Source organism: Bradyrhizobium sp. CCBAU 45321, assembly GCF_028128975.1.
Taxonomy (GTDB): domain Bacteria; phylum Pseudomonadota; class Alphaproteobacteria; order Rhizobiales; family Xanthobacteraceae; genus Bradyrhizobium; species Bradyrhizobium yuanmingense.
Genome location: NZ_LFKZ01000017.1, coordinates 111,132 through 333,930, shown reverse-complemented (window position 1 = coordinate 333,930; position 222,799 = coordinate 111,132). Strand labels below are relative to the sequence as shown.

Annotated in this window: 224 protein-coding genes, 2 tRNA genes and 1 riboswitch (2 of these 227 only partly in view); of the genes, 128 read left to right on the top strand and 98 right to left on the bottom strand. The window is 64.2% G+C overall.

The features are described 5' to 3' along the window. Both ACM43_RS07570 and ACM43_RS07565 read right to left on the bottom strand, forming a co-directional pair. Positions 1–277 carry the 5' portion of a cobalt ABC transporter substrate-binding protein gene (locus tag ACM43_RS07570; RefSeq protein WP_271539380.1) on the bottom strand. 461 nt of this gene lie to the left of the window's left edge, so 277 of the gene's 738 nt are visible here — the first part of the coding sequence; its start codon is at positions 275–277; its stop codon lies beyond the left edge, outside the window. A gap of 144 nt (positions 278–421) precedes the next feature. Beyond that, positions 422–2,731 carry a TonB-dependent receptor gene (locus tag ACM43_RS07565; RefSeq protein WP_271539378.1) on the bottom strand — a complete coding sequence of 770 codons (2,310 nt, stop codon included), beginning with the start codon at positions 2,729–2,731 and terminating at the stop codon, positions 422–424. Positions 2,732–3,011: 280 nt separating this feature from the next. On the opposite strand from ACM43_RS07565, the gene ACM43_RS07560 reads away from it, so the two are divergent. Then, complete coding sequence (locus ACM43_RS07560) at positions 3,012–3,293, top strand: hypothetical protein (protein ID WP_271539376.1); 282 nt, start codon at positions 3,012–3,014, stop codon at positions 3,291–3,293. A gap of 101 nt (positions 3,294–3,394) precedes the next feature. Here ACM43_RS07560 and ACM43_RS07555 read toward each other — a convergent pair whose 3' ends face one another. The 3 genes from ACM43_RS07555 to ACM43_RS07545 form a co-directional block, all read right to left on the bottom strand. After that, a complete protein-coding gene (locus ACM43_RS07555) occupies positions 3,395–5,416 on the bottom strand; it encodes a YgiQ family radical SAM protein (RefSeq protein ID WP_271539374.1) in 2,022 nt (673 codons plus the stop codon). 84 nt (positions 5,417–5,500) lie between these two features. After that, complete coding sequence (locus ACM43_RS07550; protein ID WP_271539372.1) at positions 5,501–6,913, bottom strand: amidase; 1,413 nt, start codon at positions 6,911–6,913, stop codon at positions 5,501–5,503. 2 nt (positions 6,914–6,915) lie between these two features. Next, positions 6,916–7,950, bottom strand: a complete 1,035-nt coding sequence (locus tag ACM43_RS07545) for a LacI family DNA-binding transcriptional regulator (RefSeq protein ID WP_271539371.1) — start codon at positions 7,948–7,950, stop codon at positions 6,916–6,918. Between the two features lie 203 nt (positions 7,951–8,153). Between ACM43_RS07545 and ACM43_RS07540 the strand changes: the two genes are divergently transcribed. The 6 genes from ACM43_RS07540 to ACM43_RS07515 all read left to right on the top strand — a co-directional run bounded on the left by ACM43_RS07540 (position 8,154) and on the right by ACM43_RS07515 (position 13,903). Next, on the top strand, positions 8,154–9,095 hold the full coding sequence (locus ACM43_RS07540) for an ABC transporter permease (RefSeq protein WP_271539369.1): 942 nt from the start codon (positions 8,154–8,156) through the stop codon (positions 9,093–9,095). Beyond that, positions 9,095–10,003 carry an ABC transporter permease gene (locus ACM43_RS07535; protein WP_271539367.1) on the top strand — a complete coding sequence of 303 codons (909 nt, stop codon included), beginning with the start codon at positions 9,095–9,097 and terminating at the stop codon, positions 10,001–10,003. The genes ACM43_RS07540 and ACM43_RS07535 overlap by 1 nt, the downstream gene beginning before the upstream one ends. Beyond that, the gene (locus ACM43_RS07530; protein WP_271539365.1) at positions 10,000–10,863 is read left to right on the top strand and encodes an ABC transporter ATP-binding protein; all 864 of its coding nucleotides are present in this window, start codon (positions 10,000–10,002) and stop codon (positions 10,861–10,863) included. Before ACM43_RS07535 ends, ACM43_RS07530 begins: the two co-directional genes overlap by 4 nt. Before the next feature lie 122 nt (positions 10,864–10,985). Continuing rightward, positions 10,986–12,014 carry an ABC transporter ATP-binding protein gene (locus ACM43_RS07525; RefSeq protein ID WP_271539363.1) on the top strand — a complete coding sequence of 343 codons (1,029 nt, stop codon included), beginning with the start codon at positions 10,986–10,988 and terminating at the stop codon, positions 12,012–12,014. A gap of 25 nt (positions 12,015–12,039) precedes the next feature. Beyond that, positions 12,040–13,605, top strand: a complete 1,566-nt coding sequence (locus tag ACM43_RS07520; protein WP_271539361.1) for an ABC transporter substrate-binding protein — start codon at positions 12,040–12,042, stop codon at positions 13,603–13,605. 160 nt (positions 13,606–13,765) lie between these two features. Next, the gene (locus tag ACM43_RS07515) at positions 13,766–13,903 is read left to right on the top strand and encodes a hypothetical protein (RefSeq protein WP_162130853.1); all 138 of its coding nucleotides are present in this window, start codon (positions 13,766–13,768) and stop codon (positions 13,901–13,903) included. 63 nt (positions 13,904–13,966) lie between these two features. Here the strand turns inward: ACM43_RS07515 and ACM43_RS07510 are convergent, their stop codons facing one another. After that, positions 13,967–14,632 (bottom strand): GntR family transcriptional regulator, encoded by a 666-nt coding sequence (locus ACM43_RS07510; protein ID WP_271539358.1) that lies wholly within the window; start codon positions 14,630–14,632, stop codon positions 13,967–13,969. Between the two features lie 7 nt (positions 14,633–14,639). After that, entirely contained in the window at positions 14,640–16,052 is a 1,413-nt protein-coding gene (locus ACM43_RS07505) for an FAD-binding oxidoreductase (RefSeq protein ID WP_271539356.1), read from the bottom strand. 164 nt (positions 16,053–16,216) lie between these two features. Between ACM43_RS07505 and ACM43_RS07500 the strand changes: the two genes are divergently transcribed. The 8 genes from ACM43_RS07500 (at position 16,217) to ACM43_RS07465 (ending at position 27,941) form a co-directional block, all read left to right on the top strand. After that, a complete protein-coding gene (locus ACM43_RS07500; protein WP_271539354.1) occupies positions 16,217–17,101 on the top strand; it encodes a dihydrodipicolinate synthase family protein in 885 nt (294 codons plus the stop codon). 192 nt (positions 17,102–17,293) lie between these two features. After that, on the top strand, positions 17,294–19,627 hold the full coding sequence (locus ACM43_RS07495; RefSeq protein WP_271539352.1) for a TonB-dependent siderophore receptor: 2,334 nt from the start codon (positions 17,294–17,296) through the stop codon (positions 19,625–19,627). A gap of 2 nt (positions 19,628–19,629) precedes the next feature. Further along, positions 19,630–20,826 (top strand): PepSY-associated TM helix domain-containing protein, encoded by a 1,197-nt coding sequence (locus ACM43_RS07490; RefSeq protein WP_271539350.1) that lies wholly within the window; start codon positions 19,630–19,632, stop codon positions 20,824–20,826. A gap of 75 nt (positions 20,827–20,901) precedes the next feature. Then, positions 20,902–22,134 (top strand): rhodanese-like domain-containing protein, encoded by a 1,233-nt coding sequence (locus ACM43_RS07485; RefSeq protein ID WP_271539348.1) that lies wholly within the window; start codon positions 20,902–20,904, stop codon positions 22,132–22,134. A gap of 125 nt (positions 22,135–22,259) precedes the next feature. Then, positions 22,260–23,504 (top strand): phosphoglycerate dehydrogenase, encoded by a 1,245-nt coding sequence (gene serA / locus ACM43_RS07480; protein WP_271539345.1) that lies wholly within the window; start codon positions 22,260–22,262, stop codon positions 23,502–23,504. 205 nt (positions 23,505–23,709) lie between these two features. After that, positions 23,710–24,729, top strand: a complete 1,020-nt coding sequence (locus ACM43_RS07475; RefSeq protein WP_271539343.1) for a patatin-like phospholipase family protein — start codon at positions 23,710–23,712, stop codon at positions 24,727–24,729. A 3-nt stretch (positions 24,730–24,732) separates the two neighbouring features. Then, positions 24,733–26,187, top strand: a complete 1,455-nt coding sequence (locus ACM43_RS07470; protein ID WP_271539341.1) for a GntP family permease — start codon at positions 24,733–24,735, stop codon at positions 26,185–26,187. 92 nt (positions 26,188–26,279) lie between these two features. Further along, positions 26,280–27,941, top strand: a complete 1,662-nt coding sequence (locus ACM43_RS07465) for a tannase/feruloyl esterase family alpha/beta hydrolase (RefSeq protein WP_271539339.1) — start codon at positions 26,280–26,282, stop codon at positions 27,939–27,941. A 30-nt stretch (positions 27,942–27,971) separates the two neighbouring features. On the opposite strand, the gene ACM43_RS07460 is transcribed toward ACM43_RS07465, so the two are convergent. After that, on the bottom strand, positions 27,972–29,351 hold the full coding sequence (locus ACM43_RS07460) for an ATP-binding protein (RefSeq protein WP_271539337.1): 1,380 nt from the start codon (positions 29,349–29,351) through the stop codon (positions 27,972–27,974). 111 nt (positions 29,352–29,462) lie between these two features. Here ACM43_RS07460 and ACM43_RS07455 point away from each other — a divergent pair, with 111 nt between their 5' ends. From ACM43_RS07455 to ACM43_RS07430, 6 genes are all read left to right on the top strand, one after another. Further along, the gene (locus tag ACM43_RS07455; RefSeq protein ID WP_057027572.1) at positions 29,463–29,912 is read left to right on the top strand and encodes a MarR family winged helix-turn-helix transcriptional regulator; all 450 of its coding nucleotides are present in this window, start codon (positions 29,463–29,465) and stop codon (positions 29,910–29,912) included. A 14-nt stretch (positions 29,913–29,926) separates the two neighbouring features. After that, positions 29,927–30,697, top strand: coding sequence for an enoyl-CoA hydratase (locus ACM43_RS07450; RefSeq protein ID WP_271539335.1), 771 nt, complete (start codon positions 29,927–29,929; stop codon positions 30,695–30,697). A gap of 111 nt (positions 30,698–30,808) precedes the next feature. Beyond that, positions 30,809–32,884 (top strand): methyl-accepting chemotaxis protein, encoded by a 2,076-nt coding sequence (locus ACM43_RS07445; RefSeq protein ID WP_271539333.1) that lies wholly within the window; start codon positions 30,809–30,811, stop codon positions 32,882–32,884. A gap of 127 nt (positions 32,885–33,011) precedes the next feature. Then, complete coding sequence (locus tag ACM43_RS07440) at positions 33,012–33,950, top strand: dihydrodipicolinate synthase family protein (protein WP_271539331.1); 939 nt, start codon at positions 33,012–33,014, stop codon at positions 33,948–33,950. A 355-nt stretch (positions 33,951–34,305) separates the two neighbouring features. Further along, on the top strand, positions 34,306–35,706 hold the full coding sequence (locus tag ACM43_RS07435; protein ID WP_157283302.1) for a selenium-binding protein SBP56-related protein: 1,401 nt from the start codon (positions 34,306–34,308) through the stop codon (positions 35,704–35,706). Between the two features lie 83 nt (positions 35,707–35,789). Further along, a complete protein-coding gene (locus ACM43_RS07430) occupies positions 35,790–36,383 on the top strand; it encodes a hypothetical protein (protein WP_271539327.1) in 594 nt (197 codons plus the stop codon). A 3-nt stretch (positions 36,384–36,386) separates the two neighbouring features. On the opposite strand, the gene ACM43_RS07425 is transcribed toward ACM43_RS07430, so the two are convergent. From ACM43_RS07425 to ACM43_RS07415, 3 genes are read right to left on the bottom strand one after another with little or no spacing between them, the layout of a single operon-like run. Then, entirely contained in the window at positions 36,387–37,085 is a 699-nt protein-coding gene (locus ACM43_RS07425) for a DUF1045 domain-containing protein (RefSeq protein ID WP_271539325.1), read from the bottom strand. 18 nt (positions 37,086–37,103) lie between these two features. Then, positions 37,104–38,297: an alpha-D-ribose 1-methylphosphonate 5-triphosphate diphosphatase gene (locus ACM43_RS07420; protein WP_271539323.1), complete on the bottom strand. Its 1,194-nt coding sequence runs from the start codon at positions 38,295–38,297 to the stop codon at positions 37,104–37,106. Further along, on the bottom strand, positions 38,294–38,965 hold the full coding sequence (locus ACM43_RS07415; protein ID WP_157283300.1) for a chloramphenicol acetyltransferase: 672 nt from the start codon (positions 38,963–38,965) through the stop codon (positions 38,294–38,296). Before ACM43_RS07415 ends, ACM43_RS07420 begins: the two co-directional genes overlap by 4 nt. Positions 38,966–39,139: 174 nt before the next feature. Between ACM43_RS07415 and phnC the strand changes: the two genes are divergently transcribed. The 4 genes from phnC (at position 39,140) to phnE (ACM43_RS07395) (ending at position 42,741) form a co-directional block, all read left to right on the top strand. Continuing rightward, positions 39,140–39,955: a phosphonate ABC transporter ATP-binding protein gene (phnC, locus tag ACM43_RS07410; RefSeq protein ID WP_271539321.1), complete on the top strand. Its 816-nt coding sequence runs from the start codon at positions 39,140–39,142 to the stop codon at positions 39,953–39,955. A 71-nt stretch (positions 39,956–40,026) separates the two neighbouring features. Then, entirely contained in the window at positions 40,027–40,935 is a 909-nt protein-coding gene (gene phnD, locus ACM43_RS07405; protein WP_157283298.1) for a phosphonate ABC transporter substrate-binding protein, read from the top strand. Positions 40,936–41,002: 67 nt separating this feature from the next. Next, positions 41,003–41,890, top strand: coding sequence for a phosphonate ABC transporter, permease protein PhnE (gene phnE, locus ACM43_RS07400; RefSeq protein WP_271539820.1), 888 nt, complete (start codon positions 41,003–41,005; stop codon positions 41,888–41,890). Continuing rightward, on the top strand, positions 41,887–42,741 hold the full coding sequence (phnE, locus tag ACM43_RS07395) for a phosphonate ABC transporter, permease protein PhnE (RefSeq protein WP_271539318.1): 855 nt from the start codon (positions 41,887–41,889) through the stop codon (positions 42,739–42,741). The genes phnE (ACM43_RS07400) and phnE (ACM43_RS07395) overlap by 4 nt, the downstream gene beginning before the upstream one ends. A 137-nt stretch (positions 42,742–42,878) precedes the next feature. Here phnE (ACM43_RS07395) and phnF read toward each other — a convergent pair whose 3' ends face one another. After that, entirely contained in the window at positions 42,879–43,610 is a 732-nt protein-coding gene (gene phnF / locus ACM43_RS07390; protein ID WP_157283296.1) for a phosphonate metabolism transcriptional regulator PhnF, read from the bottom strand. 118 nt (positions 43,611–43,728) lie between these two features. On the opposite strand from phnF, the gene phnG reads away from it, so the two are divergent. Genes phnG through ACM43_RS07345 form a run of 9 tightly spaced genes read left to right on the top strand, consistent with a single transcriptional unit; the run spans position 43,729 to position 50,712 of the window. After that, positions 43,729–44,193 (top strand): phosphonate C-P lyase system protein PhnG, encoded by a 465-nt coding sequence (gene phnG / locus ACM43_RS07385; protein WP_271539315.1) that lies wholly within the window; start codon positions 43,729–43,731, stop codon positions 44,191–44,193. 4 nt (positions 44,194–44,197) lie between these two features. Continuing rightward, positions 44,198–44,806 (top strand): phosphonate C-P lyase system protein PhnH, encoded by a 609-nt coding sequence (gene phnH, locus ACM43_RS07380; protein ID WP_271539313.1) that lies wholly within the window; start codon positions 44,198–44,200, stop codon positions 44,804–44,806. A 4-nt stretch (positions 44,807–44,810) separates the two neighbouring features. Then, entirely contained in the window at positions 44,811–45,914 is a 1,104-nt protein-coding gene (locus ACM43_RS07375) for a carbon-phosphorus lyase complex subunit PhnI (protein ID WP_271539311.1), read from the top strand. Then, positions 45,911–46,807, top strand: coding sequence for an alpha-D-ribose 1-methylphosphonate 5-phosphate C-P-lyase PhnJ (locus ACM43_RS07370; RefSeq protein WP_271539309.1), 897 nt, complete (start codon positions 45,911–45,913; stop codon positions 46,805–46,807). The genes ACM43_RS07375 and ACM43_RS07370 overlap by 4 nt, the downstream gene beginning before the upstream one ends. Then, positions 46,800–47,597: a phosphonate C-P lyase system protein PhnK gene (gene phnK, locus ACM43_RS07365; protein WP_271539307.1), complete on the top strand. Its 798-nt coding sequence runs from the start codon at positions 46,800–46,802 to the stop codon at positions 47,595–47,597. Before ACM43_RS07370 ends, phnK begins: the two co-directional genes overlap by 8 nt. Positions 47,598–47,619: 22 nt before the next feature. Further along, on the top strand, positions 47,620–48,318 hold the full coding sequence (gene phnL, locus ACM43_RS07360; RefSeq protein ID WP_271539305.1) for a phosphonate C-P lyase system protein PhnL: 699 nt from the start codon (positions 47,620–47,622) through the stop codon (positions 48,316–48,318). A 12-nt stretch (positions 48,319–48,330) separates the two neighbouring features. Beyond that, positions 48,331–49,479 (top strand): alpha-D-ribose 1-methylphosphonate 5-triphosphate diphosphatase, encoded by a 1,149-nt coding sequence (locus ACM43_RS07355; protein WP_271539302.1) that lies wholly within the window; start codon positions 48,331–48,333, stop codon positions 49,477–49,479. Next, positions 49,476–50,072, top strand: coding sequence for a phosphonate metabolism protein/1,5-bisphosphokinase (PRPP-forming) PhnN (phnN, locus tag ACM43_RS07350; protein ID WP_271539300.1), 597 nt, complete (start codon positions 49,476–49,478; stop codon positions 50,070–50,072). The genes ACM43_RS07355 and phnN overlap by 4 nt, the downstream gene beginning before the upstream one ends. A gap of 28 nt (positions 50,073–50,100) precedes the next feature. Continuing rightward, positions 50,101–50,712 carry a pyridoxamine 5'-phosphate oxidase family protein gene (locus ACM43_RS07345; protein ID WP_271539298.1) on the top strand — a complete coding sequence of 204 codons (612 nt, stop codon included), beginning with the start codon at positions 50,101–50,103 and terminating at the stop codon, positions 50,710–50,712. 58 nt (positions 50,713–50,770) lie between these two features. Here the strand turns inward: ACM43_RS07345 and ACM43_RS07340 are convergent, their stop codons facing one another. Together ACM43_RS07340 and ACM43_RS07335 are read right to left on the bottom strand one after the other, a co-directional pair. Then, complete coding sequence (locus ACM43_RS07340; protein ID WP_271539296.1) at positions 50,771–51,502, bottom strand: SDR family NAD(P)-dependent oxidoreductase; 732 nt, start codon at positions 51,500–51,502, stop codon at positions 50,771–50,773. 65 nt (positions 51,503–51,567) lie between these two features. Next, the gene (locus ACM43_RS07335) at positions 51,568–51,759 is read right to left on the bottom strand and encodes a hypothetical protein (protein ID WP_271539294.1); all 192 of its coding nucleotides are present in this window, start codon (positions 51,757–51,759) and stop codon (positions 51,568–51,570) included. 128 nt (positions 51,760–51,887) lie between these two features. Between ACM43_RS07335 and ACM43_RS07330 the strand changes: the two genes are divergently transcribed. Then, positions 51,888–52,109 (top strand): hypothetical protein, encoded by a 222-nt coding sequence (locus tag ACM43_RS07330; protein WP_271539292.1) that lies wholly within the window; start codon positions 51,888–51,890, stop codon positions 52,107–52,109. A 22-nt stretch (positions 52,110–52,131) separates the two neighbouring features. Then, positions 52,132–53,085: an aliphatic sulfonate ABC transporter substrate-binding protein gene (locus tag ACM43_RS07325; RefSeq protein WP_271539290.1), complete on the top strand. Its 954-nt coding sequence runs from the start codon at positions 52,132–52,134 to the stop codon at positions 53,083–53,085. 14 nt (positions 53,086–53,099) lie between these two features. Here the strand turns inward: ACM43_RS07325 and ACM43_RS07320 are convergent, their stop codons facing one another. The 4 genes from ACM43_RS07320 to ACM43_RS07305 all read right to left on the bottom strand — a co-directional run bounded on the left by ACM43_RS07320 (position 53,100) and on the right by ACM43_RS07305 (position 56,756). Next, a complete protein-coding gene (locus tag ACM43_RS07320) occupies positions 53,100–53,603 on the bottom strand; it encodes a DUF6496 domain-containing protein (RefSeq protein WP_271539288.1) in 504 nt (167 codons plus the stop codon). Positions 53,604–53,672: 69 nt separating this feature from the next. Further along, a complete protein-coding gene (locus tag ACM43_RS07315; protein ID WP_271539286.1) occupies positions 53,673–54,455 on the bottom strand; it encodes an alpha/beta fold hydrolase in 783 nt (260 codons plus the stop codon). Between the two features lie 4 nt (positions 54,456–54,459). Beyond that, on the bottom strand, positions 54,460–55,755 hold the full coding sequence (locus ACM43_RS07310) for an O-acetylhomoserine aminocarboxypropyltransferase (RefSeq protein ID WP_271539284.1): 1,296 nt from the start codon (positions 55,753–55,755) through the stop codon (positions 54,460–54,462). Between the two features lie 191 nt (positions 55,756–55,946). Beyond that, positions 55,947–56,756: an IclR family transcriptional regulator gene (locus ACM43_RS07305; protein WP_271539282.1), complete on the bottom strand. Its 810-nt coding sequence runs from the start codon at positions 56,754–56,756 to the stop codon at positions 55,947–55,949. A gap of 131 nt (positions 56,757–56,887) precedes the next feature. Here ACM43_RS07305 and ACM43_RS07300 point away from each other — a divergent pair, with 131 nt between their 5' ends. Genes ACM43_RS07300 through ACM43_RS07275 form a run of 6 tightly spaced genes read left to right on the top strand, consistent with a single transcriptional unit; the run spans position 56,888 to position 61,502 of the window. Next, positions 56,888–57,853: a Bug family tripartite tricarboxylate transporter substrate binding protein gene (locus tag ACM43_RS07300; RefSeq protein ID WP_225189545.1), complete on the top strand. Its 966-nt coding sequence runs from the start codon at positions 56,888–56,890 to the stop codon at positions 57,851–57,853. Positions 57,854–57,856: 3 nt separating this feature from the next. Next, positions 57,857–58,474, top strand: coding sequence for a flavin reductase family protein (locus tag ACM43_RS07295; protein WP_036026965.1), 618 nt, complete (start codon positions 57,857–57,859; stop codon positions 58,472–58,474). Positions 58,475–58,526: 52 nt separating this feature from the next. Beyond that, positions 58,527–59,387, top strand: a complete 861-nt coding sequence (locus ACM43_RS07290; RefSeq protein WP_271539277.1) for a fumarylacetoacetate hydrolase family protein — start codon at positions 58,527–58,529, stop codon at positions 59,385–59,387. A gap of 3 nt (positions 59,388–59,390) precedes the next feature. Continuing rightward, positions 59,391–60,194, top strand: coding sequence for a 2-oxo-hept-4-ene-1,7-dioate hydratase (gene hpaH, locus ACM43_RS07285; RefSeq protein ID WP_271539275.1), 804 nt, complete (start codon positions 59,391–59,393; stop codon positions 60,192–60,194). A 24-nt stretch (positions 60,195–60,218) separates the two neighbouring features. Then, positions 60,219–60,614: a RidA family protein gene (locus tag ACM43_RS07280; RefSeq protein WP_057027594.1), complete on the top strand. Its 396-nt coding sequence runs from the start codon at positions 60,219–60,221 to the stop codon at positions 60,612–60,614. Between the two features lie 12 nt (positions 60,615–60,626). Further along, positions 60,627–61,502: an amidohydrolase family protein gene (locus tag ACM43_RS07275; protein WP_271539272.1), complete on the top strand. Its 876-nt coding sequence runs from the start codon at positions 60,627–60,629 to the stop codon at positions 61,500–61,502. Between the two features lie 71 nt (positions 61,503–61,573). Here the strand turns inward: ACM43_RS07275 and ACM43_RS07270 are convergent, their stop codons facing one another. Together ACM43_RS07270 and ACM43_RS07265 are read right to left on the bottom strand one after the other, a co-directional pair. Continuing rightward, positions 61,574–62,296 carry a helix-turn-helix transcriptional regulator gene (locus ACM43_RS07270; RefSeq protein ID WP_271539270.1) on the bottom strand — a complete coding sequence of 241 codons (723 nt, stop codon included), beginning with the start codon at positions 62,294–62,296 and terminating at the stop codon, positions 61,574–61,576. 119 nt (positions 62,297–62,415) lie between these two features. Then, positions 62,416–63,423 carry an LLM class flavin-dependent oxidoreductase gene (locus ACM43_RS07265; protein WP_271539268.1) on the bottom strand — a complete coding sequence of 336 codons (1,008 nt, stop codon included), beginning with the start codon at positions 63,421–63,423 and terminating at the stop codon, positions 62,416–62,418. 252 nt (positions 63,424–63,675) lie between these two features. Here ACM43_RS07265 and ACM43_RS07260 point away from each other — a divergent pair, with 252 nt between their 5' ends. The 4 genes from ACM43_RS07260 to ACM43_RS07245 all read left to right on the top strand — a co-directional run bounded on the left by ACM43_RS07260 (position 63,676) and on the right by ACM43_RS07245 (position 66,469). Further along, positions 63,676–64,179 carry a Twin-arginine translocation pathway signal gene (locus tag ACM43_RS07260; protein WP_271539266.1) on the top strand — a complete coding sequence of 168 codons (504 nt, stop codon included), beginning with the start codon at positions 63,676–63,678 and terminating at the stop codon, positions 64,177–64,179. Between the two features lie 13 nt (positions 64,180–64,192). After that, positions 64,193–64,831: a ferric reductase-like transmembrane domain-containing protein gene (locus ACM43_RS07255; protein WP_271539264.1), complete on the top strand. Its 639-nt coding sequence runs from the start codon at positions 64,193–64,195 to the stop codon at positions 64,829–64,831. Positions 64,832–64,930: 99 nt separating this feature from the next. Next, positions 64,931–65,719: a class I SAM-dependent methyltransferase gene (locus ACM43_RS07250; RefSeq protein ID WP_271539262.1), complete on the top strand. Its 789-nt coding sequence runs from the start codon at positions 64,931–64,933 to the stop codon at positions 65,717–65,719. Positions 65,720–65,992: 273 nt separating this feature from the next. Continuing rightward, positions 65,993–66,469 (top strand): Crp/Fnr family transcriptional regulator, encoded by a 477-nt coding sequence (locus tag ACM43_RS07245; protein ID WP_157283270.1) that lies wholly within the window; start codon positions 65,993–65,995, stop codon positions 66,467–66,469. A 1,127-nt stretch (positions 66,470–67,596) separates the two neighbouring features. On the opposite strand, the gene ACM43_RS07240 is transcribed toward ACM43_RS07245, so the two are convergent. Continuing rightward, positions 67,597–67,947, bottom strand: coding sequence for a RidA family protein (locus ACM43_RS07240; RefSeq protein WP_271539260.1), 351 nt, complete (start codon positions 67,945–67,947; stop codon positions 67,597–67,599). 79 nt (positions 67,948–68,026) lie between these two features. Next, a tRNA-Thr gene (locus ACM43_RS07235) sits at positions 68,027–68,101 on the bottom strand. Positions 68,102–68,419: 318 nt separating this feature from the next. On the opposite strand from ACM43_RS07235, the gene ACM43_RS07230 reads away from it, so the two are divergent. The 13 genes from ACM43_RS07230 to ACM43_RS07170 all read left to right on the top strand — a co-directional run bounded on the left by ACM43_RS07230 (position 68,420) and on the right by ACM43_RS07170 (position 78,897). Continuing rightward, positions 68,420–68,608, top strand: coding sequence for a hypothetical protein (locus tag ACM43_RS07230; protein ID WP_271539258.1), 189 nt, complete (start codon positions 68,420–68,422; stop codon positions 68,606–68,608). Positions 68,609–68,647: 39 nt separating this feature from the next. Next, complete coding sequence (locus ACM43_RS07225) at positions 68,648–70,354, top strand: FAD-dependent oxidoreductase (protein WP_271539819.1); 1,707 nt, start codon at positions 68,648–68,650, stop codon at positions 70,352–70,354. 126 nt (positions 70,355–70,480) lie between these two features. Beyond that, positions 70,481–70,789 carry an EthD family reductase gene (locus tag ACM43_RS07220; protein ID WP_057027600.1) on the top strand — a complete coding sequence of 103 codons (309 nt, stop codon included), beginning with the start codon at positions 70,481–70,483 and terminating at the stop codon, positions 70,787–70,789. A 192-nt stretch (positions 70,790–70,981) separates the two neighbouring features. Then, entirely contained in the window at positions 70,982–71,491 is a 510-nt protein-coding gene (locus tag ACM43_RS07215) for a hypothetical protein (RefSeq protein ID WP_271539252.1), read from the top strand. A 151-nt stretch (positions 71,492–71,642) separates the two neighbouring features. Continuing rightward, on the top strand, positions 71,643–72,467 hold the full coding sequence (locus tag ACM43_RS07210) for an alpha/beta fold hydrolase (RefSeq protein WP_128264893.1): 825 nt from the start codon (positions 71,643–71,645) through the stop codon (positions 72,465–72,467). Positions 72,468–72,607: 140 nt separating this feature from the next. After that, the gene (locus ACM43_RS07205; RefSeq protein WP_271539249.1) at positions 72,608–73,051 is read left to right on the top strand and encodes a DUF2948 family protein; all 444 of its coding nucleotides are present in this window, start codon (positions 72,608–72,610) and stop codon (positions 73,049–73,051) included. Positions 73,052–73,190: 139 nt separating this feature from the next. Further along, positions 73,191–74,486, top strand: a complete 1,296-nt coding sequence (hisD, locus tag ACM43_RS07200) for a histidinol dehydrogenase (RefSeq protein WP_271539247.1) — start codon at positions 73,191–73,193, stop codon at positions 74,484–74,486. Further along, positions 74,483–74,980 (top strand): UPF0262 family protein, encoded by a 498-nt coding sequence (locus ACM43_RS07195; RefSeq protein WP_157283264.1) that lies wholly within the window; start codon positions 74,483–74,485, stop codon positions 74,978–74,980. Before hisD ends, ACM43_RS07195 begins: the two co-directional genes overlap by 4 nt. A gap of 71 nt (positions 74,981–75,051) precedes the next feature. Continuing rightward, on the top strand, positions 75,052–75,519 hold the full coding sequence (locus ACM43_RS07190; protein WP_109145380.1) for an arsenate-mycothiol transferase ArsC: 468 nt from the start codon (positions 75,052–75,054) through the stop codon (positions 75,517–75,519). A gap of 278 nt (positions 75,520–75,797) precedes the next feature. Further along, a complete protein-coding gene (locus ACM43_RS07185) occupies positions 75,798–76,427 on the top strand; it encodes a Maf-like protein (RefSeq protein WP_271539242.1) in 630 nt (209 codons plus the stop codon). A gap of 167 nt (positions 76,428–76,594) precedes the next feature. After that, the gene (gene yacG / locus ACM43_RS07180) at positions 76,595–76,777 is read left to right on the top strand and encodes a DNA gyrase inhibitor YacG (RefSeq protein ID WP_036027000.1); all 183 of its coding nucleotides are present in this window, start codon (positions 76,595–76,597) and stop codon (positions 76,775–76,777) included. Between the two features lie 186 nt (positions 76,778–76,963). After that, positions 76,964–77,039, top strand: a tRNA-Phe gene (locus ACM43_RS07175). An 85-nt stretch (positions 77,040–77,124) separates the two neighbouring features. Then, a complete protein-coding gene (locus ACM43_RS07170; RefSeq protein WP_271539238.1) occupies positions 77,125–78,897 on the top strand; it encodes a recombinase XerD in 1,773 nt (590 codons plus the stop codon). A gap of 149 nt (positions 78,898–79,046) precedes the next feature. Here ACM43_RS07170 and ACM43_RS38745 read toward each other — a convergent pair whose 3' ends face one another. The 4 genes from ACM43_RS38745 to ACM43_RS07160 form a co-directional block, all read right to left on the bottom strand. Further along, complete coding sequence (locus ACM43_RS38745; protein WP_442869272.1) at positions 79,047–79,316, bottom strand: PilZ domain-containing protein; 270 nt, start codon at positions 79,314–79,316, stop codon at positions 79,047–79,049. Positions 79,317–79,452: 136 nt separating this feature from the next. Next, positions 79,453–79,656, bottom strand: a complete 204-nt coding sequence (locus ACM43_RS38740; protein WP_442869271.1) for a DUF6894 family protein — start codon at positions 79,654–79,656, stop codon at positions 79,453–79,455. 12 nt (positions 79,657–79,668) lie between these two features. Continuing rightward, a complete protein-coding gene (locus tag ACM43_RS07165; protein ID WP_271539818.1) occupies positions 79,669–80,067 on the bottom strand; it encodes a response regulator in 399 nt (132 codons plus the stop codon). Positions 80,068–80,193: 126 nt separating this feature from the next. Next, a complete protein-coding gene (locus tag ACM43_RS07160) occupies positions 80,194–80,493 on the bottom strand; it encodes a hypothetical protein (protein ID WP_091966178.1) in 300 nt (99 codons plus the stop codon). 607 nt (positions 80,494–81,100) lie between these two features. Here ACM43_RS07160 and ACM43_RS07155 point away from each other — a divergent pair. Further along, on the top strand, positions 81,101–81,328 hold the full coding sequence (locus ACM43_RS07155; protein WP_271539234.1) for a helix-turn-helix domain-containing protein: 228 nt from the start codon (positions 81,101–81,103) through the stop codon (positions 81,326–81,328). 636 nt (positions 81,329–81,964) lie between these two features. Here ACM43_RS07155 and ACM43_RS07150 read toward each other — a convergent pair. The 8 genes from ACM43_RS07150 to hsdR all read right to left on the bottom strand — a co-directional run bounded on the left by ACM43_RS07150 (position 81,965) and on the right by hsdR (position 93,421). Continuing rightward, entirely contained in the window at positions 81,965–83,227 is a 1,263-nt protein-coding gene (locus tag ACM43_RS07150; RefSeq protein ID WP_271539232.1) for a hypothetical protein, read from the bottom strand. Between the two features lie 123 nt (positions 83,228–83,350). Further along, entirely contained in the window at positions 83,351–83,758 is a 408-nt protein-coding gene (locus ACM43_RS07145) for a hypothetical protein (protein ID WP_271539231.1), read from the bottom strand. A 396-nt stretch (positions 83,759–84,154) separates the two neighbouring features. Then, positions 84,155–84,928 (bottom strand): hypothetical protein, encoded by a 774-nt coding sequence (locus tag ACM43_RS07140; RefSeq protein ID WP_271539229.1) that lies wholly within the window; start codon positions 84,926–84,928, stop codon positions 84,155–84,157. A gap of 576 nt (positions 84,929–85,504) precedes the next feature. Then, positions 85,505–86,197, bottom strand: coding sequence for a recombinase family protein (locus ACM43_RS07135; protein WP_442869270.1), 693 nt, complete (start codon positions 86,195–86,197; stop codon positions 85,505–85,507). A gap of 328 nt (positions 86,198–86,525) precedes the next feature. After that, positions 86,526–87,845 carry a restriction endonuclease subunit S gene (locus ACM43_RS07130; RefSeq protein ID WP_271539225.1) on the bottom strand — a complete coding sequence of 440 codons (1,320 nt, stop codon included), beginning with the start codon at positions 87,843–87,845 and terminating at the stop codon, positions 86,526–86,528. Then, complete coding sequence (locus tag ACM43_RS07125) at positions 87,842–89,332, bottom strand: class I SAM-dependent DNA methyltransferase (protein WP_271539223.1); 1,491 nt, start codon at positions 89,330–89,332, stop codon at positions 87,842–87,844. The genes ACM43_RS07130 and ACM43_RS07125 overlap by 4 nt, the downstream gene beginning before the upstream one ends. A gap of 1 nt (position 89,333) precedes the next feature. Then, the gene (locus ACM43_RS07120) at positions 89,334–89,930 is read right to left on the bottom strand and encodes a hypothetical protein (protein ID WP_271539221.1); all 597 of its coding nucleotides are present in this window, start codon (positions 89,928–89,930) and stop codon (positions 89,334–89,336) included. After that, positions 89,927–93,421 carry a type I restriction-modification system endonuclease gene (gene hsdR, locus ACM43_RS07115; RefSeq protein WP_271539219.1) on the bottom strand — a complete coding sequence of 1,165 codons (3,495 nt, stop codon included), beginning with the start codon at positions 93,419–93,421 and terminating at the stop codon, positions 89,927–89,929. The genes ACM43_RS07120 and hsdR overlap by 4 nt, the downstream gene beginning before the upstream one ends. A 359-nt stretch (positions 93,422–93,780) precedes the next feature. On the opposite strand from hsdR, the gene ACM43_RS07110 reads away from it, so the two are divergent. After that, entirely contained in the window at positions 93,781–95,061 is a 1,281-nt protein-coding gene (locus ACM43_RS07110; RefSeq protein WP_271539217.1) for an AAA family ATPase, read from the top strand. Positions 95,062–95,065: 4 nt separating this feature from the next. Then, entirely contained in the window at positions 95,066–95,875 is an 810-nt protein-coding gene (locus ACM43_RS07105; protein WP_271539215.1) for a nucleotide-binding protein, read from the top strand. Between the two features lie 235 nt (positions 95,876–96,110). Here the strand turns inward: ACM43_RS07105 and ACM43_RS07100 are convergent, their stop codons facing one another. Beyond that, a complete protein-coding gene (locus ACM43_RS07100; RefSeq protein ID WP_271539213.1) occupies positions 96,111–97,058 on the bottom strand; it encodes a hypothetical protein in 948 nt (315 codons plus the stop codon). 549 nt (positions 97,059–97,607) lie between these two features. Between ACM43_RS07100 and ACM43_RS07095 the strand changes: the two genes are divergently transcribed. Next, entirely contained in the window at positions 97,608–98,678 is a 1,071-nt protein-coding gene (locus ACM43_RS07095) for a hypothetical protein (RefSeq protein ID WP_271539211.1), read from the top strand. Between the two features lie 16 nt (positions 98,679–98,694). Next, on the top strand, positions 98,695–99,117 hold the full coding sequence (locus ACM43_RS07090; RefSeq protein ID WP_271539209.1) for a hypothetical protein: 423 nt from the start codon (positions 98,695–98,697) through the stop codon (positions 99,115–99,117). 337 nt (positions 99,118–99,454) lie between these two features. Here the strand turns inward: ACM43_RS07090 and ACM43_RS07085 are convergent, their stop codons facing one another. Both ACM43_RS07085 and ACM43_RS07080 read right to left on the bottom strand, forming a co-directional pair. After that, positions 99,455–99,616 (bottom strand): hypothetical protein, encoded by a 162-nt coding sequence (locus tag ACM43_RS07085; protein WP_271539207.1) that lies wholly within the window; start codon positions 99,614–99,616, stop codon positions 99,455–99,457. Between the two features lie 338 nt (positions 99,617–99,954). Then, entirely contained in the window at positions 99,955–100,506 is a 552-nt protein-coding gene (locus ACM43_RS07080; RefSeq protein WP_271539205.1) for a hypothetical protein, read from the bottom strand. Positions 100,507–101,263: 757 nt separating this feature from the next. Between ACM43_RS07080 and ACM43_RS07075 the strand changes: the two genes are divergently transcribed. The 9 genes from ACM43_RS07075 (at position 101,264) to ACM43_RS07035 (ending at position 111,267) form a co-directional block, all read left to right on the top strand. Continuing rightward, complete coding sequence (locus ACM43_RS07075) at positions 101,264–102,799, top strand: OpgC domain-containing protein (protein WP_271539204.1); 1,536 nt, start codon at positions 101,264–101,266, stop codon at positions 102,797–102,799. Positions 102,800–103,144: 345 nt separating this feature from the next. Next, positions 103,145–103,318 (top strand): sigma factor-like helix-turn-helix DNA-binding protein, encoded by a 174-nt coding sequence (locus ACM43_RS07070; protein WP_333919203.1) that lies wholly within the window; start codon positions 103,145–103,147, stop codon positions 103,316–103,318. Between the two features lie 268 nt (positions 103,319–103,586). Next, positions 103,587–104,219, top strand: coding sequence for a DUF1326 domain-containing protein (locus ACM43_RS07065; RefSeq protein ID WP_271539203.1), 633 nt, complete (start codon positions 103,587–103,589; stop codon positions 104,217–104,219). A 186-nt stretch (positions 104,220–104,405) separates the two neighbouring features. Beyond that, on the top strand, positions 104,406–105,059 hold the full coding sequence (locus tag ACM43_RS07060; protein ID WP_333919202.1) for a DUF2182 domain-containing protein: 654 nt from the start codon (positions 104,406–104,408) through the stop codon (positions 105,057–105,059). Positions 105,060–105,348: 289 nt separating this feature from the next. Continuing rightward, complete coding sequence (locus ACM43_RS07055) at positions 105,349–107,982, top strand: bifunctional diguanylate cyclase/phosphodiesterase (protein ID WP_271539199.1); 2,634 nt, start codon at positions 105,349–105,351, stop codon at positions 107,980–107,982. A 173-nt stretch (positions 107,983–108,155) separates the two neighbouring features. Beyond that, positions 108,156–108,404 (top strand): hypothetical protein, encoded by a 249-nt coding sequence (locus ACM43_RS07050; RefSeq protein WP_271539197.1) that lies wholly within the window; start codon positions 108,156–108,158, stop codon positions 108,402–108,404. A 189-nt stretch (positions 108,405–108,593) separates the two neighbouring features. Then, a complete protein-coding gene (locus ACM43_RS07045) occupies positions 108,594–109,256 on the top strand; it encodes an FABP family protein (protein WP_271539195.1) in 663 nt (220 codons plus the stop codon). Between the two features lie 19 nt (positions 109,257–109,275). Next, entirely contained in the window at positions 109,276–109,983 is a 708-nt protein-coding gene (locus ACM43_RS07040; RefSeq protein WP_271539193.1) for a RibD family protein, read from the top strand. A gap of 9 nt (positions 109,984–109,992) precedes the next feature. Continuing rightward, the gene (locus ACM43_RS07035; RefSeq protein WP_271539191.1) at positions 109,993–111,267 is read left to right on the top strand and encodes a flavin monoamine oxidase family protein; all 1,275 of its coding nucleotides are present in this window, start codon (positions 109,993–109,995) and stop codon (positions 111,265–111,267) included. 51 nt (positions 111,268–111,318) lie between these two features. On the opposite strand, the gene ACM43_RS07030 is transcribed toward ACM43_RS07035, so the two are convergent. Both ACM43_RS07030 and ACM43_RS07025 read right to left on the bottom strand, forming a co-directional pair. Beyond that, complete coding sequence (locus ACM43_RS07030; RefSeq protein ID WP_193760572.1) at positions 111,319–111,621, bottom strand: hypothetical protein; 303 nt, start codon at positions 111,619–111,621, stop codon at positions 111,319–111,321. A gap of 415 nt (positions 111,622–112,036) precedes the next feature. Further along, complete coding sequence (locus ACM43_RS07025) at positions 112,037–112,615, bottom strand: hypothetical protein (RefSeq protein WP_271539188.1); 579 nt, start codon at positions 112,613–112,615, stop codon at positions 112,037–112,039. Positions 112,616–113,022: 407 nt separating this feature from the next. Here ACM43_RS07025 and ACM43_RS07020 point away from each other — a divergent pair, with 407 nt between their 5' ends. Beyond that, positions 113,023–114,366: a hypothetical protein gene (locus ACM43_RS07020; protein ID WP_271539186.1), complete on the top strand. Its 1,344-nt coding sequence runs from the start codon at positions 113,023–113,025 to the stop codon at positions 114,364–114,366. A gap of 86 nt (positions 114,367–114,452) precedes the next feature. Here ACM43_RS07020 and ACM43_RS07015 read toward each other — a convergent pair whose 3' ends face one another. The 3 genes from ACM43_RS07015 to ACM43_RS07005 form a co-directional block, all read right to left on the bottom strand. Beyond that, positions 114,453–115,769 (bottom strand): tetratricopeptide repeat protein, encoded by a 1,317-nt coding sequence (locus ACM43_RS07015; RefSeq protein WP_271539185.1) that lies wholly within the window; start codon positions 115,767–115,769, stop codon positions 114,453–114,455. Positions 115,770–115,784: 15 nt separating this feature from the next. Beyond that, a complete protein-coding gene (locus ACM43_RS07010; RefSeq protein ID WP_271539183.1) occupies positions 115,785–116,795 on the bottom strand; it encodes an aldo/keto reductase in 1,011 nt (336 codons plus the stop codon). Between the two features lie 307 nt (positions 116,796–117,102). After that, positions 117,103–117,528, bottom strand: coding sequence for a PaaI family thioesterase (locus tag ACM43_RS07005; RefSeq protein WP_036014328.1), 426 nt, complete (start codon positions 117,526–117,528; stop codon positions 117,103–117,105). Between the two features lie 70 nt (positions 117,529–117,598). Here ACM43_RS07005 and ACM43_RS07000 point away from each other — a divergent pair, with 70 nt between their 5' ends. Both ACM43_RS07000 and ACM43_RS06995 read left to right on the top strand, forming a co-directional pair. Next, on the top strand, positions 117,599–118,225 hold the full coding sequence (locus ACM43_RS07000) for an NUDIX hydrolase (protein ID WP_271539180.1): 627 nt from the start codon (positions 117,599–117,601) through the stop codon (positions 118,223–118,225). A 56-nt stretch (positions 118,226–118,281) separates the two neighbouring features. Then, a complete protein-coding gene (locus tag ACM43_RS06995; RefSeq protein ID WP_271539178.1) occupies positions 118,282–119,499 on the top strand; it encodes a hypothetical protein in 1,218 nt (405 codons plus the stop codon). 202 nt (positions 119,500–119,701) lie between these two features. On the opposite strand, the gene ACM43_RS06990 is transcribed toward ACM43_RS06995, so the two are convergent. Beyond that, the gene (locus ACM43_RS06990; RefSeq protein ID WP_157283233.1) at positions 119,702–120,007 is read right to left on the bottom strand and encodes a hypothetical protein; all 306 of its coding nucleotides are present in this window, start codon (positions 120,005–120,007) and stop codon (positions 119,702–119,704) included. 192 nt (positions 120,008–120,199) lie between these two features. Here ACM43_RS06990 and ACM43_RS06985 point away from each other — a divergent pair, with 192 nt between their 5' ends. From ACM43_RS06985 to ACM43_RS06965, 5 genes are all read left to right on the top strand, one after another. Next, positions 120,200–120,679: a hypothetical protein gene (locus ACM43_RS06985; RefSeq protein WP_271539175.1), complete on the top strand. Its 480-nt coding sequence runs from the start codon at positions 120,200–120,202 to the stop codon at positions 120,677–120,679. Positions 120,680–120,990: 311 nt separating this feature from the next. Next, the gene (locus ACM43_RS06980; protein ID WP_157283231.1) at positions 120,991–121,938 is read left to right on the top strand and encodes a TAXI family TRAP transporter solute-binding subunit; all 948 of its coding nucleotides are present in this window, start codon (positions 120,991–120,993) and stop codon (positions 121,936–121,938) included. Between the two features lie 162 nt (positions 121,939–122,100). Beyond that, positions 122,101–124,221 (top strand): TRAP transporter permease, encoded by a 2,121-nt coding sequence (locus tag ACM43_RS06975; protein ID WP_271539173.1) that lies wholly within the window; start codon positions 122,101–122,103, stop codon positions 124,219–124,221. After that, entirely contained in the window at positions 124,182–124,595 is a 414-nt protein-coding gene (locus tag ACM43_RS06970; protein WP_271539170.1) for a DUF1850 domain-containing protein, read from the top strand. Before ACM43_RS06975 ends, ACM43_RS06970 begins: the two co-directional genes overlap by 40 nt. Before the next feature lie 60 nt (positions 124,596–124,655). Continuing rightward, positions 124,656–125,462, top strand: a complete 807-nt coding sequence (locus ACM43_RS06965; protein ID WP_271539168.1) for an SDR family NAD(P)-dependent oxidoreductase — start codon at positions 124,656–124,658, stop codon at positions 125,460–125,462. A 78-nt stretch (positions 125,463–125,540) separates the two neighbouring features. On the opposite strand, the gene ACM43_RS06960 is transcribed toward ACM43_RS06965, so the two are convergent. After that, complete coding sequence (locus ACM43_RS06960) at positions 125,541–126,041, bottom strand: putative quinol monooxygenase (RefSeq protein ID WP_271539166.1); 501 nt, start codon at positions 126,039–126,041, stop codon at positions 125,541–125,543. Here ACM43_RS06960 and ACM43_RS06955 point away from each other — a divergent pair. The 4 genes from ACM43_RS06955 to ACM43_RS06940 all read left to right on the top strand — a co-directional run bounded on the left by ACM43_RS06955 (position 126,028) and on the right by ACM43_RS06940 (position 130,469). Beyond that, positions 126,028–127,275 carry an FAD-binding protein gene (locus ACM43_RS06955; protein ID WP_271539164.1) on the top strand — a complete coding sequence of 416 codons (1,248 nt, stop codon included), beginning with the start codon at positions 126,028–126,030 and terminating at the stop codon, positions 127,273–127,275. The genes ACM43_RS06960 and ACM43_RS06955 overlap by 14 nt on opposite strands. Continuing rightward, positions 127,275–128,597, top strand: coding sequence for a glycolate oxidase subunit GlcF (gene glcF, locus ACM43_RS06950; RefSeq protein WP_271539162.1), 1,323 nt, complete (start codon positions 127,275–127,277; stop codon positions 128,595–128,597). The genes ACM43_RS06955 and glcF overlap by 1 nt, the downstream gene beginning before the upstream one ends. A gap of 85 nt (positions 128,598–128,682) precedes the next feature. Then, positions 128,683–129,030 carry a histone gene (locus ACM43_RS06945; RefSeq protein WP_128264865.1) on the top strand — a complete coding sequence of 116 codons (348 nt, stop codon included), beginning with the start codon at positions 128,683–128,685 and terminating at the stop codon, positions 129,028–129,030. Between the two features lie 425 nt (positions 129,031–129,455). After that, positions 129,456–130,469 carry a TorF family putative porin gene (locus tag ACM43_RS06940; RefSeq protein WP_128264864.1) on the top strand — a complete coding sequence of 338 codons (1,014 nt, stop codon included), beginning with the start codon at positions 129,456–129,458 and terminating at the stop codon, positions 130,467–130,469. 127 nt (positions 130,470–130,596) lie between these two features. Here ACM43_RS06940 and ACM43_RS06935 read toward each other — a convergent pair whose 3' ends face one another. Further along, positions 130,597–132,348 (bottom strand): ABC transporter ATP-binding protein/permease, encoded by a 1,752-nt coding sequence (locus ACM43_RS06935; RefSeq protein WP_271539159.1) that lies wholly within the window; start codon positions 132,346–132,348, stop codon positions 130,597–130,599. Between the two features lie 380 nt (positions 132,349–132,728). Between ACM43_RS06935 and ACM43_RS06930 the strand changes: the two genes are divergently transcribed. After that, positions 132,729–133,127 carry an META domain-containing protein gene (locus ACM43_RS06930; protein ID WP_157283225.1) on the top strand — a complete coding sequence of 133 codons (399 nt, stop codon included), beginning with the start codon at positions 132,729–132,731 and terminating at the stop codon, positions 133,125–133,127. Between the two features lie 124 nt (positions 133,128–133,251). Here the strand turns inward: ACM43_RS06930 and ACM43_RS06925 are convergent, their stop codons facing one another. From ACM43_RS06925 to ACM43_RS06915, 3 genes are all read right to left on the bottom strand, one after another. Beyond that, positions 133,252–134,457, bottom strand: a complete 1,206-nt coding sequence (locus tag ACM43_RS06925) for a hypothetical protein (protein WP_271539156.1) — start codon at positions 134,455–134,457, stop codon at positions 133,252–133,254. A gap of 196 nt (positions 134,458–134,653) precedes the next feature. After that, positions 134,654–136,285: a chaperonin GroEL gene (groL, locus tag ACM43_RS06920; protein WP_036014289.1), complete on the bottom strand. Its 1,632-nt coding sequence runs from the start codon at positions 136,283–136,285 to the stop codon at positions 134,654–134,656. A 118-nt stretch (positions 136,286–136,403) separates the two neighbouring features. Next, positions 136,404–136,700 (bottom strand): co-chaperone GroES, encoded by a 297-nt coding sequence (locus tag ACM43_RS06915; protein ID WP_025033779.1) that lies wholly within the window; start codon positions 136,698–136,700, stop codon positions 136,404–136,406. Positions 136,701–137,014: 314 nt separating this feature from the next. Here ACM43_RS06915 and ACM43_RS06910 point away from each other — a divergent pair, with 314 nt between their 5' ends. Beyond that, the gene (locus tag ACM43_RS06910) at positions 137,015–137,536 is read left to right on the top strand and encodes a hypothetical protein (RefSeq protein WP_036014287.1); all 522 of its coding nucleotides are present in this window, start codon (positions 137,015–137,017) and stop codon (positions 137,534–137,536) included. Between the two features lie 183 nt (positions 137,537–137,719). On the opposite strand, the gene ACM43_RS06905 is transcribed toward ACM43_RS06910, so the two are convergent. Then, positions 137,720–138,505, bottom strand: a complete 786-nt coding sequence (locus tag ACM43_RS06905; RefSeq protein ID WP_109145353.1) for a protein phosphatase CheZ — start codon at positions 138,503–138,505, stop codon at positions 137,720–137,722. Positions 138,506–138,821: 316 nt separating this feature from the next. Here ACM43_RS06905 and ACM43_RS06900 point away from each other — a divergent pair, with 316 nt between their 5' ends. After that, positions 138,822–139,652: a L,D-transpeptidase gene (locus tag ACM43_RS06900; protein ID WP_271539149.1), complete on the top strand. Its 831-nt coding sequence runs from the start codon at positions 138,822–138,824 to the stop codon at positions 139,650–139,652. Between the two features lie 649 nt (positions 139,653–140,301). Here the strand turns inward: ACM43_RS06900 and ACM43_RS06895 are convergent. The 6 genes from ACM43_RS06895 to ACM43_RS06870 form a co-directional block, all read right to left on the bottom strand. Then, positions 140,302–141,114, bottom strand: a complete 813-nt coding sequence (locus ACM43_RS06895; RefSeq protein ID WP_271539147.1) for a DUF2076 domain-containing protein — start codon at positions 141,112–141,114, stop codon at positions 140,302–140,304. A 305-nt stretch (positions 141,115–141,419) separates the two neighbouring features. Continuing rightward, positions 141,420–142,265 (bottom strand): ChbG/HpnK family deacetylase, encoded by an 846-nt coding sequence (locus tag ACM43_RS06890; RefSeq protein ID WP_271539145.1) that lies wholly within the window; start codon positions 142,263–142,265, stop codon positions 141,420–141,422. Further along, on the bottom strand, positions 142,262–143,308 hold the full coding sequence (locus tag ACM43_RS06885) for a glycosyltransferase family 2 protein (RefSeq protein WP_271539143.1): 1,047 nt from the start codon (positions 143,306–143,308) through the stop codon (positions 142,262–142,264). Before ACM43_RS06885 ends, ACM43_RS06890 begins: the two co-directional genes overlap by 4 nt. A gap of 86 nt (positions 143,309–143,394) precedes the next feature. Continuing rightward, the gene (hisG, locus tag ACM43_RS06880) at positions 143,395–144,372 is read right to left on the bottom strand and encodes an ATP phosphoribosyltransferase (RefSeq protein WP_157283217.1); all 978 of its coding nucleotides are present in this window, start codon (positions 144,370–144,372) and stop codon (positions 143,395–143,397) included. A 4-nt stretch (positions 144,373–144,376) separates the two neighbouring features. Continuing rightward, positions 144,377–145,528, bottom strand: coding sequence for an ATP phosphoribosyltransferase regulatory subunit (locus ACM43_RS06875; RefSeq protein WP_271539141.1), 1,152 nt, complete (start codon positions 145,526–145,528; stop codon positions 144,377–144,379). Positions 145,529–145,764: 236 nt separating this feature from the next. Beyond that, positions 145,765–146,520, bottom strand: coding sequence for a 16S rRNA (uracil(1498)-N(3))-methyltransferase (locus ACM43_RS06870; RefSeq protein WP_271539139.1), 756 nt, complete (start codon positions 146,518–146,520; stop codon positions 145,765–145,767). Between the two features lie 209 nt (positions 146,521–146,729). Here ACM43_RS06870 and ACM43_RS06865 point away from each other — a divergent pair, with 209 nt between their 5' ends. After that, entirely contained in the window at positions 146,730–147,407 is a 678-nt protein-coding gene (locus ACM43_RS06865; protein WP_271539137.1) for a hypothetical protein, read from the top strand. After that, positions 147,404–148,336 carry a 4-hydroxybenzoate octaprenyltransferase gene (gene ubiA / locus ACM43_RS06860; RefSeq protein WP_271539136.1) on the top strand — a complete coding sequence of 311 codons (933 nt, stop codon included), beginning with the start codon at positions 147,404–147,406 and terminating at the stop codon, positions 148,334–148,336. The genes ACM43_RS06865 and ubiA overlap by 4 nt, the downstream gene beginning before the upstream one ends. Positions 148,337–148,444: 108 nt before the next feature. Here ubiA and ACM43_RS06855 read toward each other — a convergent pair whose 3' ends face one another. After that, a complete protein-coding gene (locus ACM43_RS06855) occupies positions 148,445–148,963 on the bottom strand; it encodes a DUF6101 family protein (protein WP_271539135.1) in 519 nt (172 codons plus the stop codon). 264 nt (positions 148,964–149,227) lie between these two features. Between ACM43_RS06855 and ACM43_RS06850 the strand changes: the two genes are divergently transcribed. The 6 genes from ACM43_RS06850 to lpxK all read left to right on the top strand — a co-directional run bounded on the left by ACM43_RS06850 (position 149,228) and on the right by lpxK (position 154,971). After that, positions 149,228–150,619, top strand: coding sequence for a TldD/PmbA family protein (locus ACM43_RS06850; RefSeq protein ID WP_271539133.1), 1,392 nt, complete (start codon positions 149,228–149,230; stop codon positions 150,617–150,619). A gap of 207 nt (positions 150,620–150,826) precedes the next feature. Next, positions 150,827–151,633 carry a 3'(2'),5'-bisphosphate nucleotidase CysQ gene (locus tag ACM43_RS06845; RefSeq protein WP_271539131.1) on the top strand — a complete coding sequence of 269 codons (807 nt, stop codon included), beginning with the start codon at positions 150,827–150,829 and terminating at the stop codon, positions 151,631–151,633. A 61-nt stretch (positions 151,634–151,694) separates the two neighbouring features. Continuing rightward, complete coding sequence (locus ACM43_RS06840; protein WP_036009212.1) at positions 151,695–151,937, top strand: DUF4170 domain-containing protein; 243 nt, start codon at positions 151,695–151,697, stop codon at positions 151,935–151,937. Beyond that, positions 151,934–152,653, top strand: a complete 720-nt coding sequence (locus ACM43_RS06835) for a lysophospholipid acyltransferase family protein (protein WP_036039958.1) — start codon at positions 151,934–151,936, stop codon at positions 152,651–152,653. Before ACM43_RS06840 ends, ACM43_RS06835 begins: the two co-directional genes overlap by 4 nt. Beyond that, entirely contained in the window at positions 152,616–153,962 is a 1,347-nt protein-coding gene (locus ACM43_RS06830; protein WP_271539127.1) for a 3-deoxy-D-manno-octulosonic acid transferase, read from the top strand. The genes ACM43_RS06835 and ACM43_RS06830 overlap by 38 nt, the downstream gene beginning before the upstream one ends. Beyond that, entirely contained in the window at positions 153,955–154,971 is a 1,017-nt protein-coding gene (gene lpxK / locus ACM43_RS06825; RefSeq protein WP_271539125.1) for a tetraacyldisaccharide 4'-kinase, read from the top strand. The genes ACM43_RS06830 and lpxK overlap by 8 nt, the downstream gene beginning before the upstream one ends. Before the next feature lie 474 nt (positions 154,972–155,445). On the opposite strand, the gene ACM43_RS06820 is transcribed toward lpxK, so the two are convergent. The 5 genes from ACM43_RS06820 to ACM43_RS06800 form a co-directional block, all read right to left on the bottom strand. After that, positions 155,446–155,631: a hypothetical protein gene (locus ACM43_RS06820; protein ID WP_271539123.1), complete on the bottom strand. Its 186-nt coding sequence runs from the start codon at positions 155,629–155,631 to the stop codon at positions 155,446–155,448. 407 nt (positions 155,632–156,038) lie between these two features. Beyond that, positions 156,039–156,416: a TadE/TadG family type IV pilus assembly protein gene (locus tag ACM43_RS06815; protein WP_271539121.1), complete on the bottom strand. Its 378-nt coding sequence runs from the start codon at positions 156,414–156,416 to the stop codon at positions 156,039–156,041. Then, positions 156,413–156,853: a TadE/TadG family type IV pilus assembly protein gene (locus ACM43_RS06810; protein WP_271539119.1), complete on the bottom strand. Its 441-nt coding sequence runs from the start codon at positions 156,851–156,853 to the stop codon at positions 156,413–156,415. Before ACM43_RS06810 ends, ACM43_RS06815 begins: the two co-directional genes overlap by 4 nt. 74 nt (positions 156,854–156,927) lie before the next feature. Continuing rightward, complete coding sequence (locus ACM43_RS06805) at positions 156,928–158,223, bottom strand: TadE/TadG family type IV pilus assembly protein (RefSeq protein ID WP_271539117.1); 1,296 nt, start codon at positions 158,221–158,223, stop codon at positions 156,928–156,930. Between the two features lie 244 nt (positions 158,224–158,467). Further along, on the bottom strand, positions 158,468–158,692 hold the full coding sequence (locus tag ACM43_RS06800; protein WP_271539116.1) for a DUF2093 domain-containing protein: 225 nt from the start codon (positions 158,690–158,692) through the stop codon (positions 158,468–158,470). Between the two features lie 194 nt (positions 158,693–158,886). Here ACM43_RS06800 and ACM43_RS06795 point away from each other — a divergent pair, with 194 nt between their 5' ends. Together ACM43_RS06795 and ACM43_RS06790 are read left to right on the top strand one after the other, a co-directional pair. After that, positions 158,887–159,669, top strand: a complete 783-nt coding sequence (locus ACM43_RS06795) for a dienelactone hydrolase family protein (protein ID WP_271539114.1) — start codon at positions 158,887–158,889, stop codon at positions 159,667–159,669. Between the two features lie 64 nt (positions 159,670–159,733). Further along, a complete protein-coding gene (locus tag ACM43_RS06790) occupies positions 159,734–159,880 on the top strand; it encodes a hypothetical protein (protein WP_271539112.1) in 147 nt (48 codons plus the stop codon). Positions 159,881–160,055: 175 nt separating this feature from the next. On the opposite strand, the gene xseA is transcribed toward ACM43_RS06790, so the two are convergent. Then, positions 160,056–161,675, bottom strand: coding sequence for an exodeoxyribonuclease VII large subunit (gene xseA, locus ACM43_RS06785; protein WP_271539111.1), 1,620 nt, complete (start codon positions 161,673–161,675; stop codon positions 160,056–160,058). Between the two features lie 171 nt (positions 161,676–161,846). Here xseA and ACM43_RS06780 point away from each other — a divergent pair, with 171 nt between their 5' ends. The 8 genes from ACM43_RS06780 to ACM43_RS06740 all read left to right on the top strand — a co-directional run bounded on the left by ACM43_RS06780 (position 161,847) and on the right by ACM43_RS06740 (position 167,563). Beyond that, positions 161,847–162,650 (top strand): acetoacetate decarboxylase family protein, encoded by an 804-nt coding sequence (locus ACM43_RS06780; protein ID WP_271539110.1) that lies wholly within the window; start codon positions 161,847–161,849, stop codon positions 162,648–162,650. Positions 162,651–162,796: 146 nt separating this feature from the next. Continuing rightward, positions 162,797–163,972, top strand: coding sequence for an ABC transporter substrate-binding protein (locus ACM43_RS06775; protein ID WP_271539817.1), 1,176 nt, complete (start codon positions 162,797–162,799; stop codon positions 163,970–163,972). Next, positions 163,969–164,727, top strand: a complete 759-nt coding sequence (locus ACM43_RS06770; RefSeq protein ID WP_271539109.1) for an SDR family NAD(P)-dependent oxidoreductase — start codon at positions 163,969–163,971, stop codon at positions 164,725–164,727. Before ACM43_RS06775 ends, ACM43_RS06770 begins: the two co-directional genes overlap by 4 nt. Before the next feature lie 188 nt (positions 164,728–164,915). Further along, positions 164,916–165,185, top strand: a complete 270-nt coding sequence (locus tag ACM43_RS06765) for a DUF1488 family protein (RefSeq protein WP_271539108.1) — start codon at positions 164,916–164,918, stop codon at positions 165,183–165,185. 134 nt (positions 165,186–165,319) lie between these two features. Continuing rightward, positions 165,320–165,541 carry a hypothetical protein gene (locus ACM43_RS06760; protein WP_271539107.1) on the top strand — a complete coding sequence of 74 codons (222 nt, stop codon included), beginning with the start codon at positions 165,320–165,322 and terminating at the stop codon, positions 165,539–165,541. Continuing rightward, positions 165,525–165,695, top strand: coding sequence for a hypothetical protein (locus tag ACM43_RS06755; RefSeq protein ID WP_271539106.1), 171 nt, complete (start codon positions 165,525–165,527; stop codon positions 165,693–165,695). Before ACM43_RS06760 ends, ACM43_RS06755 begins: the two co-directional genes overlap by 17 nt. Before the next feature lie 1,238 nt (positions 165,696–166,933). After that, on the top strand, positions 166,934–167,080 hold the full coding sequence (locus ACM43_RS06745; protein WP_271539103.1) for a hypothetical protein: 147 nt from the start codon (positions 166,934–166,936) through the stop codon (positions 167,078–167,080). 294 nt (positions 167,081–167,374) lie between these two features. Beyond that, positions 167,375–167,563, top strand: a complete 189-nt coding sequence (locus ACM43_RS06740; RefSeq protein WP_128264838.1) for a hypothetical protein — start codon at positions 167,375–167,377, stop codon at positions 167,561–167,563. A 231-nt stretch (positions 167,564–167,794) separates the two neighbouring features. Here the strand turns inward: ACM43_RS06740 and ACM43_RS06735 are convergent, their stop codons facing one another. The 3 genes from ACM43_RS06735 to ACM43_RS06725 all read right to left on the bottom strand — a co-directional run bounded on the left by ACM43_RS06735 (position 167,795) and on the right by ACM43_RS06725 (position 169,598). Continuing rightward, positions 167,795–168,559, bottom strand: coding sequence for an IclR family transcriptional regulator (locus tag ACM43_RS06735; RefSeq protein ID WP_271539100.1), 765 nt, complete (start codon positions 168,557–168,559; stop codon positions 167,795–167,797). A gap of 168 nt (positions 168,560–168,727) precedes the next feature. Further along, positions 168,728–169,033, bottom strand: a complete 306-nt coding sequence (locus ACM43_RS06730) for an REP-associated tyrosine transposase (protein ID WP_271539098.1) — start codon at positions 169,031–169,033, stop codon at positions 168,728–168,730. Positions 169,034–169,379: 346 nt separating this feature from the next. Beyond that, a complete protein-coding gene (locus ACM43_RS06725; protein ID WP_271539096.1) occupies positions 169,380–169,598 on the bottom strand; it encodes a hypothetical protein in 219 nt (72 codons plus the stop codon). 518 nt (positions 169,599–170,116) lie between these two features. Between ACM43_RS06725 and ACM43_RS06720 the strand changes: the two genes are divergently transcribed. From ACM43_RS06720 to ACM43_RS06710, 3 genes are all read left to right on the top strand, one after another. Next, the gene (locus ACM43_RS06720; RefSeq protein WP_271539094.1) at positions 170,117–170,662 is read left to right on the top strand and encodes a hypothetical protein; all 546 of its coding nucleotides are present in this window, start codon (positions 170,117–170,119) and stop codon (positions 170,660–170,662) included. 282 nt (positions 170,663–170,944) lie between these two features. Beyond that, entirely contained in the window at positions 170,945–172,228 is a 1,284-nt protein-coding gene (purD, locus tag ACM43_RS06715) for a phosphoribosylamine--glycine ligase (protein ID WP_271539092.1), read from the top strand. Positions 172,229–172,432: 204 nt separating this feature from the next. Further along, positions 172,433–173,335: an alpha/beta fold hydrolase gene (locus ACM43_RS06710; RefSeq protein ID WP_271539090.1), complete on the top strand. Its 903-nt coding sequence runs from the start codon at positions 172,433–172,435 to the stop codon at positions 173,333–173,335. A 102-nt stretch (positions 173,336–173,437) separates the two neighbouring features. On the opposite strand, the gene ACM43_RS06705 is transcribed toward ACM43_RS06710, so the two are convergent. Further along, positions 173,438–173,896 (bottom strand): nucleoside deaminase, encoded by a 459-nt coding sequence (locus ACM43_RS06705; RefSeq protein WP_271539088.1) that lies wholly within the window; start codon positions 173,894–173,896, stop codon positions 173,438–173,440. Between the two features lie 117 nt (positions 173,897–174,013). Between ACM43_RS06705 and ACM43_RS06700 the strand changes: the two genes are divergently transcribed. Both ACM43_RS06700 and rsmD read left to right on the top strand, forming a co-directional pair. Then, a complete protein-coding gene (locus tag ACM43_RS06700; protein ID WP_271539086.1) occupies positions 174,014–176,032 on the top strand; it encodes a pseudouridine synthase in 2,019 nt (672 codons plus the stop codon). Between the two features lie 140 nt (positions 176,033–176,172). Continuing rightward, positions 176,173–176,727: a 16S rRNA (guanine(966)-N(2))-methyltransferase RsmD gene (gene rsmD / locus ACM43_RS06695; protein ID WP_271539084.1), complete on the top strand. Its 555-nt coding sequence runs from the start codon at positions 176,173–176,175 to the stop codon at positions 176,725–176,727. A 116-nt stretch (positions 176,728–176,843) separates the two neighbouring features. On the opposite strand, the gene mutL is transcribed toward rsmD, so the two are convergent. Beyond that, positions 176,844–178,658 (bottom strand): DNA mismatch repair endonuclease MutL, encoded by a 1,815-nt coding sequence (mutL, locus tag ACM43_RS06690; RefSeq protein WP_271539082.1) that lies wholly within the window; start codon positions 178,656–178,658, stop codon positions 176,844–176,846. 317 nt (positions 178,659–178,975) lie between these two features. On the opposite strand from mutL, the gene ACM43_RS06685 reads away from it, so the two are divergent. Then, on the top strand, positions 178,976–179,284 hold the full coding sequence (locus ACM43_RS06685; RefSeq protein ID WP_157286510.1) for a hypothetical protein: 309 nt from the start codon (positions 178,976–178,978) through the stop codon (positions 179,282–179,284). 56 nt (positions 179,285–179,340) lie between these two features. Here ACM43_RS06685 and arfB read toward each other — a convergent pair whose 3' ends face one another. The 7 genes from arfB to ACM43_RS06650 all read right to left on the bottom strand — a co-directional run bounded on the left by arfB (position 179,341) and on the right by ACM43_RS06650 (position 188,348). Further along, positions 179,341–179,757, bottom strand: coding sequence for an alternative ribosome rescue aminoacyl-tRNA hydrolase ArfB (gene arfB / locus ACM43_RS06680; protein ID WP_036009333.1), 417 nt, complete (start codon positions 179,755–179,757; stop codon positions 179,341–179,343). Between the two features lie 119 nt (positions 179,758–179,876). Beyond that, complete coding sequence (locus ACM43_RS06675) at positions 179,877–181,241, bottom strand: M16 family metallopeptidase (RefSeq protein WP_271539078.1); 1,365 nt, start codon at positions 181,239–181,241, stop codon at positions 179,877–179,879. Continuing rightward, positions 181,238–182,632, bottom strand: coding sequence for a M16 family metallopeptidase (locus ACM43_RS06670; protein ID WP_439098845.1), 1,395 nt, complete (start codon positions 182,630–182,632; stop codon positions 181,238–181,240). Before ACM43_RS06670 ends, ACM43_RS06675 begins: the two co-directional genes overlap by 4 nt. 204 nt (positions 182,633–182,836) lie before the next feature. Continuing rightward, entirely contained in the window at positions 182,837–183,562 is a 726-nt protein-coding gene (locus ACM43_RS06665; protein ID WP_271539816.1) for a hypothetical protein, read from the bottom strand. 97 nt (positions 183,563–183,659) lie between these two features. Beyond that, a complete protein-coding gene (gene lspA / locus ACM43_RS06660) occupies positions 183,660–184,154 on the bottom strand; it encodes a signal peptidase II (protein ID WP_036027098.1) in 495 nt (164 codons plus the stop codon). A gap of 10 nt (positions 184,155–184,164) precedes the next feature. Beyond that, positions 184,165–187,173: an isoleucine--tRNA ligase gene (gene ileS, locus ACM43_RS06655; RefSeq protein WP_271539075.1), complete on the bottom strand. Its 3,009-nt coding sequence runs from the start codon at positions 187,171–187,173 to the stop codon at positions 184,165–184,167. 203 nt (positions 187,174–187,376) lie between these two features. Further along, positions 187,377–188,348 (bottom strand): bifunctional riboflavin kinase/FAD synthetase, encoded by a 972-nt coding sequence (locus ACM43_RS06650; protein WP_271539073.1) that lies wholly within the window; start codon positions 188,346–188,348, stop codon positions 187,377–187,379. A gap of 230 nt (positions 188,349–188,578) precedes the next feature. Between ACM43_RS06650 and ACM43_RS06645 the strand changes: the two genes are divergently transcribed. Further along, entirely contained in the window at positions 188,579–188,974 is a 396-nt protein-coding gene (locus tag ACM43_RS06645; protein WP_008567674.1) for a response regulator, read from the top strand. Between the two features lie 211 nt (positions 188,975–189,185). On the opposite strand, the gene ACM43_RS06640 is transcribed toward ACM43_RS06645, so the two are convergent. Together ACM43_RS06640 and ACM43_RS06635 are read right to left on the bottom strand one after the other, a co-directional pair. Continuing rightward, positions 189,186–190,040: a TIGR01459 family HAD-type hydrolase gene (locus ACM43_RS06640; protein ID WP_271539071.1), complete on the bottom strand. Its 855-nt coding sequence runs from the start codon at positions 190,038–190,040 to the stop codon at positions 189,186–189,188. Between the two features lie 15 nt (positions 190,041–190,055). Continuing rightward, on the bottom strand, positions 190,056–191,534 hold the full coding sequence (locus ACM43_RS06635) for an EAL domain-containing protein (RefSeq protein WP_271539069.1): 1,479 nt from the start codon (positions 191,532–191,534) through the stop codon (positions 190,056–190,058). Positions 191,535–191,832: 298 nt separating this feature from the next. Here ACM43_RS06635 and ACM43_RS06630 point away from each other — a divergent pair, with 298 nt between their 5' ends. After that, positions 191,833–192,672: a class I SAM-dependent methyltransferase gene (locus tag ACM43_RS06630; RefSeq protein ID WP_271539066.1), complete on the top strand. Its 840-nt coding sequence runs from the start codon at positions 191,833–191,835 to the stop codon at positions 192,670–192,672. A gap of 47 nt (positions 192,673–192,719) precedes the next feature. Here ACM43_RS06630 and ACM43_RS06625 read toward each other — a convergent pair whose 3' ends face one another. The 7 genes from ACM43_RS06625 to uvrC all read right to left on the bottom strand — a co-directional run bounded on the left by ACM43_RS06625 (position 192,720) and on the right by uvrC (position 198,980). After that, on the bottom strand, positions 192,720–193,850 hold the full coding sequence (locus ACM43_RS06625) for a YihY/virulence factor BrkB family protein (RefSeq protein WP_157286517.1): 1,131 nt from the start codon (positions 193,848–193,850) through the stop codon (positions 192,720–192,722). Then, the gene (locus ACM43_RS06620; RefSeq protein WP_057027666.1) at positions 193,850–194,434 is read right to left on the bottom strand and encodes a phage holin family protein; all 585 of its coding nucleotides are present in this window, start codon (positions 194,432–194,434) and stop codon (positions 193,850–193,852) included. The genes ACM43_RS06625 and ACM43_RS06620 overlap by 1 nt, the downstream gene beginning before the upstream one ends. Positions 194,435–194,525: 91 nt before the next feature. After that, entirely contained in the window at positions 194,526–195,485 is a 960-nt protein-coding gene (gene prmB, locus ACM43_RS06615) for a 50S ribosomal protein L3 N(5)-glutamine methyltransferase (protein WP_271539063.1), read from the bottom strand. Next, positions 195,485–195,952: a molybdenum cofactor biosynthesis protein MoaE gene (locus ACM43_RS06610; RefSeq protein ID WP_271539061.1), complete on the bottom strand. Its 468-nt coding sequence runs from the start codon at positions 195,950–195,952 to the stop codon at positions 195,485–195,487. The genes prmB and ACM43_RS06610 overlap by 1 nt, the downstream gene beginning before the upstream one ends. A gap of 4 nt (positions 195,953–195,956) precedes the next feature. Next, entirely contained in the window at positions 195,957–196,208 is a 252-nt protein-coding gene (moaD, locus tag ACM43_RS06605; RefSeq protein WP_271539059.1) for a molybdopterin converting factor subunit 1, read from the bottom strand. After that, the gene (gene pgsA / locus ACM43_RS06600; protein ID WP_128264816.1) at positions 196,205–196,822 is read right to left on the bottom strand and encodes a CDP-diacylglycerol--glycerol-3-phosphate 3-phosphatidyltransferase; all 618 of its coding nucleotides are present in this window, start codon (positions 196,820–196,822) and stop codon (positions 196,205–196,207) included. Before pgsA ends, moaD begins: the two co-directional genes overlap by 4 nt. A 97-nt stretch (positions 196,823–196,919) precedes the next feature. Continuing rightward, entirely contained in the window at positions 196,920–198,980 is a 2,061-nt protein-coding gene (uvrC, locus tag ACM43_RS06595; protein ID WP_271539056.1) for an excinuclease ABC subunit UvrC, read from the bottom strand. 250 nt (positions 198,981–199,230) lie between these two features. Here uvrC and ACM43_RS06590 point away from each other — a divergent pair, with 250 nt between their 5' ends. After that, positions 199,231–199,854: an outer membrane protein gene (locus ACM43_RS06590; RefSeq protein ID WP_225186194.1), complete on the top strand. Its 624-nt coding sequence runs from the start codon at positions 199,231–199,233 to the stop codon at positions 199,852–199,854. Between the two features lie 69 nt (positions 199,855–199,923). On the opposite strand, the gene ACM43_RS06585 is transcribed toward ACM43_RS06590, so the two are convergent. The 4 genes from ACM43_RS06585 to ACM43_RS06570 form a co-directional block, all read right to left on the bottom strand. Beyond that, positions 199,924–200,139 carry a cold-shock protein gene (locus ACM43_RS06585; RefSeq protein WP_008544396.1) on the bottom strand — a complete coding sequence of 72 codons (216 nt, stop codon included), beginning with the start codon at positions 200,137–200,139 and terminating at the stop codon, positions 199,924–199,926. Positions 200,140–200,430: 291 nt separating this feature from the next. Further along, positions 200,431–201,291 carry a 23S rRNA (adenine(2030)-N(6))-methyltransferase RlmJ gene (locus tag ACM43_RS06580; RefSeq protein WP_036040013.1) on the bottom strand — a complete coding sequence of 287 codons (861 nt, stop codon included), beginning with the start codon at positions 201,289–201,291 and terminating at the stop codon, positions 200,431–200,433. A gap of 186 nt (positions 201,292–201,477) precedes the next feature. Continuing rightward, positions 201,478–202,170 (bottom strand): ribonuclease T2, encoded by a 693-nt coding sequence (locus tag ACM43_RS06575; RefSeq protein WP_271539052.1) that lies wholly within the window; start codon positions 202,168–202,170, stop codon positions 201,478–201,480. Positions 202,171–202,292: 122 nt separating this feature from the next. After that, positions 202,293–202,703, bottom strand: a complete 411-nt coding sequence (locus ACM43_RS06570; protein ID WP_246732434.1) for a hypothetical protein — start codon at positions 202,701–202,703, stop codon at positions 202,293–202,295. Between the two features lie 234 nt (positions 202,704–202,937). On the opposite strand from ACM43_RS06570, the gene ACM43_RS06565 reads away from it, so the two are divergent. After that, positions 202,938–203,234: a hypothetical protein gene (locus ACM43_RS06565; protein WP_271539050.1), complete on the top strand. Its 297-nt coding sequence runs from the start codon at positions 202,938–202,940 to the stop codon at positions 203,232–203,234. Positions 203,235–203,278: 44 nt separating this feature from the next. Continuing rightward, the gene (locus tag ACM43_RS06560; RefSeq protein ID WP_271539048.1) at positions 203,279–203,809 is read left to right on the top strand and encodes a DUF3617 domain-containing protein; all 531 of its coding nucleotides are present in this window, start codon (positions 203,279–203,281) and stop codon (positions 203,807–203,809) included. A 67-nt stretch (positions 203,810–203,876) separates the two neighbouring features. On the opposite strand, the gene ACM43_RS06555 is transcribed toward ACM43_RS06560, so the two are convergent. The 3 genes from ACM43_RS06555 to ACM43_RS06545 are packed head-to-tail and all read right to left on the bottom strand — an operon-like array spanning position 203,877 to position 206,556. Then, positions 203,877–205,265, bottom strand: a complete 1,389-nt coding sequence (locus ACM43_RS06555; protein ID WP_025033840.1) for an ATP-binding protein — start codon at positions 205,263–205,265, stop codon at positions 203,877–203,879. 20 nt (positions 205,266–205,285) lie between these two features. Beyond that, positions 205,286–206,017, bottom strand: a complete 732-nt coding sequence (locus ACM43_RS06550) for a response regulator (RefSeq protein ID WP_271539045.1) — start codon at positions 206,015–206,017, stop codon at positions 205,286–205,288. Further along, positions 206,014–206,556, bottom strand: coding sequence for a MarR family winged helix-turn-helix transcriptional regulator (locus tag ACM43_RS06545; RefSeq protein ID WP_057027673.1), 543 nt, complete (start codon positions 206,554–206,556; stop codon positions 206,014–206,016). Before ACM43_RS06545 ends, ACM43_RS06550 begins: the two co-directional genes overlap by 4 nt. A 337-nt stretch (positions 206,557–206,893) precedes the next feature. Here ACM43_RS06545 and ACM43_RS06540 point away from each other — a divergent pair, with 337 nt between their 5' ends. From ACM43_RS06540 to ACM43_RS06520, 5 genes are all read left to right on the top strand, one after another. Then, positions 206,894–207,976 carry a branched-chain amino acid aminotransferase gene (locus ACM43_RS06540; protein ID WP_271539042.1) on the top strand — a complete coding sequence of 361 codons (1,083 nt, stop codon included), beginning with the start codon at positions 206,894–206,896 and terminating at the stop codon, positions 207,974–207,976. Positions 207,977–208,091: 115 nt separating this feature from the next. Continuing rightward, the gene (locus tag ACM43_RS06535; protein ID WP_271539040.1) at positions 208,092–208,616 is read left to right on the top strand and encodes a YegJ family protein; all 525 of its coding nucleotides are present in this window, start codon (positions 208,092–208,094) and stop codon (positions 208,614–208,616) included. A 40-nt stretch (positions 208,617–208,656) separates the two neighbouring features. Next, positions 208,657–210,177: a histidine--tRNA ligase gene (hisS, locus tag ACM43_RS06530; RefSeq protein ID WP_271539038.1), complete on the top strand. Its 1,521-nt coding sequence runs from the start codon at positions 208,657–208,659 to the stop codon at positions 210,175–210,177. Between the two features lie 118 nt (positions 210,178–210,295). Beyond that, positions 210,296–210,499, top strand: coding sequence for a tautomerase family protein (locus ACM43_RS06525; protein ID WP_025033847.1), 204 nt, complete (start codon positions 210,296–210,298; stop codon positions 210,497–210,499). 59 nt (positions 210,500–210,558) lie between these two features. After that, a complete protein-coding gene (locus ACM43_RS06520) occupies positions 210,559–210,963 on the top strand; it encodes a thioesterase family protein (RefSeq protein ID WP_271539035.1) in 405 nt (134 codons plus the stop codon). Positions 210,964–211,060: 97 nt separating this feature from the next. Here ACM43_RS06520 and proC read toward each other — a convergent pair whose 3' ends face one another. Next, complete coding sequence (gene proC, locus ACM43_RS06515; RefSeq protein ID WP_271539033.1) at positions 211,061–211,885, bottom strand: pyrroline-5-carboxylate reductase; 825 nt, start codon at positions 211,883–211,885, stop codon at positions 211,061–211,063. A 201-nt stretch (positions 211,886–212,086) separates the two neighbouring features. Further along, the gene (locus ACM43_RS06510) at positions 212,087–212,587 is read right to left on the bottom strand and encodes a YbjN domain-containing protein (RefSeq protein ID WP_271539031.1); all 501 of its coding nucleotides are present in this window, start codon (positions 212,585–212,587) and stop codon (positions 212,087–212,089) included. A gap of 432 nt (positions 212,588–213,019) precedes the next feature. Beyond that, positions 213,020–213,179: riboswitch (FMN riboswitch) on the top strand. 77 nt (positions 213,180–213,256) lie between these two features. Here ACM43_RS06510 and ACM43_RS06505 point away from each other — a divergent pair. Next, on the top strand, positions 213,257–213,814 hold the full coding sequence (locus tag ACM43_RS06505; RefSeq protein ID WP_271539029.1) for a 6,7-dimethyl-8-ribityllumazine synthase: 558 nt from the start codon (positions 213,257–213,259) through the stop codon (positions 213,812–213,814). Positions 213,815–213,938: 124 nt separating this feature from the next. On the opposite strand, the gene ACM43_RS06500 is transcribed toward ACM43_RS06505, so the two are convergent. The 5 genes from ACM43_RS06500 to lgt all read right to left on the bottom strand — a co-directional run bounded on the left by ACM43_RS06500 (position 213,939) and on the right by lgt (position 218,770). After that, positions 213,939–214,892, bottom strand: a complete 954-nt coding sequence (locus tag ACM43_RS06500) for a ribose-phosphate pyrophosphokinase (protein WP_036009398.1) — start codon at positions 214,890–214,892, stop codon at positions 213,939–213,941. Positions 214,893–215,086: 194 nt separating this feature from the next. Further along, positions 215,087–215,698: a hypothetical protein gene (locus ACM43_RS06495; RefSeq protein ID WP_157286532.1), complete on the bottom strand. Its 612-nt coding sequence runs from the start codon at positions 215,696–215,698 to the stop codon at positions 215,087–215,089. A 323-nt stretch (positions 215,699–216,021) separates the two neighbouring features. Then, on the bottom strand, positions 216,022–216,789 hold the full coding sequence (pgeF, locus tag ACM43_RS06490) for a peptidoglycan editing factor PgeF (protein ID WP_271539025.1): 768 nt from the start codon (positions 216,787–216,789) through the stop codon (positions 216,022–216,024). Next, on the bottom strand, positions 216,786–217,904 hold the full coding sequence (locus ACM43_RS06485) for a class I SAM-dependent methyltransferase (RefSeq protein WP_271539022.1): 1,119 nt from the start codon (positions 217,902–217,904) through the stop codon (positions 216,786–216,788). The genes pgeF and ACM43_RS06485 overlap by 4 nt, the downstream gene beginning before the upstream one ends. 20 nt (positions 217,905–217,924) lie before the next feature. Then, entirely contained in the window at positions 217,925–218,770 is an 846-nt protein-coding gene (lgt, locus tag ACM43_RS06480; RefSeq protein ID WP_271539020.1) for a prolipoprotein diacylglyceryl transferase, read from the bottom strand. Between the two features lie 199 nt (positions 218,771–218,969). Here lgt and ACM43_RS06475 point away from each other — a divergent pair, with 199 nt between their 5' ends. From ACM43_RS06475 to ychF, 4 genes are all read left to right on the top strand, one after another. Next, the gene (locus ACM43_RS06475) at positions 218,970–219,233 is read left to right on the top strand and encodes an accessory factor UbiK family protein (protein WP_157286535.1); all 264 of its coding nucleotides are present in this window, start codon (positions 218,970–218,972) and stop codon (positions 219,231–219,233) included. 322 nt (positions 219,234–219,555) lie between these two features. Next, positions 219,556–220,272: a 50S ribosomal protein L25/general stress protein Ctc gene (locus ACM43_RS06470; RefSeq protein WP_271539018.1), complete on the top strand. Its 717-nt coding sequence runs from the start codon at positions 219,556–219,558 to the stop codon at positions 220,270–220,272. A 58-nt stretch (positions 220,273–220,330) separates the two neighbouring features. Then, the gene (gene pth, locus ACM43_RS06465; RefSeq protein WP_271539016.1) at positions 220,331–220,936 is read left to right on the top strand and encodes an aminoacyl-tRNA hydrolase; all 606 of its coding nucleotides are present in this window, start codon (positions 220,331–220,333) and stop codon (positions 220,934–220,936) included. A gap of 123 nt (positions 220,937–221,059) precedes the next feature. Continuing rightward, complete coding sequence (gene ychF / locus ACM43_RS06460) at positions 221,060–222,157, top strand: redox-regulated ATPase YchF (RefSeq protein ID WP_271539014.1); 1,098 nt, start codon at positions 221,060–221,062, stop codon at positions 222,155–222,157. Between the two features lie 114 nt (positions 222,158–222,271). Here ychF and ACM43_RS06455 read toward each other — a convergent pair whose 3' ends face one another. Next, on the bottom strand, positions 222,272–222,568 hold the full coding sequence (locus ACM43_RS06455) for a DUF4282 domain-containing protein (RefSeq protein WP_028134403.1): 297 nt from the start codon (positions 222,566–222,568) through the stop codon (positions 222,272–222,274). A gap of 167 nt (positions 222,569–222,735) precedes the next feature. Between ACM43_RS06455 and ACM43_RS06450 the strand changes: the two genes are divergently transcribed. Beyond that, positions 222,736–222,799: the beginning of a MaoC family dehydratase gene (locus ACM43_RS06450; RefSeq protein ID WP_036027191.1), read on the top strand. 389 nt of this gene lie beyond the right edge of the window; the window shows 64 of its 453 coding nt (coding positions 1–64); it begins with the start codon at positions 222,736–222,738; its stop codon lies beyond the right edge, outside the window.

Here is a 222,799-nt window from a genome sequence, read left to right as displayed (position 1 = left end):
CGCCTGCGGCGGCCGAGAACGGCAGCCTGAAGCCGTCCCCGCTCTTGGTCGCATCGGACTTCTGCTCACCCTTCTCACCCTTGGCCGAGATCAGCGTGCCCGTCACCTTGCCAAGCTTGTCCAGAAGGCCCGGCGAGACCTCGCGAAGGTTCTCGCCGAATTCGCCGAAGCGAACGATCGCGTTCTGGCCGTCGGCCTGCTCGATCCAGATCTGGTGCGCCCGCGCCGGCAAGACTGCGGCAAGCAGGGCAATCACGACGGCAAAACTCCTGATCATGACAGACTCCTCGAAACACAATCCGTATGTGACGTGAATTCGCCGGCGCGCGAGGCCCCGGCGATCCGACGATGTTAAGACGCTCGGCACAGCTGGAGATCATCCATCGCGAATGACCTTGCTGCGGCCATCGGGGATGTTCGATCAGAGATCGAACGCCGCCGACAGCAGGAAGGTGCGGCCGGCGCCAACGGTTTGGAAACCGCCGCTGGTCAGCCAGTATCGCTTGTCGAACAGGTTTTCGACATTGGCACGGAACGTCACCGGACGGCCGTTAAGGACGGTCGCGTAACGCGCACCGATGTCATAGCGAGTCCAGCTGGGGAAGCGCTGCCACGCCAGGTTGGCATTCGTCAGGTAGGAGCCGCCCGTGTGGATCACGCGCCCGTTGAACGAAAGGCCTGTCACCCACGGTGCATCCCAGTCGAGGGCACCCGAGAATGTCACGTTCGGAACACCGGCGGCATCGTTGCCGCGCTCCGAGGCCGTGGCCGGATTGGTCAGCTCCGGACGCAGGAACGTAACGCCCGCCATGCCGCGCAGGCCGGGCAGCAGAAGACCATAAGCCGAGAGTTCGAGGCCGCGGTTGCGCTGTTCGCCGTCGTAGGCGCGGGCGTTCCCGGCAGTGGTGACCAGGCTCGGCCGTGCAATCTGGAACACCGCTGCCGTCGTGGTGATGGTGCCCCAGTCCACCTTGACGCCGGCTTCCTGCTGCTTGGACTTGTAGGGCGCCAGGATCGACCCGGTATTTGCAAAGCCGGCGGGAACGATGACACCTTGGCTGAGGCCTTCGGCGTAGTTCGCGTAGAGCGACACGTTCTGCAGCGGCTTGACGACGAGACCGGCCAGAGGCGTCACGGCCTCCGCGCCATAGTCGCTCATCTTGAGGCCCGTCGTGGTGCTGAAGGCATCCTGCTCCACACGCTGATGGCGGGCACCGAGCGTGAGCAGGACCCTCTCATCCAGCACCGACATCGTGTCCGCGAGCGCAAAGCTGCGCAACAGGATCTCGTTGGCCAGCCGCGGCGGAAGGCGCGCGCCGGTGACCACCGGCAGCGGGGCCGGATTGTAGATGTTCGAGGGTACCGACTGTGCCGGAGTGTTGGCGACGTAGGCGTTGCCGTTTTCCTGGTAGTAGCCGGTAAAGGCGAAGTTCACCCTGTGCGTGACCGGACCCACATCGAAGCGCGACCGAATGCCGGCATTGCCGCTCGTCGTCTTGCTGTAGGAATCGTAGTAGGCGTTGATCAGCCGGAAATTACCGAAGGCGTCCGCACCGCTCGGGAAACCGGTGACGCGGGAGTCGGGGAATGTCTGATAGATCTCGCCGTCGCGGTAACCGATGCCTGCATACGCCGTGATCGACTGGGACAGGTCATACTCGAGCGCCGTGGCAATGGTATTGTCCCGCTGCTTCAGCAATGTGCCTGGATACCAGGTGCTGCGCGGGTCCGGTGGAGCCGGAATGAACGGTACCGTCGTTCGAATGCCAATCTGCGGACGGAAGTTCTCGGTATCGTCGTTCTGCGAGATCGCATCGACGGTCCAGCGCAGGCGCTCGCCGCGATAATCGACACCCAGCGCGCCGAGACCACTCCTCCAATTGCCATTGTCGATCGTGGCTTCGCCGTTGCGGCCGACGCCGTTGAAGCGGACGCCCCACTCCTTGTTCTCGCCATAGCGCTGACTGGTCTCGACGTGAAGGCCATAATGGCCGGCGCTCATGAAGAACGGCGTCACACGCGTGAAGGGGATTTCCCCGGCGCGCTTGGTGAGGATGTTGATGGCGCCGCCGACCGTACCGCCAGGAGCGATGCCGTTGATGAGTGCCCCGGGCCCCTTGAGCAACTCGATGCGCGCGATGATCTGGGCGGGAACGCGACTGGAGGACACCAGACCGTAAAGTCCATTCAAGCCGACGTCTGTCGCGGCAACGGGGAAACCGCGAATCTGGAACGTGTCGTCGAACCCGTTGGGCCCGGTGGTGACACGAACCGACGAGTCGTTGATCAGCGTATCCGCCGCCGTCCGTGCCTGCTGGTCCTCGATCAATTGCGAGGTGTAGTTGACCACACTGAACGGGGTATTCATGACGCTCACGTTGCCCAGCAGGCCAAGGGTCCCACCCTGCGCAACCTGACCTCCGGCATAGGCAGGGGCTGGAGCGCCGAGCGTCCGCGTGCTTCCCATCGTGGTGACGGGAACATTCGACGGAGCTTGTTCGGCTGGCCTCCGCGCATCGCGTGCAGCGCGCTGGACGCTTCCGCGCGGCTGCGCGTTGCGCGTGACGCGCGCGCGCTGTTGAGTCGCGTCGACCGTCACCGCCGGCAACGCTTGCGGTGCGGAACTCTGCGCGCTGCTCTCCGTCACCGCGGCGCCCGTCAGACAGAGCGAAAACGTACCGACGGCCGCTCCGACAAGCAGGCGGCTCTTGTAGTTTTGAATGTTACTCACCAACGCCCCCAATTACTCAGCAGATCGTCTGCTAGGGGCTCGAAACATCAGAAGCAACGCAGCGAAATTAGAACTTCTACAGTCTGGTGCGCAGCAGCAGCGTTTGCGCAATCATCGCGACGATTTGTCACGAGTACGATTGCGCAAGCGGCAACCGCGCATCGGCTTCTTTGGTGCGTTCGATTCTTGCAGCGGTGATTCGATCGCGCCTTGGATCAGTTGTTAGAGCGCTTCTAATTAATGGCTTTGTTACGCGGAGCTTGCTTCGGCGATGAAACGCATGAAGAAGAACAAGACCGAGCGCGGAGTTTCGGCGCTCGTCGCGAACCTGCAAGCCAAGCCGGTGAAATTCGGGCGCGGCGCGGTGAGCTCAAGCTATCGATACGGAGCAGCAGGACGGGTTCGTCTCATCCACGTTCCGCGATGGTGGCATCATACGCCTGTTTTGCCCGACGATCAAGCGAATTTCGCAAAAACGGAAATTGACCGTTTCCCCGGGCCGATCATGCCTCGATTTGCGGTCGATGTTCGCGCCGATCTCATCGCGCTCGTAAGCCGTTGATCTTGCTACCCCCGGCTACTGTGCATGGGGTTGTTTTCGAGCTTTCGTTTTGCCGACGCGAAGACGCCAGACCAAACCGTGCCAGATCCGGCTCACGCCCGCTACTTCATCACCCGCAGGCCCTTGGTCGTGAACCGCTGCGTCTTGCCGCCGGGCCGCATTGGCCGCCTGGTGCCGGCGGCCTTGCCGGTGCCGGGAGGCTGGTGCGCAGGCACGAGCTGATGCGGCTGCGAGCCGATCAGGTCGCGGCGGCCCATCTCGATCAGGGCCTCGCGCAGCAGCGGCCAATTGTCGGGGTCATGATAGCGCAGGAACGCCTTGTGCAGCCGGCGCTGGCGCAGCCCCTTGATCGCCTCGACCTTGTCGCTGCCGCCGCGGCGCACGCCGCGCAAGGGGTTGACGCCGGTGTGATACATCGCGGTCGCGGTCGCCATCGGCGAGGGCAGGAAGGTCTGCACCTGGTCGGCGCGGTAACGGTTCTTCTTCAGCCACAGCGCGAGGTTCATCATGTCCTCGTCGGTCGTGCCCGGATGCGCCGCGATGAAGTAGGGGATCAGGTAATATTTCTTGCCGGCGCGTTCGGTCGCCTCGTCGAACATGCGCTTGAACTTGTTGTAGGCGCCGATGCCCGGCTTCATCATCTTGTCGAGCGGGCCGCGCTCGGTATGTTCGGGGGCGATCTTCAGGTAACCGCCGACGTGATGGGTGACGAGCTCCTTGATGTATTCGGGGCTCTCGACCGCGAGGTCGTAGCGCACGCCGGAGGCGACCATCACCTTCTTGATACCCTTGGTCTCGCGCACCTTGCGATAGAGCCGGATCAGGTCGTCATGCGAGGTGTTGAGGTTCGGGCAGATCTCGGGGAAGACGCAGGAGGGACGGCGGCACGCCGCCTCGACCTTCGGGTCCTTGCACGCCATCCGGTACATGTTGGCGGTGGGGCCGCCGATGTCGGAGATGACGCCGGTGAAGCCGGGCGTCTTGTCGCGGATGCGCTCGATCTCGCGCAGGATCGAGCCTTCCGAGCGGTTCTGGATGATGCGGCCCTCGTGCTCGGTGATCGAGCAGAAGGTGCAGCCGCCGAAGCAGCCGCGCATGATCGTCACCGAGAATTTTATCATTTCCCAGGCGGGGATCCTGGCGTCGCCATAGGAGGGATGCGGCGCACGCGCATATGGCAGGTCGTAGACCGCGTCCATCTCTTCCGTGGTGAGCGGGATCGGCGGCGGGTTGAGCCAGAGATCGCGGTCGCCATGACGCTGCACCAGCGGCCTTGCATTCCCGGGATTGCTCTCCCGGTGCAGCACGCGCGAGGCGCGCGCATAGGCTTCCTTGTCCTGCTCGACCTGCTCCAGCGCCGGCAGGCGGATTACGGTGGCGCCCTTCTGGCGCGATGCGCCCTCGTCGGCGGACTCGAGATCGTCGGCGTGCAGCTCGGTGTAATCGTCCGGGACCTTGCGGAACAGCGCCACGCCCCTGATGTCGTCGAGCTCGCGCGGCGCTTCGCCGGCAGCGAGCCGGTGCGCCACCTCGACGACGGCACGCTCGGCGTTGCCGTAGAGCAGCAAGTCCGCCTTGGCGTCCGCCAGCACGGAGCGGCGCACCTTGTCGGACCAGTAATCGTAATGTGCGATCCGGCGCAGCGAGGCCTCGATGCCGCCGAGCACGATCGGGGTATCCTTGAACGCCTCGCGGCAGCGCTGGGCGTAGACGATCGTGCAGCGGTCCGGCCGCTTGCCGCCTTCGCCGCCGGCCGTATAGGCGTCATCGCTGCGGATGCGCCGGTCGGCGGTGTAGCGGTTCACCATGGAATCCATGTTGCCGCCGGTGACGCCGAAGAACACTCGTGGCTTGCCGAGCGCCCTGAACGGCTCCGCCGAATGCCAGTCCGGCTGCGCGATGATGCCGACCCGGAAACCCTGCGCCTCCAGCAGCCGGCCGATGATGGCCATGCCGAAGCTCGGATGGTCGACATAGGCATCCCCGGTCACCAGCACGATGTCGCAGGCGTCCCAGCCGAGCGCGTTCATCTCGGCGCGGCTCATGGGGAGGAACGGCGCCGGCTTGCGCGGGCGCGCCTGGGCCATCAGCGGCTTTTCGGCGGCGATCATCTGGGTGTCCATGGCGCCTAGGCATAGGGCTCCGAGGCCATGAATTCAACCGACGGGCGCGTGAAAGATCAGGTTCCGCGGGACATCGCCGTTCCCTCAGGATGGCGAGGAAAACGCCTGCTCGATCCGCGCCGCGAAGGAGATCAGGCGCTCCTCGCTGTGCGGTGGGCCGACGACCTGCAAGGAGACCGGCATGCCGGCCCTATCGCGGCCGGCGGGCACCGCCAGCGCCGGGCAGCCGAGGATCGACCAGACATAGGTGATCATGATCCAGTCGATGTAGATCTTCGATGCGGTCCCCTCGATCTCGGCGGGCCACATGATCTCGACCGGAAAGGGCGCGACCTGCGCGGTCGGGCAGATCAGGATGTCGATGTCGCCGAAGAAATCCTGCATGCGCCGGTAGATGGCCGCGCGCTGCTCTATCGCGGCCGCGATGTCTGTTGCGGAGAGGCTCTCACCATGGGCGATGTCGCCCGCCACCTCGGGCGTGAAGGCCGCGCGCGATTGCGGCCAAAGTCTGCCCCAGGTGGCAAGATAGGCGAGACCACGTAGCGCGCGGATCACGCGCGGCAGCCCGGCGAGATCAGGGGCGGTCTCGCTCATCCTGCAGCCGGCGGGTTGGAGCCGGTCGATCGCGCCGCGGAAGGCGGAACGAATGTCGTGATCGACCGGCAGCAGGCCGAGATCCTCAGACACCGCTATTCGCCCCGCCCATCCGGGTCGTGCGGCGGCGTTGCGGAACGATGCGGGATGCTCGCGCGACAACAGATCGGGCGGATGGAAGCCGGCCATCGCATCCAGCATCAAGGCAAGATCGGGAATCGTCCGCGCCATCGGTCCCTCGACGAAAACGGTGTCGAACGGATCGGAGAGCGGCTTTCTCGGCACGAGGCCCGGTGTGGGCCTCAGCCCCGCAACACCGCAAAATGCGGCCGGCGTGCGCAGGCTGCCGCCGACATCGTTGCCATGGGCGAGATAGACCTGATGCGCGGCCAGCGCCGCTGCCGATCCGCCGGAGGAGCCGCCCGCGGTCAGCGCAGGAAAGAACGGATTGCGCGTCGCGCCGAACAGCGCGTTGGTGGTGTTGGCGCCGCCGAGCTCCGACAGATTGCTCTTGCCCACGACGATGGCGCCATTGCGCTGGAGACGATCGATCGCGGGATTCGATATCTCGGGGGCGCCGCGGGCCGTCAGCGCGCTGCCGCCGCTGGTCGGCACGCCTGCGACATCGGTGTTGTCCTTGACCGCGAGCGGAAGCCCGCAGAGCAGGGGCCAGTCCTCGCCGGCCGCCTTTTTCTCCATAAGCCGCCGTGCTTCACCCCGTGCGGCCTCGAAGCAGCGAACCGGAATCGCGTTGATTCCCGCATCCGTCGCTTCGATCCTGTCGATCGCGGCATCGACCACGTCGAGCGGCGACAGATGGCCTTTGCGAATCTCGGCAATGGCGTCGACGGCGGACAGCGCAAGAATGCCGGTGGAAGGCGCAAGGCCGGGCGCATCACTCATCTCTAATTCCGGATCGCGGCGGTGGACCCGCGCACCACCAGCGCCGGCTGAAGCTGGATCGATCTCGCCTCTCCCTCGACGCCGGAACGTCCCTCCGAAACTCGCGACAGCAGGGTCGAGACCGTGGTTTGGGCAATCGCCTCGGATGGCTGCGTCACGATGGTCATGCCCGGCCGCACCAAGCCGGCCCACGGAGGCTCGTCGACCGCGATGACGGAGAGGTCGTCGGGAATGGTGAGCCCGCTCTCGGCAATGGCACGAAGCAGTCCGAGCGAAAGATGATTGTTGGTGGCGAAGATCGCGGTCGGTCGCTGCGCATGCCGCAGAAGCCGCATTGCGGCGGCATGGCCGGCGGCCTCGGAGAAATTGTCCTTCTCGATCAGCCGTTCGTCGAGGGTGGTGCCGCGCGAGGCCAGGCCGCTTCTGAGGCCATCGAGGCGGTGGCGCGCGATCTGATGCTCGGGCGATCCCATGATCACGGCGATGCGGCGATGGCCGAGATCGTCGAGATGTTCGGCCGCGAGCCGTCCCAGCGCGACATTGTCGGTCGTGACCGAATCGAGGTCGAGCCCCTCGATGCGTCGGTCCACCAGAATGCCCGGCATCGGCAAGTCCGCCAGCGCGGCCTGGCGTCCGCTCCAGCCGCGCCGGGTCGGGATGACGATGACGCCGTCGGCGCGCTGCGACAGCAGCATGGCAAGATGCCGCTCCTCGCGCTCGGGGTCTTCGGCACTGTTGCAGAGAATGACCGAATAGCCTGCCGCGCTCGACAGCCACTCGATGCTTTCGACGAGCTTCAGGAAGTAGGGATTGGCGAGGTCTGCCACGAGCAGCCCCAGGATGCGCGTGGCGCCGCTGCGCAGGCTGCGGGCGCTGGCATGCGGTGCATAGCCGAGCTTGCGTGCTGCCGCATTGACGCGCGCCTGGAGGAGCTCGCTGACCTTGCCCGACCGGTTGAGCGTCTTCGACACGGTGGCCACGGAGACACCGGCGAGCCGGGCGACCTCGTGGATAGTGGGCAACGGCCCTGCCGACATCAACTATTCTCCTGTTAAACGTTTTTGTATTGTTTGGATTGACTGGAGGCAAGCCAAAAGACGTATAGAAAAAGTACAATACCGTTGCGATAGACCAGCTTCCGTGCTTCATTAGAAAAACGTTTAACTAGGACCAGGGAGGCAATGGTGCGTGGGCTGGATGGCGTCCGGCGATCGCCGGTCAGCATTTGCAGGCGCTCGGCATGACCGGCTACGTGCTCGGTCGGCTGTTCGCGGCCATCCCCGTGCTGCTCGCCGTCGCGGTATTCGTCTTTCTGCTGCTCAGCCTCGTGCCGGGTGATCCCGCCGTGCTGATCGCCGGTGACTTCGCCTCGCCGCCACAGGTGGAGGCGGTGCGCCAGGCGCTCGGACTCAATCTGCCGCTGCTGCCGCGTTTCCTCGCATGGGCCGGCCGCATCCTGAGCGGCGATTTCGGCCTGTCGCTGTTCAGCCGCATCCCGGTCTCGCAGCTTGTCGCGCAGCGGATCGAGCCGACGCTGCTTCTTTCTCTCATGACGATCACGATCGCGGTCGTCGTCGCCGTGCCGCTCGGCCTCGTCGCCGCCTATCGTCCGAGGAGGCTCGTCGCGCGCCTGACCATGGCGGGGGCGGTGCTCGGCTTCTCATTGCCGGTCTTCGTCGTCGCTTTCGCGCTGGTCTATACGCTCGCACTCGGCCTGCACTGGTTTCCGGTGCAGGGTTATAAGCCGCTGTCGCAGGGCGTGCTGGCCTGCCTGCATTCGCTCGTGCTGCCCGCGATCTCGCTGAGCTTCCTCTATATCGCCTTGATCGCGAGGGTGACGCGCGCTGCGGTGCTAGAGGTGCTACGCGAAGATTATGTCCGCACCGCCCATGCCAAGGGGCTCGCGGCCCGCAAAATCATCGTACGGCACGTGCTCAGCAATGCCGCAGTCCCGATCATCACGGTCGTCGGCATCGGATTTGCCGCGCTGCTTGGCGGCGTCGTCGTTACCGAGACCGTGTTTTCCATTCCCGGCCTCGGCCGGCTGACCGCAGACTCCATTCTCCGGCGCGACTATCCGGTGGTGCAAGCCCTGATCCTGCTGTTCGCCTTCGTCTATGTCGTCGTCAATCTCGTGGTCGACATTCTCTACGCTGTCGTCGATCCGCGGATCCGGTACTGATGCAGGACGAGCCGATGGCGATGACCCACGCAGCAGAAGGGCTCGATGCGCCGGACATCGGTGTCAACCGGTTTTCGCAGATCGCGAGCCTGCCGGTTCGCCAGCCCATACTGGCTCTGAGTTGCGCTCTGCTGCTCGCCTTTGGCGTGACGGCCGTCGTGAGCCCGTGGATCACCGTGGATCCCGCCGCGCTGGACCCGCTGAACCGGCTTCAACCGCCGTCGCTGGCGGAGCCCTTCGGCACCGATCAAGTCGGACGTTCCGTGTTTGCCCGCGCGCTGGTGGGAACGCGGGTTTCGCTGTCGGTCGGCATTGCCGTTGCTGTTCTCACCACGCTGATCGGCGTGTGCATCGGTGTCATCGCCGGTTATTTCCGCAGCGTCGACAAGATTGTGATGCGCGCGATGGATGCGGTGATGGCGATCCCCGCGATCCTGCTCGCGATCGCACTCGTGGCGCTGATTGGCGCTTCGCCCATCGTGATCGTCACGGCGATCAGCCTCCCGGAAATTCCCCGCATGGCGCGCGTGGTGCGCGCCAGCGTTCTCAGTTTGCGCGAACGCGTCTATGTCGAGGCCGCCATCACTTGCGGCGGGCGTACCGTGACCATCCTGCATCGTCACATCCTGCCCGGCGCTGCCGGGCCGATCATGGTGCAGTCGACCTACGTCTTTGCCTCCGCGATGATCCTGGAATCGCTCCTGTCGTTTCTCGGTGCGGGCACGCCGCCCGACGTGCCGAGCTGGGGCAACATGATGTCGGAGGGACGGCAGTTCCTGCAGATCGCGCCGTGGATTCTCGGCTTCCCAGCCTTGATGCTGGCGATGACGGTGCTCGCCGCCAACCTGCTCGGCGATGCGCTTCGCGACCTGCTCGATCCGAGCTTTGCGGGAGGCGAGATGCGATGAGTACGCCGCTGATCTCCGTCGAGAACCTCTCCATTACACTCAATACGCGAGGCACCCCGGTGCCGCTCGTCCGCAACGTCTCGTTTGCGATCGATCCGGGTGAAACGCTGTGCCTCGTCGGCGAGAGCGGCTGCGGCAAGAGCCTGACCGCGCTCTCCATCATCGGTCTGCTCAACCGAAGCGTCATGCAGGTCGCTTCCGGCCGCATCCTCTTCGAGGGGCGCGATCTCGTCACGCTCGGGGCCGAGGAACTGCGCAAGCTCCGGGGCGACCGTCTCGCCATGGTGTTTCAGGAGCCGATGACGTCGCTCAATCCGCTGCTGCGGGTCGGCGAGCAGATCGCGGAGGTCATCGTCGAGCATCGTGGCGTGTCCGAGGCGGACGCGCGGCGGCAGGCGGTCGGATTGCTCGATCTCGTCCGCATTCCGGATGCGCGGCGGCGGGCCTCCGAATTTCCGCACCAGCTTTCCGGTGGCATGCGGCAGCGCGTGATGATCGCGATGGCGCTCGCCCTGCGCCCTGCATTGCTGATCGCCGACGAGCCGACCACCGCGCTCGACGTCACCATCCAGGCCCAGGTCTTGACCCTGATCGACGATCTGCGTCGCGAGTTCGGCACGTCCGTGCTCCTGATCACGCACGATCTCGGGGTCGTCGCGGAAATGGCCGACCGGGTCGTCGTGCTCTACGCCGGCAGCATCGTCGAGCAGGCCGGCGTCAACGGCATCTTCGATGCCGCGGCCCATCCCTATACGCGCGGCCTGCTTGGGGCGATCGGCCAGCTCAACAGCGGCACCCGCGATCGTCTCGCCGAGATTCCCGGCAGCGTGCCGAGCCCGGTCTCGCTCGGCACGGGCTGAGCCTTTCGCCAGCGCTGCGGCGCGGCGATGCCGGTGTGTCACTCGGAGTCGCCGTTGTTGTCGGGCGCTGACGAGCACCTGACGGCATGCTGGCTGGGCAAGGCCGGCGCGATGGTGCCGGCATGAGCGCCGTCCTCGAAGTCTCAGGTCTGACCCAGATCTTCACCTCACGGCAGGGGCCGTTCGGATTGTTCGGCCGGCGCGATCTTCGCGCCGTCGACGACGTCAGCTTCGTCGTCGCGCGCGGACGTACCTTCTGCCTCGTTGGTGAAAGCGGCTGCGGCAAGACCACGATCGGCCGCATGGTCGTGCGCCTGTTGCGGCCGACGGCCGGCTCCGTCCACATCAATGGCGAGGACTTCGGCAATCTCTCCGGCGAGACGCTGCGCAGGAAGCGCCAACAGGTGCAGATGGTGTTCCAGGATCCCTTCGCCTGCCTCAACTCGCGCATGACCGCGGCGGAGATCGTCGAAGAGCCCCTGCAGAATTTCGGCATCGGCGACGCGGTGTCGCGACGGCGGAAGGTCGCGCGTCTGTTCGACCAGGTCGGCCTGCCCCAACATTTTCGCGCACGTCTGCCGCATCATCTATCGGGCGGACAGCGGCAGCGCCTCGGCATCGCGCGGGCGCTCGCCGCGGATCCCGCGCTGATCGTCGCGGACGAGGCGGTCGCGGCGCTGGACGTGTCGATCCGCTCCCAGATCCTGAATCTCCTGAAGGATGTGCAGCGCGAGATCGGGATCTCCTATCTGTTCATCTCGCATGATCTCGCCGTGGTGCGCTATCTCGCGGACGACGTCGCGGTGATGTATCTCGGCGCCATCGTCGAGCAGGGGCCGGCGAAAGCCGTGTTCGCTGCACCGGTGCATCCGTATACGCGGGCGTTGATCGGTTCCGTGCCTGCGGTCCACCCGCGCAACCGGCGCCGCCGCGCGGCTCTCGAAGGCGAGGTGCCGAGCGCCGCCGCGCTGCCGTCCGGATGCCGCTTTCGCACGCGGTGTCCGTTCGCGACGGACATTTGCGCGCAAGCGGCGCCGGCGATGACTGAAATCACGCCCGGCCATGCCGTCGCCTGTCATCACGCAGGATCGCTGCCACGCTTCGACGCGCCGGGTCCGGGCCGGGCAGTAGCCCCCGACGCAGTTGCCTAGAAACCGAAAACGGGAGGAGTACCAAATGAGATCGCCGAATGGAATATTTGCGGTCATGATGGCGGCAGGTTGGCTGGGTGCAATATCGCCTGCCGTTGCGGAGACGGTGCTCAAGATCCGCCCCTTCGGCGATCTCAAGCAGATCGATCCCGTGATCACGTCCGACTATATGGTTCGTAACCACGGCTATATGGTGTACGACACGCTGTTCTCGCTGGACGAGAAGCTCGTCGCGCAACCGCAAATGCTGGAGTCCTTCGCGGTCAGCGGCGATCAACTCACCTATTCCTTCACGCTGCGCGGCGGCCTGACTTTCAGCAACGCTCAGCCGGTCACCGCGGAAGACGCGGTCGTTTCGCTGAAGCGCTGGTGGCAGCGTGACGGCCTTGGGCAACAGCTTGCCTCCGTCAGCGACAGCCTGACCGTTAAGGACGAAAAAACCTTCGAGCTGAAGCTCAAACGTCCTTGGGGGCTGGTGATCGAGGCGCTCTCCAAGCCGAGCTCCAATGTGCCCTTCATCATGCCGAAGGGGATCGCTGCGACGCCGGCGGACACCGCCATCACGGATGCGACCGGCTCGGGTCCTTTCATCATGAAGAAGGACGAGTGGGTTCCGGGCTCCAAGGTCGTTTACGTCAAGAGCCCGTCCTACAAGTCGCGCGCGGAGCCGGCGAGCGGCCTTGCCGGCGGTAAGCTCGCCAAGGTCGACCGGGTCGAATGGCATTACATCCCGGATGCGCAGACCGCGCTCAATGCACTCCAGGCCGGCGAGATCGACATTTTCGAGGAGGTGCCGCCGGACTTCCTGCCGACGCTTGCCGGCAATCCCGACATCAAGACGATGCCGCAGGACACGCTCGGCATGCAGATGGTGTTCCGCATGAACATTTCGGCCCCGCCGTTCAACAATCAAAAGGTCCGGCAGGCGATCAGCTACATGATCGACCAGGACAAGTTCGCGCGAGCCTATGTCAGCGACCCCAAGCTCTACAAGAGCTGCCCGAGCTTCTACATGTGCTCGTCGCCCTATTTCACGGCTGCCGGCTGGACCAAGCCCGATATCGAAAAGGCCAAGAAGCTGATCGCCGACAGCGGTTATGACGGTACGCCGGTCGTGGTGCTGCACGCGACCGAGAGCGGACCGACGAATACGTTTAGCCTCGTCGCCGAGCAGATGATGCGCCAGATCGGCCTCAAGGTCGAGCCGCAGGCGATGGACTGGGGCACGCTGGTTGGACGCCGCGCGTCCAAGGAAACCGTCGACAAGGGCGGCTGGTCGCTGTTCATGTCGGGACCGACGGGCGCCGACATGTTCGAGCCGGTCGGCCACCTTGGGCTGCGCGCAAACTGCGACAAGGCCTGGTTCGGCTGGCCTTGCGACGAGCAGATCGAAAAGCTGCGCAACGAATTCGCGTTGGCGACAGATCCCGAGCAGAAAAAGAAGATCGCAGCCGACCTCCAGCTCCGCGCCGTCGACTATGTGCCGTATTGGCCTGCTGCACAGCTCTATCTGGTGCGGGCGGTACGCAGCAACGTTGACGGCCTCGTAAAGGGGGCGGTCCCGGTCTACTGGAATATCACCAAGAAGTAGTGCGATCCGGCACGGCGCCGGAGGAACCAATCGCTCCCAGCAACATTCAGATGGAGGGTTCGACGCGGGCCCGGGTTGCGCGCGCCTCCATCGATTCGGCGCTCGTGACGTCGCCTCTGGCGATGGGGGAATCGTGGGTACGGTCATAGAGAACTTGCTGATGCGGAAGCAGAAGCTGGTGGAACAGCTCGAACAGGCGCCATCGGTGGAGGATCGCGACCGAATCGAGCACCAGCTCGAGCAGATCAACACCGCGCTGGATTTTCTGGACAGGCCGGGATCGAAGGAGGAGCGGTAGAGCATGATCCGGAAAAGTGCGTAGCGGCTTTCCGAAAAGATCATGCTCAAAACAATAACGCGCTCAATCCACCTTCAGCGCCGTGGCATAGACCATTCCCGAATTCGTGATGTGCGTCGTCATCAGGCCTTCGAAGGCGGCGAACTCGCCGCGCGCGAACAGATCGAGCAGCTTGCGGTGCTCGTCGAAGGACGTGCGGGTGCGCACGTCGATCGGCGAGGTCAGATTGGTGCGGAGCGCGGCGACGCGGCCGGAGACGAGCTGATAGGATTCGGCGAGATAGCGGTTGCCGCAATGGGCGAACAGCGCCTCGTGAAAAGCGGTGTCGGCGCGGCCATAGGCGATGTTGTCCTTTGCCGCGACGGCCGGCTCCATCGCCGCGATCGCCGCGCCCATGGACGCGATCGCGCCGTCGCGGTCATTGCCGAAGGCGAGCTCGGCGGCCTTGGGCTCGAGCGCAATGCGGAAGGTGCAGAGCGCATGGATGTCGTCCGCACTCGGCGTGAAGACGAAGCTGCCGACCTGGGGTCGGATCACCACGAGTCCCTGCGCCTGCAGCTGGCCCATCGCTTCGCGCACCGGCGTGCGGCTGACGCCGAAGGAATTGGCCACCATCTCCTCGGAGATGGCAGCGCCTAATGCGAACTCGCCGTCGATGATGGCTTGGCGCAGCCGCAGCATCACCCGCTGCGACAGCGATTTCGGCGTATCGAGCTTGAGCGATCGCATGGTGCGTTCAGATCACCTTCCCGGGATTGAGCAGGTGATCGGGGTCGAGCGCCGCCTTGAGCGTGCGCATCAGCGCGATCTCGGCCTCGCCCCTCGCATGGCCCAGCCATTGCTTCTTCAAGGTGCCGATCCCGTGCTCGGCGGAGACGCTGCCGCCGAGCTCGCGGACCAGACCGTAGATGATCGCGTCCATCTCCTCCTTCGGCTGCTGCGCGACGGAAAGGCCGGTGACCCAGGAGACGAGATGCAGATTGCCGTCGCCGATATGGCCGTAATAGACGCTCTCGCAACCCTCGATGCCCGCAGCGAGCGCCGCCTTGCAGCGTGTGACGAACTCGTCCATCCGTGCCACCGCAAGGCCGATGTCGTAGGAGATGTGCGGCCCCAGCACCTGGCCGAACTCGGCGCAGATGTCGCGCACGCGCCAGAAGCTCAGCGTCTGCGCCAGCGATTGCGCCACCGCGGCATCCGCCAGCAGCCCGCGCTCCATCAGCTCCTCGAGCCAGCTCTGGAAGCGCGGCGCATCGACGCTCTCGTCGGTGCCCTGCGCTTCCACCAGCACGTAGAGACCGTGGCTTGGGGCGACCGGCGGCTTCACGCCGGCGCGATTCGTGATCACGTCCCAATAATCCGGCCACATCACCTCGAAGGCGGACAGCAGCGGGCCGAGCCCTGAGCGCGCCGCGTCGAGCAGCGCAATCACCGCGGCATAATCCTTCAACGCGCACAGCGCGGCCATGGTCGAGCGCGGCTTCGGGAACAGTTTTAGCACCACGCGGGTGATGATGCCGAGGGTGCCTTCCGAGCCGATGAACAGATGCTTCAGATCATAGCCTGCATTGTTCTTCATCAGCTTGTTGAGGCTGGTGATGATCGTGCCGTCCGGCAGCACCACTTCGAGACCAAGCACCAGCTCGCGCGCCATGCCGTAACGGATCACGCGGTTGCCGCCGGCGTTGGTCGAGAGATTGCCGCCGATCGCGCAGGAGCCGCGCGAGCCGAGATCGAGCGGAAAGAAGAAGCCGGCTTCGTCCGCCGCCTTCTGAATCGTCTCCAGCGGCGTGCCGGCCTTCACCGTCATCGTCATCGAGGCGCGATCGATCTCCTCGATGCCCGTCATGCGCTCCAGCGAGATCGCGACCCAGCCAGCTTCAGGCGAAGCGCCGCGGCACAGGCCGGTCAGGCCGCCCTGCGGCACGAACGGCAGATGCGCCTGCCGGCAGGTCGCAATCGCATCGGCGACGCCCTGCGCATCGACGGGGCGGATCACCGCGCGCGGCGTCTGCGGCAGGCTCGCGCTCCAGTCGTTGCAATTGCGCGCCGGCACATCGGTGCCAACAAGCACCGCCGCCGTGCCGAGCCTATCGCGCAACACGCCGAGCAATTGGTCGGGGTGTCCGGTGGGGGTCACCATGTCCATGCGAGACCTCCTCAAGATCTGCCGCGCACATGGCGCGGAGGATTTGCATCAATGTTGTATGTAAGGTACAAGAGCAACATTAAAGTGAAAACAAGGCCGCGGCAAGCGCGAAAGATCGTTGAAGATCAGCGGCTTGGCCGGGCGCCGCAGCAAAGGGTGGTGTGATGACCGAGGCGATTCGCGGGTTCTGGGTGGCGTCGGCGACACCGCTGGCGACGGACGGCAGTGTGGACGCCCCCAAGCTCGCCTCTCACGCCAAGCAGCTGTTCAGCAAGGGCGTCGACGGCGTCGTGCTGTTCGGCACCACCGGCGAGGGGACCTCATTCAATGCCGCCGAACGCATTGCAACGATCGAAGCGATGCTCAAGGCCGGGGTCGCGGCGGAGCGCATCGGAATCGGCGGCGGCTTTCCTGCCATCACGGACAGTATCGCGCTGACGCGCGCCGTGCTCGGCCTCGGCCTGCGCCACGTGTTGCTGCTGCCGCCCTATTTCGATCGGAGTGCCACGCCTGAGGGCATCGAGGATGCCTTTGCCGCCATCATCGACGGTGTTGCCGACGATCGTCTGCGCGCCTCGCTCTACCACATTCCGCAAGTCTCGGGCGTTGCGATCCCGACGACAGTCGCCGCAAGCCTGCGCAAGCGCTACGGCCAAGTGGTTGCGGGTCTGAAGGACTCCAGCGGCGACTTCAAGCAGTTCCAGGCATTCCGTGCCGCCGCGCCCGAGCTCGCTATCACCGTCGGCAACGAAGCCGATATCACTCGCGCGATCGCCGCCGGCGGCGCCGGCACCATCTGCGGCATGGCCAACATTGCGCCGGAGCTGGTCAAGGCGATGGTTGACGGCAAGAACGTCGAAGCGCGCATGCAGGCGGCGATCGACGTCGTGCTGAAGACGCCCTCCCTGGTCGCAACGCTGAAGGCGATCCTCGCGATGCAGACCGGCGATGCAGGTTGGCTGCGCGTCCGTCCGCCGCTTCGCGCTTTGTCGGACGGCAGTGCGTTCAAGCGGAAGCTCGACGAGTTGATCGCTCCCGCCATCGCGTGATCGTGAAATATCGGGCCACGATTTCGCGTGCAGCGTGTCATGCGCGGTGCACCGGCAATTCATGATTGCTGTTCAGCATCCGCCTCCTCTTAGAACAATTCAACACTAGAGCAATTCAAGCCCGGCTACGGTTCTCCTCGATCGCGGCGGCTGTTACAGGCGCACACTTCAATGCTCCTGACTTGAAGTGGAATGAAAGTGCGTGCCTTCGTGGATGGCCAACGTGACAACGGCCATCGAACTCGTGCCGGCAAGAGCCGTGCAGGTCTTCTCATGGGAGCAGCGGTGCTGCTCATCGAATATCCCTCCATCACGACGAGCGCACAGGCGCAATCGGCTCTGCCGCCGGTGACGGTGGAGGCGCCGGCGCCACGGCCGAAGCCGGCGCGTGCATCGGAGCAGTCGCCACGCCGCGCGCAAACGGCGGCGCGCCGCCAGTCCAGTCGCAATTCCGCACCCGCGGCGCCGACGCTGTCGGAGCGCGCCGCCGCCGAAGCCGCCGCACAGCAAGCCGCCAAGCTCGGCTACCGCGCGATGCCGAGTGCGACCACGCTGCGCAGCGGCGCCTCGCCGCTCGACACCTCGCAGGCCGTCAACGTCGTGCCCGCGCAGGTGCTGAAGGACCAGCTCCCGCGCAACATCGACGACGCGCTGAGCAACGTCTCCGGCGTCACCCAGACCAACACGCTCGCCGGCAGCCAGGACGCGGTGATCCGCCGTGGCTTCGGCGACAACCGCGACGGCTCGATCATGCGCAACGGCATGCCGCTGGTGCAGGGCCGCAGTCTCAATCCTGCGGTCGAAAGCGTCGAGGTGCTGAAGGGCCCGGCCTCGCTGCTCTACGGCATCATGGATCCCGGCGGCATCGTCAACACCATCAGCAAGCGGCCCGAGCTCTATCAGCACGGCTCGGTCACGCTACTCGGCTCGGCCTTCAGTGCCTCCAAGACCGGCGCCGACGGCCTGCTCGACGTCACCGGCCCGATCGGCGACCAGGGGCTCGCCTATCGTTTCATCGGCTACGGCGTCAGCGAGGATTATTGGCGGAATTTCGGCCGTCACCGCGAGATGCTGGTTGCCCCCTCGCTCGCGTGGTACGGCCAGGACACCACGGTGCAGCTGAACTACGAGCACCGCGAGTTCATCTATCCGTTCGACCGCGGCACCGCGTTCAATCCGGTGACGAAGGCGCCGCTGGCCGTGCCCGCTACGCGCCGGCTGGATGAGCCTTTCAACAACACCTGGGGCACGTCCGATCTGATCCAGGCTTCGGTCGAGCACCGCTTCAACCAGGATTGGAAGCTCAACGCAGGCTACAGCTACAACACCGAAACCTTCAGCGCCAACCAGCTCCGCATCACCGGCATCAATTTCACGACCGGCGTCGAGACGCGCAGCAACGACGGCACGGGAAGCTCGCTGAGCAATGTCAGCTATGGGACATCCTATGTCTCGGGCGGCTTCTGGCTCGGCGACATGCGCAACGAGGTGCTATTCGGCGGCGACGGTCAGTATCGCACGATTTACCGCGATGTTTTGATCCGGCAGACAACTCCCGCCTTCAACGTCTACGATCCTGTCTATGGGCTGATCGGGCCGGGAACAAGGGTGTCGAATCCCGACAGCGCCCAGACCGACAAGCTTGGCCAGTGGTCGCTGTTCTTCCAGGACACGCTGCATCTGACCGAGCGGTTCGCACTGGTCGGTGGTGTGCGCTATATGGACTACGATCAGATCGCCGGACGCGGAAAGCCGTTCAACACCAACACAAACGTTTCGCAAGACAAGGTGCTCCCGCTTGGCGGCGCGATCTTCAAGCTGACCGATCAGATCTCGCTTTATGCAAGCTACACCGAATCGCTGAAGCCGAATTCGACGATTGCGCCGATCGGCGTGGTGATCGACTCCAGGGTCGCGCCCGAGGAGGGTGTTTCGTACGAGACCGGCGTGAAGTTCGACATCAACCAGCGCATCTCCGGGACCGTCGCATTCTACGACCTCGACAAGAAGAATGTGCAAACGACGAAGACGAACGGCGCGGGCGTGGTGGAGCTTCACACCGTCGGCCGCGCTCATTCGCGCGGCCTCGAAATCGACGTCACCGGCAGGCTCACCGACAGTTGGGCGTTGATTGGGAGCTATGGCTATACGGACGCCCGCGTGACGGCCTCCGATGATCTGACGTTGCTCGGCAAGAAGCTGCAAAACGTCGCCTTGAACACCGCTTCGCTCTATCTGGTCTACGACTTCGGCACCGCCTTGCCCGGCCAGCTCCGTCTCGGCGGCGGCGCGCGCTATGTCGGCGACCGTCCCGGCGATTCGATCAACAGCTTCTTCCTGCCGTCCTATGTCGTCGCAGACCTCTTTGCGACTTACGAGACGAAACACGAGCAGTTTCCGGTGGTGTACCAGGTGAACGTCAAGAACCTGTTCGACACGGTCTACTATCCCTCAGCCGTGAATAATCTAAACGTCGCTATCGGCGACGCGCGCCGGGTGTCTCTCTCGGCGACGGTGAAGTTCTAGCCATGGCCGCGCGGCCGGGGCACATGATCAAAACTGTCCTGCTCCAGGTCCATTCCATCGCGGGCCTGGTGCTCGCGGTGCTGCTCGCTTTGATCGCGCTGACCGGCGCGATCATGAGTTTCGAGGACGAGATCGTCGATCATCTCAACGCCGGCATCATGCATGTAGCACCGCGCGAGATGCCGGCGCTGATGCCGGACGAGCTGGTCGCGCGGCTGGGGGCGGGGCAGGATCTGGGCAAGGTCTCGGCCGTCATGTTGTCGAGCGATCCGACTGCGGCCGTGCGGGTCCGCTTCGCGCGCGACGCGCAGGGCGAGCGGCCGAATTCGCTCTATGTCGATCCCTATGATGCGCGCGTGCTGGGTGCGCCGCGCGGCGAGGCGTTCTTCGCGACGGTTCGGAAGCTGCATCGCTGGCTGCTGATCCCTGGCGATGCCAAGGGCTGGGGCCGCCAGATCACCGGTGTGGCCGCTCTCGGTCTGATCGTCATGCTGGTCTCGGGTCTCGTGCTGCGCTGGCCCCGCCGCGCGCGCAGCTTGAAGATGTGGCTCAATCCCAATCTCGGTCTCAGCGGACGCGGGCTGCATCGTTCGCTGCATGCGGTGATCGGCACCTGGGTTCTTCCGGTCTATCTGGTGATGACGCTCACCGGCCTGTGGTACTCGTTCGATTGGTACAAGGACGGCGTCGTCTGGCTGCTGGCACGTCCCGAGGTCAGTGCCGCGAAGATGCAGCCAAAAATGTCCGCGAAGGCACCGCGTGCGGCGGCCCGTTCCGAGCCGGCCCAGCCGATCGGGTTCGACCTGGCATGGACGACGTTCCGGCGTGAGGAGGGCGACCGCTTCGCCAGGGCTCTGCTGACGCTGCCCCCCAGCCCCGGCACGGCGATACGGATCCGGTCGTGGGGCAAGGATTCGACGCTCGACACCACGCGCGATGAATTCCGCATCGATGCCGTCACCGGTCAGCTCGCCTCCGCGGAACGTTACGCCGACAAGACGTTGGGCGAGAAGATCATCGCCAACGTGCTCGATATCCATCGCGGCGCGATCCTGGGCTGGCCCGGCAAGCTCGCCTTCATGATTGCCGCGGCCCTGATGCCGCTGTTCTCGGTCACCGGAATCCTGCTCTATCTGTCGCGCCGCAGGTTGCGGCGCCCGGCGCAGGCGCCGCTCGGGCGGCTCGTTCCGGGCGAGTGAGTTGCTGCCGAAGAGGCTAGCCAACACCTCGACAATCGTTCAAAAGCCCGTGGCACGTCCTTGTCAGGTTTCGCCATGAAGCTTCCGACCGTCACCCCCGCCGATATCCGCCGCGCGCTGCTCCTGCGCGAAGAAATTGCCCTGCTCGATCTCAGATACGAGGCAGCCTTCGCCACCGGTCATCCGCTGTTCGCGGCCAACTTGGCCGCGGACCGGATTGTAGTGGAGGCCGAGGTGCGGCTGCCGCGCAAGGACGTGGCGATCGTGCTCTATGATGACGGCGAGGGGCTGGTCGCGACCGGCGCCGAACGCCTTGCCGCGCTCGGCTTCACCAATGTCAGCGCACTCGAGGGCGGGCTGAAGGCGTGGCGCGATGCGGGCTTCGAGGTTTTCGAGGACGTCAATTCCTATTCCAAGGCTTTCGGCGAGCTGGTCGAGTCCCGTCGCCACACGCCCTCGCTGAGTGCCGATGAGGTGGCAAAGCTGATCGCCGACAAAGCCAACATCGCCATCCTCGACGTCCGCCGCTTCGACGAATATGCGACCATGAACATCCCGGGCTCGGTCAGCGTGCCCGGCGCGGAGCTGGTGCTCCGGGCAGGCCAGGCCGCGCCCGATCCCGACACCACCATCATCGTCAATTGCGCCGGCCGCACCCGCTCCATCATCGGCACCCAGTCGCTGATCAATGCCGGCGTGCCCAACAAGGTGCGGGCGCTGCGCAACGGCACCATCGGCTGGGTCCTAGCGCGGCACGCGCTCAATCACGGCGCCGGCAGGCGCGGTGCGATCGGCTCGTTCGAGGGCGGTCCGGCCAATGCTCGCGATGTCGCCTATCGCGCCGGTGTTCGCCATATCGGAGCGAACGAGCTGGCGGCGCTGGTCGCAGAGACCCATCGCACGCTGTATCGCTTCGACGTGCGCGATGCAGAGGACTATACAGCCGGCCATCTCCCCGGCTTCCGCCACTATCCCGGCGGCCAGCTCGTGCAGGAAACCGACATGGCCGCTCCCGTGCGCGGCGCGCGCATCGTCCTGACCGACGACAAAAGCGTGCGCGCCGACATGACGGCGTCCTGGCTGGCGCAGATGGGGTGGGAAGTCTATGTGCTCGAGGGCGGCTATGATTGCGCACTGGAAATCGGTCCACCGCAGGTCTTGCCGAAGCCCGATCCGGCCCACCGCTACCGCCGGCCCTATGAAGGCACCGACGTGGCCGAAGCCGCGATGCAGGCCTATCTCGATTGGGAATACGGCCTCGTCGAACAGCTCCGCCGCGACGGTACGCACGGGTTCTATGTGATTTGAGCGAGCTCTGGGATGCCAAGCGCATCCTCGGCTCCGGCCGTCCTCTTCTCGTATCCGCTCCCTATTGTGCTGCGTATCGCCCGCGGTCTATGTGCTCAGGCAAAGCGGCTACTTACGGAGATGCCATGTCCGCCCCAGGCCAAAGCCCTGAGCGAAGCGCCAAGGCGCTGCTGCTCGAAGGCGTCAATGATAGCGCTGTCGACCTGTTCACGAGCGCTGGCTTCACCAATGTCGAACGGCTGACCAAGGCTCTGGACGGCGCAGATCTGCGGCGCGCGCTCGAGGGCGTGTCTCTGCTCGGCATCCGTTCGCGCACGCAGATCACGGATGAGGTTCTGGCGGCGGCCGGCCAGCTTCTCGCGGTCGGCTGCTTCAGCGTCGGCACCAACCAGGTCGATCTTTCGGCAGCGCGCAAGCGCGGTATTCCCGTCTTCAACGCCCCATTCTCCAACACGCGCAGCGTCGCCGAGCTCGTCATCGGCGAGATCGTGATGCTGCTGCGGCGGATCTTTCCGCGTTCGGTGTCGGCCCATGCCGGGGGCTGGGACAAGTCGGCGGCGGGCAGCCGCGAGGTGCGCGGCCGCACGCTCGGCATCGTCGGCTACGGCAATATCGGCTCGCAGCTTTCGACCTTGGCCGAAGCCATGGGCATGCGCGTGATCTATTTCGACCGCACCGACAAGCTTCGCCACGGCAACACCGAGCCGGTCGAGAAGCTCGAAGAGCTGCTGGCGCAGAGCGATGTCGTCAGCCTGCACGTGCCGGAAACGCCGGAGACTGCGGGCATGATCGGCGAGAAGGAGCTGCGGGCCATGAAGCCGGGCTCGTTCCTGATCAACAACAGCCGCGGCACCGTGGTCGATCTCGATGCGCTGGCGCGCGCCTTGCGCGATGGCCATCTCGCCGGCGCGGCCGTCGACGTCTTTCCCGTCGAGCCTTCATCGAATGCCGATCGTTTCAACAGTCCCATTCAGGGCATTGAGAACGTCATCCTCACCCCCCATATCGGCGGCTCGACCGAGGAGGCGCAGGAGCGGATCGGCGGCGAGGTCGCGCGCAAGCTGGTCGACTATTTCATCACCGGCTCGACCATGGGCGCGGTGAATTTTCCGGAGGTGCAGCTGCATCTTCGTCCCTCCGGCGCACGCTTCAGCCATGTCCATCGCAACGTGCCGGGCATGTTGCGGCGGCTGAACGAGGTCTTCCTCCAGCGCGACATCAACATCGCCGCCCAATATCTGGAGACCGCCGGCGACCTCGGCTACGTCGTGCTCGACGCCGATCTCGGTGGTCACGATTCCGGCGAGCTGCTGCAGCAGATCCGCGGCCTCGAGGGAACGGTCGGAGCGCGGCTGGTGTTCGAGCATTAGAGCGTTTTCGAGCGAAGCGGATATAAAGAAATAGCGTCAATCAGAATTCAGAGCCGTTTCCGTTCCGATCGCATCAGAACGGAAATAGCTCTAGATCACCCCACGTTCCGGTTGCAACTTGTAGCAACTGCTCCCACACTGCCGTCGATTTCGGCCCGATCAAAAATCATGTCGAATTTGAGCTTCAGTTGCGTGAGTGTCCGCCATGGAACGGGACGCCGTACTGATTGATCTCGCGCTGCAGGGCGGCGGTTCGCACGGCGCCTTCTCCTGGGGTGTGCTCGACCGTCTTCTGGAAGAGAAATGGCTGGAGATCGCCGCAATCTCCGGAACCTCCGCAGGCGCGATGAATGCGGCGGTTCTGGCGGACGGCTGGACCGGCGGCGGCGCCGAGGGCGCGCGAGAGGCGCTCGACCGGTACTGGCGCCGTGTTTCGAAGGCCGCGGCCTTCAGCCCGCTACAACGTTCTCCGCTCGACCGCTTGATGGGGCGCTGGACCCTCGATACGTCGCCCTTCTATATCCTCACCGATTTGATGTCGCGTGTGCTCTCGCCCTACGACCTCAATCCGACCGGTTACAATCCGCTGCGCGCGGTGCTGGCCGAGAGTATCGATTTCGAACGCCTCGTGCGCTCGCCGATCCAGCTGTTCATCACCGCGACGCGGGTACGCACCGGGCGCGGACGTATCTTCCGCAACGCAGAGATCACGGCCGACGTGCTGCTGGCATCGGCCTGTCTTCCCACCATGTTCCGCGCGATCGAGATCGACGGCGAGCCCTATTGGGACGGCGGCTATGCCGGCAACCCGACAATCACGCCGCTGGTCCGCGAAAGCGACGCGCATGACACCATTCTCGTCCAGATCAATCCGACCGAGCGGCCGGAGCAACCGCGGACGGCTGCGGAGATCCTCAACCGTCTCAACGAAATCTCCTTCAACTCGCCGCTGATGAAGGAGCTGCGCATGATCGCGCTGCTGCGTCAGGCGGCCGATCCGGGCAGCGGCGAGGGCGCGCGCTGGGCGAAGATGCGCACACACCGGATCAAGAGCGATATGCTGGCGAAGTTCGGGGCCTCCTCGAAGCTCAACGCGGAGTGGGAGTTCGTCTCGATGCTGCGCGCCGAGGGACGCATGGCCGCGGACGACTTCCTCGCCGAGCACGGCGCGGAGATCGGCCACCGCTCGACCGCCGATCTCGATGTCCTGCTGTCGGAGTGCTGAGGCATGGGTCTCCTCGGTCTCCTCGTCGGGCTCGGTCTGCTCGTCCTATTCGCCTTCCGCGGCTGGAGCGTCCTGCTGCTCGCGCCGTTCGCCGCACTCATTGCCGCGTTGTTCGGCGGTGAGCCGCTGCTCGCGAACCTGACCCAGGTGTTCATGGTGAACGCGGCGGGATTTCTGGCGCAGTTCTTTCCGATCTTTCTGCTTGGCGCCGTCTTCGGCAAGTTGATGGACGACTGTGGCGCGGTGACGTCGGTCGCCGGCTTCATGGCGGAGCGCCTCGGCGAACGGCGCGTGATCCTGGCGGTCGTGCTCGCCGGCGCGCTGGTGACCTATGGTGGTGTCAGCCTGTTCGTTGCGTTCTTCGTCATCGTTCCCATGGCCCGGTCGCTGTTTCGTGCCGCTTCGATTCCGCGTCGTCTGATCCCGGCCGCGATCGTGCTGGGAACGTCGACCTTCACCATGTCGGCCCTTCCTGGCACGCCGTCGATCCAGAATGCGATTCCGATGCCGTTCTTCGGCACGACGCCGTTTGCCGCGCCGGGCCTCGGCGTCGTCGGCTCGCTCATCATTCTCGGCGCCGGATTGTGGTGGCTGCATCGCGCCGAAGCTGCGGCGCGCCGCGCCGGGGAAGGTTATGGCGACGACGCCGAGGGCGCGATCGAGCAGACCGCTGCCGACGAGCTCGTGCGCGAGCGCGCGACGACTGCCCGCGAGTTCGATCCGGGAGAGCTACAGCACGGTCATCGCAGCGAGCGGCCATCGCCCGTGCTGAACGCCATGGCGCCGCTCGTCGTCGTCGTGACCGTCAACCTGGTGATGTCGCTGGTGGTGCTGCCGCGGCTCGATGTCAGTTATCTCGCCGAGCCGCGCTTTGGTGACACGACGCTTGCGGCGGTCGCAGGCGTGTGGTCGGTCGCGGTGGCGCTGGCTGCCGCCATCGTGACGGCCATCGCGCTGAACTGGGCGCGCCTGCCGGTGCTGCGCCGGACCATGGACGCCGGGGCCAATGCGTCGGTCCTGCCTGCGTTCAGCGTCGCTAGCCTCGTCGGCTTCGGCGCCGTCGTGGCCTCGCTGCCGGCGTTCACGATCGTGCGCGACTGGGTGCTGGCGATCGAAGGGGGACCGCTGGTCTCGCTCGCCGTCGCGACCAACATCCTGGCCGCGCTGACCGGGTCGGCGTCGGGCGGCCTGACCATCGCCCTCGATGCTCTCGGCCCGACCTATGTCGAAGTTGCCGCGCGCCACGGCATCGACCTTGCGCTGATGCATCGCGTGGCGGTGATCGGCGCGGGAACGTTGGACATCCTGCCGCATAACGGTGCGGTGGTCAGCCTGCTCGCGATCTGCGGCCTGACCCATCGCGACAGCTATTTCGATATCGTCATGGTCGGTATCGTGACCTCGCTCCTGGCGCTGCTGGCGGTGATCGTCCTGGGCACTGCGCTGGGCTCGTTCTGACGGAAAGCCAGCGTCAGCGATTGACGGACGGGCGAAGGTTGCATTGAATGCGGCCAAGTACCGAACGCAACAGAACAAGCCGGGTGGAAACGATGAAGCGCAACAGAGCGAAGCTGTGTGCATGGCTGGTGGGTACTGCGGCCGTAATGAGCGCGAGTGGTGCGTTGGCGGCAACGCTGCCGGAAGACGCCGAGACTGTCTGCAAGGGGCTCGTCGGCGGCGCTGACGCCGTGAAGATCGATTCCGCGATCCTGCAGGCGCCGTCGCAAATGGCCGTAGCCGAGCGCGGGCCGACGCCGTCAGCACGCATCACGCCGGCCAATCCGGGCTTCTGCAAGGTGCTCGGCCATATCGATCCCACCGATCCCAAGGCGCCCCCGATCAAATTCCAGGTCAACCTTCCCGTCGAATGGAATGGTCGCTCGTTGCAATATGGCGGCGGCGGCTTCAACGGCGTGCTGATCACCGGCCTTACGCTGCCGCCGGCCTACCCCTTCGACAAGCCCTCGCCGCTGGCGCGCGGCTTCGTCACCTACGGCACCGACTCCGGCCACGAGACCAAGCAGGGCGAGCCGCCGCAGGTGTTTGCGCTGAATGACGAGGCGTTCGAGAATTTCGCCCATCGCGCCTACAAGAAGGTGCGCGACGCCGCGGTCGGGCTGATGCAGCGCGCCTACGGCAGGAAGCCGGAGAAGCTGTACTTCATGGGCTCGTCAGAGGGCGGCCGCGAAGGCCTCACCATGGCGCAGCGCTATCCTGATGATTTCGACGGAATCTTCGCCCGCGTGCCCGTGATCAACTGGGTCGGACTGCAGCATGCCGGCACGCGCTCGGGTCTCGTCACCATGGGCGAGGGCTGGATCAACCCGGCACAGGTCAAGCTCGTGGGCGAGGCCGTGCGCGCGGCTTGCGACAAGGCCGACGGCTCCGACGATGCGCTGGTGCAGGATCCCGTCGGCTGCAAGGCGGCCTTCAAGATCGAGACGCTGCGCTGCGCGGCCGGGCAAAGCGGCGACCAATGCCTGACCGACGCGCAGATCAAGGCCGTGAACACGCTGCATGCGACCTACAAATTCCCCTTCGCGCTCGCCAATGGTCTCGACGATTATCCGGGCTGGGGCGTCTCCGGCGAGGACATCCCCGCGGTCGGGCCGACCGGCGGCTGGGTCTCCTGGTGGCTCGGCACCGCGCCGCCGGCACAGCCGCCCGCGCCGAACAACGGCATCGCCTGGATCTACGGCGCCGGCGGCATCCAATATGTCTTCGCGCGTGATCCGAAGCTCGACGTCACCACCTACAAGGTGGAGGACCACAAGGCGAGGCTGCTCGAAGTGTCCAACCTGATGGATTCCACCGACCCCGATCTCAGCCGCTTCCGGGCGCGGGGCGGCCGGCTGATCGTGCTGGAGCATATGGCCGACTACGCCCAGAGCCCCTATGCCGGCATTCGCTATTTCGAGAGTGTCGAGCGCAAGATGGGCAAGGCCGAGACCGCGGAGTTCGCGCGCCTCTACACTGCGCCTGGCGTCGACCATGTCGGCTCCGGCGCCCCCGCCAATGTCGATATGCTGAGCGTTCTGGTCGACTGGGTCGAGAACGGCAAAGCGCCCGGCGACTTAGAGGTCAGGGAGCAGAAGGTCGAGGCACCGTCGTTTGCCGCGACGCGCTCGCTGCCGTTGTGCCGCTGGCCGGCCTGGCCGCACTACAAGAGCGGCCCGGTGACGGAAGCGGCGAGCTTCACCTGCGCGCCGTGAGGCGCGATAGGCCGGATGAATGAGCGAACGTCACTCCGCTGCCATCGCCTGTGCCGCGCCGAGCAACCGCGCATTGAGCCGGCCGCCGGAGAACAGCATGTCGTCGAGGGCTTCGTCGATGTCGGCCGAGACGATCGACTTACCGCCGTCGCGCGCCAGGCTGGCTTGCGCCAGCCGGCGCATCAGCTCCTTGATGAAGGCGCAACTCGTGCCCTCGCTGCGGCGGGCAGCCTCGATGATGATCGCGTCGTCGAGCGGCAATGCCTTGCCGTAGAGGCGCACCAGCTTGCTGCGGCCATGTTCGTCCGGTAGCGGGACTTCGATGGCCTGGTCGATGCGGCCGGGGCGACCGGCAAGGGCGGCTTCAAGGTCCTGCGGCCGGTTGGTGGTGAGAACGAACAGGATGTCGGCATCCTGCTTCAGCCCGTCCATCTCATTGAGCAGCCTGTTGAGCATGGATTCTTCGCACGGCCCCATGTTGCGGCGGTCGCGCGCGATCAGGTCGACGTCCTCAATCACCACCATGGAGGGCTGCAGCAGCCGTGCCAGACTCATATAGGCGCTGAGAAGGCCGATCTGCTCGGCCGTGATAATCAGGGTGGTTTGTTCAGGCAGATGCGTTGCGAGGTAGCGGATCGTATGGGTCTTGCCGGTGCCGGGCGGTCCATAAAGCAGGATGCCCTTGCGCGTCGATTGTCCGAGCCGCCGCAGCTGCTCGCGGGTGCCGACGAAATTCAGCACGTTGCGATCGAGCAGCCGCAGAGTCCGCTCCGGCAGGATCACCTCGTCGCGTTCGACGGCGGGCAACCGGTGCACATTGATGCCGCGGGCTAGGCCGCGATAGTCGGAAGACTCCTCAAGCGACAGGATCTTGCCGCGATAGGTGCGCGCGGCCTGCACGGCTTCTTCGAGCGCGCCGAAGCAACGCTGCACCACAGCCGCCCCAGCGCTTCCCGCAGACACCACGATTTCGATACGGATGCCGGGCTCGCGACGGGAGTCGCGGTTGGCGCAGAGCAGGACGGCATAGCGCAAACCGTCGTGCTCGCAGAGCCACAAACCGTTGTCGAGGCAGCGCGATGGACTGCTGTCGCCGACATCGACGTCGGAATATTGCAGCGGGGCGATCGCCACGGCGATCCGATCGTCGCGGAGCAGGCGCGCAAACGACAGCGTTTCGTAGTGTTCCTCGGCAAGTCCGAACAAGTCGACGTGTGCTGCCAGCTGCTTGTCGAGCGCGGCTTGGACGTCCACTCGCATGTGGCCGGGAAACTGCCGGGTGGTCGTCACGAGCTTGCTCAGCGGAATGTCTTCGAAATACGCGTCCAGAACTCCGAACGCATAGGTGAACTGACCTTCCGTTTCGTTCTCTTGGTCTTGCTCTTCCGCTTGCTCCAACCTCTGCGCCACGGCTAGCCTCCCTGTCTGCAACTAGAACGGGTTGAGAACAAATAAGGAACATGAACGCGCGAGAACGTCAAGCGCTTTGACAACGAGATCGGTAGACGCTATTTGCTTCGCATGCGAAATAACAGCGCCGACGCGCGGCACCCTCGGTTAATCTACCTGCTGAGTGTCGCCCAGCGCCGGCTGCAGCGCTGGATGGCGGCGCGGCCCGAGAGCGAGGTGACGCCGGCGCAGGCAGGGCTGCTGTTCATCCTCGGCAAGCAGGATGGCGTCCTGATGGGCGAGGCTGGGGCGGCGCTCGACATGGGACCGGCCGGCATTTCGGGTCTCGTCGACCGGACGGTGGCTGCGAAGCTGGTCGAGCGGCGGGCCGACCGCGAGGACGGCCGCGCCTTTCGCATCTGGCTGACGCCGAAGGGGCGCACCGCGCTGGCGCAGGCCAAGACCAGCGCGGCGGAGGTCAATGCGGCGCTGACGGAAGGATTCACGGCCGCCGAGATCGACATCGTCGCACGCTGGCTGACGAGCATTCAGGACAAGTTTCCAAGACGTTCAGACGAATAAAACGGAGCAGACCAATGACCGAGCACGTCCGGATCGAGAACAGCGGCGGAATTCTCACCCTCACGTTGGCACGTCCCGACAAGAAGAACGCGCTGACGGATGCGATGTACGGAAAGCTCGCCGATGCGATCGAATCCGCCGAGTTCGACCCATCCGCCCGCGTGATCCTGATCCGCGGCGAGGGCGACATGTTCACCGCCGGCAACGACGTCGGCGAGTTCGCGGCCGTCGCGGCCGGCAAGTCCGAAGGCAGCCGCAACGTGGTGCGCTTCATCCAGTCGCTGGCGCGCTGCACCCGGCCGCTAGTCGCGGCCGTGCAGGGCCGTGCCGTCGGCGTCGGCACCACGATGCTGCTGCATTGCGACCTCGTCGTGCTCGCCGACAACGCGCAATTGTCGACGCCGTTCGTCAGCCTCGCGCTGGTGCCTGAAGCCGCCTCCAGCCTGTTGATGCCGGCGCGCATCGGCTACGCCCGCGCCTACGAGATGTTCGCGCTTGGCGAAACCGTGCCGGCCAGGTCCGCGCTGGAATGGGGCCTCGCCAACCGTGTGGTGCCGCTCGACAAGCTGGATGCCGAAGCGCTTGCGCTGGCGCAGCGTCTCGCCCGCCAACCGGCCGGGGCCCTCATCGCGACCAAGCGGCTGATGCGCAACGGCGAGGCGCTGGTCGCGCAGATGCAGGCCGAAGGCGAGCAGTTCGCGCAGCGCCTGCGCACCGCCGAAGCGCGCGAGGCGTTTACGGCGTTTGCGGAGCGCCGCCCGCCGGATTTCACCAGAATAGGATAGTATTCCGAATGCGTGCAGGTTGGATCGTTTCGATTCAACTCAAACCTTAACGAAACATTGGCACGTGGCGGTGCAAGGTGGCCTCTCCGGAGAGTTAGGCCCCCTCGACCCATGTCCATTGTTAAGAAATCGGTAAGCACGCTCCTCCTGGTCCTGATGACGCTGCTGGCGGCCGGCGCGCTGACCAGCACGGCCATCCAGATGGTCGGGGCCTTCGGCCGCTATAGCGACAGTCTGGAGACCGAGCGGCTCGCGAATGCCGACAAGTCGATCTTCCATGGCGTGGTTGCCCTGCGCAGCAATCGTGGCGATGCCCAGAGCGCCCTGCTCGGCGAGGACGATCCGCGCGCCAAGCTCGGCGTTGCCGAGAAGGCGGAACAGGCCGGCTTTGAGGCCATCAGCGCGGCGCTCTCCACCGTCGAATTCGCCCGCCGCGACGAGCTCGCCAGCACGCTGAAGCAGCGCTGGAGCGAGGCCGCGCCAAAATTCCAGTTGTTCTACGACGAGGCCAAGCTGCCGCGCGCCGAGCGCAAGCTGGAGCGGACCGCGCCCTGGTACGATGCGGTCACCAAGGTGATCGAGACCGCCAATCTCGCATCCACCGCGGTGTCGAACCGCGCCTGGATGAACGATCCTTACATCGCCCGCATGATCCAGGCCCGCCGCCTCGCCTGGCAGGTGCGCGACCGCTACGGCATCCAGTGCTCGACCCTGCGGCCGAACGTCAACGCCAGCAAGCCGCTCGACGACACCCAGAAGCAGACCGTGGCCGGATGGAACGGCGTCGTCACCGCCGGCTGGACCGGCATGGAGGAGCTGCTGGCTGCGCCTGACGTGCCGGCCGACCTCGTCAACGCGGCCAAGGAGGCGAGGGCCAAGACCGACGGCGCTCTCAAGCAGATCGGCGAGCTCACCAAGGGCTTGGATGGCAGCGGCCGTCCCGCGATGCCCGCCTCGGAATGGAACGCGTTGTGCCAGGCTCCGTTCGCGTCCATCGTCGCGGTCGCGAGCAAGGCGCTCGACCTGTCGATCGCGCACGCGGAGGCGGTTCAGGCCAAGGCCCTCACCAATCTCATCGTGCAATCCTTCGGCTTCCTGCTTGCACTGGCCGTGACTGTCGCGGGCGTGTTTGTGGTGCGCAACCGGCTGATGCGCCCGGTGCGCGCGATCCTCGATGCCATCGCCCGCATCAGCGCGCGCGATTATGCGACGCCGGTGCCGCAATCGCCCGACGAGTTCGGCACCATGGCGGCTGCGCTCGAAAGCCTGCGCGAGAGCGCGGCGACTGCGGAGCGCCTGGGTAAGGAACGCGAGTCGCAGCAGGCGCTTCAGCTCGCCCGCTCCGGCACCGTCGATGCCGCCTGCCGCAGCTTCGACGACACGGTGCAGGCGGTCATTCAGAGCGTTGCGGCCTCGACGCGGGAGCTCGACGCCACCGCGAGCGGCGTGCGCTCGCTGGTCTCGGAATCGAGCAGCCAGACCGCGGCGGTCTCCTCGGCCGCCGAGCAGGCCACCAATAATCTCGAGACCATCGCCGCCGCGACCGAGGAGCTCTCCGCGTCCGTGGGCGAGATCTCCGCGCAGGTGCAGTCGAGCGCGCGCGAGGCCCGCGAGGCCGTGGCCCAGGCCGAGCAGACCAATGCGACGGTCGAGATCCTCGATCAGACGGCGAGCCGCATCGGCGAGGTCGTGAAGATGATCAACGCGATCGCGGCCCAGACCAATCTGCTGGCATTGAACGCCACCATCGAAGCCGCGCGCGCCGGCGAGGCCGGCCGCGGCTTCGCCGTGGTCGCGGGCGAGGTCAAGAGCCTCGCGGCGCAGACCGCGACGGCGACGGAGGAGATCTCGCGCCAGGTCGAGGAGATCCAGGGCGCCACCGGCCAGGCGGTCGCCGCGATCCGCTCGATCGGCGGGGCCATCAGCGGTATCGACGAGAAGATGACGGCGATTGCCGCCGCGGTCGAACAGCAGCGCGCGGCCACGACGGAGATCTCGCGCAACTTCCAGCAGGCGGCCCAGGGCACCCGCGAGGTCACCGATACCATCGGCAGCGTCGCAAGGCTCAACCAGGAGACCGGCAATGCCGGCACGGTGCTGTCGGAGTCCGTCAAGAAGATGTCGGCGGATGCCGATCGTCTTCGCGTCGCGGTCGAGGGTTTCCTGGGCGCCGTGAAGAGCGCCTGATTTTCGTACTCTTTCCATCGGACGTCGCGCGGGCATTGCCGCAGCTCGGCACTGCGGGTACATCTGTGCCGCCTCGCTCCCGCGGGCGCGGCGACAGACCCAAGACACATCAGGGATGGAGAGTTCGATGCCGGTCACCCCACACAAGGCCCAACGCCCCTATCGCGGCGTGTTCCCGGTCGCGCCCACCATCTTCGACGAGCGCGGCGAGCTCGACCTCGAGGGCCAGCGCCGCTGCATCGATTTCATGATCGACGCCGGCTCGCACGGCATTTGCATCCTCGCCAATTTCTCCGAGCAGTTCGTGCTCACCGATGCCGAGCGCGAGACGGTGATGCATGCGGTGCTGGACCATGTGGCCGGCCGGGTTCCCGTGATCGTCACCACCACGCATTTCAGCTCGGCCGTGTGCGCGGCGCGCAGCAAGCAGGCCGAGGCGGCCGGCGCCGCCATGGTGATGGTGATGCCGCCCTATCACGGCGCGACCTTCCGCGTCCCCGAGAAAGGCATCGTCGAGTTCTTCAAGGTGCTGTCCGGTGCGATCAACATCCCGATCATGATCCAGGACGCGCCGGTTGCCGGCACGCCGTTGTCGGTCGAATTGCTGGCGCGGCTGTCGCGCGAGTTTTCCAACATCCGCTATTTCAAGATCGAGGTACCGGGCGCAGCCTCAAAACTCCGCAGCCTGATCGAGGCGGGCGGCAAGGACATCGAAGGTCCCTGGGACGGCGAGGAGGCGATCACGCTGCTCGCCGACCTCGATGCCGGCGCGACCGGCGCCATGACCGGCGGCGGCTATCCCGACGGCATCCGCCAGATCATCGATCCCTATTTCGCGGGCGATCGCGAGAAAGCGAAGGCCGCCTATGAGCGCTGGCTGCCGCTGATCAACTACGAGAACCGGCAATGCGGCCTGATCGCCTGCAAGGCGATGATGCAGGCCGGCGGCGTGATCAAGTCGGAGGCGGTGCGGCATCCGCTGCAGCCGCTGCATCCGGCGACGCGGGCGGGGCTATTGGAGCTCGCCAAGGAGCGCGACGCGTTGGCGCTCAGGTGGGGGAAGTAATTCTCTCCCCGTCAGTGCGTGAAGCTGTCGTAGGGTGGGCAAAGCGAAGCGTGCCCACCAACTTGCGCGCCCTCGGGAAGAGCGGTGGGCACGGCGCTTTGCGCCTTTGCCCACCCTACGAAGGCTGCGAGGAGCGACTTGTGCGCCCTCGCTCGCAATGAACGAGGGATGCCCATTTCGCCTGAAGGCGTCGAATTAGCGCGTGCCGGGCCGTTCCCCACAGCCCGGCGATGGCATATTGTACGCGCGCCAACCGGCGCCTTTCGGAGATTCCCAGGACATCTCGCAACAGCTCTTCTTTTGCCACTATCCCGAGCCAGGTTGGTGCAAACCGACAGAACAGGGAGGCAGTGCCATGACGATGAGGCCGGATCCCACCTTTCACGCATCGCCCAAGCTTGCGATGGAAGCGCCTGCGGAAAACTTTGCTTACACCTTGCTGCTCAGTCCGGATTTCTCAAAGCCGGACGCTCTCGCGGTCATCGACGTCAAGCCGGGATCGCCGACCTATAGCCAGATCGTCCACACCGTAACGATGCCCAACAAGGGTGATGAGTTTCATCATTTCGGCTGGAATGCTTGCTCCTCCGCCCTGTCGCCGCTCGCCGGACACGCCTTCATCGAGCGGCGCTATCTCATCATCCCGGGGCTGCGCTCGTCGCGGATCTACGTCATCGATACCAAGCCCGATCCGACGAAGGCCAAGATTCACAAGATCATCGAGCCAGAGGAGGTCTTCAAGAAGACCGGCTACTCGCGGCCGCACACGATCCATTGCGGGCCGGACGGCATTTACGTGAGCACGCTGGGCGGCGGCGGCAAGGACGGCACCAACGGACCTCCGGGCGTCTTCATCATGGATTGCGAGACGTTCGAAGTTCTTGGACGATGGGAGATCGACCGTGGCCCGCAGACGCTGCACTATGATTTCTGGTGGAATCTGCCGCGCGATTACATGGTGACGAGCGAATGGGCGTTACCGCCGCAGTTCGAGAACGGGATCGTCCCGGAAGATCTGCTTGCGAACAAATATGGCCATCGTCTCCACTTCTGGGACCTTCGCGCGCGTCGCAACGTCCAGACCATCGACCTCGGCGCCAATCATCAGATGGCGCTGGAGGTGCGCCCCGCGCACGATCCGGTTCGCGAGTATGGTTTCGTCGGTGTCGTGGTCGACACCACCAACCTCGAAGCGTCGATCTGGACCTGGTGGCGCGAGGGCGGAAAATTCCATGCCGAGAAGACGGCGACGATTCCTCCCGAAGCCGCGCCCAAGGAGAAGCTGCCGCCGCTGCTGCAGGGATTTGGCGCCGTGCCGCCGCTGGTGACGGACATCGACCTGTCGATGGACGATCGGTTTCTCTATGTCTCGTGCTGGGGGACGGGTGAGATGCGCCAGTACGACGTCAGCGATCCCAGAAAGCCGAAGCTTGCGGGCTCGGTCCACATCGGCGGCATCGCGCGGCGCACGCCCCATCCGAACGGAAAGGCCTTTGCGGCGGGCCCGCAGATGGTCGAGATCAGCCGCGACGGCCGGCGCGTGTACTGGACCAATTCGCTCTATTCCACCTGGGACGACCAGTTCTATCCCGACGGGGTTCCGGGCGTGGAAGTCATGGCCAATGTCGGTCGTGACGGCGGCCTCGAGCTCGACAAGGACTATTTCGTGAGTTTCCCCGACGGATATCGTGCGCACCAGATCAGACTCGAGGGCGGCGATTGTTCGACGGACTCATTTTGCTACCCGTCGGTCTAGATGGGACGCAGGCGAGCCCGGCCCTTGGCTGGCTGTGGCTCGCGCTTGTTGCGAGCGGTCTCTACCACGGGATCAATCCGGGAATGGGATGGCCGCTCGCCGTTTCGGCCGGGCTCATGGACAAGAGCCCTCTCGCGCTCTTCCGTGCATTGTGGGCTCTGGCGGCCGGGCACCTCCTGGCAACACTTCTCGTGCTGCTGCCGTTCGCCTTCCTGCTCGTACTGGCCGAATGGCAGCGTCCAATCCAGATCGGTGCGAGTCTTCTCGTCATCGGCTTTGGCGTCTACCGGCTGATCGACCGGCGTCATCCGCGCGCGCTGGCACGAATTCCGCCGACGCAATTGGTGCTCTGGTCATTTGCCGTCGCCATCGCTCACGGCGCTGCCCTGATGCTCGTGCCGATCTATCTCGGGCTCTGCCAGGCCTTCGAGCTCGATGCCGGCCATCAGGCGGCGGGCGCGCTGATGGCGGCAAATCTCGGGATGGCGGTGCTGGTGTCCCTGGTGCACGTTGCCGCCATGGTCGGCGCCGGCGGGTGTCTGGCGTGGCTGGTCTACCGCCATCTGGGATTGAAGTTCGTCTCGCGAAGCTGGTTCAATCTGGATGCAGTCTGGGCGATCAGCCTCGTTCTGGTTGGCGCGGTGGCGCTCGCTTTCAATCTTGCGGCCTCGCGCTGAGGTCTACCGCACCAAAGCCCACTCGCCGATGATGCGAAACCGCGCCTTGGCATCATCCTGCCTGAACAGCGCAATGCGATCGATCGCGAGCATCTCGATCCCCAGCGCCACAAACCTTGTCCGCAGCATCTGAAGGATCGGCCCGCGCCGTTCCGCATCCAGCCGACCCGTCAAGGTCATGTGGAAACGGAATTCTTCCATCACGTAAGGATAGCCCCAGCGGTCGAGATAATCCCGCTGCCGCTCGCTGAGCCTCTCCGGCTTGCGACGGGCGCGATCTTCCGTCGTCAGCGGGGCGCGAAACAGGTCGAACGCGCGAACGCAATCAGCGGCAAGCTGTTGGAGAGCCTCGACCGGCTCGGCCGGAATGACGGCAATGAAGCCGCTGATGGCATCGACCACCGGTCGGATCGCCGGGATCGGACGTGTCCTGCCCGCGAAGGCCGAGCAGGCGGCCAGCAGCTCGGCTTCGGTCTTGCCAGGCGCCAGCGCCATCGGCGCCTTCAGCGTGGCGTGAAAGCCGTATTGGCGGGGATCGGCGCTGACCTCGCGCCAGTCCGGCGCGGCCTGCAGCGCTTGTTGCGGAAACGGCAGCTCGTCTCCGGTATAGGCGTCATAGCCGAGCAGCTCGGCGCCGAAGCGGGAGAGGGCGCTGTCGCGGCCTGCGGCATAGTAGATCGCGTAGCGGGGGAAACCTGTCATTGCCTCAGCATAACCAATTTACGCCGCGACGACAGCCTCGCGCGGCGTCGCCATTGCGGTGAGCAGCCGCGTCGCGTCGGTGAGATGCACGAGCCTGCCGCCTGAGATCACCGCGATCAGCCGCGGCCGCAGCTCGACGCTGTCGTCGACGAGGAGAATGTCGGCGCGGCGTCCCTCCGCGAGCAGGCCGCGATCGGTGAGGCCGGTTGCCCGCGCCGGGCCGGCGGAGATTAGATCCCAGGCCTGAGCCAGCGGCACCACGCCATCGGCGGCCAGGCGGAACGCGGCGAGCAGCTGCGCGGGATAGTAATAGTCCGACGCCAGCACCGAGCAGAGCCCCTTTGCGATCATGTCGGATGCCCTGGTCCAGCCGGTGTGGCTGCCGCCGCGCACGACGTTCGGCGCGCCGTAGACGATGGCATCGCCGTGGCCGGCCGCTGCGCGCGCCGTCTCCTCGTTGATCGGAAACTCCGCGATCAAGGCGCCGAGCTCGCGAAAGTCCCGGCGCATCGCCGGGCTCGAATCGTCGTGCGAGAGCATCCTCACCTTGGCGGTGCGGGCCGCGGCGGCCAGGCGTGACACCGAGGCGGGCACCTCGTCGGCGCGCGAGACCACGCGCTTGACCAGCCGGTCGAATTCTTCACTCGACAGCCCGGTGCGCTCCACCATGCGGTTGCGTTTGCGCGGCTTGGCCATGTCGGCGACGGTGCCGTCCATGTGGTCGTTGAATGCGAGCAGGTCGACGCGGCCCTCGGCCAGCCACCGTGCGATCTCGGCTTCGGCATCGAGATTGTAGGTCTCGTGCCGCAGGTGGAAGCGGGTGTCAGCGGCGAATTGCGGACGCTGCCGCTCGATCGCCTCCATCAGGCCGCGTGCATTGTCGGCGCTGCGCAGGCCCGGCTCCCACGAGCAGGTCGTGGCGTGAAACACGGTGGTGATGCCGTTGCTGATCGCCTGGCGGTCGCTGTCGGCGAGCGCAACGTCGATCGGAAAGTCGACGCCGGCGCGCGGCATCATCTGGCGCTCGAAGGCATCGCCGTGCAGATCGACGATGCCGGGCAGCACCAGCAGGCCACGGGCATCCAGCGCCAGCCGCGCCCGGCCGCGAGAGGCGTCGACCTTTGCAATGTCTGTTCCGGAGACGAGAAGAGATGTTTCGGCGAGCTCGGCGCCGATCAGGGCCCGGCCGCCTTCGATGAATATGTCTGTCACGCGACCGCGCTTCGTTTGCTGGCAGGAGAATTGGCGAGTGAGCTCGCTTTTGCTTCGTATGCCGAGAGGAAATCTTCAATCCCGAGCTTGCGGAAATTGGGCAGCGCCTCGCGCAACTTGTCGTGATCCCAGTCCCACCAGGCAAGCCTTGCGAGCCGTCCGGCGATCTCCTCCGAGAACCGCCGCCGCACGATGCGGGCCGGATTGCCGGCGACGATGCTGTAGGCCGGCACGTCCTTGGTGACGATCGCGCCGGCGGCGATCACCGCGCCGGTGCCGATGTTGCGGCCCGGCAGCACGATCGCGCCATGGCCGATCCAGACGTCATGACCGATATGAACGTGATGCTGCCGGCGCCACTCGAAGAACTCGAGATCGTCGCTCTCACCCTCGAAATAGGCGCTGGATCGGTAAGTGAAATGCGCCTGAGTGGCGCGATGCATCGGATGGTTGCCGGGATTGATGCGGGTCATCGCCGCGATCGAGCAGAATTTGCCGATGGTGGTGTAGGTGATCTGCGCATCGTTCACGACATAGGAATAATCGCCCATCGCCACTTCATGCAGGATCGTGCGCGCGCCGACTTCGGTGTAGGCGCCGAGCCTGGTCTCATGCAGCTTGGCCGAGGGATCGACGGTCGGCTGAACCGAAAGAGCTTTGGCGGCCATGTTGCATCCGAAGTGCGAGGGCGGGCGTCTCTCTTCGAGCGGCCGGATGACGATGTCATGACAAACAGATGACAGGGGATGATGCGCGTAGGATGGCCGCACTGCAGCAGCGCTGTCACACAAGTGTTAAGCGCCGGCGTTAGCGGTTGGCTCCAGCTACTCTGGAGCTCCTGTATGCTGGTGATTGAAGGCCTGACGTGTCGCTTCGGCGCGAAAGCCGCGGTGGACGATGCTTCGTTTCAAGTTTCCCCGGGCGGCTTCGTCGGGGTGATCGGGCGATCCGGCGCCGGCAAGTCGACATTGCTGCGGTCCATCAACCGGCTGGTGACGCCGAGCGGAGGACGCATCCTGTTCGACGGCGTCGACGTCACCTCGCTGCGCGGCAGGGAGCTGCGGCAGTGGCGCGCCCGCTCGGCGATGATCTTCCAGCAGTTCAACCTGGTCGGCCGCCTCGACGTGCTCACCAATGTGCTGATGGGGCGGCTGTCGACGGTGCCGACATGGCGATCGCTGCTGCAGCTTTGGCCCGAAGAAGACAAGGCCGTCGCGATGTCGGCGCTTGAGCAGTTCGACATGGCTGCCATCGCGGCCCAGCGCGCCGACCACCTCTCGGGCGGTCAGCAGCAACGCGTGGCGATCGCGCGGGCGCTGGTTCAGCAGCCCGACATCATCCTTGCCGACGAGCCGATCGCCTCGCTCGATCCCCGCAACACCAAGATCGTGATGGATGCGCTTCTGCGCATCAACAAGCATTTCGGTATCACGGTGCTCTGCAACCTGCATTCGCTCGATCTCGCCCGCAGCTATTGCGACCGCCTGATCGGGATGGCCGCGGGGCGGGTCGTGTTCGACGGCGCGCCGGCGGCCTTGACCGACCATATCGCGCGCGAGCTGTACGATCTCGAGGCGAATGAAGTCATGGATGTTGCGCCCCGGGATGCATCGGTCGGCACGGCAGTTCCTGCCTTCGGCACGGTTGCCGCGGCCTGATCGCCGCTTCAAATCGAGCCCAGCGTAGAGCCGGAGCTCGACAGTTGCATAACCTTGAAATGGGAGACGTCATGATAGACCGTCGTACGATCGTTGCCGCTGCGGCGGCCCTGGCATTTTCAGTTTCGGCCGCTGCGGCGCAGGACTGGAAGGCAAAATATCCTGAGCTGATCTTCGCAAAAGTTCCCGACGAGAATGCCTCCGGCACCACTAACCGCTGGACGCCTCTGACGGAGTACCTGTCCCGCGAGCTTGGAACCAAGGTCACGCTGCGGATTGCCAATGACTACGCCGCAGTGATCGAAGGTCAGCGTGCAGGAAACATTCACATCGCGATGTACGGCCCGGCGTCCTACGCGCGTGCCTACATCGTTGGCGCGAAGGTCGAACCGTTCGCTATCGAGGTGAACGGCGACGGCACCAAGGGCTATTACTCGGTTCTCTATGTCAAGAGCGATTCGAGCTACAAGGACATCAAGGACCTGCAAGGCAAGAACCTCTGCCTCGTTGATCCCAATTCGACTTCCGGCAACAACGTGCCGCGTTTCGCGATGAACAAGATGGGCATCGACCCGGAAAAGTTCTTCGCCAAGGTGGTCTACTCGGGGAGCCACGAAAACGCAGTGATCGGGCTTTCGCAGGGCACCTGCGACGCGGCGTTCAACTGGTGGAACGATGAGAAGGAATCGAACCTGCTCCGGATGGAACGGAAGGGCATGGCGAAGGCCGCGGATTTCAAGATCATCATGAAGTCCGAGCAGATTGTGAACTCGCCGATGGCCTATCTCGGCAGCCTGCCTGACGACCTCAAGGCGGCGATCAAGAAAGCCGTGCTGGAAATTGCGGTGAAGGACAAGGCCGCTTTCGACAAGATCTACGAGGGGAAGCAATTGCCCTACGTCGAGGTCGACCACAAGGCGTATGAGGCCGTGATCGAACTGACCAAGTTTGTCGACAGCATTCGCAAGCAGAAATCCTGAGGGAAACGAAGGGTTGGACAAGACGGGCAGATCGCACGATCTGGCCGTCGGCTCTTCCGAACATCCCATGCGAACAGCAGTTCCCGAATTCCCGGAAGCCAGGCTGCGTGAGCTTGCCGATCGCTATGCGGCTGCAATTGCCGCCAAGCGCCGGCGCGTATGGCTCGGTGCCGCCGTCCTGATCGCCGTTGCTATTGCCGCGGGCTGGATGGGCGAGGTCAGTCTTGGAAATTTTGTCGAGAACTTCTGGCGCTTCCCGGCCTATTTCGTCAGCATCGCACCCAAATTTTCGTTCGCGACCGCATGGAGCGATTTGGCGGACTGGCTGTGGGGGTTGCCGCGCTGGACACGGCTTCTCGGGGATACGTTGCTGATCGCATATATGGGCACCCTCTCGGGTGCGCTGTGCGGTTTCGCACTTTGCTTCCTCGCCTCGGCCAATCTCGTGAAATCAGGAACGACTGTTTTCGTCACCCGGCGCGTCCTGGAATTTTTCAGGACCGTGCCGGAGATCGTGTTTGCCCTGATCTTCGTGCTGGCCTTTGGTCTCGGGCCGCTGCCGGGCGTTCTGGCCATTGCAATCCATACCGCCGGAGCGTTGGGCAAGCAGTTCGCCGAGGTTGTCGAGAACATCGACAGCAAGCCGGTCGAAGGGGTGGCGGCAAGCGGGGGCAGCTGGGTTCAGGTTGTTCGGTTCGGCGCGTTGCCTCAAGTCCTTTCGAACTTCGTGAGCTATGCCTTGCTCAGGTTCGAGATCAACGTGCGTGGCGCTGCCGTGATGGGCTTCGTCGGCGCCGGCGGGATCGGCCAGGATCTGATCGAGGCGGTTCGCAAGTTCTACTTCACCGACGTCAGCGCCATCCTGTTGCTCATCGTCCTTACCGTCATGTTGATCGACTTCCTGACGGAACGGTTGCGACACCGCCTGCTCGGGCTGGAGGGAAGCACCCGATGAGCTCCTTCAGTTTTGAAAACCGGGCCGGCATTGCCGAACGGTATCCCGACGTCTTCCGGACCGATTGGTGGCAGCGGGGAAGGATCGCAATACTCGTCGGCGGGGCGGTCGGGCTGTTCCTGTTCGGGATCGTCCAGCTCGATATTCCCTTTAACCGGCTCTCCCAAGGCATGGTCAGGCTGGGCGAATTCGTCCAGCTCATGTTGCCGCCCAATCCGGGTTCTTGGGCGGAGGTTCTGAAATATCTGCATGCGCTCGGAGAGACGGTGTCGATCGCGTTTCTCGGCACGCTGGGCGGCGCGCTGCTCGCGCTGCCGGTATCCCTGCTGGCGGCGCGCAACGTGGTTGCAAGCCGGATCATCCGCGTATTGACGCGTCGTGGCCTCGATACCATCCGTGGAGTCGATACCTTGATCTGGGCACTGATCTGGGTCGGCGTCGTGGGGCTGGGGCCGTTTGCCGGCATCCTGGCCGTGATCTGCAGCGATTTCGGAACGTTCGGCAAGCTGTTCTCGGAAGCGATCGAGGTCGCCGACAAGAACCCCGCGGAAGGCGTTCGGTCATCGGGCGGCAACCATTTCCACAGCGTCCGGTTCGGATTGCTGCCGCAGGTATTCCCGGTCTTGCTGAGCCAGGTGCTCTACTATTTCGAGTCGAACACGCGATCGGCGACGATCATCGGAATCGTTGGCGCTGGCGGCATTGGCCTTCAGCTTGCCGAACAGATCCGGGTGCTGGAATGGCAGAAGGTATCGTTTCTGATCCTGCTGATCCTGATAACGGTATCGTCGATCGACTGGATTTCCGGCAAGCTGCGCTTCGCGATTATCGGCAAGCGGATGGTCGCCTAACGTCGTGCTGAAGCCTTATCCATTCCGATTGAATCGGAACGGAACTCTGGCTTCTTGTTTTGACGCGTTTTCTCGACGCACACCGTTTCCACTTCGGATCAAGTCCGAGGGCATGCTTCGCTGGAAAACGCTCTGATCTAACCGTTCTCCACCAAGAACTCCACACGTTCTGCCGCAAAGCGCGAGTGCTTCGTCACCAGCGGCTTGCCCGTGAGATCATGGTCGGTGGCGTCGACCACCAGGATCGGCCGCCCCAGCGCCAGATCGAGCCGTGCGGCGTCGCTCGCATCGACAATCCCTGCGGTGATCCTCGTTGCGCCCCGGCGATAGTCGCGGACGCCGAAATGCTCCAGCAGCTTCGTCATCGAGCGCGTTGCCGCGAACACGGCGCCTGCATCCGGGAACAGGTCAGCCGAGAGCCAGGTGGTGGAAACACAGATTGGCGTGCGGTCGGCGAGGCGAATCGCCTCGATCCGCACCAGGGGTGCGCCGGTCTTTAGTCCCAGCTCCCGCGCGAGCTCGCGCGTCGCGACGTCATCGGTCGCCTCGATCAGCCGGCCGTGCGGCTCGCGGCCATCAGCGCCGACGATCTCGGAGAAGCGCGTGCGCGAGCGCAGGGGATAAGCGAGCTTCTGGGCCTCGACATAGGTTCCGCTGCCGCGCTCGGCGCGCACCAGGCCGCGCTCGGCAAGCGCTGCCAGCGCGCGCCGCACGGTGTGGCGGTTGACGCGATAGGTCTCGGCGATCTCCATCTCGCCCGGCAATTTGTCGCCGGCCGCAAAGCGGCCGTCGGCGATGCCGCGCTCGATGCCATCGGCCACGAGGCGCCATAGCGCGACGCCCGACGAGGCTGTGTCCTGCATGCTCATGTCGCGGGAAACCTACTCCAGAAATCACAGCATTGTCACGAAACAGTCATGGCGCGTCCTTATGAAGTTGTCTATTATCATAGACAACTTCGGTGCGGCAAGTTCTGTAGAAGGTTCGATGGACCAGGTGACCCAGCACAACGACCAGCAAGCCCAGCGCAAGGCCGCAATGGCGGTGCTGGCGCACGCGGAGGCGGGCGAGATCGCCGCTCGCCTCCGCAACTTGGCCCTCCCGGACCATCAGGATCTGCGCACGCCCGAGAACGGCCTCGTCATGCTGCGCGGCCGGGTCGGCGGCGATGGTGCGCCGTTCAATCTCGGCGAAGCGACGGTGTCGCGCGCCGCGGTACGGCTTGCGAGCGGCGAGGTCGGGTTCGGCTACACGCTCGGCCGCGACGGTGAGAAGGCGCGTCTGATCGCGCTGTGCGATGCGCTGGTGCAGTCCCGCGATTTCGGCGGAGCGGTGGAGCGCGAAATTATCGCGCCGTTGCGCGAGCAGCTTATGGTCAGGCGCAAGCAGGCGGCGGCAGCGGCCGCCGCGACGAAGGTTGATTTCTACACCATGGTGCGCGGTGAGGGGTGAGATCATGACCACGATTGCGGAGCTGCCGCCGGGTTTCGCCGACAAGGTGCTGTCGGCGCAATCGACCTTTCGCTCGGTCATGGACGCCATGGCGCGGCCGGGCTCGGTCCAGCGCATCGTGCCGATGGCGGGGGCGCCAGGGCCGATGATGCGCGGCACCGCCGCGATCGCGCTGACGCTGTTCGATCACGACACGCCGCTCTGGCTCGATGCACGGATGGCGGAAAGCGCGGACGTGACGAAGTGGCTCAAGTTCCACACTGGCGCGCCGGTCGTGCAGGATTCGTCGATCGCTTCGTTCGCGCTCATCGGTGACGGCGGCGCCTTGCCCTCGTTCGAATCCTTCGCGTTCGGCACCAGCGAGTATCCGGACCGCTCGACCACGGTAATCGTCCAGATCGACAGCCTCGCCGCCGGGCGCAGCTTCGAGCTGCGCGGCCCCGGCATCGACGGAGTCGCCACGCTGCAGGCGTCGATCAAGCCTTTCGACCTGTTCGAGCGCCTGCAGATGAACGAAGCGCTGTTTCCGCGCGGCATCGATGTGGTGCTGGTCGCCGATGACGCCGTGGTCGCGATCCCCCGCACCACGCGCGTCGTGAGCAAGGGAAGCTAGAAGCATGTATGTCGCAGTCAAAGGCGGCGAACGCGCCATCGAGAACGCCCATCGCCTGCTCGCGCATAGGCGGCGCGGCGACCAGAGCGTTGCGGAAATCTCGCTCGATCAGATCTCGGAGCAGCTCGGCCTTGCCGTCGATCGCGTCATGAGCGAAGGCTCGCTCTATGACCGCGAGCTCGCGTCGCTTGCGATCAAGCAGGCGCGCGGCGATTTGATCGAGGCGATCTTCCTGGTCCGCGCCTTCCGCGCCACGCTGCCGCGTTTCGGCGCCAGCGAGCCGGTCGACACCGGCACCATGCGGGTGCAGCGGCGGGTGTCGGCGACCTTCAAGGACATTCCCGGCGGCCAGATCCTGGGGCCGACCTTCGACTACACGCACCGCCTGCTCGATCCATCGCTCGCCCAAGGTTTTGTGCCGGAGAGGCCGGCTGCGGCCGAAGCCTCCACCGCGCCGACGCCGCGCGTGACAGACATTCTCGGGCGCGACGGGCTGATCGAATCATCGCCGGAAGCCGAGGACGGCGCCAGCGTCGGCGATCTCACCCGCGAGCCGCTGAATTTCCCCGCGGACCGTGATTTGCGCCTGCAGAACCTTGCGCGCGGTGACGAAGGCTTTCTGCTCGCGATGGGCTATTCCACCCAGCGCGGCTACGGCCGCAACCATCCCTTCGTCGGCGAGATCCGCTTCGGCGAGGTCGAGGTCGAATTCGTCGCGGAAGACGTCGGCTTTGCCGTGCCGCTCGGCGCGATCGAGCTCACGGAGTGCCAGATGGTCAACCAGTTCAAGGGCTCGGCGACGGAAGCGCCGTGCTTCACCCGCGGCTATGGCCTCGCCTTCGGCCAGAGCGAGCGCAAGACCATGTCGATGGCGCTGGTCGATCGCGCATTGCGCGCCCGTGAGCTCGGCGAGGAGGCGCTGGCCCCGGCGCAGGACGAGGAATTCGTGATGTCGCATTCGGACAATGTCCAGGCGACCGGCTTCGTCGAGCACCTGAAGCTGCCGCATTACGTCGATTTCCAGTCCGAGCTCGGCCTCCTGCGCAAGCTGCGTCAGGAGTTTGCCGATGCCGACACGCCCGATGCCATGAAGGAGGCCGCGGAATGAACGCGCCCGCCTACAATTTCGCCTATCTCGACGAGCAGACCAAGCGCATGATCCGCCGCGCGATCCTCAAGGCGATCGCCATCCCCGGCTATCAGGTGCCGTTCGCCAGCCGCGAGATGCCGATGCCCTATGGCTGGGGCACCGGCGGCGTGCAGGTCACCGCCGCGATCCTGGGGCCGCAGGACGTGCTGAAGGTGATCGACCAGGGCTCCGACGACACCACCAACGCGATCTCGATCCGAAAATTCTTCGCCAAAACCGCCGGCGTTGCGACGACGACGGCGACGGACGAGGCTACCGTGATCCAGACCCGTCACCGCATCCCCGAGACGGCGCTGAACGAGAACCAAGTGCTGGTCTATCAGGTGCCGATCCCCGAACCTCTGCGCTTCCTCGAGCCGCGCGAGACCGAGACGCGACGCATGCACGCGCTCGCCGAATACGGCCTGATGCATGTGAAGCTCTACGAGGACATCGCCCGCTTCGGCCACATCGCCACGGCCTATGCCTATCCGGTGAAGGTCAACGCGCGCTATGTGATGGACCCGTCGCCGACGCCGAAATTCGACAATCCCAAGATGGACAATTCCCCGGCGCTGCAATTGTTCGGCGCCGGCCGCGAGAAGCGCATCTACGCCATCCCGCCCTATACGCAGGTGGTGTCGCTCGATTTCGAGGATCACCCGTTCGAGCCCTACCGCTTCAACGCGCCCTGCGCGCTCTGCGGTGCGGAGAATTCCTACCTCGACGAGATCGTGACCGACGACAAGGGTGGGCGCATGTTCGTGTGCTCGGATACCGATTATTGCGAGGGCCGCCAGGCTGCCGGCCATCACGGCAGCCTCAGTGCCGCGCCGTACAAGGAGAAGGCGCAGGAGGCCGCGAATGGCTGATCAGAATTTGGTCGAGAACGACGAGCCGCTGCTGGTCGCAAAATCCCTCAGCAAGTCGTTCGGCCGCATCAATGCCTGTCGCGACGTGTCGTTCTCGCTCTATCCCGGCGAGGTGCTGGCGATCGTCGGCGAGTCCGGTTCCGGCAAATCGACGCTGCTGCAAATGCTGTCAGGCCAGCTCGCGCCGAGTGCGGGGCACGTCTCCTACCGGATGCGCGACGGCGTCACCCGCGATCTCGCCACTCTTGGCGAAGCCGAGCGCCGCTTCCTGTTCCGCACCGATTGGGGATTCGTGCATCAGGATCCCGCGCAGGGGCTGCGCATGGCGGTGTCGGCCGGCGCCAATGTCGGCGAGCGGCTGATGGCGGTGGGGTGGAATCACTACGGCCGCATCCGTGAGACCGCGTCGGATTGGCTGACACGCGTCGAGATCGACGTCGCGCGCATCGACGATGCGCCGCGCACCTATTCCGGCGGCATGCGCCAGCGCCTCCAGATCGCCCGCAACCTCGTCACCGAGCCGCGGCTCGTGTTCATGGACGAGCCGACCGGCGGCCTTGACGTGTCGGTGCAGGCGCGCCTGCTCGATCTCCTGCGCAGCCTCGTCGCCGAGCTGAACCTCGCCGTCGTCATCGTCACCCACGATCTCGCGGTGGCGCGCCTCTTGTCGCACCGCGTGATGGTGATGAAAGGCGGCCGCGTCATCGAGACCGGTCTCACCGATCAGGTTCTCGACGATCCGCGCGAGCCCTATACCCAGCTGCTGGTCTCCTCGATCCTGCCGCCATGATCTTTACAACATGAGCCCTCCGATGACCGCCATGATCGACATTGCCGATGCGCAAAAGACCTTCACGATGCACCTGCAGGGCGGCATCGAGCTGCCGGTGGTGCGCGGCGTGACCTTCCACGTCAATCCCGGCGAGTGCGTGGTGCTGTCGGGTCCGTCGGGCGCCGGCAAATCGTCGATCCTGAAGATGATCTTCGGCAATTACCGCTGCGACAGCGGCCGCATCGGCATCCGCCATCGCGGCGCCGTGGTCGATCTTGCCACCGCCGAGCCGCGGCAGGTGCTCAACGTCCGCCGCTCCACCATCGGCTATGTCAGCCAGTTCTTGCGGGCCGTGCCGCGGGTTGCGACCATCGACGTCGTGGCGGAGCCGTTGATCGTGAACGGGATGAGCCGGACTGAGGCACAGGCGCGCGCCGGCGAGCTGCTGCGCCGCCTCAACATTCCCGAGCGGCTCTGGCAGCTGCCGCCCGCGACCTTCTCCGGCGGCGAGCAGCAACGCGTGAACATCGCCCGCGGCTTCATCTCGGATCTGCCGATCCTGCTGCTGGACGAACCGACCGCCTCGCTCGATGCAGCCAATCGCGCCGTGGTGGTGGAGCTGGTCGCTGAAAAGAAACGTCAGGGCGTTGCCATGGTCGCCATTGTCCATGACGACGAAATCCGTCATTTGATTGCCGACCGCATCGTCGACGTCACCGGCTTTGCCGCCGCGGCCTGAAGGAATGGGGAAATGAAGAAGGAATCCGTGATCGCCAACGCCAGGATCGTGCTGGCTGACCGGGTGATCGAGCAGGGCTGGCTCGCGCTTGCCGACGGCCGCATTGCGGAGATCGGCGAGGGGACTGCGCCCGCGGGTGCCGAGGATGCCGGCGGCGATCTGATCATGCCCGGCCTGATCGAGCTCCACACCGACCATCTCGAGGCGCATTACGTGCCGCGGCCAAAAGTGTTCTGGAATCCGGTCGCCGCCGTCATCTCCTATGACGGCCAGCTCGCGACCTCGGGCATCACCACCGTGTTCGATTCGCTCCGGGTCTGGCGCGAGGACGACGCCGAGGAGGTCGATGGCCGCGCCGGCGTGCTCGCCGCCGCGATCGCGACCGCGCGCGAGGCCAACCTGCTGCGCGCCGATCACTTCCTGCATCTGCGCTGCGAGATCCCGATGCCGAGCGTGGTCGAGGAAGCCAAGGAGCTGATCGACCGCCCCGACGTCAAGCTGATGTCGCTGATGGACCACACGCCGGGCCAGCGCCAGTTCCGCGATGAGGTCAAGCTGCGCGACTATTACCGCGGCAAGGGCGGCGGCAAGACCGATGCCGAGCTCGACGAGCTGTTCGCAAAGCGCTTCGAGTATCAGAGGCTCTATGCCGCGGCCAACATGCGCGAGATCGTGGCGCTGGCGCATGAGTACAACATTCCGCTGGCGAGCCACGACGACACCACCGAGGAGAACGTCGCGGACGCCGTACGCGACCGCGTCTCCGTCGCGGAATTCCCGACCACGCTGGAGGCCGCGCGCGGCCTGCACCAGGCCGGCATCGACATCCTGATGGGTGCGCCGAACGTGGTGCGCGGCGGCTCGCACTCCGGCAACATCGCGGCGGTCGATCTCGCCCGCGAGGGCCTGCTCGACATCCTGTCGTCGGATTACATTCCGTCGAGCCTTTTGATGGCCGCGTTGCAATTGCCCGAGCATGTGCCCGCGATCAGCCTTCCTGCCGCGGTCCGCACCGTGACGAAAGCGCCCGCCGAAGCGGTCGGCCTCACCGACCGCGGCGAGGTCGCGACCGGCAAGCGCGCCGATCTGATCCGCGTCCATGTCGCAGGCCACGTTCCCGTGGTCCGCAGCGTCTGGCGCGAAGGACACCGCGTCGCATGAGCGAGATGGCGATCACGGGCGAAGGCGAGACGGGTGCGATCGGCTCCGGCCGGCTCGTGCTCGTGGTCGGCCCCAGCGGCGCCGGCAAGGACACGCTGTTGCGGCTGGCGCAGGCCGCCTGCAGCGAGGACCCCGACATCGTCTTCCCGCGCCGCATCGTGACGCGGGCGTCCTCGGCCGATGAAGACAATATCGCGGTCAGCCCCGACGAATTCCGCCGTGCGTGCGAGCACGGCGACTTTGCCGTGCACTGGGAGGCGCATGGGCATTCCTATGCGCTGCCGCTCGAGATCAACGACGACATCCGCGCCGGCCGCACCATCGTCGTCAACGTCTCACGCACCGTGATCGCCGCCTTGCGCCAGGCCTATGCCAACGTCGTCGTGGTCGCGATCACGGCGCCGCCGGAGGTATTGGCGCAGCGGCTTGCCGCGCGCGCCCGGACAAGCGATGGCGACATCGCCGAGCGGCTATCGCGCAGCATCGATGATGCGGCGGCACAGGCGGATGTCACGATCGTCAATGCCGGCAGCGCGGACTATCACGGCCGTCAGCTCGTGCGCGTGATCAGGAATCAAGGCTGGCAAGATTAGTTGCTGGCAATAACACGGAGAGAGTGGAATGACGGTGATTGAAACGGTCGAGCAGCTAGAGGCCATCTACGGCGTCACGAACGATGCCTCGACCGTCAAAGTTGCCGACCACGTCACCCCGCTCTACAGCATCTTCATCGAGAAGGCGCCGTTCGCCGCGCTCGCCACCATCGGACCCGAGGGCATCGACTGCTCGCCGCGCGGCGATCTGCCCGGCTTCGTCCGTATCCACGATTCCAAGACGCTGATGTTGCCGGACCGCCGCGGCAACAACCGGGTTGATTCCTTGCGGAACATCGTGCGCGACCCCAGGGTGTCGCTGATGTTCCTGATCCCGGGCTCGGGCAATGCGGTGCGGGCGAACGGCCGCGCGCATCTCTCCATCGATCCGGAGCTGCTCGCCTCGTTCAAGGTCGAAGGCAAGGCGCCGCGCAGCGTCATGGTGATGAACGTGGACGAGATCTACTTCCAATGCGCCCGCGCCATCGTCCGCTCCGACCTCTGGAATCCCGACAAGCGCGTCGATCCGAAAACGCTGCCGACTCCGGGACAGATCCTTGCGGAGATGAGTGACAACAAGGTCGGTGGCGCGGAGTACGACCGAATCTGGCCCGAACGGGCCGCGGCGACGATGTGGTGAGCAGGTGCGCTCTCTCGTCTCCCTCTCCCCGCAAGCGGGGAGAGGTAAGAGCCATCACTCAATTAAACGCCATCCCGCCGCTCAGCGCGATGGTCTGTCCGGTCATGTAGGCGTTGTCGACCAGCAGCATCACGGCCTTCGCCACCTCGTCCGCCGTGCCGAAGCGGCCGAGCGGGATGCGGGTGACGAGCTGGGGCTGGCTGCTCATCATGTCGGTCTCGATCAGCGAGGGCGCCACCGCGTTGACGGTGATGCCGTCCTTCACCAGCCGCGCCGCATAGCCTCGCGTCAGGCCTTCCAGGCCGGCCTTCGATGCATTGTAGTGCGGGCCGATCGAGCCGGCACCGCGCGCGGCGCCTGAGGAGATGCTGACGATGCGGCCCCATGTCCGCGCGCGCATCGACGGCAGCACCGCCTGCGTGCACAGGAAAGCGGATTTCAGGTTGACCAGGATGGTCCGGTCGAAATCGTCCTCGGTGAGATCGTCGACGCCGCGCGTGATGGCGATACCGGCATTGTTGACGAGGATGTCGATCGGCCCGAGCCCGGCCGTGACGCGCTCGACCATTCCGGCCACGGCCTCGGCTTGCGAGACGTCGGCGGCAACGACGATGGCGCGGCCGCCCTGTTTGCCGATCTCGCCCGCCAGCTGCTCGGCCTGGCCGATTCTCTCGCGGCAGTTGATCGCCACCGACGCGCCTGCTTCGGCCAACGCACGACAGACAGCGGCGCCGATTCCGCGCGAGCCGCCGGTGACGAGCGCCGTGCGCCCCTTCAGAGTATCCGCCATGCCTGGAACCTCCCATATCATTGGCCTTGGGAGCGTATCACGCCCGCTGCTTGCGCGCGTTGAACTCATCGCGAGACAAATCCGTCTATCAGTGCTTGCGGCGGGAGAAGCGCCCGAACGCGCGCGCCGTAAATTTGGATAGCCATTTCATTGACCAATCGTGCCGATCGCTCGATATTCGAGGCATCGAAACTGCTCATCAAGCCTGAAGCCGCACTATGAAAACCGATCACCAGCGCAATCAGAACGACATGCATGCGTGCATGACGCGGCGCTGTTTCTCGGCGGCAACGGGCGCCTGTTGTTGTTGCTGACCGTCTCCTAGCAGCACCTCACATCGACAATCCCAAGACAGGAACGCCGAATTTCCGGCGAACGAGCAGTCATGTCCCAGACCCAGTCGAACGCCTACATCATCGAGATCCAGGACCGCGCCGCCGGCATCGTCACGCGCGATGAGCGCGGCTTCCGCTTCTTCTCCTCCGAGCGCCTGTTCGACAGCCTCGAAGGCTGCCAGTTCCGTTCGGCCCGCGAGGCCGAGCGCGCCGCCCGTGCCGTCTTCTCCGAGCGGAGCGGCCGCGCGAGCTCGCAACTCTTTCCCAACTGATCCAATCGAAGGGACCCGCCTCATGATCACCCGACGACACATTCTGGCAACGACGCTGTTGCTTGCGACGGCCCTAGCTGCACCCGTCCACGCCGAGGACAAGCCGGCCGAGATCCGCATCGGCACGCAGAAGGGCGGCTTCTTCCCGGCGGTGCGCCAGCGCCAGACGCTGGAGAACGCCTTCAAGCCGCTCGGCATCGAGATCAAGTGGGTCGACTTCCAGTTCGGTCCGCCGCTGCTGGAGGCCATCAATGTCGGCAGCGTCGATTTCGGCTATGTCGGCGACTCCCCGCCGATCTTCGCGCAGGCCGGCGGCGCCAAGATCCGCTACGTCGCTGCGGTGAAATCGGAAGGCAACACCCAGGCGATCATCGTGCCGAAGGATTCGGCCATCAAGACGCTCGCTGATCTCAAGGGCAAACGCGTCGCCTTCGGCAAGGGATCCAGCGCGCATAATCTATTGGTCGCCGCGCTCGAGAAGGCCGGCCTATCCTGGTCCGACATCACGCCGGCGCCGCTCGCACCTGCCGATGCGACCGCCGCCTTCATCAAGGGTTCGGTCGATGCCTGGTCGATCTGGGATCCCTATCTCGCGCTCGCCGAGCTGAAGCAAAAGGCGCGGGTCATCGCTTTCGACAAGGACGTGCACAAGCCGAATGCGTTCTACATCGCCAACACGGATTTCGTTGATAAATATCCTTCGCTGGTCGCGAAGCTCAACACGACCTTTGCCTCCGAGGGCGTCTGGGCCAACGAACACCACGAGGACGTCGCCAAAGCCCAGGCAGACGCGACCGGCGTCGACATCGAGGCCGTCCGGCGCTTCGTGGGTCGATCAAACTTCCGCGTGGTGCCGCTGGATGCCGAGATCATTGCAAGCCAGCAGGCGGTCGCCGACCGTTTCGCAAAGCTCGGCCTGATCCCGAAGCCCGTCAACGTCTCCGGCATCGTCTGGAAATGGAATCCAGGCTCCTGAACCGGCGTAATTGATCAGCTCCGGCGGCGGGCGCGGGTGCGCGCCGCCTTCTTGGCGGCGGCGGAGCGGACCTTGGCGCCCTTGGTGTGGCTTGCCTTGCGCGCGGCGGCTGAACGGGACGCTGCGGGTCGGCGGCTTGCGGCTTGCTTGGCCTGTTTCGATAGCGCACTGTGCGATGCGGTCGATCGCGGTTCCTTCTTCAGAGCGTTCGTGGCGGCGCGCGATACTTTCGGCCTCCGCTTCGGCGTGCGTTTGCCCTGGCCGACCTCGTAAGCGTACTTGGCACTGCGCCGCGTCGCCTTCGTGGTGCGCCCTTTGCGCGGTGGCGGCAGACTGACACCGGCGCGACGCGCTTCGGAGAGGCCGATCGCGATGGCCTGCTTGGTCGAGCGCGCGCCGTGCTTGCCCTTTCGGATCTTGTCGATCTGGTCCTTGACGAATTCGCCGGCCTGCGTGCTGGCGGACTTGCCGGCGCGCTTGTCTTGCCTGGCTTTGCGAATGACTTCCTGTCTCGGCATGGTCGGGTTCCCCTTTCTTGAGTGAGAGGGATGCTTGACCGCAACGCGCAAGACATAAGATTGATCCGCTTAGTTCCTTAGCGCCGCCAGCAACTCGTCCGGCCGCTCGGCCATGATCATGTGGCCGGCACCGGGCACCACGACGGTCCTTGCATGCGGGATCGCGGCGGCGAGCGCCTTGCCGGCCTTCGCCGGCGTCATCATGTCCCGCTCGCCGAGGACCAGCGTCGTCGGCACCTTCACGGTCGCCGCAGCGGCAAGCGCATTCGTATAGGCGTTGCAGGCCGACAGATCCCTGAACAGCACGCCTGGCTCGCATGCCCTGAGCACCGCCTGCGCGCCGCCATGCATCCACAGGCCCGGCGCCAGGCTGCCGCCGAGCTCCGCGTTGAACCCGAGGCCCCAGATCGAGACCATGTCGTTGGCATCCTGCGAGTTGGCTTCGGCGGCTTTCAACAGATCCGGCCCCACCGTCATGGTCGCGGCGGTGCCGATCAGGCTCAGCGCTGACACCTTGTCGGGATGTCGCGCGGCGGTCTCCAGCGAGATCAGCGAGCCCATGGAGTGACCGATCAGATGCGCCTTTGCGGCGCCCGCCGCATCGAGCAGCGCCGCGGTCCAGTCGGCCATCTCGGCGATGCTGCCGAGCGAGGGCCCAGTAGAGCGGCCGTGGCCGGGCAGGTCGGGCGCCAGCACGGCAAAGCCATGATGGGCGAACCAGCGCGTGTGCAGCGCCCAGGTCGAATGGTCGAAGCCGGCGCCGTGGATGAAGACCACCGCGGGCAGGGATTTGTCGAAGTCGCGGCCGCCGGTTGCGACAAACACATCGGCGCCGTTGACGGAAAGCTTCATGGTGTCAGGCCTTTTGCGAGATGCGCAGCGCTTGGTTGAGGTCGTCGATGATATCGCTTGCGGTCTCGATGCCGACCGAGAGCCGCACCAGCTCCTCGCCGATGCCGGCCGCCTTGAGCTGCTCGACATCCATCTGCTGATGCGTGGTCGAGGCCGGATGGATCACCAGCGTCTTGGCGTCGCCGACATTGGCGAGATGGCTGATCATGCGCAAGCTCTCGATGAACTTGCGTCCGGCAGGCCGCCCGCCCTTGATGCCGAAGGAGACGATCGAGCCGGCGCCGCGCGGCAGCAGCGTCTTTGCGAGCTGGTAGTCCGTATGGTCCTCGAGCGACGGGTGCAGCACCCAGTCCACGGCCTTGTTGGACTTCAGCGCTTCCAGCACCAGATGCGTGTTCTGCATATGCCGGTCCATGCGCACGCCGAGCGTCTCGACGCCCTGGAGCAGCTGGAACGCGTTGGTCGGCGACAGGCAGGCGCCGAAATCGCGCAAGCCCTCCGTGCGCGCGCGCATGATGAAGGCGGCGGTGCCGAACTGCTCGTCGAAGACGATGCCGTGATAGCCGCCATAGGGCTCGGTCAACACGCCGAACTTGCCGGAGGAGCGCCAGTCGAAGCGGCCGCCGTCGACGATGGCGCCGCCGATCGCGATGCCGTGGCCGCCGATCCATTTGGTCGCCGAATGCATCACGATGTCGGCACCGAGCTCGATCGGGCGGCTGAGATAGGGCGTGGCGAAGGTGTTGTCGATCAGAAGCGGAATCTTGGCCTCATGCGCGATCGCCGCAACCTTCGGGATGTCGAGTACCTCGAGGCCAGGGTTGCCGATGGTCTCGCCGATCACGAGCTTCGTGTTCGGCTTGATCGCTGTGCGGAACGCGTCGAGATCGCGCGGCTTGACGAAGGTGGTGGTGATGCCGAAGCGCGGCAGCGTGTGCGCCAAGAGGTTGATGGTGCCGCCGTAGAGCGAGCTCGATGCCACGATGTGGTCGCCGGCATTGAGCAGCGTGGCGATGGCCAGATGCAGCGCCGCCTGGCCGCTCGCCGTGCAGATCGCGCCGACGCCGCCTTCCAGCGCCGCAAGCCGCTCCTCCAGCACGCCGGTGGTCGGATTGGAGATGCGCGTATAGATGTGGCCGGCGCGCTCCAGATTGAACAGCGCGGCGGCGTGATCGGAATCCTGGAACACGTAGGACGTGGTCTGGTAGATCGGCACCGCCCGGGCGCCGGTCGTGGGATCCGGATGCTGGCCCGCATGCAGGCTCAGGGTCTCGAAGGCAGGCGGTTTCGGCGCGGGCATGCGTGGCCTCGTTGGTCGGTCGGCGATGGCGCGTTGTGCCATAAAACGGAGCGGTACGTCAGCCCATTGACAGCCCACACAAGAGGTCGTCATGCCCGGGCTTGTCCCGGGCATCCACGTCCTTCGTGCCGCTGGAAGGCGTGGATGGCCGGGACAAGCCCGGCCATGACGCCGTCGCAGGCTATCGTGCACTAGCCAAGATTGCCGCGAATAGCCTGCTCGATCATCCGCGCCTCGCGCAGCAGGATCTCCGCGACCTCCTGCTCGCGCCTTGGCCCGAGCCGCGTGCGAACGGCGGAGACGGTCATCGCTGCAGCCGGTTGCCCGTCCGGCGTCTTGATCCAGGTCGAGATCGATTTCGTCCCCTGCACCAGGCCGATCTCTCTCATGCCGTATCCCAGCCGCCTGGCGGCGGTGACCTGGCCGAGCACGGTCGCGACGTCGGTCCGGTAGGCCTCGAACCGCCTCTCGTTCGCCGCGACGATCTTGCGCGCCTCCTGCGCCGGCATCGCGGCGAGGATGGCAACGCCGGCGCTGGAGACGCCGAGCGGCCGCCGCGCGCCGACCTCGATCGACAGCACCTGGATCGGATAGACGCCGATCCGGCGATCGACGCACAGCGTGTCGTTGCCGGTGCGCACCGTCAGGAACAGCGTGTCGCCGATCGCGGCTGACGCGCGCTGCAGCGACGGATTTGCGGCGACCAGGAGCCGCGATGGCCGCGGACGCGCCAGCGCCAGCTCCGGCACCTGGTTGCCGATCGCGTAGCGGCCGCTCCTGCCGTGCCGCTCGACGATGCCTTCCTCGATCAGCACGTGGACGATGCGATGCACGGTGGGGCGGGTGAGGCCCGTGGTGCGGACCACCTCGGCCAATGGCACACCGTCCTCGCGTCCTGCGGCCAGGATGCGCAGCACCGCGAGTGCGCGCCGGATCGCCTGCGCGCCCTGTCGCGGTTCCACGGCGCTGCGAGCCGATTTCGTTGCGCGCCTCTTGTCCATAATATGGACAAGAACGCCACAATTCCCTCGACAGGGCAAGCACGCATCTGGAGATTGCGCTCCGATCGGGATGCCATGCACGACGTCATCTGCACCCGATATGGAATTTGAAGCGCCGCCGGGAGGTTAACATGAGATTAATCTGGATTGCCATCGCTGCTGCAGCCGCAATGTTGGCGGGACCCGCGTCGGGCCAGCAATGGCCGGCGCGCAACGTCAAGCTGATCGTGCCCTATCCCGCCGGCGGCAATGTCGACAGCGCCGCGCGCATCGTCGCCGACAAGCTCCAGGAAAAGCTCGGCCAACCCTTCGTCATCGAGAACAAGGCCGGTGCCGGCGGCATGATCGCGGGCGAAGCCTTCGCGAAGTCGGCGCCCGACGGCTACACCCTGTTCGTCGGCGCCAACGGCCCGGTGCTGTTCGCGACCGAGATCAACAAGCGCGACGCCTATAATTGGAAGAAAGACTTCCTCCCGATCTCGACGATTTCGATGACGCCGCTGGTGCTCGAGGTTCATCCCTCGGTGCAGGCGACCACGCTCAAGGAGTTTCTCGACCTCGCCAAGCGCGAGCCCGGCAAGCTGACCATGGCCTCGCCCGGCCCCGGTACCACGAACCACCTGCTCAGCGAGCTGATGCAGTCCAGCCTCGAGCTGCAATGGGTCACGGCGCATTATCGCGGCAATGCGCCGGCCATCAACGATCTCCTGGGCGGTCAGGTGCAGTTCGCCTTCGACCAGCTCACGGTCAGCCTCCAGCACATCAAGGCCGGCCTGTTCCGCGCGCTCGCCGTCACCTCACCGCATCGATTGAAGTCGCTGCCCGACGTGCCGACCTTCGCCGAGCTCGGCTACAAGGATTTCGACGGCCAGACCTTCACCGGCCTGTTCGCGCCCGCTGGCACGCCTGCGCCCATCGTCGAGAAGCTGCACGAGACGCTGGTCGCGATTCTCAAGGACCCCGCCGTGGTCGACAAGTTCGAAAAGCTCGGCGGCGAAGCCACGCCGATGACGCCGGCCGAATTCAGGGCCTATCTCGAGCGCGAGGACGCCAAGTGGATTCCGGTGGTGCGCAAGGCCAATATCAGGGCGGATTGATCGATGCGGATCGATCCGACCGAGCTCGGCGCCGAGCGCATCTACCGCCTGATGACCGGCATCGTGGTGCCGCGCCCGATCGCCTGGGTGACGAGCCTGTCAGCTACGGGCGTGCTCAATCTCGCTCCGTTCAGCGCCTTCACCTTCGTCTCGCAGAAGCCGCCGATGCTCGCCATCAGCGTCGGCCGCAAGGGCGCCGACTACAAGGACACCGCGCACAACATCCTCGATACCGAGGAATATGTGATCCACATCGCGGATACGCCGCTGATGAATGCCGTGCACGACAGCTCCGTCGAGCATCCGCCTGAAATCAGCGAGGTCGAGCATCTCGGCCTGGAGACGCTCGCGAGCGAGCGCATCAAGGTGCCGCGGCTTGCCGCCGCGCCGGTCGCGATGGAGTGCCGTTTCCGGCAGTGCCTCGAATTCGGTGACGCCAAGAGCCGGCTCATCGTCGGCGAGGTCGTGCTGTTCCATTTGCGCGACGGTCTCGTCAACGACGGCAAGGTCGAGACCAGGGCGCTCGACCCGATCGCGCGCATCGGTGGCCCGCGCTACGCCCGCCTCGGCGAGATCGTGACGCTGGGCAGCGTGTTCCAGACTCCCAAGTCGAAAGACTGAGCGTGCGGGCCTCATCGCCGGCCGCCGCCCCAAGATCATCGGAGGACATACAATGCGACTGCTGAGCTATCTGCTGGACGGCGAGACGCGCTATGGCGCGGCCGTGGACGGCGGCGTGGTCGAACTGACCAGGCGCATCGGCCGCGACTATTCGGATGTGAAGGCGCTGATCGCGGCCAATGCACTCGCCGAAGCGCAGGAGGCCATCGCGGGCCAGAAGCCCGATTACACGCTGGACAAGCTCGTCCTGTTGCCGCCGGTGCTGGCGCCGGAGAAGCTCTGGTGCATCGGCGTCAACTACGCCGAGCGCAATGCGGAGTATAAAGACAATTCCGACCTGCCCAAATACCCCAGCCTGTTCGTGCGCAGCATGTCCTCGATGACGGGCTCCGGTCAGCCGATCGAGAAGCCCAAGGTGTCCGATCAGCTCGACTACGAAGGCGAGCTCGTCATCGTGATCGGGCAGGGCGGCCGCCACATTCCGCGCGAAAGAGCGTGGTCGCACATCTTCGGCATGACCTTGTGCAATGAGGGCACGATCCGCGACTGGCTGCGCCACGGCAAGTTCAACGTCACGCAGGGCAAGAACTTCGATCGCTCCGGCAGCATCGGCCCGTGGATCGTCACCGCCGACGAGCTAGACCCGCGCGGGCCGCACGACATCATGACGCGCGTCAACGGCGAGCTGCGCCAGCAGGACACCACCGAGCGGCTGATGTTCCCGTTCGACTTCCTGATCTCCTATCTCTCGACCTTCGCGACCCTCAAGCCCGGCGACATGATCGTGACAGGCACGCCGACCGGCGCGGGTGCGCGGTTCGATCCGCCACGCTGGCTGAGGGACGGCGACGTCGTCGAGGTCGAGTCCAGTCGCATCGGCGTGCTGCGCAACACCGTGGCGGCGGAGCAGTAAACGATGCTGGATTCCGCCACGATCGAACGCCTCGCCGCGCGCCTCGACGAAGCCGAGCGCACGAAATCGCTGATCCCGATGTTCACCAAGGACTATCCGGAGTTCAGCATCGAGGATGCCTACGCGGTCCAGCGCGCCTGGACGAAACTCCAGCTCGGCCGCGGCCGCATCATCAAGGGTCACAAGATCGGCCTGACCTCGAAGGCGATGCAGAACGCGGTCGGCATCAACGAGCCCGACTACGGCGTGCTGTTCGCCGACATGTTTTACGCCGATGCCACGCCTGTTCCGTTCGACCGCTTCCACGCGCCGCGGATCGAGGTCGAGCTCGCCTTCGTGCTGAAGGCGCCGCTGCGCGGGCCCGACTGCACCATTTTCGATGTGCTCAACGCCACCGACTACGTCACGCCCGCGCTGGAGATTCTGGAGACGCGCATGCACCGCGTCGACCCCGAGACCGGCAAGACGCGCAAGGTGATGGACACGATCTCGGACAACGCGGCCAATGCCGCGCTGGTGCTCGGTGGCCGGCCGATCCGCCCGATGGATGCGGACCTGCGCTGGATCGGCGCATTGCTGTTCCGCAACGGCGAGGTCGAGGAAACCGGCCTTGCCGCCGGCGTGCTCAATCATCCCGCCAACGGCATCGCCTGGCTCGCCAACCGCCTCGCGCCGCATGACGAGCATCTCAAAGCCGGCGAGGTCGTGCTGGCGGGATCGTTCACGCGGCCCGTCGACATCCGTCGCGGCGACACTTTCCATGCCGATTACGGCGCCTTCGGCTCGGTGTCGTGCCAGTTCGTCTGAAGCAACAATAACAGGGAGCGCACCATGAGTGGTCAAACGCGGCGCAGGAGCATCCATATCGGCGGCTTCAAGCACGTCAACCCGATTCCGAACGCCTGCCGCATCGGTAATCTCGTGATGTCGGGCGTCATCCTCGGCCGCGATCCCGCGACCAATGCGATGCCTGAAAGCCTGGATGCCCAATGCGCCAACATGTTCGCGCATATGAAGGCGACGGTGGAGGCCGCCGGCGGCTCGACCTCCGACATCATCAAGATGACGGTGTGGCTGAAGGACCGCGGTAATCGCGGCCCTCTCAATGTCGAATGGCTGAAAATGTTTCCGGACGAGCATTCGCGCCCCGCGCGCCATGCGCTGCCGATGGACAACATGGATGGCGGCGCCCTGGTCCAATGCGACTTCACCGCCGTGATCGACTGAAGGAGCGCTTCCATGCCGACCTATCTGCCGTTCGACCCCAACCCGCGCCGCCCGATCAAGGCGCCGCCGCCGAAGACCATCGACAGCCAGTTCCACGTGCTGGGGCCGATCGAGAAATATCCTGAGCGTCCCGGCGCCGCCTATCGGATGCCGACGGCGACCTGGGAAGCGGCGCTGCGCATGCACAAGACGCTCGGCATCGAGCGCGGCATCATCGTGCAGACCACGACCTACGGCGCGGACCATGCCGTCGTGCTCGACGGCCTTGCCGCGATGGGCCCGAACTATCGCGGCTGCGCCAATGCGCTGGTGTTCGCGGAAGCCAGCGACGCCTATCTCGCAAAACTGCATGATGCCGGCGTGCGCGGCGCGCGCTTCAGCTTCCGCCAGGAGCTCGGCGCCGTGCTGTCGGACGCCGATTTCGCCCGCGCCATCGCCCGCATCCGCGAACTCGGCTGGTACGTCAAGATCCAGCCGGAGAAGGACGGCATCATGTCGAGCGTCGCCAAATACGAGAATCTCGACGTGCCCGTGCTGATCGACCACATGGCGCGGCCTGACCCCGAGGCCGGCAGGAACGATCCGAATCTGCGCAAGATGCTGAAGCTGCTCGCCAAGGGCAATTTCTGGGTGATGCTCTCGCTCGGCGAGAAGACCTCAAAGACCGGGGCTCCTTACGACGACGTGATTCCGATCGCGCGCGCCTATATCGAGGCCGCTTCCGACCGCTGCGTCTGGGCCAGCGACTGGCCGCATCCGGTCTCGGTGAAGCAGCCGCCGAACGATGCCGATCTGCTCGAGCTGATGTACCGCTACGCGCCCGACCAGGCGGAGCTGGAGAAGATCCTGGTGCACAATCCGGCCAAGCTGTTCGGGTTTCCGGACTAAAGCATGATCCGGACAAGTGCGGTGCGGTTTTCCGAAAATCATGCGCAAATAACGACCCGCAGCACGACGGCTCAGGGCGAGATCATCCGGTCGCGCATGGCGATCATCACGGCCTGCGTGCGGGTGGTCGCGCCGAGCTTCTTGCAGCAGCTCTTGACGTGCGCCTTCACGGTGCGCGGCGTGATCGCCAGGGCGTCGGCGATGTCTTCGGTGGATCGTCCGATTGCGGCCAGAGTCAGCACCTCGCACTCTCGCAGAGACAGCGCGACTGTTCGTGCCTCGGGCTGGCCGCGCAGTGTCAGCGCCCGGTCGAAGGCATAAAGCGCCATGAGATGGAGAGCCGCCAAATCACGCTCCGGCAGGTCGATCGCGCGGCCGCCGAAGAATACATGACCGATGCGGTTGGCGGGTGAAGCGATCGGGACCATCACGCCGTCGTTCAGCCCGAAGTCGCGGGCGCGGCGCACCAGTTCGACCGCGCGCGGCTCCCGGATCGGATCGAACGGCGCGTCCTTGAACCACCTGAACGGGCGCAGTGTCGTCTTGCAGTAGCGCAGCGCCGGATCGTCCCAGACGTACTGCTCGGTGGAGTACATATCCAGAAAGCCGCGCGGCAGCTGATGGGCGAGAACGGCCTCGCGCAGGGCTTCGGTCGAGAGCGGCGCGACATAGGCGCAACAGAACTGGTCTGCGCCGTACTGGCCGAGCATGCGTCCCATGGCGTCCAGGACACTCGCGGCGTCGGAAAGCTCTTGCACCGTCTCGATGAACTCGAAGGCGCGGCTTCGGATCATATCCATCGTTGATCCTCCGATCAGGCCTTGAGGGATCGGCGCTGCGCTACCCTTCCATATCCCGAGTTTAGGACGCCATTGCGGAGCCTGCAATCTCACGCTGTTCAGTCGGGGCCGGTTCAGCGATTAGGCGACGCCGCCAGCCGGTCCCGCACCTCCGCGGCGATCTCGAACGAGCGCAGCCGCGCCGTATGGTCGTAGATTTGCCCCGTCGTCATCAATTCGTCCGCGCCGGTTTCAGTGATCAGCGCCTTCAGCTTCGCTTCGACCACATCGGGCGACCCGACCGCCGAGCATGACAGCGCGTGCGCAACGCCGGCCTTCTCGGCCGGCGACCACAACGCGTCCATGTCCTCCACCGGCGGCGGCAACGGCCCCGGCGTGCCGCGGCGCAGGTTGATGAATTGCTGCTGCAGCGAGGAGAACATCCGCTGTGCCTCTTCATCGCTGTCGGCCGCGAACACGTTGACGCCGATCATCGCATAGGGCTTGTCGAGCTGCGCCGAGGGCTCGAAGCGCGCACGATATTCGCGCAGCGCCGGCATCATCATCTGCGGCGCGAAATGCGAAGCGAACGCGAACGGCAGCCCCAGCATCGCGGCAAGCTGCGCGCCAAAGGTGCTCGATCCCAAGATCCACAGCGGCACCTTGGTCCCCATGCCGGGCACGGCGCGGATCGCCTGGTTCGGCTGCACGTCGCCGAGCAGCGCCTGCAGTTCCAGCACGTCATGCGGAAAGTTCTCGGACGTGGTGGCGAGATCGCGGCGCAGCGCCCGTGCGGTGAACTGGTCGGTGCCCGGCGCCCGCCCCAGCCCGAGATCGATCCGCCCGGGATAGAGCGATTCCAGCGTGCCGAACTGCTCGGCGATGACCAGCGGCGAGTGGTTCGGCAGCATGATCCCGCCGGAGCCGACGCGGATCGTTTTCGTGCCGCCCGCGATGTGGCCGATCACCACCGACGTCGCCGCGCTCGCGATGCCCGTCATGTTGTGATGCTCGGCCAGCCAGAACCGCTTGAAGCCCCACCTCTCCGCATGCTGGGCCAGATCGAGCGAATTGCGAAAGGCCTGCGACGCGTCGCCGCCCAGGCGAATGGGTGCGAGGTCGAGCACGGAGAAGGGGATCATGGGAGGGCTGCCGGTGTGGAGGGGCCGCGTGACGGTGCGCGCTTGCAGGACACACATGTAGTGGCAGCGCGCAGAATAGGTAGAGCACTTGCGGGCCCCTCTTGTCAGCTCATCTGAGAGATGCACGCCGCGAAGACGGCCGTTCACAACACTGTTATTGCAGGCCCTGGCGCCCCTCGCGCCAACTGGGCGTTTTGCATCTGGTATTGTAGCTTGCGGGAAGCAGCTGCGCTGCTGCCAGGAGGAACTGACATGACCACGGTCGTATTCACCCGCCGCAACCTCCTCGCGGCCGGCGGCTCCGTCCTCGCAACGGGCCTTCTGGCAACCGGCGCTCCCGGCCTTCTGCTGCCCGCCCGTGCGAGCGGCCTCGCACCGACCGAGTCGATGTCGGGCGGCGCGAACAATTACCGCAAGGGCGCGGCGATCGTGGAGCGGATCGGCAAGGGCGGTTTCTGGATGAGCGGCACCGTGCGCCGCGCCGGCGACGGGGCTCCGCTGGCCGGACAGCGCATCCAGATCTGGGCGCACACGGTCGAAGGGCGGGAGCACGAGCCGCAGAGCCACGGCGCAACGCTCACCGACAAGGACGGCAGGTTCCGGCTGGAGATGCCGCAGATCATTCCGATCTTCGGCCAGCCGCACGGCCACCTCGCCTATGACAGCGGCGAGTTCAAGACCGTCTTCCTGCGGCCGGTGATGCGGAGCGCCAAGGAGACCAGCCTCGAGGCGCACTTCGTGCTGCAGCCGGCTTGAACCCCACTTGCAGATGACGCGATGGAGATCGGCCCGGGCGCCCCTGATCTGGGTTGCCCTTGGCTTGGCGATCGGCGTGCCGATTGCGCTTGCTGCAGCCAGCGAGCAGCTGGCATGGCGCGATCCTGTCTACATTATCGCCGGCTTCGCTGGGATCATCGCCCTCGGTCTCGTGCTCGTGCAGCCCTTGCTGATCGGCGGCTACCTGCCGCGATTGTCGGCCTATCGCGGCAGGCGCGCCCATCACTGGATCGGCGGCGCGCTTGTTCTGGCCATTCTGATCCATGTCGCCGGCCTCTGGATCACCAGCCCGCCCGACATGATCGACGCACTGACCTTCTCATCGCCGACGCCGTTCTCTCCCTTCGGCGTGACGGCGATGTGGGCCATCTTCGCGGTTGCATTCCTGGCTCTGCTGCGAAGGCGGTTGGGATTGCGGCCGCGAACCTGGCGCATCATCCATATTCCCCTCGCCATCGTCATCGTCGCAGGCAGCGTGGTCCATTGCCTGCTGATAGAGGGGACGATGGAGACAATCTCGAAGGCGGCGCTCTGTGCGCTCGTCCTCGCGGCGACGGTGAAAGTCATGATTGACCTGCAGGTGTGGCGGAAGCGAAAGACGCCGCGCGGGGAGAATGTCGCGCGGCAATAATCCGGCGGATCAGGTCAGTTCCAGGACTTCCCCAGTCCCATCTCTTGTGCGCAGAATGGCGCGCGCCAAGCATCGTCATCGGGCCGGGAGGATCTCGACATGGCAGAGCAGACCATTCGCTTCGACGATGGTGCCGCCTACGAGCAGATGATGGGAATCTGGAGCCGGTTCGCCGGCGAGATATTCCTTGATTGGCTGGCGCCTCCTGCAGGCTTGCGTTGGATCGACATCGGCTGCGGCAACGGCGCCTTCACTGAACTCCTGGTCGAGCGCTGCAGCCCCGCCGAGGTCCAGGGCATTGACCCCTCGGCCGAGCAGCTTGCTTTTGCGCGCACGCGATCTGCGGCGCGCGTGGCAAAGTTTCACCAGGGCGATGCGATGGCACTTCCTTTCGCCGACGCCAGCTTCGATGCGGCTGTGATGGCGTTGGTTCTGGTGTTCGTTCCGGATCCCGCCAGGGGCGTCAGCGAAATGGTGCGGGTCGTTGTCCCCGGCGGTGCGGTCATGACGTATATGTGGGACATGTTGGGTGGCGGCTTTCCGCTCGACCCGATCTATGACGAGATGATGGCAATGGGCATTCCGGCAACGCGCCCGCCACGGATGGACGCCTCTCGCATGGAAGCGTTGCGGGACCTGTGGCGAGGAGCAGGTCTCGAGGACGTGCAAACGCGAGAGATTACGGTGCAACGGACGTTTTCAGATTTCGATGACTTCTGGGCAATCAGTCTGAAGTCCCCCGCGCTCCGGCCTTCCGTTGCCGCCATGAGGCCCGCGGACGTCGAGACCCTCATCGCGCGGGTGCGTGCAAGCCTGCCGGCGCATGCGGACGGTCGCATCACCTGCGCTGCGCGCGCGCACGCGATCAGGGGCCGCCGGCCCCAATAGCTCGCACTGTGCGGCCCGTAGGATGGATAGAGCACTTGCGAAACCCATCATCTTCGCCACCGCACGAGTCTGATGGGTTTCGCTGCGCGCGGCAGTGGTCCAGAGTCGAGAGGTGAAATCTCTCGCCGCGTCATTGCGAGGAGCCCTTGCGACGAAGCAATCCAGACTGTTTCCGCGGACACATTCGTGGATTGCTTCGCTACGCTCGCAATGACGGAACCTGGCTGCACCGCTTAGCTTGCCGCAGCCTTCGACCGGGCGTAACCTCGCGCGATGACCGTCACGGCCCCCGATCTGAAAGCGTTCCTGCTGGCGACGCCGTTCTTCGGCGGGCTTTCGGAGGCGGGCCTCGACCTCTTGATCTCGATGCTGGTCGAGCGCCGCTTCGAAGCCGACGCGACCGTTGTGGCCGAGGGCGAGCCGGGACGTTCGATGTTCATCGTCAAGTCCGGCCGGCTGGCGGTGAGCAAACGCACGCATGCGGGCAGGGTCATCCCGATATCGCGTTTGGAGCCTGGCGATTTCTTCGGCGAGATGACGCTGATCGAAATGCAGAACCGCTCCGCCACTGTTATCGCGGAGGCGCCGACCGTGCTGTACGAGCTGACGGCCCAAAAGCTCTATGCCTGCTACAAGGCTGACATCCACGCCTACGTGATCGTCCTGCAGAACATCAATCGCGAGCTATGCCGGCGGCTGCGCCGTTCGGACGACCGCTTCGCAGCACTGCAAATGAAGGGCGACCATTGATGGTGCGCAGTGCGTAGGATGGGTAGAGCCCTTGCGAAACCCATCATGTTTCGTGGCTCGACAAGGAGCAGATGGGTTTCGCTTCGCTCAGCCCATCCTACGGGCTACTGAGATCCTCGACGCGCATCACGACTTGTCGTGCGCGTACTTCTCCAGGACCAGCCGATTATACTCGTCCCTGACGGCTCTGCGGGAAACATGCCCCTTCCGGTCCTTGGCGATTTTCAGAAGATCAGGATCGGTCGGCGCTTTTGACTTCCGCCGAAATCTCGCAAGGAGAGGAATCGTCGGCTCCGACATCCTTCCAAACAGGCGGTCGAACCATCCCATTGTGTCCTCCCGGACAGGTCGCGAGCGGAAAGACTATCACCATGAAATGAGGGGTCAACGTGCCGTGTGACCGCATCTTTTGAAGAGCCGCAACCGGAAGGATCGCAACGCTTCTGTCCCGTCGGGCAAAACACCGCCCCTCCGCGCAGCCCCGTCAATCCCCTCCCGCAAACATATTCCACTTTACCGAAATTCGGAATTACGGTATCCATCGCTCATCCCGGCCCAGGGAGAGGGGCGATCGTACGTCGTCACGAACGAGGGCCAGGGTGCGGTGGACGCGGCTGCGTCGGGCACGCGGGGCGGGACCAGGGCGAGATGAACCTCGTGAGGTCTCACAGCGTGCGGAACGGACGGCGCCAACATCCGGCGAAGCCTCTTGGCGGAGCCGGAAGCTGCGTACGGCAAAACCGTGTGGTCCTGACCGTCGTTGCTACGGTCAAGCCTTGCGGAGATGCATCTCGGCTCAACCGGGCCTTGAGGCATCGTCAATTCGCGAGGTGACGGAGGCCAGAAGGAACTCGGCTCCGGGGAGAGCAGGCATAAGCCGTCAAACCACTGCGCAGGGAAGGCCGTGTGTTGGGCTTCACCTGTATGCCGCTGTGCAGTTTTCTGCGTGTGCTGTCGCCAGCGGACCGTGGGTGCCAGCCGGCACCCGGCCTTCCCTGCGCCCTCTTCGTAGAAGAGGGACAAGAAAACGAGCAAAACTCGGGCGTTTCGGGCCGCGAGAATGCCAAGCCATGTGTGGAAGGCTGACGAAACGACCGAACTTGCTCTTCTCGCCCGTCGCTCGAGGATCACCGGCGCGCGGCGTTCGCCGTCAGCTCCAGCTTGACGCCCGGGCCGAGATCCGCAACGCCGATCGCGGCACGCGCCGGCAGATGCTCCGCAGTGAAATAGCGCTTCCACACCTGGTTGAACGCGGCCTTCTCCGTGAGGTCGGCCAGGAAGATCGTCACCTGCAGAACGCAGGAGAGATCCGAGCCGGCGCCCTCGAGCAGGGTCTTCAACTGGCGCAGCACATCCTCGGCCTGGCCCCCCATGTCGAGCCCGGCATCTTCAGGGACGATGCCGCCGAGATAGAGCACGCCGTTGTGCTCGACGATCTCGTGGAGCAGTCCTTCATAGGGCAGGGAACGTGTGATCACGATCGCATCCGTGGGTGCCTGCGGTCTCGCTGACAGGCGCAAGGCCAGGTTCAACAAGGCTCGCGTCGATGGAGAGAGCTGGTGCTGCCAGACAGGATTGAACTGTCGACCTCTCCATTACCAATGGAGTGCTCTACCACTGAGCTACGGCAGCATGTGCTGGGACAAGAATCGGCCGCCCGAGGGGCCTACCAAGCGGGCCGATATCTGCCACAAGCCCCCCTCCTGCGCAAGCTTGCTAGCCCCGCCAAAACGAGAAAATCGGGCCGATATCGGCGCCAAAATGCCCGTTTTCGCCCGAACTGACCGACTTCACGCCGATTCGGGGTCTGATATCCCTGCCCAACTGGGCAGTTGGCCTGGGGGCCGGTTTCGATCCATGTCGCGTTTCGCTTGGGGTCCTATCGCCTCACCCTCTTGAGCTGCCACACTTCGATGGCATCCTGTGGCCGGTTGCTGTGATGGAGCCGCGATGGGCGACGAGACTGACAAGAGCGCGAGGCAGGCGAGGGCGTCCCGGGACGACCGGCTGAAATCGGCGCTGCGCGAAAACCTGAAGCGGCGGAAGGTGCAGGCGCGCGAACGCGCCGCAAGCACCGACCCCTCGCAGGACGACGATGGTTCCCCAAATGAGGGGGCCGCCGGCAAGACCTCTCGTTGAACGCCGGCGGCTGGAGATTTTGGAGTGCATGCAGTGGCCATGGGGCAGGACGAAACACAACGAACCGACCGTGATGCGCAGCTGCTGCGGTTCACCCGCCCCGAGCAGACCTTTCCGGCGCTGACGCCCGCCGAGATCGAACGGATCAGGCACTTCGGCGAAATCCGCGCCTACGCGGACGGCGAGTTGCTGTTCGAGACCGGCAAGCCCGGGCCCGGCATGTTCGTGGTGCTGGCGGGCCACGTCGCCATCACCCAGCGCGACGGTCTCGGTCACGTCACGCCGGTGATCGATCAGGGGCCGGGGCAATTCCTGGCCGAGCTCGGCCAGCTCTCGGGCAGGCCGGCGCTGGTCGACGGCCGCGCCGAAGGCAATGTCGAGGTGCTGCTCGTCCCGCCGGACCGGCTGCGCGCGCTGCTGGTGGCCGAAGCCGAGCTTGGCGAGCGCATCATGCGCGCGCTGATCCTGCGCCGGGTCAATCTGATCCAGGGCGGCATCGGCGGCCCCGTGTTGATCGGGCCCTCGAACTCCGCCGGCGTGGTGCGCCTGCAGGGCTTTCTCACCCGCAATGGCCAGCCGCATCATCTGCTCGACCCCGAGAGCGAGCATGACGCCGCCGAACTGATCGCGCGCTATTCGCCGAAGCCGGAGGATTGGCCGCTCGTCGTCACGGCCGGCGGCACGGTGCTGCGCAATCCCAGCGAGACCGAGCTCGGCCGCGCCATCGGCATGATCGGCGGGGCCAAGGACAACCGAATCTACGATGTCGCCATCGTCGGCTGCGGGCCGGCGGGGCTCGCGACTGCGGTCTACGCTGCGTCCGAAGGTCTCTCGGTCGCGGTCGTCGACACCCGCGCCTTCGGCGGCCAAGCCGGCGCCAGCGCGCGCATCGAGAACTATCTGGGCTTCCCGACCGGCATCTCCGGCCAGGCGCTGGCGGGCCGCGCCTTCACCCAGGCGCAGAAGTTCGGCGCCGACATCATGATTCCGATGTCGGTGAGCTCGCTGGATTGCTCGCGCGCCAACGGTACCTTCGCGCTGGCGCTGGATTGCGGCGACACCTTGCGCTCCCGTTCGGTGGTGGTCGCGAGCGGCGCGCGCTATCGCCGTCCCGATATCGCCAACCTCGACAAGTTCGAGGGCCGCGGCGTCTGGTATTGGGCATCGCCCGTGGAGGCGCGGCTCTGCGCCGGCGAGGAGGTGGCGCTGGTCGGCGCCGGTAATTCGGCTGGCCAGGCCGCCGTGTTCCTGTCGGGCCATGCGAAAAAAGTGCTGATGATCATCCGCGGCGGCGGCCTTGGCGCCAGCATGTCACGCTATCTCATCGAGCGCATCGAAGCGACCCCGAACATCGAATTGATGTTCAACACCGAGATCACCGCACTCGAGGGCGACGAGGCCTCGCTGCTGCGGCGCATCCGCTGGAAGAGCCGGCTGTCGGATGACGAGGATTCCGCCGACATCCGCAATCTCTTCCTGTTCGTCGGCGCCGATCCCGCTACGTCCTGGCTCGACGGCTGCGGCGTGACGCTCGATCGCGGCGGCTTCGTCGTCACCGGCGCGCAGTCGGAGCAGAACCAGGGCAAGCTGGTGGCGCCGCTGGAGACCTCCGTGCCCGGCGTCTACGCCGTCGGCGACGTCCGCTCCGGCTCGGTCAAGCGCGTCGGCGGCGCCATCGGCGAGGGCGCGCAGGTCGTTGCCTCCCTGCATGGCTATCTCGGCGACGCCGCAAAACCGGCGCTTTAGTCAAGGACAAGGCAAGGCAATGGCAAGCCAAATCCGGCTTGTCATCTTACTGCGCAATGCGTGACTATCCCCTCGTCGCGAGGCAAATCGCGCGCGGAAAAAACAAGGATTCAACGGGAGGACCAAATGGCTGAAGTCGTCGTGCTCTACAAGACACCCAAGGATGCTGCCGCCTTCGACAAGTACTATGCCGAGACGCACATTCCGCTCGCCAAGAAGCTTCCCGGCCTGAAGAACTACGCCGTCAGCAAGGGGCCGGTCGCATCTCCCGCAGGTCCTTCCGGAATCCACCTCGTCGCCATTCTCACCTTCGACAGCGTCGCGGACATTCAGGCCGCCTTTGGCAGCGAGGAAGGCAAGGCGACCGGCGCGGACGTGCCGAAATTCGCCAGCGGCGGTGCCGACATCCTGATCTTCGATACCAAGAACGTGTGAGTTCGATTCAACTTTCGTCGAAAGCCTGCCGTCGTTTGTGACAGCGCTGCAAAAAAGTTCAGCCATGCGTTTTTCGATTTCGCACGATGACGCATGGCTGCGCTCATGCATGTGACGACAACGCAGGTGGTAATCCGATGAGGACCGTAATACTATTCTCGTCACCTCAACGCCGAGAGTAGGAGAGATGTCATGGTGCTTGGCCTAAGCCTGTCCGCCCTTACGCTGATCCATGTCATCATCAGCCTGATTGCCATCGTCGCCGGGCTCGTCGTGATGTTCGGCCTGCTCGGCTCGAAGTCGATGCCGGGCATGACTGCGATCTTCTTAGCTTTCACCATCCTCACCAGCGCCACCGGCTTCCTGTTTCCATTCAAGGAGCTGCTGCCCTCGCACATCATCGGCATCATCTCGCTGGTGCTGCTCGCGATCGCCTGTTTCGCGCTCTACGGCATGAAGCTCGCCGGCGTCTGGCGTCCGGTCTACATTGTGACCGCGATGATCTCGCTCTATTTCAACGTCTTCGTGCTGGTGATCCAGTCGTTCCTCAAGGTGCCCGCACTTGCCGCGCTCGCGCCCGCCGTGCCCCCGGCGCCGCCATCGGGGCCGGTGTTCGCCGTGGTGCAGGGCATCGTGCTGGTGTTTTTCGTCGTGCTGACCATCGGCGCTTGGCGCCGCTACAAGCCCCTGGCGTTTGCCTGATTGGCCCCTCTCGTCATTCCGGGCATCGCGCAGCGATGAACTCTGGTGCGCAATCGCGCACCTGAGAATCTCGATTAAACAATCTCCAGATTCCGGGTCCGCGCTGACGCGCGTCCCGGAATGGCGTCTCTCATTGAAAGGAGCCCTCACCATGCCCACCATCACCACCAAAGACGGCGTCGAGATCTTCTACAAGGACTGGGGCTCGGGCCAGCCGATCGTGTTCAGCCATGGCTGGCCGCTGTCGTCGGACGATTGGGACGCGCAGATGATGTACTTCGTCACGCGCGGCTATCGCGTCATCGCCCATGACCGCCGCGGCCACGGCCGCTCGGCGCAGGTCGCCGACGGCCACGACATGGATCACTATGCCGACGATCTCGCCGCGCTCACCGCGCATCTCGACCTCAAGAACGCCCTCCATGTCGGCCATTCCACCGGCGGCGGCGAGGTCGTGCACTACATCGCCCGTCACGGCGAGAGCCGCGTCGCGAAGGCCGCGATCCTCTCGGCGGTGCCGCCGCTGATGGTGCAGACCGCGGCCAATCCCGGCGGCCTGCCGAAGAGCGTGTTCGACGATTTCCAGGCCCAGCTCGCCGCCGGCCGCTCGGCCTTCTACCGCGACATCGCCGCCGGCCCGTTCTACGGCTACAACCGCCCCGGCGCAAAACCGCTGGAAGCCGTGATCGAGAACTGGTGGCGCCAGGGCATGATGGGTGGCGCGAAAGCCCATTACGACGGCATCGTCGCGTTCTCGCAAACCGATTTCACTGAGGATCTGAAGAAGATCAACGTGCCGGTTCTGGTGATGCACGGCGACGACGACCAGATCGTGCCATACGCGGATTCGGCGCCGCTCTCGGCCAAGCTGCTCAAGAAAGGCATCCTGAAGACCTACAAGGGATTCCCTCACGGCATGCCAACCACGCATGCCGAGACGATCAACGCGGATCTCCTGGCGTTCTTCAGGGAGTGAGGTTTCACGACTCTCACCCTCCCTTGTTGTGGGAAAGGGTCGCTCGCCGCGTAGCGGCGAGCCGGGCCAGGGCTTAACTTGTGTGGAAATTTCGGGGCTCGTGCGCGTTGAGCCCCATCCACTCAAGGAGAGGCGCGGCGATGTCGCCCCAGCTCAAACTGATCGCGCTCGACGCCGACGACCTCGCCGTGATCTCGACCCATGTCCAGGACGCCCGTGTCCAGGCTGCCGACATCATCTGGCGGCAGGGCGAGAAGCGCCTTGTGGTCGGAATGAGCCGGCTGGACTGGGAGCAGACCTTGGAGGGCGAGACCGAGCCGCGCCGGCTGGTCGCAGCGCTGCGTTTCGACCGTGTGCTCGCCTGCAAGTCGCGCAACATTGACCTCGCCGCACCGGACAAGATCCTGGATCTCGTCGGCATTGAATTTCACCCCCAGGACGGCCGCGCCGAGGAGCCCGGCGGCAGCGCCCTGCTTTTGTTCGCCCAGGGCGGCGCCATCCGCCTGGACGTCGAGTGTCTGGAATGCGAGCTGACCGACCTCGGGGCCGACACGCTGGGCACGGGAATCCAGGGGGAGGAGTGAAGAGGCCGTATACCAGCCGAATGGGCCCTGGCTGGGATGGCATCTGCCGAGGGTTGACGCAGCTTTCCCGCCGCGCCATTGAGCAGGGGACCTGGTGCGCCGATCCGCCCCTCAAGACCAGCCGGAAGCCAAGCGAAACATGCCCGTTCGCCTCGACCGCAGCAGCGCCGATTTCGACCAGCGATTCGCCGCCTTCCTCGCCGCCAAGCGCGAGGCGTCGGCCGACGTCGAGGCCGCCGCCCGCGCGATCGTCGACGACGTGGCCAAGCGTGGCGACGCCGCCCTGCTCGAGGCGACGGCCAAGTTCGACCGCCTGAAGCTGGACGCATCCTCCTTGCGCGTCTCCGCCGCCGAGATCGAGGCCGCCGTGAAGGCCTGCGAGCCCGCGACGCTGGATGCACTCAAGCTCGCGCGCGACCGCATCGAGACCTATCACCGCCGCCAGCTGCCGAACGACGAGCGCTTCACCGATCCGCTCGGCGTCGAGCTCGGCTGGCGCTACACCGCGATCGAATCCGCCGGCCTCTACGTCCCCGGCGGCACGGCGGCCTATCCGTCATCGGTGCTGATGAATGCCGTGCCGGCGAAAGTCGCCGGCGTGTCGCGCCTCGTGATGGTGGTGCCCTCGCCGGACGGCAAGCTCAATCCGCTGGTCCTGGCGGCCGCCCATCTCGGCGGCGTCACCGAGATCTATCGTGTCGGCGGCGCGCAGGCCGTCGCCGCGCTCGCGCATGGCACCGCGACCATCGCGCCTGTCGCCAAGATCGTCGGCCCCGGCAATGCCTATGTCGCCGCCGCCAAACGGCTGGTGTTCGGCAAGGTCGGCATCGACATGATCGCCGGCCCCTCGGAGGTGCTCGTCATTGCCGACGACACCGGCAATGCCGACTGGATCGCCGCTGACCTCTTGGCGCAGGCCGAGCACGATTCCAGCGCGCAGTCGATCCTGATCACGGAGTCCGCGCGCCTCGCCGCCGACGTCGAAAAGGCGGTCGAGGCGCAGCTGAAGACGCTGCCGCGCGCCGCGATCGCCAGCGCGTCCTGGGCCGATTTCGGCGCCGTCATCATGGTGAAGAACCTGGGCGAGGCCATCCCGCTCGCGGACGCCATCGCGGCCGAGCATCTCGAGATCATGACCGTCGATCCCGACGCGCTCGCGGCGAAGATCCGCAATGCCGGCGCGGTGTTCCTCGGGCCGCACACGCCCGAGGCGATCGGCGATTACGTCGGCGGCTCCAACCACGTGCTGCCGACGGCGCGCTCGGCGCGGTTTTCCTCCGGGCTCTCGGTGCACGACTTCATGAAGCGCACCTCGATCCTGAAATGCGGGCCCGACCAATTGCGTGCGCTGGGACCTGCCGCGATGACGCTCGGCAAGGCGGAGGGGCTGGACGCCCATTCCCGCTCGATTGGATTGCGCCTCAATCTGTCATGACAAAGCCGCCCGCACAGGACGACTCGACCAATCGCATCGTCGGCGTCACGCTCGACGAGGAATCGATCGGCCGTTCCGGGCCGGACATCGAGCACGAGCGGGCGATCGCGATCTACGATCTGATCGAGCAGAACCTGTTTGCGCCCGAGGGTGCGGAGGGGAAAGGTCCGTTCACGCTGCATATCGGCATCACCGGCAACCGGCTGATGTTCGACATCCGCCGCGAGGACGGCACGCCTGTCGTCGCGCATCTGCTCTCGCTGACGCCGTTCCGGCGGATCGTGAAAGACTATTTCATGATCTGCGACAGCTATTACCAGGCGATCCGCACCGCGACCCCCGACAAGATCGAGGCCATCGACATGGGCCGCCGCGGCATCCACGACGAGGGATCGCGCACGCTGCAGGAGCGGCTGAAAGGCAAGGTGCGGGTCGACTTCGAGACCTCGCGCCGGCTGTTCACGCTCATTACTGTCCTGCACTGGAAGGGTTAGGGCATGGCCCGGAAAAGTGTGCAGCGGTTTTCCGACAAGGCCATGCCCTCTATCAAAAGAGGCTGAGCGCGATGGCGGATCCGCCACGCGCACGCGATCCTCAGTCGGTGCTGTTCGCCTGTGCGATGAACAGCGTGCGCTCGCCGATGGCCGAGAGCCTGTTGCAGCACATGTTTCCGCAAGGTCTCTACGTGAAGTCGGCCGGCACCAGGAAGGGCGAGCTCGATCCCTTCGCCGTCGCCGTCATGGGCGAGCTCGGCCAGGACATCTCCGGCCACAAGCCGCAGACCTTCGAGGAGCTGGAGGATTGGGAGGGACTGAATTTCGACCTCATCATCACGCTCTCGCCCGAGGCGCATCACAAGGCGCTGGAGCTGACGCGAACGCTCGCGGCCGAGGTCGAATACTGGCCGACGCAGGATCCCACCACCATCGAAGGCAGCCGCGACCAGAAGCTCGCTGCCTATCGCGAGGTCTGCGATCAGCTCCTGATGCGCATCCGGCGGCGCTTCGCCAAGGTCGGCGCGGCGAGCGGGTGATCTCGTGCCCCGGACGCAGTGCAGCGCGTCTTCGCGATGCGCTGCAGAGCCGGGGCCCATCTCATCGCACGGGCGTGGGTCCCGGCTCAGCGTCGCAGCATTTCATGCCGCGCCGCGTCCGGGACACGAGACCCTCCGTAACACCCGCGTCACAGAGAGCAGGCACAGCCGTGGCGATACCTCGAATCACCAAACTCCGGTTCCCGGGTTGTGAAATCAGCCCCCTTCCGATAGGTTCCGCGCGCAATTCACCCCTGCCTCATCCCCCAAATCACCTGATGCTCGGCCGCCCAAAATTCGTACTTGCCTCCGGTTCGCCGCGTCGGCTGTCGCTGCTCAACCAGGCCGGCATCGAGCCGGATGCGCTCCGGCCGGCCGACGTCGACGAGACGCCGAAGCGGGGCGAGCTGCCGCGCGCCTGCGCCAACCGGCTGGCCAGGGCCAAGGCCGACGCTGCGCTGAAGTCGGTGCAGCTCGACGACGAGCTGCGCGGCGCCTTCGTCCTCGCCGCGGACACGGTGGTGGCGGTCGGCCGCCGCATCCTGCCGAAGGCGAACCTCGTGGACGAAGCCGCGCAGTGCCTGCGGCTGCTGTCAGGCCGCAACCACCGCGTCTACACCGCGATCTGCTTGGTCACGCCGCGCGAGGCCTTCCGCCAGCGTCTGGTCGAGACGCGCGTGCGCTTCAAGCGCCTCTCCGAGGACGACATCCAGGCCTATATCGGCTCCGGCGAATGGCGCGGCAAAGCCGGCGGCTACGCCGTGCAGGGCATCGCCGGATCATTCGTGGTCAAGATGGTCGGGTCCTACACCAACGTCGTCGGCCTGCCGCTCTACGAGACCACGACGCTGCTCGGCGGCGAGGGCTTTCCGATCCGCTTCGGCTGGCTCAATACCGCCACCGTGTGAGCCCAATTGAGTCCAAGGGCCGCGCCGACAAAAACCTCGAAAACAACCCCATGCACAGTAGAATGGCCCCGCCGGATCCGCCCAGCGGCGCATGCGCGGCTGCGCCAGGAACCCGTTTCGGGGCAGGCTCTTGAACCCCGTCACCCCGTGTAAACTGCCGACATTCCATGGACGACCAGGTCAACAAGCCCACCGGCCCGCTCAAAACCTGCCCGATCTGCGGCAAGCCGCAGACGCAGGCCACCCGTCCGTTCTGCTCCTCGCGCTGTCGCGACGTCGATCTGAACCGCTGGCTGAAGGGCTCCTACGTCATCCCCGGCCGCGACGACGAAACCGACGACGTCGAATAATCGAGCTATCTCAATAGATTAAGAGAGCCTCTGAGGCGGCAGGCGGCCGCAACAGCAACCCCGTCCCAGCTTGTGCACAGAGGGGCCGCGCCCGGCGCAGCCACTTGGTGAAGCCGGGTGGACAGGCCGCCTCGAGCCCACTATAAACCGCCCGCTCGATGGGCTTTGGCCCCTCTCTTGGAGCACGCCCAGGTAGCTCAGTTGGTAGAGCATGCGACTGAAAATCGCAGTGTCGGTGGTTCGATTCCGCCCCTGGGCACCATCCTCTTGAAGGTTCCTTATCCTTCAATAAGTTAAGCCCCTACAGTGACTTGCGCTCGCCCGACTGTGTAACAACGGTGAGCAACATGCTGTATCGGGTGGTGCGTCCAATGAAGCGCGATGGCTCGCGGTTTCAGCTCTATGTGCGACGGATTCCGGTGGACGTGCGGGAGCGGCTCGTTGGTCGCACACTGTATTTTCCGCTTGGTGAGGACACGCATGCGGTGACGATCTCGCCCCGTGCTCAGGCCATCCGGTTTTCCCTGAGAGCCGATGAGCCGGCAGAGGTCAAAGCGAGGATCGCGGCGGCCGATCAGTACCTTGAGCGCATCCTCCGCGCCTTCCGGGATGATAGCCCTACCTCCCTTACCAATGCTCAGGCAACGGCCTTGGCCGGACGCCTCTACAGGGCATGGGCCGGGGGCGAGGGACGCGAACGCACGTATGCAGTGGAGCAGGGCCGTGATGGCAAGATGCATCCGGTGCCGCATGACCCCGAGGACGATGCTGTAATCTTCGAGGCGGCGCTGATGCGTCTTGTGCGGCTGGAGACCATAGGCAAGCATGAGATAGACACGTCGAAACCGCTGCGCGACCCAATTGACCTAGACAATCTTCCGCCCGCCGATCAGTGCCCGGAGAGTTCTACACTTGAGATTCATCTGGGGCGCCTTGTCGATCGCTTGCTTTTATCTGAAGGTATTCGACGGGTTGACGCCGCGTCGCGCGGTCTGCTGTTGAGAGCTTTTTGGCTGGCGTTACGTGATGCTTTTGAGGTCCGCCTGCGGAATGCTCAGGGCGACTACAGTCCCGACCCGAAGTCAGAGCGTTTCCCTGCTTGGGTTGCGCCGAGCGAGGACAATGCCCCCACAAAGCAACCGGTCCTAAAGGGAGGCTCGTTGACTGCGTTGGTTGAAGGTTGGTGGGTGGAGGCAAAGGCCCGCAACCTAAAGCCCAGCACTCACGAGAGTTACAGTAATTCGATGGCTGCCTTCGTTGCGTTCCTCGGTCACGATGATTGCAGCCGCGTGTCTAGAGGCGATGTGATTGGTTTCAAGGATCACCGTCTAGCCACCATCAATCCCCGCACTGGGAAGCCGATCTCTGCCAAGACAGTGAAGGACAATGACCTCTCAGGGCTCAAAGCGGTGTTTGGATGGGCGGTGTCAAATGGGAAGATGCACACCAATCCCGCCGAAGGTGTCACGCTTAAAGCTGCAAAGCCTCGGAAGCTACGGAGCAAGGCCTTCACGGATGCCGAGGCGAGGGTAATTCTCGCGGCAAGTCTCCGGGCCAAGCGCGGTGGAGAGATGCCGGAGACATTTGCAGCCAAGCGGTGGGTACCATGGCTCATGGCGTATACAGGGGCGCGTGTCGGCGAGATGGCCCAGTTGCGAAAGGAGGACCTACACAAGCACGGCCGAGACATCTGGTATCTCACGGTCACGCCCGAAGCAGGCACTGTGAAGACGAACGAAGCAAGAGATGTGGTCCTGCATCCTCACCTGATCGAAATGGGCTTTGTGGAGTTCGTAAGATCTGCACCTCCCGGTCATCTATTCCTGCGGCCTTCCCAAGGTAGCGCCGTACAGGACCGCGTGCTTGGACCATTGCAGGGCGTCAAGAATAGGCTTGCGGAGTTTGCCCGTGCAGTAGTGCCGGATAAGGGTGTTGCGCCGAACCACGGCTGGAGGCACCGCTTCAAGCCCGTGGGCGTAAGAGTTGGCATTGACCGCAGAACGCTTGATGTGATCTCCGGGCACGCTCTTGAAGGTCGCACCGTGGCGGATGGATATCATGGTGTCGAGCTTGAGGACCAAGCGGCCGCTCTCGCCAAGTATCCCCGGTATCGGATATGATGTTTGGATATCGGCGGGGAGATTAAAGCATTCTCGCTGGTGACCCTCAACGACATGCGGGGTTGTCCTTCAGGAGGCCGCATTTCAAGTCAGCCAGCACAGTGGCTGCTCTGCCGAAAGTGCTACTCAGGGCCCGTGCCAAGGCCGCATCACAACGGGACACATGTGTGTTTGCCGCCTTTGAATTTTACGCCATATAGATGCTCGTCTCTCCACACAACTTCGCACCTCAGAGTACTCTTGAACCCGTCAACCGACAGGTCAAGCTCATCGGCGAAAATGCGGACCGGAGAGCTAAGGCAGGCCCCTTCTTCGCTGAGATTTCTCACAACACATGGATGAACTCCACGAATGTCGCGAAAGCGGATCAGCGCGGGTTGATTAACTGGAAGCCGTTTTGAAGCACGACGTTCTAACATCGGGACACTCCCCCGAGGGCCATTCATCTTTTTCCTTCCGTGCTGATTTGGAGTGGCTTCCTGGCATAGGTGGTTGTGCTCGGCAGGCCGTCGCCGGTTCATAACGGCACGTTACGGAATGGCATCGGGAATGATGTTAAAGGCTCAGATAATAAGCGCTGGTGCTATCGTCCCGACTCACGACCACCCATGTATTTTCTCTCAAGTGGGGTCGGCTACTTGCTAGTTCTTCAGCAAGTCTTTGAGCCGCACGGAAGGCATCTATTTCGTGCTCAAAGACGAGGCCGCCGGGATCATTGACGTTTTCTGTACCGCAAAGGCCGAAGAAGAATCGCGCCATCTGAGCACCAAGCTAGCCGGAAAGTTCGTCTGGTGCTTTGGGACTCAAGCAGCCATTGAGGAGGTGGGAAACTGCCGTCACGAGCTGCGCGGGCGCGAACGGTTTCTGAAGCATTATGCTGTTGGGAACGCCCTGTACCAGCCACTCGTGAGCGGCCACGCCGGACATATAGACCACGGGAAAGCTCGGATCGACCTCACGTGCTGCTCGCGCTACCTCCCAGCCGTTGAACCTTCCCAGCAGATTAATGTCAGTCACGAGGCAGCGGTATGTAACGAGCCCCCCTTTGAGGAGGGTCACGGCTTCCTCGCCGGTACTGGCGACAGCGGTCTCGAAGCCCCCCTCGTTCAGCGCATCCTCAACAAGACTTTGGATGGCGTCGTCATCCTCGATGACAAGGATCGATGGCATTTCCGTCAAGGCTTCCCCCACCACTCACACTTTCGCTGGATGTTACAAAGTGCACAGAAGCAAAAGGTTCCGGGGCCGGGAAAATTTGGCATGCGGGGATATTTAGCAGGCGCGATGTTTGTTTGATTAAGCCGGAGATTTCGTCGCCTTGGACTTTTGGCGTAGGAAGCTGACCTCTAATTCCTCGCCGTTCACTCGCTCAAGCTGGCATCGGCGATAGGCAAGCCCCGTCGAGGAGAGCAGAAGAAAGAACTCCTTCAAGGCTAGCCCCTCAATCGTCGCTTCAACTTGAAGGGTAGCACCGACTTCAGACACATCTTTGAGGCTACACGAACGACGCCAGGTGCCATCGATCGCCATCATTTGCGCCGGCAAGCGGTGCTCAAAGGTGACCCGTCGGCTTTCTTGTTCTTTGTCTTGACGCATGGGCAACTGAACCGTTGCCTCGCAACGTAGTGAGAAGCAACTAAGAAGTCGTAACCACATTCGGGAAAATTCGGCAACTCGGGTTCTAGGGCGAGTCCAGGCGAGAGAAACCAAAGATGAAGATGAGCTTGCCCCGTGAACCGCGTCTGCTTCTAGGGCGTGTACTCACAATGAGAGTGCCTTGCCTTCGGCTACCCGGGAGTGCCCTCAGGCGGCGGTGTCAGGATCGGCCCTTTCTTGCCCTGTGCATCAAGACAAAGGTTGTGAACTGCTCAGTCGCAGCATTTTCGTATCCCGTCACGTAGGCGCGTGGGTGCCCTACCATCGCCCGCTCGAAGAGCTTTTGATTCTCCCTCCTGCAAACACCGAGGAGTGCTCGCGCAATGATTGGCGCCGATGAGACTCCATCGTCGAGGTCTACCATGTGCTGCCCAGCGCAATATTCGAGAGCGGCTCTATACTCAACTGTAGGGGATTGAGCGTAGGAGGAGCTAATCTGCAGAAGCAAGGCGAGCAGGACTAGGCAGCGCATTGTTTGAACCTCCTCTTGATGGATGTGCAATATATTGCGTCGCATTAGATTGCAACAAGTTGTCGCTATGTGCGCATGTCAGAGGACGTGCGGCGCTTGGTAGGGGGAAACGTAAGGAGGCTGCGGATGGCGGCTGGAATTACGCAGGCCGAACTTGCCGATCTCGTGGGTGTCGACCGGGCCTATATCAGCGGCTTGGAGCAGGGAAATCGGAACGCAACCATTGTTAGCCTTTGGCACGTTGCTCAAGCATTGGAGACGCCGATTCGTTTCCTGTTCGATGAAGCCAAGAAATCACGCTGACCGATAGGTGCAGGGGGAGCATTGGCTGAATCCCGTCCGGTGCCTGCCTGATCACTTTGAGCACTTACTCAGAGAGGGAGTTGGGCGACCCTGATCGTAATCTGAAGCAGGGCCTCTATGATTGGGGATCGTCCGTGTCCTCCCTCGCCCTAGGGGCTTCCTTGAAGGCCCCTTGGCGTAGCCGGTGAGGTGGTCGCGAGGGTGACCTTCTCGGTACTCGACCATCTCTGGCTGCCCCAAACCCGACGGAGGCCTTAGAGGTTACCCTTCGAGGGTAGGGGCCAATTAGGTAGCCGCACTCCTACCCCATCCCTTCAAGGTGCTCCATCAGGAAGACCCTGGGATGGCTATGGCCGGGTTGGTATCGTCGCCTCAAGGTTACCCCATGAGCGTGTCGTAAATGGAGGCCATGAAGGTCTGTCTTCAAGGGGGAGGGGGGTGGAGGCGGGTGTCTACTGCGCTCATCCCCTCTGTAGGTCTCCCCACTAGGGCAGGCTGGGGGGTGATGACGGTGTGGTTGGCCTCGCCGCTTTAGAGGATCAGGCTCAAGCCGCACCTCTAAGACAATCCTCGAAGTTCTCTTTCCTTAGCTCTTCCCCTCCTAGTCCTTTAGCAGAGACGTAAGGCAGAAAAGGCTTATTTTACAGGGGAAAACTCGATTTTTATGAACGCGCGAGACTGGCCCGATCCAGCGCAAAAGGCATGCTTCATAGCAGCCTTGGCGGCTGCAGCATTTGGTTTCGCCACGAGTACGGCATCATGAAGGGGCAGCGCTGGGATGCCGCTTTCAAAGAGGTGCGTGACCACAGCGATCAGCAGTTCGCTTTCGAGAAACATGAGTTCAAAGCCGACTCCGGTTCCGAATAGATGGGCAATCGGCCCGTGTTTTTGCTCTAGCAGTGCCACTGCCTGCTTGAGGTTCAACTGGGGAAGCAACGGACTGCAATCGCGCGGCCACCGCTTCAGGGGGCCTCGGGTAAACAGCAGGGCATTAAGGAGCAGCTTCCAGCCATCGCGTCCGGTGCCGTCGCCCGTCACGTCGTAAAGGTCTCCGGTCGGCTGCGGCGCTCTGGCGCGGACGTAGGCGAGACGTGGAAAGAGTTGTTGGTAATCTACATCGGCCACCGGCTTGCCGCTTATGCGAATCTGCCGGAATCGATCGGTGCGGGGCATGGTCATCCAGAAGCCGCCGGAAAGCCTCCCGCCCTGTTGCCAGCTCTCGTTATTGAACGTCCTGCGGAGCGTCCGGCGATAGCAGGCAACGACCTCGCCTTCTTTGCCGAGCCGGGCAGCGGCGCGAGTTCCTGTCAATTCGATATCGGCATCGAGAAGCCAATCATTGATACGTTGAACTTTCCGGCGAAGCGTCCTCGTTTTTTGGCTCTCGGCGTAATTTATCAAGGTCGCGTTGCCATCATCGTCCCTGCCCGACTTGAGGACGAGGATTTCCGGCTCCTGTTCTCGACGGAAGGAGGCCGGTGTCACCCTCGGAAAGCGTTTCGAGAGATCCGCGACCGTTTTGAAGAGCGACGGAGCTTTCGCCGTTCTTGAGAACCGATAGCCTGTTGTGACGCGTTTAAGGAGCTTTAGCCGTTCCAACAGGTCAAGCAGGCCAAGGAAGTGCTGGCCGTAGACTGGATTCCGGTAGCGGTTTACACCCCACATCATGTTGTTGTCGAGCGGAACGGCGAGCGCCGCGGCTTCGCGAAGGAGACCTTGCATGAGCACATTGCAAGCAACGGCCTCAACGGCGATGGTGAATTTGCGCAGGTCTTCATCCTTGCGAGCACGAGAGCGAAGGCCGAGCTTGTCTTCCTGTGCGATCAGATAATGCATGAAGCGGCCGATGGCTTCCCTTAGCTCCGGCGTTCTCGCCCGCAACTGCGGATCGAACCGCATGTGCTGATTACTCAATGTCATGGCCCCGGAAATCTGTGCTCAAAGTGACCGGCTTGATGCCCCAACATGTGCGTACCGCTATTCAGCCACCAGATATGACGTGCGAGAGCCTATCACTGGAAATTATTCGAGGCCTGCTGCCCGAAGTATGGGATGGCGTCCATACCGTTTCACCTTCAAGGCGAGGACGGCGGAAAGGTGCTTTTCCACCACCCATTCGCACGGCTGCTCGACGGCCCGCCCGATCAGTCGCAACACCGGCCCAGACGACCTGGGAAAGGCGTGGAGTTCCGCGACCTTTCTGAGGCGCCCCCTCTCGTCCGGAAGTTTCCAAACGCGATGATAGCCGCTTGCAAGGCGATGCAAAGCCTTTGCGATTTGAACCGTGCGAAACTCCTTCGTCCGGTGAGAGCCGGGGTCTTCCTCGATCAATGCCGTGACGGCCAGAACGATGGCAACGAAGCGCTCTGGCTTGATGCCTGCGGCACGGAGCCGGGCCAGTGCAATACGAGCTCTTCCGTTTGCGGACATGCCCCTCAGTCGCGTAGCGATCTCGGTTGGACCGGCTTCTTCGAGAAGCAGCGCGACGGCGTCGAGTGCCGCTTTGATGAACCGATCGGACTCAGCCCGAAGCCGAACATACGAGGTTGCGGCAGTAAGATACGGCTTTAGTTCTGCCGCGCTGTATGTCCCGTGCCAGTGCGATCCGTGCCGGGCTTTGTGCTCAATGTGCTTACGGCAATGGAAAGCCGCGAGTCCTGTGCCTGCCGCCCGCATGGTCGGGTTGCGGCATCCTGGGATTCTGCATCCGCCAAACGATGGGTCCGACGTTGTAGCGATCCGGTCGATAAGCTTTCCACGGCGTCTCATGCTCATTGATATAGGAGTTCTTTCAATCGGCGGAGAATGTCGAGCGCCCGTTGAGGCTCAGTTTGGATCGCGCGGCTTGAGCTGATGACAGTCGAGCAGACGGTAGCCTTGAACGAGCGCTTCGCGAAATGCCTCTCGACTGAGAGAGCCGCCGGTCTGCGAGTGCCGAAGATCGAAGGCACGCAGAGATGCCTCCAATGCATCATTGCGGGTGAAGGAGCGTCGCCTATTCTGAGGTCCAAACTTCTCTGTCGCTTGCTGCTGCGTCAACCACGGCGCATGTAGATTGCAACGTCTAAGATCGCGAAAGCCTTCCTGGTCGCCAGTTGCCAGTTTGTCAGATGGCGCATCTAGGATTGCTCGTAGCACCCTAAAATCAAACCGCTTGGGTGCCCTAATGCCGATAAGCGGATAGTGATAGGGGATTCCTTTTGGGTGATCTGGACTTGTAACGTGGCTCTCGCTCGTCTTTAGCCTTAACCGCCCGCCGAAAATTATGTGAAGCTGTTGCACCAGTACGGCCGGCGGATCGAACTGCCGATCTGACGAATCTGCTTCGTCGAGTGTACGTCTCTCTTTGGGCTTCTTGTAGGTGACAATTATTGAGGGACCTTCCTCTACATGGGTAGGGGCCGGCTTCGCAATGATCCCGATATCCCAGGGCTCAGGGTCCGATTCTCTTAGTCCGGACAAGAGGAGATCGACAGGCGGCTGATTTTCCAAATATCCCTTAGCACCACCGCGACTGAACGCGTTGTACGCCTCCTCTAGCCACTTAAAGCGATCCGCTAGTAGCGTTTCCGAGGGTGTCGATTTCTGCCTTGTTTTCATTTGATGTATCCGATCCTAGAGGCGGTTAGCTAACGTCCCCAAAATTCTTTGAAGCGCCTCGGGGCCAGCTCGGTATATCGCACCGCGTGTTGGATATTCTTGCAGGTAGACTTGAGGGGCCCGCGTTTCGCCGCCCTTGTTTGCCAAGGCGTAACCGCATGCGTGGCGCAACATATGCAGATGCACCTTGAAGGAAATTTCAGCGGCGTGTGTACGCAACGGGTGCAATGCCATCGAAGCGCTGCGGCGGTTCTTTGTGCCTTGAATGGGGAAAGAGTAGGTGAGGCCGAGTCGAATTCTTGGTCATACTGTCCGCTTCGTCGTTTGCGCTTCGCAGGCGGCAAACTAGGAAAAGCGTTTCGATCGTGTCAATCCCCCCACCGATCCCCTACCGTGCTTGTTCTGCAGGGGTTTCTTTCATCCCGTAGGTACCCCAACGTGGGTGTCGAGTATCCGCATGCGTAGCACTAATGCTCCCTCCAACGTGCCTTTGCGCAGGGGGCTTACTGGTTTCAAGGCGCATGCCCTGACTCTACCGCCACACTCAGCTGTGGGGCACTGTGGCGCACCCCTATCTCACGGTGGTGCTCTTCGCAGTACCCTTGCAACTTGGACCCCTGTCCACTCGGCATGTCCTCGCGAGGTAGGGATACCTCGGTCGGTGAGTGCGCGAGCCAACCCTTCATGGGAGGTCACCCCTTGACCTTGTAGTTCTCTGAGGGTCGGCATGAGGTCCTGCGCTCGCCGGCTGGCTATCGTTCCGCGGGCGAGCCTGCTTGCTAGGTGTGCTGCCCTGGATATCGACACTCCCCGGAAGCCTCCAAGCTTGACGCCCCGATTCTTGGCGGCTGCAAGGGCCGCCTTTGTTCGTGTGGAGATCAGACCCGCTTCCAGCTCCGCCACGGCGGCCATCTGTTGGAGCATGAATCGACCAGTGGGGCCTTCGATTGCAGGCAGGTCGGCAAAGCGAACTTCCACGCCGGATTCCAATAACCGCGAAAGAAACGCGACTGACCTTGTAAGGCGATCCACCTTGGCAACTACGATAGGAACGCGATGAACGCGGGCCGTAGCAAGGGCCCGCTCTAGGGCCGGTCTGTCGCTTCGGCGTCCACTCTCAACCTCCTTGAACTCCGCTATGACTTGCCCGTGCTCCTTCAGGTAGGCCGCAACAGCGGACCTCTGTGCGGCTAACCCGAGACCAGATGCTCCCTGCTTCGCGGTCGATACGCGATAGTAAGCGACAAAGCGATTGATCGTGACTGACATGCACTGCTCCAACATTTGCAACAACGTCCGTTGACACAAACGTTAGGAGCCTCATTTGGCTATCTCAACGGTATCAGCGTGAGTCAAATCGACTCAGCCTTCTAGCGGAAGCTTGCCCTGGGACGACCGCGTAAAGGCAGTGCCCCGAGCAGTCCATCATTTCTGAATCGAGAAGGGCATACGGGGGAAATCCGCAAAGCCGCCGCCACGAGGTCACGGCTCGCAATTGGGACCCTTCGCGCAAATATTGCCGGTGCAGCTTCGATGGGGGTCCGACGCCGGGACTCAGGAAACAGCAGACTGTGGCTTCAGGGGGCGTCTTCAAAGATCAGGCTGTTGCCTTTCGTCGCCTTTTTCCATCGCCTCCGGCCGATGCTGCGGCTCTCCGCTCAGCCCTGATCCGATCCAAAAGAACACTGGCAGGTTCGTCGCTGGAGGCCTGCGGTACTAGTTCGCCTCGAAACGCCTTGGCCAGGACAGCTCGATCAAGATGGTCGACTAGCTTGCGAGCGCTGGTAGCTTCCGAGGCGAGACGGTTGATCCAGGCGAAGGCCTTTTCGATGTAGTGGATAACGCGATCCTGCCTATCCAAATCCGGAATGGGCAGCGTCAGGCGCTCGATAACACCCGCATTTATGTTAGGTTGGGTAACGGCTGTTATGCCCAAACCAAGTTGTTCTTGGCCAGAATTCGACAATAGAAATAGCAAGACATAGCGGGGACGTACCCTCTCAATTCTCAGCCGAACTCGTATCAAGTACGCGCTCGGTAAGGCCGGACCGATGGATTGAGAATAAAGAGCACACTTTCCAATCGAACCCGTGCGTGTGACGAGGAGATCGCCTTCAACGAGGCCCCACTTGGCCAACTCTGCTGCTGAAACGGTGACGCGTGGAGGGGATTTGAGCCTGACGTTACCATGATCATCGAAGTCGGTCGTACGAAGGGTGACTACACCCTCACCGCCATAGGCTTCTTTGGCGAACCTTGGTCCATAAAAGGTAGAAGCTATGGCGCCGGCAAGCGGTACATAATCACCGTGTCCGCCGGCTTGAGAGAACCCGGCGTTAAGGATCGCCTGCTTATACTTCTCGACCAACCGCGCGATATGATCGAGATGATGGCGAGCTCGTCTTGACTTCGCGGACAGGCTATCAATCTTCGTCACGATCCGGCGCTGTTCGGGAATTGGGGGCAGGGGCATCGGCATTTCGCGCATCGTGGCAAGCGGAAGATGCTTGATCGTAGTCCCTGTAAATCTGCTTTCTAGTTCTCCGTTTGTCGCAATGTGACGCATATAAAACGCCAGCCATTCGGGCGACACGCCGTTAAAGGTACGGGCGCGATGGAGAGCCTTCTGAAATTTTAACTCCGTGGGACCAGATCGCCACACCGCAGCGCGACCAGGCTCGCCGCCCTCACAGATGATGACGTCACCGTCCTTGATCGAATAGCTTTCCAATTCTTCCGCGGTCATCCGCATCTCAAGTATATCAGCCAAGTCAAAGCTGCCCCAACGAACATTCACGTTGCGGAGGTAGGGAACTGGAGTCCCCTTGTTCTTGGCGGCATCAAGCATCTTGCCAAGCCGGACGTCAGCGATCTCGCCAATTGCCGCTCGTGTCCACCCATTGGGCAAGTCACTCATTCCGCCGCCTCTGGCACAGGAGCAACTTCATCTGCACTTTCCGGCTCCAGTTCGTCTGAAACTGCCTCTATGTCCTCTAGGGCTGCCTTGAGATGTCCAATGATCGCTGCTGCGATGTCCACTGGCTCGGTTAGTTGCTCTTCGGCTTCTGCCTCCGTGTCGCGTAGCCATGCGATGTCGAGATTGTCATCGCGGGCGGCGATCTGCTCGCGCGTGAAACATCGCCAGCGGCCTTCTTCGCCCAGATCTTTGCGCTTGGAACCGCCATTGGGCTCGCTCCCATAAGCCTTCTCGAACTCCGCGAAGTCTTCAACCACCAATGGGCGCGTCTTGCCAAAGGCCGGCATATTCGCCCTCAGGTCGTAGACCCAGACATTTTTTGTATTGCCCTTATCCGAGTTGCCGCGCTGGAAGAACAGCACGTTAGTCTTCACCCCCTGAGCATAGAAGATTCCGGTCGGCAGACGTAGTATGGTGTGCAGGTTGCATAGGTCCATTAGCCAAGACCGCAGCCGGCGTCCGGTGTTATCCTCGAACAGCACGTTGTCCGGCACTACCACTGCGGCCCGCCCCCCAAGCTTGAGAGCGCGAACAATGTGCTCGACAAAGGCGAGTTGCTTGTTGGAAGTCTCGGCCGTGACAGAGAAGTCAGAACGCGTCGGCCGGCCGCCGCCCTTCTTGGTCCCGAACGGAGGGTTGGTCAGAAGGAGGTCGGCTTTTGCAAGGCGTTCGCCATCGGGCGAGAGCGTGTCGGCCAGTTCCACACCCCCTTCTATGCCGTGCAGCAGAAGGTTCATCAGGCACAGCCGATGGGTGTCCGGAACCAGCTCTGCGCCCACAAACGCGCTGTGACGCTGGAAATGCGCCTTGTCGGGCGAAAGCTTGTATAGTTCGTCAGTCTGGTCCTTGATGTAGCGGTCAGCGGCGACGAGGAAACCAGCAGTCCCGGCAGCCGGGTCCTGGATCGTCTCGCCCGGTTGTGGCTTCACGAGGCGAACGATGCAATCGATCAGCGGGCGAGGCGTGAAATACTGTCCGGCGCCTGACTTTTTGTCAGCGGCGTTCTTCTCAAGCAGGCCTTCATAGAGGTTGCCCAAACCTTCCTCGCGGGCGGAAAACCAGTCAAGCTGGTCGATACTCGATGTGAGCGACTTGAGGTTGGTCGGCTTTCGCAGCTTCGTTTGCGCATCGGTGAAGATGGTTCGGACCAGCGCGTCCTTCGTGCCGGGCTTGCCGAGATCGAGCAAGAGCTGCTTGTAGTAGTCGAGCTGGTCAAGTCCTTCACGCCTTGCTAGTTCGCCCCAACGGTATTGCTTCGGAAGTCGGTTCTCCCGCAAGCCTCCGTTCTGATCAGGAACCTCTGCGAGCATCTTGAGGAAGAGGAGGTAAGTCAGCTCGGTGACGTACTCATTATACGTGACGCCGTCATCGCGCAGGACGTGGCACAGCGACCAGAGCTTGGCAACAATACTGATGGTGGTGGTCATTCTACTCAACCATGTCTCTCACGACGCCCTGAACGTTCAGAAGCGCATGTTTGCCAAGAAACTTGATCAGGATCATTTCAATCTTTTCGCACATAATCGGGTCGTCGATAGCGAGAAACGAGCCGCGAACAACCAGCGGAGGCTTGAACCAAAACCGGGTCTGATGATCCTTTACCCTTGTTCGCACGCTCTTCGCCGATTTGCCGACATACACAGGACGATCAGTGACATCGTAAAATACATACACACCAGCTTGATCGGGTACAGTTCCGATGTCGGATGGCGTAAAATCGGTCCAAGTATACCCTGAGATTTCCGATTTTTGCTCAACTACCTCTTTCTCGACCTCTGTAGGAACCGGTTGATTCAATGCTGCCGAAAGCTTCGCCCGCGTCTCGTCCGTTGGATATAGCGTGTTTCCTTTCACGATATTCCAGATGCCGGTGTACGAAATCTTCGTCTTGGCGGCCAATTGCGGGATGGTGAGACCCTGTTTCGTCATCTCACTGCTTACCCATTCGCCGAAGCTCTGCTGCTGCGGTGCTACGTCAGCTTCGTCCTCCTGAGGCATAGCAAGCGCCTCTTCTTGATCATTCATCCGACATTCCTCCACAGCTCTTCATTAATCCCGGTCAGCACCGCTTCAAGCTCTCCGCCAAAGACCTTGTTGAGACGTACAAAGCCGCCATCCGCGGAGAATGGCTCGCGGTCAATCGCGCTGCGATCCACCACGATCTCCTTTTCAACCTGTTCACCGATGCGTTTGAGCCACCGCTTCTGCGGGTCAGTCCAGGGGCGACTCGCTATGACCTTCTGCATCGCGGCTCTTACACGATCTCCATAGGGGGTCAAAGGATCGCCCAACGCTGCCTGACGGACAAAGCCGATGATAGAGGCGGCGATATCCTCGTTTCTGGCATCGCTCCACGCGCGGCGCAGGTTGGCCTCCGAGTATCCCTTGAGATCAAGCGTCCGGCGTAATTCCTGCAGATCGGCGCGGGTCAGGTCTCGGGGCCGTTGCACGACTAGCTTGAGGGCTGCAATGGTGTTGATGTTTTCGCGGATGAAGGCGGCGAAGGTATCAAGAAAATCCTCAGGCTTGCTGCCAGCTCCGTAGCCGCGGGTAACTGCCACGACCTCGTCGCCGTGATTCGAGATCGGCATAAAGCGAGGCTTGTTTCCGTCGTTCTCCCAATCCAAAATGGGACCGATAGCGGCTCTGTGTGAGAGCCAGTTGGAAAGCTCTGCCGGCTTACTTTCGACTAACCGTTTCAAGGTGGCTTCTGGCGTTTCTCCAGCGGCGGCCTCGAACCTTAGCCGCGCCTCTGAAGGTAACTTGCCGAGTCGGCGGCGAAGTTTCACTGCAAGTTGCTGCCGAATGCTATCGCGGTAAGCGTCTTCATCTGCCGCGATCAGCTCATTGACGAGCTGCTCAAACCCGATCGATGGATTGACTACCACCGGCTTCATTTCGGTGAGATTCTGGAGGTGCGAGTAAAGGTCCACGGCATCGAAGATGCGGAACACCTCCTTGCCGATTTCGGGACATTTCCGTGTAGCGCGTCCGATCATCTGCTCATACAGGATGCGGCTGTTGACTCGGCGCAGGAACACGAGATTAGTTATTGAGGGCACGTCGATGCCCGTGGTCAGAAGATCGACCGTGACGGCAATCTTGGGACTGGCGTCATTGCGGTACGACCGAATGAGGTTCTGAACCTTATCGACACTTCCGGTGATCTTCTTCACTGCCGCGTCGTCGATCTCGCCATAAGCAGCCGCGAAAGCGTCCTTGAACTTGGACACCACAATATCGGCATGGGCATCGGTGGCGGCGAAAATCAGTGTCTTGCCGGGAAGCGCCGGATCGATGTGCTTGGCTAGCTCTTCCGCGACTACGCGATTGAACTCGGGTGTAACCACCTGCTTGTTGAATTGCTCGACCTCGAAGCGCAACTCGTCCGGAGCGTGAGTTAGGCTCACCTCGCCGGTGCGGGTGTTGAGAACGTCGACCTGCTCTCCTTTTTCAAAGACGATGCCGGCACGGGCCAGCGCAGTCTCAATCCTGGTCGGCGGCTCATGGTCGATAAGATGTCCCTCGACCACAGCGTCTCTATATGAGTACGTAAAGATCGGATCGCCGAAGATGTCCGTGGTGTGCAAGGCCGGCGTGGCGGTCAGACCGATTTTGACGGCATCGAAGTACTCGAGAACACGACGGTATTTCGAGACGTAGTCCTCCTGGCCACGAAAGCTCAGCTCAGCATCGGACATCTCGCGGTCCAGCAGATAGCCGCGATGGCATTCATCGACGACCATCAGGTCGTACTGATCAATCGGTGGGGCTTCGGAATCGTCGGCCGTGTACAGGACACGCTTTACCAACCCTTGAATCGTGCAGATGTGCACTTTGGTTTCCGCCTCGGGTGCGACGTCGTCGAGCCCCTTTAGGCCGAATATGTCGGCGAACGCCTTGCCCGACACGACCCGCGTGGTCGTGAATTCGTCGGCGGCCTGCTTGCCCAACGCGGACCGATCCACCACGAAGCAGATGCGCCGAAAGCGCTTGGTGCTCAACAGCCGATAGAGCATCGCGATTGCGAGCTTGGTCTTGCCCGTGCCGGTCGCCATCGCAATGAGCATCGTGCGACGCTCGGCTTCAAGTGCGGCCTCAACCGCTTTAATGGCGTTCTGCTGATAGTCTCGAAGCGGAAAGCCGAACTCGAACGGAAGCGACTTGAGGGCCGCCGTTGCGGCGTCTTGATCCACTTCGAGCAGACCAGCGAGCCCATCGGGTGTCGGCCAATCCACCAAGGCGCGACGATGATTGGCGGTGCGGCGCGTGTCGCGGAACCAGATGCCGCTCTCAGTCTCAATCTGCTTGAGATAGGAGCGGCCGTTGGCTGCGAACACAAACGGAACCTTGTGATCCGCCCAGGGTCCTCCCGCGAATGCGAAGCCGTCACTCCCAGCGAAGCCAACGGAATACCGCTCCGCTTGATCGATAGCAGCAGAGACGTTTTTACGACGGCGCTTGGCTTCGACAACGCCGATAAGCGTGAGTCCGTTGAAGAGAGCATAGTCGGCGGGGCCGTTGGCGGTAGGCCACTCGGCAATGGCGAGATTGCGCCCTTTCGCCGGGCGCGACCCGGACCCATAGCGAAGGGACTTGGTGTCCGCTTCCCATCCGGCGTCGCGTAGCTGCTGATCGATAAGTGAGCGCGTTGATGCTTCGTCAAGATCGATCTTGCTCGCGGCTTCCTCACCGCGGGCAATAAAGTCTTGCATTTCTGACTTGGGCGCCTGCTGGGCTGCGGCCTGCACTTTGCCCAGCCGTGCCGCCTCGTCATCAACTGCTTCAGGGCCAAGTTGCGACTGTATCGAGAGGGAAGCCGATCGCGGCGCGAGCTCCGAGTACGAAGCAGAGACGGACGGATGGCTTCTGAGCGCCGCAGAGAGCTTGAGCTTCTCAGCTTCCGCTTCCTTCGCCAGTTGCTCCCAAACCTGCCGATCTTCTTCCTGTTTTTTCGAGCGCTCCTCGGCACTGTTACGGGCGAGGAGATGCGCATCAACTTCGGCTTTCGCGCGGGCCGCAGCTTCCTCGGTCTCGGCAACCCGAGCCCTCAGGGCATCAATCTCCTTTCGGAGGTCTTCCGTCGGGTCGGGCTCCTCAACGGGAACGATGAAAGTCCCAGGCGAGAAGTCCGGTTGTTTTCCGTAGACACGATGAAACCAAACACCGAGTTGGCGAGCAAACTTCAGCGCGGCGAGCGCATCCGAATGGTTACCGGCGGCATCGTGAACTGCGCTGTTGCCGGCTTTCCGGAGGGTATGAAAGACATCGGCGATGGCCTTCGGAATGATGCGCTCAAATGAAAGGCGGCGGAGAATCGCCTCAAAGGTCTCACGCTCACCTTCGTAAGTCCCGTGTCGTGCCGCGACCAGTTTGGCCATAAGCTCCGCAAATTGGCGAAGCTTGATGATGGCGGTTACGGGATCATCCTGGAAATAATACTCGGCTCGCGCAGCAAGCTGGACCAGCTTGGCGTCGTGAACGGTCAGGAAATCGAAATTGATTGAAAGTTGCATCCCAGCCCTAGAGGGCCGAAAGATTGCACAAATGAGCAGTAGATGCGACCCCCACGATGGGAGAAATTGCTTCTCGATACTTAGTTAATCTAATGGTTACCGATCGCAAAACCTCGTGATTTCAATGGGTTGTGCTCCCGCACAAGCCCCGAGCGTAACGACCCATCCCCCGCCTGCTCGCCGCTAGCCACTGCTGCAGCGCCACCCAGCGGGCCTAGAGGTGCGGCGAGCGACCATCCCCGAAGTCGCGCTTGGCGTTCGCTGTGTATCCCTAAAGTTGTGCACAGGGCTGCAATGCCGGCTCTGTACCGTCTGCCACTGTGTAAAGTTCTTAGTCCGATTCGAGGACGGGACCAGCAATGACCATCAAGGGAGTGACCGACGAAGATTTGAAGGCGCTGCTGGCGGAGAACCTCACGCCCTCCGACACGATCAAAACCCCAGAGCGGTTGTTTGGAAGAGAAAAGAACCTTCGCACAATTGACCGTGCCCTCAGTTCTCCTGGCCGTCAGATATTCATCTACGGAGACCGGGGCGTCGGTAAGACATCACTGGCCCTCACGTCCGCATACCTTCACTCCGCAACCCTCAGCCCTCCGATCCACGTGATGTGCGGCAGGACTAGTGGCTTTGCGCAGGTAGTGCAGGCCATTGGAAACGCACTCATCCCTGTGGAAGACCGTGTCGAGAAGCCGGGTGGCGGCGGAGGCTTCAACCTCACTCTGCCCGGTCTAGGAGGTGTGGGGGTGAGCCGGGCAAGCAAGGCAGTCCCCGCGATCGCCGCTCCTCAATCGCTGAATGAGGCGCTGGACGTTATCCGCTATGTGGCCTCGAAGCGGAACGGGAAGACGATCATCATCATCGATGAGATGGAGAGAATTGAGACAGCGGCGGAGCGGGAGAAATTCGCCGAGTTCATCAAGAACATTCCGGAGCTTGGCGCAGACGTGCGTTTCATCTTTTGTGGCATCGCACATGACGTGGACGAACTGCTTCAGTCACATCCATCTGCGGGCAGGATATTGGAGACGATTCATCTGGAGCGCCTCAAGCATAACTACCTCTGGCAGATTCTAATGGTCGTGGCGGAGAGGCTCGGAGTTGAGCTTCAATTGGAAACGCTCATCCGCATCAGTCAAGTGAGCGATGGCTTCCCGCATTATGTTCATTTGATAGGCGAGTCTCTGTTCTGGAGCATGTTCGATGATCCGGAGGTAGTGACGAAATCTGGTGCCCCGCACTTCAAAGCAGGCATCGAGGGCGCGTTGCAGCGCACCGAGGCAACGCTCCGGGCTCAGTACGACAAAGCCACTCAGAAGTACCGAAACACGGCTGACTATCAAGAGGCGCTTTGGGCACTAGCAGACAGCACATCTGACCGCCGACAAATCGCGGACATCTATGAGAACTCATACAAGTGGATCGTGACCAAGCGCGTCGGCCGAACGCTCATGCCGCGCGACAAGCTGAATCAACGATATCTCTCCCTACGCAAGGACACACATGGCAGGATCGTTGCTGGTCATGGTGCGGGATGGTTCTCCTTCCGCGAGAACATCATGAGGGGCTACGTTAGGCTCCGAGCTGAGGCAGAGGGTATCAATCTGGGGCGCCACCACAACACGGCTGGGATGGAGTAACACCTTGGCACTGAGTAAGAGTAGGACGTACCCGGCGTCGAAGTTTACACCCGAAGTAATTGCGGAGGGGATCGGTGCATTCAAGCAGCTCTTTCCGAAAGCAGAGCGCCGAACACATCAGGTTAAGGTCGGCCTGGAAACATGGACCTTCGACGATGACTCCGAGTTTTATTCCGACTACCGAAAGACAAATACGAGATCAGCGCGGCTTACCTATTACAGCTTGGAGAAGCATCACGAATTCTCGCTGCACTTCCACCAGCTCTGGGGCACAGACGTTTCGGTCTCCGCCAAAAGCCGAGGCGATATCGAATCCGTCTTCAGAGCGTTCGATGCGAACGCTGAAGCTTGTCGAATGCCCGAGGAAGACATCGAGAGCACGTTACGTGAGCGTCTAGAGATTTTCATCGGTCATGGTCGAAGCTTGCAGTGGCGCGACGTCAAGGAGCATCTGCACGACAAACACGGTTTCAAAGTCACGGCATACGAAACCGAACCGAGGGCTGGGCTGCACATCGCTGACATTCTTAAGGACATGGAGGACAAGGCAAGTTTTGCGCTTCTCGTGATGACGGCGGAGGACGAAGACGCAGGAGGCAAAATGCATGCTAGGGAGAATGTCATTCACGAAGCTGGGCTGTTTCAGGGGCGGTTGGGGATGAAGCGTGCCATTGTTCTACTAGAGGACGGCTGCGGCACATTTTCAAATCTGGCGGGCGTGCAGTACATCCCATTTTCGAAAGGCAATATACGAGAGGCGTTCGGGGACATCCTCGCAACAATCAAGCGGGAATTTGGGGCTAGTCGCAGCTAGCTTGGTAGTTGGGACCGACTCCACACATACGCGCATCAGCTCCACCAGCTGAGCCTTCAAGCGCCGGCCGAACCTCGGACCATCTGTGCTCCGGGACGGCAGCCACAACGTACTTTCGTCTGCTTTGTTTAGGACAACCGCCTAAAGCCGTGGAGGGAGGTGGTGTCAAAAGTTCGCCTAGCTATGCAGATCCCCAAATCTGCTCCTCTCTTTGAGCTGTCGCGGCGAAGTCATCTCAGAATTTTGTTCTTATGGTCGTTGACGCCAAGGACGCTCCACGGGGATCAGCGCCGGAAAACAGCTTAGCGAGTTCATGGCCTTCATTCTTGATCCGCTTGAGTTTCGTTTGGATTGTTTTGAGCTGGGTGGTATCGAACGAAACACGCAAAGCGGTCCCCTCGAACTCGGAAATGTGAAGCTCTCGAGTTCGCTCAGACGCAACGCCGAATGCATTCTCGCCGCTTATGATCCAGAAGTTGCCGCCATTAACGGCTAAACGACTTGTCATGTAGAGCCCATAGCCGGAGTTCTGCCACGTGTCGTGCTTTCGGCGCTTTATCCCCTTGTACATCTTGCCTGAAACGCCGGGCATTAAGCTGAGCTTTAGGGCGTCTAAGTCAGAATTTATTGTCAGGTATGGATTGCGAGACAAGCTCCGCCGCACGCCGGTGCCTTTATCGAGAATGGCCAAATGAACGCGGTTTCGAGACGGCCAGTGCTGGGCGCAAAACTGTACTTGATCGGCGCCGCTGTGTTCGAAAACATTTCGAATGACCTCTCGCAGTGCATATGTCAGCGCTTCGCACAGGTCGCCGTCCGGCTGCCGAGAAAGGACTTCTGCCATTCGCCGTGAGCGAAGTTCAATCGCCTCTCCAAACGCAATGCATTGCTCTTCAGCTTCTTTATTTAGAGTGTCGTAATCTAGGTGAGTGATGGGCAGATAGTTGCTTCCACCGCCCGCTTCACCGGGAGCGTAACCGTACTCAAAGCCGCACGCTCTAAAAAAGCCCATGACGCTCTGATATGACATTCGCTGATAGTTGCGGCAGGTGCTATCGCCAAAAACTTGACGAGACTGGAAGCTGGAGATTGCATCTGACACGAGGAGCAGCCCAAATGGGTCTGTATGTCCCACCAGTTCGAAATCGAAGAGGTAGTCGTGGTCTTCATCAAGTTCGGCCAACTTTCGTCGCAGCCGGAGTGCATTGCTCATATTCAATGTTGGAGGAAGCCGAATAACTGATCTCGTCATTTCTCATCTACTCGTCGCGAACTATTAGCAAAGGGCAGCCGACCGAGCCACCGTGCAGTATTTTGTACCGGAACTCCCGCGACTCGGATTGCGCCACTCGCAGTAGGGTATGCCAGTGCCCCTCCATCGTTCAATGCATTGGACCGCCTTCCAATAAGTCTGGTTCCATCTCAGCTTCTGTCCGCCCGGGCTCTCACTTCGGCGAAGGCCTATCGTTGGATGACCGTCTGTCCGTCCTCGATGACCAACCTGCTGCGGAGGCTTGGGGCCTGAGGCTCCCCATCCTGTCCTGCTGCTGGCTGCTGGCTGTGGCCGGCATCGTTGTGATGACCCGCCAGGCCCCGGCCTCGTAGCGGGTATACGGGGGGAGTCACTTTGCGGCTCACACGCCGTACTCTTCGAGTTTATGACCCCTAAAATTCGTCGGATGAACTGGGATGACGATGGGCCGAAGCTCGCGAATCGTGATATGGCCAGCAAATGTTCAACCGCAAGACACTCTTCATCATCGGCGCGGGTGCGGGGTATGACATTGGTGTTCCGGCTGGCCGAAAACTAGCTGAGGACATTGCGAACCGCACACTGGTTTCGCTAGATCATGGACAGCTAGGCCGCGGCACGCACGATGAAGACTTAGCGCTCAGCTTTTTCGAACGCGGTGATCCCAAAGCGAACGAGTATTTCAGCGCCTTCCGCCTAATTCATAATGGCGTACTCCTTGCCAACTCCATCGACGACTTTCTGAACATCCACGAAGCCTCCCCCGCAGTTGTCACGGTAGGAAAGGCCGCGATAATCCGCACGATCCTCAATGCGGAGCGTGGCTGTAAGCTCTATGTCGATCCATCAAATATCTACAACAAGTTGGACGTTGGACCGATCCGTGACTCTTGGTTCGTTAAGTTCATGCAAGTGCTCGGTCCAGGTAGGAGGGTGGATGAAGTCGAGAACGTGCTGAGCAATGTCTCGTTCATCACCTTCAACTATGATCGATGCTTGGAGTATTTTCTCCGGCATGCCCTCCAGCTCCTCTACGGAATTCAGCTCCAACACGCCTCAGAGATTGTTGGGAAGGCAAACATAATCCATCCGTACGGGTCTGTCGGTCAGCTCGATAAAGTGCAGTTCGGTGGCATAGCTCACGCTCGGATGGACTATCGCGAGCTATCGAAAGCTATCAAAACGTATACGGAGCGGGTTGAGGAGTCGGAGATCTTAGAGAAGATGCAGGGGGCCATTCGCGAGGCCGAGTGCATTGTCTTTCTCGGCTTTGCGTACCACAAACAGAACATGGCACTGCTTAGGCCCGCTTCGCGCGCTCGCAAGACAAAACAGATTTACGGCACTGCTTTTGGGATGTCCGACAGTGACGTGAGCGAGGTGGTTGACGAACTGGCTTCGTTCTTTCCGGATCAAGAGCTCAGGCCTGCGGCCTCCTCTGGGTTATTGCCGGCTCCTCCAATAATTGACATGCACGCAAACATCCGCATCGAGAACAAGCTGACGTGCTTGCAACTGTTCGATTACTACGCCAAATCCCTTGCGGGTTAGGGCAGGGGCGCGATGCATGCCAAGTTTATTTTTGAGCGATGCGGCGAGCGACGATCTGCACAATCTCCTTAGATACTCCTTGTGGATGGAACTCATAGGTCCGGAGACGTATCTGTCACGACTTGTCACATTGATTGACCTTAGCCGTCGCGCTTCGCCGACCTCGTTTTACGCGCGGTCATTGTTGAATGCGGAACGCTGGAGTGATGAGCGCCCGGTGTGGCCGGAGGCTTGCGAGAGCGCAGCTTTTGCTCCGGTGCCAAATGCGGCTGAGGGTAATGCTGGCGAGAACAATGAGCTGGATGATCTGCACCTTATTCCGTCATCAACGACGGGGCTTCAGCATTGGTTTTTCAGGATCGGCGATCCCGATCCGATACCTGCTGTGCCACATGGTCACGGACGCCAAGATGAGCGCAAGAAGTTCGATCCCTACTAAGGCTTTATTTATCGAATGGGTCACCAGATAGGCCGAGAGCCTCGGAATCGCGTTGTGGCGCTATGGAATGACGAGCAGTTCGGCGAGTTTGCGCTGAGGGCAGTTAAACATTTCGATCGTGGTCGTCCGGACTGGATTTGGCGGGTCTCAGATCCCTTGGTGTTGCCCAGGCGAAGGCGGGCCCGAAAGTCCGCTTCGTAATGGATGCCGGCTGCGTAACAGGACTGGTAAACATTCCCTCCTGCTGTTAGAAATTCCGCTTACATTTCAACGCAGAGCGCGTCGGAAAGCGCAATCCGCCCCTGGGCACCACGGTTCTTCTAAGAGGCTGACTGTTCTATTCTCGATCGGTCGCTCCCTCGGGGGCGCCCCGTCGTCTGATCTCGTCCTCGATTTCTTTAAGCACATCGAGGATGTCGGGAATGTTCATGTCCTCAAGCGCGTCGCGCTTATAGCGCTCCACGATGGTCAGCTCAGCCTCTCCGGCCCCGTCTTGCATCACCATCTCCCGTTTTATAGGACAAGCAGGCAGACGAGAGCGACTGATGACGTTCTCATCGCCGATAAATGCCTAGGGCCTCGCGGTGACACGCACCTATAGCGGCCCGAATCTGTGCAGATTGACCATCTCGCCACAAGGCGATTGGGACAGCCTAGCGCTCGTCCTTGGCGCTGTGATGAAGATTGAAAGCTCTGTCGTACGTGTCGCGGGCTTCGGTACCAACGCTGTATCGGCCAGGCCACCATGAATGTGGTGGATTGTAGTTGTCGTTCTCAGCGTCTGCCTTGGCTTTTTCGCCTAGCTTCTCGGGCGTCCAAAGGGACATTGATTTATCTTTACCCCACATCCTGGGCCTCACTAATGACTTTGCTGCGGCTTATGGCGCCGGCGGCAATTTGAAACAGGGTGCCAATCGCCCAAGAGCATCCCACCAGAACGCTGAATTCATTCCGCATGGTGTGGTCAAACACAATGATGCCAACGGACAGAAACACCCCAATCGCCGCAAAGAAGGTTCCGGCCGCGCTGGCCATCGCCGCCGCATCGGTTTCGAAGCTCCATTCTCCCGGTCGTCTGACTTGTACCGTCTGCACAAGACGGCTCGGCAGATCGATGCCTAGATAGAAGCCAAACGCCCCGTAAAGCATCATCAGCAAGGCGATTTCTTCGTTTCGGAATAAATCGCTTTCCATACGCATCAGTCCTAGGGCGACGTACAGGCCGCCGGCGCCTCCAACCATGGCAAGTCCGGATCTTTCAAGGACGTGCGCCACTTTGATGAGAACGGAGCGACCGAGCCACGTGGTAGTGGAGGCTCGAGCGTACTTCGCCAACTTTTTCTCTCCAGCCGACAAAGCGCCTAGAGCAGCTGCAATGCTCATTTTCATGGTATCCTCAATTCGGCCATTTAATTGGTCGCAAGCCACGCAGGCACTGCCTGAGCGCATCGTGATGACATTCGATATCAATTTGCAGGATGACGTGTGCGCCTACCTACGGCACCGGGCTGCCATTTCATGGACGCGGCGACTTCGGTGTGTGGCCGTTCTTGAGGCAGCTCTCGGACAAAACAATCCGATCTACAAGCAACAGACTAACGCCGTATCCGTTCCCAAACCCATGAATACTTTCGCCTCGGGGCAACTCATCGCGGGACCCAACGAGGCGGTATTCAAACTGGCAGAACGAAATCTACGCCAACTTCTCCCGAGCGATGTCCGTTGAAACTTCGGATCGACACTTTACTCCGGTTCGTGCCGACCGAACTGTCGAGCGCTACATCATGCAAGGGTCGGCACGTTCAGCATGAGCCGACAATTCATGCACGTCGAAGGCGAGAGCCGATTGAGAACAGTAAGTGGGGCTGCCAGTCGCGGCTGAGTCGGCGGATGACTCGAATAATTAGAAATTGATAGCTATTCGGAAATAAAGAGCGCATCGTTTCGTCGTGTTCGATTGTCGCGCCAGGGCGAAGCTGTACCCAGCGGGATGAAGCTCAAAGAAAGCTAGCTTCAGCGCTTTCCACCGAGCGTGGAGACCAATTGAGTTTCAATCGGCACACATTCGCCCGAGCTGAATGGCGTTTGCCCCCGGCGGCATCGCCCGCTGCGCGATATGGCGGAACTCCGGGATCAATCTGCGAGAATGATCATGGTGATGACCCGATCACGGAGCGAAACGGTGGTGTTCAAGCACCCATTCCGGATCGCAAGCGTTGAACGACGCCTACCGGCGGGCTCATATGAAGTGGTTACCGACGAAGAGTCGATGGAAGGCTTGTCAGCTCCTTCCTTTCAGCCCGTCGCCACCAAAATCATGGTGCCTGCAGTGCCGCCCCGCGATTCTTCCGTCGAGATGGTGACGATCAGTTCGCTTGATCTTTCCAATGCCCGGGAGCCTATGCGTGAGGCTCCTATCGATCTTGACAAGCATCGCGGTAGGACCTCGCCGAACACTGGTTTTCACCGAACGTCGGCGGAGATTGAATCCAATGACAAGGGATTCTTCGGTCGGCTTCTGCACCTCGCACCCAGGTTGCTCGCGACGCCCACGAAATCAGGGACGAGCGCGCTGCCGGAGCTGAACGGGCCCGGCCGCGACCTGCGCATCGATGCGTGCCGCGGTATCGCGCTTTGGTGCATTTTCTTGAACCACATTCCCGACAACATCGGAAGCTGGGTGACGCTGCGGAATTACGGCTTTAGCGATAGTGCGGAAGTGTTCATGTTCCTTTCGGGTGTGACCTGCGCGCTGGCCTACGGCAAGGCGCATGCGCGCGGCGGCTGGCCCGGCGTGCTCAGCCGTACTCTGTGGCGAAGCTGGGACATTTACGCCGCATTTCTGCTGCTCACGCTTGCTTGCGTCATCGTGGTCTACCTCGCAGGCAGCGGCGGGCTTGCCGACGAAACCAACACGCGCATTTTCTTGGATCATCCGGGAGCGACGCTTGCGCATGCAGCGATACTGCAATACCGACCCGTTAACACCGACGTCTTGCCCCTCTTCGTGGTTTTCCATCTTTTGTTCGCGCCACTGCTGTGGCTGATGCTCCGAGTGCCGAACATGGCGCTCGGCGCCTCGCTGTTGCTTTACGCGTCGGTGCATCTTTTCGGCTGGACCGTTCCGGCGTGGCCGAACAACGATTGGTTCTTCAATCCGCTAGCTTGGCAGTTGCTGGTTGTGCTTGGTGCGTGGTGTGTCATGGAGGGCAAGAGGTTCTGGTCGCGGATGAGCTCACGCACGGCGCTTGGACCTGCCGTTCTCTATCTGGCTTTCAGCCTGACCATCGCATTGGGTTGGAGCGCTAGACCAGCCGAGGGACTTGACCCACAGATCCTGACGAAGTTGCCTGACCTCGCAGGCAAATCGGACCTCGATCCTTTGCGATTGCTGCATTTTATTGCCCTTGCGATTTTGGCCGTATGGCTCGTGCCTCGCAATTGGCAAGGGCTGTCGACGCCGCTGATGCGCGGGGCGATCCGCTGCGGCGAGAACTCCCTGGCAATTTATTGCCTCGGCGTTCTGCTGGCGCTTGCCAGCCACATTGCGCTGGTCAACATCTCAGATGAGATTGCAATGCAGATCGCACTCAGTTTCTTCGGCATCCTGGTGCTGATCGCGGCCGCAACGATGCTCAGCTCGATCAAGACCAAACCAAGGCAGCGACAACCGTCTTCCTGACATCCGATTTCATCGCAGAGGATGCATACCCAAACGGCTGATGCCGCACGAGATGCAAAGCGGAATTGCTCTGGTGCACCGGTGCCTGCCGAACCGCGGGCAGAGATGATACGGATCGGTTTGGTCGAGCTGTCAGACGGGCTGCATCGCAATGGTCCGGAAGGCGACCGCACTCCGTCGCTCCCTTGCCATGTTTGAGAACCCCGCTCGCTTTCCGACATCACCGGTCCTTCATGGCAAGTGCAAAACGACCGTTGTCCCGAGGTTCCGGCACAAAGTCGCGGAACGCCTGGCTGACTTCATTCGACACTCATTACTGCCGCCGACGCGGCGAAACTGGAAGCCTTGGTCGCCGCCTTACCAATGGCTTTTCGCGAAGTGCTCGTGCTGCGTGATATCCAGGGCCTCGAACATCGCGAAATCGCCGAGATTACGGGGATCACGATCGGCACCGTGATGTCCAGGCTGTCACGCGCCCGTCAGAAGTCGATCGCTGATATGCATGAGGACAATTCCTAGCTCCGAGTTCCGGCGCCCGAGGCGGAAATCTGACGCCGGCCTCCTCCCGCCTCCCAAGATACCGGGCAATATTGGTCACTATACGAGCCCGGCGGCCGCTGATATGATCCTCGGACGGTAAACGGCAGCTCGCCACCAAACTTTTTCTGCGATGCCGGCCTTCTGATCGAACTCGATCCCGCTCGCGCCTTTTCGCATTGCTTCGACAACAACGCTGAACAAGTTCGTCAACGGCTGCCGCGTCCCCGCTCATATTGGGAGATGTGCCATGACTGCATCGGACTGGCGTCTCGAAGGCGAATGGATGAAGAACTGCACCTGCGCGTTTGGCTGCCCCTGCGATTTCAATGCACCGCCGACCCAAGGCTATTGCAAGGGATTGGTCGCCATGCGGATCGCCAAGGGACATTTCGAAGGGACCAGGCTCGATGGTCTCTGCTTTGCGATCACGGTCGATTTCCCCGGGCCGCTGCATGAGGGCAACGGGACAATCCAGCCCATCATCGACGAACGCGCCACGGCGGAGCAGCGACAGGCGTTGTTCGATATCTTCTCCGGCAAGCATTCGGCCGAAGGCACGCTGTTCCAGATCGTCAGCATGATCGTCACCAAGATCCATGATCCCGTGTTTGCGCCGTTCGAGTTCTCCTTCGACAAAGACGGGCGCGTCGCAAGACTCGTCGCCAGGGGCGTGCTCGAGACCGATGTCGAGCCGATCAAGAATCCGGTGACCGGTGATCCTCACCGCATCCAGGTGGTGATGCCCGAGGGGTTCGAACATCGGGCGGCCGAGATCGCATCCGCCGACATCCGCTCGACCGGCGCGATCCCGTTCGAGACCCGCGGTACGCACAGCTCGCTCGCCAACGTCGTGCAGACGCCCAAGGGCGTTGCGGCATGATGCGGCGCTGACACCGACACGAGAGCTCGGTGTCAGCTCCTGATCGCCATGGACAAGTCGATGGAGGGGCGCTCGATACTGGAACACTTGCTCCACCGCGACCGGCTGATCGTCGCGATCGGGACCGCCGCAGTGGTGGCGCTCGCCTGGGCCTATCTCGCTGCGGGCGCCGGCATGGACACGGAGATGATGGCCGACATGCCGGACATGGCGCCGATGCCGTGGACGCCATTCTATGGCGCGCTGCTGTTCGTGATGTGGTGGGTGATGATGGTCGCGATGATGGCGCCGAGCGCGGTGCCCACCGTTCTCTTGTATGCGACCGTGAAGCGCAAGCAGGAGGCTGCTTCTCGCGCCGCAATCGATAGCTGGATCTTTCTCGCCGGCTATCTCGTGACGTGGGCCGGGTTCAGTCTCGTGGCAGTCCTGGTGCAAGGAGCGTTCGAACGCTTCGGGTTGCTTTCGATGGCGATGGCAAGCACCAGCGCCATTCTGGGCGGCGGCGTTCTGATTGCAGCAGGGCTTTATCAGTTCACGCCGCTCAAACAGGCCTGCCTGCGCTATTGCGACAGCCCTCTGTTGTTTCTCAGCCGACATTGGCGGCCCGGCACGCGCGGCGCATTCCGGATGGGACTTCGCCACGGCAGCTACTGCGTCGGCTGCTGCTGGTTTCTAATGGTATTGCTGTTCGTCGGCGGCGTGATGAACCTGGCCTGGATCATCGGCATCGCGCTCTATGTCGCCGCCGAGAAGCTGCTGCCGTTCGGCCAACGACTGAGTTATGCGGCAGGCGCGCTCCTCATCCTGTCCGGCACGATCGTCCTTGCGCGCGCGATGTGAAAAGCGGTCCAAAGACGGTTAAAATGCGCCGTTTTCGGCACGTCCATGCGCGTGATTGCTCAAAGCCAGCCGGCCTCCGGGATGATACGGATGCTGGAATCTGAAGAATTGAGCTTTTTCCCAACAAAAACTTAAGGCTGTTCCGCCTATCTTCGCGCCACGAACAGCACTCGCGCGCCGCTTTCGGCCGCTTGTGTCCCTGTGCAGTCGAGGCGGAGACAAGGCGATGCCAATACCGCGGGCGAGCGCAGTTCTGCCGTGGCGGCCGGAGCGGGGGGGGCGCGTCGTGATGGCCGCAGGGGCAGTCCGCCAAGCCGGAAGAGCGATCCTGCGGAATGGCCCGCTGCAGATCGCATTGTTCTTTCTGCCCCTGGTCTGGATCGGCTATTTCGCAATCACCGCGTCTGAGCGGATGGATGCGATCGAGCAAGCGCGGTCGCACGGCAACAGCGTGGCCGAATTGTTCGAGGAGAACACCGAGCGCATCTTCGAGCGCGTGGATCAGTCGTTGCTGGTGGTACGGGCCCTCTACGCCGAGGATCCGTCGTCCTTCAGCCTGAAGTTCTGGTCCGACAAGGCACGCATCGCCACCGGCGACGTGGTCCAGTTCGCTCTGATCGGATCGGACGGGTACATGATCGAGACGACGGCGGGCTATTCCGGTCCGCCGCTCTATCTCGGTGATCGCGAGCACTTCATCCATACCCTGTCTCAGGTCGACGACCGCCTTTACGTGGCGAAGCCGGTGCTGGGCCGCGCGTCCAAAAAGTGGACGATACAGATCGCGAGAAAGCTGTTCGATGTGACCGGCAATGCGGTCGGCGTGGTCGTCGGCTCGATCAGCGTCGACGTCGTCGGCAGGTTCTACGACACCGCAAAGCTCGGCGTCGGAGGAACGCTGATGCTCAGGAATGCGAACCACGTCGTGCTCGCCGCCCGGGGCGTGGACCAGGGCTCCGTGCTGGGACAAAGCGCGCCTAGCCGCGTCGAGCGCGAACTGGGCGACGGCTTCTATGCGCAATATTGGAACGAAAACCGACCGAACCGCAGCGACCGGCTGATCACGGCGCGCAGGTCGCGCGCGTTTCCGCTCATCTTCACCGTCGGCATTTCGGAGCAGGAGATCTATTCCCGCTCCGCCTTCAGGCAGAAGGTCTATCTCGGCGGCGCGCTGCTGCTTACGTTCATCATCCTCGCCGCGACGACATTCCATTGGCGACGGCAGCAGGCGCTGGATCGCGCCCACCGCGATCGGCGCGATTTCGCCAGCAAGTTCGAGGATGCGCTCAGGAATCTTCCCCAGGGCTTGAGCATGTTCGACGGCCGTGACCGCCTGATCGCGTTCAACGGGCAATGGCTCGAACTCTATGGCCTCGTACCGGAAGACATTCGGATCGGTATGGATTTCCGGGAGGTGTTCGCGAAGCAGACCGCCGTGCTCGATGTCGAGACGTACCTCGTCGATTTGAAGAACCGGCTCGCTCAGTCGGAGCAGATCTCGAACACCGTGCAGTTTCCGGACGGCCGGGTCGTCTACATCTCCTACGGCCGGCGCGAGGACGGCGGCTGGGTTGCCACGCATGAGGACATCACCGAGCGCAAGGCGTCGGCGGACCGCATCGAGCGGCTCGCGCATTACGACAGCCTCACCGGCCTTGCCAATCGCAACCTGTTCAAGGAGCGCATCGACGAGGCGCTGGCCCGCCCGCGCCGGCCGGAGCCCGCGTGCGCCGTACTCCTGCTCGATCTCGACAAGTTCAAGTCGGTCAATGATGCGCTCGGCCATCAATGCGGCGACGCGTTGCTGAAGCAGGTTGCCGACCGGATCAAGGCGCAGATCCGTGATGCCGATACGGCGGCGCGAATCGGCGGCGACGAATTTGCCGTCATCGTGGCACCCGGCGGGGCCGGGATGCGCGAGGGCGCTGAAAGCCTGGCCGCGCGGCTGGTCCAGGCCATTGCCGAACCCTTTCACATCGATGGCCACCCCGTCGTGAGCGGCTGTAGCATTGGCCTTGCGCGCGTGCCCGAGCACGGCACGCGGGTCGACGAGATCCTTCGCAACGCCGATCTTGCGCTCTACAGGTCGAAGAATGCCGGCAGAAACTGCTTCCACGTCTATTCAGCGGAGCTCAAGGCGGAAGCGGATCAGCGCAACGTGCTCGAGATCGAGCTGCGTGAAGCGATCTGGCGCGAGGAGATAGAGCTGTTTTATCAGCCTGTGATCGAGCTCGGCACCGGTCGGGTAAAATCGGTCGAGGCCCTGGCGCGCTGGCATCACGGCACCAGGGGCTACGTCCCTCCGGCGGAATTCATTGCTGTTGCCGAGGCGGGGGGACTGATCGTCGAGCTCGGCCACCAGGTGCTCGCCAGGGCCTGCCGCGATGCGATGAGCATGCCGGGCGACATCAAGGTCGCTGTCAATCTCTCCGCCCTGCAATTTGCCAGCGCCAATCTCGTCGACACCGTGACCTTTGCGTTGACGCAGAGCGGGCTTCCGCAGACCCGGCTCGAGCTCGAGATCACCGAGAGCGTATTTCTCGCCGACACCGAGGAGAACCTCAGGACGCTCCAACGCCTCAAGGCGCTTGGCGTCTCCATTGCCCTCGACGATTTCGGTGTCGGATACTCGTCGTTGTCCTATTTGACGGCCTTTCCTTTCGACAAGGTCAAGATTGACAAATCCTTCATCGACAGGATCGATCGCTGCGAGACCGTCGCCGTGCTGAAATCCATCGTGCAGCTGGCAAAGACGCTGAAGCTGTCGATCGTCGCCGAGGGGGTCGAGTCCTCCGAGCAGGTCAGACGGCTCCAATCACTCGGCATCCCGCTCGGCCAGGGATTTCACTTCAGCAAGCCCGTGCCCCTTGCAAACCTCTCCTGGCAAGCCCCCACGGCGCGCCGGAAACGGCGGGTGGCGTGAGCTGATTCCTCAGGCGGTTGTCATCATGACCCGCCACTATAGCCGCTTGGACCGAAGAGCGTTCTCAATTGCCGGTTCGGAAGCCTGCGCCCGCCCGTCCTGGCACTCCCCTTGCTCAGTCCTGACCCAAGCCCGGGCCTCGGCGGAGAGGCCGTTTCAGGTTGAGGCAAGTGATGCAGGAAGTGTCCCGTTCTGGTGCTGCTGACGAACTCCGGCTCGACGCGTTGATCGCCGATTTATGGTGGCGCGTTCGGCTGATTAATACCGACATTCTCGAGGAAGAGGCGCGCGCCGGGGTGTTCGACCCGGCTCAGCCGACCTATCCGCTTCTCGCCGCCAACCTTCGCGCCCGACGCGACAATCTGGTCGCGACGATCGGCGTGCTCGAGCAGCGTGCGAGATCGGTGTCGGAAGCTGCTTGAAGCGGTCGCGGGGGCGCGCCAGCCTCCACGTCTTCGCCAACCGGCCGGCTGCAGCGCCAGAGGCGGGCGCGGGATGCAACGCGCATCATCGCATGGCTCGAATGCCTCCGGCGCTGTGCCGCTAACAGTTGAATTCAGGCCGCCGCCTGCCCGTGTTATGGCTGGTCTCCGCACCCTCGCGAGGCCCCCATGCTCCCCATTCCCGCCGATATCTTCACCGAACCCGAGGACGTCTCGCCCGACGGCCTGGCCAATCTCGGCCCGCTTCGGCGTCTTGCCGGCACCTGGCAGGCGGACAAGGGCATCGACATCAATCCGAAGGCGGAAGGGCCGGAGCGGCGGACCTTCATCGAGCACATTCGCATGGATCCGATCGATCCGCAGGCCAACGGGCCGCAGCTGCTGTACGGGCTGCGCTACCACATCCACATCAACACGCCCGAGGAAGACATCACCTTCCACGACCAGGTCGGCTACTGGCTGTGGGAGCCGGCGACCGGGCTGATCATGCAGACCCTGGCGATCCCGCGCGGGCAGGTGCTGCTGGCCTCGGGCAAGGCCGGGCCTGACGACAAGACGATCTCGGTCACCGCCAAGCGCGGCGACACCGCCTACGGGATTTGCTCGACCGATTTTCTGGAACAGGCCTTCCGCACCGATGCTTACCGCTGCGACATCACCTTCAACGACGACGGCAGCTGGACCTATCTGATCCAGACCGAGTTGTTCGTGCGCGGCGCGCCGTTCAATCACCACGACACCAACACGCTCCAGCTCATTGCGCCACCCAGGCTCAATCCGCTGGCGGCGATCGTGAATGATCATGCCGCAGGCGGCGGACCCGCGGCCTGAGCGCTGCCCTGAGGATTGCATGAAACCGTATGTCATCTGCCTGATGCACTCCAGCCTCGACGGGCGCACGCATCCCAGCCGCTGGCGTCCGAAAGGCGCGGGCACGGACTGGTTCGAGAAGGTCCACGATGAGCTTGGCGGCGATGCCTGGGTGATCGGCCGCGTCACGGGTTCGGAGTTCGCCAAGGGCAGGCCCTATCCCCCGACAGACGCAAAATTTCCGCGCGAAAACTGGTTCGCCCGGCGCGATGCGAAGACCTACGGCGTCGTGCTCGATGCTGAGGGCAAGATCGGCTGGGGGCGCGCGGAGATCGGCGGCGATCCGATCGTCGTCGTGCTGACCGAGAATGTCCCGGATTCGCATCTCGCCGGTCTGCGCGGCGAGGGCGTGTCCTACATCTTTGCCGGCAAATCCGAGATCGACCTCGCACTGACGCTGGACATTCTCAGCCGCGAGCTCGGCGTGAAGCGCGTGCTGGTCGAAGGCGGCGGCGTCGCCAACGGCGCCTTCCTGCGCGCCGGCCTGATCGATGAATTCAATCTGATCCTCAGCCCTGCGATCGACGGCGCGAAGGGCGCTCCCTTCGTGTTCGATTCGACCGAGGCGGACAGCGACCGGCGCGCGCCGATCGCCGCGATGACACTGGAGAGCACGCGCGAGCTCGGCGGCGGCGTCCTGCTGCTGCGCTATCTGATCCAGAACGATCCGCAAGCCGTGAGCCGGTAAGGCGCGGCCATGTCCGATCCGTCCGAGCACATCGTCATCGTCGGCGCCGGCGCCGCCGGCCTGATGGCGGCGCGCGAGCTGGCGCGTGCCGGCCGCAAGGTGACGATCCTGGAGGCGCGCCAGCGCTGCGGCGGCCGCATTCATCCGCTGCCGGCCTCGCAGTTCGGCTATGCCGCCGACGGCGGCGCCGAGTTCGTCCATGGCGAGGCGCCGGTCACGCGCGCATTGCTGCGCGAGGCCGGCCTCTCGCTTCAGGAGATCGAAGGCGAGCAGTGGAGCTTTGACGGGACGAAGATCACGCGCGAGGCGCGTGACGATACCCATGAAGCGGAGCTTCAGGCCAAGCTGGCGGACTTGAAGGACGATCTCACGGTCGCCGACTTCCTGCGCCGGCATTTTGCAGGCGACGACTACGCGCCGCTGCGCCATTCGATCGAGCGGATGGTCGAAGGCTATGACGCGGCCGATCCCGAACGCGCCTCCACGCTGGCGCTGCGCGCGGAATGGATGGACGGCGGGCACGCTCCGCAGGCGCGCATCGAAGGCGGCTATGGCGCGATGATCGAGGCGATGGCGGCCGACTGCCGCAGGCACGGCGTCACCATCCGCCTCGGCAGCGTCGTGTCGGCGATTGCGGAGGAGGGCGGCGCGGTGATCGTTCGCTGCGCCGGCGGCGACGTGCACGCCTGCGACCGCGTGATCCTCACCGTGCCGCTGCCGCTGCTGCGCGAGATCGCGCTGCCGGCAGGCGCGCGTGCCAAGCTGGCTGCTGTCGTCGACATCGGCTTCGGCAACGTCATCAAGATCCTGCTGCGCTTCGCGCGGCCATGGTGGCGCGAGCGCAAGGAAGACCTCGCCGACATGACCTTCCTGCTGTCGGATGAGGCGATCCCGGTCTGGTGGACGCGCTATCCGGACCAGCATCCCGTGCTGACGGGCTGGTTCGGCGGTCCGCGCACGGCGGAGCTGGAAAGCCTCGACGCGCGAGCATTGATCGATGCCGGGCTCGGCTCGCTCGCCGCAATCTTCGGCCTGCCGCGCGATCACATCGCGCGCGAGCTGGTGGCGTCCGCCGCGACCAACTGGGCGCATGATCCGTTCGCGCGCGGCGCCTATTCGTGGGCGACGCCGCGCACCCGAGCGGCACAGGCGATCCTCGCGCGCGGCGACGGCTTGGTGCTGTTTTCCGGTGAAGCGCTCTATCGCGGCCGCGACATGGGAACGGTCGAGGCGGCACTGGCGACTGGCCTGGAGACGGCGCTCACGATCCTGCGCGGACACTAAAAAAGAGGCCCGCATCTGATGCGGGCCTCTCGTCGCGTGTCTCTCCAGATCTTACCAGCGGCCGCCGCCGAAGCTGAACGTCACGCCGGGGCCTCCGCCGTAATAGCCGTACGGTCCGCCGCCGTAGTAGCCGTGGTGCCGCGGGTAATAACCGTAGCTCCTGTAATACGGCCGGTAATAGCCGTGATGATGCCGCCAATGATGATGGTGGCGGTAATGCCTGCGGTGCGCGCTGATGTCGGTGGTCTGGCTTTCCTGCGCGGTCTGCTTGGCGCTTACGCTGCCGGCCGCGCTCGCCGATCCACCGGCCAACGCCGCAGCACCGAGGGCGATCGCGGCAATGAGATATTTCATGTCATCACTCCAGTTGAAGGTCGTGTGACAACACATGAGCATCCCGCGCGTTCCTGCCACTGCGGGCGTCGAAACGACGCAGATTTTAGTTCCCCGATGAACGTACGTTAACGTTCGTGAACGAGCGAAGGCCGCGCGTTCTATCGTCGCATGACGAGGCATGGCCTGCGACTCGCGCCCCGAACGCGGCGCAGCGTCTCTTCGACGATGCGGTGCGAATCCGGGACACGAGAGTGGCGCATGTAGATTTTCGCAACCACTGTCACGGATGCGGATTAGGAAAGCGGTGTCCTTCGGAGAGCGCAGCGAGGATCGCGTCCTTGTCTGCGATGAATGTACGACCGTGATAGCTGAGCGCAGTGCCAGGGATCCGTGGCATCATCGCGATCGTACACGTTGACGCCAGCGGACGGACCTACTTGAACGGATCCTGGATCGACGGGACCGACTGGCGGATGCGGCGCACGCTGACCGGGGTGCCGTCGGAGACGAACAGCAGCTCGTATTTGCGGCCCTCGCTGTCGGTCGCCGAGCAGGTGACGTCGTTCACCTTTCTGGCGGCGAAGTTGCCGGTCTGCCGGCAGATGCCGGTCGAGGTCTGCTCGGCCGGCACGGGCAGGCCGTCGACCTTGGGGCGGTTCTTGGAGTTGAGCAGCACGCGGTCGATCCGCAGCTCGTAGGAATTGTCGTCGGCGCGCTTGCCGTTCTCGCCGGAGAAGGACACCACGTGGCTGTCATCGGAGGGATCGTCGACCGCGACCGCGAAATTGACCCGGCCCGTGTCGCCATGGGCATAGGCCACCGTCTTGCACGGGAAGGTGCGGCCCGCGACCCTGAACGTCTTGCAGTGGCCGGACATCAGCGCAAGGAGGTCGATGAAGGCGTTCGGCTGCGCGGGCGGATTGTTGACCGGAAGGGGTTTGGAAGTCTCGGCAAAACAAGGACTTGCCGCGATCACGAGCAACGCGGCGAGGACCAATCGGCGAAGGCGCATCGTCGGGCTCATGAGCCAGGGGGCCATGGCGGAAGAGTTTACCATAACCATCGAACCGCAAATTGGTTGCGATCCCGTTTGTGCTGCAAGTCCCGCCTGGAATACCACCACTTTCACCCCGACGGCGACTTGTTCAAATCGCCCGATCCATCCCGGCGGCCACATGCCATCAGGCCGGTGTTTTTTTCGTGGCGGGACAGCGGCGGCCGGTACGTCGGCGGACGCGGACCGGGTCAAAATAGCCATTGGTCTCCCTCGGGGGGCACCGATCGACGGCGGGCCGGGGGCTAGGCTTGAGCTAGCCGTGCTTTGGGGGTAGCCTCACAGAGGTTGATTGATCGATATTCTTCTTCTCCTGATAGTTTTCGTCTCCTGATCGTTTTCATCCTATTGCGTGAGGGTGCGTCATGAGTTTCGAATTCGATACTTTCCTTCGTGCATTGTCCATTGCTCTCTTCAGCCTCATCGTTCCCGTCGGCGTCTATATCGGTCGCATGAACGTTCGTGCGAGCCGGCGTGAAATCGTGCGAGATCTCGAGAGACTTTTTCAGTTCGCAAAAGTGGGCGGACGGCCGCTTATCTTGCCGTCGTTCGAACTGGTCAAATATAAATACGACCCGCAAGCAAATCCGGAGCGGCAGACCACGGATCCGGACTCCAACGCGGTCCGATTTTACATCTTCCCTGTCGCGATCTACGTCCTGCTGACGTGCCTTTGCTTCCAATTCGCGTTCAGGCAAGACATTGCGCCGCATGGGGTGGCCAAACCCGACGACTACGTCTCGAATTTCTGGACGCCGCGCGGTACCCCGGGCGGTATGATCACCTACGCGTTCATCGGCAGCTACATCTGGTCGATCCAGTACCTGATCCGAAGAATCGCCAATTTCGATCTCTCCCCGATTTCGTTCTTCCAGTCGTTCTTCCACATCCTGCTCGCGATCTTCGTGACCGCGGCGGTTTGGCACTCCGGGTTCATGACACATCTCGGCGACGGCGCGCAGGTCGCTCTGGCATTCGTCATCGGCTTCTTCCCGGACCTTTTCATCAGCGTGCTGATCGCGAAATTTCCGTGGATCCGGCTGCGTCGGGTGAGCTCCGCAAGCAAGGCGCTTCAGGAGGAGCTCCCGCTCGACATGATTCTCGGGATCGACCCGTTCATGAAGCTCCGCCTCGGAGAGTTCGAGATCGAGGACGTGCAGAACCTTGCGACCATCAACCCCATCCAGATCTTTGTGGAGACCCCCTATGGGCTCTACGAGGTCATGGATTGGGTCGCGCAGGCGCAGCTCATTCTCGCTGTCGGGCCCGAGCGGACGCGCAGGCTGCGGGAGATGAACATCCGCACGATCTTTGATCTCGAACGCTGCTTGAAGAACCCGCTTCTGCGCCAGCGGCTCATCCACATCCTGTTAAATGTCGAGGCGAAATACGCCCCAAAGTTCGAAGCCGTAGCGGAAGGTGCCGTCGCGACGGGCAGCGAGGTCCCGCTGAACGATGCAGATGCGCTGCAAGCCATCGTGTCCTATATCCGCGACGATCTGCACGTCCGCCGGCTCCGCCAAATCTGGGATGTCATCAACGGGCACCTCGATGGGCGCTATGATGAGCAGACGATCGGGCCGAAGCTGGCTCGAGGGTCGCTCAAGGCCGCGGCCGTCGGAGCGCCGGTTACCCCCGTGGTAACGCGCAACGGTGCTCGCCGCAACAAGCTGATTGATCACCGCGCCTCCGGGCAAGACGCAGCGTAAGGGGCTTGGTTCGATGGTTCGGCTGCGAAGTTGGCTCCGTGCGAGACGCGACTGAGATCGAGCCGCAGAGGTTTAGCTTGCTTCGCTCAGCTGGTGGCCAGCTGGTGCCAGCGCCCGTCGCGTGAGGAGGGGCGGCGGTGGAGGCGGGCGTCCAGCACGGCGCGCGCGCGAGGCAGCTCACCGCTGCGCATCAGCGCGACGATATAGGTGTCCTCGATCAGCTCGCGCTGGGCGTGACTGCCGCCGATGCGCACGACCTCGCCGAGCACGGGCGTGAGCATCTGCACGCAAGTCCGGTAATCCTCATCGGCGAAAGCCGCGAGCGCCCGGAAGATCGCCGGCACCACAGGGCCGGCCGGCAGCTTGCCGTCGGCCAGCCGCTGCTCGATCGCCGCAAGGCGGGCGGCGAGCGCTTCGCGATTCTGCGTCGCGGCTGCGAATAGCGCCATGTGGACGTCGGCAAAGGACAGGCTCGATTTCGGAAACAGTTTTTGCGCGCCGGCGTCGGCTTCCTGCCACAGCGCCTTCGGCACCGCATGGCCGTACATCGACAGGCGCCACAGCAGCGAGGCGCTGTCGGTGATGACGTTGAGCGGCGGCGCCTGCGTGGCAGTGGGCCGAAGCACGTCGGCATAGATCGCGAGCGCCCGCGCCGCATCGCCATGCTCGAGCGCGCCGAGCGCCTGATGCCAGCTTATATGTCCGTGGAGGATTCCGGCGCGGTCGTAGGCCGGGAGCCATTCGTCGACGAGACGATCGGCGTCCTCGATCGATCCATCCTCGAACATCGCATGCAGCACCGCGTGCGCGGCATGGGCGTTTTCCCGGCGCAGATTGAAGCCATGCTCGGTGACGGCGCGGCCGCGCGCGACGTCGCCATTCTCCGTCATCGCCCAGCCGGACATGGTCAGGAACCACCAGTCCTCGCCATAATGTGGCGCGATGTTCTCGCAGAGCTCGTGCCGGGCGCGGTCGTGATCGGCCATGCCGGAGAAGGCGAACAGGCCGAACGCGCCGAGCGGCAGCGACAGCACGACAGCGTCGCGCGGCCATGCATCGATATGCTTCAGCATCGATGCGATCGCCTCCGGCAGCCGGCCCTCGATCGCGAGCGCCAAGGTCTCGACATGCGAGCGCTCGCGCTCGCTGCCGCGCTTCATCACCAGCTCGCGCGCCAGCGCCGCCTTCTGCCGTGCGAGATCGCCCTGCTGGTAGAAGGCATGAACGCGGCCGCGGGCGATATGGGCCAGCGCGAAATCAGGGTCGGCCGCGATCGCGCGCTCCAGCATCTCCGCGGTGCCGGTCCAGTCCGCGAGCATGAGGTCGACGCCGTCGCGATAGGCACTTGCCGCCTCGTGCGAAGAGGTCGAGAGCGCCAGGCCGTAGCGGTCTTCAAGCCCCATCGTCGTCTCCCGCCCTCAAGCCGTCCGCGCGCGGCGGCCTTCGATCGGATAGGCCGGGTCGTTATAGCCCGGCGTCGAGGGATGGCCTGGTGTCACCAGGCGGTCGATCAGCGCCTCGTCCTCCGCGGTGAAACGATAATCGAGCGCGCTGATGTAGCCGTCCCATTGCTCCTCGGTGCGGGGACCAGCGATCACCGACGAGACGAAGGCGGAGTTGAGCACCCAGCCGACCGCGAACTGGCCGGCGGTGATGCCTTTCTTCTCGGCGTGAGCCTTGATCTCCTGCGCAAGCTGAAGCGATTCCGGCCGCCATTCGGTCTGCATCATGCGGGTGTCGTTGCGTCCCGCGCGCGTCTCCTTGTCGGGCGCTGCATCCACCCTGTACTTGCCGGTGAGCACGCCGCGCGCAAGCGGGCTGTAGGGCACGATGCCGAGACCGTAATAGGCGCAGGCCGGGAAGTGCTCGACCTCCGGCATGCGGTTCATGGCGTTGTAATAGGGCTGGCTCACCGCGGGCCGGTCGATGCCGAGCCGGTCGCAGATGTTGCAGATCTCGGCGACGCGCCAGGCGCGGTAGTTGGAGACGCCGAAATAGCGCACCTTGCCGGCGTGGATCAGGTCGCTCATGGCGCGCACCGTTTCCTCCAACGGCGTGGCATGGTCTTCCTTGTGCAGATAGTAGATGTCGATGTGATCGGTGCCGAGCCGCATCAAGCTCTCGTCCGCCGCCTGCAACACCCAGCGCCGCGACAGCCCGCCGCGATTGGGATCGTCCCCCATGGGGTTTGCGAGCTTTGTGGCAAGCACCCACGCGCCACGATTGCGCGCGATCGCGCGGCCGACGACTTCCTCGGAGGCGCCTTTCGAATAAGCGTCCGCGGTGTCGATGAAGTTGATCCCGGCGTCGCGTGCCTTGTCGATGATCCGCTTCGAGGTGGCTTCATCGGTCGGCCCGCCGAACATCATGGTGCCCAGGCAAATCGGCGAGACCTTGAGGCCGCTGCGGCCGAGCTGGCGGTATTGCATGGGCGAGTCCTCGATGTCTTGTGAAGGCCAGCATAACCGCCCGGTTCCGTCATTGCGAGCGCAGCGACTTGTCCGCCGAAGCCTTGGCGAAGGCGGAAGCAATCCAGAGCTCCCATTTCCTCTCGTCGTCCCGGACAAGCGCGCCCCCGAGGCGCGCGCTGATCCGGGACCCATAGCCACAGGGAGTTGTTTGACGAAGACTCGGAGTTACCAGCTTCGCGCTACAACTCCGTCCTGGGGTTATGGGTCCCCGCCTTCGCGGGGACGACGGCGGAGCGTATGGCTGCGACGGTGCTAGCCCGACTAGCTACCCCGGCCCCTTCAAGATCTTGAACACGCCGTTCGCCATCACAATGCAGCGGTCGTCCACCGTCACTTCGGTGCTCATGAAGATCAGGCTGCGGGTCGAGCGCACCACGCGCGGACGGGAGATCAGGGTGTCGCCGATCTGGCCGGCCTCGACGAAATGGGTGTCGAGCTGCACCGTCGCCAAGTACTCCTTGCCGGAGACGTAGCGGGCGGTCATGCCGCAGGTGCGGTCGGCGAACGTCATCATCACGCCGCCCTGGACCATGCCGCGGCGGTTGTGGTGCTTGTCCTCGGTCGCGAGCGCGAACTCGTAATGGCCGTCGACCTTGCGCTCCCACAACGGGCCGATCAGATGCAGGAAGCCCGTGGTCTCCAGGATGCTCCAGCCCTCTGATTTCAGCCTTGCGGCGGCCTTGCTGGTCATGTCGTCGTCTGTCCTTGCAACGCGATGTCTCCTCGTTTCATCAGATGCAGTCCTGGTGTAGTCAAGCATCATGAGAGCGTTCGACGATGCCACCAGACGGAATATCGCAGAGGTCTGCGCCGCCTTCGCGCGGCTGCCCGACACAGCCGAGCCGTCGGCGCTGAAGCGCGCCGCGGTGGCGCTGGCGCTGACCGAATCCGACGACGGTGGCGACACCGCCTTCCTGCTCACCAGGCGCGCCTCGCACCTGCGCGCCCATCGCGGCCAATGGGCGCTGCCCGGCGGACGCTGCGATGCCGGCGAGACGCCGGTCGAGGCGGCGCTGCGCGAGCTCGACGAGGAGCTCGCACTCGCGCTGTCAGGCGATGCGGTGCTCGGCCTGCTCGACGATTATCCGACGCGCTCGGGCTATCTGATCACGCCGGTCGTGGTCTGGGCGGCCGACAGTGCTGCGATCCGCCCGAACCCGGACGAGGTCGCCTCCGTCCATCGCATCGCGCTGGCCACGATCGAGCGCGACGATGCCTTCGATTTCACGGAGATCCCCGAGAGCAGCCGCCGCGTGATCCGCTTCCATCACCAGATGAGCCTGATCCATGCCCCGACCGCGGCGCTGATCTACCAGTTCCGCGAGGTGCTGGCGGGGCGGCACACCCGCGTCACCGACCTGGAACAGCCGGTATTCGCCTGGACGTGACGATGGTAAACGGCGCGTTAACGCGACGGTTACCGGATGCCTGCTAAGAAGGCAGCATGCATCATTCGATTCGAAATAAATTGGCGCTGGTTCCGCTCGCGCTCGTCCTGATCTCGCCTGCGGCGCGCGGCGCCGAGGCCGACGCGCTGTCGCCCGCCGTCCGCAATGCAAACGCCCAGCTGCTGTCGCAGTTTTTCGCGCAAGGCGCGGCGGCTTCACCGGCCGTGCTCGAATATCGCCGCAAGCTCGCGGAATATCAGGCCGCGCGCGCCGCCTTCGATGCCGAGGCCGGCGCCTATTGGAGCCAGATCTCCGAGAAGCGGAAGGCCCGCAACGCCAAGCGGCGCAGCGGACAGCAGATCACGCTTGATGATTACGTGCTGGAGCATCCGCCGCTCTACAACGGACCGAAGAAGCCGGTGAACCCGGAGCCGGAGGAAACGCCGGACCGCCCCACAAGGAGGCCGATCCCGGTCGTCGCCGATTTCCTGCGTGCGGCGCAGGAACTCTACCAGTTCACGCCGCAACGCCCGTCCAGCGAGCTCGAGTTCAAGCGCGCCTATGCGCGCTACGCTCTGGCCCATGGCCTGACGCGCGAGCAGGCGGTGCGGGTCTATTCGTTCGAGACCGGCGGCACCGGCAGTTACGACGTGCAGGCGGGCATCGAGCATGGCGGCAAGCGCGCGATCTCGACCGCGATGGGCTACAACCAGCTGCTCACCACCAACAGCGTCGAACTGCTCGCCGAGCAGGGCCATGAACTGATCCGCGCCCTTTCCGAGAAGGTGGCGCGCACATCAGGACCGGCGCGGCATGCGCTCGAGCACAAGCTCGCTGTCCTGAAGAAGATGGTGGCGCACGCGAAGTCGGTGCCCGATACCTGGTCGGAGCACGAGAAGATGGGCGCTACCCCGCAGGGCTGGGCCATGCATGCGATGGTGCTCGACGTCGATATCGGTCCGATGCTGCAGACCCACAAGCTGCTGACATCGGTGCATTTCGCCCGGGCCAAGGGCCACACGCGCCCGCTCTCTGCGGCCGAGCTCGAGATGATGAACCTCACCGGCGACGGCACCGGCCTCGACATGGTGACGATGCCGCAGGCGATGCGAGAGCGGGTGCCGACCTCGAACTTCTTCCAGCGCGGCGGCTATGAGCGCAACCCGGTCGCGATCCGCCACAACACGGTGGCCAAGCTGCTGGCCGTGACCGACGAGCGCATGGACGTGAACAGCGGCAAAGCCGGCGCAAGGGAGCTGGCAGGGGCGTTCTAGGACGCTGGCGCTGTCTTCACCTCTCCCCGCTTGCGGGGAGAGGTCGGATTGCATCGTCAGATGCAATCCGGGTGAGGGGGTACAGGTCCCTCGACGATCTCATGCGTGGAGAGAGGCCCCTCACCCCAACCCTCTCAGCGCGAGCGAAGCTCGTCGCGGCCCCGTAAGAACGGGGCGAGGGAGCGCACCGTAATCGCGGCTCCTACTGATCCGGCCCGAACTTGAACTTGCCGTCGCCCTCCAGATACGGACCGGTGCGCATGTAGAGCTGTCCGTTCTGGCCGATGAAGAACAGTGTGCCCTTGGGCACCTTCTTGGCGCCCTTCAAGAGCTCGCCGGCGTTGCTGGTGCCCATCTTGTAGGAATAGGTCTTGCCCTCCCTGTCGTAGGCGTAGGCGGTGTCGGTCTTCAGCTCCCAGGGCGTCGCTGCGGTTTGCGCCAATGCGGGCCAAGCCAATGCGCCGAGCGCGGCTGCGATTGCAAATGTCTTGATTGAAAATGCCGTCATCCCATCCTCCCAAGATCGGGACATTCCAGATTGAACAAATCACGAACGCTGCGTCCCGGTCAATTTGCGATAGCGCCGCAGCGCATCACGTCTTGCCCAGCAGTTTGTGATTTTCCCTCCGTCCCCTCGCGACTATGTTCCGCTTTCCGTCTAGAACGCAACTCGACAAAAATATTGGTGGGGATGATTCGAATGAACCTTGTCGTCAAAGCCTGCTCGGCTGCCGCGCTGTTGCTCACGGCGCTGGCGCCGGCCGCCCAAGCCGATGACTACCGGCTCAGCCACAACCAGCGGATTTCGTGCAGCCGCGGCCTTGCCCCGGGCAAGCTGAACACGGCGACCTGCAAGTCCTACACCTATCTCTTCAACACCAAGACCTCGGAATATTTCCGCTGCCAGGTTTCCCTGGCGCTGACCCGCGACAACAAGGAAGTCATCAACGTCCAGACCGACGGCGGCTGCACCAAGAAGCCGCGCATTTTCGAGACCGACGGCAAGTACGATTTCGACGCCACCGAGACCGAGCCGCCGAACACCAATTCGTTCTTCGGCCCCGGCGGCTATTCGGTCTGGGCGGCCGACGTCGGCGCGCAGAAGGTGCGCGGCTGCATCGCCATCTCCTCCGGCCTCGGCTCCGACATCTCCAAATGCCTGGACATGACGTTCCAGTAGCATTTGCTGCTCGGGGGTGTGCTCGACCATCGCCTCAATGAAGGTGCGCTCCCTCCCCCGCCTGCGGGGGAGGGTTGGGGAGAGGGTGTCGCCACAACGGGACTGTCCCCTAGAGGAAAGAGCCCCCACCCGGATCGCTGCGACCTCTCCCGCGAGCGGGAGAGGTGAAGTGCCACCTCGCCGCACCGTCCGGTTCCCAAAAAAACCAGCGGGAACGGCCCTTTGCCGCAGTCCTGTTGTGCCTTTTGGATGGGTTGACCCGCATCCCTCATGGGGCCAATTTCGCCGCCGGTTTGGGGAGTACAACAACCATGAAACGGACGATTTTCGGCGCAGCCGCGGCTCTGGCTCTGGCGGCGTCGGCACCTTGCGCCCAGGCGCAATCCTTCATCAACGTGCTGACGGGTGGAACCTCGGGCGTCTACTATCCGCTCGGGGTCGCGATCGGAAAGATATACGGCGACAAGATTCCGAACGTGAAGACGCAGGTGCAGGCCACCAAGGCGTCGGTCGAGAACCTGATCCTGCTGCAGCAGGGCCGCGGCGAGCTGGCGTTCACGCTGGGCGACTCGCTGAAGGCCGCCTGGGACGGCGAGGAGGAGGCGGGCTTCAAGACCAAGCTCGACAAGCTGCGCACCATCGGCGCGATCTATCCGAACTACATCCAGATCGTCGCGACCGCGGACAGCGGCATCAAGACACTCGCCGACCTCAAGGGCAAGAGCCTGTCGGTCGGTGCGCCGAAGTCGGGCACGGAGCTGAACTCCCGCGCGATCCTGGCCGCTGCCGGCATGAGCTACAAGGAGCTCGGCAAGGTCGAATATCTGCCCTTTGCCGAATCCGTCGATCTCATGAAGAACCGGCAGCTCAACGCCACGCTGCAATCGGCCGGGCTCGGCGTCGCCTCGCTGAAGGACCTCTCGACCTCGAGCCCGATCACGGTGGTGTCGGTGCCGAAGGAGACCGTCGACAAGATCGGCCCGCCCTTCGTCGCGGCGACCATTCCGGCCAACACCTATACGGGCCAGGACAAGGACGTGCCGACTGCGGCCGTGATCAATTATCTGGTCACCAGCTCCGCCGTCTCGGACGATCTCGCCTATCAGATGACCAAGCTGGTCTATGAATCGCTGCCCGAGCTCGTCACTGCGCACGCGGCCGGCAAGGAGATCAAGCTCGAGACCGCCGCCACCGGCAGCCCGGTCCCGCTGCACCCCGGCGCGATCCGCTATTACAAGGAAAAGGGGCTGATCAAGTAATCAGCTCCTGTCGTCGGACGTCATGGCCGGGCTTGTCCCGGCCATCCACGTTCTGCGGCGGTGCATGGAAGTTTCGTGGATGCCCGGGACAAGCCCGGGCATGACGGCTCGGGACATACCGTGCCAATGCTACAAGCGCTCGACGATTGGGGATGGGCTGAGATGCTGGAAAAGGCAGAGGGGACTGAGATCGCGCCCGACAAGGTCAAGGTCGAGTTCGACAATTTCGAGCATGGTTTTCCAGAAGGCTTCGGCCCGGGCTGGTGGGGCCGGCTCGCCTACTGGATCGGCATCGCGTTCGCGATCTTCCAGCTCTATGTCGCCGCCTTCAACTATCTGCCGAGCCAGGTGGTGCGCGGCGTCCATGTCGGCTTCCTGCTCCTGCTGACCTTCGGCCTGATCGCCAACTTCACCGCGAAGAGCAATGTCGGCCGTGCGCTGGGCTGGGCGATCGGCGGCGCCGGCTTCTACTGCGGTCTCTACCAATGGATCTTCTATGCCGACCTGATCGCGCGAGACGGCGATCCGACCAGGCTCGATCTCGCCGTCGGCACCCTGCTCGCGGTGCTGATCTTCGAGGGCACGCGGCGGCTGATGGGCGCGGCGCTGCCGCTGATGTGCGGCGCGTGTCTCGTCTATTGGTTCTTCGGGCAGTACCTGCCGTCGCCGCTTAACCACCGCGGCTATGATTTCGACCAGATCGTCACGCATCTGTCGTTCGGCACCGAAGGCTTTTACGGCGTGCCGGTCTACGTCTCGGCGACCTACATCTTCCTGTTCATCCTGTTCGGCTCGTTCCTGGAGCGCGCCGGCATGATCCAGCTGTTCACCGATGTCTCGCTCGGCCTGTTCGGCCGCACCCGCGGCGGTCCTGCCAAGGTCGCGGTGTTCGCCTCGGGCATGATGGGCACCATCTCCGGCTCGGGCGTCGCCAACGTCGTCACCGTCGGCCAGTTCACGATTCCCTTGATGATCAGGTTCGGCTACCGCCGCGCCTTCGCGGCCGGCGTCGAGGCGACGGCCTCGATGGGCGGCCAAATCATGCCGCCGGTGATGGGCGCGGTCGCCTTCATCATGGCCGAGACGCTCGGCGTGCAATATTCGGAGATCGTCAAGGCGGCCGCGATCCCCGCGATCCTCTATTTCGCCTCCGCGTTCTGGATGGTGCATCTGGAAGCCGGCAAGCACGGCCTCGTCGGCATGAAGCGTTCGGAGATCCCGAGCGCCTGGAAGGCGCTGGTGACGCGCTGGTACCTCGTGCTGCCGCTCGCAGCGCTGGTCTACATGCTGTTCGAGGGCTTCACGCCGCTCTATGCCGGCAGCATGGGCCTCGCGCTGACGGTGACGCTGATCCTCGGCACCGCCATCACGACGGGCGCCTCCTCGAACGTGATCCGGACCATCTTCTGGGTCGGGCTCGCGCTCGTCGTCGCGGCATTGTCGCGCGACGGCCTCCAGATCGTGCCGGTCGCGACCGTCGTGGTCGGCCTGATCGTGATCACGGCGTTCGTGCGCGGCGGCTTTGCGGCGTTGCGGGCCTGCCGCGATGCGCTCGCCGAGAGCGCGAAATCCGCCATCACCGTTGGCATGGCCTGCGCCATCGTCGGCGTCATCATCGGCATGATGTCGCAGACCGGCGTCGGCACCATTTTCGGCGGCTGGGTGATTGGGCTCGGCGAGAAGAGCTTGTTCCTGGCGCTGGTCATGACCATGCTTCTGTCGATCCTGCTCGGCACCGGCATCCCGACCATCCCGACCTACATCATCACCGCCGCGCTCGCAGCTCCCGCGCTGGCCAAGCTCGGCGTGCCCTTGATCGCGAGCCACATGTTCGCATTCTATTACGGCATCATGGCCGACCTCTCGCCGCCGGTGGCGCTCGCCGCGCTCGCGGCGGCGCCGATCGCCAAGGAGAATCCGGACAAGATCGGCTGGGAGGCGATGCGCATCGCGCTCGCCGGCTATGTCATTCCCTTCATCTTCGTCTATTCGCCGGCGTTGATGCTGCAGGCCGGCGATCCCATGGCGGCCAAGCTCGGCTTCTACGGCGCGGTGGCGCTGGCGAGCTTGAAGGCGCTGGTGGCGATCGGCCTGTTCGGCATGGCCGCGATCGGCTTCCTGTTCACGCGGCTGACGTTGATCGAGCGCCTGATCGCGCTCGGCGCCGCGTTCTGCCTGCTCGGCGAATTCCCCTTCAGCGACAGCGCGGGCTTCGTGCTCGCCGCCGCGCTCGCGCTTTGGCAATGGCGGCAGCGTCCGCCGGCGCCGGTCGAGGCGGTGTGAGTCTCTGTCTTGCGACAGCGGGCGGCGTGAAGGCGCTGGCGCTGTCCGCGTTCACGCTTGTCTGGACGCATTCGATCGCGAAGGTCGAATGGCAGGAAGACTGGCGCCTCACACCCGCCGGCCTTGAGCTGGTGCAAGCCCGCGTCAAGGGCACCGGCCCCGGCATGGAGCCGCCGGCCGAGGCGCGGCTGGTCGACGGCTGGTTTCAATGGCGGCCGCAGCGTGCGGCGATGCCGGAATTGGTGCTCGGCAATTCCGGCGCGGCCGAAGAATGGCGACTGTGCCATGACGGGAGGTGCCGGACATTGTCGGAGGTTGTCGGGCATCCCATTGGTGCTAACGTCACCAAGATGAGCATCTGCAAAGAACCGTAGCCCGGATGGAGCGAAGCGCAATCCGGGCTACAAGAACAACAACAACGCGGGAGACACGCGATGGATCGGCTCAAGGGCAAGGTTGCGATGGTGGTGGGGGCCGGCTCGATCGGTCCAGGCTGGGGCAACGGCAAGGCGACCGCGGTGACCTTTGCGCGCGAGGGCGCGCAGGTGTTCTGCGTCGATCGCAACGGTGCCGCGGCTGAGGAGACCGCCAGGATCATCACCGAAGAAGGCGGCAAGGCGACGGCATTCACGGCCGACGTGTCGCGGCCTGCCGAGATCGAGGCGATGGTCGCGGCGTGCCTGCAGGCCTATGGCCGCATCGACGTGCTCGACAACAATGTCGGCATCGCCGAGATGGGCAGTGTTGTGGAGGTGAGCGAAGACAGCTGGGACCGCGTCTTCAGCGTCAACCTCAAAAGCGCCTATCTCGCCATGAAGCACGTGATCCCGATCATGGTGAAGCAGGGCGGCGGCTCGATCATCAACATCTCCTCGATCGCCTCGATCCGCCACATGGGCATCTCCTACGTCACCTACGGCACCTCGAAAGCGGCGATGAACCAGATGACGCGCACCACAGCGATCGAGTTCGCGCGCCATCATGTCCGGGTCAACGCGATCCTGCCCGGCCTGATGAAGACGCCGATGGTCGAGCACTCCGCCGGCCTCGCCGCCAGCTACGCCAAGGGCGATGTCGAGGCGATGTGGCGCGCGCGCGACGCGCAGGTGCCGATGGGTCATATGGGCGATGCATGGGACGTCGCCAACGCCGCGCTGTTCCTGGCCTCGGACGAGTCGAAATACGTAACGGGCATCGAGCTCGTTGTCGACGGCGGGATCACGTGCAAGGCCGGGGCTTGATCCAGCCCCAGCTTGCACGCAGCCCGCCGCTGCGAGTCATAGGCGATAGCCCTGGCTCGCAAGAAGGAAGCAGATCATTCACAGCAGGGCGTATTGCGCGCGTTCGCGCCTGGTCAGCAGCGGCAGCGCCTGTTCCGCGATGTAGCTCTTGAAATGCGCGCTCTCCTGGTGCGCCCTAAAGGCGGCTTCGTCGCGGAACAACTCGTAGAACAGGAACTGGGCCGGATTGTCCTTGGCGCGCGAGATCAGGAACAGCTTGACGCCTGGCTCGCGCTGCGCCTGAGGGAGGAAGCCGCGCAGGATTTCAGCAACGCGGTCGACCTCTTCGGCCTTTGCTTCCCATTGCGCCACGACGAGAAGTCCGCCGCCGATGGCCGGGTGGCCGGTCTGTTGATTCATCGCCTGTTCGATCATGATGGAGCTCCCTGAGAATTCTCCATTCGATAGCGCAGCTCTGGGCAACAATGGTTCGATGAACATCGTAGTGCGAATGTCGCCGAACGGCCCAGCGTTCCGACGCGGGTCGAATTGATTTCCTGCGCGAATTTCGCTACCGCCTTTTCCTGTGGATACGCTCAAGGTCAGAGACGCCAAAGACGTCGAAGAGGTCGTGCGCGCGGCGATCGCGAGCGAGCAGCCGCTCGAGATCATCGGCCATGGCGGCAAGCGCGGCATCGGTCACGCCATGGCGACCAACGCCGTGCTCGACGTCTCCGCACTCAATGCCGTCACCGCCTACGAGCCGAACGAGCTCATCATCACGCTCCAGGCCGGCGCGCCGCTGGCCGACGTGCTGGCGCTGATCGACGCCAAGAACCAGCAATTCGCCTTCGAGCCTGTAAACACCGCTCCGCTGCTCGGCACGCCTGCAACAGGCACCATCGGCGGCATGATCGCGGCCGGGCTCGCCGGACCCCGGCGGATCCGGGCGGGCGGAGCGCGCGACCACCTGCTCGGCGCGCATGCCGTCTCGGGCTTCGGCGACAGCTTCAAGACCGGCGGCAAGGTGGTGAAGAACGTCACCGGCTATGACCTCTGCAAGCTGCTGGCGGGGTCCTGGGGCACGCTGTCGGTGATGACCGAGGTCACGCTCAAGGTGATGCCCAAGCCCGAGGCCGAGCGGACGCTGTTGCTGCGCGGATTAGATGATGCCACGGCCAACAAGGCCATGACCGCGGCGCTGGGCTCGCCGTTCGACGTCTCCGCCGCCGCGCATCTGCCGAAATCCGCGTTCCGGACCGGCGCCGAGGGGCTGAGCGACATTGCGGGCCAGGGCGAGGGCGAGGCCGAGGCGCTGACCGTGCTGCGGCTCGAGGGCATCACCGCGTCCGCTGCGCACCGCGCCGGCTCGCTGCGCCAATTGCTGGCGCCGTTTGGAACCGCGACGCTGATCGAGGACGTGGCATCCGCGGCCCTGTGGAGCGCGATCCGCGACGTGCTGCCGTTCGCGGCGAGCGGCGCGCTCGGCGCCTGGCCGGTCTGGCGGATCGTCTGCCCGCCGGCCTCGGGCGCGGCGCTGGGCACGCAGCTGGCACGCGAGACGGGCGGCGATGTGATCTACGATTGGGGAGGCGGCCTGATCTGGGTGGCGCTCCTGCCGAAGCCGGACGCGCATGCCCCAGCAGTGCGTGCGCGCGCGAACGCGGCCGGCGGGCATGCCACGCTGATCCGGGCGACTGATGATGTCAGGCGCGAGGTCGACGTGTTCCATCCGCAGGCGCCGGGGATTGCCGCGCTGAGCGAGCGGGTGCGCGCCAGCTTCGATCCGAAGATCATTCTCAACCGGGGGCGGCTCACGCGGAGCGCTGGCTGATGAAGACCGAATTCTCACTCGCGCAGCTCGCCGACCCCGATATCGCGGAAGCCGACAAGATCCTGCGCGCCTGCGTCCATTGCGGCTTCTGCACCGCAACCTGCCCGACCTATGTGCTGCTCGGCGACGAGCTCGATAGCCCGCGCGGCCGCATCTATCTGATCAAGGAGATGCTGGAGAAGGACCAGGCGCCGACCGCCGAGGTGGTCAAGCATATCGACCGTTGCCTGTCGTGCCTTGCCTGCATGACGACCTGCCCCTCGGGCGTGAACTACATGCACCTGGTCGACCAGGCCCGGGTGCGGATCGAGCAGCGCTATCGGCGGCCGCTGACCGAGCGGCTGTTGCGCCAGGTCCTGGCCTTCGTCCTGCCGGACCCGCAGCGCTTTCGCGTAAGTATGTGGCTGGCGCGGCTCGCCCGTCCGCTCGGCGTCTTGCTGCCGACACCCCGGCCTGCGGCGACGCCGGGCTTGATCCAGCGCATCAAGGCGATGCTGGCGCTGGCGCCGGACCGGCTGCCGCCGGCAGGGCCCGCCGCCGGCAGCGTGTTCGCGGCGCTGGGCAAGAAGCGCGGGCGTGTGGCGCTGCTCCAGGGCTGCGCCCAGCAGGTGCTGGCGCCCCGCATCAACCAGGCCGCCATCAATCTTCTGACCCGCCACGGCATCGAGGTCGTCCTTGTCAGGGACGAGCAGTGCTGTGGCGCGCTGACCCACCACCTCGGCAACGACGAGGATGCGCTGGCGCGGGCTCGCGCCAACGTCGCGGCGTGGGGTAAGGAAATAGCCGGCGAGGGGCTCGATGCGATCCTGGTGACGACCTCCGGCTGCGGCACGGTGATCAAGGATTACGGCTATCTCCTGCGCGAGGACACAGCGTTCGCGGCCGATGCTGCGAGGATCTCGGCGCTCGCCAAGGACATCACCGAATACGTCGCCGGCCTCGAGCTTGCGACGGCGGCGCGAGCGGACGACATCGTCGTCGCCTATCACTCCGCGTGTTCGTTGCAGCATGGACAGAAAATCACAGGGCTTCCGAAAGAATTGCTTTCCAAGAATGGATTCGTGGTGAAAGATGTGCCCGAGAGCCATTTGTGTTGCGGTTCGGCGGGGACCTACAACATTCTCCAGCCCGAGCTTGCGGGTCGGTTGCGTGATCGCAAGGTCGCCAACATCGCGAGCGTCAAGCCGGACATGATTGCCGCGGGCAATATCGGCTGCATGGTGCAGATTGCCAGTGGCACGTCAGTTCCGGTCGTACACACGATTGAGCTTCTCGATTGGGCGACGGGCGGGGCGCGGCCGGCACTGAACGCGCAGGTTTGAGCTTTCAGGAGCCCGAACTGTCCTCCCGAGGTGACGACTGAAGACGCCCGATCAAGCATTGTTCGGCGGCAACAGGAGGACCACGATGGCGAAAGCGAAGAAGAAGAAAAGCAAGAAGGCCAAAAAGGCCAAGAAGGCCGTAGCGGCGAAGAAATCCGCGAAGAAGGCGACGAAGAAGAAGGCGGCCAAGAAGGCCACCAAGAAATCTGCCAAGAAGGCCGCCTCGAAGAAGGCTGCCAAGACGACCGCAAAGAAGTCGGCGGCCAAGAAGGCTGCTCCGAAGAAGGCCGCGAAGAAGGCGGCACCGAAGAAGGCGAAGGCAGCGCCTGCTCCGAAGCCGTCGGCACCGGCGGAGACTCCCGCGCCCGCCGAGACAAGCTGGGCGATGCCTTCGTCTTCTGCGGAAGCGGCGCCGGCCGAGGGGCAGGGGTAGGAAGGCGGTCTCTCATCGCCTTCGGACTGTCACTCGGGACTGTTACTTGGGATTGTAACGAGAAGGCCGCGGCACCCCGGTGCTGCGGCCTTTTTGCATCGCGGCGAGCGGCCCCATCGGCCGCCGTACGGGGCCCAGCCTGATTCGTAGCGAAGGTGTCACGCCGCCTGGCGATCCCCGGGTTTACACGGGTCTGCACTGCACCCTGGAATGCAAATAATGTGATCGAGATGCCACACAGCCTGACAACCTTTCGTGAATTCGTCAAAACGCCTAAAAAGTCGGCAGATGCTCGCGCTTTTTGCTTCACGGTTCCTGTCCATCGATCCAAATTGCCGCAGTGACGCAATTTTGCAGGTAGGCCGCATGCCCCGGGGGGCTTCCGGGGGCGACTGCTAAGTAAGAACGGGTAGATGGGGACCGAAATGAAAAAAGTGGCTTTGTTGGCAACGGCGCTGGCAATGGTGACGACGGGTTCGGCGTTCGCGGCAGATCTGCGCGTGAAGGCATTGAAGGCCCCGCCGCCCCCGGCGTTCGATCCTTGGGATATCGCCTTCGGCGGCGGCATCATGAGCGATTACGTCTTCCGCGGCATCACCCAGTCGAACCATAAGCCGGCCGTCACGGCCTATTTCGAGCCTCGCTACAACGTCACCAAGGACTTGCAGCTCTACGTCGGTACGTCCGCCTCGAGCATCTCCTTCCCGAACCGCGCTGCGGCGGAAGTCGACTTCTACGGCGGTATCCGCCCGACCTTCGGCATGTTCGCCTTCGACTTCGGTCTCTGGGGCTACCTCTATCCGGGCGGACAATGCTTCGGCTCGCAGGGCACCTTGGCTCAGGGCAATTGTGGCGGCGACATCGACTACTCGCAGGGCGCGATCGGCCTTCCCATCAACGGCAACTTCGCCAAGAAGGACGCCAGCTTCTTCGAAGCGTATGCCAAGCTGAACGTCGTCATCAACGATCAGTGGACGGTCGGCTTCAACGAGTATTACTCGCCGAACTTCCTGAACCTTGGCGCCTGGGGCAATTACGCCTCGATCACCGCCAAGTGGACCGCCCCGAGCACGATCTTCGGTGCCAGCGGCGTCGGCATGTATGTGTCGGGTGAGTTCGGCCGGCAGTGGTTCGGCACTTCTGACATCTTCTACGGCATCGCGGGCGATCCGGTTTATGCGAACGGCATCAAGGAGCCGAGCTATAACACCTGGAACGTCGGCGTCGGCTTCACCTACAAGGTGTTCACGCTCGATCTGCGCTATCACGACACCGACCTGAACAAGGGCGACTGCAACGCCTTGACCAGCGATCACACCGCGAAGTTCACCGGAAGCTTCACCCCCATCAACCCGGGCGGCTTCGGCTCCAACTGGTGCAGCGCGGCAGGCGTGGCCAAGCTCTCGTTCGACCTGACGGCGATGAGCAATCTGAAGTAAGCTTCTTCCCGAAACGACTTCGCGAGGGCGGCAGGGCAACCTGCCGCCCTTTTGCTTTTCTCCACGCCGTCATGGCCGGGCTTGACCCGACTCGAACTTGATGACCAGCGGCCACACAGCGCTCGCCTCAGCGTGCGGCGCTCGGCTCCACCGCACTCCGCTCGCCGCCGACGACGTGGATCGCACCGTCCTTCACCAGCGCCACCTTGCGGGTGTGGAAGGCATCGAGCGTCGAGCGGTGGCCGATCGAGACGATGGTGGCCTGCGGCAGTCTCTCCGTCAGCAGCCGGTAGAGCCGGGCTTCCGACGGCTCGTCGAGCGAGGCGGTGGCTTCGTCCAGGAACAGATAGTCCGGCGCATGCAGCAGCGCGCGCGCAAGCCCGAGACGCTGCTGCTCGCCGAGCGAGAGCATCCTGTTCCAATGGCCGTCCTCGTCCAGCCGCTCGGCGAGATCGGGCAGCCCGACCGCGATCAGGGCCTCGCGGACCTGCGCGGCGTCGAACGCCCCCGGCGCTGCCGGATAGACCACGGCATCGCGCAACACGCCGACCGAGAAATAGGGCCGCTGCGGCAGCATCATCAGCTTTGCCTTTTCCGGGACCACAACCGTGCCGGTGCCGAACGGCCAGATGCCGGCGATGGCCCGGAACAGCGTGGACTTGCCGGAGCCGGACGGTCCGGTCACCAGCACGCGCTCCGAGGCCTGAATGGTGAAGGCCTTGGCGGCGACCAGCGGCGTGCCGTTGGGCAGGTTCACGCAGAGCTGCTCGAGGTCGATATGGCGGCCGGCGACCTCCAGCGCGATGGCAGGCTCATGTGCCGGCAGATTGACCGCCGAGGCGACCGACATTTCGAAGCCATCGAGGCGGGCAACCACCGCACGCCATTCGGCCAAGGATCGGTAGGCGGTCACGAAGAAGGACAGGGCCTTCTGCACGCTGCCGAACGCGGACCCGGTCTGCACCATCCCCCCAAGTTGAATCTTACCGGCGAAATAGGCAGGCGCAGTGAGGATGAAGGGGAAGATCACGGCGGCTTGGGAATAGCTCGCCGTGAAGGCAGTCAGACGCTTGGTCCGGCTCATGATCGCGTACCAATTGCCGACGACATAGCCGTAGCGGAGCAGCAGTCGTTCGCGTTCGGCGCCTTCGCCCTTGAGCAGCGCAATCTGTTCGGAGTTCTCGCGCACGCGGACGAGGTTGAAGCGGAAGTCGGCCTCGTAGCGCTGCTGCTCGAAATTGAGATTGACCAGAGGCGAACCGATCCAGTGCGTGAGCAGTGTGCCGAAGATCGCGTAGACGAGCGCCGCCCATACCAAATAGCCGGGGATGGGAAAGTCGATGCCGGAGATATGCAGCGGTGCCGCGTTCGACAGCCCCCACAGAATAACCACGAACGAGAGCAGCGTGACGATCGAGGAGAGCAGTCCGATGCCGATATTGAGAGTCTGCTCGACGAAACTCCGGACGTCGTCGGTGATGCGCTGGTCCGGGTTGTCGGCCGCATCGCCCTTGAGCTGCATCCGATAGTGGGTCGCGCTATTCAGCCATTCGGCCAGATAGTGACGCGTCAGCCATTGCCGCCAGCGAATCTGGAGCCACTGATTGAGATAGAGCTGGTAGACGGAAAGCGCGACGCTGGCGCTCGCGAGCAGTGTGAAGACGCCCAGCTCCCAGACGAAGCCGTTCCAGTCGCGCTCCTGGAGATAGTTGTAGAAGCGGCTGTACCATTGGTTCACGAGCACATCGATGGCGACCAGCAGCAATTCGATCACGATCACCGCGGCGAGCAGGCCGCGGCCGGCCCATTTGTCCTCTGACCGGAAATAAGGGATGGCGATTCGCCAGACGATCGCGAGCGTGGCGCGGATGTTGTTCACAGAGCTGGATCTCCTCAGGGGATGTGCACGATGCCCAGAGCCAAATAGCTGAGGCGATGGCGGAAATGGGCGCGCTTAGACGAAAGTCGCAAGTTCTGCAATTTGCGTTGGATTGTCGCAGCCAGCAACCCTAGCATGGTGCCCGCCGGTGCGGGGCAGGGTGCTCCGGGATTTCGCGACCTTGTGAGCGGCCGGGAACCGCCGCATGCGCGAGAACTTCGCGGCGCAGCTGCAACTGGCTGCCGATCGCTTTCGGCGTGGTCTTCGAGGCGCCCCGGGTTTCGCCCTGCCAGTGCGCCTGCATCGACCATGCGCGAACCTTCTCAACGGCCCCGCCGTCTCATAGAAGGTGCGGCAAGTCAGGTCGGTCGAGAGGTCTCATGGTTTCGTTCCAGCGATTGGTGTGTGCGGCGGTTGCAATGTTCGCGATGTCCACACTCGCGCGTGCCCAGGAGGGGTTTCCGTTCGGCACCGAGATGACGCTGGAGGCGTTGCCGCAGGCAGGCTCGAAGCGGATTCCCAACATCGAGATCGGCGACAATGGCGAGGTCGTGTTGGAGCTCTGGTGCAAGGGCGGCAAGGGCCAGTTCTCGGTCGCCGGCAACACCGTGATCTTCGTGCCCGGCCAGATCGAGAACCGCAACTGTCCGCCGGCGAGAGCGCAGGCCGACGACGAGCTCGTCGCAGCCCTCGGCAGCGTCGAGACCTGGAAGCGCCAGGGCGACGTGCTGACGCTGATCGGCCCGAAGCCGCTGCGCTTCAGGACGACGGGGAATTAGGTCTCTGTCATTCCCCGCGAAGGCGAGGAATCCAGTACGCCGCACCTATCGATTCCATCGCTGCTGTCTCGGAATACTGGATCGCCCGGTCAAGCCGGGCGATGACAGCGGTGGCTGTCTCAGCCTACTTCCACACCGACTTGTCGGCGTCCCAGCGCTGGCCCTTCAGCTCCTTGACGAGCGCCTCGATCGAGCCGTTGTCGTCGGGCAGATCGCCTTCTTCGTCGAGGCTCGCATCGTCGGACAGATTGAGCCTGGCCCCGCTGCCCTCGTCGGCCGTCGTGGTCGCCGGGCTGCCGATCCAGAGCATGAGCTTGTCCGTGGTGCCCGGCTTGTCGGGCGAGACCAGGCCTGCGACCTCGATCGTGTCGGTGAGCTCGAGCGCCGGGAAGTCCTGGTTCGGCCGCTTGAACACCAGCTTGAGCCTGCCGGTGGCCGGGTTGAAGTTTTGCGTGACCGCCTTTGCGGCGAGCGTCCTGCTCAGCACGCTCGCCACCGCCGTTGCAAGCTTGCCCTTGTTGATCTTGTCGCCCTCGCGCCAGTCGGCCGCAGGGAAGCGGATGGTGCGGTCCATCTCGGTCATGCCTGCGGTCCAGCCTGCGGCCGTGACGCCCGGCATCGCCTTGAATTTCGCCAGCAGCGCGCCGGCGCGCTCGGGATCGACCGACATGGTGATGGTCTGCTCGCCCGCGCGCAGCGCGTCGCAGCCGACATTGAGGCTCGCCAGCGTCACCTCGACCTCCTGGCCCTTCAGGCTCTTCAGGAAGTCGGTCGCGGCGTCGAGCTTGACCTTGACCGCGATCGCTTCCGGCGAGACGTCGGTGAAATCCTTTGGCTGCGCCGTGATGCCGTCGTCGGAGCTCTGACTGTCCAGGAATTCCTTTTCGCTGAGATCGGAATTGTCCGGCGAGGTCACTTCGGTCACCGCCTGGCCGATCGCGATCTGGCCGCGGAATTCAAACATGTCGCCGGACTGCTTGCGCGTCAGCTTGACGCTGACCGGCGACTTCTCACTGATGCTCTGCGTCGTTCCGGTCAGCGTCTGGCCGGCGACCTGGAGGTTGACGACGAAGCGGTCCTTGCGGTCGGAGTTTTTCGCGATGGGGTAGCAGACGTCGAGCACCGCCGCGGTCAGCGTCTTGCCCTGGCGCGTCTCCTTCAGGATCACGTCGGCATTGCCGTCCATCAGCCCGTCCATCGCGGTGAAATAGCGCGTCTCGGCTCCGCCCGGCGCGGTCGCCTTCGGCGACAGCTTCATCTGGGCGGAGGCCTGCGGCGGAACGGCGAGCAGGGCCAGAACGGCCGTGGAGCAAACCAGAAGCGCACGCATCGATGACATCCTCGCGCAACGGCCATGATCCGGAAAGCGTGAAGCGGTCTGAGGATCATGCCCAAACAATCAGAATCGGCGCGCCACCGTAGTGGGTTTTGGCCGCTGGTTGAATCGGAAAGCGAAACGGGCAGGGTCGGCAAAAAAGAAGGCCGCCCGGAGGCGGCCTTCGCAACTCTGTCACGGAACGGGAGGCTTAGAAGCCGCCCATGCCGCCGCCGGGGGGCATGGCGGGCGGAGCTTCCTTCTTCGGCATCTCGGCGACCATGGCCTCGGTGGTCACCAGGAGGCCGGCCACGGAGGAGGCGTCTTGCAGCGCGGTGCGCACCACCTTGGCGGGATCGATGATGCCCTTCTCGACCATGTCGACATAGTCCTCGTTCTGGGCGTCGAAGCCGAAGGTCTCGGACTTGTTCTCCAGGATCTTGCCGACCACGATCGAGCCTTCCACGCCGGCGTTCTCGGAGATCTGGCGAATCGGGGCTTCCAGCGCCTTCAGCACGATGTTGATGCCGGCCTGGACGTCGTCATTGGCGTTGGTGAGACGGCCGACCGCCTTCTTGGCGCGGAGCAGCGCGACGCCGCCGCCGGGGACGATGCCTTCCTGAACCGCGGCGCGGGTGGCGTTGAGCGCATCCTCGACCCGGTCCTTCTTCTCCTTGACCTCGATCTCGGTGGCGCCGCCGACGCGGATCACCGCGACGCCGCCGGCGAGCTTGGCGAGGCGCTCCTGCAGCTTCTCGCGGTCGTAGTCCGAGGTGGTCTCCTCGATCTGGGCCTTGATCTGGCCGACGCGGGCCTCGATGTCAGGCTTCTTGCCGGCGCCGTTGACGATCGTGGTGTTCTCCTTGTCGATCACCACCTTCTTGGCGCGGCCGAGCATCTTCACCGTGACGTTCTCGAGCTTGATGCCGAGCTCCTCGGAGATCAGCTGGCCGCCGGTCAGGATCGCGATGTCCTCCAGCATGGCCTTGCGGCGGTCACCGAAGCCCGGCGCCTTCACCGCGGCCACCTTCAGGCCGCCACGGAGCCGGTTGACGACCAGGGTAGCCAGCGCCTCGCCCTCGACGTCCTCGGCGATGATGACGAGCGGCTTGCCCGACTGCACCACGGCCTCCAGCACCGGCAGCATGGCCTGCAGGCCCGAGAGCTTCTTCTCGTGCAGGAGGATGTAGGCGTCCTCGAGCTCGGCGGTCATCTTCTCGGCGTTGGTGACGAAGTAGGGGCTGAGATAACCGCGGTCGAACTTCATGCCCTCGACGATATCAACCTCGGTCTCGAGCGACTTGTTCTCCTCGACGGTGATGACGCCCTCGTTGCCGACCTTCTGCATCGCCTGGGCGATCATCTTGCCGATGGCGGCATCGCCGTTGGCCGAGATGGTGCCGACCTGGGCGACCTCGGAGGAGGCGGCGACCGGCTTGGCGCGCTTCTCGATGTCCTTGATGACGGCGGCAACCGCGGTGTCGATGCCGCGCTTGAGGTCCATCGGGTTCATGCCGGCGGCGACCGCCTTGGCGCCTTCGCGCACGATGGCCTGGGCCAGCACGGTCGCGGTGGTGGTGCCGTCGCCGGCGAGGTCGTTGGTCTTGGAGGCGACCTCACGCACCATCTGGGCGCCCATGTTCTCGAACTTGTCCTCGAGCTCGATCTCCTTGGCGACCGTGACGCCGTCCTTGGTGATGCGGGGGGCGCCGAAGCTCTTCTCGATGACGACGTTGCGGCCCTTCGGGCCGAGCGTCACCTTGACGGCGTTGGCGAGAACGTCGACGCCGCGCAGCATGCGATCGCGCGCGTCTCCGGAAAACTTGACGTCTTTGGCAGCCATGGTCTGCAATCCCTCGTGTTATGTGATGTGTGTTGTCTTGTGCCGTGCGGCGGAACGATGGATGCCCGGATCGCCTGGATCCGGGCATGACATTCAGCGGCTGTTCAGGCGGACGGCCTTAGGCCAGCACGCCCATGATGTCCGACTCCTTCATGATCAGGAGCTCTTCGTTGTCGATCTTGACCTCGGTGCCCGACCACTTGCCGAACAGCACGCGGTCGCCGACCTTGAGGTCGATCGGAATCAGCTTGCCGGTCTCGTCGCGGCCGCCGGGGCCGACGGCGACAACCTCGCCCTGGGACGGCTTTTCCTTGGCCGTGTCCGGAATGATGATGCCGCCCTTGGTCTTTTCCTCGGCGTCGATACGTTTGACCACGACACGGTCATGCAGCGGACGAAATTTGGATTTAGCCATGACGTTTCCCTTTGGAGGCTCGCTTCGGAAGTAGTGGGGTCTGTGGGGCGGCGCTTCCGTCCGCCCTCGCGTCGAGGATCGAACGGCGCGCTTAGCAATCGGGCTTTCCGAGTGCTAATAGTGGGTCCGGAAATATGGCTTGGCCGCGATCCTGTCAAGCAAAGGTGGTTAAGCGATTGTTGAGGCGGATATAGGATGGTGGCATTGGAAACTCGCTCGGGGCGTCGCCGTAAAGAACGACGTCATTGCTCCGGCAGCGGTTTTGCGCTTGGCTGCGGGAGGGGTGCGGCCATGGTCTTGTTCGGGGGAATGCCATGATCAGTTCGGCTCACGCGCGCACGGTTGCCAATCTGGCGGCCGCCTCTTGTCTGGCGCTGCTGCTGGGCGCCTGCGGCGGCGGCTTCAACCTGCCGTCCCTCACGTCGTCCCCGCCGCCGCCCGAAGCCGAACCTGGCGTCGCTCCGGAAATGCCCGCCAGCATCCGCGCCGACGAGATCGTCGGCCGCTGGGGCCTCGCCTCGTTCCAGAACCCGGCCGATCGCGCCCGCACCGAGAAGATGGCGCGTGAGCAATGCAGGAACCCCTACGTGATCACCGCCGGTTCCTCCGGCGGCGTGATCATGCATCTGGCCGACCAGGCGACGCCGCAGGAGCTGCGGCTGAAGGGCTCGCCGAGCGGCAAGAACTACATCGGGCCGGCCGGCCCGACCCCCGGCGACCAGGACCGCGAAATCGTCTCCTTCGACGGTCGCGTCATGATCACCCGCTTCATCGACAAGGACGCCGGCACCCGCTACGGCAACATGGTCTACGTCCGCTGCGCGCCCAGGGCGTAATATCTTTCCTTCGTCATGCCCCGCGAAGGCGGGGCATCCAGTATGCCGCGGCTTCCCGGCTCAATCACTGATGCCTCTGGAATACTGGATCGTCCGGTCAAGCCGGACGATGACAGCGGAGGGGTCCCAAACAAAAAACGCCGGCCCAAGGCCGGCGTTTTGTTATTCCGATGTCGTCGCCGCTCAGTCGAACAGCGCGTCGATGTCGTCCTGCGAGGCGTGGCCGACGTCGCCGGCGAGCTTGGGACCGTTGAGGAGCTTCTCCTCCTCGCTGCGGTTGTCGACCTGCGCCGGCACATGGGACTTGATCGCGTCGACGCCGCCCCAGATCTCCATCATCGCGTTGATGTGCTGCTCGATGAACTTCATCGTGCCCATGACCTTGCTGATGCGCTGGCCGGTCAGGTCCTGGAAGTTGCAGGCTTCGAAGATCGAGATGACGCGTTCCTGGATGTCGTCGGCAAGGCGCTTCTGCTGATCGATCGAGTCCACCTTGGACATTGCGCTGGCGGCCTGGTCGATCGATTCCGCGGCTTCGAGGATCTGCTGGGTCGCCTGCTCGGTGCCGCCGACCACCGCGCCGAGCTCGCCGTTGACCTTGGCCATCTCGCCGCCGTCGAAGCTCTTGCCGTGCAGCGTCGCGATCTCGCGCTTGGTGCGGTCGATGGCGTCGTGGATGAGGTCGAGCTCGACCTTCAGCTTCTCGCACTGCTCGATCTGCGCCCGGTAGGTCTCGAGCATGGTGCGCGCTTCGGCAAGCTCGTGCGCGGTCGAGGCGTCGATCGCCGCCATGGCAGCGCTTCCGGACAGCGGGGCCGCGACGATGCCCTTCGCCATCTGGGCGCGGATCGCGCGCAGCTCGGCCATGATCTCGCTATGCATCGGGAGTGCCTCTTCAGTTACGTCTACAATGGGCATCTCGCCACCGACGATATCTTCGACGCGAAAACGCTTGCGGTGAACAGCCATCAGGATACTCCCCCCACCTCACTCACGCGTCTTTGTAGACAGAAGCGATTTAACACGAAGTTCACAGCAGGAACTGCTGATCGGCCGCGCGCGACGCGGCGCAAAGAAGCGATTAACCATCGCCGCGCGGCGTTCATCGAAAATAAACGCTGATCGCCAAATTGCAGGCGCGCTCGCGACGTGGTGAATCCAAACGCGCTGTCCGTTTACCAAACAAAACGGCTTTTGCTTTTTATTGACCACGTCGAAGAGCGCGGATCAGCCACCGGCTCTCCACGACGCATGTGATCTAGACGAAACAGTACAGAGTACGTCGATGTTCAAGAAAATGTCTGTCGCGCTGCTCGGCAGCGCTTGCACCTTCATGGCCGGCGCGAACGACGCAGGCGCCTTCGACAACAGCGTGCCGAACGATCCGCCCGCGGTGCTGTACCAGCCGCGCGTGCCGCCGGCGCCGGTGCGCGTGGCGTCCCATTCCAACATGGGCGGCGGCTTCATCGAATTCCTGTTCGGCGATGGCCCCGGCCGCGGCCCGGCCTACGCGCCGGAGCGGCCGGTGTATCAGCAGCAGCCGGGCTATTACGACCAGCGGCGCCTGCCCCCGATGGGCGAGCCGCAGATGCAAGGTGGGTATCAACAAGGCGGATATCAGCAGGGCGCGTCTCCGCAGCAGGAGGCGGTCGATCCGCGGCAGCGTCCGTTCGATCCGAAATTCGAGAAACAACTCGTTGACTATAGCGGCAAGGAAAGTCCCGGCACGATCGTAGTCGATACGCCGAACAAGTTCCTCTATCTCGTCGAGGGCAACGGCCGGGCATTGCGCTACGGCATCGGCGTCGGTCGTCCCGGCTTCACCTGGTCCGGCGTGAAATCGATCACCGCCAAGCGCGAATGGCCGGACTGGACGCCGCCGGCGGAAATGCTCGCGCGCCGGCCCGATCTGCCCAGGCACATGGAAGGCGGCCCGGAAAATCCGCTCGGTGCCCGTGCGATGTACCTGGGATCGACGCTCTATCGCATCCACGGCTCCAACGAGCCCTGGACCATCGGCACCAACGTCTCCTCCGGCTGCATCCGCATGCGCAACGAGGACGTCATCGACCTCTATGGCCGCGTCAATGTCGGCACCAAGGTCGTGGTGTTGTGAAGCGTCATGCGCTCGATGGAGCGATCAAGTCCGGGTGCCGCGTCGGCTCGAAATGCGCGGCGTCGAAGGGACGCTGCCGCCGCCAAACGTCTGCCTGAATAGTCCTACGTCCGATGACGGTGCCTCGACCCGGGACGAGGGACAGCGGAGCGGCGAGGACGAGTTGATGAAGCCGAATGCGGTGCGCGAGCCGAGCGGTTCAGCCGCCGCACCGACAGCTCTGCCTTCCTGAGGCGCTCGTGCAGTCCCTCCAACTCGTACAATTCGGTGATGAGATGGGTCGTGACGTCGCTCAGGGTCGCGATGCGCTGTTGAAGTGAACTCATTCTTAAAACCCCCGACTGTAGCCAAGAGAGGCAGCCACGATGTGTGGCATAAGCAATGTGTTCTTCCAATTGAACACCCATGTCCAAATTTGGAAATCCGGGAGTCTACGGCGGCGTGTGTCGGAGGACGATTTCGCTCGGTATGGTGAAGTCAGGCGCACCTCGTGACGTTTTGCACGGTGCTGTCCGACAACGCACGCACTAGTCATATTATATCGAATGGCATCATGGCGTGTGGTGGCAGAGCAGAAGTGCGTCGAGCTCTGCTTGAACAGAAATCGGCCGCCCGGAGGCGGCCGTTCCACATCTGTCGGTCGAATGGCCTACGCGTAATCGCTGCCGCCGTCGTCGTCGCCGAAATCGCTGTTGTCGGCCGTGTCGAAGCTGTCGTCGTGATCGTTGCCGTAGTTCTGGTCGTAGTTGTCGCGCTCGTTCGACGCCTGGTCGAAGAAGCCCTGGCGGGATTCCCGGTTCGAGCCGATGTCATCGAGGCCGGCCTCGCGCGCCAGCGAGCCGCCGGACTGATCGCCGCCGCCCCAAGGACTTCCACCAGCGCTGCGGTCGCCGAGCGCGTTGCTGTCGCCAAAACCCTGCTGGTGCGATCCGCCCATCATGCCGCGGATGCTCGAGAGCAGCAGCGAGCCGCCGACGACGCCGGCTGCGGCCGCCGCCGCCGTGCCGAGGAACGAGCCGCCGCCACCGCCGATCGGCGGAGCGCCCTGACCCGGACCTTGGCCGTAAGCCTGTCCGTAAGGCGGCGCGCCGTAACCCGGCTGGCCTTGCGGCATCGCCTGTCCGGTATTCCAAGCCGGACGCTGCTCACGCTGCGGCACATTCGGCACCGAGCCGCGGGACGGGCCGCCGCCAAACAATGTGTCGCGCATGGTGTCGAGGAAGCCGCCGGACTGCGCCTGCTCGGGCGCGTGGGCCGCTTCCAGCTCCTGGATGCGGGCATTGGCGCGCTTCAGCGCTTCGTCCTGCACCAGCGTGGTCTGCACCAGCGCGTAGATGGCGCCGGGCGCCTTGCGCAGGCCGTCGGAGATCGCGGCAATCGCATCGGGATCGCGCGGTGCATTCTCGAGCTTAGAAAGCCGGTCAAAAAGGTCGTCGACGAGCTGGCGTTCCTGCGGCGTCATGATCTGTCTCCTTCGCGCCAAACCAAGCGCGAGAGGAGATGTAGGGTTCCATTATGGCCCCAACAGTGCCGGCCGGATTAAATTTCGGTATGCGACAAGCTGCCTCGCCGCTTCGGCAGATTTCTCGCGTCTTCGGCGGTTTCCTTGATCAGAAGTGGGACGTCGTGCCCCATGCGGCTGACGGAGCGACCGTCGTCGTGGAAGCCTTCAGCCCGGTAAACGCCGAAAGACGTCTCCGTCAGTGAAAAACGCCAGCCTGGTAGCTCTGGAAAAAGGCGGTCTCGATTGTCCATGAGGGCAGCATATCACTTCAGTGTCACGTTGCTATCCGCCAGCAGGCGCGCGAAGGCATCGCCCGCGAGATAGGCGTGCTCGCGCTCGCGCACGTCGGTCATGGGATCGAGGCCGGTGAGGACATCGTCGACGAAGCCGGGATGGCACATCACGAGGCCGCCATCTGGGAGGCCGTCCAGGAATTGCCGCATCAACGCGCCGAAATCGGCGGCGCGGGTGAAATCATAGGCGCCGGCGAAAGCGGGGTTGAAGCTGAGGCCGGCGCTGCCGGCGCGGCGGCGGAATTGCGCGCTGAGACCATCGAGCACCAGCGCCTTCGGTGAGGCCAGCCGCTGCCGAAGCGGCAGATCGCGGCCGCCCTGGCGCACCCAGGCGTTCGGCGCAACCTCGACCACCGCATCGACGAAGCCGTCGCGCACCTGCGGGAAGAGCTGCACATGCTGGTGACCGTCGACGAAGTCGGGGGCGCGTCCGAACGCGTCCATGAAGGCGGCCAGCTGCGCCTTCACCTCGTTGCGGATGAATTCACGGTCGAGTCGCCGCAAAAGTGCGGCGCACAGCAGTTTTGGAAAGGCCAAGAACATGTCGCCGTCCAAGGGGCGGAAATGCATGGTGAGCGGCCGGAACGGCGCCGACAGCGTCACGTGCAATCCGATCGCGCATCGCGGGCTTTGCGTTGCCGAAGCCTGCAGCGCCTCGACGTCGCTGCGCGCAATCGCGGGCCCCACCATCATCACCGAGGTGGCGTTGAGGCGGCCGCGTTCGATCAGGTCGCGAATGGCGCGGTTGACGCCCGGGCTGATGCCGTAATCGTCGGCGCAGAGCCAGATCCGCCGCGGGCTCGCGGCCACGCTCATTCGGCTGCCGTCCTGCTCGCGGCCTCATCGGCCTTGGCGGCTTCGAAATGCTTTTCGCTGTGCTCGGCCACGAAGTAGATCGGGCGCGCCTTCAGCTCGGAGAGGATCTTGCCGATATATTCGCCGACGATGCCGATCATGATGAGCTGCACGCCGCCGATCGTCATCAGGCCGATCACGAGCGAAGGATAGCCGGGCACCTGCTTGCCGGTCGTGAACACTTCCCAGAGGATCGAAAGGCCGAACAGGAAGGCGCCGCCGGCGAGAATGACGCCGAGCAGGCTGGCGAAGCGGAGCGGTGCCACCGAGAAGGACGTCAGGCCTTCGATCGACAGGCCAAGCAGGCTCGCGGCGTTGAAGGTGGTGACGCCATGGGCACGCGCTGCGGGCTCGTAGTCGACGCGGATCTGGCGGAAACCGATCCAGCTCGCGAGGCCCTTGAAGAAGCGGTTGCGTTCCGGCAGCTGCCTCAGCGCGGCGACCGCGCGGGGCGACAGCAGGCGGAAATCGCCGGCGTCCTCCGGAATCTTCTGGCGGGCGCCCCAATTGATCAGCGCGTAGAAGCCGTGCACCGCGACCCGGCGCAGGAAGGACTCGTTGTCGCGATGCGCCTTGGCGGTGTAGACGACGTCATAGCCGTCATCGATCCAGTGCCGCACCAGCTGTTCAACCAGCGCCGGCGGATGCTGGCCGTCGCCGTCCATGAACATGACCGCGCCGAGGCGGGCATGGTCGAGGCCCGCCATCAGCGCGGCCTCCTTGCCGAAATTGCGCGACAGCGACACCACCTGAACGTCGATGGCGTCGGCCGGCAATGACCGCGCGATCGACAGCGTCGCATCCTTGCTGCCGTCGTCGACATAGACCACCTCGCAAGACAGGCGATAGCGCTGCCGCAGCGTCTTGGCGAGCTCGCAGATGCGCTGGTGCAGAGCGGCGAGGCCCGCCGCCTCGTTGTAGACGGGGATGACGATCGACAGCCCCTTCGCGGCGGCGCTGGCTGCGGTGGTCGTCATGCCGGATACGTCAGAGCCCAGCGTCATCGATCAAGGTTCCAGAGGTGTTTAGGTCTTCTCAACCGCATATGGTAGCTGCCCTTTGCTGTCGCAAAGCTGAACAAACCTTGGGCTCACCGATCCAGGAACGCCTCGAGCTTGGCGAACAGCGGGTTCTCCCGGTCGAACACGTAGTCGAGCGACACCACCGAGACGGTCTCGGCGCCATGCTCGCGCAGGAAGCTCGCCAGCGCGTAGAGCTGCCCCGGTGGGCAGTGCAGGGTCAGCATGCCTGACGAGGTCGGACCGCCGAACGGGGCCTCCACGCCGAACCGGCTGTGGGCTTCCCCGAGCAGGGCGGCATCGCATTGGCGGAAGCGGGTGCGGACTTCGCGGTACTTGTTGGCCCGCGCCCGTGCTGCGATGTGATCGAGGATGACACGCGCCGTCTCGCGCGCCTGCGGCGACCAGTCGGCCTCCTTGGCGGCCACCAGATTGGCCTGGCTGCGCAGGATCACGCCGTCGTCGAGCACCCGCAGGCCGTTGGCGGCGAGCGTCGCGCCGGTCGTGGTGATGTCGACGATCAGCTCGGCGCTGCCGGCCGCCGGCGCCCCTTCGGTGGCGCCCGCGCTTTCGACGATGCGGTAATCGCTGATGCCGTGAGCCTGGAAGAAGCCGCGGGTGAGGTTGACGAACTTGGTCGCGACCCGCATCCGCATGTGATGCTGCTCGCGGAAGCCGGTGGTGACGTCGTCGAGGTCGGCCATGGTGCGGACGTCGATCCAGGCCTGCGGCACCGCGACGACGACGTCGGCATAGCCGAAGCCGAGCCCGTCGATCAGCGACACGCGCTTGTCGGCATCGGCGATGTTCTCGCGCACGAGATCTTCGCCGGTGACGCCGAGATGCGCGAAGCCGCGCGACAGCTGCGCGGCGATCTCGCTCGCCGAGAGATAGGCGACCTCGACATTGTCGAGGCCTGCGATGGTGCCGCGGTAGTCGCGGGCGCCGCCGGCCTTCGACAGTTTGAGGCCGGCACGGGCAAAGAAGGCCTCGGTGTTTTCCTGCAGGCGGCCCTTGGAGGGAACGGCCAGAACGAATGGCGCGCTCATGATTTTACGCTCCCACCTTGCGGCCGATCCGGTTCAGCGCCTCCACCCAGACCGAGAAGCCGACCGCCGGAATCGGCTCGCTTGATCCGAGCTGGGTCATCAGCCCGTCGTAGCGGCCGCCGGCGACCAGCGGCTCGGTGCCGTTGCCGCTGTGATGCAGCTCGAACTCAAAGCCGGTGTAGTAGTCGAGCCCGCGCCCGAAGGCGGTCGAGAAACGAATCTGCCTCACGTTGATGCCGCGCGCGGCCATGAAGCCGACCCGGCTCTCGAACTGATCGATCGCAGATGCGAGATCGAGCTTCGCGTCGGTGGTGAGTGCGCGCAACTCGGCGATGGCATCGTCGGGATTGCCTGCGATCGACAGGAAGCGCTTGAGCACGGCAATGGCCTCGCGCGGCAGCGCGCCGCCCTTCAGCGTCGATTGCTCGAGGAAGCGGTCGGCGATCTCGGCCGTGGTGCGGCCGCCGACATTGGTGGTACCGGCGATCGACATTAGATCCGTGACGAAGGCGAGCGCCGCCTTGCGGTCGGAGCCGGCAAGGGCCGCCAGCACGCCCTCATATTCGCTGCGTGTCGCGGTGGTCGCGGCCGCGAGCCGCTCCAGATCCTGCTCCAGGCTGATCTTGCGGTTGAAATCCTTGACCAGGCGGCGGCGCCAGACCGGATAGAGGTTGAGCGCGTCGAGCAGCGCATTGAACAAGGCGACATCGCCGGTGCGGATCTCGACGTCGCGGACGCCGAAGGCGGCCGTCGCCTCCAGCCCCAGCGCCAGCATTTCGGCATCAGCCGCGGCGCGGTCCTGACGGGCGAACGATTCGATGCCGGCCTGGAGGAATTCACGGGCCTGGCCGCTACGGTAGCGGAACACCGGACCGAGATAGCTGAACCCCGCCGGCTGGCCGGCGCGCCCCGAGGCCAGATAGTCGCGCGCGACAGGAATGGTCAGGTCCGGGCGCAGGCAGAGCTCCTCGCCGGAGAGGTCGGTGGTCAGGTACAGGCTCTTGCGGATGTCCTCGCCGGACAGGTCCAGGAACGGCTCGGCCGGTTGCAGGATGGCGGGCTCGGCCCTGACATAGCCGGCCTGCGCAAACGACAAGAGCAGCGTATCCGCCCAGGCGGCGGAGCCGGCAGCATTTGAGGTGGCAGTCGCGGTCATCTCAGCGGTCCATCGTCCCGGCGGAACCGGGCAGGCAAGGGGAGGCGAATTGGCGCAGCCCTTAGCATGGCCCGACAGCGGTTTCGACCTCCAAAGGATCAATCGCTTAACGGGTGGCTCATTCGTCATGGCCCGGCTTGTCCCGGCCATCCACGCCTTGCCCTCCGGCGCAAAGGACGTGGATGCCCGGGACAAGCCCGGGCATGACGACGCCATGCGTTTGCACGCTGACGAAGCTAGCTGGCCTTGCCGCCCCAATCCCCCAGCACCGCCTGCACCAGGGCCAGCGCGGCCACGGCGGCGGTGTCCGCCCGCATGATGCGGGGGCCGAGCGCCAGCCGCAGGATTTTGGGCTGGCGCAGCAACAGCGCCCGCTCTTCTTCGGCAAAACCGCCCTCGGGGCCGATCAGCACGTCGATACCGCGTCCGACCTCGCGCGCGCCTTGCAGGCTCTGAATGGGATCTTGAACCTCCGCCGCCTCGTCGCAGAAGATCAGCAACCGGTCGGCGGGACGCTGGCTCAGGAAGCGCTCCAGCGGCACCGGCTCGGCCACGCTGGCGATGCTGAGGATGCCGCATTGCTCGGCCGCCTCGACCACATTGGCGCGCATCCGCTCGGTGTTGACCCGGGATGCCTGGGTGAACCGGGTCAACACCGGCTGCAGCGCGGCGGCGCCCATCTCGATGGCCTTCTGCACCATGTAGTCCAGCCGGGCATGCTTGAGCGGGGCAAAGACGTAAGTGAGGTCCGCGAGCCGGTCCTGGGGCCGGGTCTGCTGCAGGATCACGAGGCCGTTCGGCCGCTTGCGGCCCTCGATGGCGGCCTGCCACTCGCCATCCCTGCCGTTGAAGGCCAGGACCTCGGCCCCGGCCGCGAGCCGCAGCACATTGCCGAGATAATTGCTCTGGTCGCGGTCGAGCGGCACCCTGGCGTCCTGGGCCAGGGGGGCATCGACGAACAGGCGGGGGGCGCGAAAATCGTGAGAAGGCATCGCTTGGGGTCCGATTACCGGCCGTTCTTAACCGAAAGGCGCCATTTCGGGGGTAAATATTGCCGAACTGGTGCGTCCCAGCGCCGCGCTCTCGCCCTATTCCACGGGTTGTTAAGCGCCGGCGGGAATCGTAAAAACGCGAACACGCTGGTCGCGCTTCAATTGGGAAGCCCTGAGCCCCGTAAGCTCCTGCCGGAGAGACTATCTTGATGATCCGTCATTTGATGGTTCCGATCACTGCCGCCATGGTCGCCACCGCCTTGGTCGGCATGAGTGCTGTGGGCGCGTCTGCGCAAAGCGCGTTCCCGGCGCCGCTGCCCAACCAGGCTGCCGCCAATTCCCCATTTCCTCCGGTTAACGGTTCGGCACCGACGGCTTCGGTCGGTACGGCTCCGCAATCGTCCTTTCCGGTGAACGGTGCTGCCCCGATCGGCGGCGCCGGCGCCTTCAGCGCCGCTCCGCCGACGCAGGCCGGTCCCGGCGAGGACTGCATGAAGGCCTTCATTCCGCTGCGCGAGGAAGCCGAGAAGCGCGGCAAGCTGATCAAGGCCGCCAGCGACCGTCACGCGCCGCCGGACGAGGCCTGCAAGCTGATCCGCAATTTCAGCCAGGCTGAAGTCAAGATGATCAAGTACATCGAGACCAATGCCGCCAAATGTGGAATCCCGCCGCAGATCGGCGCGCAGCTGAAGGACGGTCACAAGAACACCGAGGCCATGGCGACGAAGGTCTGCAACGTCGCGCAGCAGATGCAGAACCAGCCGCGCGGTCCGGCCGGTCCGTCGCTGAGCGAGGTGCTGGGCTCGGGCTCGGCGCCCGAGGCCAATGCCGGCAAGAAGGGCGGCAGCACCTTCGATACGCTCAACGGCAACGTCCTGACGAGATGAACGATACATCCGCCCGCGTTGCCGATTCCACCGGCAACTGGGTCGATACGCTCGCGCCGCATTGGGCGCGGCCTTACCTGCGCCTGTCCCGCTTCGATCGCCCGATCGGCTCCTGGCTTCTCCTGATGCCATGCTGGTGGTCGGCGGCGCTGGCCGCCGGCATGGCGCATGACATTCGCGGCCTGCCGCTCACCATCGTGCTGTTCTTCATCGGCGCTTTCGTCATGCGCGGGGCCGGCTGCACCTGGAACGACATCACCGATCGCGACCTCGATGACAAGGTCGAGCGCACGCGCTCGCGGCCGCTGCCGTCGGGGCAGGTGACCACCAGGCAGGCGCTGGTCTTCATGCTCGCGCAGGCGCTGGTCGGTCTTGCGGTGCTGCTGCAGTTCAACCGCTTCGCGATTGCAACGGGCATCGCCTCACTCCTGATCGTCGCGATCTATCCCTTCATGAAGCGCATCACCTGGTGGCCGCAGATCGTGCTCGGGCTCGCCTTCTCCTGGGGCGCGTTGATGGGGTTTGCCGTCACCTTCGGCCGCATCGACGCTACCGCGCTCGTGCTCTATGCCGGCGCAATCTCCTGGGTGATCGGCTATGACACGATCTACGCGCATCAGGACGCGGAGGACGACGCGCTGATCGGCATCAAGTCGACCGCGCGCCTGTTCGGCGCGCATACGCGCCAGGCGCTTGTCCTGTTCTACGGGCTCGCGGTGATGCTGATCGGCGTCGCGCTGGCGTCTGGCGAAGCGCGCTGGCCGGCCTGGCTCGGGCTAGCCGCCTTCGCCGCGCATCTGGTGTGGCAGATCGCGCGGCTAAATATCGCCGATGGCGCGCTCTGCCTGCGCCTGTTCAAGTCGAACCGCGATGCCGGCTTGCTGTTGTTTGCGGGATTGCTCGCCGACGCGGTGCTGCGGGCGGCGTGACGCGAAATGCGTAGGGTGGATTAGCGAAGCGTAATCCACCAACTCCAATCTGCGCGGAAAGCAAAGAGGTGGGTTACGCCCTTCGGGCTAACCCACCCTACGGCATCATTAATTCCTCGCGATGATCTCGCGCTCGCCCTGATGAACCGGCAGCTCGCGCGCCATTGCGGTGCGCCGGCGCATCAAGAATTTCGGGCGGCGGGCGCGGATCGCGTTGGCGCGGCGGCGGCGCGGTGCGGGCTTGCGTGCGCCCTCGTCGAGCTGCGGCAGCGCGAAGATCTCGCTCCAGATCGTCCAGGCCTGTGCGATCTCGTCCGTGTCAGTGCTGATCAGCAGCGGGATGGAGAGCGAGGGATCGCGGTGCACGAGGACGAGCGTCTGCGTCTCGTCATTGCCGCGGAGCGCAACGCCGGTGAAGTCGGCGACGCGCACGTTGATCGCCATCTGCATGCCGCGCACGGCACGGCGCAGCACGACACGCTCGCGATGAAGCTCGATCTGCCTGACATGTCCGTCGGCGCGCGGATCATGCGCATCGAAGCGGACCGGAAGGGAAAGTGGGTCGAGCCGCAAGGAGCGGCTCGACCCGGCGGGGTGGACCCCGCATGTTGCTGTTTGACGCCTCACGGCTTCGTTCTCCCCGCCAGGATTATGTTCCCGGTCGATGCGAGGACCCTAGCGCGGGGCGGTCCGAAACCGCTTAAAAAGGCTGGTTAACCCACCGTCACTCGCTCCTCATGATTGACAAGACCTTGGCGCGCATGATTGACGAGACGTTGCGCCGACGTCGCGAATCTGAGCTTTTGGCAGTCTGAAAATGCTTGAAGTCCGCGCTATCAGGGCACATCTGTGGGTTCCGGTCCCGAACCCCGCCCCAACAGGATTTCGTTCGTGAACTCTTCACCAAGCCCGACGCTTTCGCCTTCCGCCAATCGCGACCTGTTCGATCAGTCCGCGCTCTCCGATCTCGCGCAGCGGCTGGTCGAGGCGGCCAAGCGCGCCGGCGCGGATGCGGCCGACGCGGTCGCGGTGCGCGGCGTCTCGCAGGGCGTCGAGGTCCGCGACGGACGCGTCGAGGAATCCGAGCGGTCCGAGGGCGACGATGTCGGTCTGCGGGTGCTGGTCGGTCAGCGTCAGGCGGTGGTCTCCACCAACGACGTCAGCGGCGATGCCGTCACCAAGCTCGCCGAGCGCGCGGTTGCGATGGCGCGCGTCGCGCCCGACGACAAATATGTCGGCCTCGCCGATCCCGCGCTGCTCGCGCGCGACTTTCCCGATCTCGACCTGCTCGATCCCGCCGTGCCCACGACGACTGAGCTCGAGCGCCGCGCGCTCGCGGCCGAAGCTGCCGCGCTCGGCGTCAAGGGCGTGACCAAGTCCGGCGGCGCCTCGGCCTCATCCGGCATCGGCGGCATGGTGCTCGTCACCTCGACCGGCTTCCACGGCTCCTATCTGCGCTCCAGCCAGGGCATCTCCGCCACCGCAATATCGGGCGAAGGCACCAGCATGGAGCGCGACTACGACTTCACCTCGGCGCCGCATGGCGCCGATCTGCTGTCGCCGGAGGTCGTCGGCCGCTCCGCCGGTGAGCGCACCGTGGCGCGCTACAATCCGCGCAAGGTCGAGACCTGCAAGGTCCCGGTGGTGTTCGATCCGCGCGTCGCCGGCTCCCTGGTCGGCCATCTCGTCGGTGCCATCAACGGCGCTTCGATCGCGCGCAAGACCAGCTTCCTGAAGGACAAGCTCGGCCAACAGCTGTTCGCCAGGAATATCCGCATCATCGACGATCCCTTGCGCAAGCGCGGCCTGCGCTCGCAGACCTTCGACGCCGAAGGCGTCGCGGTGAAGCGGACCGCGCTGGTCGACGACGGCGTGCTGACGACCTGGCTGCTCGATTGCGCGACCGCGCGCGAGCTCGGCCTCACCACCACCGGTCACGCCCATCGCGGCGTGTCCTCCTCGCCCTCGCCGGGGCCGTACAATCTGCATCTCGAGCCGGGCACGGCAACGCCGGCCGAGCTGATCGCCGACATCAAGCAGGGGTTCTACGTCACCGATCTGATCGGCTCTGGCGTCAACGGCGTCACCGGCGATTACAGTCGCGGCGCTTCCGGATTCTGGATCGAGAACGGCGAGATCGCCTATCCCGTCAGCGAGGTGACGATCGCCGGGCACCTGTTCGAGATCTTCAAGTCGATGCAGCCCGCGAACAATCTCGAATTCCGCTACGGCATCAATGCGCCGACGGTGCGCATCGAGGGCTTGACGCTTGGCGGACGCTGATCGAGCAGAAGCGAGTTGGCTCACCTCTCCCATAGGGAGAGGTCGGATCGCATCGCAAGATGCGATCCGGGTGAGGGGTTACTCGCTCTCGTGGGATCTGCGCCCCCTCACCCGATTTGCACTCGACGATGCTTCGCATCGCGAGGCGCAAATCGACTTCTCCCCGATGGGGAGAGGTGGTCTCGGCGTGCCGCGCGATTGACCCCGATGGCCGCTGCTCTCGACGACACTATCCTGACCCGCGACGCGGCGCTGCTGAAGGACACGGTGCGGGAGGCGGGCGCGCTGGCGCAGTCGATGTTCCGCACCGAGCTGCGAAAGTGGACCAAGGGCGCGTCCTCGCCGGTGTCGGAGGCGGACATCGCCGTCAATGATCTGCTCGAATCGCGCCTGCGCGCCGCGACGCCCGATTATGGCTGGCTGTCCGAGGAGAGCGCCGACGATGCGGCGCGGCTGTCGCGGCGGCTGACCTGGATCGTCGATCCCATCGACGGCACGCGCAATTATCTCGGCGGTCACGACGAATGGTGCGTCAGCGTCGCGCTGGTGGCGGACGCTTCGCCGGTGCTTGCCGCCGTGTTCGCCCCGGCCACCGACGAGTTCTTCTTCGCAACGCGCGGTAAGGGCACGACGCTCAACGACAAGCCGGTGCGCGCGACAAGCGGATCCGAGCTCGACTTTGCCCGCGTCGCCGGCCCGAAGCCGCTGGTCGAGCGGCTGAAGCCGTCCCTCGGCGAGATCAAGCTGCACCGGCGGATCGGCTCGCTGGCGCTGCGGCTTTGCCGGGTCGCCCATGGCGCGCTGGATGCGGCTTTTGCCGGCGGCAACAGCCATGATTGGGATCTTGTGGCGGCCGATTTGATCGTGCAGGAAGCGGATGGTAGGATGAGCGACCTCTCCGGAGAACCCATCCTCTATAACCGCCGGGAAGTGGCGCACGGGGTGCTGGTGGCAGCGGGACGCGAACGTCATGCGGGCATTGTCGCGCATTTTCGCAACCGTCCCTTAGCCTAAGGCGCATTCGTCGTGCTTCTCGAACACTGCTTTGCCGGGCAGCCCCTTAGGAACAGAACTCATGCCAGATAGCGCCCCGCAACAACTGCTCCACCTCGTCATCGGCGGCGAGCTCGTCGATCTCGAGCACAACACCTTCAAGAATCTGGACGAGGTCGACATCGTCGGCCTGTATCCGAACTATGCCACCGCCCACGCCGCCTGGCGGGCCAAGGCGCAGAGCACGGTCGACAACGCGCAGATGCGCTACTTCATCGTCCACCTGCATCGGCTGCTCGATCCGAATCAAGAACCGGCGCGTTGAAGAAACTGCTTCGCAATACGCTGCGAAGCAGCTGGTTTCAGCGTGCCGTCGGGGTCCTGGCGGCCGAATATCTGCGTCTGGTCTGGCGGACCAACACCTTCACCTTCGATCCGCCCGACGTCTACGAGCGCGTCGAGCCGCAGCTCCCTGCGATCTTCGCGTTCTGGCACGGCCAGCATTTCCTGACGCCCTTCATCAAGAACCAGAACAAGGCCTCCTATCGGGCCAAGGTGCTGATCTCCCGGCACCGCGACGGCGAGTTCAATGCCATCGCCGCCGAGCGGCTCGGCATCGGCACGATCCGCGGTTCCGGCGACCATGGCGGCGCGTTCCACCGCAAGGGTGGCGTCGGCGCCTTCAAGGAAATGGTGCGGACGCTCCAGGCCGGTTGTAATGTCGCGCTGACCGCCGATGTCCCCAAGCGCTCGCGCGTGGTCGGGCTCGGCATTATCATGCTGGCACGGGAATCGGGACGGCCGATCATGCCTTTCGCGATGGCGACCAGCCGCTTCGTCCGGCTCAAGAACTGGGATCGCACCACCATCAATTTGCCATTCGGGCGGGGCGCTTTGGTCGGCATCAAGGAAATCCACGTTCCCGCAGATGCCGACGCCGCCATGATGGAGACGTTGCGGCAGGAGCTGGAAGACACGTTGAACGAGGCGACCCGGCGCGCCTATGCGCAGCTCGGCCGCCCGGGACCGGAAGATGCCTAAGTCGCTGCCCATTGCGCTGCCGATCACGCTGCGGATGTATCGGCGCCTGTCCGCCGGTCTGGTGCCGCTCGCGCCTGCGCTGATCAAGCGGCGGCTGAAGCAGGGCAAGGAGGATCCCGCCCGCGTCGGCGAGCGGCGCGGCCTGTCCGCCGATGTGCGGCCGCACGGCCCGTTGGTCTGGATTCATGGTGCCAGCGTCGGCGAGGTCCTGGCGGCGGCCGCCCTGATCGAGCGCCTGCGCGATCTCAATCTGCGCATCCTGCTCACCTCGGGCACGGTCACCTCGGCGGCGGTCGTCGCAAAACGCTTTCCGCCCGACGTCATCCATCAATACGTGCCGTATGACTCGCCGCGCTATGTCGCGCGCTTCCTCGATCATTGGAAGCCGTCGCTGGCGCTGTTCATCGAATCCGATTTGTGGCCGAACCTGATCCTCGCCGGCGCGGCGCGTCGGGTGCCGATGGTGCTGATCAACGGGCGGATGTCGCCGCGTTCCTTCCCGCGCTGGCGCCGCATGCACGGCACCATCTCGGCGCTGCTGTCGCGGTTCGACATCTGTCTTGCGCAGTCGAAGAAAGATGCCGAGCGCTTTGCCGCGCTCGGCGGCCGCGACGTCGTCACCACGGGCAATCTCAAGCTCGACGTGCCCGCGCCGCCGGCCGACCCCGCCAAGCTCGAGCGGCTGATGGCGATGACGCGCGGGCGGCCGATCATCGTCGCGGCCTCGACCCATCCGGGCGAGGACGAGATGCTGGTGGCGGCGCATCGCAGCCTGGTCGGCTTCTTCCCTCAGCTTCTCACCGTGATCGTGCCGCGGCACCCGGATCGCGGCTCCTCGATCGCAGGCCTCGTCACGGCGTCGGGCCTGAAGCCGGCCCTGCGCTCGCGCGAGGAGATGCCGACCGCGACGACCGACGTCTATGTCGCCGACACGATGGGCGAGCTCGGCCTGTTCTACCGGCTCTCGGCAATCGTGTTCATGGGCGGATCGCTGATCCACCATGGCGGGCAGAACCCGATCGAGGCGATCAAGCTGGGCGCCGCGATCGTCCATGGTCCGCACGTGTTCAACTTCGCCGACGTCTATGAAGCGCTCGATACCAGCGGCGGGGCGCGGCAGGCCGACACGCAGGAGGCGCTGGTCAAGCAGCTCGGCCAATTGCTGGCCGATCCCGCCATGCGCGACAAGATGCAGCGCGCAGGCACAGGCGTGGTCGAGCAGCTTGGCGGGGCGCTCGATCGCACCATGACCGCGCTCGAGCCGTATCTGCTGCAATTGCGGATCGAGATGGGGGCCGCCAATGCGTGAGCCGGCCTTTTGGTACCGGCCACGCTCCCTTCAATCGTACGCGCTATGGCCGCTCGGCGCGCTTTACGGCGCGATCACTGCACGGCGCATGTCGCGCCAGGGCGTGGACGCCGGCATCCCCGTGATCTGTGTCGGCAACTACCATGTCGGCGGTGCCGGCAAGACCCCGACCGTGCTGGCCTTGACCAAGCTCTTGCGCGAGCTCGGCGAGACGCCGGTCGTGCTCAGCCGCGGTTATGGCGGGCGCCTGAAGGGGCCGGTGATGGTCGACCGCGAGCGTCACGATGCGGCCGACATCGGCGACGAGCCCTTGATGATGGCGCGCGACGTCCCGGTCGTGGTCGCGCGCGACCGCCTCGACGGCGTCGCGCTGGCAAAGTCGCAAGGCGCCACCGTGATCCTGATGGATGACGGTTTCCAGAATCCTGCTCTGTTCAAGGATGCCTCGCTGATCGTGATCGACGGCAAGCGCGGCGTCGGCAACGGCGAGGTGTTTCCCGCAGGGCCCCTGCGCGCCCCGCTCGCGGCGCAGCTCGCGCGCACCGATGCGCTGGTGCTGATCGGCGACGGCAATGCCGCCAACGACGTCGCGGCGGAGATCGCCAAGCGGAACAAGCCCGAGCTGCGTGCGCGCCTGAAGCCGGATGCGGCCTCGCTCGCGCAGCTCTCCGGCAAGCGGGTGTTCGCCTTCGCCGGCATCGGCGATCCCGAGCGTTTCTTCCGCACCTTAAGTGCGAGCGGCATCGACGTCGCGCGCACGCGCGCCTTCGCCGACCACCACATGTTTTCGGACGGCGAGATCTCGGCGCTCGCAGCGGACGCCCAGCGCGAGCAGCTCATGCTGGTGACCACGGAAAAGGATCTTGCACGCTTGCGCGGCCGCGCAGGCGTGCCTAGCGGCATCGTGCCGTTCGCCGTTCAGCTCGAATTCGATGACCCGGCAAAGCTGCGGCAATTGATCAGCGATCATCTCTACAGAGCGCGCGAGCGAAGGTTCAGCGCGCGCTGATCACGCAACGTGAGACAACGTCTCTGCCCCAGTCGCGAAACGCGAAATGTCGCTGCTGGCGAATCTTCTTCCGCGCGTTCGGGAGTTGAAGTAGCCTTGCATGAGAGCCGTCACCGGGACGTGCCGAACTCCCCGAAATCATCGACGGCGTTGATGCCCAGGGCGGGCAATGAATCTTCATCATGTGAGGTGCAGGGGCCGTAACGACCTGAAGCTGATCGCCGGACCCAGAGTACAGCCACCGCCGTCGGACGACGCGGCGGCTGTACTCATGTCGAAGCAGGAAGCAGGTCTGCGACGAGCCGAGGGGCATGCTCACCACGCGCCCGTGGCCATCAATCCGATGATGGTCAGGCACGACATGCAGGCGACGACGACGGTGTAGCATTCGGGTGTATTCATTGCTGTCTCCCAAATGTTGCCAATTGCTTGGTCATTGCTGCGCGGGAGTGATCGTTCGGTCTGGGAGCCGCTTCAATTCGGCGTGGCGTGACCGGTCTTGCTGTGCGTGTCCGTTCTCTCGTCGTCACCCTGGTCCGCAGGACGACAAAGCGCTTCGAGAGCCTCGGATCGTTCGGCTGCGATCAGAAGCTGCTTGCGCATTTCAGCGAGGCGGGCGCGGCAATATTCACGGTAGAGCAGTTCGAATATGGCGGGCATGATCCACCCCCACCGCTTGATTTGATTTACAGATATTCCACCGCTGATTTTCGAGGTGATCGTAGCCCGCTAGAATGGCTCTTCGTATGAGCCCGTTCACAGATCGTCCAGTTCCAGAGCTCAGTGGCTGATTGGTTGGTCGATTGCCTGTGCGGTAAAAAAGAACGGGGGCCGGTTACCTGGCGTGCGATATAGCAGCTCATTGTTTCAGCAAGACTTCGTCAAACAACTTAAAGACGCGGAACTGCAAAAAAAATCCAACCCAAGCGCGAAACGACTCACCCACGGCTGCAAGGAATGTAGAACGCAAGCGTCCGTCCCGACAGAGACCATTTTGCTGAGTTGCCGGCAATGCGGCGCGGGCACATCGCCCTTTACCTTCGCGGCAAAACCGGCTGTCGGCGACCTCAACTCGGAAAACATGCCCGCGCGGTCAGCGTGATCGGAGACAGGTTGATGATCTGCGGAAACTCGAATGAATAGCTCGCGCTGACCTGGTTGCCGCACGCGGCCGTGGCAAAGGTGAATGTCCCCGGCGGCAGCGTGAGGCCGTAGGCCTGCTGGGCGGCGTAGGTCGTGATCGCGCTGCTGTTCGGGCAGAGCGTGTTGTTGACCGTCGCGCAGCGCGCCGCCATTTCGCTCCCATGCTGGATTCCCAGCTGAGTCCAGAACAGCAATCCGCATTCGATGATCCCGAATATGAACAGGAAGAACACGGGAGCGGTCAGCGCGAATTCCAGCGCTGTGGTGCCCCGCGTGTCTCGCCATGCTGCGGTGAGCTTCACTGCAGCCTCGTGGTGGACTGCGCGGTGTACGTGTATGTGGCCGCCACGATCTGATAATCGATGATCGTATAATACGTCGCTTTCGCCGAGACTGTCGTATATGTTCCGGCCGGCGCACCGCCGGTGCAGACCGTTCCGCAGCTGGTGGCGCTCACGCCCGCACTCGTTGGACATCCGCAGAATTGGACCGGCGGAGGTGACGCGGTGATGTTCGTCGCGCTGGTGGCACTTGCGACGGCGTTCGCGATGCCGTTCGTGTCGAAGCCGCGCGCAATCGCGTACTGGGCTCCGGCTTGCGCGGCATTTTCGACCTGCATCTTGCGATAGAGCGCCAGCCCGATGTCCGTGACCGAGACGACCATCAGGGACAGCAGGGGAATTAGAATCGCGAATTCGGCTGCCGCGACGCCCCGTTGATCGCCGGCCGCATTGCTCACGTGGCGCGCCAGAGAACCAAGCAATCGACGGCCAAGCCTGGATGAGTAATTCCGGATCTGCATCGCCCCAAACCTCATTCGACGAGCTGCGCGGTTTGCGAACCGATCGTCGCGGTGCCGAGCGCGGTGCAATTGACCTGCAGGTTCGACGTGCCGCTGAACGTCAGCGTATCCGCGATGATCTTGGTGCAGGATGTGCTGGTGCCGTTGCCGCCGCTGAAGCTGAGATTGGCCTTCGGCAGGTAGATGGCACCGCCGAAATTCTGCGTGCTGCCGCCGGTGAGATTGAAATTGGTCCCGGCAGGCATGTTGCGGTCGCCGTACATGACGATGCCCTTCGTCGGGCCGCTGGTCGGCCCGGTCAGGTCGACGGTCGCGTTGCTGCCGATTGAGGCGGTGCCCCAGTCGCTGCCGGAGCCGGTGAACACCAGGGTGACGCCGCTGCCGGTGATGGTGGCATTTCCGGCGACGCTCAGGCTGGCGCCATCCAGATAGTAGATGCCCGGATTGAGGTTCAGGACTGCGCCGGCGTTGACCGTGATGCTGCCCATGTAGCAGCCGGGGTCGAGCGAGTTTGTCTTTCCGTTGGCGTTGACCGTGATCTTGGCATTGCTGCAGCTCGGCCGCGTAGGCGGAGAGACGTCGGCATAGGGATCGGGGACAGGCGTGATGTGCGTCTTGACCCCGTTGGTCGCCGTGATGCTGCTTGCGCCCGAGACGTCGCCGACCACGCCGACCTGGTTTGCTGCCACCGAGGCGCTGCCGGCGACGTTGAGCGAGGGGCTTGCGCTCGAATTGCTATAGAGATTGCACTTGATCAGGTTGAGCTGGTTGCCGCCGCTGACATTGACGGCGGGGCTTGCGCTCGTGTTGAGCGCAAGTACGCAGCCCGTCCCGGAATTGGGCAGGGCGACCGAGCGCGCGGTGATTGGTACGCGATCCGAGCCGAACAAGGCCGACAGCAGCCGACGCTGCGGCTGACTGACGATGACTTCGATGGCCTGCGCGTTCGACGCTTGACTGCCTGTTTTCGGTGGCTGGTTCACCGTGACAGTGACGTCGTTCGCCCCGTCGGTGTAGCCATAATTTGCCGCGACCGCCTTGGCTTCGGACGAGGGGTCGCCGCCGACACTGGCAGCCGTCGCAGCGCTGACCGCGCCGGAATCTGCAACGCTCTGCATGTTCTTGTGCTTGTAGTACCACCAGCCCACTTCCGTTCCGAGGCCGGCGGTGCCGACCAGGACCGGCATGAGCAGCGCAGAAATGAGCACGTAGCTGCCCTGCTCGTCGCGGATGAACCGTTCGAGCAAATGATTCTTTGCGCTCGAAGGTGCACCGAACGAACGGCTGAAAATTCTCCGGAGGTCCATGCTTTCCTGCCCGATTGCCACTTTATCCCGAGGCAATGTGGTGCAGGCCGGCTTAAATGGGCCCCAATGGGAGCCGGACAATTTTAGATATCGGCGAACATTCAGCCGGCATTCATGGCCGCAGGCCTATCGATGAAGCCGCGTCCAGGAGAAGTCAGATGAAATTGCACCCTGCAATTGTTACCGCCAACCTCGTGTGTCTGCCGGTTTTGCCCGCACTGCGAGAGTTACGAGAGCCGAGGGATCACGACTGCTTCGGTGCGCCGGGAAAATGCCGCTGCAGCACCGCGGTGGGCGTGGCATAGGCCTCCTGCAGATCGACGCTCCAATACTTCAGTTCGTCGAGCGGGATGCGGACGTCGGTGATCGCGCAGCGCACGAAGGTCCCCGGCGAGATCACGCGGAAATCGCCGTCGAGATATTGCACCTGCGCTTCGCCATGGCCCGAGGGGCCGAACTTGTTCAGCACGGTCGAAAGTCTCCGCGGAAGGCCTCTCCATGGAAGGCCGTGGAAGGCACGATGTGTTGGACGGGATGTAGCATAGATGGGGTGGCTTGTCCGCCCGTTAAACCCACCGGTTCGTGATGATTTGCCGCCGTTTTCGCGCGATGAGGCTTCAGTCGAAGGGGCGCTGGTTCCGGCAGCTCCTGCGGCAGACTCCGATGACCGCCCTGTTCCTGACGCTGCTGATGTCGGCCGCGCACGCCGCCCCGGCGCCGCAGCCGGTCGAGATTCCGCTGGCGTCCGGCGTGCTCCATGCGCAGCTCTACAAGCCCGCGGGCAAGGGGCCATTCCCGGCCGTGATTGCGCTGCACGGCTGCGGTGGGCTGGGTAGCCATTCCGATCCCGTGCTGCCGCCCTATCGCGACTGGGCCGAGCGCCTGCTCAAGGCCGGCAATGCCGTGCTGCTGCCCGACAGCTACGGCTCGCGCGAGCTCGGCCCGCAATGCCGCGTCAAGGAGATGCACGTCAAGGCGCGGCGCGAACGCGTCGCCGATATCGCGGCCGCGCGCGCCTGGCTGATGCAGCAGCCATTCGTGGCGCGGGACCGCATCAGCCTGATCGGCTGGGCCAATGGTGCGAGCGCGCTGCTCTGGGCCGTGCGTCCGCAGAACGCAGGCCGCGATTCCGGTCCGGATTTCCGCGCCGCCATCGCGTTCTATCCGGATTGCCGGATCTCGGCGGGCCTCGGCTGGAGCACGCGGGTGCCGACGCTGGTCTTGATCGGCGCCGATGACGAGGTGTCGTCGCCGCCGGCCTGCCGCCAGATGGTGGATGGTGCGCGCGGCCGCAGCGCGCTGGCGCGCATCGTGGTCTATCCCGGCGCGGGTCACGATTTCGACCGTGCCGGCACGCCGCTGCACGCCGCCGGCGCGCCCGAGCACGCCGATGCCGAAGCCCGCGCCGCCTCGCAGAAGGACGTCGCGCAATGGCTGGCGCGGTGATGGCGGTGCCGTAGCACGTGCCCGCGCCATCATTCGACCACGATGTCGATTAAACGCATCTCATATGCGCAACCGCATCACGCTCTTCGCGTCCGCCCTGATCGTCTTCACCGTCGCGATCCTGCTGTTCGAAGCCCACGCCGGCCCCCACCGCGCGCCGGACCATTGCGGCTTCTGGACCACGATCGAGGCGGGATTGTCGTGTCGGTAGGCGAGCTGTCTCCACCTATTTGTGGCGACGCGCGTTCCACACACGCGCTGTCATCGCCCGGCTTGACCGGGCGATCCAGTACTCCGCGGCGTTGCGATTCAATCGAGAAGCCGCGGCGTACTGGATTCCCCGCTTTCGCGGGGAATGACACCGTGGCCTGAGCCCGTCCTCCCCCTCAGAACAAGCTGCCCTGATCCACCGGCTTGGCCAGGCGCCTCGGCGCCGGCTTCGTCTCCGCCGCCGGCTTGGCCTGCGCCGGCGCGCGCCTCTCCGCGGGCGCCGGACGGTCCGCATCCGCCGTCGCGCCGACGCGGCCGTCCGCGAATTCGATCTCGACCCGCGCGCCGGGGCCGATCGTATCAGCCGCATGCACGGGATGCCCGGCCTCGTCGCGCACCAGCGCAAAGCCGCGCGCGAGCACGCTGCGATAGGACAGCGCCGAGAGCAGCTTGCCGCTGTTCTCGACCCGCGCCTCCAGCCGGTGCAGCAGCGTGACGAGCGCGCGCTGCGCCCGCTCAGTCAGACGATGGGTACGCTCGCGCTGGCGGGCAATCGCGTTGCGCTGCGCCTGCGCATTCGCAAGCTTTGAGGCGCGCAGGCGCACCTGCAAGCCCGCAAAGCGGTCGCGCCGCTGCCGCAACAGCGAGCGCGCGGACAGGCCGAGCCGCTCGCCGCACACGGTGAGGCGATGATCGGCCTGCGAGATCTGGCCGTGCAGCACGCGCAGCGTCAGCTTCGCGCTCGCCGCGGTGAACCTGCGGAAATGCGCATGCGTGTTGGCCTTGAGGCAGCGGGGCAGGGACGCGCCCGCCGAGTCCAGCCGCTGCCGCGGGATCGCCAAGAGATCGCCGGCCGCCGGCAGCGCGCGCGCGGCGGCGCGCAGCTCGCTGCGGCGGCTCTCCTGGGCGCGCTGCCAATAGGCGCGGGTGCGCCGCCCGAGATCGCCCACCTCGACGAACAAGTCGCTGCGCACCGGCACCGCCATCTCGGCCGCCGCCGTCGGCGTCGGCGCGCGCTTGTCGGCGACGAAGTCGATCAGCGTGATGTCGGTCTCGTGCCCCACCGCCGAGATCAGCGGGATCATGCTCTCGGCTGCGGCGCGCACCACGATCTCCTCGTTGAACGACCAGAGGTCCTCCAGCGAGCCGCCGCCGCGCGCGACGATGAGCACATCGGGCCGCGGAATCCTGCCGCCTTCGGGGAGCGCGTTGAACCCGCGGATCGCGGCCGCGACCTGCTCGGCCGAGCCGTCGCCCTGCACCTTGACCGGCCACACCAGCACGCGGCGGGGAAAGCGGTCCTCCAGCCGATGCAGGATGTCGCGGATGACGGCGCCGGTCGGCGAGGTGACGACGCCGATCACCTCCGGCAGCCACGGCAGCAGCTGCTTGCGCGCCTCGTCGAACAGGCCCTCGGCGGCGAGCTTCTTCTTGCGCTCCTCCATCAGCGCCATCAGCGCGCCGATGCCGGCCGGCTCCAGCGCCTCGATCACGATCTGGTATTTCGAGGAGCCCGGATAGGTCGTCAGCTTGCCGGTGGCGATCACCTCGAGCCCCTCCCGGGGCTTGAACCGCATCCGGCTATGCACGCCCTTCCAGATCACCGCCTCGATCTTGGCGCTCTCGTCCTTGAGCGCGAAATAGCAATGGCCGGACGAATGCGCCCCGCGGAAGCCGGAGATCTCGCCGCGGACGCGGACATGGCCGAAGGCGTCCTCGACCGTCCGCTTCAGGGACAGGGACAGTTCGGAGACGGTGAATTCAGGCGCGTTGAGCAGTTGTTCCGCAGGCGGCATCTCGAAAACGATTCGGCATTTTGGGGTCGAGGGCGACGTTAGGGATTTTCGCAGGCCAGCGCCAATCGATTCCGGTGGCCTGGGGACTGCCCGACGGCCGTTGCTTGACATACATTTGCTTTCAGATATGAAATTCACAAATCATAAATAAAAACGAGGAAACGGCTCCTGATGACCGTCGTCACAGATCCCGACGACCCGGGCGGACGCATGTTCGGGCAGTACCAGCTCAAGCCGAATAGCGGGGTCAATCCGCCCTATTCGCCGGCATACCCGGTGGAGTGGGGCTGCACCTTGCGGACGGTCGAGATCATGACCCGTGTCGCGCCCGGCAAGGTCGCGACATTGCTCGCCGAGACGCCGTTCGAGATCGCCAGCGACCGCGTCGCCTTCCGCTTCATGCGTTCGCCCGGCCATTCCCTTGCCGTGCACGCGGGCGAGATGTTCGACCTGATGATCTCGGTGCCCGTGCGCTACAAGGGGCTGTTCACCGAAACGCATATCTTCATGTATTGCAGCGATCCGATGGGGATCTGTGCCGGGCGCGAGGTGTTCGGCTACACCAAGAAGGATGCGCATTACGCCTTCGACGAGCATCCTGACGGATCGATCACCGGATGGGTCCGGCGCCGCGGCATACCGCTCGCCGATTTCACCTTCACGCCGGATGCGTCCGCGCCGGTCGTCCGCATCGTCGACGGCGACGAGCTGCCGGCCGGCGAGATCCATGTGCGCCGTTTGCCGCATCCCGAGCGGCTCGGCACGGCCTATGCGGACATCGCCTATCGCCGCACGCCGCTGAAATACTCCGAGCCGGTGCCGGGTCGCGCCGCGATGACGCTGCACGCCAGCGCGTACGATCCGATTGCCGAGCTCGAGCCGGAAATCCTCGGCGCGCATTTCATGGTGTCTGACGTCTATGGCGGCGGATTCGAGGTCGAGGACCGCAGGCTCATCGAGCGCCTGACGCCCTGAACGACAAGGTCAGCCTGCATGCGATGTACGTGCGGGCGGCAAACATTGGGAAGAACGCACAACGCAAGGAGGGTCTGCACATGGCTGGACGATATCGGGTGAGCCGCCGCCGGCTGCTGGCCGGCGCCGGCGGATTGGCGTTGGGCATGACGGGGCTCGGCGCGCGAGCGCAGGAGACAAAGCCGCTCCGCATCGGCGTGCTGACGGACATGTCCAGCCTTTATGCCGATGTCACAGGTCCGGGCTCGGTGCTGGGGGCCAAAATGGCGGTCGAGGATTTCCAGGCTTCAGGACCCAAGATGACGCGGCCGATCGAGATCATCAGCGGCGATCACATGAACAAGGCAGATGTGGGCGCCAACATCGCGCGCGAATGGATCGATCGGCAAGGCGTCGATGTCATCGTCGACGCACCGAACTCGGCCGTCGCGCTCGCGGTGCGCAACATCGTGCAGCAGAACAACAAGACGCTGCTGGTGTCCGGCGCGTCCTCGTCGGACCTGACCGGCAAGGCGTGCTCGCCGAACCTCGTGCACTGGACCTACGACACCTATGCGCTGTCGTCGGGTGTCGCGCGCGCCGTCGTCGAGAGCGGCGGCAAGAGCTGGTTCCTGCTCACCGCGGACTATGCCTTCGGCCATGCCATGGAAGGCGACATCAAGAACGTCGTGCAGAAAGCCGGCGGCAAGGTTCTCGGCGGCGTGCGCACGCCGATCAACACGCAGGACTTCTCGTCCTTCCTGTTGCAGGCCCAGTCGTCGAAGGCGGAGATCATCGCGCTGATCAATGCCGGCGGCGACACCATCAATTCCATCAAGCAGGCGGTCGAGTTCGGCATTCCGCAAGGAGGCCAGCGCGTGGTCGCGACGGTGCTGTATCTCAGCGACGTGCATTCGCTCGGCTTGAAGATCGCGCAGGGGCTGCAGTTCACCGAAGCCTTCTACTGGGATCTGAATGACGACACGCGCGCCTGGACCAAGCGGTTCGCGCCGCGCAACAACGGCCGCTATCCGACCGCGCTGCATGCGGGCGCCTACGCCACGACGCTGCACTACCTCAAGGCCGTCGATGCGCTCGGCGCCTCCAGCGACGGCAAGGCCGTGGTCGAGCAGATGAAGAAGCTGCCGACCGATGATCCCCTGTTCGGCAAGGGCATCGTCCGTGCCGATGGCCGCAAGCTGCACAACATGTATCTGTTCGAGGTGAAGGCCCCCGCGGATTCCAGATATCCCTGGGACTATTACAAGCTGGTCAAGACCATCGCGCCGTCGGAGGCCTGGCGGCCGCTGGCGGATGGCGGCTGCGAATTCCTGAAGTCGTGAGCGGCACTGACCGGCCGCCGGTCGCGCTGGTCACCGGCGGCGGCGGCGATATCGGGCGCGCCATTGCGCTAAAGTTGGCGCGGATGAGCGCTGCGGTCGCGATCGTCGATCGCGACGAAGCGGCGGCGCGCGGCACGGCCCAACTGGTCGAGCAGGCCGGGGCGAGGGCGCTCGCCATTCGCGCGGATGTCTCGCTCGCGCAGGACACCATCGCCTTCGTCGAGGCGACCGAAGCACGCCTGGGGCCGATCGGCATCTTCGCCAACAACGCCGGCATCGAGGGCGTCGTCGCGCCTGTTCACGAGTACCCCGACGAAACCTTCGACCAGTTGCTGCAGGTGAACGTCAAGGGCGTGTTTCTCGGCCTCAAGCACGTCATCGCGAGAATGATGCAGCGCGGGACGGGCGCCATCATCAACACCGCATCGACCTCCGCGATCCGGGGGCGTGCAGGGCTCGCCGGCTATGTCGCCTCGAAGCACGCCGTGCTCGGGCTGACACGCACGGCGGCGCTCGATGTCGCCGGCACCAGGATCAGGGTCAACGCCGTTCTGCCGGGCCCGGTCGAGTCGCGCATGATCCGGGAATTGGAAGGCCAGGCGCGTGACGGCGCCATTGCGCTGCGCCGGAACGTTGCGACTGCGCATGGGCGGCCGCAGGATGTCGCCAACGTAGTTGCTTTTTTCGCCTCCGACGAGGCTGCACATGTGAATGGTGCCGCCTGGGTCGTGGACGGCGGGATGACGCTGGCGTAAGGCGAGTACGCATCAGAGCATGTCTGCCTCCGGAGGAACGAAGCGGAAATCTCGTGATCGGCCAAGCATTACCGCTTGTGACCCTGGCTGACCTTAAGCTCCGTTCACTGCCTTGAAGGGAGTGGACGGCACCAGGAACGAACCAGAGCGACACAGCGTTCTTCGGCGTTAAGCGCAGGAGAACCGAGATGCCGCTTTCGCCTGATCCATCGGGTCATTTCGAGGAGAAGCAGCCCGAAGCGGTCCTGTTCTCGATGTTCGATGGCGACGATCGTGTTGTCTGCAAAGTTGAGTGGTCCGCCTTGCCCGACCGCGCGATTGCCGATGGAGCCGAGCCGAACGACATCGCAGCCACCTTTAGGAAGCATCGACTAGTCATCGAGAAGATCGCAAGCGAACGGTACGATGCTGGCGAGGAGATGCCCGTTGTTTGGGGCTGTACCCCGCCGCAGCCGTGAGGGGAGTGGATCGAGTAGCCGGAGGCGAGCACAACATTGTTCCGTGCAGGAACCGAGTGATAGTGACCCCGGAACTGTTCACTTTGTAACACAAGTGAAAGACCCTAACCGCGGTTGCCAATCATACTGGCCGGATGGATTACCTACCCAACTATTCCTATCGCTCGCTTGAAGTGCTGTGCCGGCGGCAGGCGTCTCAAACCGGCAATCCCGAAGCCAAGCGGGAGCTTGAGACGATGGCACGCGAGTACATGCAACTGGCCGAGCTTGCAGAGCGCACACGGCGCGAGAATGAGCAAAGCCGGCCGATGGCAGACCTTAACCGGATCGGAGACGGCGATGGAAAACGTGGCTGAACCTATTTCGACGGCCGAGCCAAAAATCGTGGAGCGTTATATGCGCGCCGCGCGCGAAGAATTGGATGGCCCCAAGCTCCTCCAGTTGCTCAAAGAAATCGAGGACGAGATAAGAAGACGGACCACTGTGGTCTTTAAGGTCCTGCAATCCTGAAGGACTCAGACCCGGGGTTTAACGGGACACATGGACTTTTGATTTAGATCAAACAGCCTCTCGACCCACGTAGTTGCCTACGTTGAGCTGCACCGGAGGCGCAGGGAATGTTCAGTAATCGTCCTACGTGGATGATGATGCTATTGGCTGGGGCAATAGCCGCCATCGGTCTCCTCACGATCCTTTCGATGGCGCTAGGGCTCTCCTGAGGGGAGTAAACAACCTCGGACGCAACTTTGCCCGCTCGTATGAACTTCTTCGGAAGCCGGTACCGATCGTCTGGCACCCCGAACGACCGGTCGACGATCCACTGCCTTGAAGGGAGCGGACGATAGCAATAGCCCAAGCCCTATGGTGCTGTTGCCGCTCGCAAGCGGCAACATCTGTACAGACAATACCTTAGTGCCGTGCTAGCGTTTCGGCATCACCGCAAGGCCAGTAGCATATATCGGTGACTGAGAGCGGATATACGCTGTATGGCCCACAAAATTCCCGCGAGGCGCATGCTTGAGGTGAGGCTGGACGCTCTTCTCCCGCAGAAGTGGGAGTGGCAGGTTTGGGAAGACGACGCCCTGCTGATGAGCGGCCATGAGACTTCGCGCGAAACGGCCCAGATCGAGGGAAATAGCGCCCTGTTTTACCTACTTCGTACAGCGAATTGACAATTCGAAGCGCCCCGACCGAATTTGGTCGACTCCCTGCCGAATAGGGTGTCTAGTCGCTTCATCACCGCTCGGCCCACGGCTTCTATCGGTGACTGAGAGTATCGTGCTCCCGCCCAACCGGACAGGGAGCAGCGCTATGCAGCCTCGGATTTTAACACTTTCAGAACGGCTTTCCCAATTTGCGCAACGCGGGCGCGATCAGGCCGAAAGACTGCGGCCTGGCAAGGACAGGGACGACTTGCTGCAGAAGGTTCGTCAGGCCGAAGTGGCTATTCACATTAACCAGTGGGTTTCGTCGCCGGGTCTGCGGGCTCCGACATGATGGGACGCCTTCAATCCCGTGCACGCAATCGCGTGAAGAGAATAATCGACTTTCGAACGAGAGTGGCGAACAAGAGCGACTGGGCTATCAACGCCGTCCTGAACCACTTCCGGAGCAAGCTAAATCCAAGCACGCCTCCCATCCAGAAGAACAGGGACAGGCCCCGTCACTAGCCCCAGGGACGAAAGCAGGAGCATCTCGGCTCTCGGTCACGCGATTGAAGCCACGAACTTACGGAAAGGGAGACGGCGATGGAAAGCGGGGCTGGACCTTCTTCGAAGGCTGAGCTGACGATCGTTGAGCGCTTTAAGCGCGCCGCGCTTGACGACATGGATGGTCCCGAAATCCTCAAGGTGCTCAAAGAAATCGAGGACGAGATCAGAAGACGGGGCGTCTGAAGTCCTGAAGAGAGTGAACGTCTGCTTTTGATGTGTAGCTGACCTTGTCGCTTAATCCGGCGACGCCGGCCTTGACCCAAGGCAGACATTCGAGCGCTGTTGGGCCCGTCGAAGCGTGCTGAGCGCATCGATGCCGGCCTGCGCTGTTCGGTTGGCATGTGCCGCGGCTCGACTGACAGCCTCACCGGACAGCGGGAACAATGTCTCGCCGATCTGCTTGGAACGTTGGTACGCCCAATCCGGGATAGACCAGCGAGCTTCCTGGGAGGCGTCTCGATCAGGGAGGAGCCACCAATGGATGACGAACGAAAATCATCAAAGGCGGGGAAACAGGCCGCTGAAGGCTTGCGTGAAGCAACGTCCAAGGAAGAAGCGAAAAACGAGAGCAAGATGGGGCACGATCTGCCTAAGGGGGCCGATCGTTTCGAAGAGCGCTCCAAAAGCTCCGATGGAAAAAGCGCAGAACAGAAACAAAAAGGGTGAAAGCAGCAGACCGTTTCTGCGGGCTCGGTGCAACCTCTCCCGCTCTTGTCCGCCGAAGCCCGCCTTCTGGCGAAGGCGGATGCGGGAGAGGTCGCGCAACGCGCGGGTGAAGGCTTTCGCCTCTGGGGTAGTGTCCCATCGCGGAAACACCCTCTCCCCAGCCCTCTCCCGCAAGCGGGAGAGGGAGTGCAGCTCCATCGTTGCAGCAATGGAGCCTGCTCCCAGCATACGTCAGGAAACGCCGCCGATTCTCTCGGAGACGATCCTGGCCGCGCTGCGCAGCTCCTCGGCGATGGCGCTGGCTTCCGCGGCGGGAATTTGATCCTGCCGCACCAGCGGCACGGTCATCGCGGCCACCGCGCGGCCTGAGGCTTCGATGATCGGGCAGCTATAGGCAAGGATGCGCGTATAGCCGTCATCATTGGAGAAGTTTCCTCCCTCCGCCGAAATGCGGTCGAGCGCGGCAAGCGCCTTCTTGATGCTGATCCGATCATTGGTCGCGATGACCTGCGCCAGCTCTTCGCGCCGGCCCTCGAGCTGAAAGGCCGCCAGAACCTTCGCCGACGCGTATTGCTGCGTCAGCGGAAACACCGCGCCGACCTTGACCGACCAGCCCATCAGCCATTCCGGCTCGATCCGGGCGATCACCATGAACTGCTCGCCGTGCAGCACCGTGAGGTGACAGGACAGCTGCACGCGCGAGGCGAGCTGCTCCATGACCGGCAGCGCCGCCTTCAGCAGCCGCTCGGTCGGCGGGAATTGCGAGGCGATCCGGAACAGTTTGAGCGTCAACGTGTATTCGCCGGTCGCTGGGTCGCGCGCGACATAGCCCCGCCGCTCCAGCGCCACCAGCATCCGGAAGATCTCGCTGACGGAGCGCCCCACGCGTTCGGCGAGCTGCTTCTGGCTGAGCCCGCGCGCCGCGCCCGCCAGCGCCTCCAGGAGGTCCAGCCCTTTCTCCAGGGCGGGCGCGCCCGGCTGCGGCTTTTCAGTCATCCCTAGGCCTTGTTGGAATCAGCGCTCGCGAGCGCACGGAAATGCAATTCCCGTGTAGCCGATTGCTCGCACGGCGAAAAGTCGATCGCCGGCAGGCCTGGCCGAGCTCGACGAGATCATCCACCAGCTCGTAGGATGGGTTGAGCCCTTGCGAAACCCATCGCTGCTCTATCCCCGCTCACCGCAATCGCGGCCGTCCTCCGACTGATCGCCGGCCCAATCGACCGGGTAATTGCCAACGCCCCGTTCACCTTTGGCCAAGCGGCTTTGGGATATCCTTTCATTGTGCGCCAGGCCGCGCGAAAAGGTGGATTTGATCAACTGCCAGCGCATCGCAAAATCGGCATCACCTTCCGGTAGCGTCCACACCGTGTGAAGGTGGTCAGGCAGCACCACGATGGCATCGATCGGGAATGGATGGCGCTGACGCGTTTCGCGAAACGCTCCGCGCAACACCTCGATATGATCTGTCAACAACGCCAGCTCCGCTCCGCCAAATTGACGGTGAAGAAGAAACACCCACCCGGAACGAAGTTACGGCAGTACGCGGTCATGACGTGATCTTATCACGAAACAAGCGCGATGGGTTTCGCAAGGGCTCAACCCATCCTCCGGGCTGTCTGCTGGACATTGGGTCACACCAAAATTGATACAAGCCTTGGCACGGTGGGCATCCGATTATGTTAGTGCTGACTCCGCATAACGGATCAAAAAACTATCCGCGCGCGAGTAACGCGCGGGAAGATCGAATATCGAATGGCAGACAACACACCGGTCGGTTTCAGCTTCATCGGTTGGAAGAAGCGGAAGGTCAAGTTCGTCAGCCCTGCTGGGGTTTTGAAATTTGTGGGGGTCTAGGAGATTTGGGCGGCTTCGGAGGCGTACGGAGATCCTTGATAAGCTTGAGCACGAAATCCAAGACGATCTTCAGTAATTTCGGAGACTGCACACCCACAACAACTGCCAGAGTCGTCCATGCACCAAACTCAGCGGTTGTCTTCACAATCTCCAGAATCGTAGGCAGATCTGTGTAGCTCATTGGACTTCCTCGCCGACCAGCATGGCAGACAAAGGTTGCCTTCCCGTTATCAATTCTAAATTTCCGTTCTTAAACAAAATGAACGACGAAATTTGCTGGTATCAAATTGAAATATCTACAGAAATTCTAATGAATGCTCCAAAAAAACGGCGCCTCCAGTCCTTAACGCTGTTAATACCTAAAAGTTAACGCCGGACGGATTCGATAGCTCGTAGGATGGGTTGAGCTCTTGCGAAACCCATCGCCTCCTGAGCCCGCTCTCCGTCTTCGCGGCTATCATCCAACCACAACTGAAGATGAGTCGCAGTTGGCACTCGGTCGGCCAACTCTCTGGGCCCATCGAGAGACACGTGTGATGGGTTTCGCAAGGGCTCAACCCATCCTACGGGCTGGACCGGTCGCACAGCTTTGCTTTGGCGGGACCTTGAAGCCTTCAATACTAGGGCTTAGAATATCTGTATCGGCCCGGGGATTAGCTCCGCCCGAAAACGAACTTGGACAGGAAAGGTCCTCTTCATATGACGCAACAAATCCCTCCGAACGCCAATGCGATGTTGCTTCGCCAAATCGGTGAAGTGCTGTTTGGCCCGTCTTGGCAAATTCAGCTCGCGAACATCATCAGCGTGTCGGATCGCTCGATGCGCAGGTGGGTATCAGGCGAAGACGCAATTCCGCTCGGGGTCTGGCGGGACATCCACTATCACGCTCAGAGCCAATATCTGACGATCAAATATTTCGATGACGAGATTGTGCGGATATTGGACGAGAATCAGCTTAAGCCGATTGGTAACACCCGGCCGATGCCTGACAGTTGGGGTCTGCATTTCACTTTGGCGACAGCCAGAGGAAGGCCGGTAAGATGCTTCGTCAGGCGCGAAGTGCTCGACGACAGGGTTTCCTATCGGCGAATGAAGGATGTGTTCGACTATTTCGAAACCTACGCGGACGTGTTTTATCGCGTGGCGCAGCGAAAATTCGATGCGCACGAGATCGATGGAAATTTGATTTCGATCAGCAACGACGATGTTGAAGGCGAAGGCCTGCCGGATATTCGCAACGGCTGACACGTAAAGGGAGGCGGCTCAGCCGCTTCCCCCCTTCTTGTCGCTCGGCGCGGGAGCCGTACAACGACAGTCGGACCGTCGAGAAGGAACGCCGGACGGACACCGTCTCCGGTTTCTGCCAGCATCCCAACGCGGTAGATGGGAGATCAGTCTTCTACAAGGGCGGCAGCGGAGTTCGCCACGCCCCGGAATGACGGGGAATGGGAGGCCTCACCCCCTTGAGCCCCACCCCGATTCATGCGACCTCCGCCCCCAGCAAAACCCCTCATCCCTGAGCCCTCGATGCACATTCTCCTGCTCGGTTCCGGCGGCCGCGAACATGCTCTGGCGTGGAAGATCGCGGCCTCTCCCCTGGTCACCAAATTCTGGTGCGCGCCCGGCAATGCCGGCATTGCCAGGGAGTCGGACTGCGTGGCGCTCGATGTCGCCGACCATGCCGCGGTGATCGACTTCTGCAAGGCCAACAAGGTCGAGCTCGTGGTGGTCGGGCCGGAGACGCCGCTGGCGGCCGGCATCGTCGATGATCTCACTTCTGCCGGCATCAAGGCGTTCGGGCCGAGCAAGGTGGCGGCGCAGCTCGAAAGCTCAAAGGGTTTCACCAAGGCGCTGTGCACCGAGTTCGGCATCCCCACGGGCGCCTACAAGCGGTTCACCAACGCCAACGATGCGCGCGCCTATGTGCAGAGCCAGGGCGCGCCGATCGTGGTGAAGGCCGACGGGCTTGCCGCCGGCAAGGGCGTCGTCGTTGCGAAAACCGTGCGCGAGGCCGAGGACGCCATCGCCATGATGTTCGAGGGCGCCTTTGGCGAGGCCGGCGCTGAGGTCGTGATCGAGGAGTTTCTGCCCGGCCGCGAGATCAGCTTCTTCGCCCTGTGCGACGGCGAGACCGCGATTCCGCTGGCCTCCGCCCAGGACCACAAGCGCGTGTTCGACCACGATGTCGGCCCGAACACCGGCGGCATGGGCGCCTATTCGCCGACGCCGCTGGTCACGCCCGCCATCCACGACGCGATCATGGCTAAAATCATCCTGCCGACGGTCGCTGGCATGAAGCAGCGCGGCACGCCGTTCCGCGGCGTGCTCTATGCCGGCATCATGCTGACGACGCAGGGGCCAAAGCTGTTCGAGTTCAACGTGCGCTTCGGCGATCCCGAGTGCCAGGTCTTGATGCTGCGCATGATGAGCGACATCGTGCCGGCGCTGCTCGCCGCCTGCGACGGGGAGCTGAAGCATTTCGATCTGCGCTGGTATCCGGAATCCGCCATCACCGTGGTGATGGCCGCGAAGGGCTATCCCGGCGACTACCAGAAGGGCACGCGCATCCAGGGGCTCGAGGAGGCTGCCAAGGTCGACACCGTCGAGATCTTCCACGCCGGCACGGTTGAGAAGGACGGCGCGATCCTCGCCAATGGCGGCCGCGTGCTCAATGTCTGCGCGCTGGGTGCGACCGTGACGGAAGCGCAGGCGCGCGCCTATCAGGCGGTCGACCGCATCGACTGGCCGGACGGCTTCTGCCGCCGCGACATCGGCTGGCAGGCGGTGGAGGCGGAAAAGGCCAAAAATTAGCGTCGTCATTGCGGACGGCGCGCCAACGCGCCGATCCGGAAATCTCGACATTGGCGTCACCGCGCCGCCACATCTGCACTCCAGAATGTGCAATCAGCAGTTGGGGTTAGTTGCCCCGACGATAATACCGGTACTGTGCATGGGGTTGTTTTCGACACTTTTGTCGAGGCCGGCCCCGGGACCGACCAACAAGGATGCAACAAGATGTCCGATCTCGCCGACCTCTATCCGGGCTTTGCCGCCGAATGGATCGACACCTCGTTCGGCCGCATCTTCGCCCGCGTCGGCGGCAAGGGCCCGCCGCTGCTGCTGCTGCACGGCTTCTCCGAGACCCACGTGATGTGGCACCAGGTGGCGCCTGAGCTGGCGGAAGCCTTCACGCTGATCATCGCCGATCTGCCGGGCTACGGCTGGTCCGACATGCCCGCCAGCGATGCGCTGCACATCCCCTACAGCAAGCGCGCCATGGCGAAAGCCATGGTCGAGGTGATGGAGCGGCTCGGCCACGTGCATTTCGCGCTCGCCGGCCACGACCGCGGCGGCCGCGTGTCGTACCGGCTCGCGCTCGACCATCCGGGCCGGCTGTCGAAGCTCGCCGTGCTCGATATCCTGCCGACCTATAATTACTGGGAGCGGATGAACCGCGCCTACGCGTTGAAGATCTATCACTGGGCCTTCCTGGCGCAGCCTTATCCGCTGCCGGAGACGCTGATCGCAGGCCAAGGCGAGTTCTTCCTGCGCTTCAAGATGGCGAGCCAGACCAGGTCGAAGACGTTGGACGCGATCGATCCGCGCGCGCTCGAGCACTACCTCGCCCCGTTCCGCGATCCCGCCCGCATCCACGCGATGTGCGAGGACTACCGCGCCGGCGCCTATTTCGACTACGACCTCGACAAGGCCGATTTCGAGGCCGGCAAGAAGATCACCATTCCGATGCTGGCGCTGTGGGGCAATGCCGGCATCGCCCAGGCCGCCGCGACGCCGCTCGACACGTGGAAGCAATGGGCCACCAACGTCGACGGCATGCCGGTGGATTCGGGCCACTTCCTCACCGAGGAGAATCCGGATGTGACCGCGAGGGCGCTGCGCGAGTTCTTTGCGGCTTGATCAACCTCGTCATTGCGAGGAGCCCTTGCGACGAAGCAATCCAGACTGCCACCGCGGAAAGAGTCTGGATTGCTTCGCTTCGCTCGCAATGACGGGAGGCACCTACCGTCGCTCCCGAAAGAACTCCTTGAGCAGCCGCGCCGCCTCGCTCTCGCCGACGCCGGAATAGACCTCCGGCGCGTGGTGACAGGTCGGCGAGGCAAAGAACCGCACGCCCGACTCCACCGCGCCCCCCTTGGGATCGGCCGCGCCGTAATAGAGCCGGCGGACCCTTGCAAACGAGATCGCGCCCGCACACATCGTGCAGGGCTCCAGCGTCACGTAGAGGTCGCAGTCGACCAGGCGCTCGCTGCCGATCTTCGCGGCGGCCGCGCGCAGCGCGATGATCTCGGCATGGCCCGTCGGGTCGTGGTCGGTCAGCGTCCGGTTGGCCGCGGTGGCGATCACCTCGTAGTTGCGGACCACCACGCAGCCAACAGGAACTTCGCCCGCTTTTCCGGCATTTTCGGCCGCCAGAAGCGCCAAATCCATGAAAGAAGGGGCTTTCATGCCTCGTATCATCGCCAGAAACCTGCTACTAGCTCCGCCTTCAGCAAGAGTGGATACCGATTTTGCCTGAGCATGCGGCTCGCAGCGAGCGCGCACAATGCTCGCGCCACCCCTTAAGTGAGATTAGTCATGCCTCGCGACAGCGACAAAGACAACGATTCCCGCGGCCGGCGAGGCCCGGCCAAAGGCCGTAGCGGCAAGCCGCGCGGGCCAGAGAAGAAATTCGCCAAGCGCGGCTTCGAGGGCAAGGGTGGGGGTAAGCGTGAGCGCGACAGCCGCCCGCCGCGTGGCGACCGCGACAGCCGTCCATTCCGCCGCCGCGAGGAAGGCGACGCACCGCGCCGCGATTTCAGTGACCGTCCCCGCTTCAAGCGCGACGACCGCGGCAGCGAGGGCCGCGGTGAGCGCAGCTTCAAGCCGCGCGGCGATCGTCCGTCATCTGGCCGCGACGATCGTCCGCCGCGCAGGGATCGCGACGATGCACGCTCGGCCGGCCGCTCCAGCGACAGGAAGTTCGGCGAGAAGAAGCCCTACGCGCCGCGCGGCGACCGCCCGGAGCGCAAATTCGACGGCGAACGGAAATTTTCGCGGGGCGGGCCGGATCGCGGACGCGACCGTGGGGATCGCCAACGCGACCGTGGGGATCGCGGGCCGCGCGAGGATCGTGGCGAACGCAGCTTCAAGCCACGCGGAGACCGCCCGAATTTCGATCGCGGTGATCGCGCACCGCGCGGGGATCGCCCGCGCAAGAGCTTCGACAAGGATTTCGGCGGCCGCGATCGCGGCGACGAGAAGCCCTGGCGTCAGCGCGACGATCGCCGTGAGGGCGGTCGTGGCGATGAACGTCCGCGTTTCTCTCGTTCGCGCGACGACCGCGCATCCGGTGACCGCCCGTTCCGCGAGCGGCCGAAATTCGATCGGCCCCGTGACCGCGACAGCGAACGCGGTGACCGTCCGAAGTTCGATCGGCCGCGCCAGCGCCCCGAAGGCCGCATGGACTGGCAGGAGCATCCGCGCAACGAGGGCCGCTTCCGCGATCGTCCGCGCCGCGAGAATGAGGACGACAGCAGGATCTTCGAGAAGCGTCCCGCCTTCGGCGGCCGCGGCGCCTATCGCGAGCGCGATCGTGATTTCGAGGGCCGGCCGCGCCGCGACGACGCACCGAAGCCGAAGAAGGCCGGCGAGCGCATCGCCAAGGTGCTGGCCCGCGCCGGTCTCGCCTCGCGCCGCGACGCCGAGGAGATGGTCACGCAGGGCCGCGTCACCGTCAACGGAAGGGTGATCAACTCGCCGGCGCTCGACGTCACCAAGAACGACGTCGTCATGGTCGACGGCAAGCCGTTGCCGGAGCGCGAGCGCACGCGGCTGTTCCTCTACCACAAGCCGCGCGGGCTGATGACGACGCATGACGACCCCGAGGGCCGTCCGACCGTGTTCGACAATCTGCCCGAAGGCCTGCCGCGGCTGATCAGCGTCGGCCGGCTCGACTTCAACACCGAGGGCTTGCTGCTGCTCACCAACGATGGCGGCCTCGCGCGCACGCTCGAGCTGCCCGACACCGGCTGGCTGCGCCGCTACCGCGTCCGCGCCCATGGCGATGTCACCCAGGCACAGCTCGACGAGCTCAAGAACGGCATCGAGATCGAGGGCGTCAAGTACGGTCCGATCGAGGCCACGCTGGAGCGCGACCAGGGCGCCAATGTCTGGCTGGTGTTCGCGATTCGCGAAGGCAAGAACCGCGAGGTGCGCAATGTCTGCGCCCATCTCGGCCTCGAGGTGAACCGGCTGATCCGCGTCTCCTACGGCCCGTTCCAGCTCGGCGAGATTCCGGAAGGCCAGGTCGAGGAGATCCGCGCGCGCGTGCTGCGCGAGCAGCTCGGCGACAAGGTGATCGAGAAGTCGGGCGCGCAGTTCGACGCGCCCTCGAAATCATCTTCGCGCGCCGACGACGCAGCGAGCGAGAAGAAGCCCGCCAGCAAGCGCGCGGTGATCAACGACCGCAAGGGTCGCCGCGTGCTGGTGCAGCGCACCGGCAGCGAGGAGGCGCGCGAGCGCAACGAGATGGAGGCGAGCGGCTACGGCCCGCCGCGCCGTCCCAAGCGCGGCTATCACGGCAAGCGCGACCTGACGCCGCGGGACGGCGAGTAGGTCCAAATGGGTAGAACGAGCCTGGCAATGCGCAAGTGGTCGTCATGGCCGGGCTTGACCCGGCCATCCACGTCTTGCTTGCGCCTACGGCTGAAGAACGTGGATGCCCGGGACAAGCCTGGGCATGACGGAGTGGTGTGATGCGCGTCGTCGGCGGTCGTTTGAAGGGGCGCAATCTTGCCTCACCGTCCTCGCGTGACATCCGGCCGACGGCGGACCGGTTGCGCGAGTCCGTGTTCAACATCCTCGTGCACGCCTATGACGATCCGATTCCCGACGCGCGCGTCCTCGATCTCTTCGCCGGCACCGGCGCGCTCGGCATCGAGGCGGCCTCGCGCGGGGCGAAATTCACGCTGTTCGTCGACAACGGCGCGGAGGCGCGGGCGCTGCTGCGCAACAATGTGGAATCGCTCGGCCTCGGCGGGGTGACAAAAGTCTATCGCCGCGATGCGACCGATCTCGGCCCCGCGCATCCCGTCGAGCCGTTCTCGCTGGTGTTCCTCGATCCGCCCTATGGCAAGGGCTTTGCCGAGAAGGCGCTCGCGAGCCTGCGCGACGGCGGCTGGCTCACCCCGGGCGCGCTGCTGGTGGTGGAGGAGGCGAAGGCCGCGCAGTTCGTGACGCCGGAAGGATACGAGGAATTGGAGCGGCGAGCGTATGACGATACGGAGTTCGTGTTTCTGAAAGGGCCGTAGCGCCGCTGCCGTAGGGTGGGCAAAGCGAAGCGTGCCCACCACATTTCTTGCGACTTTGGAAGATGGTGGGCACGGCGCGAAGAGCGCGCCTTTGCCCACCCTACGAGAGCATCGGATCACCTCCGCCCGAACAGCTTCTCCACGTCGCTCAGCTTCAGCTCGACATAGGTCGGCCGGCCGTGATTGCACTGGCCGGAGTTCGGGGTGTCCTCCATCTCGCGGAGCAGGGCGTTCATCTCCTCCGGCCGCAAGCGGCGGCCGGCGCGCACCGAGCCGTGGCAGGCCATGGTCGCCGCGACGTGCATCAGGCGGCGTTCGAGCGGCAGCGCCTCGTCCCATTCGGCCATGTGCTCGGAAAGATCGCGCAACAGGCCGCCGGCATTGGTCTTGCCGAGCAGCGACGGCGTCTCGCGCACCGCGACCGCGCCAGGGCCGAAGGATTCAATGGCAAGGCCGAACGACGCCAGCTCCTCGCTGCGCTCCAGCAGGCGCTCCACCGTCGCCTCGTCCATCTCGACGATCTCAGGGATCAGCAGGATCTGCCGCTGCACGCCGTTGGCAGCGAGCGAGGCCTTCAGCCGCTCGTAGACGATGCGCTCATGCGCGGCGTGCTGGTCGACGATGATCAGGCCGTCGCGGGTCTGCGAGACGATGTAGGTCTCGTGGATCTGCGTGCGCGCCGCCCCGAGCGGGCGGTCGACGAGATCAGCTACCGGCTGCGTCTCGATCCGAACGTCCGCGCTGGGCGCGCCGACGTCGAACGCAGCTTGGGCCCGTTCGGTGAACGCAGGTGCAGCCGAGCCTTCGAACGACGGCATCGGCGCCACCGGGGCGGCTGGCGAGGCGCGCCAGTCCCAGCTTGCCGGACGTGGCGGCATGAAGGCGGGCCGGAACGAGGACAGCGCGCTCTCGCCGCTATTGGCGGCGGTGCGGCGGCCCTCGCGCGCCAGCGCTTCCTTCAAGCCATGCACGATCAGCGCGCGGACGAGGCCGGCATTGCGGAAGCGCACCTCGGTCTTGGCCGGATGCACATTGGCGTCGACCTCGCGCGGATCGAGCGTGACGAACAGCGCCAGCACGGGATGGCGGTCGCGCGGCAGATAGTCGGAATAGGCCGCGCGCACGGCGCCGAGAATGAGCTTGTCGCGCACCGGCCGGCCGTTGACGAAGAGATATTGGCCGAGCGCATTGGCCTTTGTGAGCGCCGGCGCGGCGGCATAGCCGGCGACCACGACCCCCTCGCGCTCGGCATGGACCTCGATGGCGTGGCTGCGGAACTCGGCGCCGAGGATGTCGCCGAGCCGGGTCAGCCGTCCGGCCGCGCCGGGCAGCGCCGCGGTCCAGTTCACCGGTGCGCGCTCCTCGCCGGCGAGCGTGAAGGCGATGTCGGGCCGCGCCATCGCGAGGCGCCGTACCACTTCGCGGATGGCTTCCGCCTCGGTGCGGTCGGTCTTCAGGAACTTGAGCCGCGCCGGCGTCGCATAGAAGAGGTCGCCAACCTCGACGCGCGTGCCATGCGCCAGCGCCGCCGGCATGATCCCGGACTTCTCGCCGCCCTCGACCGACAGCGCCCAGGCGTGCGGCTCGCTCGCGTGTCGCGTGGTGATGGAGAGGCGCGCCACCGAGCCGATCGAGGGCAGGGCCTCGCCGCGAAACCCGAGGGTGCGGATCTGCAGCAGGTCCTCGTCGTCGAGCTTGGAGGTGGCATGGCGCTCGACGGCGAGCGCAAGGTCTTTTGCGGTCATGCCGCTGCCGTCGTCGGTGATGCCGATCCGCCGCCGCCCGCCGCCGTCGGTGAAGACGTCGATGCGGCTCGCGCCGGCGTCGATCGCGTTCTCGACCAGCTCCTTGACCACGCTTGCCGGACGTTCGACCACCTCGCCGGCGGCGATGCGGTTGACGACCTGTTCTGGCAGCTGGCGGACGGGCATGAGACTCACTCGGCGAATATTCTCAAGTCTAATGCCGCGCAGCGACAAATGCATGGGTCAGGTCGAGCTTCCCACACTCGAAATGGGGGACATTTTCGACTCGCGTCGTCCGTCGGGAATGCGTGGCATGTTCCGCGCCGCCGCATATGAGGAGCACAATTCCGCGAAAGCGCCGCGAAAATCCTAAACGATCACCACACGACGCGGCTTGCATCACACCGCACCGTTCGAACTTTCAGCGCGATGAGCCGATCCGGTGCAGGCGAACGGTGCAGAAGGCAGCCGAACGGTTCATCGCGACATTCCAGGAGAAATGGATGAAGTTGGTGAAGACCTCTGCGATCGCATGCGCTCTCGCGGCCCTCGTTGCAACGCCCGTTCTCGCCCAAGGCACCTCGTCTGGGACGAGGCCTGGCGGCACCGTACAAAGCAAGCCCATGCAAGGCGGCGCGTCAGGCAGCGAGGATGAGGATCTCGGTGCACAGCAGGGCGCAGCCGGCGAGAAGGTCGGCATGAAGTCGGGCAAGGGCACGAAGGGGTCCGTCGGAACCACCGGCAGCGCGCCGCGCAAGGGCACCGCCGACGATGCGGCGACCGGCGGTGCTGCGGCCGGCAAGCGCTACTGACGCCAGCTCGCGAACGGCAAACCTCCGGTCGCTCCCGCGACCGGAGGTTTTTCGCATCAATCGTCGAAGCTCCGACCGCGGCCGGCCTTGATGTCGCTGCGGCGTTTCTTGCCCTCGAGCCGTCGCTGCTTGGAGGCGAAGGTCGGCCGCGTCGCGCGGCGAGGCGTCGGCCGGACCATGGCCTCCTTGAGCATCTCGACGAGGCGATCGATGGCATCCTGGCGGTTGCGCTCCTGGGTGCGGAAGCGCTGGGCGTGGATCACGATCACGCCGTCCTTGGTCATGCGCTGGCCGGCAATGCGGGCAAGGCGCAGCGCCGCGTCCTCGGGCAAGGTCAGCTTGCGCGTGTCGAAGCGCAGCTGCGCGGAGGTCGCGACCTTGTTGACGTTCTGCCCGCCCGGGCCGGAGGCGCGGACAAAGCCGATCTCGATGTCGTCCTCGTCGATGACGAGATCGCGGGATATCCGCAGCATGCTGGCACCATTCGTGATGTCAGGACATACCGCGGACATCCGTCGTCAGCAATGGCGCTGCCGTGAAATGCAAATGGCCGGGATGGCCCCGGCCATTCAGGAAACGTCGAGAAAAGAGATCAGTTCGACTTCGGTGTGGCAGCCGCCGGTTGCGCGGCGGCCTGCGGGGCCCGGCCGACGACAACGGTCAGCAGCCCCTGGCCCCAGAGCCGCTTGGCGGCCGCCTTGGCATCGTCCAGCGTCACGGCGTCGACGATGGCGTTGCGCTTCTCGATATAGTCGATCGGCAGCTTGTCCTGCTGATATTGCAGCAGCGCCTGTGCCAGCTTGGACGAGGTGTCGAGCGCCAGCATCTGCGAGCCCTTGAGGTAGGACTTGGCCTCATCGAGCTCCTTCTGCGTCGGACCCTCCTCGGCGATGCGGCGCACCTCCTGTTCGATGGCCTCGATGGTGTCGCCGGCACGGTCTGCGCGGGTGCCGGTGTTGCCGATGAAGATCGCCGAGTGCTGCATCCAGAGCAGCGACTCGTACACCGAATAGGCCAGCCCGCGCTTTTCGCGCACCTCGCGATAGAGCCGGGATGACAAGCCGCCGCCGCCGAGGATGTGATTGACCACATAGGCCGCCATGAAGCTGGGGTCACTCCGCTTCACGCCGGGTCCGCCGAAGGTGATCACCGTCTGCGGCACGTCGAGGGTCACGAAGGCGCGTTGCGGCGGCTTTGCAGCCTCGACGTCGGGGACTGGCGTCAGATTAGCCTTGGCCGGGAGGCTTCCAAAGGTGTGGTCGAGCAGCTTTCCGAGCGTAGCCGGATCGACGTCGCCGACGACCGCAATCTTGAGGCCATCCCTGGCGAGGACACGGCCGACATAATTCCTCAGGTCGGCAATTGTGATGGTCGGCACGCTGTCGAGGTTGCCGTTGCTCTGCCGGCTGTAGGGGTGATCGCCGAACGCGAGCTCCAGAAACTTGCGGCTCGCCAGCGAGGTCGGATTGGTGGTCTCGCGGCGCAGGCCCGAGATGACCTGCGAGCGGATGCGTTCGACGTCGGCCGCGTCGAAATGCGGCGAGGTCAGCGCCATCCTAAGCAGGTCGAAGGCCTCGTCCTTGTTGTCGCGCAGCATGCGCAGGCTGCCGCGGAGGGTGTCGCGGGTGGCGTTGAAGGACAGCTCGATGGCGCGGCGGTCGAGCCGTTCATGGAACGTCTTGGAATCGAGATCGCCTGAGCCTTCGTCGAGGAGAGAGCCGACCAGATTGGCAACGCCCGGCTTGTCCTTTGGGTCCTCCGCCGAGCCTCCGGCGAAGGAATATTCCATCGCAATCAGCGGCACGGTTGCGTCCTGCACGAACCAGGCTTCGATGCCGCCCGGCGAGATCAGGTGCTGGATCTTTGCGGCGGCCTGCGACGGCGAGGCGGCAGAGAACGCGAGGACCGCGCCGGCGGCAACGGAAAATGCAACGCGTCGAAGGAAGGAATAGGTCACGATCGCTTCTCCTCGCGCTTGGCGGTTGCAGTGTCCTTGATCAGGTAGCCCGTCACCGAGCGCTTCTTCTCGAGCCATTTCTGCGCAACGGCGCGAACCTGCTCGGCGGTGACGGCGCGGATGCGATCGGGCCAGCTCCTGATGTCCTCGATCGACAGGCCGGTGGTCAGCGCGCCGCCGTACCAGCGCGCCAGCACAGCCTGGTTGTCCTGGGCGTAGATCGCTTCGGCAATGAGCTGGGTTTTGACCCGCTCCAAATCCTCGGCGCGGATCGGGTTCTGTGCGACGTTGGCAAGGACCCCGTCGACCGCCTGCTCGAGCTCTGAAAAACTGACGCCGGGTTTCGGTGCAGCCGAGATCGCGAATTGGGTCGGGTCGAGCGAGATGCTCGAATAGCTGGCGCTGGCGGAGACCGCGAGCGGCTTGTCGACCACGAGGGCACGGTAGAGATAGGAATTGCTGCCGCTGCCGATCAGCTGCGCCAGCACATCGAGGGCCGCGCTCTCGCCGGCCGCGGCCGTGGTCGCGGAGGGCACGAGATAATAGCGCCGCATGTTCGGCTGCTCGACGCGCGGGTCGGCCAGCGTGACGGTGCGCGGGGCGGCGGGCTCCGGCTCCTGCGGACGAACGCGCCGCGCCGGGATCGCGGGCTGCGCGGGGATCGAGCCGAAATTGCGCTCGACCAGCGGGCGGATTTCGGCGGCGTCGACGTCGCCGGCGATCACCAGGATCGCGTTGTTCGGCGCATAGAAGCGGCGATAGAAGGCAAGCGCATCCTCGCGATCGAGCTTCTCGATCTCCTGATGCCAGCCGATCACCGGCCGCCCGTAGGGATGGTTGAGATAGAGCGCGGCCATGATCTGCTCGTTCAACCGCGCATCCGGATTGTTGGCGACGCGCATGTTGTACTCTTCGAGCACGACGTCGCGCTCGGGCAGCACGTTCTCGTCCTTGAGGACGAGGCCCGTCATGCGGTCGGCCTCGAACTCCATCATGGTCGGCAGCTGCTCTTTCGGCACGCGCTGATAGTAGTTGGTGTAGTCGACCGAGGTCGAAGCGTTCTCGTTGCCGCCGACACGCAGCACGGTCTGGGAGAATTCGCCTGCCGGATGCTTCGCGGTGCCCTTGAACATCAGGTGCTCGAGGAAGTGCGCGAGGCCGGACTTGCCGGGCGTCTCATCGGCCGAGCCGACCTTGTACCAGATCATCTCGGTGACGACGGGGGTGCGGCGGTCCGGGATCACCACGACCTGCATGCCGTTGGCGAGCGTGAAGCTGGCGGGCGGAGCCGATGTCACCGTGGTCTGGGCAAGGGCGGCGCCGGCCGAAAGGACACTCGTCGAAAGCAGCGCGGCAAGGAGGCAGGCAGCCGATCGGTAAGAGGACATCATGATCCCTGGTTGTGAGGTGCCGAGCCCGGATCTCCGGCTCGGAGGGCACGGCAGGCTACACCGTGCGGCTGAGGCTTCGCGTCACGAAGCAGAGAACTCAACGCTTAGGCAAGTTACTGATAAGCAATTTTGAACGAGGTGGGCGGACATGCACCGCCGACCCTCGCATCGCGTGGGTCAGAATGTCGCGACAGGACAGGAACGCTATTGTTCCTTCTCCTTGCCGGATCGGACGTCGAAATAGGTCCGCTTCGAATTATCCGGGCCGGCGCCGTAGGCGTAGTTCGGCGACGGCGTCTGATATCCCGGCGGCGGCTCCACCAGCGATTGGCGTGGCGGTTCCGACGTAAATTGCTTGGACTCGGGCCCGTTCCCTTTGAACAGTTTCCACAGCCCGCCGGTATATCCGAGTTCGGCAGGGCTCATCGTCGGATTGGCCACGTTGGTGCCCGGCTGGACCGGATCATTGCCGGTCTTTTCGGCGGCGGCCGTCCTATGGGCGTTCAACTCGGCGGGCGACAGCGGCTGGGCGTTCTTCCAGTACTCCGTTGCCTTGTTACCGGACTTCTTCCGCTGGGCGATGGCTTCCTTGCGGCGCTTCTCGTCGGGGTCCTTCGGCCAGTTTGGCGCAGCCGCAGCCTCGGCTGCGGCAGGCGGCGGCAGGTCGAGCTTGGGCGGCACGACCAGCGGCGAACGCTCGCGGTATTCGATGCCGGGTTTTTCCATGCTCTTGGCGCCAAGGCCGGTCATCAGATTGTCGATGAGCTTCTCTTCGAAGGTCATGTCGTCGTCGTCATCGTCGGCCGCACGGGCGGCACCGGTCGACATGACGAGGCCGATGCCGAGCGCGACGGCGGACAATCTCAGTGCCCGCCAGGCCCCCGATTGGGAGCCTCGAACCATCGAACCGCTGGTCTTCGAGCTGCGCATTACCGTACCTGTTTCATATTGTAGCAGATTGCCGCTCGCACGCGGCTCTAACCCTTGCAAAAGCCGGGTTCCACCTGCCGGTCCGTATCGGCCGGGATCAGGGCGCTTTTGCGGCGGGTACCCCCAGGAAGGAATCATACAATAGCGCTGCCACCCCAGCAACGATGGCCACGTCCGCGAGGTTAAACACATACCAATTATAGGTATTTCCGGCGATTTCGATGTGGAACAGGGCGAAATCCACCACCGCGCCATAGGCCAGGCGGTCGATGCCGTTGCCGATGGCGCCGCCGATGATCAGGCCGAGCGCGACGGTCGCGAGCATGGTGTGCGAGCGGGCCATCCAGATCGCCAGCGCAACCACCGCGATCACTTTGACGGCCATCAGCGCGAGCTGCGCGGCCTGGCTGTCGTTCTGGAGCCAGCCGAAGCTGATGCCGATATTCCAGGCCAGCACCAGGTCGAAGAACGGCGTCACCCGCACCGCGCCGCGACGGGCGAGGTCGAACACGTTCAACAGCCAGAGCTTCGAGGCCTGGTCGGCCACGAGCGTGACCATGGCCGCGAGGATGCCGGCGCGGAGCGGGGTCATGGCCGACCGATCAGACGATCACCCCCAGCGCCTTCCACTCGCGCAGTGCCTTGGCATCGCGCGGGGTGACGTCGGGGTATTCAGGGTCCTCGCCGACCATCGGCGAGATCTTCCAGGAGCGGGCGCATTTGGTGCCGATCGCCTTCTCCACCACGACCGAGACGCCGGGGACGGCATCGAGGCGGAACGCCGAGGCCGGCGCCTCGCCCTCCCGCACCTCGTAGTTCGAGGTGATGCAGACTTCAGCCAGATCGATGTCGAACAAGGTCGCCAGCATGCCGCGATCGGCGACATAGATCACCGGCGATGCCTCGAGCGAGGAGCCGATGTTCTTGGCGGCGCGTTCCAGCTCGAGTGCGCCGGTGACGACGCGACGCACGTTGCGGATCGTCTCCCATTTCGCGGCGAGCTTATCGTCGCGCAAGGCTTCGAGATCGGTCGGGAACAGCGTCAGGTGCACGGACGGTTCGGCGTCGGGCCGGTACATGCGCCACGCCTCTTCCGCAGTGAAGCTGAGGATCGGGGCCAGCCATTTCAGGATCGAAGCGCACAACAGGTCGATGGTCGTCAGCGCCGCCTTGCGCGTCAGTGACGAGGGCGGATCGCAATACAGCGTATCCTTGCGGATGTCGAAGTAGAATGCGGAGAGCTCGCTGTTAAGGAAGGCCGACAGGATCGCGATCACGGTCTTGTAGTCGAACTCCCGATAGGCCTTGCCGATCGCAGCGGCGCGACCTGAGAGCTCGTGCAGCATCAAACGCTCGAGCTCGGGCATCTCGGCCGGCGCCACTGCATCGGCCGGATTGTAGTGGTGCAGCGTCCCCAGCATCCAGCGCACCGTGTTGCGCAGCTTGCGGTAGGTCTCGACGGTGTTCTTCAGGATCTCGGGGCCGATGCGTTGGTCGTCGGTGTAGTCGCAGGACGCCACCCAGAGCCTTAAGATGTCGGCGCCGGATTCCTTGATGACGGCCTGCGGCTCGATCGTGTTTCCGAGCGACTTCGACATCTTGCGGCCGTCCTCGGCCTGGGTGAAGCCGTGGGTCAGCACGATGTCATAGGGCGCGCGGCCGCGCGTGCCGCAGCTTTCCAGCAGCGAGGAATGGAACCAGCCGCGATGCTGGTCCGAGCCTTCCAGATACATCACCGTGTCGGCGCCACCGTCGACCTTGCGCTTGATGCCGGCGAGCCCGGGAAACTGCACGGGATCTTCGAGCACGAAAGCGTGGGTCGAGCCGGAATCGAACCAGACGTCGAGAATGTCGTCGACCTTCTGCCAGTCTTCGTTCGCGCGGGGCCCGAGGAAGCGCTCGCGCGCGCCGGTCGCGTACCAGGCGTCGGCGCCTTCCTTCTCGAAGGCTTCGCCGATGCGCGCATTGACGGCCTCGTCCTGGAGGATCTCGGCGGAGCCGTCGCCCTTCTCGCGCACGAAAACGGCGATCGGCACGCCCCAGGCGCGCTGGCGCGAGATCACCCAGTCCGGGCGCGCCTCGATCATACCGTTGATGCGGTTTTCGCCCGATGGCGGCACCCATTGCGTCACTGAGATCGCGTGCAGCGCGCGGGCGCGCAGCGTGTCGCCGGCCTTGGTCTTGCCAGCCGTCGCGATATCCTTGTCCATCGCGATGAACCATTGCGGCGTGTTGCGGAAGATCACCGGCTTCTTGGAGCGCCAGGAATGCGGATATTGGTGCTTGAGCCGGCCGCGGGCGAGCAGCATGCCTTTCTCGACGAGCGCCTTGATCACGGCCTCGTTGGCATCGCCCTTCTCGCCCTTGTCGGTGATGACGCGCTTGCCGGCAAAGCCCGGCGCATGATCGGTGTAGGCGCCGTTCTCGTCGACAGTGTAGGGGATGGCGGTGTTGATGCCGCGCGCGTCGAGATCGCGCGCCTCTGCCATCCAGACATCGAAGTCCTCGCGGCCGTGGCCGGGCGCCGTGTGCACGAAGCCGGTGCCGGTGTCGTCGGTGACATGGTCGCCAGGCAGCAGCGGCACGATGAAGTCGTAGCCACCGCCGATGCCCTTGAGCGGATGGGCACACTCGATCGCGTCCATGGTGTCGCCGGGGACGTCGCGGACCTTCTCATAAGCCGTCACGCGCGCCTGCTTGAAGACGTCTTGCGCGAGCGCATCGGCGAGGATGAGGAGGTCGCCATTTCTGGCCCAATTGTCGGCGGGGGCGTCCGTCACCTTGTAGAGGCCATAAGCGATCTTCGGCGAGAACGAGATGGCGCGGTTGCCCGGCAGCGTCCAGGGTGTGGTGGTCCAGATCACGACGCTCGCCGAGGCGAGCGCACCGTGCGCGGGCGAGGTCACCGGGAATTTCACCCAGACCGTATCGGACGTGTGGTCCTCGTATTCCACCTCGGCTTCGGCCAGCGCGGTCTTCTCGACCACGCTCCACATCACCGGCTTGGAGCCGCGATAGAGCGTGCCGTTGGCGGCGAACTTCATCAGCTCGCGCGCGATCTGGGCTTCGGCCGGATAGCTCATGGTGGCGTAGGGATGGTCCCAATCGCCGATCACGCCAAGGCGCTTGAACTCCTCGCGCTGCACGCCGAGCCAGTGCGTGGCATAGGCGCGGCACTCCTTGCGGAAATCGATCATCGCGGCGCTGTCGCGGAAGTCGGGCTTTTGCTTGCCCTTCTTGCGATAGTGCTCCTCCTCGACCTTCCACTCGATCGGCAGGCCGTGGCAGTCCCAGCCCGGCACGTAGTTGGAATCGAAGCCGAGCATCTGCTGGCTCTTGGTGACGAGGTCCTTCAGGATCTTGTTCAGCGCCGTGCCGATATGGATGTTGCCGTTGGCGTAGGGCGGACCGTCATGCAGCACGAACTTGGCGCGCCCCTTCGCATTCTGGCGCAGCTTCTCGTAGAGGCCGATCTCGTACCAGCGCTTGAGGATCTCCGGCTCGCGCTGTGGCAGGCCGGCGCGCATCGGGAATTCGGTCTGCGGCAGGAACAGGGTCTTCGAATAGTCCTTGGCTTCAGACTTTTGGGACTTTTGCGGCTTTTCGGACATGAGGCTGACTGGCTCGGAAGGGCGCGGGAACGGATGGCGATGCGGAATCGCGGGTGAAACGACGAAATCCCGGTCTTGCGCCGAGCCCTCAGGCTCAGGCGGAAGCCGGGCCGCTAATCCCTATGATGCGCCGCGCAAACATGGGCTCTCCATAGCAGGGGGGCGGAGGAAGCGCAAAGGTCCGGGTGGCCCGGTTTCGCCTCTCAATCGATCACGCCCAGGCGCGGAAACGCGTCCGGGGCGGCGGCGAGCATGGCGCGGGCGCGGGCGGAATCGTCGTCCATCTGGCGGATCAGGGCCTCCAGACCATCGAATTTCAGCTCCTCGCGGATGAAGCCGATGAAGGCGCAGTCGAGCGCCTGCCCGTAGAGGTCGCCCTTGAAGTCGAACAGGAAGATTTCGAGCAGCGGGGCGCCATTGTCGAAGGTCGGGCGGCGGCCGAAGCTGGCCACGCCATCCAGACGCTCGGTGCCGCGCCCGACCCGGACCGCGTAGATGCCGTGCTTGAGGCCGCAATTGGCGTCCAGGCGGATGTTGGCGGTGGGATAGCCGAGGTCGCGGCCGCGCTTTTCGCCGTGGATGACCTCGCCGGTGATGAACCAGGGCGCGCCCAGCATGGTCGTGGCCTCGTCGAGCTGGCCCTCGGCGAGGGCGATCCGGATCGCGCTGGAGGAGACCGGCCGCTCGTCGATGTCGACATGCGGCTGGACGTCGACCTCGATGCCGAGCCGGGGCGCCTCGTTGACCAGGAGGCCGGGCGAGCCGACCCGTCCCTTGCCGAAATGGAAGTCGTAGCCGACCGCGATGCCGCTGACGCCGAGACGCCCGATCAGGTCATGGTGAATGAAATCTTGCGCGCTGGTTCCGGCACGGGCCTTGTCGAAGGTCATGACCACGGCGCCGGCAAGCCCGGTACCAGCCAGAAGCCGCAGCTTGGCCCGCTCGTCCGTCAGGCGGAATTGCGGGGTGTTGGGGCTGAAGAACCGTCGCGGATGCGGCTCGAAGGTCAAGGCCAGCGCAGGCCGGCCATGCGCCCTGCCCATCTCCAGGGCAGCCGCGATGACGGCGCGATGGCCGAGATGCACGCCGTCGAAATTGCCCATGGCAACGACGGCGCCCCTCGGAATCGCGGAATCCGGCGTTGTGTCGCGGATGACGGTAAAAGGCGGAGCCATCAGGGGAATTCTCGAACCGGGCAGGACCGGCCCGGACCGTGGCGCGACCGGCCCTGCGAAGTCAAGCGGCGGGGCGGGCAGACATTGAACACGATTTCAAGCCTTCGGAGCTGACCGCAGTTAACGCGCTGTTTAAGGCCTTGGTGCTAGTCCTTGAGGCGTGGAACTGCCGGGCGCCGGCCTGGCAGGTCCGATCGTAATATTCCTGGGTTTGCGTTGGGGGAGTCGAGATGGCGGTTGATTTGTCGATGCCGGTTCTGGTGGTGGATGACTACAGCACCATGATCCGTATCATCCGGAATCTGCTGAAGCAGCTTGGCTTCGAGAACATCGATGATGCCAGCGACGGTTCGGCAGCGCTGAACAAGATGCGCGGCAAGAAGTACGGGCTCGTGATCTCCGACTGGAACATGGAGCCGATGACGGGCTACGACCTCCTGCGCGAAGTCCGCGCGGATCCGAACCTCGCCACCACGCCCTTCATCATGATCACCGCGGAATCGAAGACCGAGAACGTGATCGCGGCCAAGAAGGCCGGCGTGAACAATTACATCGTCAAGCCGTTCAATGCGGCGACGCTGAAGACCAAGATCGAGGCGGTCTTCCCGGACATGGCGAGCGCGTAAGGGCGCTCTTCGCCGGACAACAATTTTCCGTTTGGAACGTCATGCCCGGGCTTGTCCCGGGCATCCACGTTCTTGGATGCAAAAAAAGGAAGACGTGGATGGCCGGGTCATAGGCGAGCGCAAGCGACGCCGTCCTTCGGACGGCTATGCCCGGCCATGACGGCGTCTGAGGCTTGCCTCTAAGCCCATTGCAGCTGCGCGCGCTCCGCCGTCACCACTTCAATTCGCGCATCAGCGCCTTCGGCGGGTGGCCGAACAGCTCCATCACCGAATTGGGGTCGAGCTGGTCGAGGCCCTCGAACTCCTCGGCATGGATGCCGCGGGTGACGAACAGGCAGTCGATGCCGAATTCGCGGGCGCCGGTTAAGTCGGTGCGGACGGAATCGCCGATCGCCAGCACCTTTTTCCGGTCGATCTGGTAGCCTTGGCGTTCGCCGGCGAGCGCCATGGCGCGTTCGTAGATCGGCCGGTGCGGCTTGCCGTAGAAGATCACCTCGCCGCCGAGCTCGCGGTAGAGCTCGGCGATGGCGCCGGCGCAGTAGATCAACCGGTCGCCGCGTTCCACCACGATGTCGGGGTTGGCGCAGACCAGCGTCAGCTTGCGCTCGCGCGCCTGCAGCATCATGCCGCGATAGTCTTCCGCCGTCTCGGTCTCGTCGTCGTAGAGGCCGGTGCAGACGATGTAGTCGGCTTGCTCCAGCGGCGCGGTGACCGCATCGAGGCCGCGATAGATCGAGTTGTCGCGCTCGGGGCCGAGCCAGAACATCTTGCGGCCGGGATGCTCGGCGACGTAGAGCCGGGTCAGGTCGCCCGAAGATACGATCGCGTCATAGGTCTCATCGGGGACGCCGAGCTTGCGCAATTGCCGCTGCACGGAGTCGGCCGGGCGCGGTGCATTGGTGATCAGGATTACCGTACCGCCGCGGCTGCGATAGGTGTGCAGCGCCTCGCACGCCTCGGGGAAGGATTCCAGCCCGTTATGGACCACGCCCCAGATATCGCTGAGCACGACCTCCACACCGCCCACGAGCTCGCGCAGGCCTCCGGCAAAATGCAGCGCGGTCATGACGTGCGCGGCCGATCAGATGCGGCGCGCGAGGGCTGCGTTGCCGGTGATGCGCTGGGGCGGAGGCGCCGAAGAGGTCGCGCCTGAGCTGGGTGTGGCGGAGCCATTGGATCCCTGAATGTCCTGCGCCTGGTTCGGCGAGGCCCCGCCGGTAGCAGATGCCCCCTCCGGCCGCAATGGCCGGGGCGGTGCGAACAGAAACCCTTGGCCGAAACGCACGTCATAGTCGAGCAGGTCGACCACGGCGCGCTCGCCTTCGATCCGTTCGGCGATCAGGTCGATGCCGAAGCGGCCGAGCAGGTCGGAGAGGTCGGACGGGTGGATGTCGGAGGCGGAGGCCTGCTTGGGATCGAGCAGCAGCGCGGCCGGCACCTTGATGAAGCGAACCCCGCGATCGGCCAGCTCGCGCGGCTCGATGCGCAAATCCGTGACATGGTCGATCGAGAAACGGAAACCGCGCTGGGCGAGCGCCGCGAGGTTCTCGGTCTCGACGGGACCGAGATTGCGGAAGGTTGACTGCTTGAACTCCAGCACCAGCGAGGGCGCCAGCGCGCGATTGGCTTCCAGGAAATCGAGGCATTGCGCGAAGGTAGTGGAATTGCCCAGCGTGGAAGCCGCGACGTTGCAAAACACGCCGACGTCCTTGTTGCGCACCATCAGACGCCGCAGCACCTGCACGCAGCGCAGCATCACCATGTTGTCGATGCGCCCGATCAGCCCCGAGGCTTCCGCGATGCTGATGAACTCCTCGGCGGCGATCAGCTGGTCGCGCTCGTCGCGTAGGCGCGTCACCGCCTCGTAGAACCGCACCTTGCGCTGCGGCAGCGTCACCATCGGCTGCAGGAAGATATCGATGCGGTTCTCGTCGACTGCATTGCGCAGCGTCGCCAGCAATTGGGTCTGGTTGCGCCCATTGGCGGTCTGAACCGGGGGGATGGCCTGGGCCTGCACCGTCGGCGGCGCCGGCCGTGGCGGGGGCTGCGGAAGGGGAGGAGGAGCGAGCGGCTTCTCCTCGAAGGGGGCAGCCAGATCAATCGGCGTTTCCGGCTCGGGCCTTGAAACCGGGGCGGGTGCGGGGGCCGGCGCGTGGCCGGCGAGCAGATCCTCATGGGCTGCCACGGTGGTGGCGAGCTGCCTGACCAATCCGCCGAGTTCGTTGATCTCGCCGATGACCGACTGGATGCGGTCGGAATTGGTCGAATTGGACGCGGCGATGCGGCTCTCGACCGCAGCCAGCCGGCGGCCGAACTCGGCCACCTGGCGGGCGAGGTCGGTGGTGCCGCGCGAGAGATCGGCGATCTGGCCGCCGACGTCGCTGCGGTCGCGCAGCCGCATCGACACAGCGTTGTAGAGGATCAGGAAGGTCAGCGCGGTCAGCGCCACGATCGCCGATTCCGTTCCGCTGATGCCGGCGACCGAATAGAGTACGAGCCCGAGCGAGGCCGCGACCAGGACCATGCAGATGGCGATGAAGATCGTCGAAATGCGAATCATGCCGCGCGTTATGCCTTTAAGAGCTGACTGCCTCACCCGGGGAAAACACGGGTCGCGCTCGACCTCGTCACGCCTCATGCTCCCCCAAGCATCGATGAGCCTAACATCATTGTTGATTCGAGGGGATAGTGACTGTGTCGGAGCCTATTCAGGCGCGCGCGCCCAAAGCCTTTCGTTACCCGTCTGCCGGCTCAGGTGCGGAAATCAAGACGCTCTCAGCGGAAAATCATGCCGCCCTCAAGGCCAGCGCGCCGCATGCGCCCTATCGTCCCGGCGTTTTCAACCGCAGGAGATTGCCATGTCGACATCCGCCGCGCTCAAGCCAGCCGCCCCCCAGCCCGATCTTGCCGCCGTCAAGCAGCGCCAGCACGGCGCCTGGTCGTCTGGCGATTATGCCGTGGTCGGCACCACCTTGCAGATCGTCGGGGAACAGCTCTGCGAGGCCATCGACCTGCGCGCCGGCAGCAAGGTGCTGGACGTCGCGGCCGGCAACGGCAATGCGACGCTGGCGGCGGCGCGGCGCTGGTGTGACGTCACATCCACCGACTACGTACCGGCGCTGCTCAAACGCGGGCGCGAGCGCGCCATGGCCGAACACCTCACTGTTGAGTTCCGCGAGGCGGATGCCGAGGCGCTGCCGTTTGCGGATGCCGCCTTCGACGTCGTGCTCTCGACTTTCGGCGTGATGTTCACACCGGATCAGGACAAGGCCGCTTCCGAGCTCGCGCGGGTCTGCAGATCCGGCGGCAAGATCGGCCTTGCCAACTGGACGCCGCAAGGTTTTATCGGCCAGCTGTTCAAGACCATCGGCAAGCATTTGCCGCCGCCGGCCGGGGTGAAATCGCCCGCCATGTGGGGGACACCGGCACGGCTCGAGGAGATGTTCGGCGGCGTGGCCGCGGAGATCGCCGCCGAGCCGCGCATGTTCGTGTTCCGCTATCGGTCGCCGGACCACTGGCTCGACATCTTCAAGACCTTCTACGGCCCCACGCTGAAGGCGTTTGCCGCGCTCGACGCGAACGGGCAAGCCGCGCTGACGCGCGATCTCCTGGCGCTGCTCGAAGAGTTCAACCACGCCGATGACGGCACGATCGTGGTGCACAGCGAATATCTGGAAGCCGTGATTACCAAGCGCTGATCGCGCCCGGGATGCGGTCGGGCCAGCTTCGGCCCGACCGCCACCGATCAAAATGGCGCGGTGGCGCCGACCGTGTCGGCGGAGACGGCGTCCCGGGTGCCGAGCGGCTTCGCCCGCCCGGTGGTGGTATCGCGCAGCGTCTGCCGCTCGATCTCCGAATTCAGCTCGGCGCCGAACATGATGACGATCGCCGACATCCACATCCACGTCATCAGGCCGATCGCCGCGCCCAGCGAGCCGTAGGTCGCGTTGTAATTGGCGAATTCCGAGAGATACCAGGACAGCAGGGCAGAGCCCGCGATCCAGAGAATCGCGGCAATCACGGCGCCGAGGCTCAACCATTGCCAGCGCGGCGCATCGCGGCTCGGCGCGAAGCGATAGAGGATGGCGAGTGCGACCAGCAGGATGATGAACAGCAGCGGCCATCGTGCCAGCGCCACGATCAGCTTGCTTTCGGGCGCCATGCCGAGATGATTGAGCGCAAGCGGGAAGGCGACGACGGCTCCCACCATCAACAGCAGCGCCACGATGCCGCCAACGGTGAAGGCCAGCGAGACCATGTTCAGCCGGATGAAGCTGCGCTTCTCGCGCTCCTCATAGGCGACGTTGAGGGCGTCGAAGATCGCCTTGACGCCGGCATTGGCGCTCCAGATCGCAAGCAGCAGGCCGACCAGGAAGGTGACGCCGAGCGTCGCATTGCCGTTCGACACCACGCGCGCGACCTGCTCCTCGACGATCTGGAACGAGCCCTCGGGCAGCATGGTCGCAAGCGTGTGCAGATTGGCGCTGATCGTGGCGGGATCGGCGAACAGGGCATAGGAGGAGACGAGCGCGGTGACTGCGGGGAAGAGTGCGAGCAGCCCGAAGAAGACGACGCCGCCCGCGGTCGCGAGCAGGCGATCCTCGTCGATGCGCTGATAGGTCCGCCAGAAAATGTCCTTCCAGCCCGCCCAGGGGATCTCGAACGGGCTTTTCGCCCGGCGGCCGCGGCCCGGCTGCATCGCCGCACCGGCCGGGTGAGTTTCCGGGGAATTCGCTTCGCCCTTGCGGTGGTCTTGCGGAGGCCCCGGCCTCGCCAGGCCGGAATCCTGAAAGTAGCGCTCCGCCGTCAGCACGAACACGGCCGTTGCCGCCACCAGCAACCAGGAGTCGATCTGATCGGAGCGCCGCGCCAGCATCACGCCTCCAGACTGTGCCTGTTGCGTCGCCGCCGGGCGGCAGTCAGCCCGACCAGGCCGACCGCCGCGAGCATCAGGCCCAGCTGCACGGGACGGTTGGCGCGGGCCGGCCAGGTCTTGATGCCGCCGCGCTCGCCCGGTGCGAGCGGCGCGAGGGGAATCGTCGTTGCGACCTCCTTCACCGCCTCCTTGACCGTTCCACGCGGGATCCGGGGCGTGGCGACCGCCACGCGCAGACGGCTCGCGAGCGGCACGACCGGCTTGGCCTTGCGTTTCATCTGGGCCATAGCCACCCCGGCACAGACCGCAGCCAGCACCAGCAGCACTGCGGCGACGGCGCCAAATCCCCAGAACTGCCCGTAGGTGATCCCGACCCAGCGGTACAAGGCGATCAGGCCAACGAAAAATGCCGCGACAACGAACAGGCCGGCGACCGCGAACAGCCCGCCGGCCACGGCGTAGGATGTCACCTTGCCGGTTGCCTGGCTGGTCTGGTCGCGCAGATAGGATTGAGCAGCGCGTTTGACGTGATTGAGCTTGAGCGCCATCCCGGCGCGCAGCAATTCGCCCGATGGCGCGAGCATGCGGACATCCTCCAAGGACTAGAAAATTCGTCGGGGGATGAACGTGGCGATATTTGACTTGTTCCGACGGAGCGTGATCGGCCGCGATGAATCAGCCGAGATCGGCGGCTGCGATCCAGAACACCTCGCCCTCGGAATCTTCGGTGTCCAGCCAGAGCAGCGGCAGTTCCGGGAAAGCCGCGTCGACCAGCTCGCGGCCGCGGCCAATCTCGCAAATTAGCCCGCCATCCGCCGTCAGGTGATCGGGCGCATCGCGCAGGATACGGCGCACCACGTCGAGACCGTCGGCGCCACCATCGAAGGCGAGCTTTGGCTCGGCCCGGCACTCCGGCGGCAATGCCGCCATGCCCTCGGCGTCGACATAGGGCGGGTTGGTGATGATCAGGTCATATCTGTTGCCGCCGAGCGGGGCGAAAAGGTCGCCGCGATGGAGGCTGATGCGGTCCTCGAGCCCATATTCGCCGACATTGCGTGCCGCGACCTCGAGTGCGCCCTTGGAGATGTCGACGGCGTCGATATTGGCGTTCGGGAAATGATGCGCGGCGAGGATCGCAAGGCATCCCGAGCCCGTGCAGAGATCGAGCACGCGCTTGACCGCCGTCGGGTCGTCGATCAGCGATCCGGCCTCGCCGTCGGCGCCGAAATGCGACTCCAGGAGCTCGCCGATGAAGGAGCGCGGAACGATGACGCGCTCGTCGACATAGAACGAGAGGCCGCGCATGTAGATCTTGTTGACGAGATAGGCGGCCGGTTTGCGCGTCGTGACGCGCTGATGGATGAGATCGAGGAGGGTCTTGCCTTCCGCGGCGCTGACGCGCGCGTTGGCGAAGATCTCGAACTGGTCGGGATTGAGATGCAGCGCCTCGCAGACCAGGAACGCGGCTTCAGAGACGGGGTCGGTCGTGCCGTGGGCAAAGGCGAGCTTCGCCTCGACGAAGCGGCTCACCGCGTAGCGGACGAAGTCGAGCAGCGTGAGAAGCTCGCCGGGTCCCACCTTGGCGAGGTCAGGCGCGGCGCGGCCGCGCGCGGTCTTTTTCGTTGGCTTAGCCATCAGGATTTGGTCCAGCGTGTGGCGGCTTCGTCGTCACGGGCGTGGGCCTCGACCCAGCCGGTGCCGGTGGCGCTCTCTTCCTTCTTCCAGAACGGTGCGCTGGTCTTGAGATAGTCCATCAGGAACTCGGCCGCCTCGAACGCCGCCTGTCGATGCTGCGAGGCGGTCACCACCAGCACGATGTTCTGGCCCGGCATCAAGCGGCCGACGCGGTGGATCACCGTGATGCCGTTGAGCGGCCAGCGCGAGACGGCCTCGTCAGCGTGGCGCCTGATCTCTTCCTCCGCCATGCCGGGGTAATGTTCGAGCGTCAGCGCGGCGACCTTGGCGCTGTCATCGTCGGCGCGGCAGATGCCGGAAAATGTCACCACAGCGCCGATATCGGTCCGGCTGCTCGTCAGGACCGAGATCTCGCGCGCGATGTCGAAATCGTCTTCCTGGATACGGATGGTGACGGGGCAGGTCATGAGGCTAGCCGCCGGTCATGGGCGGGAAGAACGCGATCTCGCGGGCGCCTGCGATGGCGGTGTCCTGCTTGACGTGAGCGCGGTCGATCGCGGCGCGGATCACCTTCGGCTTCTCGAACGCGTGCGCATAGGCTTCGCTCTGGCCGGAGAGCCAGGCGATCAGCTCCTCGACGGTGCGCACGCTCGCGGGAGGCTCGATCGTCTCTTCGGCCTTGCCGACGCGCTCGCGTACCCAGGCGAAATACTTCACCTTCATCCCTCGTCCTCCTTAATGAGGTGATGGATGCCGGCGCGGAAATAGTCGTAGCCGGTGTACATGGTGAGGATCGCCGAAGCCCACAGCAGTGCGAGCCCAATCATCGAGACCACCGGCACCACCTGATCGCCGGCTGGGCCGGCGATCAGGAAGCCGATCGCAACCAGCTGGACCGTGGTTTTCCACTTCGCAAGCTTGGTCACGGGCACGCTGACACGGAGCGCAGCCAGATATTCGCGCAGGCCCGAGACCAGGATCTCGCGGCACAGGATCACGATGGCGGCCCATAGCGACCAGCCGTGGATGATGCCGTCCGCGGCCAGCATCAACAGGCAGGAGGCGACCAGCAGCTTGTCGGCGATCGGATCGAGCATGCGGCCGAAAGCCGATTGCTGATTCCAGATCCGCGCGTAATAGCCGTCGAGGTAATCGGTCACCCCTGCGGCAATGAAAATGGCGACCGCGAGCCAGCGCAGCCAGAGCGGCTGATCCAGAATCGACTGCGCATAGATGCATCCGACCACGACCGGGATCGCGGCGATCCGGCCATAGGTCAGGATGTTGGGGAGGGACATCGCGCGGCTGGTCGTCCCTCGTGTGGTGGCGATGTTCATCCGTCCTACCAATACCGCTGCTGCCTGAACGTCAACCGTCCCGCGCCCCAAATGAGGTGCGGACACGACGATCATATGACTGCGGTCCCCCTTTAGTTCATCCCGGCTGGGGATGGAAATATTCGAAAATCCTGCGCGCACTCTCGGCGCTCACCCCCGGAACCTTGCCGAGATCGGCGATCGAGGCCCGTTCGATCTCCTTCAGGGTTCCGAAATGGTGCAGCAAGGCACGTTTGCGTGACGGGCCGATGCCCGGAATCTCCTGCAAACCAGCCTCGCGGATGTCCTTCTTGCGCAGCTTGCGGTGCGAGCCGATGACGAAGCGGTGGGCTTCGTCGCGCAGGCGCTGGATGAAATAGAGCACGGGATCACGTGGCTCCAGCTTGATCGCCTCGCGCTCCGGCATGAACAGGGTCTCGCGGCCGGCATCCCGGTCCGGTCCCTTGGCGACCGACATCAGCGACACCTGGGTCAGGCCGAGATTGGCGAAGATCTCGCGCACGGCATTGAGCTGGCCGCGGCCGCCGTCGATGATCACGAGGTCGGGCCATTGCGGGAAATCGTCGTCCTTGGCCTTGCTGGCGGCGTCCTCGGGCGGATTGATCAGGCGCTTGAAGCGGCGCTCCAGCACTTCGCGCATCATGGCGAAGTCGTCGCCGGGCGTGATCCCTTCCGACTTGATGTTGAACTTGCGGTACTGGTTCTTCACGAAGCCATCTGGGCCCGCGACGATCATGGCGCCGACCGCGTTGGTGCCCTGGATGTGGCTGTTGTCGTAGACCTCGATGCGCTTGGGCACGTGCGGCAGGCTCAGCGTCGCGGCCATGGCCTCGAGCAGCCGGCTTTGCGTTGCGGTGTCCGCGAGCTTGCGGCCGAGCGCCTCGCGCGCATTGGTCAGCGCGTGGGTGACCAGCTCCTTCTTCTCGCCGCGCTTGGGCGCGGTGACCTCGACCTTGTGGCCAGCCTTGATCGATAGCGCGTTGGCGAGCAGCTCGCTCTCCTCGATATCGTGCGAGAGCAGGATGTTCCTCGGCGGCGGCTTGTCGTCGTAGAACTGCGCCAGGAAGGACCCCAGCACCTCCTCCGGCGTAAAGCTCTTCTCCGCGCGCGGAAAATAGGCGCGGTTGCCCCAGTTCTGTCCGGTGCGAAAGAAGAACACCTCGACGCAGGAGAAGCCACCCTCCTGGTGGATGGCGAACACGTCGGCTTCCTCCACCGTGCGCGGATTGATGCCCTGCTGCGACTGGATCGCCGACAGCGCGGCGAGGCGGTCGCGGTACAGTGCGGCGCGCTCGAATTCCAGCTCGTTCGAGGCCTTCTCCATCTCGCCGGCGAGTTCCTGCTTCACCGCATGACTCTTGCCGGAGAGGAAGTCGCTGGCCTCGCGCACCAGCGTCGAATAGCCGCCGAAATCGATCTCCCGGGTGCAGGGTCCGGCGCAGCGGCGGATCTGGTGGAGCAGGCAGGGCCGGGTGCGGCTCTCAAAGAAGGAATCGGTGCAGGAGCGGATCAAGAACGCGCGCTGCAGCGCCGTGATTGTGCGGTTGACCGCGCCGGCGGAGGCAAACGGGCCGAAATAGCGCCCGGGCCGGGTCTGCGCACCGCGATGTTTCAGGATCTGCGGCGCCCAATGGTCGCCGGTGATCAGGATGTAGGGGAACGACTTGTCGTCGCGAAGCTGCACGTTGAAGCGCGGCCGCAGCTGCTTGATCAGGTTGGCTTCCAGCAGCAGCGCCTCGGTCTCGGTCGTGGTCGAGACGATCTCCACGGTGACGGTGGCCGCGATCATGCGCAGGATGCGGGCCGGCAGCGGCGCACTCTGGCGCGCATAACTGGCCAGGCGCTTTTTGACGTTCTTGGCCTTGCCGACATACAGCACGTCGGCGTTCGCATTGAGCATACGATAGACGCCAGGCGAGGTCGGTGCGAGGCGGACCGCGCGCTCGATTGCCTCGTGACCGGTCGCGAGCGGGCCTTCGCCGACGGCGCCGCTCTCTTCCAGGATGTCCGGCAGCAGGGCATCGTCCTCGTCGTCGCCCCCTGCCGCCGCGGGATCGACGTCCGGCCCGGCCAGCCGCTCGGGCGGCGTGTCGATCGCTTGAGCCGGCGGCGCCTTGCGCGCGCGGTCGTCCGGATTGTCGGGGGAATCGTGAACCATGGGACGAATTTAGGCGCTGGGGGGACTGATTTGAAGTTCCGGCCATGCGGCACGCACAGCGGATGGCGCCCAGTTTCCGGTAACGCTTCCTTAAGTCTGTTAAGCGGGCGGTAACCCGGCTTAACAGCCCTTTAACTTAAAACTCTCGATAAATCCTACGCGAAAAGTTCTTGGTTCCGTAACCATGCGGTTTTGCTCGTGCGGCGGCGCGGGCATCGCTCGGGTTGCGACAGTGGCGTTGGAGTGAGTGATGAAGAGGCTCGTTGTGGGCGCGGCCGCGTTGGTTGCAGCCGGCTGGACAGCTTCGGCAGAGGCCGCCGATCTCCAATACGGGCAGCGTGCGCCCTATACCGTCAATCAGCCGCTCAATGCCTATAGCTGGGCGGGTCCCTATCTCGGCGGCAATATCGGCTACGAATGGGGCTCGGTCGACAACAACCCCACCAAGCCGTCCGGCTTCGTCGCCGGTGTGCAGGCCGGCTACAATTTCCAGAACGGCCCGTGGGTGTTCGGCGTCGAGGGCGACATCCAGGCCGCCGGCGCCGACGACACGTTCGCGCCGTGGAAGTTCTCCAATCCGTGGTTCGGCACCCTGCGCGGCCGCGCCGGCTATGCGTTCAACAACGTGCTGTTCTACGGCACTGCCGGTCTCGCCTTCGGCGAGCTGCGGGCGCAGACCTTCGGCTGGTCTGAGTCGCACACCACCGCCGGCTGGACCATCGGCGCCGGTGCGGAAGTCGGCCTCGCGCCGAACTGGAGCGCCAAGCTCGAATATCTCTACATCGATCTCTCGACCAGCCAGTTCGCAATCACGGGCGTGTCAAACGGCTATAGCGCCAACGTTGTCCGCGCAGGCGTGAACTATCGCTTCTGACATCCAAAGAAGAAAATACCGGACCAGCCTCCCGGCCGCTCGCGGCCGGGATTTTTTTCGCCAGGCTTGCTAGGAGAGGATCACCAGATTGACCGCCTTCGGTCCCTTCCCCTTCTTGTCCGGTTCGACTTCGAAAGTAATACGCTGTCCTTCGGCAAGGTCCTTCAGTCCCGCCCGCTCCACAGCAGTGATGTGAACGAAGACATCGCGACCGCCGTCGTCAGGCTTGATGAAGCCGTAGCCGCGCTCGCCGTTGAAGAACTTGACCGTTCCCGTCATGGCCATCGGGAAACTCCCCCTCATTGCTCCTCCGTCGCGACGCAGACTCACGTCGCGACATGACCGGGCCTTACGGAGCCCGGGAGCTGGCCATCCTTGGACGGACCTGATCGGTCCGGCGGGATCTTTCTTAGGGCCTTCACTCCGCCGCAACCATTCGCGGAAGCGGAACGTAAAGCCAGTCACGGAAATAGCATAATACGGTTCTTTGCAGATTGACTACCGGTCCTGCATATTTTTCCCAAGAATGCCGGAGTGTTACGGCTTGGCGTTACGGCTTGGCGTCAATGCTTGGCGTCAAGGCTTGGGCACCTCCAGCCGGAATCTGGCAGCACCGCCCTGGCCGAGCGGTATTTCCAGCTCCGGCAGAATGGTCTTGAGCTCGCCGTGCAGCGTGTAGGGCGGGTTGACGATCAAGAGACCGGTGGAGGTGAGGGCGGCGCTGTCGGCTTGCGGCGCGACGCTGAATTCGAGGCGCAGGCATTTTCCGGGCGGCTTTGCTGCAGCTGCGAGCCGCGCCACGGTTTGTGCCAGCGTGTCGGTGGCGCGCCGGTTCTTGGCGGGATACCAGATTACGTAGATACCGGTCGGCCATTTCGCGAACGCTGCCGAGAAGGCTTCGCCGAGCCGCTCGAACTCGTCCTTGGCCTCGAAGGGCGGATCGATCAGCACGAGGCCACGCCGCTCCTTCGGCGGCACGAAGGCCGGCAGCGCCACCCAGCCGTCGAGATCGACTACGCGGGCCTGCTCGTCGCGGCGCAGCGCATCGATCAGCGCTTTCCGGGCCTTCGGCTCGAGCTCGCAGGCGACGAGCCGGTCCTGCGGCCTGAGCAGGCCGCGCGCGATCAACGGCGAGCCCGGATAGGCCTTGAGCTCCCCCTTCGGATTGAAGGCGCGGACGATGTCGAGATAGGGCTTCGTCAGCGCTGCGCTCTCGTTCGACAGGCGCGCCTGCAGCAGCCGCGCGATGCCGGTCAGCCATTCGCCGCCGCGGCGCGCCTCGTCGCTGTCGAGATCGTAGAGGCCGGCGCCGGCATGGGTGTCGATGACGCGGAACGCTGCCGGCTTGTCCTGCAGATAAGTGAGGATGCGCGCCAGCACGATGTGCTTGATGACATCGGCGAAGCTGCCGGCGTGGAAAGCGTGGCGGTAGTTCATGGCAAGAGCACTACGCCACGCGATGGCTTGAGCAAAGAGGCACGATCACGTGTCCCGGACGCGGTGCAGCGTGTAACGCTGCGCCGCTGAGCCGGGACCCAGCTCTTCGCGAAAGGCCCCGGATCAGCAGCGCACCACGCCGCTGTTCGCGGCGCATTGCGCTGCATCCGGGGCACGAGAGCGTGCCTACCCGCCCCTGATCGGCGGCATCGTCACCTGGTCGCGGCGGCAGGCGCGGCGCTCGATCTCGTCGCAGGCGCGGAATTGCAGGTCCTTGCTGAGGCAGATGCGGACCTCTGACAGCCGTGTCCGGTTGCAGGTGACCGAGACGGCGGCACTGCTGAGACCCGGATTGGCCTTGATGAAGGCCTCCTCGACCTCCGCGGGCGCGACGGTCTTGGCCTGCGCCAGATCGAGATATTCGGGCGGGATCTTGATCGCAGCGCGCGCCTTGCGGATCATCTCGAAATAGCCGCGGCCCTCGAGCCCGGAGCAGGTGCCGTGCTTGTCCCATTCGTTGAAGATCAGGCCCGGCGCTGGCATCAGGTCGAGCATCGAGGAAACGATATTGCGGTTCAGCCGCGGCGCCGGCCGCTGGCAATATTCGGGGAAGCCGTTTTCATATTGCGGCCACAGCCCATGCACCACGAAGGCGTAGGGCCGTCCGCTGCATTGCATCTGGGACCGTCCGCCGCGTTCGGCGGCCTCCTCGCAGAACGAGGGCGACCACGATAGCGCCAGCACATAGAAGTCGAACTCGCCGGGTGCGTTCTGCCGCTTGTCCTGCGCCTTCGCACCGCCCGCGAGGGTGGCCAACCCCGCAGCAAGAGTGAGCGAGATCATCAAACGGGACAACGAACGCAATCTGAAGTGAAACATGGCGACGCCCCTCAACTAGACTGTGCACACACAAGCCTAGCAGGCGATGGGAACATTTCAAGAACAAAATTGGGGCGGCAGTCATCGGCTGGCTGATCAGCCCGAATCCGCCGCTGTTGGGGTCAGGGCTTGGCGGCGCGGCAGGCCGGATTGTAGGCCCAGTTGCGATCCACTCCAACGACGCACCATTCGACACCGTTGCCGTAGGAGGCAAAGCCGCCATCCTCGATGATCGAGAAATGCACCTTGCGCGCCTTGCCGTCATTGAGCATGGCCTCACCGGTGCAATAGCGGCGCGGAATGTTGTCAGACTGCCAGGGCCGGAACGCGGTCTCGCGAACGGCGGAGAAACCGGTGATCTGCAACGAAGAATTCCAGAACGTGTATTCCTTTTCGGCGAACTCGTGCACGATCCTCGGCAGAGCCCAGTCGCAAGGGGCGACGGCACCGTCATAGCGCGGCCCACTCAGCCAGAAATTCAGCTCCAGCGGGTTGGCGGCCCTGGCCTCGCCGAGCGACAGCGCTCCGAACATGAGACCGAGCACGGCAGCAAAGCGGAGCGATTTCTGGGAGGGGGCGGGCATGGTCAATCCGGACAGCTAAGGTCTTGCGAAGGCCGGACGGTGCCGCGAAGGTTGGGGGAGGTCAAGTGCAGCGCGGCAACACTTCGCAAGGACTTGACCAAGTGTCGCGGCCAACAGGGGTTCGGTTCTTTTCAGGTGCCTCCCGGCACCGTAGACTGGCGCCAGCCAATTGGAGTGACGGGAATGCGAATCATTGCGGCCGCGGGCCTTCTTGCCAGTCTGATTGTCTCGGGCATGGCGAGCCAGTCGGCGCGCGCCGATTACGTGCCGCCGTTCAAGGGCAACGACACCGGCGGCATCATCGCCTATTCGATGGCGACCCGGGTCGATGCGCGCCAGGTCGCGGTCGATCACTGCGCCCGCTACGGCAAGGTCGCGAAATTCCTGGCCGTGCAGGGCTATGAGGGCGGCTACATCTCGTTCTCGTGCCGCTGGGTGCCCTATGGCGCCGCCGACCGGCCGATCCGCACGCTGTACTGAGCGCTGTCGCAAGGCCGTACTTCTCTCAGCCGGGAGCTTTCCTCATGACGCGCAAACTCGCTTTGCTCGGCTCGATGCTTTGCCTCGCATTGTCAGCGAGCAGCGCCGGCGCCGACGAACTGCCGCTGCGCAAGGCCGGACTTTGGGAGATGAAGCTGGTCACATCGGGCTCGCCCGTGCCCGAGATGACCATGCAGCACTGCACCGACGAGACCGTCGACAAGGAGATGAGCAACAACGTCTCCCCGATGGCCAAGCAGATCTGCGCCAAGCAGGAGATCAAGAAGACCGCGACCGGCTATGTCAGCGATTCCGAGTGCAGCGTCGCCGGCGTCAGCACGACCTCGCATGCCGAGATCACCGGCGACTTCAACTCGGCCTACACGGTGAAGACCACTTCGCACGCCAAAGGCGGCGTTGCCGGCACGGCCGGGCGCGATAGCACCACGACGCTGCAGGCCAAGTGGCTCGGGGCCTGCAAGCCGGATCAGAAGCCCGGTGACATCGTCATGCCCGGCGGCTTCAAGATGAACACGCGCGACATGGACAAGCTGAAGGCGCTGCTGCCGAAGTAGGTGTGCTCGCCGCGCGGTCGGTGCGCTCCCTCGCCCCGTTCTTGCGGGGAGAGGTGGAGTAAGCCACCTACACCGGTATCCGCACGCTCGCCCTCAATCCCCCCATCGGGCTGTCACCCAGCGTGATGTCGCCGCCGTGCGAGCGGGCGATGTCGCGGGCGATCGCGAGGCCAAGGCCGGTGCCGCCTTCATCCTGGTTGCGGGCGTTGTCCAGCCGCAGGAACGGCTTGAACACCTCTTCGCGCAAGTGGGCGGGAATGCCCGGGCCGTCGTCATCGACGGTGACGGTCAAATAACGGTGATCGCGCTGGCCGGTGATGGCGATGTTCTTGCCGTAGCGCGCTGCGTTGGTGACGAGGTTGGCGAGGCAGCGCTTGAACGAAGCCGGCTTCACCGTCACCACGGGCAGGCCGTTGAAGGCGACGGTCGCGGTATGGCCGTGGCGTTCGGCATCGCTGCGCAGCTCTTCGAGTGCCTGCGCCATATCGGTCGGCTGCGACTGTTCGCCGGAATCGCCGCGCGCGAAGGCGAGGTAATCCTCCAGCATCATCGACATCTCGTCGACGTCCTTGCGCATGCCCTCGAGCTCGGGACTGTCGCCGATCAGTGCCAGCTCGAGCTTGAAGCGGGTCAGGATGGTGCGCAGATCGTGGCTGACGCCGGCGAGCATCGCGGTGCGCTGCTCCATCGTGCGCTCGATGCGCGACTTCATCTCCAGGAAGGCGACCGCCGCGCGCCGCACCTCGCGCGCGCCGCGCGGTCTGAAGTTCGGCGCCTCGCGGCCCTTGCCGAAGCTTTCTGCGGCGTCGGCAAGCCGCAGGATCGGCTTGATCTGGTTGCGCAGGAACAGCACCGCGACGATCAACAGGATCGAGGACGTGCCGACCATCCAGAACAGGAAGATCTCCGAGTTCGAGGCATAGGCGGCGCTGCGCTGCGCGAACACGCGCATCACGGCGTCGTCGAGCTGGATGCGGATCTCGACCAGGTTGGAGCGGCCGACCGTGTCGATCCAGAACGAGCGGCCGATCTGGCGGCCGAGCTGCACCGACAGCGTCTGGTCGAGCAGCGAGAAGAACGGCTTTGGTCCCGGCGGCGGCATGTCGCCGGCAGGCAGGAAATCGACCACCAGGCCGAGCCGCTGCTGCGCGATGCGGCGGATCTCGTTGCGGTCCTTGTCCTGCGGATAGCCCTTGTAGACGTCGATGAGTGCGGCGATGTCCTGCACCACCGCGGCCGACAGGCGGCGCGTGACCGTGTTCCAGTGCCGCTCCATGAACACGAAGGCGACGACCGATTGCAGGATCACCATCGGCACGATCATGATGAGGAGCGCGCGGGCGTAGAGGCCGGTCGGCATCCAGCCCTTGAACGCGTTGCCCATCCAGCCGTTGGCGGCCGAGACGCGGCCGGCGGCGCTCTTCAGAAGCGTCAGGCCGGTATCGATCGTGCTCATCTGGCGCGCTTCACTGCGGTTCAGGGCGAGGCCACCAGGCGGTAGCCGATGCCGCGCACCGCCTGCAGGAACAGCGGATTGGCGGGATCGGTCTCGATCTTGCGCCGGAGGCGGTTGATCTGCACGTCGACGGCGCGCTCGTTGACGCTGCCATTGCCGGTCAGCGCGCTGCGCGGCACGGTCTCGCCCGGCGTCTCCGCGAGAATCCTCAGCATCTCGCGCTCGCGGTCGGTGAGGTGGATGACCTCCTCGCCCTGGCGCAATTCGCCGCGTTCGAGATGGTAGACATAGGGGCCGAAGGCGATCTTCTCGAGCGTCGTGGCCTGCGGCGGCGGCGCGGCGCGCTTGAGAATGTTGTTGATGCGCAGCGCCAGCTCGCGCGGCTCGAACGGTTTTGCGACGTAATCGTCGGCGCCGATCTGCAGGCCTTCGATGCGGGCTTCCGCCTCGTGGCGCGCCGTCAGCATCACGATCGGCACCGAGGACGAGGTGCGGATGAAGCGGGCGAGGTCGAAGCCGGTCTCGCCGGGCATCATGACGTCGAGGATCAGGAGATCGAAATGCAGGCCCATCAGCTTCGAGCGCGCATCGCCGGCGCTCGCCGCGGTGGTGACGCGGTAGCCTTCACTTGCAAGAAAGCGCGAGAGCAGGTCGCGGATGCGGCGGTCGTCGTCGACCAGCAAGAGATGCGGGGCATCGTCGGCCGGTTGCACCGGCGGGCGCGTGAGCGTGGCTGCGAGCGGCACGGTCACTCCTTGGCGTCTTGTTTGACGGAAGCGAAGATCGTCTCCAGCACCTTGTCCGGATCGTCGCGATCGATCATTGCGCGCAGGAAGCGCTTGACCGTCTCGGCATCCTGCGGACCCATCTCCGCGAGCGCCCTGGTGATCCGCGTGGTCTGCAGCCCGGCGAGCTTCTGCACCAGCGCCTCGCCCTTCGGCGTCGCGTAGAGCAGCCGCTGGCGACGATCATTGTCGCCGGTCTTCTGCACGATATAGCCCTCGTCCAGGAGCTGCTTCAGCACCCGGCCGAGCGACTGTTTGGTGATGCGCAGGACGTCGAGCAGGTCGGCGACCTTGAGCCCGGGATAGCGGTAGACGAAATGCATGACCCGGTGATGGGCCCGGCCGAAGCCGAACGCCTCCAGCTCCTGGTCGGGATCGCCGACGAAATCGCGATAGGCGAAGAACAGCAGCTCGATGATATCCCAGCGCAAATTGCCTCCATCGCCTGCGGCCGGCCGGGGCGCGGCAGCGTCTTGAGAAGGAGTCGCGAAATTTATGTCAGGCATATTGACGTATCTTGGGTTCAATGTTACAAAACGATCGACCCGCACGAAATTTTAGATCGTTTCGCGCCGGGTGGCGTCGGAGCAGGACGGCCGGAGAGAGCCGGACAGGCGGCGACGGCCGAAGCAGATCTACCGTGCAATTGTCGAGCGGCATTTCGGCAAAACATACTGGACTTCCGCCTTCCGCAAAAGCATGTCCTCGATGACATGCTGGCTGCGGAAACCGGCCGTAACATGGCTGGCGGCGGTCCAGCCAGAAACCAATCAAGCCAGCCGGGCCCGAGCGGGCAGGCGGGCGCGAGAAATAGCGCCGCCACCGGCAGCGGGAGGCAAGGACATGAGCATGACATTCGACATCCAGCCCGCATCCAATCCGACGCCCGAGAAGGACCGCGTCGCCAAGCTGGTGGATCCCGGCTTCGGGCGGATCTTCACCGATCACATGGCAATCGTCCGCTACAACCAGGCCAAGGGCGGCTGGTACGAGGCGAAAATCGAGGCGCGCGCCAACTTCCAGCTCGATCCCGCCGGCGCGGTTCTGCACTACGCCCAGGAGATCTTCGAAGGCTTGAAGGCCTACAAGCGCGACGACGGCGGGGTGAACCTGTTCCGTCCCGACGCCAATGCGCGCCGCTTCAAGGACTCGGCCGATCGCATGGCGATGGCGCAGCTGCCCGAAGACGTCTTCATCGAGGCGGTCGAGCAGGTCGTGCGCATCGACCGCGCCTGGATGCCGGGCGGCGAGGGCAGCCTTTACTTGCGCCCGTTCATGATCGCGAGCGAGACCTTCCTCGGCGTCAAGCCATCGTCCGAATACATCTTTGCGGTGATCGCCTCGCCGGTCGGCTCCTACTTCAAGGGCGGGCCCGCGCCGGTCTCGATCTGGGTGTCGGAGAACTACACGCGCGCCGCGATCGGCGGCACCGGCGCGGTCAAATGCGGCGGCAATTATGCCGCGAGCCTGCGCGCCCAGGCCGAAGCGATTCAGCACGGCTGCGACCAGGTCGTCTTCCTTGACGCGGTCGAGCGCCGCTACATCGAGGAGCTCGGCGGCATGAACGTGTTCTTCGTGTTCGACGACGGCTCGCTGTCGACGCCGCCGCTCGGCACCATCCTGCCCGGCATCACCCGCGACTCCATCATCACGCTCGCCCGCGACGCCGGCAAGACGGTGCGCGAAGAACCCTATACGCTCGAGCAGTGGCGCAAGGACGCGGCCTCAGGCAGGCTGAAGGAAGCCTTCGCCTGCGGCACCGCCGCCGTGATCTCGCCGATCGGCAAGGTGCGCTCGGTCAGCGGCGATTTCGACATCTCGGGCGGCGTCGCCGGCCCGGTCGCCATGGGCCTGCGCAAGCAGCTCGTCGACATCCAGTACGGCCGCACCAACGATCCCCACAACTGGATCCGCAAGGTGTTTTGATCACCCTCCAGCGGAGGGTAAAAAGCGCAACGTTTGTGGCTTATTGCGCACTGAACGTGCTGCTGCCGACGTGCGACAAAGCCAGGACACAACGAGCGTTCCGGACATCGCGACCATGGCAACAAAGCTCTCCCAACCCATAAAATGGGTCGTTCTCGCCGCCATCACCGGCGTTTGCGTTTTCGGCATTCTGACCATCGGCCCGACGCACGAGGTCGCAGCGCAAGACCGCTCGCCGATCGTCGACGTACGCACCACCGACCCCGAGATGAACACCGCGATCGCTCGCGCCCGCGGCTCGCTGCCGACCTTCTGGGCCTCCTATGAATCGCCCAAGCCGTCCGAGTCTGGTCACGCTTTGAAGGTGCGCTTTACGACCCGCAAGGGCGGGGAGCACATCTGGATCGGTGAGGTGAAGAAGCTGCCCGACGGGACCTTGACCGGCGTCTTCGCCAACGAGCCGCGCGATCTGCCGGGCAAGCGAGCCGGCGATAAGGTCAAGTTCGCGGAGGCCGACATCTCGGACTGGATGTTCATGCGCAACGGCAAGATCGTCGGCGGCGAGACCATCAAGCCGACGCTGAAATCGCTGCCGAAGGCCGACGCGGACGCGCTCCGGGCGCGAATGGAGCAGCCGTAGGGCAGTTGCCGCCTTGCGCCCCGGCTGGTAAACGCCGCGCATGGCCGAGAAACCCAAAAAACCCCAGAAACTGAAGGCGCGCCTGCCGCGCGGGCTCGAGGATCGCGATCCTGCCGCGATCCGGGCGACGCGCGAGATGGTCGAGAAGATCCGCGCCGTCTACGAGCTCTACGGTTTCGAACCGGTGGAGACGCCGGCGATGGAATATACCGACGCGCTCGGCAAATTCCTGCCGGATCAAGATCGTCCGAACGAGGGCGTGTTCTCGTTCCAGGACGACGACGAGCAATGGATCAGCCTGCGCTACGATCTGACCGCGCCGCTCGCCCGCTACGTCGGTGAGCGCTACGGTACAGATGGTCTGGTGCTGCCCTATCGCAGCTACCGCGTTGGCTACGTCTTCCGCAACGAGAAGCCCGGCCCCGGCCGCTTCCGCCAGTTCATGCAGTTCGATGCCGACACGGTCGGCTCGGCGACGCCGGCGGCGGATGCCGAAATCTGCATGATGGCGGCCGACACGATGGAGGCGCTCGGCATCGCGCGCGGCCAGTACGTGGTGAAGGTGAACAACCGCAAGGTGCTCGATGGCGTGCTGGAAGCCATTGGCCTCGCGGGTGAGGAAAATGCGGCGCGCCGACTGACCGTGCTGCGCGCGATCGACAAGCTCGACAAGTTTTCCGCGGATGAAGTGCGCAAGCTGCTCGGTCCCGGACGCTGGGATGGCGGCGAGGAAGGCAAGGGCGACTTCACCAAAGGCGCCAATTTGAGCGCGGCGGAAGCCGATGTTGTTCTCGCCATCACCAAGCCGCGCGAGGATTGGAAAGAAGCAATTGCCGCGGCAGAAACCTATCTCGCCAAGAGCGAAGTCGGTCAGGCCGGCGTCAGCGAGCTGGAAGAGATTGCAAAACTGGTCACGGCCTCGGGCTATGGTGCGGATCGTATCAAGATCGATCCCTCGGTCGTGCGCGGCCTCGAATATTACACCGGGCCCGTCTACGAGGTCGAACTCCTGCTCGACACCAAGGACGAGAAGGGCCGCCCGGTGCGCTTCGGCTCGGTCGGTGGCGGCGGGCGTTATGACGGCCTCGTCTCGCGCTTCCGCGGCGAGCCGGTGCCGGCGACCGGTTTCTCGATCGGCGTGTCGCGGCTGCAGGCGGCGCTGACGCTGCTCGGCAAGCTCGACACGCGGCCGGAAGTCGGCCCCGTCGTCGTCACCGTGTTCGACCGCGACCGCGTCGCCGATTACCAGAAGATGGTGGCGAGCTTGCGCAGCGCCGGCATCCGCGCCGAGCTCTATCTCGGCAATCCCAAGAACATGGGCAACCAGCTCAAATATGCCGACCGCCGCAACTCACCTTGCGTCATCATCCAGGGCTCGGATGAAAAGGCGCGCGGCGAGGTGCAGGTCAAGGACCTGATCGAGGGCGCCAAGGCGGCCGCCGCGATCGCCTCCAACCAGGAATGGCGCGAGAGCCGGCCGGCGCAGTTCTCGTGCAGCGAAGCCGATCTCGTCGCCAAGGTGCGCGAGGTGCTGGCCCGCCATGACGTGAGCTGGGGCTAGCTATTCGCAGGCCGCGTCATGCCCGGGCTTGTCCCGGGCATCCACGTCTTGTTTGATGGAAAGGAACGTGGATGGCCGGGACAAGCCCGGCCATGACGACAGCAGCAGGGAGAGAAGAATGCCTGAGATCACCATCAGCATGGCCGAAGGCCGTACCGACGAGCAGAAGGCCGGCATGATGCGCGACATCACCCAGGCGCTGGTGAAGAATCTCGGCGTCGATGCCGATGCCGTCGTCATCCAGATCAACGAAGCCCCGCTCCGTCACAAGATGAAGGGCGGCAAGACCTTCGTGGAGCGCGCGGCGGCGGCGAAGAAGTGACGCGTTAGCATCATTCCGGGTTCGCGCTATCGCGCCCCCCGGAAGGACGAGCCAGCCCAATGGACGCACGCGACTTCATTAATATCGGCATGAGCGCCGAGCGTACGCTGGTGGTCCCGGTGGAGCGCACGGTCGGGCATTTCGTGTCGGGCATGCCGTTTGTCTACGCGACGCCGATGATGATCCTGGAGATGGAGATGACATCGGGCGATGCGATCCGCTCAGCGCTTCAGCCGGGCTGGGTCACGGTCGGTACCGAGGTCGACATCCGCCATCTTGCCGCCGCGCTGGTCGGCGCAACCGTGCGGACCACCGCAAAGGTGATCGCGGTCGAGCGCCGCGTCATCCGCTTTGAGGTCGAGGCGTTCGAGGGCCCGCGCAAGCTCGGCGAAGGCCGCCACGCCCGCGGGCTCGTCAATGTCGAGACGTTCAACAAGCGGCTAACCGCGGGCACGACGCCGTAGGGTGGGCAAAGGCGCAAAGCGCCGTGCCCACCATCTCTGCTCAGACTCGTATGAAGGTGGTGGGCGCGCTTCGCTTTGCCCACCCTACGGCACTGTCCTACTTCGCCAGCTCCTTCGACCGCTGCGTCGCCGCCGCGATGGCGCGGATCATGAGTTCGCGCAGGCCCGGCTCGCCCATCAGCACACTGAGCGCTGCGGCCGTGGTGCCGCCGGGCGAGGTGACGTTCTGGCGCAGGGTGCTCGACGGCAGCTCCGACCGGTGCAGCAGCTCGCCGGAGCCGGCGACGGTCTCGCGGGCGAGCTTGGTCGCCAGCGCTTCGGGCAATCCCGCTTCGACGCCGGCGCGGGCGAGCTCTTCGGCGAGCAGGAACAAATAGGCCGGGCCCGAGCCGGACACGGCGGTGACCGCGTCCATCAATCCTTCGTCCTCGACCCATTCGACCGAGCCGGTCGCGCGCAGCAGCGCATCGGCCACTGCGCGCTGCGCGGCGCTGACGTCGTTCGCTGCGACAGCGACGGTGATGCCGCGGCCGATCGCGGCCGGCGTATTCGGCATTGCGCGCACCACGGCGCCGCCACAGACCTCCTGGAGCGAGGCGATCGTGGTGCCCGCCATGATCGAGACTACCGACGTTTTGTCCGAGACGAACGGTTTCAGCTTGGCGCCGGCCTCGCGGAACATCTGCGGCTTCACCGCCACGACCAGCGTCTCGACGGCGCCGGCGGCGCTCACATCGGGATTGAGCACGACGCCCTTGGCGGCCAGCGCGGAGATCTCGGGCGCAATGTGCGGCTCGATCACCGCGACGCGGCGCGGATCGAGCCCGCCCGAAAGCCATCCGGTCAGCATCGCGCCGCCCATCTTGCCGGCGCCGGCGAGCAGGATGGTGCCGGTGACCTTTTCGAGGGTGCTGTTCGCCATCGGTGTCGCCAATTACTCGGTGTCGTCCCCGCGAAGGCGGGGATCCATAACCACAGGCCGTTCTAATGGACGGAGGGCAGAGCAACAAGCGTTGTGCCACAAGCGACATCACGCGGTATGGATCCCGGATCGGCGCGCTTTGGGCGCGCTTGTCCGGGATGACGTGGGGAGGGAGCTGCCGCCCTCGCGCCTTGGTAGGCCCTACGCTTCTCCGACCGTATCGAACATTGCCGCGTCCATCGCCTCCGCGGTGCTCTTGCCGGCCCACACCACGAACTGGAACGCGGGGAAGTAGCGCTCGCAGGCATGAATGGCGCCGGCGAGCATGACCTCGCATTGCGCCGGCGAGGCGGTGAGGCCGCTCGGCAGCACCAGGGCCTGACGGTGCATCACCATGCCGGTGTTGGTCCACAGGTCGAAATGGCCGACCCACAGCTGCTCGTTCACGGCGGCAACGAGCCGCTGCACCTCGCCGCGGCGCGCGGGCGGAATCTTCATGTCGAAGGCGCAGGCCAGATGCAGCGCCTCGATCTCGCCCATCCAGGTGAAGGAGAGCTGGTAGTCGGTCCATTGTCCCTTGGAGACAATCGTGAGCTCGTCCTCGCCGGAGCGTTCGAACGGCCAGTTGTTGCTGGCGGCGATGTCCTCGACCACCGCGAGCGGATGGTTTCTGGAATCGATAGTGCCTTCGAGCAGGGACATGCCGTCTCGACCTCTTGCCTTCTTGTTGTCTTTGATACGCACGCGGTTGGGCCCGGCGCGCACTCCCTAAACGTCGCTGCGGCGTCCCTCGGATCAGCCTTTGCAATCCCCTCGGAGTCGCTGTTGCGATCCCTCGGATCAGCGCGGGCCTGTCGCGGATCAAGTGATGTGATTTGCGGAATCTGCGCAACGGGGTCGCGAGTCCGTCCACAAGCCAGGACTCGTTCGTCCACAGCTCATCTCCGCCACAATTCTTAACGGACGAGAACAAACCGGAATCGGATTCGGCAAAAAAGCTCGCCGCAAATTCCGTGGGGCGAGGGCCGGGCCGCCGTGCGGACATGGGACCATGCGCTTGGCCCATGCGGAACACGCTTGCCGCGACTGCCCGGCGGCGGCATATTTCCTGATAGGCCGTTCATCCCGGGCGGCCGATGTTCTCAGGGCGGGGTGAAAGTCCCCACCGGCGGTAAGGGCCGACAAGCCCAAGCCCGCGAGCGCCTTCCGCAAGGGTTTATCCCGAACGGAAGGGTCAGCAGATTCGGTGCAACTCCGAAGCCGACGGTTAAAGTCCGGATGAAAGAGAACGGTCGCTGGCAGACGCATCGCAAGGTGCGGCTGTTTGTCGTTCCGTGTGCCCTGATTCTGGTCCTTAAACCGAGGAAAGCCATGAATCAGATGCTGCAAGATCCCCAAACCGAAACGTCCCAAACGCCGCCGCCGGTTCCCGTGGACCCGGCCCCTGCGCATCCGCGCTTCGCCAAGCCGCAGCGGGTGGCCTTCGTGCAGGCCTGCTGGCACCGCGACGTGGTCGCGGAAGCCCGCATCGCCTTCATGAAGGAGGCGGAAGCCCGCCACCTCACCCATGTCGACGTGTTCGAGGTGCCGGGCTCGTTCGAGATCCCGCTGCACGCGCAGGTCCTCGCCAAGACGCGGCGCTACACCGCAATCGTCGCGGCCGGTCTCGTCGTCGACGGCGGCATCTACCGCCACGAATTCGTCGCCGACACCGTGATCAAGGCGCTGATGGACGTGCAGTTGCGCACGGAGGTGCCGGTGTTCTCGGCCGTGCTGACGCCGCAGCAATTCCACGAGACCGAGGTGCACTACGATTTCTTCCGCAAGCACTTTGCGATCAAGGGCGTCGAGGTCGCGAGCGCCTGCGCGGAGACGTTGCACGGCCTGGAGCGCCTGCGCGGCCAGGTCGCGGCGGGGATCGTGGGGTAGGCAATGGTCATTCCGGGGCGCGCGCAGCGCGAACCCGGAATCCGTTGATCGACACGGATTGCTGCAGGATGGACTCCGGGTTCGGCGCTGGCGCGCCGCCCCGGAATGACGGTGCTAGATCAAATCAATCGAACAGGCTCGACACCGATTCTTCCGCCGCCGTGCGCGCGATCGCATCCGAGATCAGGCTGGCGATCGGCAGGGTGCGGATGTTCGGCGCCTTGGTCACCGCGTCGGTCGGCAGGATCGAATCGGTGATCACCAGCTCCTTCAGCCTGGAGCCGGCGATGCGCGCCGCCGCGCCGCCGGAGAGCACGCCGTGGGTGATGTAGGCGTAGACGTCCTTGGCGCCCTTGGCGAGCAGCGCATCGGCCGCGTTCACCAGCGTGCCGCCGGAATCGACGATGTCGTCGACGAGGATGCAGGTGTGGCCGGAGACGTCGCCGATCACGTTCATGACCTCGGACTCGCCCGGCCGCTCGCGGCGCTTGTCGACGATCGCGAGCGGGGTGTTGATGCGCTTGGCGAGGCCGCGCGCGCGGGCGACGCCGCCGACGTCGGGCGAGACCACCATCGTCTTGGTCAGGTCGAACTTGTCCTTGATGTCGCGCACCATCAGCGGCGCGGCGAACAGGTTGTCGGTCGGAATGTCGAAGAAGCCCTGGATCTGGCCGGCATGCAGGTCGAGCGTCATGACGCGGTCGACGCCGGCCTGCGTGATCATGTTGGCGACGAGCTTGGCCGAGATCGGCGTGCGTGAACCGGACTTACGGTCCTGCCTTGCGTAGCCGAAATAGGGCAGCACCGCGGTGATGCGGCGCGCCGAGGAGCGGCGCAGCGCGTCGGTGATGATCAGCAATTCCATCAGATGGTCGTTGGCGGGGAACGAGGTCGACTGAATGACGAAGGCATCCGAGCCGCGGACGTTCTCCTGGATCTCGACGAAGATCTCCATATCGGCGAAGCGCCGTACCACCGCCTTGGTCAGCGGCAGGTCGAGCCCTTGCGCGATCGCCTGGGCGAGGGCCGGATTGGAGTTGCCGGCGACGAGCTTGATGGAGCCGTTTTTGGCCGACATGGACGCTTCCTCCCGCGCTTTGCTGGATACGACCTTCAACATCTGAGAATACCCGCTGGCAGCACGGTTACGACGGGCGAGGAAATATCAGGCGGAAGGCCGCAATGGCAACCCGGGATGCTACGTTTTCCCTTTGAAAATCCTGAGTCGGGCCAACGGCTTGGCCGCAAGTTGAGGCCGTGGTTTAGCGGGGGTTATTGCTCGGCATAGCCGAGCGCTGATGCCGGCATGTCCGGCGCGGAAGCGTCCTTGACGACGCTGGCCACCGCCGGTCCCCGCAATGCCGGAGCCGCGCCGGGTGCATCCGGCGTTCCGTTGATCATGTTGGAAAGTCCGCTGAATCCGGCCTGGGCGATCTTCCGCAGCACGAGGTCGTCGGCAGCCAACCACGCGTCGCGGCCGCCCTTGGCCGAGGTCGGTTCCTCGCCGGAAAGACGCAGCGCGCGCTGCTGGTTGGCGTCGTAGACGTCCCAGACCCAGGCGATCACGGTCTTGCCGCGCACCACCTGGGCGGAGAGGTAGCTGCGCACGCGATAGGCAGCCGTACCTTCGCGGGAGACCACGGACAGGCTGCGCAGCTTGGATTCGCTGTCGAGCACGCCGACCATGCGGTCGAACACTTGCGGAGGTGGCCCGTCGATCGATTCGAAGGCGATAGTGGCCCCGCTGCCGGCGCTCGGCGCCATCGCATAGGAATTGACGGCACTGCCGCCGCCGCAGCCGCCCAGCGCGGCCGCCGCTGCCAGCAGCATGACCGCCAGCACGCGCGAACCCGCGCGGCGAAAGATGAATGACGCGTCCCTCATTATGGAGGGCAGCGATATCGTTAAAACGCATTAACGTCTAGGGCGGGCGAGCCACACCCCCCACCGTCATTCCGGGGCGATGCGCAAGCATCGAACCCGGAATCCATTTCGCAGCGTGAATTGCCGCACGATGGATTCCGGGTTCTCGCTTCGCGAGCCCCGGAATGACGGGGTTGCCCCTGTGTCCCGGACGCGCTGCGGCGCGCAGTGCCGCTGCGCTGAGCCGGGACCCAGATTGCCGCCGAGATTGAGATTGCAGAGACATGGGCCCCGGCTCAGCGGCACATCACTTACGTGCTGCACCGCGTCCGGGGCGCGAGGCCTCATCCCTCCAGCGCAATCGCGTGAACGTGGCGGCCGTAATCCGGCTCCTTGCGGTGCACCGAACGGCGATAGCTGAAGAAGCGCTCGTCGGAATAGGTGTCGAGGCCGAGATCGTCGATCATCAGGATGCCGGCGGCCTCCAGCCGCTTGCGGATGAAGCCGGCGAGATCGAACATCGCGTGGCCCTCGCGCACCGAGGGGATGAAGAACACAACGTTCTCCGCATCCTGTTCGATGAAGCGCGCGACGAACTCGTTGCCGACCTCGTAGCTGTCCTGGCGGATCAACGGGCCGATCGCGGCGATGATGCCGCCGCGCGTGGCGCCGAGCTGCTCCATCGCCGCGATGGTGGATTCCAGCACGCCCGTCAGTGCGCCCTTCCACCCCGCATGCGCGCCACCGATCACGCGCGCCTGGGGATCCACGAACAACACCGGCCCGCAATCGGCGGTGGAGACGCCGAGCGCGATGCCCGGCGTCTTCGTGACCAGCGCGTCGCCTTTTGGTCGCGGCCCGCTCGGCCACGGTGCCTCGGCAACCAGCACGTCGGGCGAATGGATCTGGTGCAGGCTGAGGAAGCGCTCGGGCGCAACGCCGACATGCTCGGCCATGCGGCGGCGGTTCTCCGCGACCAGGGCCTGATCGTCATTGGAGCCGAGCCCGCCGTTCAGCGCGGAATAGATGCCGCCGGAGACGCCGCCTTCGCGGGTGAAGAAAGCATGGCGCAGGCCGGGCACGGCGGACAGCAGCGACGAAGCTATCGTCATGAGGCCTCTCCTGCCTGTTCGAGATCGCTGAGGCCGGCAAGGCTTGTCAGCCGCGGCTCGGAGATGCCGAGCACCTTGAACATCGAGCCCATGCCGCCACGTCCGGTGTCGGTCAGGCGCTTGAGTGCCACCGAAATGTCGGTGGCGACGTCAGGCGCTGCTTTCTGCATCAGGGCGGCGGCGCGGGTGTCGATGCCGATCCGCTTGAGGAAATCGCCTTGCGTTACCGGCCCATGCACGCGCGCGCCGACATCCTCGGCCGCGCGCGCCAGCGCCTGGAAGTCGACATGGGCGGTGACGTCGGCCTGGCCCGGCGCCTTCAAGGGGTCGGCGAAGGTGTGGCGGGCGATGGCCTGGAAAGTATCGCCGGCATCGCTGCGCAGATGCCCATAATCGATGATCAGCGCGGCGCCGTCCTGGTCGCGCACGCGCGTGGCGAGCTTCATGATCTCGCCGTCGGGACGCCACTCGAACACGGCGCCGATCGGGGCGGCGCGCACCAAGGGCGGCAGCAGCACGTCGAAGCGCGGCGTCGGCTCCGGCGCCGCGCCGAACTGAAGCTTGCCGTTGGGATCGATCTCGATCACGCGCTCGTGCCAGCCGTTCTCGAGCCGGACCATCTGGTGGATCGGCAGCACGTCGAAATATTCGTTGGCGAGGATGATGCTCGGGCCCTCCGGCACCTCGTCGATGCTGTCGTGCCAGGCGATGTTGCGCACGTTGGCGAGCGTCGCGCTCTGCCGTTCCCGCAACACGGGATTGACCTCGACCATGTGGATGTGGAGCGCCTGGTAGAGCGGTGGCAGCACGCGGAGCGCCCGCAGCGCATCCGCCATCATGGTGCCCCGGCCGGGGCCGAGCTCGATCAGCCGCAAAAATTGCGGCGAGCCCATCTGTTTCCATACCGAGGCGGTCCACAGGCCCAGCAGCTCGCCGAACATCTGGCTGACTTCGGGCGCCGTCGTGAAGTCGCCCTCGCGCCCGAGCGGATCGCGCGAGACGTAATAGCCGTACCGCGGATGCATCAGGCAAAGTTCCATGTACCGCCAGACCGGCATCGGCCCGGAGGATTTGATCAGCGCCTTGATCTCGTTGAGCAGCGGCTGGTCGGTCACGGCGATCTTCTCGAAATGAATTAACGAATGGCCTCGACGGGCGTCGGCGCACCACGCCTCACTGCCAATACAATAAGAATGAGGCCGACGATAAGCATCGGGATCGACAGCAGCATGCCCATGGTTAATCCGCCCCAGAGAAAACCGAGCTGCGCGTCCGGCTCGCGGAAATGCTCCCCGGCGATGCGGGCCAGGCCATAGACCAGGATGAAGGCGCCGAGGATCATGCCGGGGCGCTTCAAGGCGCCGAACCGGATCATGATCGCCAGCACGGTGAACAGCAGGATGCCCTCCATGCCGGCTTGGTAGAGCTGGCTCGGATGCCGCGGCAACTGCGTGGGATCGTTGGGGAAGATGATCGCCCAGGGCAGGCTCGGGTCGGTGGCGCGGCCCCACAATTCGCCGTTGATGAAATTGGCGATGCGTCCGAGCAAGAGTCCGACCGGGGCGACCGCGGTGGTGATGTCGCCGAGCGACAGGATCGAGATGCCGTTGCGGTAGGCGAACCACATCACCGCGACGACGCAACCGAGGAAGCCGCCGTGGAACGACATCCCGCCCTCCCACAACTTAAAGATCGCGGCGGGATGATCGATGAAGAAGGGCAGGTTGTAGAACAGCACGTAGCCGGCGCGGCCGCCGAGGATGATGCCGAGCGTGACCCACAGGATGAAGTCATCGATCTGAAGCAGCGAGATCGGCGCGGGTCCGCCCCACAGGCGTTCGCTCTTCAGCAGCGCGCGGGCATAAAGCCAGCCGAACACGATGCCGCAGATATAGGCCAGGGCATACCATTTGATCGCGAACGGACCGATCTCGAGCGCGATCGGGTTGAAGGCGGGGAAGTCGATGAGCAGAAAGGGCATCGCGCCTTCTGAGTCTGGACGAGATTGCGGCGAAGGAGCACCGGCAGGCGCCGTGCGATTCTTCTTATGCAGGGCAGTTGAATACGATTGCAAGGAAACCGGCCCATGACAAGGATACCGCCGCTTCGCCCTTGAACCGGCCTCGTCGGATTGCCATTGTCTTTCCGCGAGGTCGCGCAAAGTTTATCGGAGGCCCACAATGACCCAGACCAACAACCGGTTTTTCGACGAGATCGGCCGCCTGATGAACGACGCCGCCGGTGCTGCCCAGGGCGTCAAGCGTGAGTTCGATTCCGTGATGCGCAGCCAGGCCGAGAAATTCCTGCGCGACATGGACCTCGTCAAGCGCGAGGAGTTCGAGGCGGTCAAGGACATGGCGCGCCTGGCGCGCGAGGAGAACGAAGCCCTGAAGACGCGGATCGCAGCGCTGGAGGCCAAGCTGGGGGGGACCCCGACGTCTTAAAGCGCGGTCTCTCTGACCTTCCCTGGAGGGGGAGGGTCGGCGCGCAGCGCCGGGTGGGGTGATCTCTCCACTCGGCACCGCCTCGGTGGAGAGACTGTCACCCCACCCCGGCTCACATTTCGCTACGCTCCATATGAGCCGACCCTCCCCCTCCAGGGGAGGGAGGAAACCGCCCGCCAGCCCATTCTCCTTGTCATTTCCGCAGCTTCCGGGTAAAAGCCCGCCACGTCCGCGGCCCCCGCACCCCTGGAGGCTTGCTGTGGACCATGCCATGGGCCGCCTTGCGGCCCATTAACTTTTGCAAAAACAAGGACTTAACGACATGGCGACGACCGTCAAGGAATTGAAGGCGACCGCACGTCCGAAGAGCGGCAAGGGGGCCGCCCGGGCTGAGCGTCGCGCCGGGCGAGTGCCCGGAGTGATCTACGGCAACAACCAGCCCCCGCTGACGATCTCGATCGAAGATCGTGAACTGCGCCAGCGCATCCTTGCCGGCCGGTTCCTGACCACGCTGGTCGACATCGACCTCGAGGGCAAGAAGCACCGCGTCATTCCGCGCGACTACCACCTCGACCCGGTCAAGGACTTCCCGATCCATGTCGACTTCATGCGGCTGGGCGAAGGCGCCACCATCCGCATCAGCGTTCCCCTGCACGTGGTGAAGGCGGAAACCTCTCCGGGCGTGAAGCGCGGCGGCACCGTCAACATCGTCGCGCACGCGATCGAGCTCGAATGCGGCGTCGAGAGCATCCCGCAGTACATCGAGGCCGATGTCGGCTCGCTCGAGATCGGTCACTCCCTGCATCTGGCCGACGTCAAGCTGCCGGCCTGCGTCAAGGCGCTGACCCGCGAGGACGCGACCCTCGTCACCATCGTTCCGCCGTCCGGTTACGCCGAAGAGCAGAAGGCGGCTGCTGCGGCTGCCGCTGCTGGTGCGGCCCCGGGCGCTGCGGCTGCTCCGGCCGCTGGTGCTGCGGCACCGGCTGCTGCTCCTGCCGCTGCTGCCAAGGCTCCCGCCGGCGGCGACAAGAAGAAGTAATCTCTCGAAGCTGGCGCGCGGTCCTTGACCGCGCGCCGAGCGGGGGGCGCGCCGCGTCATGCGACTCTTTGTTGGGCTCGGCAATCCCGGCGCGAAATACGCACGTAACCGGCACAATATCGGCTTCATGGCCGTCGATGAGATCGCGCGGCGTCATGGCTTTGCGCCGTGGCGCCGCCGCTTTCAGGGCGAGACCTCGGAAGGTGCGCTCGGCACCGAGCGCGTGATCCTGCTCAAGCCCACGACCTACATGAACGAGTCCGGCCGCAGCGTTCAGGAAGCGGCGAGCTTCTTCAAGATCGCCGCGGGCGACACCACCGTGTTCCACGACGAGCTCGAGCTGCCGCCGGGCAAGGTGCGGGTGAAGATCGGCGGCGGCATCGCCGGCCACAACGGCCTGCGCTCGATCTCGGCGCATGTCGGCAACGATTATCGCCGGGTCCGGCTCGGCATCGGTCATCCCGGCGTCAAGGAGCTGGTGCACGGCCATGTGCTGTCGGACTTCGCCAAGGCCGACAACGAATGGGTGACGACGCTCTGCGATGCGGTGGCCGAGCACGCCGCGCTGCTTGCCAAGGGCACGGACGCGACCTTCGCCAACAGGGTGCATCTGGCCATGCAGGCGAAGGGGTTTTTGACCAAGGACGAGAACGGCAAGGAATAACACCGGTCATCGCCGGACTTGATCCGGCGATCCATCGTTCGAAGAAGATGGATGCGCGGGTCAAGCCCGCGCATGACGAGTTCGGAAGATATTGACGCGCGGAGCGCGGAGGCCAGGACCACCATGGGATTCAAATGCGGGATCGTCGGATTGCCCAATGTCGGCAAGTCGACCTTGTTCAATGCGCTGACCGAGACGGCCGCGGCGCAGGCCGCGAACTATCCGTTCTGCACCATCGAGCCGAATGTCGGCGAGGTCGCCGTGCCCGATCCCAGGCTCGACAAGCTCGCCGCGATCGCCAAGTCGGGCCAGATCATCCCGACCCGGCTGACCTTCGTCGACATCGCCGGCCTCGTGCGCGGCGCCTCCAAGGGCGAAGGCCTCGGCAACCAGTTCCTCGCCAATATCCGCGAGGTCGACGCCATCGCGCATGTGGTGCGCTGCTTTGAAGACTCCGACATCACCCATGTCGAAGGCAAGATCGCCCCGCTCGCGGACATCGAGACCATCGAGACCGAGCTGATGCTCGCCGACCTCGACAGCCTCGAGAAGCGCGTCGACAATCTCACCAAGAAGGCCAAGGGCAACGACAAGGACGCCAAGGAGCAGCTCGATCTCGTGGGCCGCACCCTGGTGCTCTTGCGCGAAGGCAAGCCCGCGCGCCTCGTCGAGCGCAAGGCGGAGGAGGAGCGCGCCTTCGGAATGCTCGGCCTGCTGTCGTCCAAGCCCGTGCTCTATGTCTGCAACGTCGAGGAAGGCTCGGCTGCCACCGGCAACACCTTCTCCAAGGCAGTCGAGGAGCAGGCGGCGAAGGAGGGCGCAGTTGCCGTCGTCATCTCCGCCAAGATCGAATCCGAGATCGCGACCATCTCGCGTGACGAGCGCGCGGACTTCCTGGAGACCTTGGGCCTCGAAGAAGCCGGCCTCGACCGTCTGATCCGCGCCGGCTACACCCTGCTCGATCTCATCACCTATTTCACCGTGGGCCCGAAGGAAGCGCGCGCCTGGACCATCCATCGCGGCACCAAGGCGCCGGCGGCGGCCGGCGTGATCCACACCGATTTCGAGAAGGGTTTTATCCGCGCCGAGACCATCGCGTATGACGATTATGTCGCGCTCGGCGGCGAAGCCGGTGCCCGCGATGCCGGCAAGCTCCGCCTCGAAGGCAAGGACTACGTCGTCGCCGACGGCGACGTGATGCATTTCAGGTTCAATACGTAGGAGCTGGTCATTCCGGGGCGCGCGAAGCGCGAGCCCGGAATCCATCTATACGCTTGTTCTGTGGCTCAATGGATTCCGGGCTCGCCTCTTCGAGGCGCCCCGGAATGACGGGAATCACCGCATCCCTGATCCCTGGTCCCTGATCGCGCCGAGATGCTCGTTGATGCGGAAGACGATCAGGATCAGCTCCGCGACGATGCGCGAGAACACGATGCCGACCACGACGCTGGCGATCGACGACAGCAGCACCAGGAAGCCGCCGAACGGGCTGATCGCCATCGCAGCCAACCCTGAGAAGATGCCGGAGAGCCCGAACAGGCAGATCAGCGCGATCACCAGCCAGTAGAAGGTCTTGATGATCGTCGGCGTGATGAAGCGGTCCCATTGGAACAGGTCGCTGAATGAGAACATTGCTCTCCCCAAGGCAAATCGGGACTTCAAATCGGGCTTCGGCCGTCGATCAATCCGACTCAAATCAACGCCGATCTCAAGTATGTAGCACGAGCCATGCGGGCCGGCGGGTTGAGATTGCCGCAAAGTGCGGCCACAATCTGTCATTCCCGCAAAGCTTTCCCGAGATGACCCTGACCTTCGAAGATTTCCCGCCTGGCCGGTTCGGAACGTTCGGCCCGCGCCACGTCA

Coding starts and splice junctions, on each gene's coding strand:
- ACM43_RS07560 (WP_271539376.1), top strand. CDS start 3,012: ATGAAGAAGAACAAGACCGAGCGCGGAGTTTCGGCGCTCGTCGCGAAC.
- ACM43_RS07555 (WP_271539374.1), bottom strand. CDS start 5,416: ATGGACACCCAGATGATCGCCGCCGAAAAGCCGCTGATGGCCCAGGCG.
- ACM43_RS07550 (WP_271539372.1), bottom strand. CDS start 6,913: ATGAGTGATGCGCCCGGCCTTGCGCCTTCCACCGGCATTCTTGCGCTG.
- ACM43_RS07545 (WP_271539371.1), bottom strand. CDS start 7,950: ATGTCGGCAGGGCCGTTGCCCACTATCCACGAGGTCGCCCGGCTCGCC.
- ACM43_RS07540 (WP_271539369.1), top strand. CDS start 8,154: ATGACCGGCTACGTGCTCGGTCGGCTGTTCGCGGCCATCCCCGTGCTG.
- ACM43_RS07535 (WP_271539367.1), top strand. CDS start 9,095: ATGCAGGACGAGCCGATGGCGATGACCCACGCAGCAGAAGGGCTCGAT.
- ACM43_RS07530 (WP_271539365.1), top strand. CDS start 10,000: ATGAGTACGCCGCTGATCTCCGTCGAGAACCTCTCCATTACACTCAAT.
- ACM43_RS07525 (WP_271539363.1), top strand. CDS start 10,986: ATGAGCGCCGTCCTCGAAGTCTCAGGTCTGACCCAGATCTTCACCTCA.
- ACM43_RS07520 (WP_271539361.1), top strand. CDS start 12,040: ATGAGATCGCCGAATGGAATATTTGCGGTCATGATGGCGGCAGGTTGG.
- ACM43_RS07515 (WP_162130853.1), top strand. CDS start 13,766: ATGCGGAAGCAGAAGCTGGTGGAACAGCTCGAACAGGCGCCATCGGTG.
- ACM43_RS07510 (WP_271539358.1), bottom strand. CDS start 14,632: ATGCGATCGCTCAAGCTCGATACGCCGAAATCGCTGTCGCAGCGGGTG.
- ACM43_RS07505 (WP_271539356.1), bottom strand. CDS start 16,052: ATGGACATGGTGACCCCCACCGGACACCCCGACCAATTGCTCGGCGTG.
- ACM43_RS07500 (WP_271539354.1), top strand. CDS start 16,217: ATGACCGAGGCGATTCGCGGGTTCTGGGTGGCGTCGGCGACACCGCTG.
- ACM43_RS07495 (WP_271539352.1), top strand. CDS start 17,294: ATGAAAGTGCGTGCCTTCGTGGATGGCCAACGTGACAACGGCCATCGA.
- ACM43_RS07490 (WP_271539350.1), top strand. CDS start 19,630: ATGGCCGCGCGGCCGGGGCACATGATCAAAACTGTCCTGCTCCAGGTC.
- ACM43_RS07485 (WP_271539348.1), top strand. CDS start 20,902: ATGAAGCTTCCGACCGTCACCCCCGCCGATATCCGCCGCGCGCTGCTC.
- serA (WP_271539345.1), top strand. CDS start 22,260: ATGTCCGCCCCAGGCCAAAGCCCTGAGCGAAGCGCCAAGGCGCTGCTG.
- ACM43_RS07475 (WP_271539343.1), top strand. CDS start 23,710: ATGGAACGGGACGCCGTACTGATTGATCTCGCGCTGCAGGGCGGCGGT.
- ACM43_RS07470 (WP_271539341.1), top strand. CDS start 24,733: ATGGGTCTCCTCGGTCTCCTCGTCGGGCTCGGTCTGCTCGTCCTATTC.
- ACM43_RS07465 (WP_271539339.1), top strand. CDS start 26,280: ATGAAGCGCAACAGAGCGAAGCTGTGTGCATGGCTGGTGGGTACTGCG.
- ACM43_RS07455 (WP_057027572.1), top strand. CDS start 29,463: ATGCGAAATAACAGCGCCGACGCGCGGCACCCTCGGTTAATCTACCTG.
- ACM43_RS07450 (WP_271539335.1), top strand. CDS start 29,927: ATGACCGAGCACGTCCGGATCGAGAACAGCGGCGGAATTCTCACCCTC.
- ACM43_RS07445 (WP_271539333.1), top strand. CDS start 30,809: ATGTCCATTGTTAAGAAATCGGTAAGCACGCTCCTCCTGGTCCTGATG.
- ACM43_RS07440 (WP_271539331.1), top strand. CDS start 33,012: ATGCCGGTCACCCCACACAAGGCCCAACGCCCCTATCGCGGCGTGTTC.
- ACM43_RS07435 (WP_157283302.1), top strand. CDS start 34,306: ATGACGATGAGGCCGGATCCCACCTTTCACGCATCGCCCAAGCTTGCG.
- ACM43_RS07430 (WP_271539327.1), top strand. CDS start 35,790: ATGGGATGGCCGCTCGCCGTTTCGGCCGGGCTCATGGACAAGAGCCCT.
- ACM43_RS07425 (WP_271539325.1), bottom strand. CDS start 37,085: ATGACAGGTTTCCCCCGCTACGCGATCTACTATGCCGCAGGCCGCGAC.
- ACM43_RS07415 (WP_157283300.1), bottom strand. CDS start 38,965: ATGGCCGCCAAAGCTCTTTCGGTTCAGCCGACCGTCGATCCCTCGGCC.
- phnC (WP_271539321.1), top strand. CDS start 39,140: ATGCTGGTGATTGAAGGCCTGACGTGTCGCTTCGGCGCGAAAGCCGCG.
- phnD (WP_157283298.1), top strand. CDS start 40,027: ATGATAGACCGTCGTACGATCGTTGCCGCTGCGGCGGCCCTGGCATTT.
- phnE (WP_271539820.1), top strand. CDS start 41,003: ATGCGAACAGCAGTTCCCGAATTCCCGGAAGCCAGGCTGCGTGAGCTT.
- phnE (WP_271539318.1), top strand. CDS start 41,887: ATGAGCTCCTTCAGTTTTGAAAACCGGGCCGGCATTGCCGAACGGTAT.
- phnF (WP_157283296.1), bottom strand. CDS start 43,610: ATGAGCATGCAGGACACAGCCTCGTCGGGCGTCGCGCTATGGCGCCTC.
- phnG (WP_271539315.1), top strand. CDS start 43,729: ATGGACCAGGTGACCCAGCACAACGACCAGCAAGCCCAGCGCAAGGCC.
- phnH (WP_271539313.1), top strand. CDS start 44,198: ATGACCACGATTGCGGAGCTGCCGCCGGGTTTCGCCGACAAGGTGCTG.
- ACM43_RS07375 (WP_271539311.1), top strand. CDS start 44,811: ATGTATGTCGCAGTCAAAGGCGGCGAACGCGCCATCGAGAACGCCCAT.
- ACM43_RS07370 (WP_271539309.1), top strand. CDS start 45,911: ATGAACGCGCCCGCCTACAATTTCGCCTATCTCGACGAGCAGACCAAG.
- phnK (WP_271539307.1), top strand. CDS start 46,800: ATGGCTGATCAGAATTTGGTCGAGAACGACGAGCCGCTGCTGGTCGCA.
- phnL (WP_271539305.1), top strand. CDS start 47,620: ATGACCGCCATGATCGACATTGCCGATGCGCAAAAGACCTTCACGATG.
- ACM43_RS07355 (WP_271539302.1), top strand. CDS start 48,331: ATGAAGAAGGAATCCGTGATCGCCAACGCCAGGATCGTGCTGGCTGAC.
- phnN (WP_271539300.1), top strand. CDS start 49,476: ATGAGCGAGATGGCGATCACGGGCGAAGGCGAGACGGGTGCGATCGGC.
- ACM43_RS07345 (WP_271539298.1), top strand. CDS start 50,101: ATGACGGTGATTGAAACGGTCGAGCAGCTAGAGGCCATCTACGGCGTC.
- ACM43_RS07340 (WP_271539296.1), bottom strand. CDS start 51,502: ATGGCGGATACTCTGAAGGGGCGCACGGCGCTCGTCACCGGCGGCTCG.
- ACM43_RS07335 (WP_271539294.1), bottom strand. CDS start 51,759: ATGCATGTCGTTCTGATTGCGCTGGTGATCGGTTTTCATAGTGCGGCT.
- ACM43_RS07330 (WP_271539292.1), top strand. CDS start 51,888: ATGTCCCAGACCCAGTCGAACGCCTACATCATCGAGATCCAGGACCGC.
- ACM43_RS07325 (WP_271539290.1), top strand. CDS start 52,132: ATGATCACCCGACGACACATTCTGGCAACGACGCTGTTGCTTGCGACG.
- ACM43_RS07320 (WP_271539288.1), bottom strand. CDS start 53,603: ATGCCGAGACAGGAAGTCATTCGCAAAGCCAGGCAAGACAAGCGCGCC.
- ACM43_RS07315 (WP_271539286.1), bottom strand. CDS start 54,455: ATGAAGCTTTCCGTCAACGGCGCCGATGTGTTTGTCGCAACCGGCGGC.
- ACM43_RS07310 (WP_271539284.1), bottom strand. CDS start 55,755: ATGCCCGCGCCGAAACCGCCTGCCTTCGAGACCCTGAGCCTGCATGCG.
- ACM43_RS07305 (WP_271539282.1), bottom strand. CDS start 56,756: ATGGACAAGAGGCGCGCAACGAAATCGGCTCGCAGCGCCGTGGAACCG.
- ACM43_RS07300 (WP_225189545.1), top strand. CDS start 56,888: ATGAGATTAATCTGGATTGCCATCGCTGCTGCAGCCGCAATGTTGGCG.
- ACM43_RS07295 (WP_036026965.1), top strand. CDS start 57,857: ATGCGGATCGATCCGACCGAGCTCGGCGCCGAGCGCATCTACCGCCTG.
- ACM43_RS07290 (WP_271539277.1), top strand. CDS start 58,527: ATGCGACTGCTGAGCTATCTGCTGGACGGCGAGACGCGCTATGGCGCG.
- hpaH (WP_271539275.1), top strand. CDS start 59,391: ATGCTGGATTCCGCCACGATCGAACGCCTCGCCGCGCGCCTCGACGAA.
- ACM43_RS07280 (WP_057027594.1), top strand. CDS start 60,219: ATGAGTGGTCAAACGCGGCGCAGGAGCATCCATATCGGCGGCTTCAAG.
- ACM43_RS07275 (WP_271539272.1), top strand. CDS start 60,627: ATGCCGACCTATCTGCCGTTCGACCCCAACCCGCGCCGCCCGATCAAG.
- ACM43_RS07270 (WP_271539270.1), bottom strand. CDS start 62,296: ATGATCCGAAGCCGCGCCTTCGAGTTCATCGAGACGGTGCAAGAGCTT.
- ACM43_RS07265 (WP_271539268.1), bottom strand. CDS start 63,423: ATGATCCCCTTCTCCGTGCTCGACCTCGCACCCATTCGCCTGGGCGGC.
- ACM43_RS07260 (WP_271539266.1), top strand. CDS start 63,676: ATGACCACGGTCGTATTCACCCGCCGCAACCTCCTCGCGGCCGGCGGC.
- ACM43_RS07255 (WP_271539264.1), top strand. CDS start 64,193: ATGACGCGATGGAGATCGGCCCGGGCGCCCCTGATCTGGGTTGCCCTT.
- ACM43_RS07250 (WP_271539262.1), top strand. CDS start 64,931: ATGGCAGAGCAGACCATTCGCTTCGACGATGGTGCCGCCTACGAGCAG.
- ACM43_RS07245 (WP_157283270.1), top strand. CDS start 65,993: ATGACCGTCACGGCCCCCGATCTGAAAGCGTTCCTGCTGGCGACGCCG.
- ACM43_RS07230 (WP_271539258.1), top strand. CDS start 68,420: ATGGGCGACGAGACTGACAAGAGCGCGAGGCAGGCGAGGGCGTCCCGG.
- ACM43_RS07225 (WP_271539819.1), top strand. CDS start 68,648: ATGGGGCAGGACGAAACACAACGAACCGACCGTGATGCGCAGCTGCTG.
- ACM43_RS07220 (WP_057027600.1), top strand. CDS start 70,481: ATGGCTGAAGTCGTCGTGCTCTACAAGACACCCAAGGATGCTGCCGCC.
- ACM43_RS07215 (WP_271539252.1), top strand. CDS start 70,982: ATGGTGCTTGGCCTAAGCCTGTCCGCCCTTACGCTGATCCATGTCATC.
- ACM43_RS07210 (WP_128264893.1), top strand. CDS start 71,643: ATGCCCACCATCACCACCAAAGACGGCGTCGAGATCTTCTACAAGGAC.
- ACM43_RS07205 (WP_271539249.1), top strand. CDS start 72,608: ATGTCGCCCCAGCTCAAACTGATCGCGCTCGACGCCGACGACCTCGCC.
- hisD (WP_271539247.1), top strand. CDS start 73,191: ATGCCCGTTCGCCTCGACCGCAGCAGCGCCGATTTCGACCAGCGATTC.
- ACM43_RS07195 (WP_157283264.1), top strand. CDS start 74,483: ATGACAAAGCCGCCCGCACAGGACGACTCGACCAATCGCATCGTCGGC.
- ACM43_RS07190 (WP_109145380.1), top strand. CDS start 75,052: ATGGCGGATCCGCCACGCGCACGCGATCCTCAGTCGGTGCTGTTCGCC.
- ACM43_RS07185 (WP_271539242.1), top strand. CDS start 75,798: ATGCTCGGCCGCCCAAAATTCGTACTTGCCTCCGGTTCGCCGCGTCGG.
- yacG (WP_036027000.1), top strand. CDS start 76,595: ATGGACGACCAGGTCAACAAGCCCACCGGCCCGCTCAAAACCTGCCCG.
- ACM43_RS07170 (WP_271539238.1), top strand. CDS start 77,125: ATGCTGTATCGGGTGGTGCGTCCAATGAAGCGCGATGGCTCGCGGTTT.
- ACM43_RS38745 (WP_442869272.1), bottom strand. CDS start 79,316: ATGTTAGAACGTCGTGCTTCAAAACGGCTTCCAGTTAATCAACCCGCG.
- ACM43_RS38740 (WP_442869271.1), bottom strand. CDS start 79,656: ATGGCGCGATTCTTCTTCGGCCTTTGCGGTACAGAAAACGTCAATGAT.
- ACM43_RS07165 (WP_271539818.1), bottom strand. CDS start 80,067: ATGCCATCGATCCTTGTCATCGAGGATGACGACGCCATCCAAAGTCTT.
- ACM43_RS07160 (WP_091966178.1), bottom strand. CDS start 80,493: ATGCGTCAAGACAAAGAACAAGAAAGCCGACGGGTCACCTTTGAGCAC.
- ACM43_RS07155 (WP_271539234.1), top strand. CDS start 81,101: ATGTCAGAGGACGTGCGGCGCTTGGTAGGGGGAAACGTAAGGAGGCTG.
- ACM43_RS07150 (WP_271539232.1), bottom strand. CDS start 83,227: ATGCGGTTCGATCCGCAGTTGCGGGCGAGAACGCCGGAGCTAAGGGAA.
- ACM43_RS07145 (WP_271539231.1), bottom strand. CDS start 83,758: ATGTCCGCAAACGGAAGAGCTCGTATTGCACTGGCCCGGCTCCGTGCC.
- ACM43_RS07140 (WP_271539229.1), bottom strand. CDS start 84,928: ATGAAAACAAGGCAGAAATCGACACCCTCGGAAACGCTACTAGCGGAT.
- ACM43_RS07135 (WP_442869270.1), bottom strand. CDS start 86,197: ATGTCAGTCACGATCAATCGCTTTGTCGCTTACTATCGCGTATCGACC.
- ACM43_RS07130 (WP_271539225.1), bottom strand. CDS start 87,845: ATGAGTGACTTGCCCAATGGGTGGACACGAGCGGCAATTGGCGAGATC.
- ACM43_RS07125 (WP_271539223.1), bottom strand. CDS start 89,332: ATGACCACCACCATCAGTATTGTTGCCAAGCTCTGGTCGCTGTGCCAC.
- ACM43_RS07120 (WP_271539221.1), bottom strand. CDS start 89,930: ATGAATGATCAAGAAGAGGCGCTTGCTATGCCTCAGGAGGACGAAGCT.
- hsdR (WP_271539219.1), bottom strand. CDS start 93,421: ATGCAACTTTCAATCAATTTCGATTTCCTGACCGTTCACGACGCCAAG.
- ACM43_RS07110 (WP_271539217.1), top strand. CDS start 93,781: ATGACCATCAAGGGAGTGACCGACGAAGATTTGAAGGCGCTGCTGGCG.
- ACM43_RS07095 (WP_271539211.1), top strand. CDS start 97,608: ATGTTCAACCGCAAGACACTCTTCATCATCGGCGCGGGTGCGGGGTAT.
- ACM43_RS07090 (WP_271539209.1), top strand. CDS start 98,695: ATGCCAAGTTTATTTTTGAGCGATGCGGCGAGCGACGATCTGCACAAT.
- ACM43_RS07085 (WP_271539207.1), bottom strand. CDS start 99,616: ATGCAAGACGGGGCCGGAGAGGCTGAGCTGACCATCGTGGAGCGCTAT.
- ACM43_RS07080 (WP_271539205.1), bottom strand. CDS start 100,506: ATGAAAATGAGCATTGCAGCTGCTCTAGGCGCTTTGTCGGCTGGAGAG.
- ACM43_RS07075 (WP_271539204.1), top strand. CDS start 101,264: ATGATCATGGTGATGACCCGATCACGGAGCGAAACGGTGGTGTTCAAG.
- ACM43_RS07065 (WP_271539203.1), top strand. CDS start 103,587: ATGACTGCATCGGACTGGCGTCTCGAAGGCGAATGGATGAAGAACTGC.
- ACM43_RS07060 (WP_333919202.1), top strand. CDS start 104,406: ATGATGGCCGACATGCCGGACATGGCGCCGATGCCGTGGACGCCATTC.
- ACM43_RS07055 (WP_271539199.1), top strand. CDS start 105,349: ATGGCCGCAGGGGCAGTCCGCCAAGCCGGAAGAGCGATCCTGCGGAAT.
- ACM43_RS07050 (WP_271539197.1), top strand. CDS start 108,156: ATGCAGGAAGTGTCCCGTTCTGGTGCTGCTGACGAACTCCGGCTCGAC.
- ACM43_RS07045 (WP_271539195.1), top strand. CDS start 108,594: ATGCTCCCCATTCCCGCCGATATCTTCACCGAACCCGAGGACGTCTCG.
- ACM43_RS07040 (WP_271539193.1), top strand. CDS start 109,276: ATGAAACCGTATGTCATCTGCCTGATGCACTCCAGCCTCGACGGGCGC.
- ACM43_RS07035 (WP_271539191.1), top strand. CDS start 109,993: ATGTCCGATCCGTCCGAGCACATCGTCATCGTCGGCGCCGGCGCCGCC.
- ACM43_RS07030 (WP_193760572.1), bottom strand. CDS start 111,621: ATGAAATATCTCATTGCCGCGATCGCCCTCGGTGCTGCGGCGTTGGCC.
- ACM43_RS07025 (WP_271539188.1), bottom strand. CDS start 112,615: ATGCGCCTTCGCCGATTGGTCCTCGCCGCGTTGCTCGTGATCGCGGCA.
- ACM43_RS07020 (WP_271539186.1), top strand. CDS start 113,023: ATGAGTTTCGAATTCGATACTTTCCTTCGTGCATTGTCCATTGCTCTC.
- ACM43_RS07015 (WP_271539185.1), bottom strand. CDS start 115,769: ATGGGGCTTGAAGACCGCTACGGCCTGGCGCTCTCGACCTCTTCGCAC.
- ACM43_RS07010 (WP_271539183.1), bottom strand. CDS start 116,795: ATGCAATACCGCCAGCTCGGCCGCAGCGGCCTCAAGGTCTCGCCGATT.
- ACM43_RS07005 (WP_036014328.1), bottom strand. CDS start 117,528: ATGACCAGCAAGGCCGCCGCAAGGCTGAAATCAGAGGGCTGGAGCATC.
- ACM43_RS07000 (WP_271539180.1), top strand. CDS start 117,599: ATGAGAGCGTTCGACGATGCCACCAGACGGAATATCGCAGAGGTCTGC.
- ACM43_RS06995 (WP_271539178.1), top strand. CDS start 118,282: ATGCATCATTCGATTCGAAATAAATTGGCGCTGGTTCCGCTCGCGCTC.
- ACM43_RS06990 (WP_157283233.1), bottom strand. CDS start 120,007: ATGACGGCATTTTCAATCAAGACATTTGCAATCGCAGCCGCGCTCGGC.
- ACM43_RS06985 (WP_271539175.1), top strand. CDS start 120,200: ATGAACCTTGTCGTCAAAGCCTGCTCGGCTGCCGCGCTGTTGCTCACG.
- ACM43_RS06980 (WP_157283231.1), top strand. CDS start 120,991: ATGAAACGGACGATTTTCGGCGCAGCCGCGGCTCTGGCTCTGGCGGCG.
- ACM43_RS06975 (WP_271539173.1), top strand. CDS start 122,101: ATGCTGGAAAAGGCAGAGGGGACTGAGATCGCGCCCGACAAGGTCAAG.
- ACM43_RS06970 (WP_271539170.1), top strand. CDS start 124,182: ATGGCGGCAGCGTCCGCCGGCGCCGGTCGAGGCGGTGTGAGTCTCTGT.
- ACM43_RS06965 (WP_271539168.1), top strand. CDS start 124,656: ATGGATCGGCTCAAGGGCAAGGTTGCGATGGTGGTGGGGGCCGGCTCG.
- glcF (WP_271539162.1), top strand. CDS start 127,275: ATGAAGACCGAATTCTCACTCGCGCAGCTCGCCGACCCCGATATCGCG.
- ACM43_RS06945 (WP_128264865.1), top strand. CDS start 128,683: ATGGCGAAAGCGAAGAAGAAGAAAAGCAAGAAGGCCAAAAAGGCCAAG.
- ACM43_RS06940 (WP_128264864.1), top strand. CDS start 129,456: ATGAAAAAAGTGGCTTTGTTGGCAACGGCGCTGGCAATGGTGACGACG.
- ACM43_RS06930 (WP_157283225.1), top strand. CDS start 132,729: ATGGTTTCGTTCCAGCGATTGGTGTGTGCGGCGGTTGCAATGTTCGCG.
- ACM43_RS06925 (WP_271539156.1), bottom strand. CDS start 134,457: ATGCGTGCGCTTCTGGTTTGCTCCACGGCCGTTCTGGCCCTGCTCGCC.
- groL (WP_036014289.1), bottom strand. CDS start 136,285: ATGGCTGCCAAAGACGTCAAGTTTTCCGGAGACGCGCGCGATCGCATG.
- ACM43_RS06915 (WP_025033779.1), bottom strand. CDS start 136,700: ATGGCTAAATCCAAATTTCGTCCGCTGCATGACCGTGTCGTGGTCAAA.
- ACM43_RS06910 (WP_036014287.1), top strand. CDS start 137,015: ATGATCAGTTCGGCTCACGCGCGCACGGTTGCCAATCTGGCGGCCGCC.
- ACM43_RS06905 (WP_109145353.1), bottom strand. CDS start 138,505: ATGGCTGTTCACCGCAAGCGTTTTCGCGTCGAAGATATCGTCGGTGGC.
- ACM43_RS06900 (WP_271539149.1), top strand. CDS start 138,822: ATGTTCAAGAAAATGTCTGTCGCGCTGCTCGGCAGCGCTTGCACCTTC.
- ACM43_RS06895 (WP_271539147.1), bottom strand. CDS start 141,114: ATGACGCCGCAGGAACGCCAGCTCGTCGACGACCTTTTTGACCGGCTT.
- ACM43_RS06890 (WP_271539145.1), bottom strand. CDS start 142,265: ATGAGCGTGGCCGCGAGCCCGCGGCGGATCTGGCTCTGCGCCGACGAT.
- ACM43_RS06885 (WP_271539143.1), bottom strand. CDS start 143,308: ATGACGCTGGGCTCTGACGTATCCGGCATGACGACCACCGCAGCCAGC.
- hisG (WP_157283217.1), bottom strand. CDS start 144,372: ATGAGCGCGCCATTCGTTCTGGCCGTTCCCTCCAAGGGCCGCCTGCAG.
- ACM43_RS06875 (WP_271539141.1), bottom strand. CDS start 145,528: ATGACCGCGACTGCCACCTCAAATGCTGCCGGCTCCGCCGCCTGGGCG.
- ACM43_RS06870 (WP_271539139.1), bottom strand. CDS start 146,520: ATGCCTTCTCACGATTTTCGCGCCCCCCGCCTGTTCGTCGATGCCCCC.
- ACM43_RS06865 (WP_271539137.1), top strand. CDS start 146,730: ATGATCCGTCATTTGATGGTTCCGATCACTGCCGCCATGGTCGCCACC.
- ubiA (WP_271539136.1), top strand. CDS start 147,404: ATGAACGATACATCCGCCCGCGTTGCCGATTCCACCGGCAACTGGGTC.
- ACM43_RS06845 (WP_271539131.1), top strand. CDS start 150,827: ATGGCCGCTGCTCTCGACGACACTATCCTGACCCGCGACGCGGCGCTG.
- ACM43_RS06840 (WP_036009212.1), top strand. CDS start 151,695: ATGCCAGATAGCGCCCCGCAACAACTGCTCCACCTCGTCATCGGCGGC.
- ACM43_RS06830 (WP_271539127.1), top strand. CDS start 152,616: ATGCGCAGCTCGGCCGCCCGGGACCGGAAGATGCCTAAGTCGCTGCCC.
- lpxK (WP_271539125.1), top strand. CDS start 153,955: ATGCGTGAGCCGGCCTTTTGGTACCGGCCACGCTCCCTTCAATCGTAC.
- ACM43_RS06820 (WP_271539123.1), bottom strand. CDS start 155,631: ATGCCCGCCATATTCGAACTGCTCTACCGTGAATATTGCCGCGCCCGC.
- ACM43_RS06805 (WP_271539117.1), bottom strand. CDS start 158,223: ATGGACCTCCGGAGAATTTTCAGCCGTTCGTTCGGTGCACCTTCGAGC.
- ACM43_RS06795 (WP_271539114.1), top strand. CDS start 158,887: ATGACCGCCCTGTTCCTGACGCTGCTGATGTCGGCCGCGCACGCCGCC.
- ACM43_RS06790 (WP_271539112.1), top strand. CDS start 159,734: ATGCGCAACCGCATCACGCTCTTCGCGTCCGCCCTGATCGTCTTCACC.
- xseA (WP_271539111.1), bottom strand. CDS start 161,675: ATGCCGCCTGCGGAACAACTGCTCAACGCGCCTGAATTCACCGTCTCC.
- ACM43_RS06780 (WP_271539110.1), top strand. CDS start 161,847: ATGACCGTCGTCACAGATCCCGACGACCCGGGCGGACGCATGTTCGGG.
- ACM43_RS06775 (WP_271539817.1), top strand. CDS start 162,797: ATGACGGGGCTCGGCGCGCGAGCGCAGGAGACAAAGCCGCTCCGCATC.
- ACM43_RS06765 (WP_271539108.1), top strand. CDS start 164,916: ATGCCGCTTTCGCCTGATCCATCGGGTCATTTCGAGGAGAAGCAGCCC.
- ACM43_RS06760 (WP_271539107.1), top strand. CDS start 165,320: ATGGATTACCTACCCAACTATTCCTATCGCTCGCTTGAAGTGCTGTGC.
- ACM43_RS06755 (WP_271539106.1), top strand. CDS start 165,525: ATGGAAAACGTGGCTGAACCTATTTCGACGGCCGAGCCAAAAATCGTG.
- ACM43_RS06745 (WP_271539103.1), top strand. CDS start 166,934: ATGGAAAGCGGGGCTGGACCTTCTTCGAAGGCTGAGCTGACGATCGTT.
- ACM43_RS06740 (WP_128264838.1), top strand. CDS start 167,375: ATGGATGACGAACGAAAATCATCAAAGGCGGGGAAACAGGCCGCTGAA.
- ACM43_RS06735 (WP_271539100.1), bottom strand. CDS start 168,559: ATGACTGAAAAGCCGCAGCCGGGCGCGCCCGCCCTGGAGAAAGGGCTG.
- ACM43_RS06725 (WP_271539096.1), bottom strand. CDS start 169,598: ATGAGCTACACAGATCTGCCTACGATTCTGGAGATTGTGAAGACAACC.
- ACM43_RS06720 (WP_271539094.1), top strand. CDS start 170,117: ATGACGCAACAAATCCCTCCGAACGCCAATGCGATGTTGCTTCGCCAA.
- purD (WP_271539092.1), top strand. CDS start 170,945: ATGCACATTCTCCTGCTCGGTTCCGGCGGCCGCGAACATGCTCTGGCG.
- ACM43_RS06710 (WP_271539090.1), top strand. CDS start 172,433: ATGTCCGATCTCGCCGACCTCTATCCGGGCTTTGCCGCCGAATGGATC.
- ACM43_RS06705 (WP_271539088.1), bottom strand. CDS start 173,896: ATGATACGAGGCATGAAAGCCCCTTCTTTCATGGATTTGGCGCTTCTG.
- ACM43_RS06700 (WP_271539086.1), top strand. CDS start 174,014: ATGCCTCGCGACAGCGACAAAGACAACGATTCCCGCGGCCGGCGAGGC.
- rsmD (WP_271539084.1), top strand. CDS start 176,173: ATGCGCGTCGTCGGCGGTCGTTTGAAGGGGCGCAATCTTGCCTCACCG.
- mutL (WP_271539082.1), bottom strand. CDS start 178,658: ATGCCCGTCCGCCAGCTGCCAGAACAGGTCGTCAACCGCATCGCCGCC.
- ACM43_RS06685 (WP_157286510.1), top strand. CDS start 178,976: ATGAAGTTGGTGAAGACCTCTGCGATCGCATGCGCTCTCGCGGCCCTC.
- arfB (WP_036009333.1), bottom strand. CDS start 179,757: ATGCTGCGGATATCCCGCGATCTCGTCATCGACGAGGACGACATCGAG.
- ACM43_RS06670 (WP_439098845.1), bottom strand. CDS start 182,632: ATGATGTCCTCTTACCGATCGGCTGCCTGCCTCCTTGCCGCGCTGCTT.
- ACM43_RS06665 (WP_271539816.1), bottom strand. CDS start 183,562: ATGCGCAGCTCGAAGACCAGCGGTTCGATGGTTCGAGGCTCCCAATCG.
- lspA (WP_036027098.1), bottom strand. CDS start 184,154: ATGACCCCGCTCCGCGCCGGCATCCTCGCGGCCATGGTCACGCTCGTG.
- ileS (WP_271539075.1), bottom strand. CDS start 187,173: ATGTCCGAAAAGCCGCAAAAGTCCCAAAAGTCTGAAGCCAAGGACTAT.
- ACM43_RS06650 (WP_271539073.1), bottom strand. CDS start 188,348: ATGGCTCCGCCTTTTACCGTCATCCGCGACACAACGCCGGATTCCGCG.
- ACM43_RS06645 (WP_008567674.1), top strand. CDS start 188,579: ATGGCGGTTGATTTGTCGATGCCGGTTCTGGTGGTGGATGACTACAGC.
- ACM43_RS06640 (WP_271539071.1), bottom strand. CDS start 190,040: ATGACCGCGCTGCATTTTGCCGGAGGCCTGCGCGAGCTCGTGGGCGGT.
- ACM43_RS06635 (WP_271539069.1), bottom strand. CDS start 191,534: ATGATTCGCATTTCGACGATCTTCATCGCCATCTGCATGGTCCTGGTC.
- ACM43_RS06630 (WP_271539066.1), top strand. CDS start 191,833: ATGTCGACATCCGCCGCGCTCAAGCCAGCCGCCCCCCAGCCCGATCTT.
- ACM43_RS06625 (WP_157286517.1), bottom strand. CDS start 193,850: ATGCTGGCGCGGCGCTCCGATCAGATCGACTCCTGGTTGCTGGTGGCG.
- ACM43_RS06620 (WP_057027666.1), bottom strand. CDS start 194,434: ATGCTCGCGCCATCGGGCGAATTGCTGCGCGCCGGGATGGCGCTCAAG.
- prmB (WP_271539063.1), bottom strand. CDS start 195,485: ATGGCTAAGCCAACGAAAAAGACCGCGCGCGGCCGCGCCGCGCCTGAC.
- ACM43_RS06610 (WP_271539061.1), bottom strand. CDS start 195,952: ATGACCTGCCCCGTCACCATCCGTATCCAGGAAGACGATTTCGACATC.
- moaD (WP_271539059.1), bottom strand. CDS start 196,208: ATGAAGGTGAAGTATTTCGCCTGGGTACGCGAGCGCGTCGGCAAGGCC.
- pgsA (WP_128264816.1), bottom strand. CDS start 196,822: ATGAACATCGCCACCACACGAGGGACGACCAGCCGCGCGATGTCCCTC.
- uvrC (WP_271539056.1), bottom strand. CDS start 198,980: ATGGTTCACGATTCCCCCGACAATCCGGACGACCGCGCGCGCAAGGCG.
- ACM43_RS06590 (WP_225186194.1), top strand. CDS start 199,231: ATGAAGAGGCTCGTTGTGGGCGCGGCCGCGTTGGTTGCAGCCGGCTGG.
- ACM43_RS06585 (WP_008544396.1), bottom strand. CDS start 200,139: ATGGCCATGACGGGAACGGTCAAGTTCTTCAACGGCGAGCGCGGCTAC.
- ACM43_RS06580 (WP_036040013.1), bottom strand. CDS start 201,291: ATGAACTACCGCCACGCTTTCCACGCCGGCAGCTTCGCCGATGTCATC.
- ACM43_RS06575 (WP_271539052.1), bottom strand. CDS start 202,170: ATGTTTCACTTCAGATTGCGTTCGTTGTCCCGTTTGATGATCTCGCTC.
- ACM43_RS06570 (WP_246732434.1), bottom strand. CDS start 202,703: ATGTTCGGAGCGCTGTCGCTCGGCGAGGCCAGGGCCGCCAACCCGCTG.
- ACM43_RS06565 (WP_271539050.1), top strand. CDS start 202,938: ATGCGAATCATTGCGGCCGCGGGCCTTCTTGCCAGTCTGATTGTCTCG.
- ACM43_RS06560 (WP_271539048.1), top strand. CDS start 203,279: ATGACGCGCAAACTCGCTTTGCTCGGCTCGATGCTTTGCCTCGCATTG.
- ACM43_RS06555 (WP_025033840.1), bottom strand. CDS start 205,265: ATGAGCACGATCGATACCGGCCTGACGCTTCTGAAGAGCGCCGCCGGC.
- ACM43_RS06545 (WP_057027673.1), bottom strand. CDS start 206,556: ATGCCTGACATAAATTTCGCGACTCCTTCTCAAGACGCTGCCGCGCCC.
- ACM43_RS06540 (WP_271539042.1), top strand. CDS start 206,894: ATGAGCATGACATTCGACATCCAGCCCGCATCCAATCCGACGCCCGAG.
- ACM43_RS06535 (WP_271539040.1), top strand. CDS start 208,092: ATGGCAACAAAGCTCTCCCAACCCATAAAATGGGTCGTTCTCGCCGCC.
- hisS (WP_271539038.1), top strand. CDS start 208,657: ATGGCCGAGAAACCCAAAAAACCCCAGAAACTGAAGGCGCGCCTGCCG.
- ACM43_RS06525 (WP_025033847.1), top strand. CDS start 210,296: ATGCCTGAGATCACCATCAGCATGGCCGAAGGCCGTACCGACGAGCAG.
- ACM43_RS06520 (WP_271539035.1), top strand. CDS start 210,559: ATGGACGCACGCGACTTCATTAATATCGGCATGAGCGCCGAGCGTACG.
- proC (WP_271539033.1), bottom strand. CDS start 211,885: ATGGCGAACAGCACCCTCGAAAAGGTCACCGGCACCATCCTGCTCGCC.
- ACM43_RS06510 (WP_271539031.1), bottom strand. CDS start 212,587: ATGTCCCTGCTCGAAGGCACTATCGATTCCAGAAACCATCCGCTCGCG.
- ACM43_RS06505 (WP_271539029.1), top strand. CDS start 213,257: ATGAATCAGATGCTGCAAGATCCCCAAACCGAAACGTCCCAAACGCCG.
- ACM43_RS06500 (WP_036009398.1), bottom strand. CDS start 214,892: ATGTCGGCCAAAAACGGCTCCATCAAGCTCGTCGCCGGCAACTCCAAT.
- ACM43_RS06495 (WP_157286532.1), bottom strand. CDS start 215,698: ATGAGGGACGCGTCATTCATCTTTCGCCGCGCGGGTTCGCGCGTGCTG.
- pgeF (WP_271539025.1), bottom strand. CDS start 216,789: ATGACGATAGCTTCGTCGCTGCTGTCCGCCGTGCCCGGCCTGCGCCAT.
- lgt (WP_271539020.1), bottom strand. CDS start 218,770: ATGCCCTTTCTGCTCATCGACTTCCCCGCCTTCAACCCGATCGCGCTC.
- ACM43_RS06475 (WP_157286535.1), top strand. CDS start 218,970: ATGACCCAGACCAACAACCGGTTTTTCGACGAGATCGGCCGCCTGATG.
- ACM43_RS06470 (WP_271539018.1), top strand. CDS start 219,556: ATGGCGACGACCGTCAAGGAATTGAAGGCGACCGCACGTCCGAAGAGC.
- pth (WP_271539016.1), top strand. CDS start 220,331: ATGCGACTCTTTGTTGGGCTCGGCAATCCCGGCGCGAAATACGCACGT.
- ychF (WP_271539014.1), top strand. CDS start 221,060: ATGGGATTCAAATGCGGGATCGTCGGATTGCCCAATGTCGGCAAGTCG.
- ACM43_RS06455 (WP_028134403.1), bottom strand. CDS start 222,568: ATGTTCTCATTCAGCGACCTGTTCCAATGGGACCGCTTCATCACGCCG.